We start from the raw sequence: 225553 nt of genomic DNA, 5'->3' as shown, positions 1-225553 counted from the left end.
CGTCGGCTGAACCTGCGCATTGATCAGGATGACCGCATCGCATTGCTCGGCAAGAACGGTCAGGGCAAATCGACCCTGTCGAAACTACTGTCCGACCGCCTGCCCTTGATGGCTGGCAAAATGACCCGCAGCTCCAAGCTGCGCATCGGTTATTTCGCGCAACATCAGGTGGATGAGCTGCATGTGGACGAAACCCCTCTGGACCATCTGCGCCGCCTGCGCCCCGACGAAGCGCCTGGCAAATGGCGCTCGCGGCTGGCCGGGTTCGGATTGAACGCGGATCAGGCCGAAACGCTGGTCGGGCGTCTATCGGGTGGGCAAAAGGCGCGTTTGTCGCTGCTGATCGCCACGATCGACGCGCCGCATATGTTGATCCTTGACGAACCGACCAACCACCTGGACATCGAAAGCCGCGAAGCGTTGGTCGAAGCACTGACCGCCTATTCCGGCGCGGTTATTCTGGTGAGCCACGACATGCACCTGCTGTCGCTGGTCGCCGACCGGCTTTGGTTGGTTTCGGATGGCACTGTGAAGCCGTTCGACGGCGATCTTGAGGCCTATCGCGCCCTTCTTTTGGCCCGCGAAAAACCGGTCAAAGAGAAGCCACAGACCACCAAGCCCAAACGCCCATCGCGCGAGACGGTATTGGCCCTACGTGCCGATCTGCGCAAATGCGAAGATCGGGTCGAGAAACTAACGGATATGCACGACAAGCTATCGGCCAAACTTGCGGATCCTGCGCTTTATGAAGATGACCGGATCAACGATCTGGAAACCTGGAACCGCAAATTCGCCGAGGTGGTCGAAGCCATGCAAAAGGCTGAAGCCCTATGGGTCGCCGCCGCAGAACGGTTGGAACAGGCAGAGAGCGCAGCATGATCGACATGGCCTTTTTCATAACGGCTTTCACCACGATGTTTGTGGTGATCGACCCTTTCGGAACCACGCCAATTTTCGTTGCCTTGACGCAGGACATGGATGCGGCCACACGCCGTAAGATTGCCATTCGCAGCTGCCTGACCGCGGTTTTCATCCTGATCGCCTTTGCCGCTTTTGGTGAAGCGGTTCTTGGATTCGTCGGCATCTCGATGGAAGCCTTCCGCGTTGCAGGTGGCGCGCTTTTGTTTCTGACTGCGCTGGACATGCTGTTCGACCGCCGTACCAAACGCCGCGAGGACCGCGCCGAGGAAGAAGATCATTCTGACCCTTCGGTGTTCCCTTTGGCCATCCCCCTGATCGCGGGCCCCGGATCGATCGCAACAATCATTCTTTTGGCCGGACAAAACCCGGGCGTCCCTGGGATCGCAGCGGCCTGCGCTGTTATGCTGGCCGTCATGTTGGTTGTATTTGTGTTCTTTCTGGCCGGAGGCATGATCGCCCGTATTCTTGGTAAGACCGGGCTGAACGTGCTGACACGGCTGCTGGGTATGCTGCTGGCTGCACTGTCGGTTCAGTTCATTCTTGATGGCCTCAAAGCCTTTGGTTTCGCCTCGTGAAACACCATATTGGTATGAGAAAACTGATTTCGGGTGATTGAATGGACGGCTACGATATTGGGCGCTTGACCTATCTGGTTCTGCTGGGTGCGGCCCTGTTGATGTGGTTTATCACTCAGAACCGTCAGTCTTTGGGCAAAACCATGCAGCAGGTCGCGGCTTGGGTGTTTATCTTTATCGGTGTCATTGCCGTTGTCGGATTGTGGGATGACATCCGTTCAACCGTCAGCCCGACCCCGCAACTGACCGTAACTGATCAGCGGATTGAAGTGCCCCGCTCTTATGATGGACACTACTATTTACCAATGCTGGTGAATGGCACAGCGGTGACCTTTCTGGTCGATACCGGGGCCAGCAATATCGTCATCAGCCCGAAAGATGCCGAACGAATTGGAATCGATACGGATCAATTGAACTATCTCGGCCGCGCCTCGACGGCCAATGGCATTGTGCGTACGGCGCCGGTTCGGCTGGACAGCCTGTCTTTGGGTCCCATCACCGATCGCGGTATCCTGGCCTCGGTCAATGAAGGCGATCTGGGTCAATCCTTGCTAGGGATGGCGTATCTGCACCGCTTTTCGAACATCCAGTTCGCAGATGGGCGTCTAATCCTGTCGCGTTGACCGCATTCCCCAATTGAGAACAAAATGAGAACATGCTAATTTGATCAGCATGTCCACCAATCTTCTTGGCCGCAAGCCCGCGCGCACCCCACCCGGGGTGGCCCTGCACCCACAGATCAGTCTGCAACTGGCCCGTGTACACGAAGCCTGCGGCCCTGCCCGGCGTAGCTTTGCTCTGTGGGTGGCGGGGCAGACTCAAGGGCCAGTGATGTGGATTGCCCCGGCTTGGGAGGTGGCGCAGCTGCATCCCGAGGGCATGCTGCCTTTTGCCGATCCGTCCCGGTTTCTGCTGATCCGCCCTGACAAACCCGAAGACCTGTTGTGGTGCATGGAAGAAGCCTTGCGCAGCGGTGCCGCCCCGTTGGTCATTGGCGATTTGCCCGGCCCGCCGGGTCTGACCCCGGTCCGGCGGATGCATCTGGCTGCCGAACAGGGCGGCATATCGGGACAGGCTCCGCTGGGGCTATTGCTGACGCCTGACGATGGTGGCGCACAGGGGATTGAGACGCGCTGGCATATGGCGCCCACCTATCGGGACGAGGCCTGCAGTTGGTGTCTGACCCGCCGCCGCGCCCGCGCCCTGCCCCCGGCCAGTTGGCACGTGACGCGGGCCGCTCCTCATTCCGGACTGCAGCTAAAGCAGATCAAATCCGAAGACGCCCCGATGATCACATAACTTGTGACTGGCCAAAACCGGACTTGCCCCCTAGCGTGCCGGCATGACACACCCGATCCATGACAGCCGATATTCCTGGCTTCGCCTGCTGATCACCCTGGCCATCGCAACCGTGGTCAATGTGGGCATGTGGGCTGTGATCGTCGTCATGCCCGCCATCGAGGCCGAGTTTGGCGCAGACCGAGCCGCGGCGTCGATGCCCTATACGCTCGCCATGATCGGCTTTGCCTTCGGCAACATGTGGCTAGGCAAGCTGGTGGACCGACTGGGCGTGACAATGGCGTTGATCGGCGCCGCTGTGCTGAGCGCGGTAAGCTATCTGCTGGCAACCCTTGCGCCGAATATCGCGCTGCTGTCGGTTGCGCATCTTCTGCTGGGGCTCGGTACGTCAATCGGATTTGGACCACTGATCGCCGATATCTCGCATTGGTTCATGCGCAGGCGAGGGATTGCCGTGGCACTGGTGGCCAGTGGCAACTACCTGTCTGGCGCGATATGGCCCACGCTGCTGTCGGGCATTCTGCAGCGCGACGGGTGGCAGCAGGTTTATCTGAGTCTCGCCGTCATCACCCTGGTCGCCGTCATTCCTCTGTCCCTGCTTTTGCGCAGACAGGTCCCCGTCGAGGCGCACGGCACGGCAGCAGCGGCAGCACAGGTCAAAGCACAAAGCGTCGGCTTTTCACCCCGCGCCCTGCAGTACATCCTTGGGTTGGCTGGTATCGGCTGCTGCGTGGCCATGTCGATGCCCCAGGTCCATATTGTCTCCTATTGTGTGGGCTTGGGCTATGGCCCGGCCGTTGGGGCCGAGATGCTGTCTCTGATGCTGTTGGGCGGCGTGGTTAGCCGCATCATCTCGGGGCTTGTCGCGGACCGGTTGGGAGGGCTTTCAACACTGCTGATTGGCTCGGTCCTGCAATGTATCGCTCTGTTCCTGTTTCTCCCTTATGATGGGATGGTTTCGCTTTATGTCGTCAGCATGCTATTCGGGCTGGCCCAGGGTGGTATCGTCCCCAGCTACGCGCTGATTGTACGTGAATATATGCCCCCGCAAGAGGCCGGTGCGCGCGTGGGTTTTGTCATGATGATGACTATCCTCGGCATGGCTCTGGGTGGTTGGATGTCGGGCTGGATCTATGACGTGACTGGCAGTTATCAGCTTGCTTTCATCAATGGCATCCTTTGGAACGGGCTGAACATCGCAATCGTGCTGATGCTCATGAAACGCTCGCGCCCGCGCGGTCGCACGGCGATGGCATGAGGAACCTTACCCGACGCAGCCTGATTGCAAGCCTTTGCGCGTTACCAATGGCACGGGCAGCGATGGCCGCCCTCACCCCATATGCGCTGGCAGCATCGCGCAGTTCCGTTGGCTTCACCTATGATTTGTCCGGCGCGCTTCAGACGGGCACGATGCCAGTACAGTCGGCCCAAATTCTGATTGATACCAATCGCTTGCAAAACAGCCGGGTCGATGTCGTGCTGGACGTGGCCCGGGCGCGGACGAACCTACCATTTGCCCGAGGTCCGATGTTGGGAAAAAGTGTGTTGAACGCTGCCCAATACCCCACCATCCGTTTCATCACGACTAAGATTCAGCTGGGACCCACTGGCCGTATCTCGGAAGGTGCAACCGTGACCGGCGATCTCACAGTGCGCGGTATCACGCGTCCGGTGACTTTGAGCGCCAACCTGTATCGGAGACCGGGAAGCGCGGTGGATGATTTGGACACCCTGTCCATCCGGCTAGAGGGGGCGATCAATCGAAATGAGTTTGGCGCGTCTGGATATCCTGGTCTTGTACAACCCACGATCGGCCTGGACATCCACGCCGAAATCATCCGGCAGGATTAACCACAAAAAGGCAAAAAACGACGTCAGGGCGTCGATTAGGCGCGCGCATTTCGTAGCGACAAGGTCAAGTTGCACCTATCATGCGTACGATCATTTCATTTGCCGCCCTCTTTCTTTCGGTCATTCTGCTGCAGCTCTCAACGGGCGGTGTCGGTCCGCTGGATGCAATCTCGGGGCTGACGCTTGATTTTTCGACCGAACAGATCGGTCTGCTGGGGTCATCGCACTTTATCGGGTTCTTTGTTGGTTGCTGGTGGGCTCCGCGGCTTATGGGCAGTGTCGGGCACTCGCGCGCATTTGCGGTCTGCACCGCTTTGGGCGCGATGGGGTTGCTGGGGCATACTCTGACTGAAAACCCTTATGTCTGGGCCGCTCTGCGTATCGCATCGGGAACCTGTGTGGCCGGGTGTTACACCGTGATCGAGGCTTGGCTTAACGCCAAGGTCACCAACGAAACCCGTGGGCGCGCGATGGGTACGTATCGTATCGCCGATATGGGGGCCTCGCTTTGTGCACAGCTTATCATTGCTGTTCTGCCACCCGCCTCTTACGTTTCATACAACCTGCTTGCGATCCTATGCTGTGCATCGATCTTGCCGCTGGCCCTAACTCGCGCCAGCCAACCCAAGACACCGGACACCCCGCGCCTGCGCCCCAAGCTGGCCTGGCACAGCTCACCACTGGCTGTGGCGGGCGTTATCGTGGCTGCGCTCAGTTCGGCATCATTGCGCATGGTCGGCCCGGTATACGGTCAGGAGGTCGGACTGGGCGTAGATCAGATTGCATTCTTTCTGGCCTCTTTCGTTCTGGGCGGCGCACTGGCCCAGTACCCCTTGGGTTGGCTCGCAGACAAGTATGATCGACGCTGGGTGCTGATCTGGCTATCCGTGGCAGCGGTGCTAAGCTGCGGTGTCACGATGTTGGCTAGCGGAACTGGAACGGTCGGCGTTATGCTGGCCGCCGGGTTCTTTGGCCTGACCACGTTTCCGATTTTCTCGGTTTCCTCGGCGCATGCGAATGATTTTGCCACGACCGAACAACGCGTTGAATTGGCAGCGGCCTTGATGTTCTGGTACGCGCTGGGGGCGATTGCATCGCCCTACATCTCATCCACGTTGATCCAGCAATTCGGCCCTGGAGCCCTGTTTGCTTTTGTTGCATTGGGTCATGTGTTTCTTATTGTTTTTGGCCTCGCCCGTATGCGCTCGCGCCCGACGCCCGAGAAACGGACGAATTATGTCTATGCTCCGCGCACATCCTTTACCATCGGCAGGCTGCTCAAGGGTTCTCGCGAAAAGCAATGAAAAAGGGCCGGGAAATCCCGGCCCTTCTGTTTTACTGCTGGACCGCTGGCCCATGGCCCTCGACCACGTCGACCACCTCATCTGGGTCCACGGTGCTCTCAAGCGCACCGTTCACCACGCCCCCGACGCCGTTCTCCATGGACAAGCCAAGCTCTTCGCCCAGTTTCTTGAGCGCTGGCATCTGCACGGCCATTCCCATGATCGAATCCAACGCCTGATTGACAACCGGCTTTTCACCGCTTGAAACACCACCACCATTGGCAGCTCCGATCCCACCAACCTGATGGATTTTGATCGAGTCGATTTTTTCGGCCGGTTTGACCATTTCCGAGATGATCGAGGGCATGGTTTCAATGCGGGTCAAGTCGACCTTCATCCGGATCTGCTCAGGTGACAGGGCATTGTCGGCCTCTACGATCGCACGCTTACCTTCCGCCTCGGCCAGCATGTCGTTCTTCTTGGCCTCGGCGCGAATGTTCAACGCGTCTGCTTCGGCCTGCGCTTCCTCGCGGCGGGCTTCGGCGCGATCTGCGGCGGCCTCTTTCTCGGCCTGCGCTGACAAACGGATCGCGGTGGCCTGACGTTCGGCCTCACGGGTGGCTTCAATCAGAACAATCTGCTTCTGGCGCTCGGCCTCGGCCACTTCGCGCGCCGTAGCCACGGCTTCGGTTGCTTTGGTCGCCTCGGCTCGAGCCAGATCGGCGGATGCGCGCGCGCGGCTTTCCTCTTCGGATTTCTGCGCGATGATGATCTGGCGTTCCTGTTCCGCGACTTCGATCTCACGCTCTTTGGCGATCTCGGCATCGCGGATTTTGCGCTCGCGCTCAATCTCGGCGGAACGAATGGCCTCTTCACGGGCAATCCGGGCGCGTTCGGTTTCGCGTACCGAGTCTTCAGTTCGCGCTGCGATCTCCGCCTCTTGCGCCACACGAAGAGTTTCCACCTTCTGCGCCTGCTCGATGCGCGCCTGCTGTTCGTCCTGTTCGATCAGCAACTTCTGACGCTCCGCTTCCATCGCCGCACGACGCACCTCAACCTCGGCCTCGGCGTCGATCTGCGCGCGTTCTTTTTTGGATATGGCGATCACCTCGGCCAGCTTACGCATACCCACGGCGTTAAAGGCGTTATTCTCGTCCAGAGCCTCGAACGGGGTCTGGTCCAGCGCGGTCAGCGAGACGGACTCCAGCGAAAGACCGTTCTTAAGCAGGTCCTCGGACACCGCATTCTGCACCTCTTGCACAAAGTCGGCGCGGTTTTCATGCAGACCGTCCATGGTCATCTGAGCGGCCACAGCGCGCAGACCGTCGATCAGCTTGCCTTCGATCATCTCACGTAGTTGCTCGACGTCAAAGGTGCGATCACCCAGCGTTTGCGCGGCGCGTGCGATGCCCTCTTCAGTCGCCATCACCGAGACGTAGAATTCGACACCCACGTCGACACGCATCCGGTCTTTGGTGATGAGCGCGGCCTCACCGCTGCGCTGCACCTCAAGGCGCAGAGTCTTCATGTTGACCGGGCTGACTTCGTGCAGCAACGGTACGATGATGACGCCGCCATCCATGATGACCTTTTTGCCACCCGCGCCGGTTTTCACCAGGCTGATCTCGCGCGTGGCGCGTCGATAAAGGCGGCCAAGTACAAGGCCTATGAACAAGAGTACGGCTAAAATAGTCACAACTGTAACGGCCAGGAATGATAGTTCCATGCAATATCCTCCGGATTGGGGTTAAGATTTTTTGGTTAAACTGACATGCGAACCAGAACGAACCGGTCGCGCCGTCGATCACGCAGAACAAGGACTTCTGTTCCCTGCTCCAGCGCATCTTTGTCCTGCAACGGCTCTGCGCGCAGGTAGTGCGTGTTGCCAAAGCGATCCATGACGCGGACTTCGGCTGGACGGCCTCGCGATGCGATACCCTGAGTGATCACGCCACGGCGGCGGGCCAGCATCCGTTCCGACATCGCTTCGGTTTCGGTTTTGGGCAGGAGGCGAGCGAAGACACCACCAAAGCCACGTGCGAACCATAGGCCGAACACTCCGGCCGGAATCGCGGCCAACCATGCAGGTAAGTCAAAGCCCAGCAGATCACGCAGCGCCAGTTGCAGGCCTATGCCACTCAGGCCGAAACCAGCCAGCAGCACAACGAGCCAGATCATGAATGGCGTCTTGCCAATGCCCAACCAGCCAAACGGGCCGACGGGCGTAGCCGCAGGCACATCGGTTTCAATTTCGGCCAGTTCCAAGTCACCCAGATCGATGTCGGCGTCGATATCCAGATCAAAGTCGGCGATGTCCAGATCGGGCGCGCCGACCATGTCCAGATCAACCTCGCCCTCGCCTGCCAGAAGACTTCCCCCGAAAACCAATGCGATCAGTTCAAGGCCCAGAAGACCGAACAGAAGCGCAAGCGCCAAGGTAAAGGGCACAAATGCGCCCTCTAGTAAAAAGTCAAACATCAGAAGATTGCCCTCGTTATTGTATACTTTTGTATACATTTTAAATGGGAAGTCATTGCTACAATTTCAAGAGGTTGTGATTCTGTGTTTCAACCTGAGGTTATTTAAATTCAAATATCTGGTACAATCTGCAACCATGACATTAAGCTCAATTTCTTTCGCCCGAGCGAAACGTATCACCTGTTCACACCTGCTGGAGTAATTCTCTAATCGGTGGGCTTTGGCGGTGGTGCCGGGATCATTTCATCCAGGATTGATCCCGCCTCATATCCCAGCAGGTCAACCCGCATCCGTTCCGGGTCTCCGAACACCCATGCACCAACATGCCTCTGCATTCGAACGTATCCGGCGTATCCAGCCAACGCGTCGTTCCCATGAGCGTTCTCAGCGAACAGAACCTGCCCGGCAGCAACCTTTTCCGGCATCACGCGCTGTAGGTACAGTAGCACGACATTGACGTCTTTGACGCTGGAGCCGCCGTGATGCACGACATACATCTTGGTCCACTCCTCTTCGCTTATGGATGCGCGTGCGTCGGACACGGCGGAATGAAGTGCGTTCAACTCCGCACGTGAAGATTTCTCCATATTCTCTGCCCAGATGGGCCGCATGTCGTTGATCACCTGCGAAACCGCTTCACGTGTGATCTGATCCTTGTCGAGTGCACCTTGAGCAAATGCCCGGGCTGTTTCGAGCATTTTGCGCTGGCTCGCCAAGTCGCCCTCGGTCATGCCCAGTTCGCCCAATGTCGCAAGAAATACATCTATCTCATTGATGATAATTGCAAACTCCGCCTTCCAGCGCTCATCATCGGTATTATCATCAGGCCATGGAGTCACCGCCCCGATCAATCCCAACACAACATGCGACGTGGACTTCAGATGTTGATAGGTTGGCGCATCCCTTGGATAGCTCGCCTCTCCGTCTTCGGTCATGACTGTGACATCACGTGCGATAATCATGACGGGCCGGGTTTCAGCCGTCAGCGCATCCTGGCCACGGTGAAAGATCGAGAGCATAGCGTGGTCAAAAGCATGCACCGGATCATCTGTGGCGCTCTGGTCGGCGATGGCGCTGGCGGTAAATACAATAGCTGCAACGGCGGCACAGCAGCCCATCCATAAACTCTGCATAATGAAATTCCCCCTAAGCTGGGTTCTCCTGATCATCATACACCATTGGTACGCACGGGGCGAAATCGCTGACGAACGCGACACAAACTCGCGGGAATGCACGAAGTCGCGTAGTAATACCCGTTAAATTCAAGCGGGTATGAATGCGGGCTTTTGCTTACTGGCCACATAAGGTAGACGGGCGCGCAGACAGATACGTGGAAGCGCATTATGGCCCGAATTCTCATCACCTCGGCGATCCCTTACATCAACGGGATCAAACATCTCGGCAACCTGATCGGCTCGCAATTGCCTGCCGATCTGTACGCTCGCTATCAGCGCGGCCGGGGCAATGAGGTCATGTTCCTGTGTGCAACCGACGAGCACGGCACCCCGGCCGAGCTGGCCGCCGCCAAAGCGGGCAAACCTGTGGCTGAATATTGCGCTGACATGTACGCAGTACAGGCCGATATCGCCAAGCGCTTTGGCCTGAGCTTTGATCACTTTGGCCGCTCGTCCAGCGATCAGAACCGTAAACTGACCCAGCATTTCGCTGGCAAACTGGATGAAGCCGGGCTGATCCGGGAAGTCAGCGAAAAGCAGGTTTATTCCAACGCCGATGGCCGTTTTCTGCCCGACCGCTATATCGAAGGCACTTGCCCCAATTGCGGTTACGAGCGCGCGCGCGGCGACCAGTGCGAAAATTGTACCAAGCAGCTAGACCCGACCGACCTGATCGAGCCCCGCAGCGCGATCAGCGGCTCGACCGATCTTGAGGTGCGTGAGACCAAGCACCTGTATTTGCGTCAATCCGCAATGAAAGATCAGTTGGACGCGTGGATCGACAGCAAGACAGACTGGCCGATCCTGACAACCTCGATCGCCAAGAAATGGTTGCATGATGGCGACGGCCTGCAGGATCGCGGCATTACCCGCGATCTGGATTGGGGTGTACCAGTCAAGAAAGGTGATCAAGATTGGCCCGGCATGGAAGGCAAAGTCTTCTATGTCTGGTTCGATGCCCCCATTGAATACATCGCCTGCGCCAAGGAATGGGCCGACGCCAATGGTAAGTCTGATGCCGATTGGGAACGTTGGTGGCGCACCGACAAAGGCGCAGAAGATGTGCGTTACGTTCAGTTCATGGGCAAGGACAATGTGCCCTTCCACACCCTGTCTTTCCCGGCCACCATTCTGGGATCGGGCGAGCCCTGGAAGATGGTCGACCACCTGAAATCATTCAACTACCTGAACTATGACGGTGGCCAATTCTCGACCTCACAGGGCCGTGGCGTGTTCATGGATCAGGCGCTGGACATTCTGCCCGCCGACTACTGGCGCTGGTGGCTGTTGAGCCATGCGCCAGAAAGCAGCGACAGCGAGTTCACATGGGAGAACTTCCAGCAGTCGGTGAACAAAGATCTTGCGGATGTTCTGGGTAACTTTGTCAGCCGGATCACTAAGTTCTGCCGCTCGAAATTCGGTGAAGCAGTGCCCGAAGGTGGTGCGTATGGCGAACGTGAACAGACCCTGATTGCTGAGCTTAATAGCCGAGTACGTGCCTACGAAGGCCACATGGAAGCGATGGAAGTGCGCAAATCCGCGCAAGAGCTGCGAGCGATCTGGGTCGCGGGCAACGAGTATCTGCAGGCTGCCGCACCATGGTCTACCTTTAAGGAAGATCCTGTGCAGGCTGCGGCGCAGGTGCGGCTGGGGCTGAACCTGATCCGCCTCTATGCAGTTCTGAGCGCGCCGTTCATTCCCGATGCGTCTGCAAAAATGCTTAGTGCGATGAACACACTCAATACCAGCTGGCCCGAAGATATCGATGCCGCGCTGTGCGCCCTGCCCGCTGGCCATGAATTTTCGGTTCCCGACGTGCTGTTTGCCAAAATCACGGACGAACAGCGCGAAGACTGGCAGAATCGGTTTGCGGGAACGCGTGAATAACAACAAAATTCGATTTATGAATGCCGCAGCGGAGCCCTGAAGCCTCTCCGCTGCTGGTTTTTGGCAGAGAAAATTCGCCCGCCCCTATTGTCATCGGGCAGGTAAACGCCTGCGGATGCAGGCTAAGTCTGCAGACTGGAAAGAAATTTCGGGTCGATTCTTGCCAACGCATTACCTCAACACGCTTGAGAAACTGCGTCAAACCCGCCATCCTGCCTATAAAATCAATCGACTCATCCGGGGGTTTCTGTTGCCCGGTTGTGCAATCTTTACTTTGAACGAGGCGCCAACATGTCCCTTGCATTTAAGAAGCCAGCACTCCGCCCACGCGGCTATTTCAGGGCACTAGGCGTTTCTGCCGCTTTGTTTGCATGTTCCAGCCTGCCTCAGATAGCGGTCGCGCAGGATCAGGGTGATGCCCCTGCGCCCAAGGTGTCGATCGCCGCAGCTTATACCGAAGAGATCACCGATCAGGCCACCTTCATTGGACGGGCCGAGGCAATCGACAAGGTCGATATTATCGCGCGCGTCAGTGGTTTCCTGGACAGCCAGAACGTCGACGATGGCTCTCCGGTGAATGAGGATGACCTGCTATTCACGATCGAACCTGATCTTTACGAAGCCACGCTTGAGGCGCGTAAAGCCGATCTGGATCGGGCGCAGGCAAACCTTGAACTGGCCAAAGTCGATCTCGCCCGCAAGGAAGAGCTGTATAAGCGCGACGCTACACCGGAATCAGAACGTGACATTGCCCGAGCCAATGAACTGGTCGCCGAGGCCGAGGTCAAAGCCGCCAATGCAGCGATCCAACAGGCCGAGCTTGATCTGAGCTACACACAGATCCACGCCCCGTTTTCGGGCCGCATCGGCCGCGTGGAAACCAGTGTCGGTGATGTTGTGGGCCCCAACAATCCGCCGCTTGTCACCCTGGTCAGCGAAGCCCCCATCTATGTGAATTTTTCGTTGAATGAGAAGCAGTTCACGTCGGTTCTTGAACAATTTGGCGAAGACCCGGCCACGCTAGCTGAAAGCAGCCAAAGCCCGAATGTTCATGTGACTCTGCCGAACGGTACTGAGCTGGATGAAACCGGCGAAATCATTTTTGTCGACAACCGCATAGATCCGCTGACCGGCGCCATTACGATCACGGCTCAATTCGACAATGCCAAGCGTCTGCTCGTTGATGGTGCCTTCGTGAACGTTCAGATCGAAGCGCTTGAGCCGACGCTGCAGGTATTGATCCCTCAAGCAGCGCTGCAGCGTGATCAGCGCGGCGAATTCGTTCTGGTCGTCAATGACAAGCAGATGGTTGAACAACGCTATATCACAACCGGAGATACCGTGGATTCGGCGATTATCGTCACAGATGGCCTGCGCGAAGGCGAAAGCGTCATCGTCGAAGGCCTGCAACGCGTGCGCCCCGGCGTCGCCGTTGATGCAGTCGTTGCGTCCGAGCAGCCGGAGAATAACTGATGTTCTCAGCCCTGTTTATCAGCCGGCCCAAGCTGGCGCTTGTCATTTCGCTGGTCCTGACCATTTTGGGCGGGATCGGTTATCTGGTTCTGCCGGTTGCGCAGTTTCCCGATATCACGCCGCCGGTGGTCAGCGTAACGGCCACCTATACAGGTGCAAATGCCGAAACCGTGGAAAACACCGTGGCCGCCCCGATCGAGGCGCAGGTCAACGGTGTGGACGACATGATCTACATGACGTCGACCTCATCGGATAACGGTTCGTATTCGTTGAACGTTACGTTCGAGGTGGGCACCGACCCCGATATCGCCTCGGTCAACGTACAGAACCGTGTGGCACAGGCGATGGCATCGCTGCCGTCCGAAGTGACTTCATCCGGTGTTGTCACGCAAAAAGCGTCAACCAACATGTTGTTGCTGGTCACGCTGACCTCGCCCAATGGCACATATGACAGTGTGTTCCTGTCGAACTATGCCTCAATCAACTTGAAAGACGCTCTGGCGCGGGTTCAGGGCGTGGGTAAAGCGGATGTTCTGACCAATCTGGAATACGCCATGCGGATCTGGATGGATCCGGACAAGATGGCCGCGCTGTCAATCACTCCGGGTGATGTGATCAATGCCATCCGCGAACAGAATATCGAAGTCTCTGCGGGCTCAATCGGGTCGCCTCCTGTGCCTGAAGGACAAACCTTTCAGTACACGATCAAGACCAAAGGCCGCCTGACCTCGGCCGATGAATTCGGAGATATTGTAATCCGTACAGGCGAAGCCGGTGCGATTGTGCGCGTCAAAGACATTGCGCGGGTTGAATTGGGGGCGCAGTTCTATTCCGCCTCGGGCTATTTCGAAAGCGTTCCTGCGACCGTTATCGGCATCTATCAGGCCCCCGGCGCAAACGCCCTTGCGGTGTCCGAACGTGTTGAGGCCGAACTTGAGCGCCTGTCACGATCCTTTCCCACTGATGTCGAATACGATGTTCCATTCAATACGACGGATTTCGTGGAACAGTCGCTCAATGACGTGGTCTCGACCCTCATCCTGACATTCATATTGGTGATCACAGTTGTGTTCATCTTCCTTGGCAGTTGGCGGGCGACGATCATTCCAGCGGTGGCCATTCCGGTTTCATTGATCGGGACATTTGCCTTCCTGCTGGCTTTTGGCATGTCGCTGAATACGATCTCTCTGTTCGCGCTTGTGCTGGCCATCGGGATCGTTGTGGATGACGCGATCGTTGTGGTGGAAAACGTCGAGCGTATCATCGCCGACGAAGGCCTTTCCCCTGCCGAGGCAACCCGCAAGGCCATGGGCCAGATCACCGGCCCTGTCATCGCAACCACGCTGGTGCTTCTGGCCGTGTTCGTGCCGGTGACGTTCATGCCCGGCATATCCGGGCGATTGTATTCGCAGTTTGCCGTCACGATCTCGACCGCTGTTGTGATCTCGTCGATCAACGCGTTGACCTTGTCTCCGGCATTGTGCGGGTTGGTCTTGCAGCCACGCTCAGGGCCACCCAAAGGGCTGCTGGCTGTGTTCGAGAAATTTATCGGCGGCATGCGCAGCGGCTATGTCGCCATTGTGCGAAAGCTGTTGATCCTGCCCGTCATTTCGCTTGGGATCATTGCGGCGTTCGCAGCAGGCACTGGGACCATTATGGGCAACACGTCCAAAGGGTTCATTCCGCTGGAAGATAATGGATATCTGTTCGTCGATATCCAGCTTCCCGACGCGGCGACGCTTGAACGGACCGAGGCGGTTTCTGCGCGGATCGATGAACAGATTCAACAGATCTCCGGCGTATCCAGTACCGTTCTGGTCAATGGGTTCTCGCTGTTGAACGGGACCACTACCAATGGCGCAGCCATCTTTGTCAACCTGACCAACTGGGAAGAGCGGCAGGAACCCGAGCTCAGTGCGGATGCGATCCTGAACCAGGTTCTGGCGATTGCATATGGTGAGTCTGCCGCATCGATTGTTGCGTTCAACCCGCCACCCATTCAGGGCCTTGGTATGTCTGCAGGGGTTGAAATGGAAGTGCAGCAGACCGGTGGCGGCTCGCCGCAGGATCTGGCCTCGGCCGTTGGGTCGTATGTCTATGCCGCAAACCAGCGTCCTGAGATCGCGCAGGCCTACACCACCTTCCGCGCGAACGTGCCGCAATTGTTTGTCGATCTGGATCGGGAAAAGGCCAAAACTCTGCAAGTCTCGGTGGCCGAGATTTTCCAGACCATGCAAGCGCAGCTTGGCTCGTATTACGTAAATGATTTCAACCTGTTTGGTCGTGTCTACCGCGTAATGATCCAGGCCGAAGGCTCGTATCGGAATAAGGTCGATGATATCTCAGAGCTTTATGTACGTTCCACCAAAGGTGAGATGGTACCGCTTGGCACGCTGATCGATATCGAGAACGTGCTGGGTCCGGTCCTGCTAAAGCGGCATAACCTGTTCCGCTCGGCCACTGTAACAGCGGTTCCGGCACCGGGGCTCTCCACCGGGGACGCCATCAATGTCATGACCGAGGAGTCGGCGACCGCCCTGCCCCCCGGCTATGCCTATGAATGGACCGGAACGGCGCAGCAGCAGCTGGCCTCGGGCGGCCTGGTCGTGGTGATCCTTGGGTTGGCGATCCTGTTTGGGTACCTGTTCCTTGTCGGCCAATATGAAAGTTGGACGATGCCCGTTTCGATCCTAATGTCGGTGACCGTGGCCTTGTTCGGTGCCGTCGCAGCGGTGGCAATCGTTGGCAGCGACATCAACCTCTACACGCAGATCGGGATGATTATGCTTGTCGGGCTTGCGTCAAAGAACGGGATTCTGATCGTCGAATTCGCGATGGAGCAAAGGGCCAAGGGGCTGTCAATCAAGGAGGCCGCGGCCGAAGCCGCATATCAGCGTTTCCGCGCTGTGATGATGACCGCGCTGTCCTTCCTTTTGGGCGTGGTTCCCCTGCTGGCCGCGAACGGGGCCGGAGCTGCCAGCCAGAAGGCCATCGGCGTTGCCGTGTTCGGCGGTATGCTGGCAGCCACTCTGTTCGGGGTCATTCTGGTTCCCGTCCTGTACGCTGTGATGCAGAGCCTGCGCGAATGGGTCAAAGGCAGCAAGAACGATCCGGAACCGTCAGAGGAAGCTGCGTAGGGCCGGCATTGAAATCGAAATACGCCCCGCACATCTGCGGGGCGTTTCTTTTTTTGCACGGATCAACCGATCCGCGCGCTAGTCAGTTAATCGTTTGACCATCCAGTCGTCTATCCGGCCGATCTGCTCGAGGCTGAGCCTTAGACCCAGCTTATTGCGCCGCCACACGACATCCTGAGCGGTGCGCGCGTATTCCTTGTCCATCAGCCAAACCAGTTCCGCCTCGGTCAACGTCGCGCCGAAATCGTCACCCAGATCGCTCTGATCTTTTGCTGGACCCAGAAGGTCCCAGGTCTCGGTGCCATAGGCCCGGATCAATCGACGGGCCCAAAAATCGGTCAGGAACGGGTACTCCGCTATCAGTTTCCCGATCAAATCCTGCACGCCGTCGACCGGAAAATCCCCGCCGGGCAATGGGACGCCTGCGGTCCATGGTCCGCCAAGATCTGGGAAATGTTCTCCAATCTTCTCCAGCGCGCTTTCCGCGAGGCGTCTGTAGGTGGTGATTTTACCACCAAAGACATTCAACACCGGAGCCCCGCTCTCGGCATCAACTTTCAGCGTGTAATCGCGGGTAGCCGCCGTGGCACTGCTGGCGCCGTCATCATATAGCGGACGGACGCCTGAATAGGTCCAGACAATATCTTCACGGGTAACGGGCTTCGCGAAGTATTTCGATGCGAAAGCGCACAGATACTCCTGCTCGGCCTCCGTACAAATCGGAGGCTCGGAGGGGTCAGAATGATCCTGATCCGTGGTTCCGATCAAGGTAAAATCCTGCTCGTACGGGATCGCAAAGATGATGCGCCCGTCTTCGCCCTGAAAGAAATAGCACTTGTCATGGTCAAACAGCTTGGGTGTCACGATATGGCTGCCACGCACCAGACGGACGCCTTCTCGGGAATTGACCCGGATCTTGGTCTGGATGATGTCACCTACCCAAGGTCCGCCCGCATTGATCAACATCTTCGCAAGGACGGTTTCGGTCTTGCCGCTATCCCGATCCCGGATCGTAACCTGCCACAGTTCATCGATCCGCTCAGCCGAAAGAACCTCGGTCCTGACCATGATCTTGGCCCCGCGTGCCTCGGCATCGCGGGCGTTCAAAACCACCAGCCGCGAATCCTCGACCCAGCAGTCCGAGTATTCATAGGCGGTTTCAAATTTGTCTTGCAGCGGAGCCCCCTCGGGTGCCGCGCGCAGGTTCAGCGAACGTGTACCCGGCAGGATTTTGCGACCGCCCAGATTGTCATACAAAAACAGGCCAAGCCGTATTAGCCAGGCAGGACGACGCCCGCGCATCCATGGCATCACCGTACTGAGCAACCGTGAGGTCGGCGTTTCAGAGTCAAAACGCATATCGGCGTGATAGGGCAGCACGAAACGCATGGGCCAACTGATATGGGGCATAGCGCGCAGTAAGGTCTCGCGTTCGACCAGCGCTTCACGCACCAAACGAAATTCAAAAAATTCCAGGTACCGTAGCCCGCCATGAAACAGTTTGGTCGAGGCTGACGACGTCGCCGAGGCCAGATCGTTCATTTCAGCCAAGGTGACCGATAGGCCCCGACCTGCCGCATCACGTGCGATACCGCACCCATTTATACCCCCGCCGATCACAAAAAGATCGGTAACTTGGCTGCTGTCCGATGACATATCCAATTGATTCCCCAACGTGGCAGTTTCAAGCGCATTAGCAGCATGATGGTTCGTATCGTCAACTTTATTTTTCGATAATGTTCGTTTTAGCTGAAACAACGAATATTAATAAATGCAACTAACGAATTCCCTTGCTTAACCGCAAAATTAGAACAAAAACGAAAACTCCGGAACTCAGGACCGCCCATGTCACTATCATTTCGCCAATCGGACATTCTTTTAGTCGCCGAGAAAGAGGGCCGCGTTACTGTCGAAGGGCTGGCCGAGCGTTTTCAGGTGACGGTTCAAACCATTCGCCGTGACCTGACTGAACTGTCAGAAGCTGGTAAGTTGGATCGGGTTCACGGGGGTGCCGTTCTGCGTTCTGGCGTTTCTAATATTGGATACGAAGACCGGCGCGCCCTGAACCATGAAGCCAAGACACGCATCGCTGAACGCTGCGCGGCCGACATCCCCGAGGGCAGCTCGATCTTTATGAACATAGGCACCTCGACCGAGGCCGTTGCCCGCCAATTGCTGAAACACAAAAACCTAATGGTCGTGACCAACAATATGAACGTCGCCAATATCCTGGCCGATAACCCCGATTGCCAGATCGTCGTTGCAGGCGGTGTGCTGCGCAGATCAGATAGTGGGTTGGTCGGGAATCTTGCGGTCTCGACCATCCGCCAGTTCAAATTCGATCACGCGATTATCGGCTGTTCCGCATTGGATGCGGATGGGGATCTAATGGATTTCGATCTCCAAGAAGTACTGGTCAGTCAAACTATCATTGAACAAGCCCGGCAGATCAGCCTAGTAGCGGATGCTTCAAAGTTTCAGCGCACCGCGCCCGCACGCATCGCCTCATTATCCGATGTTGATATGGTTTATACCGATCTACCGCTACCCGGCGACCTCCATCAGAAGTGCATAGATTGGAACACCAAAATTATTGAATGCTGATACATCCTTCCGATCAGCCAGAAAGTGATTGATTAGCTGGACAACAGCGCCCGAGGATGGAACAGTTTCCAACAACAGGAGGCGCGAGCATGGGACTTTTGGGGCAGCCGCTGGGCTACTATGACTATCTGACATTTGTGGCACTTATCTTGCTGCTGGCAGCGGTGATGGCGTTGTTTCTATTCATAATGGGCCTGCCCGGACGTATCGCGATCAAACGCAATCACCCCCATGCCGAAGCGGTCAAGATCATGGGATGGATGGGATTTCTAGCGATTGTCCCTTGGGTGCATGCCTTTATCTGGGCGTTTCACGACGGCGTCACCGTCGACATGCGCCGCGGCCCTGATGAAGAACGCAAGGCCATAAGGGATGAAATCAAGCGTCTGGGAGGCACCGTCAAACCGGAATACCAGGACCCACTTGATACCGACGAAACAAAGCAAGCCTAAGGCCAAAGGAATTCAGCACTCATGTTCGTCGCCCTAGGCATCACGCTTTTCTACATTATTTTTGTCTGGTTCATCTTCTTCAAGGTGCAATGGCTGAAATTCAACATCATGTGGGGGATCGTCTCATTCTGGGTCGGCGCTCATCTGCTGCTGATCTTTTTGGTCGCGCTGCGCTTCTTTCAACCCTTTTCCGTCGACAGCCACGTCGTGCGCTCCACCATCCAGATCGTCCCGCGCCTGACACAGCCCACAATCCTGTCCGAGGTTTTGGTCGAGCCCAACACCTGGGTCACTAAGGGCGATCCGCTGTATAAGTTCGACGACACGGTGTTTTCGCTGGCCGTGGACAAGGCGAATGCACAGCTGGTGGCGGCGCAGCAAAACGCGAAGATCCTTGAACAGGATGTCATCGCCGCTGGTGAAGCGGTCGAACGCGCAAACGCGCAGTTGGCCTATGCGCTGACCGAGCAAGCGCGATACGAGAATCTCGTTCCCGCCGGAGGTGCCCGTCAGGATGAACTAGACCGCTGGAACGAACAGGTCGCGGAAGATCAGGCGAAGATTAAGGAAGCTCAGGCCAATCTTGAGAAGGCCAACCTTGCGTTGGATTCGCAGATCGACGGCGTGAATACCGGCATTATTGAGGCTGAGGCGCAGCTGGCCGAGGCCGAGTATTTTCTCGACAACACAACGATCTATGCCCCCGAAAATGGCATGATCGTTTCGCAACAGGCCCGCCCGGGGATGGTTGTGGGGGAAATTCGTCTGGGTGCCATTGCCAGCTTTGTCACCGAAGAAGACCCCTATATTCTAGCCACTTTCCGCCAGCAGAACCTGAAATTTGTCGAGGTCGGCCAACCAGTCGAAGTTGCTCTGGACCTCTATCCCGGAGAAATTCTGACCGGCAAGGTTGAGGCGGTCTGGTGGGCTACACGTCAGGGCCAATACTTGCCCTCAGGCCGCCTGCCCGGCTTTGAGCTGCCAAAACTGCCCGGTCGGATCGCTGTTCAGATCTCGGTCGATGTGCCTGAGGGGCATACTTTTCCTGCAGGTGGCCACGCTGCGGTGGCGATTTACACCGGCATGGGAAAAAGCTTTGAATTTCTGAGGCGCATCAACATTCGCCTCTATTCCTTCGCCAACTTCATCCGGCCACTGGATATCTGAGGATGCGTACGATGACACTCCGCCGGTTGTTAGGCACTGCCCTTTGCGCCGTTACCCTCACCGCCTGTACGCCAGTGGGGCCTGATTTTGTGCGCCCCAACTCTCCGGTCGTGAAGCAATGGATGGAGGTCAACAACCCCAGCGCGGGCCAGAGCGGCCTGACCTCACGCAGCGCTCCGGTTGTGCGCTGGTGGGAAACGTTTAATGATCCGACGCTGAACAAGCTGATCGCCGAAGCCTATGCGCAGAACCTGACCTTACAGGTCGCAGGTGCCCGCGTACTTCAGGCCCGCGCGCAGCTTGGTATCGCATTCGGAGAGCTCTACCCGCAATCGCAGGCCGTGGGCGGTTCGCTCCAACGCCGACAGATCAGCGACAATCTTGGGCCGATTTCGGACATCCGGCGGATTATTCCCTTGGACACCGAATTCTCGACTTCGCAAGTTGGGTTTGATGCGCAATGGGAACTGGACGTATGGGGCCAGCAACGTCGCGGCGTACAGGCCGCGCGATCGAACCTGGCACTGCAGGTTGCTAATTATGACGACGCACTGGTCACGCTGACCGGGGACGTAGCGGCGCTTTATATCAACATCCGTTCGTTGCAAGAGGCTCTGCGCATCGCGCGGGAAAACATCACGATTCAGCAGGCATCGGCAGACCTCACTCAGCTGCGCTTCAACAACGGCGTTACAACCGAGTTGGATGTGCAGGAATCGACTGCCCTGCTCAACAACACCAAGGCACTCGTGCCCGAGTTGGAAAGCGATATCCAACAAGCCAAGAACGCACTGGCGGTTCTGTTGGGCAAAACCCCTTCCCAGATGACTGGCTTGATCGGCAATTCAGGCCGAATTCCAACAGGGCGCAGCAACGTGGCCGTTGGTGTGCCCGCCGAATTGCTGCGGCGACGGCCTGACGTCCGCGCCGCCGAGTTGGCGGCAGCCACCCAATCGGCGCAGGTCGGGATCGCGTTAGCTGATCTCTATCCGCAGTTCATTCTGTCGGGCGCGATCGGTTTGCAGGCCTCGGGTGGGCGCGATCTGTTCAGCACCAACAGCGCCACAGGATTGGCTAGCGCAGGCGTTGTCTGGAACGTCCTGAATTATGGCCGCATCAAGAACAATGTCCGCGCGCAGGATGCCGCCTATCAAGCGTTGATCGCCAACTATCAGAATACTGTTCTAACCGCGTATTCCGAGGTCGAAAGCGCGATGGTTGCTTACGCACAGGCGCGCAAACAGGTCACCTTTTATCAGCGCAGCGTCGAAGCTTCGCGCAAGGCGGCTGAAATCGCGGTCGATCAGTACCGAGACGGCATCGCCAGCTATTCGCGTATCCTGAACACGCAGACCGCGCTATTACGATCGCAGGCGAACCTGATCGAGGCCCGGCAGGAGGTCTCTTCGAATCTGGTCGCGATCTACAAAGGTCTGGGTGGTGGTTGGCAGATTCGGCAGAATCAGGAATTCCTACCCGAGACGGTGCTGGCCGAGATGGCCTATCGCACCGATTGGGGTGATCTGTTGGAGAAAACGCCAACACGCGCCAGCTTGAACTGAGGCCTATTTCGTCAACCCGCGCAGGCCACCCGAGATCAGGATGTTAACTTCGTAGAGGATACGTGGCGCGGCCAACCCGCCGGGGCTGGCCAGATAGTTGGGGCTCCATTCCGGATCGAATTTCTGCTTGAAGGCGCGCAGGCCTTCGAAGTGGTAGAATTGTTCGCCATGTTCATAAACGAACCCACCGATCCGATTCCAAAGCGAGGCCAGCTGCCGGTTTTCGATCCCTGAAAATGGCGCTGCGCCCAGTGAGAACCAGTGGAATCCCTGCTCGGACCCCCAGACCATCATCTCAGCAAACAGCGCATCCATGACAAAGCTGGGGCTGTCCGGTTCATAACGCATCAAATCCAGAGACAGTTCGGATTTGTTTCCGCCTTGAAACAGGTTCGCAAAGGCCATGATCTTGCCCGTCTCATCCCGCAGAACCGCATGGTCGAAATAAGAAAGGTAGGCATCATCAAAGCCGCCCAAGGCAAAACCCTTTTCCTCACCTGCCTTTTGCGCCAACCAATCGTCCGAGATCTGACGAAGTTCGGGCAACACCGGTGCAAGCTGTTCCTTGGGAATAATTTCGAACTTGTACCCCTCACGCTCGGCCCTGTTCTTCGCCTGCCGGAACCGTTTGCGCGATTTTCCGTCCAGCGAGAAATTCTGCAGCGGTACGCGGGCCACTTCTCCGATCTTCAGGATCGATAGGCCGAGGTCCAGGAATGTCGGCAGATATTTGGTCGATACACTGTAAAACGCACAAAGCTTGCCTTCGCGATCGGCCATTTCTCGCAATTGCCAGATCAGTTGCTGCCCCGCTTGCTCATCACCCACAGGCTCTCCTTTGGTGATCAGCGCATTGCCAGTATCGGCATAGGCAAGGAATGCGGTTTCGTCAGGCGAGATCAGGAATTGCTTATCACCCGTCAGTGAAATCTGAGATTCGGTGTCTTCGCACTCCATCACCAGCCGTTCAACAACTTCGGGGATTTCAGTCCTAACCGGCGCGGGGATTTCACGGCCGAACAGCGAGTTCACCGCCACGATGCCAACGATCACGGCCACCACGAGGCTGGACCGCAGGAATCGCGAGGCGTCTCCACTCCAGGCAAAGTCCCACCACAGCGCGTTTTGATATTCGACATGAGAATAAGCGAACAATCCGATCCAGAAAATCACCGCCAGCAACGCGACGACGCTGACCAGCCAAGGGATATTTAGCCGAAAGATAGATGCACCGCTTACCCGGTAAAACGCACCCCGAAACATCGCCAAAAGGCCAATCGTGAACAGCAATGAAAGGGCTTCATGCGTATCAAGCCCTTTGGCGAGCGAGGCGAAGAAACCTGCCACCATCAAAAGCATGGCAACAACCCATGCCCGATAGAGCTTGCGGAATAGGCCACGTGAGACAAGTAGCAGTAGGACACCCACGGCGCTGCCTGCAAGATGAGATGCCTCGACAAATGACAAAGGCAAAACCTCTCGCAGTACGCCAAGGTTCTGCGTACTGGAAGGCAAAGCCCCTGAAACCAACAGGATAACTCCTGCCACAGCCGCGACGCCGGCAGCCACCATCGGGACAATGGGGCGAATTGCGCGATAGACCCAAGTAACCGCGCCCCCGATGCGATGGCGCTGTGTCAGCACCGACGCGACCGCGATCGACAGGCTGGCGATGGCAAACGGAAGGAACGTATAGACCAGTCGGTAGAGCAGAAGCGCAGCGATCACATCAGACCGGCCCGACGCCCCTAGACCAGCGATCAGAGTGGCTTCGAACACACCGATTCCACCCGGTGCATGGCTAAGGATACCCACCGCTATTGCGCCTATATAGACCGCGAAGAAATACGGGTAGCCAACCCCCAGATCGTCCGGCATGAGCACATACAGCGCCATTGAAGCGCCGAACAGATCGCCTACCGCCGCGATTGTCAGCAGACTTGCCAGCTTGCCGCCCGGCAGGTTGAACCCAAACCCGCCATAGGCCAATCGCCGCCCTCCGCTTGAAAGCCAGACAAACAAGACCGCAAGCCCCGCCAACATGCTCAGACCGATCACAGTTTCCGTCGTTTCACTGATCGGCAGGACCTTGGAAATGCCATCCGGGTGTATTGTAAGCAACAGGCCCAAAAGCAGGATCAGTCCCATCCAGAACGCCACCCAAGAGGTCGCGATCACCCCGGCCACGCGGCCAAGATCAAGCCCCAGCGACGCATAGATACGGTATCGGATCGCGGTGCCGGTGATATAGGAGAATCCCAGGCAGTTCGATACCGCATAGCCGCTTGCTCCGGCCATCCCTGCGACGGGCAAAGGCACTTTTCCATCGGCGACGCTCTGCACGGCAAGCACATCGTAGAACGAAAGCGACAGAAAACTGAAAGCCGTCCAGCACATCGCAAAAAACATGAATTTCCATGGTTTCGCTGCGATATCGCTTTGGATATCTGACCATTTCACATGCGCAGAGAGGTCATGCAGAACCGCAAGCGCGATTCCTGTAATCAGCAACGGAACCGCAATCTTGACCAGCGGCTTTTCCAACAGCCCTGTCACATACTCGGCCAGACGTACGGCGCGTGTCTCTTCCGTTGTCGGCTGTGTCGTCATTCCGTTCGCCCCTGCCCCGCGATCCTCAGATCAGTGTCAATTCAAAGCTTTGCACGAATTTTCCATCCGGCAAAGGGCCTAGGCCAACGCGTCACGAGCGTCCCTTGCGTGTCGAGAGCAACAGATTGGTCTCAGATCGTGTAACGCCCTCCATCCGACGGATCTGGAACAGGACTTCATCAAGCTCATCCAGTGTATCGGTTCCGATCTCTGCGATCAGATCCCAACTTCCATTGGTTGAGTGCACCGCCCGAACCTGACGCATCGCAGCGATCCGCGATCTGATCCGCTCGGTCCCGCGGCCTGCGATCTCAAGCATCATCAATCCACGAACAGGGCTTTCCGATACGCCCTGCCGTGTCACAACGGTAAAGCCGACGATTTCGCCAGACTGCTGAAGCCGCTTTAGTCGGCTGCGCACGGTTGTTCGGGTCACTCCGAGCAGTTCAGCCAGCTCCGACAACGATGCCCGAGCGTCCCTGTGCAGTGCGTTCAATAAGCGATTGTCCAGTTCGTCCATGCGTGATTACCAAATCGGAATTAGCTAATTCACTTTGACCAATTTGATCTCTTTTCTCAACTCATATCGTATCGATAGATAGACTTATGAGCAAAATGAACATCATTCTCGCCGGAGCGCCGATGGATGCCGGCAAACACCGCCAAGGCTGTCGGATGGGTCCAGATGCCTATCGGGTCGCGGGTCTCGCCCAAGCGCTGTCAGATCTCGGGCATTCTGTGTCGGACATCGGTGACACGCGACCAGATGCCGTCGACATGTCGGAAGACACCCATCTGTTCTCTTTACCGGAATGCGTTGGCTGGACACAGGCGCTAAGCCGCACGGCTCAGGAAGCCGCGCTTGAAGGCCTTCCCATTTTCATGGGCGGTGATCACGCCCTGTCGATGGGCACAGTGGCAGGAATGGCGGCACATGCGGACCGTATCGGGCGCCCTCTGTTCGTGCTCTGGTTAGATGCACATAGTGATTTCCATACGCCCAGCAGTACGGCCAGCGGCAATTTGCATGGAACGCCGGTCGCTTATTTCACTGGCCAGTCAGGCTTTGACGCCTTTCCACCGCTGATATCGCCGATCCCAACGGATCGCGTCGGTATGATTGGTTTGCGCTCGGTCGATCCCGCCGAACGCGCGGCATTGGAAAAAGATCACGCGATGCTCGCCGATATGCGCAGCATCGACGAGCACGGGATCAAGACACCCCTACTGGCCTTCCTTGACAAAGTGCGCGAAGCAAACGGCATCCTGCATGTCTCGCTGGATGTAGATTTCCTTGACCCGTCGATCGCACCAGCCGTCGGCACCACTGTCCCCGGCGGTGCCACCGAACGTGAGGCCCATCTGGTCATGGAATTGCTGCATGAAAGCGGTCTCGTTTGTTCGCTGGATCTAGTTGAACTGAACCCATTCCTGGATGAGCGCGGCCGAACCGCAAAACTGATGGTCGATCTTGCAGCCTCGCTTATGGGTCGTCGCATCTTCGATCGCCCAACCCGGAGCTTCTGATGATTTCTCTTCAATCTCCTTCAGCTGTCGTGATGGTGCGCCCCCATGCATTTGCGTCAAATCCAGAGACCCGCGACGACAATGCGTTTCAAACATTGGCAAATCGATCTGCTGCAGCGACGTCTGCTGCCGCGCGGGATGAGCATGACAAAGCAGTAGAACAGCTTCGCGCTGCTGGTGTGACCGTTCATGTGTTTGACGACGAAGGCGAACGTGACACACCCGACAGCGTGTTCCCAAACAACTGGTTTTCGACCCATCCAGGCGGTCATGTCGCTGTTTATCCGATGTTCGTTCCATCGCGCAGACGCGAAAGACGCTCAGATGTAATTGAGTTACTGAAGCGGGAATATCGAGTGCAAGACGTCATCGACTATTCCGGCCTCGAACAGGACGACCTCGCGCTTGAGGGCACGGGCGCAATGGTTCTGGATCACGTGGGCCGTATTGCCTACACTGTTCGATCCAACCGCGCCGATCCGGTGTTGTTGGAGCGTTTCTGTACGCATTTCAACTATGAGCCGATTGCCTTTGATGCAAAGGACGCTGAAGGCCGTGATGTCTATCACACCAATGTTCTGATGGGGATCGGGACGCACTACGCGCTGATTTGTTTGGACATGATTTCCGACCCGGAACGCCGCGCAACAGTTCGGGCACGGCTGGAAGAATCTGGGCGGACTGTCATCGATCTGTCCCATGAGCAGATTGCAGATTTTGCAGGAAACGCGATTGAGCTTAGTGGCAATGATGGTCTTGTCCTGGCGTTGTCCAGCCGAGCGCTTCAGGCTCTTACACCTGCTCAAGTCGCGAACATCGAAGCCAGTGCAACTCCGCTGCCGCTCTCGGTTCCCACAATTGAAACAGCCGGTGGATCCGTACGTTGTATGATCGCTGGTATCCATCTTTCCCGCCGATAGGAGTCTTTGATGCAACCTTCTGATAAGGCCCTCGTGCCGTTTGTATCCGTCGACAACATGATGCGTCTGGTCCACCACATCGGGGTCGAACAGATGATCACGCAGATTGCCGCGCAGATCGAATCCGATTTTAAACGCTGGGAGAGCTTTGACAAAACGCCCCGCATCCCGGCCCACTCACCACATGGGGTGATCGAATTGATGCCAACCTCGGATGGTGAGGCATACGGGTTCAAATACGTCAACGGGCATCCCAAAAATACGTCTGAGGGCCTGCAGACCGTTACCGCGTTTGGCCTGCTGGCTGATGTCTATACCGGTTACCCGACATTGTTGACCGAAATGACGATGTTGACTGCTTTGCGGACAGCGGCAACCTCTGGGCTGGTCGGCAGATACCTCGCGCCCGAATCCGCAACGACGATGGCGATGATTGGAAACGGCGCGCAATCCGAGTTCCAGTGCCTGGCCTTCAAAGCCATGTGCGGGATCGATACGGTCCGACTCTACGACACAGACCCGAACGCGACGGCGAAATGTGCAGCCAATCTGCAGGGCAAAGGGCTGACCGTCGTGCCATGTAAAACACCTGAGGACGCGATCGAAGGCGCTCAGATCATAACGACCTGCACTGCCGATAAGAAATACGCGACCATCCTGACCGACAACATGGTTGGCCCCGGCGTCCACATCAACGCGATCGGAGGGGATTGCCCCGGCAAGACCGAACTGCACCGCGACATTCTTTTGCGGTCGGAGATCTTTGTAGAGTACCCCGAACAAACGCGGATCGAAGGTGAGATTCAGGCTCTGGAGGATGATCACCCTGTCACCGAGATGTGGGAAGTTTTGACCGGCCAAGCCACAGGGCGCACCGATGATCGACAGATCACGTTGTTCGACAGTGTCGGCTTCGCGATCGAGGACTTCTCGGCACTACGTTACATCAAAAGCGCGATTGAAGGCACTGATTTCTATGAGGCATTGGATATGCTGGCAGACCCTGACGACCCAAGGGACCTGTTTGGGATGTTGATGCGGGCAGGATAAAGAACCCGCACTTCTAAAACTGTGCCCCGGCCTTTGGCCGGGGCTTTTTCTTATCCCGCAAGCGATGGCAGGTATAGAACAATCCCTGGAAAGGCCACCAGCAGTGCGATGGTAAGTGCATCGGCAATGAAGAACGGCGTTACCCCTTTGAAGACATCCTGAACACTAAGATCAGGCCTCACGCCTGCGACAACAAAACAGTTTAGACCAATAGGAGGTGTGATCAGGCAGAACTCGGCCATTTTGACCACCAAGATACCAAACCAGATCGCACACATCGGCCCGGACATACCAAAGGCGCTGTCTGCTGCGCTGACGGCCTCGCCTCCGTTCAGGGCCATAACGGCGGGATACACAACCGGAAGTGTCAAAAGCAACATACCGATCGCATCCATGAACATGCCCAGCACTGCGTAGGCCAGCAGGATGCAAATGAGGATCAACATAGGCGACATTTCGAGCGAAGTGATCCAGTCGGAAAACGCCCCCGGCAGATCTGCGAAACCAAGAAAGCGCACGTAGATCAAAACACCCCAAATAATCGCGAAAATCATGGCGGTCAGTTTGGCGGTTTCAAGCAAGGCCGATTTGAACTCGGGCCAACGCATGCCGTGGATCAGGGCAAAGCAGAACACGATGAAGGCCCCGATGGCCCCGCCCTCGGTCGGGGTGCCCCAAGCCTTGTCGCCGAAGGGGTTATAGACAAAGCAGATGATGATGAGGATCACCGCCACAATGGGCAGTGCGCCCGGAAGTGCAGCAAATCGTTGTTTCCAGGTAAACCCGGTGACCGGCGGTCCGACGGACTTGAAGATCACGGCGATACCGACGATCAGTAAGCCATAGATCACCGCCGAAAACGCGCCGGGGATGAAGCCTGCGAGCAGCAGTTTTCCCACATCCTGTTCGACAATAATGGCGTAAATCACAAGGATCGCGGATGGGGGGATTAGCGAGGCCAAGGTCCCGCCAGCGGCAACCACACCGGCGGCGAAACGTTTATTATACCCGACGGCCAGCATTTCAGGGATGGCGATGCGCGCAAAGACGGCTGATGTGGCGACCGATGCACCTGATACGGCGGCGAAACCGGCGGTCGCAAAAATCGTTGAAACGGCCAACCCGCCAGGCACCCATGCCACCCAGCGTTTTGCTGCCTCAAACAAGGCGCGGGTCAGGCCAGCGTAGTAGGCTAGATAGCCGATCAGGATGAATGTTGGGATCAGGCTCAGCGTATGAGACGCCACCTTGGAATGTGGCACCTGGCCAGCCGTTTTGACGGCCACCGTCAGTGCCTTACCAAACCGCTCGGGATCATACCCAAACTTTGCCCAGAATATCCAAACAAGGCCAACCAACCCTGCCAGACCTGCAGCAAATGCCACCCGCATGCCAGTGACGACAAGAACCAACAGTCCGGCAGTGACCCAAAGGCCGATATCAATCGTGTCCATGGGTCAGTTACGTCCTTCGAATTGTTCGGCCTCGGCTGCAGCCTGTGCGGCGGCATCCTGTATCAGCGGTACGGCCACCGGTGCCTCGAGCCCCAGCATGAAGGCGCGTCCATAGCCCCAGACCTGCAAGATTAGCCGGGCGCACAGCACCGAAAAAGCAACGGGTGCCAGCAGCTTGGCTGGCCAAATAGGAATCCCGATATCAATCGAGCTGTCGCGGCTCCACATCGGAGCGCCGAAGTCAAAGGACCGGTCAAAGTGGGACCAACTACCCCAAACCAGCGCCAGCATCAGCAGCAGTATCAACAGAACCGAGATCAGCTCGAACAACCACAGCGCCCGCCCTTTCAGACGCGAGATAACGATATCCATTCGGATATGCCCGCCATCACGTTGCACAAACGAGATACCCAGAAACGCGATCAGGGGCATCGCCTGTTCAATCCAGTCAACATATCCGGGCAAAGGCGCGTTTAACGCGTTTCGGCCGCTGACTGACACAACAGCCAGCACCATCAGCCCGAAAACCGCGAAACCGCTCATCAGCGCCATAAAACGCTCTAGACGTAACAAACGGTGATCCAACCGGCTTAGAAGACTGCCATCCTCAAGCACCGTGGCATGTCCTGCCATCTCAGCATTCCTTTGATTGAAGGAGATGCCGGGTGCCTAATGACACCCGGCTGTGGCGATCAGTTACCGCCGCGCTGCTGTTGCAGTGTCGATTGCACAAGATCATAAAGATCCTGCGCAGGCAGACCCTGGGCGGTCATGTCTTCGATCCACTTCGCGCGAATAGGATCAGCGGCTTTGGCGCGAAACTCCTCAAGCACGGCATCGTCAATCTCGACCTTTTCAACGCCTTTCTCTGCCAGCACGCCATCCCACTTTTCAAGCAGTCCACCGTAGTTGGCCAGATAGTGATCGATAGCCTCATCAATCGAGCTGTCCAGCGCTTCGCGATGTTCGGCAGGCAGCGCTTCATAAGCGTCGATATTCACCACCACCGGACAGTTTACCGTTCCAGGATTCAGATTGGCCGTCCACCAGTCAGCTTCGTTGATCGTCCCGAATGACAAATGCGCATGCTGAGCGAAGGCCACGGTATCGACCACGCCAGATTCCATCGCATTATAGGCTTCGGTCGCGGGCACGGACGTAGGTACGCCACCAACCGCTTCAAATGCTTGCCCCAAACCGCCAGTGGCGCGTACGCGCATACCGTCGAACTCGGCAAGCTCATCACGAGGGTCACCGGTACCGACAAGGTTATATTGAGGCATCGGTGAAGTCATGATGATGCGCGCGTTCCACTGCGCCATCTCGTCCTTGACTGCTGGATGATCATAGACTGCGTGGCTGACGGCCACCTCTTCATCCAATGTGTTTACGCCAAGGAAGGGCAGTTCCAAAACGGTGATCGCGCGGTTCTTATCACGGTGATAGCCCGCACAGAACTGCGCCATCTCGAACGCGCCAATCTCGATACCATCCAGGTTTTCCTTGGGCTTCGACAATCCGCCATAGCTAACATTGATGGTGAAATCGCCGCCGGTTTTTTCGTTCACCAGTTCAGCCAGTTTCTCAACATGCTCGGTAAATGCGCGGCGCTTACCCCAGACCGAGGCATTCCATTCGGTCGCGGCTGCTTCAGTGACAAACGCCACACTCAGGGCGGCAAAAGCCGCACCGCTCAACATCTTTTTCATAGTGGTATCTCCCTTAGTTGCGCCCCCTGTCGGGATGCTTGATTGTGAAGCTAGCGCCAAGTCTAGAAGCTGCCAACCCCTGCGAGGAGAAGTGGTGTTATCGCCACCAGACTTCGAGATCAAAGTGAAGCTATCGGCCAAAGCCCCAGACACATGCCAATGAGCACTTATGTCATTACAGCTATCTTTCTGATTTAAGGTGTATATTACGCACAATTTCAGAATTATTTACAATGTTAGTGCCGAAAATGAAATTTCTTTACAAAGAAATCCAAGGATTATGGCAATTTATTTATTTCTTTTCTGATCCCCGTATTATTCAACTTGGGGAGGAACCGGATCGACATTGCCTGATCGGCTGGCAAAATCGATCCCATGTAATCCAGTCCAGAGGGAGGAGCCTCAAAGATGACTACCGCTGCCCAGGCAGATGCCAAGACATATCCGCCATCCGCAGAAACTGTCGCCCGTGCGCATGTCGACGCCGACAAATACGCAGATATGTACGCTGCGTCGATCAACAACCCCGAAGCATTCTGGGATGAGCAAGGCAAGCGCGTTGACTGGATCAAGCCTTATACTCAGGTCAAAGACGTCAGCTATGATTTTGGTTCGGTTGGTATCAACTGGTATGCGGACGGCACGCTAAACGTCTCGGCCAACTGCCTTGACCGTCATTTGAATACGCGCGGCGATCAGACAGCGATCATCTGGGAACCAGATGATCCAAACGACGAAGCTCAGCACATTACCTACGCCGAATTGCACCGTCGCACCTGTCGCATGGCCAATATTCTCGAGTCGATGGGCGTGCGCAAAGGTGACCGCGTTGTGATCTACCTGCCGATGATCCCTGAAGCAGCCTATGCGATGCTGGCTTGTGCACGGATCGGAGCAATCCATTCGATTGTATTTGCTGGGTTTTCACCCGATGCGTTGGCAGCCCGAGTCAACGGTTGTGATGCCAAGGTCGTCATCACTGCCGATGAGGCACCACGTGGTGGCCGAAAGACTCCGCTGAAGTCCAACGCAGACGCGGCCCTGCTGCACTGCAAAGACAGCGTGAAATGTCTGGTGGTCAAACGCACCGGTGGGCAGACCACTTGGATTGATGGCCGCGACTATGATTACAACGAAATGGCGCTTGAAGCGGATGACTATTGCGCACCCGCCGAGATGAATGCCGAAGATCCGCTTTTCATTCTCTATACTTCCGGTTCGACCGGTCAGCCCAAAGGTGTCGTCCATACGACCGGCGGTTATCTGGTCTATGCCGCGATGACGCATGAGATCACATTCGACTACCATGAAGGCGACGTTTACTGGTGCACCGCCGATGTCGGCTGGGTCACCGGCCACAGCTATATCGTCTATGGCCCGCTGGCCAACGGAGCGACCACACTGATGTTCGAAGGCGTGCCGACCTATCCGGATGCATCACGCTTCTGGCAGGTGTGCGAAAAGCACAAGGTGAACCAGTTCTACACCGCTCCGACGGCAATTCGCGCTCTGATGGGTCAGGGTACCGAGTTCGTCGAGAAATGCGACCTGAGCGATCTCCGGACGCTGGGCACAGTCGGCGAGCCGATCAACCCGGAAGCCTGGAACTGGTACAATGAAGTTGTTGGCAAAGGCAAATGCCCGATTGTTGACACCTGGTGGCAGACCGAAACCGGCGGTCACCTGATGACCCCCCTGCCCGGTGCGCATGCGATGAAGCCCGGCTCGGCGATGAAACCGTTCTTCGGCATCCAGCCGGTGGTTTTGGACCCGCAATCCGGTGTTGAGATCGAGGGAAATGGCGTTGAGGGTGTTCTGTGCATCAAAGACAGCTGGCCCGGTCAGATGCGCACCGTCTGGGGCGATCATGAGCGGTTCGAGAAGACCTATTTCTCGGACTACAAAGGCTACTACTTCACCGGCGATGGCTGCCGTCGCGATGAGGATGGCGATTACTGGATCACTGGCCGCGTCGATGATGTAATCAACGTCTCCGGCCACCGGATGGGCACGGCCGAGGTGGAAAGCGCGCTGGTCGCCCATGCCGCCGTCGCCGAGGCCGCTGTGGTTGGTTACCCCCATGAAATCAAAGGGCAAGGCATCTATTGCTATGTCACTTTGATGAATGACCGCGAGCCGTCGGATGAGTTGCTGAAAGAGCTGCGCACCTGGGTCCGGACCGAGATCGGCCCGATTGCCTCGCCTGATGTGATCCAGTGGGCCCCCGGCCTGCCCAAGACTCGCTCGGGCAAGATCATGCGCCGAATTCTGCGCAAGATTGCCGAGAACGACTTTGGTTCGCTTGGCGATACGTCGACCCTGGCCGATCCGTCAGTGGTCGAAGACCTGATCGAAAACCGGGCAAACAAGTGAGGATGTGATGGACGCTGCCACGACCATATCCCCCGCTGTTCTGATCCTTCTCGGCCCTCCGGGCGCCGGGAAGGGTACGCAGGCTCGTATGCTTGAAGAGAAGTTCGGGCTTGTACAACTCAGCACCGGTGATCTGCTGCGCGACGCGGTCGCCGCAGGTACCGAGGCTGGTAATGCTGCCAAAGCGGTTATGGAGGCAGGAGATCTTGTCAGCGACGGCATCGTCATCGCGATCCTGCGCGACCGCATGGCAGAACCGGACTGCGACAAGGGCGTCATACTGGATGGTTTCCCCCGGACCACAGTCCAGGCCGAGGCTCTTGATGGTCTGCTCGCGTCTTCAGATCAGAAGATCAACGCGGCCATCAGCCTTGAAGTTGAAGACGCCGAGATGGTGACGCGGATTTCGGGTCGTTACACCTGCGCCGGATGCGGTGAGGGCTATCACGACTCGTACAAGCAGCCCGTCGAAGACGGCAAATGCGACAAGTGCGGACACACAGAATTCAAGCGCCGCGCCGATGACAATGCCGAGACGGTTGCCTCACGGCTTGCTGCCTACCACGCGCAAACCGCACCATTGATTGACTACTATCAAGCCCAAGGTGTGCTGAAAGGCATCGATGCCATGGGCCAGATCGACGACATCGCGCAAGACCTTCAAGGGATTGTCGGCGAGGTCATGAAATAAGGGGAGGAGATAAGCCCTAGGGCTTTGATCCTAAATCAGAATACTTCAATGGACCCGCCTTGGCGGACCAGAGAAGTTATGCCTGACGTCACGGGGCGTTTGGCACAACCGAGAAGCGGCCCACCGCACTGGAGGAGTTGGGCAATGGGCCGCCAATGAGGGAAGCGAAGGAGGAACCCGCGATGGCGGATCATTCAACAAACTCCGCGCAGACTGCCGAAGCCGACAAGGGCTATTGGCAGGCCAACCTGCGCCTCATCTACATCAGCCTCGCGATTTGGGCGCTGGTATCGTTTGGATTCGGCATCCTGCTGCGTCCGCTGCTGTCCGGCATCGCCGTTGGCGGTACAGATCTGGGCTTTTGGTTCGCTCAGCAAGGATCGATCCTGGTCTTTCTGGTGCTGATCTTCAACTACGCCTGGCGCATGAACAAGCTCGACGCTGAGCACGGCGTGGACGAGGAGTAATCGGCATGGATCAGTTTACCATCAACCTGCTGTTTGTGGGCGCGTCTTTTGCGCTTTACATCGGCATCGCGATCTGGGCCCGTGCGGGTTCCACATCAGAATTCTATGCCGCCGGTCGCGGCGTTCACCCGGTCACCAACGGTATGGCGACAGCGGCGGACTGGATGTCTGCGGCCTCGTTCATCTCGATGGCGGGCCTGATTGCCTTTACCGGCTACGACAACTCGACCTTCCTGATGGGTTGGACCGGTGGCTACGTGCTGCTGGCCCTGCTGCTTGCGCCCTACCTGCGTAAGTTCGGCAAGTTCACCGTGTCGGAATTCATCGGCGATCGTTTCTACAGCCAGACCGCACGTATCGTTGCGGTGATCTGTCTGATCGTTGCGTCGGTGACCTACGTGATCGGTCAGATGACCGGTGTTGGCGTGGCCTTTGGCCGCTTCCTCGAAGTGTCCAACACCACTGGTCTGCTGATCGGTGCGGGCGTTGTGTTTGCCTACGCAGTGTTTGGTGGGATGAAGGGCGTGACCTACACTCAGGTCGCTCAGTACTGCGTGCTGATCACCGCTTATACCATCCCGGCCATCTTTATCTCGCTGCAGCTGACCGGCACACCTGTTCCGGCGCTGGGTCTGTTTGGTGACACCGCCAGCGGTGAACCCCTGCTGACCAAGCTGGACGCCATCGTGACCGAGTTGGGCTTCAACGACTACACGGCCCACCACTCGAATACGCTTAACATGGTGCTGTTCACCCTGTCGCTGATGATCGGTACTGCGGGTCTGCCGCACGTCATCATGCGCTTCTTCACCGTTCCCAAAGTGTCTGACGCACGTTGGTCGGCGGGCTGGGCGCTGGTCTTCATCGCTCTGCTGTACCTGACGGCTCCTGCTGTTGGTGCAATGGCGCGCCTGAACATCACCGACATGATGTGGCCCAATGGTGGCATCGAAGGTGGTGCTGTTTCGGTCGAGGAAATCGACAATGATCCGCGTTACGACTGGATGGCCACTTGGCAGAAAACCGGTCTGCTGGATTGGGAAGACAAGAACGGCGACGGCAAGATTCAGTACTACAACGACAAATCCGAGGCGATGACTGCAATCGCCGAAGAAAAAGGCTGGGTCGGTAACGAGCTGACCAAGTTCAACCGCGACATCCTGGTTCTGGCCAATCCTGAGATTGCCAACTTGCCAGGTTGGGTGATTGGTCTGGTCGCTGCTGGCGGTCTTGCGGCTGCTCTGTCAACCGCTGCGGGCCTTTTGCTGGCGATCTCGTCGGCTGTGTCCCATGACCTTGTCAAAGGTGCAATCAACCCGTCGATCTCTGAAAAGGGTGAACTTCTGGCGGCACGGATTGCCATGGCTGTAGCCATCGTGGTTGCAACCTACCTGGGTCTCAACCCTCCGGGCTTTGCGGCACAAACCGTGGCCTTGGCCTTTGGTCTGGCAGCAGCCTCGATCTTCCCGGCGCTGATGATGGGGATCTTCTCGACCCGCATCAACAACACCGGCGCGGTTGCAGGTATGCTGGCTGGTCTGACCGTAACCCTGGTCTACATCTTCCTGCATAAGGGCTGGCTGTTCATTCCGGGCACCAACTCGTTCACCGATGCTGATCCGCTTCTGGGTCCGATCAAGTCGACTTCGTTCGGCGCCATCGGTGCGATGATCAACTTCGGCGTCGCCTACGTCGTTGCCGGTATGACCAAAGAGACTCCGCAGGAGATCAAAGATATGGTCGAAAGCATTCGCATTCCCCGTGGTGCGGGCGCAGCTCAGGATCACTGAGTGGGATGCGGTCGGCGGCTCTTGTCTTCGATCGCATCTTTCGACTTACTGTTCCCGCCCGGCACACCACCGGGCGGGATTTTTTATTCGGAACTCCGGAGAGCGTAAATGCCCCTGTCCCATGACGAAATCACCCGGTTTCTGAAGTCTGTACACCCCTATGACTCGTTGCCCCATGATGCTTTGGACGATCTGGCCAAGCAGATCGAAGTGCGCGAAGTCGATGCCGATGGCAGCATTTACCAGTTGGGCAACGCTCTGCCCGGCGTCTTTGTGATCTATGAAGGACAGGTAGAAATTACCGATGAGAACGGCGCTGTCGTTTCGCATCTGGGATTGCGCAATTCTTTTGGTGAGCGCGGATTGCTGAAGGACGGCAAAGCCGCCACACATGCGCGCGCGCACACGCCGTCAGTGTTGATCGTGTTGCCGCCAGACCTTGTGAAAAACCTGATCGAAGGTCACGATGTGGTGTCCAAGTTCTTTAACCGTTCACGCGGTGGGCGGAGCGGACCGCAAAGCCTGGCTACCAGTGCAATTGATGTGCTGATGGCTCGTGACCCTGCCACCTGCCCGCCCGATACTCCGGTTCAAAACGCCGCGCAGATCATGCGCGACCGCCATATCTCATCGCTTTGCGTGACCGAAGGGGACAGATTGTTGGGTATCGCAACCCTCCGCGATATTTCCGGCAAATACGTCGCCGAGGCGATGCCCGCTGACACCGCGGTTTCGGCGATCATGACCGCCGATCCAATCATTCTTGCCCCGACAGATATCGGCTCGGACGTATTACACGTGATGATGGAACGTGGCATCGGTCATATTCCAATTTCCGAGGCCGGTAAGCTGGTCGGAATCGTAACCCAAACCGACCTCACCCGCTATCAGGCGGTCAATTCTGCCGAGTTGGTAGGACGAATTGCCCGCGCCGACAGCCCGCAAGAGATGGCTCAAGTCACCGCTGAGATACCACAACTGCTGGTCCAACTCGTCGCGGGTGGCAATCGGCACGAGATCGTTACACGGCTGATCACCGACATCGCAGACACTGCGACGCGGCGGTTGCTGGCACTGGCTGAGGCTGAACTGGGTGCGCCGCCAGTGCCCTACTTGTGGCTTGCTTGCGGCTCGCAAGGACGGCAGGAACAGACCGGAGTTTCTGATCAGGACAATTGCCTGATGCTTGATGACAGTGTGGCGGACGGTGATATGGCCTACTTCGCTGCGCTGGCCAAATTCGTCTCAGACGGGCTGGATACCTGCGGTTATTTCTATTGCCCCGGTGACATGATGGCGACCAACCCTCGCTGGTGCCAGCCCGTGCGTGTCTGGCGCGAGTATTTCAATGGCTGGATTGCCAAACCCAACCCCGAGGCGCAAATGCTGGCCTCGGTGATGTTTGACCTGCGGCCCATCGGAGGGTCCTTCGATCTGTTCACAGACCTGCAGGCCGATACGCTGGCGGCAGCCAATGCGAATTCGATCTTTGTAGCGCATATGATCTCGAACTCGCTCAAGCACACCCCTCCTCTGGGCCTGCTGCGTGGATTCGCCACCATACGTTCGGGTGAGCATCGCAATACGCTCGACCTCAAGCATAATGGCGTGGTGCCTGTCGTGGATCTGGCACGCATCTACAGCCTGCAGGGACAATTAACCGAAGCGAACACCCGCGCCCGTCTTAGCGCCGCCGAGGCTGCGGGTGTGCTCAGCGCGTCTGGCGCACGCGATTTACTGGACGCATATGACCTGATCGCTGAGACCCGATTGGAACATCAAGTGCGTCTGGTCAAATCCGGGGATGCACCGGACAATTACCTGCCACCCACTGAATTGTCGGACTTTGAGCGAAGTCATCTCCGCGATGCCTTTGTCGTGGTAAAAACCATGCAATCAGCGGTTGGCCATGGCAAAGGAATGCTAGGTTAAGAAACTGGAAATGAACGGAGAAATCACATGTTTCTGGAACTGATCGGCACGATTTTTGCAGGCTTTGCCTTTGCGGGTGTCGTGATGGTGGTGAACAAGCTGACCGGGGGCCGCTTGCCCAAATGGGCCGCGCCGGTTGCAGCAGGTGCGGGGATGATCGGTATGACGATAACCAGCGAGTATTCTTGGTATGACCGTACGCGCGACCAACTGCCCGACAGCCTCACCATCGTGCAGGAGGTGGAAAGCCGCGCCTTTTATCGCCCTTGGACGTATGCCGTGCCCTTTGTCGACCGCTTTGCTGCGATCGACGCCACATCGGTACGCACCAATGCCAATTTGCCGGACGAGCGTCTGGTCGATCTTTACTTTTTTGGTCGCTGGGCACCGGTCTCGAAGATGCCGGTCGCTGTAAACTGCGCCGAAAACAGCCGCGCCAACCTGGCAGACGGGGCCGAATTCGCCGATGACGGACGTTTGCTGAACGCCAGCTGGATCAAGATCGACGCTGAAGATCCGGTGATCGAGGCAACCTGCGGGGTCTGACTATGTTGAACCATCTGAGCCTGCGCCTGAGGGTGTTCCTGTTCTTCCTATTACTTGCGGCAGGAGGGCTGATCATCAGCACCCTGGCTTTGTGGGTCGGTTATCAGAGGGCAAGTGATCCCGCTCTTATGGATGCGTTCATCTTCGCAGAGATACTGATCGCGTTTGGAATGTTGGCGCTAGTTGCCGGAGTCTGGCTTCTTTTTGATGATAACGTTGCAAAACCAATCGAGCGGCTCTCGGCCCAACTCCGGGCGCGCGCACACGCCGGGGTCAGCACGGATTTGGACCTTCAGGCGGCGCGTTATTTGGGCGATCTGGCCCCAGCCGCCGCTGGACTGGCCGAACAACTGGCTGCCAACGCCATGACCACGGCTGAGGCCGTGGCCGCGGAAACGGCCCATCTGGCATCGGAAAAACAGCGTCTCACCGCGCTGCTGACCGAGATCCCGGTTGCAATGCTTTTGGCCGGACCGAAGCATCAGATCGTTCTATATGACGCGCAGGCGGCTGAGGTGTTGGCACAGATCGCACATCCTCGGCTAAACGCCTCGCTTTTTGACTACCTCGAAGCGACCGGTCTGACGGATTCCTACGCGAAGCTAATCAAAACCGGGAAAGACGTCCATTGCACACTAACCAGTGTCGATGGGCGGCAATCGTATTCTGCCCGTATGAAACCATTGGGCGATGCCCCCGGTTACATGCTGGTCTTCGATGACAGTGCCGCGCAAATCGAACCCGACGCGGCCCGCCCGCTGGTTTACGATTTCGAACTTCTCGACACACCCGGTGACGACGCGTTTGAAGATAGACCCCTGTTGGACCTCTGCTTCGTAGTCTTTGACACCGAAACCACGGGCCTGCTCCCGCATAAGGATGAGATCGTACAGATCGGTGCGGTGCGCGTCGTAAAGGGTAAGATCGTCGAAGGCGAACGGCTTGATACCCTGGTCGACCCCGGCATCCCGATCCCCCCAGCTTCAACCAAAGTGCATAAGGTCAGCGACCGGATGGTTCAGGGTGCGCCTGATATTGCCGAGGCCGGTCGCAGCTTTCACCAATTTGCCCGGGATGCCGTCATTGTTGCCCATAACGCACCATTCGACATGGCTTTCCTGCGCCGCCATGCCGAGCGTATGGGGGTGGAATGGAGCCACCCCATTCTGGATACGGTCCTGCTGTCGGCGGTGCTGTTCGGGGCAAGCGAAACGCATACGCTGGACGCTGTCTGCGAACGGCTTGGCATAACAATTCCCGAAGCCCTGCGTCACACGGCCTTGGGTGATGCCGTCGCGACCGCCGAAGTGCTGGTTCGGATGCTACCGATGCTTACGGCCCGTAATTTGGTGACCTTTGGCGACGTCATCACCGAGACTCGCAAACACGGACGGTTGCTTGAAGACCTGAACTGACCAGAAATTACTACCACCACCGCAGCTTTCCGTAGACAATTCTGGCGTCGCGTGGCACCTGAGACAGGCCCATGTACGAGCGCGCGATGACTGAAAAGACCTTCATTCCCAGCCCCGAGCAAAGCCTTGCCTTTCGCGAGGCCCTGAGCTGTTTCGGCACCGGCGTCACCGTTGTGACCACAAATACCTCCGAGGGCCCTGCAGCAATCACGGTGAACTCATTTGCGTCTGTATCGCTGGACCCGCCGCTGGTCCTGTGGTGTCTTGATCGGGATTCGAACCGGTACGACGCGTTCCACAACTGCGAATATTACGCGATCCACGTTATGGCGCAGGACCAGCACGACCAAGCATTGCAATTCGCGCGAAACGGGTTCGATTTTTCCCATGCGGATTGGCAGGAGGATGACGCCGGGCGCCCCCGACTTGCGGAATGCCTCGCCCGCTTCGATTGCCGTCTTTCGGACCGTCATGAGGCAGGTGACCACCTGATCCTTGTTGGTCATGTTGAACAGGTCATGCATCGCCCAGGTCAGGGGCTGATCTTCAAGCGCGGACAATTCGGCGGCTTCGCCGATCTGATCTAATCGTCCAGCGAGCCGTGGACGGCCAACGCTTCAAGTTGCGTCTCTTGCGGGGTGATCACTCGGAATGCCTCGTGCACCCCTGCCCCCGTCAGCTCGCGGGCGACGGTCAGCAATGTGTTCGGGGCATGATCTTCGCACAGCTCGGACATATGTGAGACTTCGGCCTGCGCCACTTCTAACGCGGCTTCAACCGAAGGCGCGCCGTAGAATTGCACGAAATGCTCGGCCAGATATTGCGTGATTTGGTCAATCTCGGCCTGCTCGACTTGTGTGACGGCAACAAATGTAACGCGCCCGAAGGTTTCAAGCCCCAGCCATCCATTGGCAAAGGCCTGACGCGCCTTGCCTTCCAGATCAGCCTCACTCCAGTTCGAAAACTCGAATCCGCCCGAGATGCTCCATTCACCAGTTCTTGCGGGTGAATGAAACACGTTCATATCGCTTTCATCAAAATGGATAGCACGGGCGAGTTTCATCTGGCGGTCTCCAATAATTCTGTCAGCGGGCGTATATGAGTGTCCGCGCCGTCGCGGATCAGCATACCGAAGCGCTCATCGGTGCCCAGAAAAACACCCCCTTCTCCAATAGGTTCTCCGACACCGCGCAGCAGCCCCATCCACTCAGCGTGAAGCGGCGCGTTACCGTCCTCGTTCCAGCGGTTCAACCAGGTCAACATGTGACGCGACCAGCTCTCGACCAACTGCGTCGCAGAAACCTCGGCGCATCCTTCATCATAGAGCGAGGTAACATCCGGTGTTTCCCCTGGTGCATCGCTGGTTTGAAGCAAGGCCAGTTCCCAACCAACGATCAGCCAATCGGGAACCTCATCCACCTCGGCAGACGACGCTGCAACTTTTATTGTCCCACATTTTGCACCGTTTACACAGATCAGCCCATCCCAACCCAAGTGCACCGCGACCTCGGGTGGGGCCAGCGCGCCCAGCGCATTCTGGAACCCGACAGCACAAAGCGGCAGCATCGCCATAGCATCCCGCAACGGAACCTCGGGCGCGAATACTATCGCAACGCGCAGACGATCCGCCTGAATATTGTGGACCACAGTTCCCGCGTCACAGCCCAGCGCTGCCATCGCCTGGGCCCGCTCGAACGGGTCTTCGCCGGCCTTGGCAGGTTGCCCTTTGAGCAATGGGGGAAAGACCGGCTGGGTCACGCGTTGCCCTTGGCAATCATGTCGCGGGCGATCTTGCGGAAGGCTTCGGCTTGCGGGCTGTCAGGTTTGCTGACCACGATGGGGGCACCCCCGTCGGCGGCAACTCGGATATCCAGATGCAGCGGAATTTCCCCTAGCAATGGCACGCCCAGCGCCTCGGCTTCTGAGGCAACACCGCCATGGCCAAAGACATGTTCTTCGTGTCCGCAATTCGAGCAAATATGCGTCGACATGTTTTCGATCATCCCAACAATGGGCGTCTTGAGTTGGTTGAACATATCGATCCCCTTGCGGGCGTCGATCAAAGCAACATCCTGTGGGGTTGAGACGACAATGGCTCCATCCACTTGAAACTTTTGGCTCAGCGTCAGTTGCACATCGCCGGTTCCGGGGGGCAGATCAACGATCAACACATCCAATGCGCCCCATTGCACCTGACTCATCATCTGCTGCAAGGCGCCCATCAGCATGGGGCCGCGCCAGACAACCGCCTGCCCTTCGTTGGTCATTAACCCCATCGACATCATGGTGACACCGTGATTGCGCAGCGGCAGGATCGTCTTACCATCTGGGCTGGCCGGTCGCCCCGACACACCCAGCATCCGGGGTTGTGAAGGGCCATATACGTCTGCGTCCAACAGGCCTACGCGACGGCCTTCAGCAGCCAGCGCGCAGGCAAGGTTGACCGACACGGTGGACTTGCCCACGCCACCCTTGCCCGACGCAATCGCGATGATCCGGTCCACACCGGGAACGGCCTGTGGTCCGGTTTGCGAGGGCTTTGGCTTGGGCTTCAAATCAGGCGGCGCCTTGTCCGAATGCGCGGTCAACATTGCCGAGACCTTGGAAACACCATCAACCATCTGCGCCGCCTGTTCGGCTGTGGCGCGTACGGGCTCCATCTTCTCGGCCTGTTTGGGATCGATCTCCAGCACAAACCGAACGGTATCGCCTTCAACATTCAATGCACGCACGATACCCGCGCTCACAATATCCTGACCAGAAACCGGATCGGTAATCTTCTTTAAGTTCGCTAGAACTGCATCACGGATGCTCATGCCGTCTTCCCCTTGATCCGCCCCGCGCTGGGCGCCTTGCGTATCGACAGAATATAGTCGCCGCTCATTGCATGTGTCTCCGTCTCATTTTGTACATTTGACGCATCGGGTCAGCCGCCGTTAGGCTTAACCATGCGCTTTGTCCTGTTGTGCCTGAGCCTGACGCTCACCGCCACCCCCTCTTGGTCGCAAGAGGCATTGGGCCTTGCCGCCCCGGATGAGGTGACAAACTCAGGTCTTTTGCAACATATTCTTCCGCGCTTTTCTCTCAAGACCGGAATACGTGTTGTTGCGGATGAAAGCGGCGTCATGTCACTGGCCCCGAGTTCGCCCGGCGATCCGGTCTTTGCCCGTGACGGGGTGGTCTATCATCTACGAATCGACGACAGCGCCAAGCAGGTAAGGTTTCGTGAATGGCTACTTTCCGACATTGGCAGACGGACGGTTGAAAACTTCATCCCCGACGAGGGCACGCCCTTTAGCGCAAGTTTCGAAACTGCCACTGTTACCGAAGAGGTCGTGGTCGACGGAAACGCGCTGCTTGGCGAAGATCTGTCGATGACCCATTGTGGCCGGTGCCATGTGATTGGCCCACAGAATCGGATGAACGGGCTGGGTTCGACCCCGTCTTTCGCAGTGCTGCGCGCAATGCCCGACTGGTCGGAACGGTTTCAGGCGTTCTTTGCCCTGAACCCACACCCAGCTTTCACACAGATCGAGGGCGTCACCGAACCTTTCCCGCCCGAGCGCCCCTCGCCGATCCATCCGGTCGAGATGAGCCTGGATGACCTCGAAGCAATTCTGGCTTTCGTGACCGCCATGCGCGCCGCCGATCTGGGCGCGCCACTGCAACTTCAGTGATCCTTGCGCTTTGAAAGGTAATCATCCGTTGTGACGACCCGTGGTCTGGGGGCGGATTGAAACGGATTGTCAGCGCTATGGAACTGGGCGTTTACCCGGCAATTGTCGCACATCTGGATCATCCGCGCCTGATCCGAGGTCGCGAACATCGGATGTGTGCCCGACAACTTTTCCATGATCCGCTCAACCGTTGATTTAACGCCAAACGCTGCGCCGCATTCGACGCATTCAAAGGGTTCCTCTTCATTCAGCACCTGTTGTGACAGCGCTTGGTCGCTCAGATCAAGCTGGGGCACTAGTGTGATCGCCTGTTCTGGGCAGATCGTTCGGCAAATCCCGCATTGCAGGCAGGCGTCCTGCTGGAAATTCAACTGCGGCTTGTCCGGGTTATCGATCAGCGCCCCCGATGGGCAAAGGGACACGCAACTCAGGCACAATGTACAGGTGTCGGTATTCACTGCAATCGCGCCATAAGGCGCGCCCTCGGGCAAGGCCAGCGGCACCTCGACCTCCGGGTTCAAAGCTTGCGCCGCCAGACGCGCTATTTGACGACGATTACCCAGTGGAAGCACCGGATCAGCCAATGGCTGCGGAACATTCTGCGCATAAAGCAGATCTGCCAGCGCATCCGGGTCGGTTTCATCGATCAGACTCAGTGCGTCTTGCACTGCGATAGCCCGAGCCAGCTCTAATTCACGATCAAGCGCGTCCCGTTCGGTCTTGGGGCTAATGAGGATATCGGCGCGCGCAAAGCCATGCGCCAGCGCTGCGAGCATCTCGGCATGTCCAAAGCCCGAAACCACGTTCAGCTCCAGCGGAATGACATCCGCTGGCAGTCCTCGTCCAAACCGGGCCGCCATCCGGATCATCTGCGCCCCATGGGCGTCGTGCACCAGTAATCGCGGTGCAACGCCGCCCGCGCGCCGGAAGGTCCGGGCCAGTATGTGCATCCGCGACAATACCGCCGAGACCGGAGGATCTTCATATGTGATAGCAGTCGACGGGCACAACGCCGAACACTCACCGCACCCGGCGCAAATCATCGGATCAATGGCTACATGATCGCCAGCCGGTGTGATCGCACCGGTCGGGCAGACGTCCAGACAGTTTGAACACCCCGTTTGTTCCGCTCGCGAATGGGCGCAAAGCGTCTCATCCAATCGGACATAGAGCGGTTTTTCAAAAGTCCCGACCAGTTGCACCGCTTCAAAAGCAAGACGCGCGACGGCCACCGCATCGCGGGGATCAGCGCGCAAGTACCCCTCGCGCTTTTCGGGGGCATTAACCAAAGGTGTTGCTCCGGTCAGATCAACAACAATGTCGCAACGCGACGTTGCACCGTCACGGGGTGTGCTCCAACCAAATTCTCCGCGTCCGCCGGGCTCTAGTTGCTGCACCTGATCCAGATGCCAAACAAATCCGCCCAGCGCGCCGGTCAGTTTGCGAACCCGTGCGCGTGCCACGTCATAGTCGCGGCTTAGAGGTTCAGCATCGTCAACCACAAGCACAGTCACGGCCAACACGCTGGACAGTTGTTCAGCCAGCGGATAGGCGACCTCTCCTGGCCCGATAATACAGCAGGTGCCTTCACTGATGACATCCACGCTGGGTGTCACTGGCTGCGGCAACTGCGCCTCGGCGGCCAAAGCGGCCATCTTGGGGGTCGCATCGGCACCCTGCTCGGACCACCCCGCCCGATCGCGCAGATCGACAAATCCGGGGGCTTCAACACCCAGTTCCTCGGCAAGCTCGCTAAAAACTGCGCTTTCCTGAGTACAGGCAATCACCACCTGTGCATCGCCCGTCAGCAACTCGGCAGCAGTCTGAAGCTGGTGCGTACAAAGGGCGGTATGCACCTTCGAACACTCCGTACCACAGGCTGCAGAAATACCATCTGCGTTCAGGGTCTGCGTCCCCTCGCAATCACACAATATGAGCTTGCTGGCCATGTCCCCTCCCGGCGCTGCGTTCTGTCCTCACAGCAGCTTAGGCCCAAACCCCGCCGTGGCAATGCGCAGCATCCGAGATTATTCGGACATGTGCACTATTTTTCATCACATCCGACCATCAAGACCCGAGACTGCGAATAAACTCTGAGTGATTGGGCCATATCAGACCAAACTGGACTTGGCAGGCCGCCAATTTATGTACCATAGTACATCAATGGAAGGCAGGGGAGAGCCTTCCGGGGAGGAGCCAGTGGCCAAGGCCGCAAGCCGGACTGAAATGACAATTGGCGTCGTCGTGCGCAGAACACCCGGGGTGACACGCTGGGCGCGTTGGAACTGGCGCGCGGTCGCTGTTTTGCCAGGTGCAGGGCCTGCCGACTGGCAAGAGTTGCGACGTGAAGGTGAGGCCATCGAATACCATGCAGCCACCCTGCCCCTCACCCTCTGGGCCGATGAAACCGAAGCCTACATGGTCAACCTGTCGGACGGTCAACCTTCGCTGTACCTGGTTTTGCGGGATGAGCTGAAAGGCGAAACACCCCTAAATGCCGTATTGATCACCGCCTCACCGTTCGAGGGGCAGGATTATGCGGATACCGGCGAAGAGATCGTTGAGAAGATTCCGATGACCGAAGGGTTGATTGCATGGCTCCGCGATTTCACCCTGCAGCATCATCAGGACGAGGTGTTCATAAAACGTAAACGGGACAAGAAACGCACCGATCTGGTGGAAGACGGCAAGGGCGATGCACGAATCCGGCAGGATTCAGATGTCTACCGGGCTCCGCGTCGGGTGCTGCAATGACCCAGGCCCGCGATTTCTGGTCCCGCCGCAAGGCCGCCGTTCAGGCCGAGACCGAAGCAGAAGCTTTGGCCGCAGAGGAACAGATCATCACAACGCGGCAAGCTGAGCTGGAGGAAAAAAGCGACGCCGAAATTCTGGCCGAGTTTGATCTGCCCGATCCCGATACGCTGGAAGCCGGCGATGATGTCTCGGGCTTCATGGCCAAAGCTGTACCTGACCGTTTGCGCCGCCGCGCCTTGCGGCGCCTATGGCGGTTGAATCCTGTTCTGGCCAATGTCGACGGGCTGGTCGATTACGGCGAGGATTATACCGATGCGGCCTGCGTGATTGAGAACATCCAGACCGCGTATCAGGTTGGCAAGGGTATGTTGGCGCATGTCGAAGCGCTCGCCGCCGAGGCAGAAATGTCCGAAGCAGAAACAGAAGCTGACATGCCCGAGGCGATCGAGTCAGGTGAAGAACCGATCAACGCCGTCGAACCAGAACCGGAAGCCCCACAGATGGTTGAAATGGAAGAGCCAGAGGAAATCGAACTCACCCCTGCTCCACGCCGTATGAAATTCGAATTCGAAGGATAACTCTATGACCGCAGACAACGCGCAAACATTGGATATCTCAACTGAGGATCGTCTGCGTGCGGATTTCTATAATTTTCTTGGCCTGCTATTGGCCGGTCCACCCGATCAGTTGCTTTTGGATCAGATGGCCGGGCTAAGCGGTGATGACTCGGATCTAGGTCAGGCCATTCAGGCAATGGCACGGGTGGCCAAGGTGACCAAGCCTGCCGCCGCAGAGCGCGAATTCAACGCACTGTTCATCGGATTGGGCCGAGGCGAACTGCTGCCTTATGCCTCTTTCTACCTGACGGGCTTTCTGAACGAAAAACCCCTAGCGCAGCTGCGCAATGACATGGCCGCGCGGGGCATCACCCGGGCGCAGAATGTTTATGAACCCGAAGACAACATCGCCTCGCTAATGGAAATGATGGCGGGCATGATCGTCGGTCGGTTCGGCGCGCCCGCCACGCTGGAAGATCAAAAGGCGTTCTGGAGCAAACATATCGGGCCCTGGGCCGCGCATTTCTATTCGGATTTGGAAGGTGCCGAGAACTCGGTTCTCTACGCCTCGGTCGGCACGGCTGGTCGGGTGTTCATGGAGATCGAACGTGAAGCCTTTCGAATGACGGCGGCCTAGCCCGCCACTCGCCGGTGCCTTTAGGCACCAAACCGCAATTGGGACAGGAGGAGCCCATGAGCAAGACCAAGGAAGAAGGCGCAACCCGCCGCGACTTCCTGAAACTGGCCGGAACCGCAGCGCCCGCTGCTGTAGCCGCCGCCAGCCTGTCTGGGAAAGCCGAAGCAGCCGAACTGCCGACGGACGAAACCCGGATGCAGGACACCGCGCATACGCGCGCATACCTCGACAGCGCCCGGTTCTGACCCGGACGTAGTCATACCCGACAGACGGTTGCGATTGGCCCTGACGTCGGTTTCGCGAAGTACCAAGCCAGCCATGGGTTACATGGCCAGCAAGGGAGGAAAGAAATGCTTAGGAAAAAGACCAACGGGGTTGCGAGACGCCCCCAGCGGACAAGTATCCTGTCCCAGGTCGGCGAGAAAACCGTCGATCGCCGCGCATTCTTGCGTGGCTCGGGCCTGACGATCGGCGGCCTTGCCGCGATCAGCGCCACGGGTGGAACCGTGACGCCCGCCAGTGCCCAGACAGCGGCAAACACCGCCGTTGAGAATATCAAATCCGTATGCACTCACTGCTCGGTCGGCTGCACGGTCGTTGCCGAGGTACAGAACGGAGTCTGGATCGGGCAGGAACCCGGCTGGGATAGCCCATTCAATCTGGGTGCACACTGCGCCAAGGGGGCCTCGGTGCGCGAGCACGCCCATGGCGAGCGCCGCCTGAAATATCCGATGAAAAAGGAAGGTGGCGAGTGGAAGCGCATCAGCTGGGAAGAGGCGATCAACGAGATCGGCGATGGCATGATAAGCATCCGCGAAGAATCCGGGCCGGACAGCGTGTACTGGCTGGGGTCTGCGAAGCACAATAACGAACAGGCCTATCTGTTCCGCAAGTTCGCCGCCTATTGGGGCACGAACAACGTGGACCATCAGGCCCGTATCTGCCACTCGACCACTGTCGCGGGTGTTGCGAATACATGGGGCTACGGCGCCATGACCAATTCGTACAACGACATGCACAACAGCCGGGCCATCTTCATCATCGGTGGTAACCCGGCCGAGGCGCACCCCGTCTCGCTGCTGCATATCCTGCGTGCGAAAGAGCAGAACAATGCGCCTTTAATCGTCTGTGACCCGCGCTTTACGCGCACCGCGGCCCATGCGGATGAATATGTCCGCTTCCGCCCCGGTACCGACGTCGCTCTGATCTGGGGTATCCTGTGGCATATCTTCGACAACGGCTGGGAGGACAAAGAGTTCATCCGCACCCGTGTCTGGGGGATGGACCAAATCCGGGAAGAGGTTGCCAAGTGGAACCCGGATGAGGTTGAGCGCGTCACCGGTACGCCCGGCTCGCAGCTGCGCCGCGTCGCACGGACCATGGTGAACAACCGCCCCGGTACCGTTGTATGGTGCATGGGTGGTACGCAGCACACCAACGGCAACAACAACACTCGCGCCTACTGCGTGCTTCAGCTTGCGCTTGGCAACATGGGCACCTCAGGTGGTGGCACCAACATCTTCCGCGGCCATGACAACGTGCAAGGCGCGACAGACCTTGGTGTTCTGTCCCATACCCTGCCCGGCTACTATGGCTTGTCAAAAGGCGCATGGGGTCACTGGGCCCGTGTCTGGGGTGAAGAGCCCGAGTGGCTTGCAGGCCAGTTCGCCACGATCAAGGATAAGGAAGGCAAGGATAAACCGCTGCAGAATGAGCGCGGCATCCCGGTTTCCCGCTGGATCGACGGTGTTCTCGAAGACCCAGCTAACATGGATCAGGACAACAACGTCCGCGCCATGGTTCTGTGGGGCCACGCGCCCAACTCGCAGACCCGGATGACGGAAATGAAGACGGCGATGGAGAAGCTGGACATGCTGGTCGTGATCGACCCGTATCCCACCGTCTCGGCCGTGCTGCATGACCGCACCGATGGCGTCTATCTGCTGCCCGCCTGTACGCAGTTCGAAACCCGTGGCTCGGTCACGGCCTCGAACCGATCGCTGCAGTGGCGGGACCGCGTGGTCGAACCTCTGTTCGAAAGCCTGCCGGACGAGGTCATCATGGCCAAGTTCGCCAACAAGTTCGGCTGGGCGGATCGGTTCTTCCGCAATATCGAGATGGAAGATCCCGAAACCCCGAATGTTGAAAGCATCACGCGTGAGTTCAACAGCGGCCTTTGGACAATTGGCTATACCGGTCAGTCGCCGGAACGTCTGAAAAGCCATATGGCCAACCAGCACACGTTCGACAGAACCACGCTGCAAGCCATTGGTGGCCCCAACGACGGCGAGTATTACGGTCTGCCCTGGCCCTGCTGGGGAACGGCTGAGATGGGTCATACGGGGACACCAAACCTGTATGATATGTCCAAACCGGTGGCCGAAGGTGGCCTGACCTTCCGCGCCCGTTTCGGAGTGGAACGTGACGGCGACAACCTGCTGGCCGAAGGGGTCTATAGCGTTGGTTCGGAAATTCAGGATGGTTATCCGGAATTCACGATGCAGATGCTGATGGACCTTGGCTGGGACGGTGATCTGACGGCTGAGGAACGTGCGGCCATCGACGCCGTTGCGGGACCGGAGACCAACTGGAAAACCGACCTTAGCGGCGGTATCCAACGGGTCGCGATTGCCCATGGCTGTGCGCCCTTCGGGAACGCAAAGGCACGCGCGGTCGTATGGACCTTCCCGGATCCGATCCCACTGCACCGCGAGCCGCTCTATACAAACCGGCGCGATCTGGTGGAGGACTATCCAACCTACGATGACCGTCAGGCCTATCGTCTACCTACCCTTTATGCGTCGATCCAAAAGAACGACTTTTCAAAGGATTACCCGATAATCCTCACGTCTGGTCGTCTGGTCGAGTATGAGGGTGGCGGCGATGAGACGCGGTCGAACCCGTGGCTGGCTGAGCTCCAGCAGGACATGTTCGTCGAGATCAATCCGCGCGATGCCAACAACCTTGGTATTCGGGACGGATCACAGGTCTGGGTCGAAGGTCCTGAGGGCGGCAAGGTCAAGGTGATGGCGATGCTGACCAACAGAGTCGGCGCCGGTGTCGCCTTCATGCCCTTCCACTTTGGCGGCCATTTCCAGGGCGAAGACCAGCGGCACAAGTATCCTGCCGGTGCAGACCCCTATGTGCTGGGTGAAAGTACCAACACCGCCCAGACCTATGGCTATGATTCAGTGACCCAGATGCAAGAGACCAAAGCGACTCTCTGCAAAATCTGGTCAGCGTAAGGAGGACGATAATGGCTAGAGCAAAGTTTCTCTGCGACGCTGAACGCTGCATCGAGTGTAATGCCTGCGTAACCGCGTGTAAGAACGAGCACGAGGTGCCGTGGGGCATCAACCGCCGCAGGGTGGTGACGATCAATGACGGCAATCCGGGTGAACGCTCGATCTCGGTGGCCTGTATGCATTGTTCGGATGCGCCCTGCATGGCGGTGTGCCCGGTCGACTGCTTCTATCAGAACGAAGAAGGGGTCGTCCTGCACTCCAAGGACCTGTGCATTGGCTGCGGCTATTGCTTCTATGCGTGTCCCTTCGGCGCGCCGCAATACCCGCAGGCGGGCAACTTCGGATCGCGAGGCAAGATGGACAAATGTACCTTCTGTGCTGGCGGCCCCGAGGAAACGCACTCGACCGCAGAGTTCGCCAAATACGGACGCAACCGGATCGCAGAGGGCAAATTGCCCATCTGCGCCGAGATGTGTTCTACCAAGGCCCTGCTCGCCGGCGATGGCGACGTGGTCTCGGCTATTTACCGCGAGCGTGTCGTCGCGCGCGGATTTGGTTCGGGCGCTTGGGGTTGGGGCACGGCCTACGATCAGAAAGACGGCTGACCCCGTCTACCAAAGCAAAACGGATGACCCGCAGATGTGGGTCATCCTGCATTGGATTTTTGTTGAGGTTCCGATGTTGCGCTTATTCATCGCTTTCCTGCTTTCGCTAACGCTGACCCAAGTTGCCGGCGCTCAAACCAGTGAGGGGGCCGCCCCTGCGGATTCGACCGACCGGTCTACAACCGGCGGCGCGACCACCCTTGAGGACATTCTGGCCCGCCAGCGTGGCGAGAAGGTCGACAACAGCTACAGGTCTGAAAACACCGGTCAGGGCAATGTTGAAGGCCTGCTGGGACAGTTCGGCACCCGCGGTGTTGCCTCTGACAGTGACGTCTACCGCGCGCTGCGTTACGGATCTGCGGACGTCACCGTTTCATCCCAGGGACCTGCGGACAGCGTGCTGATTCAAGACGGCGGCATGTGGTGGTTGAACTTCCGAACTGGCCCGTTGCGTGAATATGGAACCTACATTCTGGGCGGAATGCTTGCGATCATTGTGCTTTTCTTTCTGATCCGAGGAAAAATCCGCATCGACGGAGAAAAAACCGGCCGCACGGTCCTTCGTTTCAATAGTTTCGAACGTTTCGGTCACTGGCTCTTTGCCGGGTCGTTCCTTGTGCTCGGCATCACAGGCCTGCTGACCCTTTATGGCCGCGATTTCTTGATCCCGGTCTTTGGCAAAGAAGGGTTCGCCACTATCGCGCAAGGGTGCAAGTGGCTTCACAACAACCTCGCATGGGCCTTCATGTTGGGTCTGATAATCATCACCATAAACTGGATTGCCCATAACATCCCCAACAAGACCGACCTGAAATGGTTGGCCGCCGGAGGGGGCTTGTTCACCAAAGACAGCCATCCACCAGCCAAGAAATTCAATGCGGGTCAAAAGATAATCTTCTGGGCTTGCATTCTACTGGGTGTCTCTATCAGCCTGTCAGGCCTGTCGCTGCTATTCCCGTTCGAGCTGCCGATGTTCGCCAAAACCTTCTCAATCGCCAACTCGACAGGTATTCCGCAGGCGTTGGGTCTGAACCTGCCAGTGCAGATGTCACCGCAGGAAGAGATGCAATATGCCCAAGTCTGGCATGTCATGGTCGCCTACGTGTTCATCGCCATCATCATCGCCCATATCTACCTTGGCTCGGTTGGCATGGAGGGTGCGTTTGACGCCATGGGCACCGGTGAAGTCGAAGAACAATGGGCACGCGAGCACCACTCGCTGTGGCTGGAAGAGGTGCAAGAAAAAGAGGCCGGCAAGGCAGCGGCCTCACCTGCAGAATAGATGCGCTGGCTCGCTCTTGCGCTTGTTTTGACCCCCCTGCCCGCCTGGTCCGAGTTTTTCACGCTCAAAGGCCATGGCGGGCCGATCATGGGGATCGCTTCGGCGCCGGATGGGCGTATCGCAACGGCCAGTTTCGACAATTCGGTCGGTCTCTGGACCGGACAGACACCGGAATGGCTGGAGGGGCACGAAGCGGCAGTGAACTCGGTCGTTTTCAATGGCACTGCAATCTATTCTGCCGGGGATGACTTCACCCTCCGCCGCTGGCCCGGCGGCGATGTAGTCGGGCAGCACAAAGGCAAGATTATCGGCATTGCAGCGTCGAAAACTCATATCGCGACGGCCAGCTGGGATGGCACCATCGGCCTGTGGCCGGTGGACGGGTCCGAGCCGACCCTGCTTGGGCCAATCGGCAGCGGGGTGAATGCAGTTGTTTTTACGCCGGACGGAAAGCAGCTTTATTCGGCAGGTGTCGACGGAGCGTTGCGTATCTGGGATGTCGCCAGCGGTCAGGAAACAAATCGCCTGATCGAGCATGGTTTTGGCATCAATGAATTGGTCCTGAACGCACAAGACAACTGGATCGCCTACGGTACCGTCGATGGAGTGACACGCATCCTGAGCCTCACCACCGAAGAAGAACATGACTTTACGTTGGATCGGCGCCCGATCCTCGCCATGGCACTGAGCCCCGATCGCAAGCTGTTGGCTGTCGGTGATGGTGAGGGCTTTATAATGGTCATCGACACGGCTGAATGGCGCATTGCACAAGATTTCCGCGCCACCCTGCGCGGTCCGGTTTGGGCGCTCGCTTTTTCTGCCGATGGTCAAAACCTTCACGCAGGTGGCATTGATGAGGCAATGTACAGCTGGCCCGTTTCAGCATTGGGCGATCGCGAACAGATGGCCGCTGCCGAACCCAGCTTTCTGAAAGACCCAAGCGAGATGGGCAACGGAGAACGGCAATTTGCGCGCAAATGTTCGATCTGTCACAGCCTGACGCCGGATGGGGGTCGACGTGCAGGCCCTACCTTGCACGACATCTTTGGGCGGAAAGCGGGCACATTGCCCGGTTATTTGTACTCGGATACGCTGCAAGACTCTGATATTATTTGGAATGAAGAGACAATAAATGCTCTTTTCGACGAAGGCCCGGACCACTACATTCCGGGGTCAAAGATGCCGATGCAGCGGATCACGCAAGCACAGGACCGGATAGACCTGGTCGCGTTCCTGCGCAGCGCCACCGCACCGCAGGATTGAGCCGGAGGAGAACATGAAAGCCTTTCTGACCGCCGTCGCCGCGATGGTCGTGATCACTGTCGTCGCTCCTTACACGCTGGATCAATTCGATTTCAGCGCCGCCGACAAGACGTCCGGTTCGGCTGTACGCCTCGACTGAATGCCGCAATACCTGACCACCCGCGAATTGGCGGATCTGCTGCGCATTGGTGAGCGGAAGGCCTATGATCTGGCATCCTCGGGCGAAATCCCGTGTGTACGCGCCATGGGCAAGCTGTTGTTCCCAAAAGCCGAGATCATAGCGTGGCTCAACGCCTCACGCTCTGGCCCCGATGTCGTCGAACCACCCCTGCCGCCGATCGTGGCAGGTAGCCACGATCCCCTGCTGGACTGGGCTTTGCGGGAAAGCGGCTCTGGGCTTGCGACTTACTATGATGGGTCTTTCGACGGGCTGAATCGTCTTGCGGAGCGCAGCGCACAGGCGGCGGCCTTGCATATCCACGAACCAGAAGGCTTCAACACTCAGACCCTGCGCGACACGATGGGCGAAGCACCTGTGATCCTCTATCAGATTGCCAACCGGCAGCGCGGCCTGTTGCTGGCACCTGGCACCTCGGACATCTCGGGGTTTCAGGATCTGAAAGGCAGACGGATCATTCTGCGGCAAGACAGCGCCGCCAGCCAGCGTCTGTTCGATGCACTGCTCGGCGCCCACGGTCTGGGTCGTGATGATCTGAACACCCTGCCTGTTTGCGCCCGCACCGAAGAAGAGCTGGCCACCGCCCTGCGTGACGGCAAGGCAGAGGTTGGTTTTGGCCTCGGTGCACTGGCGCGCCCGTACGGGCTGAGTTTCCTGCCCACCCATTCCGAGCGTCTGGACCTTGCAATCTGGCGCCGCGCCTTCTTCGAGGTCCCCATGCTGACGCTGACCCAGTTTTTGAAATCCGAGCGTTTTATCGAACGCGCTGATGAACTAGGCGGCTATGATCTCGCAAATCTGGGTCGGATCCACCACAACGGCGCCAGTGGCTGATCCGTCGTCCATTACTTGTTGCGCTAACCCAAGGCGAACTTACTGTGCGTTCGGAAAAAACAACTGCTCACCTTCCAGCGTGTAAGACGCAATCGCCGCCTGTCCATCAGGGCCGATAAGCCAGTCGATAAACCTTTGCCCGGCAGCGGCGCGAACGCCGGAGTGCTTTTCAGGGTTCACGAGGATTACACCATATTGGTTAAACAGGCGCGGATCGCCCTCGACCAAGACCTCCAGATTGCCCCGGTTTCCGAAAGACAACCAAGTCGCCCGGTCGGTCAGAGCATACGCGTCCATGCCGCTGGCCACGTTCAGCGTTGCCCCCATCCCCGATCCGGTCTCGCGATACCAAGTCCCCGAGGCCTCCGTCGGGTCAACGCCTGTCGCCTCCCAATAGCGCATCTCGGCTTTGTGAGTGCCGCTATCATCACCGCGCGAGGCAAACGGCAGTTTCGCTTCGGCCAAAGCGGTCAAAGCGGTTACAATGTCGTTGCCACCGGCAATTTCGGCTGGATCAGATTTCGGGCCAACCAATACAAAATCATTGTACATGACATCGAACCGTTCGACGCCCCAACCGTCTGCTACAAACTGCTCTTCAGCGGGCTTGGAATGAACCAGAAGAACATCGCCATCCCCGTTGATTGCGTTCCTGATTGCCTGACCGGTCCCGACGGCTACAACGCGTACATCGATACCTGTTTCAGCCTCAAACCCTGGCAGGATATAGTCCAGCAGACCCGAGTTCTGCGTCGAGGTCGTGGATTGCACGACGATAAAGGGTTCTTCCGCCAAACCTGCGCCTGTGGTCAGTCCAAGCGCAACAATTGAAGCCCGAACAAAATTAGGGATCATTCGAAGTCTCCATCTCTGTTAATCAGGTTACCAGACCGCCAGCCAGATACCGGCGCGACTCGTTGCTTTTTGGGGTTTCCAGCACCTGCTGTGCCCCCCCATGTTCAACCACATGCCCTGCCTGCATCATCACGATGTCAGATGCCAGGCGCCGCGCCTGCCCGATGTCATGCGTCACCATCACGATGCGCACACCCCGGGCCGAGGCACGCAGGACCATCCGCTCGATCATCTGCATGGCGCTTGGATCCAATGCGCTGGTGGGTTCGTCCAGGAACAAGGTCTTGGGGTCTAAGGCCAACGCGCGCAGGATCGCCAACCTTTGCGCCTCGCCACCAGACAGCGAACGCGCGGACTGACGTGCCTTGCCATCCAGTCCACCTTCGGCCAGCAAAGCTTCGATACGTTGCTTGCGCAGGGCACGGGGCATCGATTTCCGCTTTAGCACAAAGTCCAGATTGGCCGCGACCGAGCGGCGCAGCAACACGGGGCTTTGAAACACCATCGCCTGCCGCGCTTTGTGGGCTGCATTCAACACAACACCGTCCTGACAGACACGCCCGCTGTCGGGTTGAATCAGACCATGCAGACAACGCAGCAACAGACTTTTGCCAGCGCCGTTTGGACCCAAGATCATGGTCGGACCCGGGCCATCCAGGCACAAATGCGGGACATCGAGCAGCACCTTGCCTTCGCGTGCAATGTGCAACCCTTGGACCTCTAACATACCCGGCGCCTCGGTCACGACATCACGCATGGCGCAGCCCTTCCCGCTCGGCCCGCAGGGTCAACGCGCTGACCATCGCGTTTACCGCCACGGCCAAACCGATCAGGATCACACCCAAGGCCAGCGCCAGCGCCAAATTCCCCTTCGAAGTCTCAAGCGCAATCGTGGTCGTCATCACACGCGTCACGTGATTGATATTGCCGCCGACGATGATTACTGCGCCTACCTCGGCGATTGCCCGGCCAAACCCGGCCAGTAATGCGGTGACAAGAGCCAGACGCGCGTCCCACAACAGCACCGGGATCGAAGCCAACCGCGATACGCCGAGCGAGCGGAGCTGTTCAGAATACTCTTCGGCCAGCATCTCGACCACCTGCCGGGTAAGTGCGGCCATGATCGGCGTCACCAGCACCACCTGCGCTATGATCATTGCGGTGGGGGTGTAGAGAAGTTCCAGCACCCCCAAAGGACCGGATCGGGACAACATCAGGTAGACCAGCAAACCGACGACGACTGGCGGGAACCCCATCAGAGCGTTCACAAGGATAATCAGCGCCCGCCGTCCCGGAAACCGCGCGACGGCCAAAGCTGCCCCAATAGGCATCCCGATGACCGCCGAAATCAGAACAGCAAAGATCGAAACACGCAGCGATAACAACACAATTGCCCACAGCTCTGCATCCCCTTCGAGGATCAGCGAGAGCGCTTGGGTGAATTCTGATGCAAATCCCTGCATATCCTACCATTCATGCCGTATGCTGTGACAAAATGCTATAAATTACAGGGAAATACTAAAGGTTCTGTCCAGCAAGTACAGGCACAAATTCGACATTCAAAACTAAGAACGCGGCCCCGTCAGGGCCGCGTTTGATTGGCACGTCTTTTGCTGTAGCTGGCTCAGTTCAGCGCAGCGTCGGTGATCTGATGTGTCCATGCCCCTTCAGGCTTTTTGGTGATAACTGGATCAGATCCGCCCGCCAGCAGGGTATCAACCGTGCGGTCGAAATCGGCTGGATCCAGCGCCCCGTTCGACCCTGCGGTCAGCTTGGCAATCTCGCCCATCATGCGCTTTTGATGCTCTTCTGTCTGGGCACCGGTTGCATCGTTTTCGAGAACGATCTCGGCGGCTTCATCCGGGTTCTCTTCGGCGTATTTCCAACCCTTCATCGAGGCACGGACAAACCGTTCCATCTTGTCGGTGAAGGCCGCATCGCTCAAATTTTCTTCAAGCACATATAGGCCATCCTCAAGCGTCGCGACGCCCTGATCTTCGTATTTGAAGGTTACCAGTTCTTCGGGCGTGACACCGGCATCAATAACCTGCCAATACTCATTGTAGGTCATGGTGCTGATGCAATCGGCCTGACGCTGCAGCAGCGGGTCGACGTTAAAGCCTTGTTTCAGCACTTCGACACCGCTGTCGCTTTTGCCATCGGTACCGATTCCCAGCTGACTCATCCAGCTCATGAACGGGAATTCGTTGCCGAAGAACCAGACTCCCAGCGTGCGATTTTTGAGATCTTCGGGCGAGGCAATCCCCGCATCTTTCCAGCAGGTCAGCATCATGCCCGAGCTCTTGAAAGGCTGCGCGATGTTCACCAGAGGCAGACCCTTTTCGCGCGCAGCAAGTGCAGCCGGCATCCATTCCACCGTAACGTCTGCTCCACCACCTGCGATCACCTGTGTGGGCGCAATATCAGGACCACCGGGCAGAATGGTGACGTCCAGCCCCTCTTCTTCGTAGAACCCTTTGTCTTTTGCCACATAATAGCCCGCAAACTGCGCTTGCGTGACCCACTTCAATTGCAGTGTCACCTCATCCGCAGCAAGTGTCGCACTGGCTGCCAGGCTAAAGGCCGCAACCGCCCCACTGAGTAGCTTCTTCATCTTCATATCTCCTAGTTGCTTATGTTTGCCCCGTTTATGGGGTCTGTTGAGTTATTCCTTTATCCTCGCTGCGACGGATGCCAGAAGGTTACCGCCTTTTCGATCATCGCCACTACGCCATAGAAGGCCGTCCCCGCCAGCGCGGCCACCACAATCTCGGCCCACACCATATCCAGCGACAATTGCCCGACGCTGGTCGATATCCGAAAGCCCATGCCCAATGTGGGGGAGCCAAAGAACTCAGCCACGATAGCGCCGATCAGCGCCAGAGTGGTAGAAATCTTTAGCCCGTTGAAAATAAACGGCATAGCGGCGGGGAGGCGAAGTTTCAGGAAGCTCTGCCAATAGGTGGCGGCATAGGTCTCCATCAGATCGCGCTGCATCGATGTGGCTTCGCGCAGCCCTGCCACCGTGTTCACCAGCATCGGGAAGAACACCATCACTACGACGACCGCCGCCTTGGAATGCCAGTCGAACCCGAACCACATCACTAGAATGGGTGCGGTGCCCACGATCGGCAGCGCTGCAACGAAGTTGCCGACGGGAAGAAGCCCGAGGCGCAGGAAATCCCATCTATCCACAGCAATTGCCATGAGAAAGGCCGAACCGCAGCCGATGATGTAGCCGCTGAGTGCTCCCTTGATGATCGTTTGAACAAAGTCAGCCCAAAGTGTCGGCAAACTGTCCCAGAAACGGTCCCAGATGACCGATGGTGCGGGCAGGATGACCAAGGGCACTTCTAGTCCACGCACCACCAGTTCCCAGATGCCAATCACGGTCAGACCGAAGATCAGGGGCGCAAGAAACCGCACCATCCGTGTGTCAGAATAGGGTCCGCTGGCCAGACGGCTGTTCAACCACCAGCCCAATAACCAGACAGCGATTGCACCAAGAATAGGTATCATTGTGCCATCCCCATTCGTTTCAGGACGGTCCGCTCGATCAGCCCCAGCAACCCGACGAGACAGGCGGCGAGAATGGCCGCAGCAAACAGCGCCGACCAGATCTGTACCGTCTGGCCATAGTAGCTACCGGCCAGCAGCCGTGCACCCAACCCGGCAACAGCCCCGGTCGGCAGTTCTCCAACAATGGCCCCGACCAGCGAAGCAGCGACGCCAATTTTCAGCGATGTAAACAGATAAGGCATCGAGGCCGGCAGCCGCAGTTTCCAAAACCCTTGCGAACGGCTGGCATTGTAGGTTCGCAGCAAATCCAACTGCATAGCATCCGGGCTGCGCAGCCCTTTTACCATGCCTACGACGACGGGGAAGAAACTCAGATACGCCGAAATGATCGCCTTAGGAATGATCCCTTGAACCCCAACAGAATATAGAACAACAATGATCATCGGAGCCAACGCAATGATAGGAATGGTCTGGCTGACGATCGCCCAGGGCATCACCGACAGATCCATCACCCGACTGTGCACGATCCCGACCGCCAGCAGGATGCCCAACCCGGTTCCGATAGCAAAACCCAGCATCGTAGCGCTCAGCGTGACCCAGCCATGATAAATCAGAGAGCGTTTCGAGGTGATTTTTTTCTCAATCGTGGTTTCCCACAGCTCAATCCCAACTTGATGCGGTGCAGGCAGCCGCGGGCGGTCCTGCTCCCATGTGGCTGGGATTGCAAACGCGTTGTTCAAGGCCAGACCGATCTCCCCCATGTCCCGGCGATCCTTGGCTGAAGGTGGTTGGACTTCAGCACCCGCGCGCTCCTGTTCAGTCAGAACCCCTTTGATATTCATAGGAATACAGGCCGCGTACCAGACAACGACAATGGCGGCGATCACGGTGAGGACTGCAATGATCTGCTTCATGCGTGCCACTCCATCCGAATGACAGGCACCGTGTCAGGTGGCACCGGAGACTCTCTTCCCGTCTCAACAAAGCCCTCGCGCCGATAAAACCGTTGCGCGTCGACATTTGGCACATGTGTGGTCAGCCAAAGATGGTCGCGCCCCTCCTTCGCCTTATCCAGCAATTGCTTGCCGATGCCCTGCCCAGTGCGCAAACAATACAGCGCACCAACCTTATGTTCGACCGGATCGACAGACATATAGCAATCAATCGGATCACCTGCGATCCAGATGTCCCTGTTCGGAAACGCCTCAAGGATCAGATCCGCCAGCTTTTCTTCTGGCAATTCCTCGGGTATCCAATCGGTCTGCGCGGCCCAGGTCGCGATGATGCGCGCGCAATCCCCCACATCTTCGCAGGATGCCCGTCTGATGCCTTTATCCGCCATCAAACATCATCCCCATGACCCGCTCGCAATCCTTCTCGCACGCGGTGGGCGACTTCGATAAACTCGGGCGTGTCACGGATATCCAGAGGCCGCTCTTTCGGCAGAGGGCTATCGATCACATCCGTGATCCGGCCAGGCCGAGGGCTCATTACCACGATCTTGGTGCTGAGATACACCGCTTCGGGGATCGAATGTGTTACGAAACCGATGGTCTTCTCGGTGCGCGCCCATAATGCCAGAAGCTGTTCGTTCAGATGGTCGCGCACAATCTCATCCAGCGCACCGAACGGTTCGTCCATCAGCAGAATATCCGCATCAAATGCCAAGGCCCGCGCAATACTGGCCCGCTGTTGCATCCCGCCCGAGAGCTGCCAGGGGAACTTACCGCCAAATCCATCAAGATCAACAAGTTCCAGAACCTTTCTAACGCGTTCCTCCTGCTCGGCGGAGGAATAGCCCATGATCTCAAGCGGCAGCTTGATGTTCTTTGCAATGGTCCGCCACGGGTAGAGCCCGGCCGCCTGAAACACATACCCATAAGCGCGCTTTCGCCGTGCTTCGTCAGGCGTCATGCCATTCACGGTCAGGGTCCCGCCGGTCGGTGTTTCCAGCGCTGCGATACAGCGCAGGAACGTCGTCTTGCCGCAGCCCGAGGGGCCGATAAAACTAACGAACTCCCCCTTGCCAATCGACAAGTTCACATCTTTCAGCGCATGAATAGGCCCATCATTCGTCTGAAATGTAAGATCCAGCTGCCTTGCCTCAATAACGGGCTGAGTAGTATTTTCTGTATTCATTCCATTGCCTTGAAGAAGCTCAGACCCGAGTCGCCAGAAAGGCGACCCAAGGGGTTTATACTCCCGTTGCCGGTATACCTGTCCGCTCAACAGGCCGGGGCGCTGTCAACTCTTTCCAGGTGCTCAGCGCCTTGTTCACATGGGTATTGGCCTCACGTGCCACGAACTTACCGTGCCCTTCCTGAGTCTGAATCTCGCCATCATGTACAGCCACCGCACCGCGGGTCAGCGTGAACCGAGGCAGCCCTCGCACCTCTTTGCCCTCGAAGACGTTGTAGTCGATCGACGACTGCTGCGTATCAGCCGAGATCACCTTGGCCTTATCCGGATCCCAAACCACCAGATCAGCATCCGCTCCCACGAGAACCGCACCTTTTTTTGGATAACAATTCAATATCTTGGCGATGTTAGTTGAAGTAACAGCCACGAACTCATTCGGCGTCAATCGCCCGGTATTCACCCCATGCGTCCAAAGCATCGGCATCCGATCCTCCAGCCCTCCGGTCCCGTTCGGGATTTTGGTGAAATCACCCACGCCATATCGTTTCTGCTCGGTCGTAAAGGCGCAATGGTCCGTGGCCACGACGCTCAGAGTTCCCGATTGCAAACCGTTCCACAAGCTGTCCTGATGCTGCTTATTCCGGAACGGAGGGCTCATGACTCGCCGTGCCGCATGCTCCCAATCGTGGTGGAAATACTCGCTTTCATCCAATGTTAGGTGTTGGATCAAAGGCTCGCCCCAAACCCGTTTGCCCTGCATCTTGGCGCGTCGAATAGCCTCGTGCGCCTCCTCACAGGAAGTATGCACAACATAGAGCGGTACGCCCGCCATATCCGCGATCATGATCGCGCGGTTGGTTGCCTCGCCTTCCACCTGTGGCGGGCGGGAATAGGCATGCGCCTCTGGCCCGGTATTACCTTCTGCCAATAGCTTCGCACTCAGTTCAGCAACCACATCGCCATTCTCGGCATGGACCATCGCGGTGCCACCCAACTCGGCCAGACGCTTGAACGAAGCAAATAGCTCATCGTCGTTCACCATCAGCGCGCCTTTATAGGCCATGAAATGCTTGAATGTGTTGATGCCGCGCGTCTCGATGACGGTTTTGATGTCATCAAACACCTGCTCGCCCCACCAGGTCACCGCCATATGGAACGAATAATCACAGTTCGCGCGCGTAGACTTGTTGTCCCAACGCTTCAGGGCGTCCAACAGGCTTTCGCCCGGATTAGGCAACGCGAAATCCACAACCATCGTGGTCCCGCCTGCCAGCGCTGCGCGCGTGCCGCTTTCGAAATCATCGCTGGAATAGGTTCCCATAAACGGCATTTCCAGATGCGTGTGCGGGTCAATCCCTCCGGGCATGACATAACAGCCCGATGCATCAAGTTCCTTATCACCTCGCAGGTCCGGCCCAATCTCAGTAATCACACCACCGTCGACCTTTACATCCGCCTTATAGGTCAGATCAGCGGTCACAACGGTTCCGTTCTTGATTACAGTGCTCATGTTAAACTCCCTGATGCGGTCTACGCCGCTTGCTTCATCTGGCTAAAAATACCCCGGGGGAGCCGCCCATCGGGCGACGGGGGCAGAGCCCCCTATTCCACAATCTCTGCTGTCTCAACGACCGCATGCAACAGAACATCCGCCCCGGCTGCAGCCCAATCCTTGCTGATCTCCTCAGCTTCATTATGGCTCAACCCATCAACGCATGGGCACATCACCATCGCCGTTGGCGCTACCCGGTTGATCCAGCAGGCATCATGCCCGGCGCCCGAGATGATATCCGTATGCGAATACCCCAACCGCTCAGCCGCATCGCGCACCGCCGCCACGCAACCTTCATCAAACTTCACCGGATCAAAACCGCCCACTTTCTCGAATTCGATCTGCAGCCCCATCTCTTCGACGATATCTTCAGCTGCGACTCGCAGACGGTTCTCCATATCAGTGATAACGTCCAACTCGGGCGAGCGAAAATCGACCGTGAACACTGCCTTTCCGGGGATCACATTGCGTGAGTTCGGATAGACATCGATATGCCCCGCCGCACCCACGGCATGAGGTGCATGCGACCATGCAATCTCGTCCACTTTCTCAAGAATACGCGCCATCGCCAGCCCGGCATTCTTGCGCATCGGCATCGGTGTAGACCCAGTATGCGCATCCTTGCCGGTCACGGTAACCTGGGTCCAGCTCAAACCCTGACCATGGGTTACAACGCCAATATCCTTACCTTCAGCTTCCAGAATCGGGCCTTGTTCAATGTGCAACTCAAAGAAAGCGTGCATCTTGCGCGCACCAACCTCTTCATCGCCGCGCCAACCGATGCGGTTCAGTTCATCTCCGAACTTCTTTCCTTCGGCATCCTCACGTGCATAAGCCCAGTCCTGAGTGTGCATTCCGGCAAACACCCCCGAAGACAACATCGCCGGGGCAAATCGCGTTCCTTCTTCGTTGGTCCAATTGGTGGCCACAATAGGGTGCTTGGTCTTGATGCCCAGGTCATTCAGCGTGCGAATGATCTCCAGCCCACCAAGCACGCCAAGAACGCCATCATACTTGCCACCTGTGGGCTGCGTATCCAAATGCGACCCTACATAAACCGGCAGAGCCTCGGGGTCCGCTCCCTCTCGTCGGGCAAACATATTGCCCATCTGGTCCAGCCCCATCGAGCAACCGGCATCCTCGCACCATTTCTGAAACAGCGCGCGCCCTTCGGCGTCCTCGTCCGTTAGCGTCTGACGGTTGTTGCCACCCGCGACGCCTGGGCCGATCTTGGCCATCTCCATCAGGCTGTCCCATAACCTGTCGCCATTGATCCTGAGATTCTGCGCCGGAGCTGCCATCATGTTCTTCCCTGTTGCTTGCGATTTGGCTCGCTTTTGGTGTCTTGATTTGACCATCTGGTCAAACTCACGCTATCACGGGTTCGACATCAGTCAAGAAATTGCAGTGGCCTGCCGGAATTTTCGACATAATTGACGCCCAACTGGCCGAAAAAAGGACAACAGGTGAACATGCCCAAAGACCGCGCCCCAACCCGGATTCAGCAAAAGAACCGAGCAGCGATTCTCGAGGCGGCCCTGAATGTGTTCTCAGCCCACGGTTTTCGCGGCGCAACCGTCGACCAAATTGCAGCTGAGGCGGGGCTAAGCAAGCCCAATCTGCTCTATTATTTTCCATCGAAAGAAGCGATCCATACAGCCCTGTTGTCGGGTCTGCTTGAAGTCTGGCTCGCTCCCCTGCACGCGTTGAATGAGGATGGCGACCCGCTGGAAGAAATACTGTCTTATATCCAACGCAAGCTTGAGATGAGCCGCGACCTGCCGCGCGAGAGCCGCCTCTTTGCCAATGAGCTTGTTCAGGGCGCGCCGCGCATTCATGAAGCTTTGTCCAGCGATCTCAAAAAACTGGTCGATGAAAAAACCACGATTCTGACAAGCTGGATGGCTCAGGGGAAAATTGCACGAGTCCATCCCTATCATCTGATTTTTTCGATCTGGGCGCTGACACAGCATTATGCGGATTTCGATGTTCAAGTCCGGGCAATTCTTGGGGAAGAAGACCCTTTCGAAGGCGCGGTTCCGTTCGTGGAAACGCTCTATCGAAAACTGCTTACACCTTAAGAGACGTTTAACCCTATTGAGAAAAGCTCGGAGCATGATGACGTATCGCTCAGATCCCGAGCCTTGGATCACCCAGCTTTTCTCGTCCCGATCTGCTCGAACGGGAGCTGTTGTGCGACGCTCAGTTGCTTGGGTCGAACGGGAGGTTGGTCACGCGGCTTTTCAGGCAGAAGTGAAACGGCGCGGATACCATTTGATCCGCACCGCCAATCAATATGTCATCATCTGCCACAACGGACCCATCGACATTCTGTTCTGAGTAAATTCGTCGAATTTTCTCCGCCAAGATTTTTCGACGAAAAATCTCTGACTACTCCGCCGCTTTCGCCATGGGGTTGTTGGGGTGTGTCGTCCAATTGGCATATTCAGGATCAACGACCTTGCCTGTGCGCGGATCAACCGCTCCGGCGGCCATCGGATCCATGGAAATACACCCCTCTACAGGGCACACATCCACGCAAAGATTGCAGGCCACACATTCCTCGTCGATAACCTCGAACACCCGATCCGCCGACATCGAAATCGCCTGATGGCTGGTGTCTTCACAGGCTGCAAAACAGCGACCGCATTTGATGCACTGATCCTGATCGATCTTCGCTTTGGCGATGTAGTTGAGGTTCAGATATTGCCAATCCGTCACATTGGGCACTGCGCGTCCGATCACTTCGTCGATATTGGCATAGCCTTTCTCATCCATCCATTCCGACAGGCCGGCCGTCAATTCATCGATGATTTTGAACCCATAGGTCATCGCTGCAGTGCAGACCTGAACATTGCCGCAACCCAGCGAGATAAACTCTGCTGCATCGCGCCAAGTGGTGACGCCACCGATGCCTGAGATCGGCAGCCCATGCGTGGCTTCGGCCCGCGCAATCTCGGACACCATCGACAACGCGATTGGTTTCACCGCCGGTCCGCAGTAGCCACCATGGCTGCCTTTACCGTCAATCGAGGGTTCGGGGCTGAAGGTGTCCAGATTGACGCTGGTGATCGAGTTGATCGTATTAATCAGCGATACCGCATCCGCGCCCCCATTCTTCGCCGCCGCCGCAGGTTTGCGGATATCCGTAATGTTCGGCGTTAGCTTCACGATAACTGGGCGGTCGTAATACTGTTTGCACCAACGGGTCACCATTTCGATGTATTCCGGCACCTGCCCGACGGCAGACCCCATACCCCGCTCGCTCATCCCGTGCGGACAGCCAAAATTCAGCTCGATCCCGTCCGCACCGGTTTCAGCCACACGCGGCAGAATGGCCTTCCAAGCAGCCTCCTCACAGGGCACCATGATCGAGGCGATCAGGGCGCGATCTGGATAATCCGCCTTTACGCGGGCCATTTCCTCAAGGTTCACCTCAAGCGGCCGATCTGTGATCAGTTCGATGTTGTTGAGTCCCAACAACCGGCGGTCCGCGCCATAAATCGCGCCATAGCGTGGGCCGTTCACATTCACGACCGGAGGCCCCTCGGCCCCCAAGGTCTTCCACACTACGCCGCCCCATCCGGCCTCGAAGGCGCGGCGAACATTGTACTCCTTATCCGTCGGTGGCGCGGAGGCCAGCCAATACGGGTTCGGGCTTGATATTCCAAGAAAGTTTGATGTTAAATCAGCCATTTATCCGGCCTCCCTGATGCAGCTCTGCATCTTTGTCTTTGAGTTTCACGCGCTCAGTGCAGCGTGGATATCCATCGCGGCATCGCGACCTTCGGCTACGGCGGTCACGGTCAGGTCTTCGCCTCCTGCCGCACAGTCTCCGCCAGCCCACACACCGGTCATTGAAGTGCGTCCCGCCCCCGTCACGGCAATCTTATTGCCATCCAGCGTTAGGCCTTCCGGCGCACCGTCAAGCGTCTGACCGATGGCCTTAAGAACCTGATCAGCCGGCACACGGACAGTTTCACCCGTTCCGGTCAGTCGACCATCATGGCTCGCAGTATACTCCAATTCGATCTCTGCTGCGGCACCATTTCCGTGAATGGCCACCGGCTGAACATTGCAGAGAATCCGAACACCATGCGACGCCGCCAAATCCTGTTCGTACCGGCTGGCACCCATCGCGTCGCGACCTCGGCGATAGGCGATGGTGACGTGCTCAGCGCCTAGCAGTTTCGATTTCACTGCCGCATCTACGGCAGTCATACCACCGCCAATCACAACGACATTGCGACCCACAGGTAGATCAACCAGATCGCTGGCCTGTCGCACATCCGAGATAAAGTCGACCGCCGGGCGCACCCCGTCTTTATCGACACCATCAGCCCGCAGTGCGTTCACCCCCGCAAGTCCTATTGACAGGAAAACAGCGTCATAGTTCTCCTGCAACCCTTCCAGAGAAACCGTCTCTCCCAGAATCGAACCGGTCTCGATCGCGATCCCGCCAATTTTAAGCAGCCAATCGACCTCGGCCTGTGCAAAATCATTGGTAGATTTATACGCCGCAATCCCGTATTCGTTCAGACCGCCTGGCTTGGGCTTGCCTTCGTGGATCACCACATCGTGCCCCAGCATCGCCAGACGATGCGCACAGGCCAGACCGGCGGGCCCTGCCCCAACCACGGCAATTGTCTTGCCGGTTGATGCGGCGCGCTCGAACGGATGCGCACCCGAGGCCATCACATCATCGGTTGCATAACGCTGCAGGCGTCCGATCTCGACCGGCTTGCCTTCTGCCGTCTCACGCACGCAAGCCTCTTCACACAAAGTTTCGGTCGGACAAACCCGGGCACACATGCCGCCCAGAATGTTCTGCTCCAGAATGGTCTGCCCTGCCGCCTGCGGTTGCCCGGCCTGAATCTGGCGAATGAACAACGGAATATCGATATCCGTAGGACAGGCCGTCACACATGGCGCGTCATAGCAGAAATAGCATCGATCGGCGGCCACAGCGGCCTCGTGCGGGGCCAGCGGCGGATGCAGATCGGTGAAATTCGAGGTCAGCTCATCGCTGGAAAGCCGCCCGGAGACGATCCCGGGTGCCATCTGGCCCTGTGCCATCACTCTACTCCCTGTAGATATGTTTGTTATGGACCCCAGCTTGCCACAATCTGATTTTTTATCAATTGGTAAAATTTGCCAAATGGTCAAAAAATGAAAAATCCGGGCGGAATGGCCCGGATTCAGTCAGAAATTGCCTATTTTGTTGGCAGCGGCGGCTCAGACCATCCCGCCCAGGTGGCCGGATTTGATCCAAACACGGGCTCCGCCCTCTCCTGCTACAGCAGCAAAGCGTGATCCAGGCGGCAAGCGCAACCAGTCCCAAGTGCCAAATTCTTCGCCCGCCTCGGCAAAGCCACCTTCGATAACAAAGACCTCAAACCCCTTATCGGCGTCCAATTCAATATGTTCGCCCGCGCCCCAGGTTTGCACCTGGACATCCTCATGCACATCCTTGAACAAATCGATATCTCCGCCCCGTTGATCGAGCGCCGAACCTCGGTGCAGTCATTGGGGTCGAACTGATGCAATTTGACCAGAATAGTCGCGCCTTCGCTGGCCGAGGATGTATGGGAGGACGTCGGGGGATTGCGTACATAGCTGCCGACAGGGGAATCTCCGGTTTCATCCTGGAACACTCCGTCCAGCACCAGATATTCCTCACCACCGTCATGAGTATGCGATGAAAACGCGCTGCCGGGGGCAAAGCGCACGATGGTTGTGGCACGCGCCACTTCCTCGCCAATGCGGTCCAGCATCTTGCGTTCGACGCCAGCAACCGGTGACGCGACCCATTCGGTCTGATCAAAGTGAACGGCGACCCGCTGTGTGAAATCTGCATTGACCCGCATATGCAATCCCCCTGCGTTGCTGTCACATTAGATGGGAGCACGAGCCGGATTTGCAAACCGGTCATGTTTGGGGTTTTGACGCCCTTCACAGCTTGTTGTACTTCCGGTTGAGGCAGCGGCCGAATACCGGCCCGATCAGAAAGCGCAATACGATGCAGGCAAGCCCGGCGACATTTAACATCCTCATCATCGGGCAAAACAACCGGCTGCAATACGAGGCATTGCTTTTCGCCGCCTCGCTGCGCCACAGCTCATCAGGGTTCAAAGGTCGGCTGTTCGTGGGGGTGCCACAGCCCGGCCCTCTTTGGCCTCAGAACCCCAGCATTCAGGATGCCGAAGTTCTTGAAGCCCTGCAGCATCTGGGTGCCGAGATTCTGCCTTTTGAGTCTCATGCTTTTGGCTCGAGCTATCCCAATGGCAACAAGATCGAAGCTTTGCTGGCGATGCCAGAGGGTGAGCCCTTTGTCTTCTTCGACTCCGACACTCTGATCACCGGCGAAATTTCCGACGTCCCGTTCGATTTCGAACAGCCCGGCGCCTCACTTCGGGTCGAGGGAACATGGCCCAAACCCACGCTCTACGGCCCAGGATATGAGGGTATCTGGCGCGCACTGTATGACCGGTTCGGGCTGGATTTCGAAAGCTCTCTCGATCCCAGCCAGCCCGAGGGTTATTGGCGGCGCTACCTGTATTTTAACGCCGGTTATTTCTTCTACAAATGCCCCCGCCAATTTGGTGAGCGGTTTATGGGCTATGCCCGCACCATTCGCGACGAGGAAATCCCCGAACTGACCGGGCAAGTTCTGAACCCGTGGCTAGATCAGATCGCCTTGCCGCTGGTCATCCATTCCTTCGGTGGCGGACGGGATGCCCTGCCCGAGGGCCTGCTGGATGGTCGGATCAGCTGCCACTATCGCCTGTTCCCGATGCTCTACGCCCGCGAAAGCGATCATGTGGTCGAGATATTGGAAACCGTCGTGGCCCCGAACAAGATCAAAAAAGTGCTCAAAGGCTATGATCCACTGAAGAAGCTCGTGATACAGCGCAAGGGTGCGAAGATCCGGGCATTGTTCGACCGAAACAACCTGCCCGCACGCGAACAGGTCATTCGCAAAACGATCAAGTCCAAGGGGCTTTGGCTGCGGTGACGCGGACATTGTGCCGGGCGAGCCAATGTCCTAGAGATTCAGCAACACACATTCCAACAGGAGATTTCCTCGATGTCTGACGGACCCACCTACGGTTTTGACACGCTGCAAATTCACGCCGGGGCCCGCCCCGACCCTGCCACAGGCGCGCGCCAGACACCGATCTACCAGACCACGGCATATGTATTTCGCGACGCGGAACACGCCGCCGCGTTGTTCAACCTGCAGGAAGTGGGTTTTATCTATTCGCGACTGACCAACCCGACTGTTGCGGTGCTGCAGGAACGTGTGGCGACGCTTGAAGGCGGTGTCGGTGCGGTCTGCTGTTCCTCGGGACACGCAGCGCAGATCATGGCGCTGTTCCCGCTGATGGGGCCGGGCTGCAATGTTGTCGCCTCGACCCGCCTCTACGGTGGGACGGTGACGCAGTTTAGCCAGACGATCAAACGTTTCGGCTGGTCGGCCAAATTCGTTGATACCGATGATCTGGACGCTGTGAAGGCCGCTATCGACGAAAACACCCGTGCAGTATTCTGCGAATCCATCGCCAATCCCGGCGGCTATGTCACTGATATCCGTGCTCTGGCGGATTTAGCCGATGCAGCAGGCATTCCGCTGATCGTCGACAACACCTCTGCCACGCCCTACCTGTGCCGCCCGATTGAACAGGGCGCGACGCTGGTCGTGCACTCGACCACCAAGTACCTGACCGGAAACGGCACCGTGACCGGCGGCTGCATCGTGGATTCGGGCAAGTTCGACTGGTCGGCAAATGACAAGTTTCCTTCGCTCAGCGAACCCGAACCCGCCTATCACGGCCTGAAATTCCACGAGACCTTCGGCCCGCTCGCCTTTACATTCCACGGCATCGCGATCGGTCTACGCGATCTGGGCATGACGATGAACCCTCAGGCGGCGCATTACACACTGATGGGGATAGAAACGCTATCGCTACGGATGGAGCGCCATGTCGAAAACGCGCAGAAAATAGCGGCGTGGCTCGAGGCAGACGACCGTGTGGATTACGTGACATATGCTGGCCTGCCATCCTCGCCTTATAGCGACAGGGTAAAAAAGCACTACCCGCGCGGCGCGGGCGCCCTGTTCACCTTTGCGGTCAAGGGCGGCTATGACGCCTGCGTAAAGCTGGTGAACGCGCTTGAGATCTTCAGCCACGTGGCCAACCTTGGCGACGCACGGTCGCTGATCATCCACTCGGCCTCGACCACACACCGTCAGTTGACGCCCGAGCAGCAGGAAGCTGCAGGCGCAGGCCCTGGAGTGGTGCGCGTGTCCATCGGGATCGAGGATGCAGACGATCTGATCGCTGATCTCGATCAGGCTCTGTCCAAAGCCAGCGCCTGATCCGATGACCGGGCACAACACAAATGAACTGGGTCAACCCATCGGCTTGTCGGTCGCGGGCGAGTTTCCTCGCCCCACCCCGCCTTACACACCGATGCAGGGCCGGTTCTGTTCCGTTGTGCCACTGGATGTAAACAGGCACGCGCCTGGCTTGTACCGGGCGTTTGCCAATGACATGGACGGCCACAATTGGACTTATCTGCCCTACGGCCCGTTCGACTCTGAGGCGGATTTCACCGCATGGGCGCAGTCAAACTGCATGGATGCGGACCCGATGTTCCATACGGTGCTCGACGCGGATGAGGTGCCCGTGGGGATGGCCTCGTATTTGCGGGTCGAACCAGCAGCGGGTGCGATCGAAGTGGGCCACATCCATTTCTCGCCTCTGCTGCAGCGTAAACCGCAATCGACCGAAGTGATGTATCTGATGATGCGCCGGGTATTCGATGAGCTTGGCTATCGCCGCTACGAATGGAAATGCGATGCGCTGAACGCTCCATCAAAGCGTGCAGCCGAACGTTTGGGTTTCACGTTCGAGGGCGTCTTCCGGCAGGCGACCCATTACAAAGGGCGCAACCGGGATACGGCGTGGTTTTCGATAATCGATAGCGAATGGCCGCGCATTCGGGCGGCCTTCGAGAACTGGCTTGCGCCGGGGAATTTCGATGCATCGGGCCAGCAGCGCCAACCGCTGCAAGCCCGGGTTGGATCGTAGATTACTCCGCGATTTCGAACTCCATCGCGATATTGACCGAAACGGAAATCTCTCCGCCTGCGACCGGCACGCCACCGGCGTCCGACATAGCCATCTCGCGCATCTGAGCCATCGGGCGAACACCTCCGCCGTGGTCGTTGATCGATAGGACGGGACCCAGCGTAACCCCGGACGCCTGCGCTAGTTGCTGCGCCTTCTCGGTCGCATCTGCCACAGCCTTGGCCCGTGCTTCAGCCTCAAGCGGTTTGGGCTCTTGCACGCCAAAGCTCAGACCGCCGAAATCATTCGCACCATCCTTGATGACCGCATCCATGATCTGGCCCAGATTATCCAGATCCCGTACGCGAACCGAAACGCGGTTGGACGCGGTGAACCCAGTGATCTTGGGTGGCTCATTGCTGGAATTGCTGCGCCCCGACCAGACCGGTGAAAGCGAAAGATCGCGCGTCTGAACATCGCGCGCCTCCAATCCCATTTCGTCCAGTCGTTTGAGGATCTGCGTCACCGCATCCGAGGTCGCCTGCATCGCTACCGATGCCTGCGCATCCTGATTGGTCACGCCCAGTGTTATCGTTGCCATATCGGGTGCAACCAGAGCCGTACCGGTCCCGCTGACCGAGATGCGACGTTCTTCCGCATGGGCGGGCAGAGTCGCGGTGGCAGCGGCCATGGCGGCCAAAAAAGCAAGTGTCTTCAAGATGATCCCTCCTTGATGCTTGCTCTCAAGATGGGTGGTCGGGCCCGTACACGGCAAGGGGGAAACGTGCCTTTTTCTTTCCCTCGGCGAGTTCCTGCTCTAATCTCGGCGGGCAGACATCTAAGCGTTTGCATAAAAGCCGACAATTATGGTTCATCGCGATTATGAAACCCGCCTTTGCGCTGTCATTTTCTGAAAACGGCATTTCCTTGCATCATCAGTCGGATGGAGACTGGTACTGCATTGGAACCGTTCCGTTAGATGCGTCGGATTTCGCGGACCAGATGCAGGCCCTTCGGGATCAAGGATTCGCGCTGGAAAATGACCTGAGTTGCAAGCTTGTGATTCCATCCGATCAGGTGCGCCGCTTGGTTGTCGACACCGATGGTTTGGACACCGATGCAGCGGCGAAAAAGGTCAAGGATACGTTGGCCGCAGCCACGCCCTATGAGCTATCAGAGCTGGCTTATGTCGCGGGCGACGTGGGGACTGAGACCCCGGTTGCCGCTGTGGCCCAGCAAACGCTGGACGAAGCCAGCGCATTTGCCACCGATCATGGCTTTATCCCCGAGGCATTCTGGGTCAGCGCAACCGGCAACGATGCTCTGGACGCGCCATTTCTGGAACTGCCGATCATTGTGGATGAGGACGCTGTGATTGCGGCCCCCAAACCCGTTGATACGCCGGACATACCGGTTCACGCCATCGCTGAAGATGCAGCCCCCCCTGCATTTGAGCCTGCTACCAAAGCACTGCCCTCGTCTGCCAAGACAGGAACGGATCTGAAACGCTTTGCAATTCCTGCGATCGCAGCGTCGGTTGTGGTTGGAATGTTGCTGGGTGTCTGGTCTTACAACAGCTCTGACCCCGAAATTGTCGAAGTGGCCGAGCCGTTAGAGCCCGAGCTGCAGCCAGAGCCAGAAATTGTGACGGCAGAACCGCAGACACAGCCCGAACCTCAGGAAACCGAGATCGCAAGCCTCCCACAAGAACCTGAAGTGGCAGAGGAAGAACCGGTGCTCACCCCCACGGACGAGGCCATTCTCGAAGCACTGAAGATTGAACCGGAGCCGGTCGAAGACATCGCTGATCTGCCAGAGAGCAGAACCGAGTTTCGTGAGTTTACCGGCACCGCCCCTGTTGAACCTTCAGATCTGGAGCCAGCGCCTGTGGCTGGCGTGGATAATCAATATCTCACATCGGTCGATCGCTCGGACCTGTCGACCGATTCCGTCGCACTACCCGAACTTGCCAGCCTGGACACAGATGCGTCTTTTGAGTCGATCTCTTTGCCAGGCCAAGCGGGGCAGCGGTTCAACCTGGATGAACGCGGACTTGTGACGCCAAGCGCCGAAGGCACACTGAACCCGGCCGGCGTTATGGTTTATCTGGGTCGTCCCGCATCTGTGCCCCCCGACCCCCCAACCAGGTTCGAAACAGAACCCGTTGTCGTAGAAGAGGTCGATGAGAGACTCGCGGCGTTTCGCCCACGGCCACGCCCGGAAAATCTGGTGGATCAATTCGAACGCCAGCAACTTGGCGGTCGATCCCGGCAAGAACTGGCCTCGGTCCGGCCCAAGCTGCGGCCCAAGTCTCTGCAAACCCCTCCGCAGGTCGATGAAACCCCGACTGCGCTGGCTGTTGTACGGGTACCCCGTCCAAAAATCAGGCCTGCCAGCATCACGGCGCGCGCGACACGGCAACCTAGTTCTGGGAGTGCAGCGCTAGCCTCGACCGCAAATGTGGCCAGTAATGCCGATGAAGTTGGTTCGTTCCAGCCCAGAACGGTCAATCCCAAAATTCCGTCTTCCGCGTCAGTTGCGAGACAAGCAACCATCGACAACGCGATTAACCTGCGCAAGTTGAACCTAATCGGCGTGTACGGCACCCCGGCAAACCGCCGTGCTTTGGTCCGCCTGCCCAGCGGACGCTACAAAAAGCTGAAGGTGGGCGATCGCATCGACGGAGGTAATGTCATCGCCATCGGCGACAGCGAGTTGCGCTATCAGAAGCGCGGCAAGAACATCACGCTCAAGATGCCGCGCGGGTAAAGAAAATGCGCCATGTCGGTCAGACACGGCGCTCGGTTGATTTCATTGATTCATGTTTAGGCTGCCGAGATTTCACCCGACTCGATCTGCTCGCGTTCGATCGATTCAAACAGGGCTTTGAAATTGCCCTCACCAAACCCGTCATCCCCTTTACGCTGAATGAACTCAAAGAAGATCGGGCCAATGACTGTTTTCGAAAAGATCTGCAGCAGAATCTTGGTCTCACCGCCATCAACTACACCTTCGCCGTCGATCAGAATGCCGTGCTTCATCATCCGATGCTTGGGCTCATCATGGCCGGACACACGGTCGTAAGACATGTCATAATAGGCCTCGTTCGGACCGGGCATGAACTTCAGACCCTTCTCGGCAATGGCATCGGTCGAGGCGTAGATATCGTCGCTGCCCACCGCGATATGCTGGATGCCTTCGCCATTGTACTTCTTCAGGTAGGAGACGATCTGTCCGGTCTCTCCACGATCTTCATTGATCGGAATGCGGATGCGACCACAAGGTGAAGTCAACGCGCGACTGTAAAGCCCGGTGAACTTACCTTGAATGTCGAAAAAGCGGATTTCACGGAAGTTGAACAGGTCGCCATAGAATTTGAACCACTTGTCCATGTTGCCCTTGAACACGTTGTGGGTCAGGTGATCGAGATAGTAGAACCCATCGCCGCGCGGTTTTGACTGCTCCAGCCATTCAAATTCCTCGTTGTAGGGCGAGGTGTCATAATACTGATCGATGAAGTAGATCAGCGAACCACCAATGCCCTTAATCGCCGGAACGTTCATGGTCTTGTCTGCGCCATCATAAGGCTCAGCCCCTTTGGCGATCGCGTGCTCATAAGCCTTCTGAGCATCAACAACGCGCCAGCCCATGGCAGGGGCGCAGGGGCCGTGCTCGGCCACGAATTTGGCTGCAAAACTATCAGGATCCGCGTTCAGGATGTAGGTTACATCACCCTGTTGCCAAAGCTCGACCTTGGGGGTGTTGCGGTGATAGCCGACATAGTCGAAGCCCATTCGCGCAAACAGGTCTCGCAGCTCTTGCGGCTCGGGATGTGCGAATTCAACAAACTCAAACCCGTCGGTACCGGCTGGGTTTTCTTCGCTGATGACAGATTTCGGGGCGTTATGCGGGAAAGGACCCATGGCGCGTCTCCTCGGAAAACAGGAATTTCTTTGCTGATTCAAAAATACGCCTTAATGAGTGCTGTTTCTGCGCATTGTTTTCGTATAAACTAAGTTTAGATGCGTACTTTCCGCATATTGATTGCAAATCTTGAGGAAACGCCGCACGTGCTGGATCGGATTGATATCGGAATACTCGCAGCTTTGCAGCGCGACGCGCATCTGACGTCGCAGCAATTGGGTGATGTGCTGAATCTATCCGCCAGTCAGGCGGGCCGTCGCCGACAGCGCCTTGAGGCCGAGGGTTACATCACTGGGTACACCGCACGACTGGACCCGCTGAGGCTGGGGCTACAGGTTCAGGGGTTCATTCAGGTGCATCTGGGCACTCATGGCCCCGAACAATCCGCAGGCTTCGCCCGCATGGTCAACACCCGCCCCGAGATCACCAGCGCCTGGACGATGACAGGTGAGGCAGATTACCTGCTTCACGTCTATTGTGACGACTTATCCGCACTCAATACCTTGCTTCACGAAGTGATCCTGCCGCATCCTGCAGTTGCACGGGTGCAAAGCCAGATCGTGATGGACCAATTGAAACGCGACGCGCCGCTCCCGACCTGAGCGGATTTAAGAGGACAATAATGAACGAGTTCCTTTATCAGGCATCGATCTATCTGGCAGCTGCGGTGATCGCGGTGCCGCTTTCCGCCCGTCTGGGTCTGGGATCGGTGCTGGGTTATCTGGCCGCAGGCATCGCGATTGGTCCCATTTTGGGCCTTGTCGGGGCCGAGACGGAAAGCCTGCAGCATGTGGCCGAATTCGGCGTCGTGATGATGCTGTTCCTGATCGGGCTCGAGCTTGAGCCCCGTGCCTTGTGGGATATGCGGGACAAATTGTTAGGCTTGGGCGGGCTGCAGGTCGGCCTGTCGACCGCAGCAATCGCAGCTGTGGCGTTCTATGCGGGTCATCAATGGTCGGTAGCGCTGGCGGTTGGATTGACCTTGTCGCTTTCTTCCACGGCAATCGTGCTGCAGACCCTGTCCGAAAAGGGCCTGATGCAAACCAACGGAGGTCGAGCGACCTTCTCGGTCCTGCTGACGCAGGACATTGCCGTAATCCCGATCCTAGCTTTCCTGCCGCTGCTTGCCCTGCCCGCAAGTATCCACATCGAAGATGACGGCTCCATCAGCCGTGGCGTAGGCATAGCCAAAGACGCGGATTATCACGCCAAACTCTCGCTGGTCGAAGGTCTGCCCGGCTGGGCCGTTACGCTTGTCACCATTGGCGCCGTCGCGTTTGTCGTATTGGCCGGCATCTACCTGACCCGCCCACTGTTCCGTTTCATCCACGCCACCCACCTGCGCGAAATGTATACGGCACTGGCGCTAATGATCGTGGTCGGCATCTCGTTCCTGATGACCCTTGTGGGCCTGTCGCCCGCTCTTGGCGCGTTTCTGGCCGGAGTGGTTCTGGCCAGTTCGGAGTTCCGACACGAAATGGAAAGCGACCTTGAGCCGTTCAAGGGGCTGTTGCTGGGCCTGTTCTTCATCACCGTGGGCGCTGGGATCGATATCGGGTATTTCTTCGCCGACCCGTTTGACCTGATCGGTTTGGCCTTACTGGTCATACTGGCCAAGGGGATCATCCTGTTCATCGTCGGGCGCGCCTTCAAGCTGCGCGGGCGCGATCACTGGCTGTTCACGCTGGGTTTGGCCCAGGCCGGTGAATTCGGCTTTGTCTTGTTGGCGTTTTCTACGCAGCAGAACGTGATTCCGCCGGGCTTGTCGCAAAAACTGTTGATGATCATCGCGCTGACCATGTTGATCACACCGCTTCTGTTTATCGTCTACGACGTACTTTCGCGCTTTCTCGGCGAGAGCAATCCGCAGGTTGAACCCGATCAGATCGACGAAAAAGGCCCTGTCATCATCGCCGGGATCGGTCGCTTTGGGCAGATCGTCAACCGGCTGGTACAGGCAAGCGGGTTTAAAACAGTTGTTCTGGACCACGATATCGAAACGATCCAGCTGATGCGACGGTTCGGTGTCAAAGGCTTCCTTGGCGACCCCACTCGCCCCGAATTGCTGCGCGCTGCTGGAATCGAAAAGGCAGCGGTCCTTGTCGCGGCCATGGATGACTACAAACAGGTCACCCGTCTCGTCGGATATGCCCGCCGCCAGCGGCCCGATCTGCACATCATCGCCCGCGCCCGCGACCGCAACCATGTCTATGAACTGTATCAGGCAGGGGCCAACGATATTGTCCGCGAGATGTTCGACGGATCGCTACGCGCGGGCCGCTATGTATTGGAGAACATTGGCCTCAGTGAATACGAGGCCGCACAAGCTGAACAAACCTTTTATCACCACGACCGGGGATCGGTGCGCGAGCTTGCAGAACTGTGGATCCCCGGCATGCCCACAGCCGAAAACAAGAAATACATCGAGCGTGCGCGGCAACTGGAAAAAGATCTGGAAACCGCGCTGCTGGAACTGGCCGAGGAACACGCCAAGAAGTCGGCTTAACCGTCCGACACACCCGCTTCAGCGAATGTCGCCATGCCGGAATGGCAAGCAACCGCGCTTTTCAGAATGTTGATCGCCAACGCCCCGCCCGAGCCCTCGCCCAAGCGCAGGCCGAGGGTCAGCAATGGCTCCTTGCCGAGCTTGCCCAGCATCGCGGCATGCGCGCCCTCGGCGCTTTGGTGGCCCGCGATGGTGTGATCAAGCGTTGTTTCCGAAATCTGCGCCAGACAGGCTGCAGCTGCGGTGCAGATGAATCCATCCAGAATTACCGGTATCCGCAATACGCGCGCGGCGGCTATCGCACCCGCCATAGCCGCAATCTCGCGTCCGCCGAGGCACCTTAGAATATGAAGTCCATCGCCCTGACCATGCAGAGCGACGCCTTCCGCAACAACCCTGGTTTTGTTCGCCAGACCTGCATCATCCACACCGGTCCCGCGGCCAGTCCAGTCGGCAGCATCCCCGCCAAATAGCGCGCAAGCGATGGCGGCAGCCGGCGTGGTATTTCCGATCCCCATCTCTCCAACAACCAGCAGATCGGCCTGCGGATCAACCGCCTGCCATCCTGTGCGCAGTGCGCTTAGAAATTCCTCTTCGCTCATCGCGGGGGCTTGGGTAAAATCTGCGGTCGGACGGTCCAGCTCCAGCGCGTGCACGTCCATCTTCGCGCCCGCAGCCTTTGCCAACTGGTTGATCGCCGCGCCGCCATGTTCGAAATTCATGACCATCTGCACCGTCACTTCGGGCGGGAACGCCGAGACACCTTGAGCAGTTACGCCATGGTTGCCCGCAAACACGATGACCTGCGGCGCATCGATCTGAGGCCGCGCATCCCCGCGCCAACCTGCATACCAGATCGCCAGATCCTCAAGCCGCCCCAACGCGCCGGGCGGTTTGGTTAGTTGACCGTTGCGCTCTTCCGCGCCCTGCTTGGCAGCGGTGTCCGGACCGGGTGCGCCGGTCAGCGCATTGCGGAAACTGTTCAAGTCATTGAGTTCGGGCAGCATGGAAAGCCTCGTTGCATCAGAGTGGTTGTGTGTGTTTAACCAATGCTGGCAAAGCAACAAGACCCGGAAAGGCCTGGGAGTGACCAAAAACGACACCGCCCCGTTTTCCCTGTGGGATATCTCGCTGGCTCTGGTCCTTTTGACGCGCCTGCCCCTGCCACGCCTGCCCGATCAAGCGTTCACCCGCCAGTCGCGTGCGGCTTGGGCCTATCCCCTTGCCGGGCTTGTTGTGGGGGCGCTGGCTTGCGGCGTCGCCTGGATTGCAATCTGGGCGCAGCTGCCAACCCTTGCCACCGCCGCCCTGCTGGTCGCCACGTTGATCATCGCAACCGGAGCGATGCACGAAGACGGGCTAGCCGATACGGCCGACGGGCTTTGGGGCGGCTTCACAACCGAACGTCGACTGGAGATCATGAAGGACAGCCATATCGGCACTTACGGCGTACTGGCCCTGTTGCTGGGCCAACTGCTTCGAATTGCTGCTGTCATGGCACTGATCGGTGCGGGTCTGTTGACGGGCATATTGGCCGCCTGCCTGTTCTCACGCGCCATGATGCCCGTGCTGATGCGCGCGCTACCCAACGCTCGCAAATCGGGGCTGAGCCATTCGGTTGGTGCGCCCCCCTTGTCTGCGGTGCTGGCCAGTATCGTGTTGGCTATCGTCCTGTCGCTATTGCTGCTGGGTGGATCAGCCATCACGCCGATGCTCTGCGCCCTGCTTGCAGCGGCTTTTGTCGCTCGCATCGCCAAGACCAAGATCGGTGGCCAAACCGGTGATATTCTGGGGGCCACGCAGCAGGTCTCGGAAATCATCTTCCTCCTGGCGCTAACAGCCTCAATCTAAGACGCCCCACCGGTTTCAATGCGCAGCGTCGCGCCACAGTGTTTGCAATGCACAGCATCCGGATCGTGCCGGAACAGGCCGCAGCTTGGGCATTTGTAGCGTACTTTCTGCGGCATGAAGATCGCCTGCGCCAGACGGACAAACAACGCCACGCCCACAACCATGATGAAAACGGAAAACAGCTTTCCCGCTGGTGTGCCCAGCGTGATATCTCCGAACCCCGTTGTCGTCAGGGTCGCCATAGTGAAATAAAGCGCGTCGATATAGGGGGTCTGCGCATCTTCGGGGACGAAAAAGACCAGTACTGCAGTCGAGGTTGCAAAAACAAAGACCATCAGATTGATCGCCGCAATCACCGCGTCCTCGTGGGTTCGGAAGAAAGGACTATCTCGGCGCAAATCCCGCAGCAGATGATAGGAATGGATCAGCCGCAACGCGCGCAATATCCGAAGGAACGCGAGATTGCCGGTCAGGAACGGGTCAAGCAGCAGCGACACGATAACAACGATGTCTGCCATCGTGTAAATCTGGCGCAGCAGTTTCCAGCGGTCTTTGGAAATCCACATCCGCGCGCAGAAATCCATTAGGATGATCAGCCCGACACCCAGACTTGCCGCCGTCAGCCCAGGCCCGTGCGGGATGTTCGCCGTGGAGACAAAAAAGATGATCGAGGCGATATCGAACAGGATCAGCCCATAGCGAAACCAGACCGAGATCGGCTCGTGGCTGATGTAGAGAAACTTGACAGTTTGCTTCATCATGTCCCCGTATCTTCCTGCAGTTACAGAAAAATACCCGACACACACCACAAGACCAAGCGCCTAGTCACGAAAAAGGGCCGCCCCGGATATCGGGACGACCCTTAAATTGGCTTGAACGCGATCAGGCTGCGCGTGAGGTCAGAACCTCATCGACCTGTTTGGCAGCCGAAATCTCATCGGCGCCAGAAACTGCGGCCACTTCGCGTGTCAGACGTTCCAGCGCGGCTTCGTACAGCTGACGTTCGGAATAACTCTGCTCGCGCTGGTCGTCGGTGCGGTGCAGGTCGCGGACCACTTCGGCGATCGAGATCAGGTCACCCGAGTTGATCTTTTGCTCGTATTCCTGCGCCCGGCGCGACCACATGGCGCGTTTGACCTTGGCCTTGCCTTTAAGCGTCTTCATTGCCTGGCTGATAACATCCGGCGAGCTAAGCGACCGCAGACCGGATTCGGTGACCTTGTTGGTTGGTACCCGCAGGGTCATCTTGTCTTTTTCAAAAGAAATCACGAACAGCTCAAGCGAGAAGCCTGCAACTTCCTGCTCTTCGATTGATACGATCTGACCTACGCCATGAGCCGGGTAGACGACATAATCGTTCGGGCGGAACTCAAGCTTTTTCGATTTCGACATTCATATTCATCCTTCATTTCTGATCGGGATATGAGACGACAAAAGCACACAGCCGAGGCCCTGCATGGCCCCGTCAGGCGGCTTATTTGTCATAAATTCAGAACTCCAAAGCGAGCATACTTACGGAGCACATCCCAATCACAGTCATCATTCGGTCCTAAGTATATCACAAATTTGCGACACTCAAAAGACCGCGCCAAGGTAAATGGGAAATTCCCTTTCTACCTCAATTAATTAATGCACAGATTGATGCCAAATGAACGGTAACCGGCTGCCGAATCGGTCAACCGCCCTCGCCGGGGGCTTCCGAGAAATATTTCTCCATCTTGCCTTCTTCGCCGTCGCGTTCCTCGGCCTCGGGTAAGGGGTCTTTTTTGGTCACGATCACCGGCCACATTTCCGAGTATTTCCGGTTGAACTCGACCCACTGCTCCATCCCCGGCTCGGTATCGGGGCGGATGGCGTCGGCGGGGCATTCGGGTTCGCAGACACCGCAGTCAATGCATTCGTCGGGGTGAATGACCAATGTGTTTTCACCTTCGTAGAAACAATCCACCGGACAAACCTCGACACAGTCGGTGTATTTGCAGCCAATGCAGTTTTCGGTGACAACGTAGGTCATGTTGGATTTCCCGTTTGCGCTTTGGCGACTAGCTAATCCAGTCTGACCGCCGCTTCAAGGTCAGATCACCCCTTTGGGATGCGAGAAAGATCAAGCGCGCGTCTTTCTTTCTTGGTTGGACGACCTTTTCCCTCAAACGCAGGATTCTTGGGCGATACGTCCTGCTTTTCGGTCATATCGAAGTACAAAGCTTGCGCCTCGGGGGCCGGGCCGCGACGCACGCCAAGCGCTTCGATACGTACAACCCGAACAATACGCCCCTGCGGAAAGGTCAGGACATCTCCGGGTGCCACGGCTTGCGCCGGTTTCAGCACCCGATTTCCGTTCAGACGCACATGGCCGCCGCTGACCTGTTTGGCGGCCAGGCTACGGGTCTTGAAGAACCGCGCCTGCCACAACCATTTGTCGATCCGCAGCTTGGCCTCGGCCATCGCGGATCAGTTGCCGTCCTTCAGACCCATCAACGCTGCCGCAAACGGGTTATCGGGATCGATTGCCTTTTCCTTTTTGGGTGGCCGTGACGAGAAGGTCTTGGCGCCCTGAGGCTTGCCCCCCTTCTTGCCATGCGGCTTGCCCTGAGGTTTACCACGCGGCTTGCCCTTGCCCTGCCCCTGCTCGCGACGCGGACCACGGTTTTGCTGACGTTGGCGCCCCCAAGTGAAGGTGTAGAACACCTCAATTTCGGGCTCATCCAATTTGGACTCTGCTGATTTCTCAGTGGCCGTAACCTCTGCTGCCGCCTCGGTGCTTTCGGAGGCTTCGGCTGACGCCTCGGCGGTTATACCGACGTCATCCGCTTCGGCATTTGCGGTCGGTGTCTCATCGACGACAGGTTGTTCCTCGGCTTCCGCCACAGGCTGCTCCGTGGGGACCGGCTTGGCCTTCTCACGTTCGCCGCGTTCGGCCTTGTAACCCAGTCCCTGCATCAGGTCTGCAAACTGTTCCAAGGTCATGCCGGTAATCGACAACATGTCGGGTTTGGCTTCGAACCCACCGCGGCTATCCTCGGACCGCAGCATGTCGGCCAGCCGTTCCAGCATATCGATCCGGATTGAGCGTTCGCCCGCATCGCGGTAGCCGCACATGGTGTCATAGCCCTGCGGCGCATCCTTGGCGACCGGAACGGTAACCAGACCCGGAGGTGGTGCTTCGGGGAACTCCTGCAAGCCGCCGGACAATGCCCATAGTACCAGACGCAGGCGCGTTGGCGCGGGTTTCAGCAGCAGCGGCATGAAGATGGTGAATTGACCGAACCGGATGCCATGTTTGCGCAGCGCACCACGGGCGTCCTGATCCAGATCCTTGACCTCTTGCGCAACCTGCACACGGGGCAGCACGCCCAACGACTCGACCATACGGAAGGCAAAGCCCTTCGCCAGGCCCGTCAATTCTTCATCCCGCGACAGGTTCAGCAGCGGCTCGAACAGGGCTGCCACTTTGCGGTCGATGAAATGCTGCAGGCGGCGCTGAACCTTCTGTTCCACGTCCGGCCCGGCGGCCTCATCGACAAAAACCTCGACCACAGGCTTGAGAGGCTCGGCACCGGCAACAAGTTTGCCCACGGCATACTCGCCCCACATCAGGCCACCCTGATCGGTGAAATCAATTTCGGTATCGGGCGCATTGTAGAAGCGATCGGCACGCAGATGGAATTGCGGCGCGAGTGCTTGCAGAGAGGCTGACTTCAAGGCTTTCGCTTCAGTCCCCTGCGCGCTTTTGTCCGGGGTAAACCGGAACCCTTCCAGACGACCGACGAATTCACCTTCGACGGTCACTTCACCCTTGTCATTTACTTCGGCCAAAAGGGCCTCCTTCTGTTTGAGCCGGCGCAGCAACACTGACGTGCGCCGGTCCACAAATCGCTGAGTCAAACGGTCGTGAAGAGCGTCCGACAGCCTGTCTTCTACAGTGCGCGTTTCCTCGCGCCAATGGGATTCGTCACGCACCCAACCGTTTCGTTGCGCAACATATGTCCAAGTGCGAATATATGCCAACCTTTTGGACAATGCATCAATGTCGCCATGGGTTTGGTCGATACGGCGGATTTGCCGCGCCATGAAATCATCGGGGATACTTCCGCGCTCATGCAGATGGCCATAGATCACCTCAAGCAGGCTGGCATGTTCGGCATGGCTGATGCCGCGAAAATCGGGGATTCTGCACACATCCCATAGCAATCGGATCGACGGTCCATCGCTGGCACGGGCAACAACTTCGGTGACTTGGGACAGAGATTTCAGGACGTTCAGATCGTCAGCTGGCCGCGCTTTGATCAGATGCTCATTGTCTGGGCTGACCTCAAGCGAGTCGATTAGTGCGTCGATTGAGCCGAACCGCAAAGCGGCATTCCGCCAATTCAACTTTTTCATAGGCGTGAACCGGCTGTCCATAATGGCTTGGGCTACGCCCTCATCCAGCGGCGGAGCCTCGCCCGTCACACCAAACGTGCCATCCGACATTCCGCGCCCGGCCCGTCCTGCGATCTGGGCCAACTCGTTGGGGGCCAGAGGCCGCATTCGGCGGCCATCAAACTTGGTCAGAGATGAGAACGCCACATGGTTCACATCCAGGTTCAACCCCATACCGATGGCATCCGTAGCCACCAGATAATCAACCTCACCGTTTTGATAGAGGTCAACCTGCGCATTCCGCGTGCGAGGGCTGAGCGCCCCCATGACGACCGCAGCCCCGCCCTTTTGGCGACGAAGCAGCTCGGCGATGGCATAGACGTTATCGACCGAGAATCCGACGATCGCACTGCGCGCAGGCATTCGGCTGATCTTTTTCGAACCGGAATAGACCAGCTGAGACATCCGTTCACGCCGGATGAACTGCGCTTCGGGCACAAGGGCCGCGATGGGGCCGCGCATGGTGTCAGAGCCGAGAAACAGCGTTTCATTGGTGCCGCGCGACCGCAACAGGCGATCAGTAAAGACATGGCCGCGTTCGGGATCCACGCAAAGCTGAATTTCGTCAATCGCTACAAAATCAGTGCCCATGCCTTCTGGCATCGCCTCAACTGTACAGACCCAGTATTGGGTGCGCGGCGGTACGATCCGTTCCTCGCCTGTCACCAGCGCCACAACAGACGGACCGCGAATAGCGACAATCTTGTCATAGACCTCGCGCGCGAGCAGCCGCAGCGGCAGACCGATGACACCGGTCCGGTACCCCAGCATACGTTCAATCGCGTAGTGAGTTTTACCTGTGTTCGTCGGGCCAAGTACGGCCACGATTCGGGATGACCCGCTCACCTTTGCCCCCTGCGCCCTGAGACTTACAGCGCCTTGCCTTCAACCTGAGGCTTCAGCCGATTCACGGCATTGGTTACTTCTTCATGATGGGGATGTATAGACAGGGCACGTGAATAGGCCTCAAGCGCTTGTTCTGGCTTGCCCACGATCTCAAAAATGAGGCCAAGGCCGTAAATAGCGTCGTAGTTGTTCGGATTCAGGGTCAATGCCTGTTCAAGATCCGCCGCAGCCATGCCAAACATGTCAATGCCGAAGAAAACCGAAGCGCGCACATGCCAACCCTCGGCAAATTCGGGTGCGTGATCGGTAAGCGCCGTCAAATGATCAAGCGCGGCCTCGACATCCCCGTCATCCAGCGCTTCGCGTCCGCGTTCCAACAGCAAATCCGCTGAAGCCGAACCTGATTGTGACCACAGCGCCTGCAATTGCCGATCCAATCCGATGGCCTGTTCGGGCGTCGATTGTGCCAGTTGCTGCAACAGTGATGCCTCGTCCCGCGAATCCGCCTGCTGCGCGATGCAACTGGTGGAAAACGTGACTATGACGGCAAGTGCCGCGACGGTACGTTTGAGATTGGTGATTGCAATACCCATAACAATGGTCAGTGTAGCGTAGCGACCGGGGATGTCCATTCACGGCGCATGAACAATATGAGGAAGACCATGAGCGATATTCTGGAAAAAGCCGCGGCGGCATTGAATGAGAAACTGTCGGGCGGCGATTTCGATGCGTCAGCCAAATTTGCCATTGCCGATCTGGGTTCTATCATTCTGGATGCAAGCGGTGCGCGGGTAAGCGACGAAGATGCTGATGTGACCCTCAGCGCCGATGCGGACACCTTTGAACAGATTCTCAGCGGCGACCTGAACCCAACCGGTGCGTTCATGTCCGGCAAGCTGAGCGTTGACGGAGACATGGGTATTGCCATGAAACTCGCCTCGGTGCTGGCCTGATGGAGTTTTCGCCGGCCCCCTTATACGAAGACGTGGCCGGCGGCCCTGCCGATGGTGCGGCGCATTGGCTGATAACCGAAGATGGCAAACGTATCCGCGTGGCACATTGGCTGCCCGGAGGCGATACGCACGGCACGGTGATGCTTTTCCCCGGTCGCACAGAATACATCGAAAAATATGGTGATACCGCCAAGGAATTTGTGAACCGGGGCTTTGCAAGTCTCGCGGTCGATTGGCGCGGGCAAGGGCTTGCAGATCGCCTGCTGGATGATCCGCGGATCGGTCATGTCGAACAATTCACCGATTACCAGCACGACGTTCGCTCAATACTGAAACTGGCCGAAAAACTGGAGTTGCCCAAGCCTTGGTACGTCATAGGCCATTCCATGGGCGGGGCTATCGGGCTTCGCGCCGTTCTGGAGGGGGCTGATTTTGCGGCCTGCGCCTTTACGGGCCCGATGTGGGGGATTTTCTTTACACCAATCATGAAGCCTCTCAGCCAGCTAACTGCCTATTGGGGGCCACGCTTGGGCTTGGGCGAGAAAACACCGCCCACCACCACGCTAGAGAGCTATGTGGCCTCACAGCCCTTCGAAGGAAACGTGCTGACACGCGATCCGGCGATGTACCGAATGATGCAGGATCAGTTGGCCGCACACCCTGAACTTGCTTTGGGTGCACCGTCCACCATCTGGCTGCGCGAGGCGCTGGATGAATGCACCTGGCTGATGGAACAGACCGCGCCCGAGATCCCTGCCCTGACCTTCTTGGGCAGCCACGAACAGATCGTAGACCGCAAGGCCATTCGGACACGTATGGCCAACTGGCCTAGCGGTACTCTGGTCGAGATTCCCAACGGCGAACACGAAGTTCTGATGGAGGCACCCGAGGTGCGCGGGCCAGTCTTTGATCAACTTGCTGCACATTTCGCGGCAGCCGCGGCGAAACCAAAACCCGAGCCCTGTCATTAAGGCCCAAGCCGACAGCTTGCTTGTGATCCGGACGTGCCGCGCCTAAATGTTTGCCAACGCAGTTTATTCGAGGTGTTCCATGCGCGACCTTCCCTTTCCCGTCCGTGATGCAAATGCAGGCGGCGGTGCCGATGATCTGGGCAATTTGCCGGAATGGGATCTGACGGACCTCTATGCCTCGGAAGATGCACCCGAACTGGCCCGCGATCTGGACTGGTTGGAGGGCGAATGTGCGTCCTTTGCCACTGATTATGAGGGTAAGCTGGCCGAATTGGACGCAGCTGGCCTACTGACCTGCGTGCTGCGCAACGAAAAGATCAACGCCATCGCCGGGCGGATCATGTCCTTTGCCGGATTGCGCTATTACCAACTGACCACCGACGCGGATCGCGCCAAGTTCCTTTCTGACATGCAGGAGAAGATCACCGTCTTCACCACGCCTCTGGTGTTCTTCACGCTGGAACTGAATCGCATCGACGATGACGCGCTGGCTGCTCATTTTGCCGCCAATGCCGATCTGGCGCGATACGAGCCCGTGTTCCGTCGCATTCGCGCGATGAAACCCTATCAACTGTCTGATGAGTTGGAAAAATTCCTGCACGACCTCGGCGTTGTCGGCGACGCGTGGGAACGCCTATTCGACGAAACAATCGCGGGCCTGACCTTCACCGTCGATGGTGAAGAGCTGAACATCGAAGGTACGCTGAACCTGCTGACCGAGCAGGATCGCGCCAAGCGTGAAGCCGCAGCGCGCGAACTCGCCAACGTTTTCCAAAGCAACATCAAAACCTTCGCGCGCGTTCATAACACGCAGGCCAAAGAAAAAGAGATCGTTGATCGCTGGCGCAAAATGCCATCTGCCCAGACCGGTCGTCACCTGTCGAACGATGTCGAGCCCGAAGTGGTCGAAGCCCTGCGCGAGGCCGTTGTGGCCGCCTACCCCAAGCTGAGCCATCGTTACTACGAACTGAAACGCAAATGGCTTGGTCTGGACGTGATGCAAGTGTGGGACCGTAATGCTCCGTTGCCGATGGAGGACACCCGCATCGTCGATTGGTCAGAGGCCGAGAAGACGGTGATGGACGCCTATAACGCGTTTGATCCTCGGATGGGTGAGATCGCAGCTCCCTTCTTCTCGAAGGGTTGGATCGATGCGGCCGTGAAGCCCGGCAAAGCCCCCGGCGCATTTGCGCATCCCACCGTGACCGAAGTTCATCCCTACGTGATGCTCAACTATCTGGGCAAACCGCGCGATGTGATGACCTTGGCGCATGAATTGGGCCACGGGGTGCATCAGGTATTGGCCGCCGATCAGGGTGAGATGCTTTCATCGACCCCGCTGACCTTAGCCGAAACTGCTTCGGTCTTTGGTGAAATGCTCACTTTCCGCAAAATGCTGGATCAGGCCGAGACAGCGGAGCAGCGCAAGGTGCTTCTGGCCGGTAAGGTCGAGGACATGATCAACACAGTCGTCCGCCAGATCGCCTTCTACGACTTCGAATGCAAACTGCACGCCGCCCGTCGTGAGGGCGAGCTGACACCAGACGACATCAACGCCCTTTGGATGAGCGTTCAGGCTGAAAGCCTTGGCCCCGCATTCGAATTCATGGACGGGTACGAGACCTTCTGGGCCTATATCCCGCACTTCGTCCACTCGCCGTTCTACGTCTATGCCTATGCCTTCGGTGATGGCCTCGTGAACGCGCTGTATTCGGTCTACGAAAGCGGTGCGGACGGGTTCGAGGAAAAGTATTTCGAGATGCTGCGCGCCGGTGGCTCCAAGCACCATAAAGAGCTTCTGGCCCCGTTCGGACTGGACGCCAGTGATCCCGAGTTCTGGGACAAAGGCCTGTCGATGATCTCGGGATTTATTGACGAACTGGAAGCGATGGAAAGCTAAAGTTGAAAGGCAGCCTGTATGGCTGCCTCATTTCTCTTTGGCTGATTTCATCGTCGTCACGAAAATGGCCGTGACAATCAATACCGCGCCAACAATCGAAAGCGGTGTGATCGTTGCGCCCAGAAACAGTGCCGAGTTGACAAAGGTAAACACAACCGAGGCGGCGAATAGCAACGTCGCCGTCAATGTCGACACGCGGGCGGCGGCCTCGTACCAAAGATAATAGGCAAGCGCGGTCGGCAAAACGCCCAGAAGGATCAAGAAGATCACGTCGTTTGCGGTCGGCATCTGAATAGAAAAAGCCGCCAGTGGCACCAGCAAAACGCCCGAACACAAAAAGATGCCAAACAGGAAGTTCAACCTTTCGGCAGTGGTTTCAGATGACTGCATCGCGCGGCTGCTGGAAATCAGGAACACCGCCCAGCTGAGTCCCGCCCCGATTTCCATCAGATCGCCCAGCAGGGGTTCTCCCCCGCCTTGAAAATCCCGATAGACGGTCAGAAACACACCGAGGATCGCCAGCAGGGTCGCCAATACATCAGTCCGGCCAACGGTGGTATCCGCGAAGAAATACAGAAATATCAACACGAAGAACGGCGCGGTATTCTCAAGCACCATCGCATTAGCAGCACCTGTATGTTCCAAACCTATGTGGAACAGGATATAGTTCACCACCGTCGACAACACCGCCAGCCGGAAGTTCCAATCCCTGTACTGGATTGAAACCCGTGCGCCCATTACCCGCAGCATGCAGTAAATCGCAAACGCAGCGATGAACAGGCGTGATACGGCAATCTGCAACCCGCCGAGATCGCTGGTCAGGTACCGCACGATGACACTGTGCGTACCCCATAGAAACGCGGCTAGGAACCCAAGAACCAACCCGTTTTGCAGTACTGATCTCTGCGGCTGATCCTTCACCGGGTGCTCCTCGCGTTATTTCAACTGACTGTCTTTCGAACCTCGCCGATTGATCCCGCCGCGGGTCTTGAAGCTGCTGTCACGCTCTTGCTGACAGTCCGGGCACAGCTTTACGCCGGGCAGAGCAAGGCGGCGTTTTTCGGGGATCGGTTCTTCGCATTCAGCACAATGGGTCAGGCTTTCGCCCACAGGTCGCTTTTGCGCCTGCATCCGCGCCAGTTCATCTGAAATCGACGCTTCGATCTGTTCACTCACCGCGCCATCGCGCGCCCAGCCGCCCGCCATTTAGCCCTCCTGATCCGGTCGGGACAGGATACGCGAGACACCACAGGCGTGGCAAGCTAGAGCGAAACGGCGGCGTCAAAGACCTGATCGATAACCTCTTGTGTGCCCCTCACGAATTCCAACGAACAGGGATATTCAACCCCTTCGCGAACCGATTGGCAGAACGCTTCGACCTGCAATTGATAGTGGTTGTCCGCAGGAAACCGGGGCACCAGAACCTCAAGGCCCGGTCGGTGCAGTTCAACCCGCGCCTCGCCGAACACACGGGCATTGAACGGAGCGGTTAGACGGATCATGCCACCTTCTCCGTGAAACACCATTTCCTGATGTGGATGCATGCGTGTCGAGACATAGGCGGAATAGGTAAATTCGGGAAACTGCGCGCGTATCTCGGTGAAGACATCCACGTCATTTTCCCACCGGATCGCACCGCTGACCGAGACCGGCTCTTGCCCAGTCGCAAACCGAGCGCTGCCGATAACATACACCCCGATGTCACGCAGCCCGCCCCCACCGGTTTCCGCACGGTTGCGGATGTTGCCCGTGTCCGCCCGGTTGTCATAGCTGAACGCCCCGGTGACATGGACCAGCCGGCCGATCGCTCCGTCCGCGATCAGTTTATGGGTCAGATGCCACTGAGGGTGATGCACGATCATATATGCTTCGGCAGCCAGCAAACCCGTCTGGTCCCTCTTTGCGATCAGCGCGTCAAACTCATCGGCCCGCATGGTCATCGGCTTTTCGCACAGCACATGCTTGCCCGCATCCAGCGCCTTCAGGCTCCATTCGACGTGAAGATGGTTGGGCAGCGGGATGTACACCGCCTCAATCTCAGGATCGGCTAGCAATGCCTCATAGCTGTTGTAGACATTCAAATCAGGGCAATATCTGGCAAAGGGCTCGGCCTTGGCCGGATCCGAGGTCGCCAACCCCGCCAGCCGCGCGCCCTCTGCCGCATGGATGGCGGGCGCCATGTGTTGTCGTGCGAATCTGGCTGCACCCAGAACACCCCAATTGACCGGTTTATGCATGCGCGCCCCCTAAAAATTGATGTAACCCGCCCAGGGCGAGCTCAATGTAATTCAGTTCCTGATCTGTCTATCAACCACCTGCCAATAAGTCAGTCCTTTCTCTATCTATTTGAAAATCATACGCCTCGGTAAATTTTTTGATGAGATTAAAAAACCCCGATAACCTTATACTTTATATCGATAATCTAAAATCGATCGGCGTCAAACCTGCCCTCGCAAATCAGTTTTGTTGATCCAGTCTGATACTGCCGCCGTAGCTCAAACATCGACTGAATCATGCTCGGATGGCGCTCTGGCAACATCCGGAGCAACGGCAAACAGGGTGGGAGGCTTACTGAAATGCCAGCAACACATACGATTACAGGAACAGTGCTAAAAAGCGGTGATCCCGGAACGTTTGACAGCGACAATCAGGATTTCGACATTCTCCGCGAAGCGGTGATTGCAGCCGGGCTGGCGGAAACGCTGGACAATCCTGAGTCAGAACTGACCGTCTTTGCCCCAAATGACGCTGCCTTTATTACTCTGGCACAAACGCTTGGGTATAAAGGGGATGACGAGGCTGGAGCATTGGGCCACATCATCAAGGCGCTCACCCTGCTTGGCGGCGGAGACCCTATCCCTTTGCTAACCAACATTTTGAAGTATCACGTGGTCGATGGTGAGTTCGACAGCACAACAGTGGTCGGTCTAGGCGACGGGGCTGAAATCCAAACTCTGCTTGGGTCGTCAGTCGAACTGAACCTTGAAAGCGATCCCCCCAGTCTGGGCGATGCCGATCCGGGCATCGACGATCCCGGCTTGATCGCGTTCGACGTGGATGCGTCAAACGGTATCATTCACGTACTTGACGGCGTACTTCTACCTGTCTCGGTGTCGGGCATTCTGGGCAAAAAGAACACGGACTTTATCCTGGGTGACAGCAGCGATGAATTCATCTTTACCGGACGCGGCAAAGACTTTGTTCACGGTGATGGTGGCAATGACGTGATCAACACCGGCTCGGGCAATGATGTGGCGCTTGGCGGTGCCGGGAACGACATAATCTTCGGGGGGCGCGGAAAGGATATTCTGCGTGGCGATGAAGGCCATGACAAAATCTTCGGAGGTCGTGGGAAAGACATCATCGACGGCGGCGAAGGCAATGACAAACTCTTTGGTGGGCGCGGTAAGGATACGTTTGTATTCGATGAAGGCGACGGTCACGACTGGATTGTCGATTTCCGCGTCGGCAAGGACAAGATCGACCTGTCCGAATACGATGGCATCACCAGCTTTGAGGACATCGAAGACGATATCGACGGAAAGTTCTTCGGGACCAAGATCGAGTTGGACGACGGAGACAGCATCTATCTATCAGGCATCTGGGCAAGCCACCTGTCCGAGTCCGATTTCATTTTCGCATAACTAAAAAAATCAGCCCGCTCATATGGCGGGCTGATATCAGTCTGGGGTTAGTTTGAACCCAGCATACCTTTTTCGCGCGCAAGCTCTCGCATCTTCTTTTGCAGCTTCTCAAACGCGCGCACTTCAATCTGACGAATACGTTCACGGCTGACATTGTACTGCGTGCTCAGCTCTTCCAGCGTAACAGCCTGGTCCATCAGACGGCGCTGAGTCAGGATGTCTTTCTCGCGATCGTTCAGAACATCCAGCGCAGCAGCGAGCAATTCGCGCCGGGCTTCCAATTCATCGCGCGCCTCGTAGTCACCAGCCTGATCGGCATCTTCATCTTCCAGCCAATCCTGCCACTGCATGGTGCCTTCGCCTTCGGACCCCACGGTCGCGTTCAGCGAAGCATCGCCACCGGACATCCGACGGTTCATGCTGATCACTTCTTCCTCGGTCACTCCGAGGTCTTCTGCAATCTTGGCCACGTTTTCAGGACGCAGATCACCTTCTTCCAGCGCGCCAATGCGTGCCTTTGCTTTACGCAGGTTGAAGAACAGCTTTTTCTGCGCCGATGTTGTACCCAGTTTCACCATCGACCACGACCGAAGGACGTATTCCTGGATCGAAGCGCGGATCCACCACATGGCATAGGTCGCCAGCCGGAAGCCTTTTTCGGGGTCAAATTTCTTGACCGCCTGCATCAGGCCCACATTGGCTTCGGAAATCACCTCGGCCTGCGGTAAGCCATAGCCGCGATATCCCATGGCGATCTTGGCCGCCAAGCGCAGATGAGACGTGACCATTTTATGCGCGGCCTCGGTATCCTGTTCCTCGACCCAGCGCTTGGCCAGCATATATTCTTCCTCCGGCTCCAGCAGAGGAAACTTGCGAATCTCCTGCATATAGCGGTTCAGCCCACCCTCGGGTGTCGGCGCTGGAAGATTTGAGTAATTTGCCATTTATTTCTGCCCCTTGGACAAATGTTTAAGCCCTTAACATGGGATATGGGTACCAGACCCGATACATTCAAGAGGATCTGTTAACAGTCTGAGATTAACCCTATGTAAAGGAAAGCTGAAAAGGCCTTTTTCACAAGCCTTTGCAGTTTATTTCAGTGGTTTTCTGAGATTTTCCAGCAGGTCCGCCATATCCTGCGGCAGCGGGGCTTCAAAACGTAATGCCTGGCCCGAGACCGGGTGTTCGAAGCCTAACACTGCTGCGTGCAGAGCTTGGCGGGGGAAAGCCTGCACCGCCTCGGCGGTCTCGGGCGTGAATGCCCGCGCGGCCAGTTTGCGCTTTCCGCCGTAAACCGAGTCTCCGACAAGCCCGTGGCCGGCATGGGCCATATGGACACGGATTTGATGCGTTCGGCCCGTCTCAAGCCAGCATTCGATCAGAGAGAGGCTGCCCGGCGTTCCAAAAACCTCGACAATCCGTGCGCGCGTTACCGCATGGCGCCCACCGTGAAACAACACAGCCTGCTTTTGTCGATCGGTCTTGTGCCGTGCCAGCTGTGTCGTCAGACGCATGATGTTGCCCGGCTCAAAGCTGACACCCTTGATCCCGCGCAGACGTGGATCATTGGCATCAGGCACGCCATAGCAAATCGCGCGATAATAACGCTCGACACTATGCGCCTCGAACTGAGCGGCCAGCCCGTGATGCGCCGCATCTGACTTGGCCACCACCAGCAATCCGCTGGTCTCCTTATCGATCCGGTGCACGATGCCCGGACGCTTGACGCCGCCCACGCCTGAAAGATCATCACCACAGTGATGCAGCAACGCATTGACCAGCGTCCCGTTCGGCGAGCCCGGTGCCGGATGCACCACCATTCCCGCAGGTTTATTGATCACGATCAGATCGTCATCCTCATAGACGACCTCCAGCGGGATATCTTCGGGACCGATGTGGCTGTCCTCAGCCTCGGCCACGGTGATCCCGATCTGCGCACCTTCGGCAATCTTGGCTTTGGGGTCTTCGACTACCGCACCATCGACAGTCACGGCCCCTTCATTGATCAGTCGGGCCAGCCGGGTGCGCGACAGGTTCACTTCCGCTGGCACATCCCGCGCAAGCGCCTTATCAAGGCGGGGCGGCGGAGCGGCCGCGATATGAAACTCTATCAGGCGGGTGCCCATGACTGTCCCTTCCGAACCTCAGGAACCGCAGGAAACACCGCAGCTTCGACTGCTGCGGCGCATGGTCATGCTGTTGACCGCGGTAATGATTGGCGGGGTTCTAGTGACATTCGCCTTGATTGTCATCCGCCTATCGGACCGAACTCCGACTCTGCCGGATCAGATAGACCTGCCGGATGGTGCAAAGGCCCAGGCCGTGACCATCGGCAACAACTGGTATGCGATCGTGACCGACGACAATCGCATTCTGATCTTCGACAAGACGACCGGAAACCTGCGGCAAGAGGTTACGCTGAACTAGTTTCACGCCTGACCCGAAAGTCTATTCAGTTGATTGGTGAACCGCTTGTGGGGCGGATAAAGGTCGCGCGCTTTCTCAAGATAGGGACGCGCCTTGTTCTTGTTGCCGCGACGCATGTGAATCTGGCCCGCCATGCCCTGAATGACGACGGTGACTTCATCCAGATCGGCAGCTTTCAGAATGAACTTTTCACCCTGACCGGTCTTGCCCGTCCGCTCTAGCAAGCGCCCCATGGCAAACAGAAGAAACGGGCTTTCCGGGTCACAAGCTAGCGCCTCTGACATCGTTCGATGCGCAGCTAAGGTATCGCCTTCTGCTTCGTAAAGTTCGGCCAGCCGCTTTTGGTACAAGGCACTTTCCGGCACACCAGCTACGATCTGGCGGGTTTTATCAATGGCGTGGGCCCCGGACAATTCCCCCAGATGCCTCTGTAGTATCACCCTCGCGCCCAACAATCGCGGGTCGTCTGCTGGTACGTCGTGAACCTCATCGAGTGAGGTTGAAAGCGCTTCCAATCTTTGTTGGTGATCAAAGATACGACTTGCGCGTTGATCCAGCGCCAGCTCGGCCCAGTCCAAGAGTATGAAATCGAAGTTGCAAGGACGCCTGACGACAACCTTACGCTGAACCAGATACAGGTTATTGAACGGTGCAAACCGGCGTTGCCGAACGACCTTCTGCAACGACCAATCCACAGGCGGCATTAGCCTAAGCGCAAGTTGGGCGCGGTAGAGCATTCTGGACCCCAGCACCACAACATCCGGCCGTAAGGGTTTGGACCAGAACGCTTTAGCAAAGTGCAGCGTCGCCGCACCGCGCTTGCCCTGCATGCCAAGAACAGCGCCGCGCAACGCGCACAAAACAGAATAGTCTTCGGGCCAGAGATGCGGGTTCTGCAATCCCTCTTTGGCATGTGCCTCGCTTTCCTGCCACTTCGACAGGTAAAAACAGTTCAGGGATTGCAGAAGTGGCATAAAGGCGTTGTCGGCCCCGGCGTCCAGAATAGGTTTCGCACTATCATACGCCTCTTCGCAGCGATCCTGCGCTGACAGATGTTGCACCGCCTTTGAATAGATATGCGCCGCCTCTGAGGGATTCAGAAAGGCCGATGGCCCCTTCGCAACCCGTTCGATGAACCGCGCATTGGCCGCCTGCATCTCATCCTTGGACAATACATCGCGGAACACTTTACGCTGCTGCCCCGAAATCCGGGCTGCAGCCATTGAAAAGCCAGATATGTGTGGCGCGATCACCTGATCCGCCCGTGACATCGCAAAAAGCTCCAGAAAGTCCCGCTGCGCCCGGGTCAGAGCCAACAGATCAGCGATATCCGACATCTGCATGAGCTCCGGAAACCGTTGCTTGAAACGGCCTATCACCTCTGGCTGATCCGAAAACATGATCACCGTCTGGCCCTTGGATTTCTCTAGATGGGCCTCGTAAAACTCGTCAGGTTCGATCTTGGCGGGCCAGATCGAATGCTTCCATGGTAATCCGTTCAGGATTTCTCCGCGCCGAATGTGGTAAGCCGAAACCCCCTGCCCCGAGAGCTTCTGATCCGCGCGATCCATGATCTGACGAACCTCATCCACAAATCCAACGCTATGTATGAAATCGCGATAGCGGGGACGGATGGTTTCGATATCTTCCCACGGGAAGGCAAATATCTCGCTCGCTTCTTCGACCAGAACCGAACGGCCAGACGCCAAATGGTCGATCAGCCGCTCGGGTGATGGATCGTTTTGGAAGGCCCAAATTGGCAGAGCGGTCGCGCTTATCGTGTCGAACTCTGCCTGATCAAGGAAATGCGCATCCATCCAGTCTTTGGTGAATAACTCCTCGGGATGATCCAACTCCGGCGCATCGGCGCCTTGCGGGAACCAGTTCACCCGGTAGTCTGTCCCAAAGTCTTCGGCCAGACGGATACAGGTCAGGATCATCAGCAGGCGCGCGCCCAAACAATCCGTACGCTGACCAATGAAAACGCCACGCGTTTGGATCATTGCGCGATCCGGGTGGTCAATGCCCTGCCAACTATTCCAATTATCTGATACATACAGACATTCCCAAACCACGTTCGCCTAAGGTCTTACACAACCGCTACAGTTGAGGCGAGATGTGAAAAACGCGCTGTTTCGCAATTTGTTGCAACACGAGGTTAAGCAACCGCCGGACGGGCCTGCGACAAATCCGGAGAAATGCGAATGGCCTGCGAGATCAAGTTCAGGCACGCGATTGAGCGCTGGGAAATGATATCCGCCGGAATGCGTGTGGCCGCTGCCAAGGCGTCCGTCAGTGAAACGCCGACATCCGTTGTCAACACGCGCAGCGCGGTGGTCAGGTTCAGATCGGCCCCGGCCAGGGTTCCATCCGGTAAGGTCAGCCTGCTGTTTTCACGTTGGATGACACGCCCTTCCAGCTTGAATTCCTGCAGATCCGTTCCAGCAACGGCCATCGCGTCGCTCACCAGAAACAGATGCCCCGGCCCCTGTTTAGCTGCAAAGGCGGCGCGCATCGTCTGCGGGTGAACATGGATTGCATCCGCTATCAACCCGGCAGACATCGCACCGCTGGACAAGACTGCGCCAACCAGCCCCGGTTCGCGGTTGCCCAACTGACTCATCGCGTTAAACAAATGGGTGGCGCAGTGCGCGCCCGCCTGTGCGTAAGCCACGCAGGTCTGAAACTCGGCATCACTGTGCCCCAACGACACTATGACCCCCGCCTTGCTGAGCGTTTCGACCTGAGCAATCGTGACACTTTCAGGCGCAAGCGTAACCATCAATGCAGGCAACGCCCCTGCCGCTTCTATCAGCTGTGCAAGATCAGCGTCCTGCATCCGGCGGATCAGCCCGCCGTCATGCGCGCCCTTGCGTCGCACCGAGAGATGCGGCCCCTCAAGATGCAAGCCGACAATCCCCTGAACTCCGCGCTGAATGGCCTGAGAAGCAGCAGAAATGGCAGCCGTTGTCTTTTCGGGCGTGTCCGTGATCAGCGTCGGAAGGATCGACGTCGCGCCAAGCTTGCGATGAGCCGCCGCAATACGCTGTAATGTCTCGACCGATGGATCGTCGTTGAACATGACGCCTCCGCCGCCATTCACCTGCAAATCTACATAGCCGGGGCTTAAAATATCGCCCGACAGATCCTGAACCATCTCATCCGAAGGCAACTCGGCTTCGGGCAAAATACTGTCGAGCAGCCCGCCGACGAAACGGGCGGCGTGGCCGTCCTTCAGGGTTTTACCATCAAAGATAGGCCCGCCCGCGAAGGTGATCGTCGCATCGGTCATACCGTCTCCGTCACTTTCCGCAGGTGACGCGGTGCATCGGGATTGATGCCCCGGCGCGTGGCCACAGTTTCGACCATACCGTAGAACGAAGCGATTGAGGCTACCGGATCTGTCATCCAGTGCGTGGTGCGGACATGTGGTAGCCTCACGGCATCAGACACCTGATTGGTCGTTGCGAAGACTTTTGCGCCCTTGGCTGCGAGCGCATCGGCGACTTCGGCGATGTTGGCCTCAGCCGCGTCTCCGGACGAGAACGCAATCACCGGAAAGCCCTGATCCACGATCGAAACCGGGCCATGCAGAACTTCGGCCGAGGAATAGCTTTCCGCATGAATTTGGCAGGTTTCCTTGAATTTCAACGCCGCCTCATTCGAGATCGCCCAGGACATCCCCCGCCCCAGAGTGAACAGGGATTGTCCATCGACTGCCTCGACCACCGCGCTCCAATCGCAGGTGATCGCCCGCGATAAATCTTCCGGCAATTTGTGAATTGCAGCCAGCAAAGTGTCATCACCCTTTACCTCGGCCAACAGCCAAAGCCCGGCGACCAGAGAGGTGACGAAAGTCTTGGTGGCAGCCACGCTAAGCTCGGGGCCTGCAAGGATGGACAGAGCCGAGGTGGCGTTCTGGGCCAGTGCAGACGTGGTATCGTTCGTGATCGCCACCGAATACGCGCCGCCTTCTGTCAGGGACTTCGTCAGCTGTACGATGTCGGGGCTTTGACCCGATTGGGATACCGAAATACACAGCGCACCGGGGCATCGCATATCGACCCCGTAGATCGATTTCACGCTCGGCCCAACCGAGGCCATGGGCAGGCCCAGCAGCAGTTCCGAAGCGTATTTCAGAAAGCTGCAGGCATGGTCCGACGAACCTCGCGCAACCGAAATCAGGAAGCCGGGATCGTGCGCGCAGATCGCGCTTGCGGTCTTTGTAATCGCCGTGGCACCATCAGTGAGAAGCCGATCAACGGCAAAAGGTATCTCATTGATTTCCTGCCGCATTTGAGTTGTATCGCTGGACATGAGCCCCGCCTTTCAGGTTGACAGACGCAGCTCTGCTACGAAATCGTAGGCATCGCCGTGATAGATGGATCGGGTCAGTTCAGCAACGCGCCCGCTTTCTAGATACGAGGTCCGCTGAATGCGCAGTCCCGCCGTACCTTCAGCAACGTCCAGCAATCCAGCCTCGGTTGCTTCGAGATTGATGGCCGAGATTTTCTGGATCGCGCGCACCGGACGATTGCCTGAGTGTTCGAGAAAGGCATAGAGAGATCCGGTAACCTCAGTCGGGTTGGGCAATATATCCAGCGGCAACGCCGCGCGTTCCAGCGCCATCGGTCGCCCGCCAGCCGCGCGCAGACGATGAATGCGGGCGACCTGATCACTCGCCGATAGGCCCAGCGCCAGCATCTCATCAGGTGACGGCAGGAATATTCCGCGCTCCAACCAGGTTGAAGTCGTTTCAAAACCGCGCCTCTCCATGTCTTCGGTGAACGAGGTCAGGTGCGACAGCGACTGCTCAACCCGTGCAACCGCTTGACGCACGAATGACCCCGAGCCTTGCCGCTGTTCAATCGCACCTTTGCGCACAAGTTCCTGAATCGCCTTGCGGACCGTCACCCGCGACAGGTCCGTCAGCTCGGCAATCTCGCGCTCGGGCGGGAGTGAACTGTTCGGAGCCAGAATACCCTCTTCAATCCCCTGCTCCAGCCGCTGCCGCAGCTGTACGTATCGGGGACCGGCGGTCTGACCCAGCCAACCCTCGGGCCGCAAGAAGTCAGCAACGCTCATGTCGGGTCTCCTTTTGAAAGGCGTGGGCCAACGCGATGGCACCGGTCAACGGATCGCCCAGCGGGTCGGCCAATTCCTGTTGCATTGGCGCAGGCAGAAATTCCGCATATTGCGGGCCGATGCCGCCGGTCAGGCAGATCGAAAGGCCGGGCATCCAGCCCATCGCCAACATCTGATCCGCCAGATACTGTGCACTATCCTCCATGATCGACAGCGCAAGCGCATCTCCTTGCTTTGCGTGTTGCGTGACAACAGGCGCCAGCGCTCCGAACTCGGTAGGCGACATCTTGGAGGCGGTCCTGACAATCCCAGCAGCGCCATCAAAACGCGACAACAGGCTGTCCGCCAAATCAGACGCAGGCTTCAGAGCGTCCACACAGTCAAGCGTAAAGGCCAAAGCCCGCCGCCCAACCCATTGCGCCGAGGCCTGATCCCCGAGAACAGGTCCCCAGCCCCCGGCAAATGACCTGCGATCCCCATTCTGGACCGCCAGAAAAGAGCCCGTTCCGCAATGCGCTACGAATCCGTCTTTCGAACCCAACGCACCACGCAATGCGGCTGGCCTGTCATCTTCAATCAGAACATGGTCAAATGGCAGCTTTTCTGCCAGCCGATCAGCCAGCTCGCACCCCGTGATACCGGCCAGCCCCAAGTAGGCTGGCGCACGAGAAATTTGAGTTGCCTCTTGTCCGGCAAGTCGGGCCAAAGCAGCAATTCCGTGCATCAACTCAGCGCAGGCTGCGTCAAAATCGGTTGATACATTTGCCGCACCAACCTCGACACACTGAACCGCAGAGCCGTCTGAAACAGCAAGACGGCAGCGTGTTCCACCGCCATCAGCGGCCAGCACAATGGTATCAGAAGGGCGACTCATGGAGATACCTTTATAATACCTATTTCTAATTTTGAAGACCAAATTCCACAATAATGCAGTAATAGTTGTCTAAATCTTGAAAATAGTGGGTATAAAAATAAAATGGTAGACTAATGGTATCTAAAAGGTATGATATTCAAAATCTCGGGGGAGAATCACGTGACCAAGCCAGTTACCGAACAGCTACATCAAGACGCGATCGGACTTGACGCCCGACCGCTGACTGAGGTAGCCGAGCTGCTGGCCCGCTCGCAAGCCGACGCTGCCGCTGCCCCGCTTTCCTCGCTGCCCACCCTCTGCGCAGGCGCAAAAGCTATGGCGCAATCCATCCGATCGGGCGGGGTTTTGCGCTATTTGGCGGCAGGCTCTTCCGGCTTGATGGCCGCCTCGGATGCGCTGGAACTGGGGGGAACTTTTTCGATACCAGCCCGCCAGATTCGCATCCACATGGCAGGTGGATTGCCCTCAGGGGTAGAGATGCCGGGAGATGTCGAAGATGCCACCAACGGCCTTGCTCGTGAACTGGCCGATCTTTCTGCCAAAGACACCTTGATCACCGTCTCGGCCAGCGGAACCACACCGTACACAACCGCAGCAGCGCGGATCGCGCGGGACAGAGGCGCCACAGTTATCGGCATTGCCAATAACGGGGGCACCGAACTGTTGCAGCTTTCTGACCATCCAATCCTGCTTTCGACACCACCTGAACTGATCTCGGGCTCTACCCGCATGGGCGCTGGTACAGCGCAGAAAATCGCACTGAACATGCTTTCGACGCTGATGGCGATGGAGCTGGGGCATATTCAGGACGGCATGATGATCAATTTGCGCGCTGACAATGACAAGCTACGCGCCCGAGCCAACGGGATCGTCTGTCAGTTGACCGGCGTTTCCTCGGCGCAGGCTACAAAGGCGTTGACTGCGGCAGAGGGCAACCTCAAATGCGCGGCCCTTTTGGCTGTAGGCGCAGGGTCCCTGGACGCGGCGCAAGCAATGCTAAACAACACCGACGATCACCTCCGCCCTGCGCTGGAGCGGATGAAACAAAACCAAGAAACCATCAACCTGGGAGATATCAAATGACACGCAAAGTTCTTAGCCTTGCCTTGATGAGCACGGCGCTGGTCACAAGCGCCTATGCGCAAGAGGCCACTTTGACCATCGAAAGTTGGCGAAACGACGATCTGGCGTTGTGGCAGGAAAAGATCATTCCAGCGTTCGAGGCCGAGAATCCCGGCATCAAAGTGATCTTCTCGCCCTCAGCACCGGCAGAATACAACGCTGTCTTGAACTCGAAGCTCGAGGCCGGTTCGGCTGGCGATCTGATTACCTGCCGTCCGTTTGATGCCTCGCTTGCGCTATACGAGTCGGGGCACCTGACCGATCTGTCTGATCTTGAGGCCATGGGAAATTTCTCGGACGTGGCCAAATCTGCGTGGCAAACCGATGACGGTTCGGCCAGTTTCTGCGTCCCGATGGCGTCAGTGATTCACGGCTTCATCTACAACAAGGATGCGTTCAACGAGCTGGGCATCGAAGTTCCAACTACCGAAGCTGAGTTCTTTGCCGCCCTCGATAAGATCAAGGAAGACGGTACCTATATCCCGATGGCGATGGGCACCAATGACCAGTGGGAAGCCGCAACGATGGGCTATAACAATATCGGCCCAAACTACTGGAAGGGTGAAGAAGGTCGTCAGGCGCTGATCAAAGGCGAGCAGAAGCTGACCGACCCCCAGTGGGTCGCCCCGTATGCGACACTGGCCAAGTGGGCCGACTATCTCGGCGACGGGTATGAAGCGCAAACCTATCCCGACAGCCAAAACCTGTTCACGCTGGGTCGTGCAGCGGTCTATCCAGCAGGCAGCTGGGAAATCTCGGGCTTCAACACGCAGGCCGATTTCGAAATGGGCGCCTTTAAGCCACCGGTCCAGAACGCGGGCGATACCTGCTATATTTCGGACCACACCGATATCGGCATAGGCATGAACGCGGCGAGCGAAAACCAAGAAGCTGCGCGCACCTTCCTGGCTTGGGTCGCAAGCCCGGAATTCGCCAGCATCTTCGGTAACGCACTACCTGGTTTCTTCCCGCTGTCCAGCACTCCGGTCGAGCTGGAAGATCCACTGGCCAAGGAAATCGTCGGTTGGCGGGATGAGTGCGAAAGCACAATCCGCTCGACCTACCAAATCCTGTCGCGCGGCACGCCGAACCTCGAAAACGAGACTTGGGGTGCATCCGTTGCAGCCATCAAGGGTGCCGAGACACCCGAGGCACTGGGTCAGCAACTGCAAGACGGTCTGGCCAGCTGGTACGCACCACATCAGTAACACCTAGGCCACTCACACCGGACGCGGCTACCGCGTCGCGTCCGGACCTTTTTCCCCGGAGATTCCCATGCAGACCCGCCGCATACGCTGGCACATTGCCGTTTTCCTCGCCCCTGCGGTGATGGTCTACACGGCAGTGATGATCTTCCCCTTGTTCAACACACTGCGCCTCGCGCTGTTCTCCGAGGTTGATCAGACACGTATCTACGTGGGCTTGCAGAATTTCCGCACCCTGTTCTTCGATCCGATCTGGTCCGAGCAGTTCTGGAACGCTTTGGGCAACAACTTCTGGTTCTTCCTGATCCACATGCTGGTTCAGAACCCCATCGGCATCGCTTTGGCCGCGCTTCTGTCGCATCCACGCTTGCGGTTTGCCGCGCTCTATCGGTCCGCGATCTTCATTCCGACCATTCTGAGCTTTGTGATCGTCGGTTTCGCGTGGAAGCTGATATTGTCCCCGCTTTGGGGCATCGCACCTTCAATGCTGGACGCCATTGGTCTGAAGTCGCTGTTTGCACCATGGCTGGGCAAGGAAGAATACGCGCTGACAACACTGGCACTTGTCTCGGTCTGGCAATTCGTCGGCATCCCGATGATGTTGATCTACGCCGCCCTGCTGTCGATCCCCGAAGAGATCATTGAAGCCGGAGAAATAGACGGCATCACCGGTGCTTCGGCGTTCTGGAAGATCAAGCTGCCGCTGATCATTCCCTCGATTGGCATCATCTCGATCCTGACATTCGTCGGCAATTTCAACGCGTTCGATCTGATCTATGTATCGCAAGGTGCACTGGCGGGCCCGGATTTCTCAACCGACATCCTCGGCACCTTCATGTACCGCACCTTCTTTGGCTTCCAGCTGCAACTTGGCGACCCGCATATGGGCTCCGCCATCGCTGGCGCCATGTTCGCCATCATTCTCGTGGGTGTCTGCATCTACCTCTTCGGCATCCAGACCCGGATGCGCCGGTACCAACTGTGAGGATAGCCGGATGAACAAAGCACGCCATAACCCGCTGAACACGGCCGCCATGCATGGGGCGCTGATCCTCTACACGTTGATCGCCCTCTTCCCGGTCTTCGTGATCATCATCAACAGCTTCAAAACCCGACGCTCGATTTTCCGCGAGCCACTCGCCCTGCCCGATGCCGAAAGCTTCTCGCTGATCGGTTACCAGACGGTGATGAAACAAGGGGATTTCTTCCTTTATTTCCAAAACTCGCTGATCGTGACCGTGGTGTCGCTGGCCTTCGTTCTGCTGTTCGGCGCCATGGCCGCCTTTGCCCTGAGCGAATACAAATTCAAGGGCAACACTCTGATGGGTCTCTATCTGGCGCTTGGGATTATGATCCCGATCCGCATCGGCACCGTGGCGATACTTGAGATGATGGTGGCAACCGGTTTGGTGAACACCCTTTGGGCCCTGATCCTTGTCTATACCGCGCAAGGTCTGCCGCTGGCGGTGTTCATCCTGTCTGAATTCATGCGGCAAGTCTCGGACGATCTGAAGAACGCAGGCCGCGTCGATGGGCTGTCCGAATACACCATATTCTTCCGATTGGTCCTACCGCTGGTCCGCCCCGCCATGGCGACCGTGGCCGTGTTCAACATGATCCCCATCTGGAACGACCTCTGGTTCCCGCTGATCCTTGCCCCGGCCGAGGAAACCAAAACACTGACGCTGGGCAGCCAGGTCTTTATCGGCCAGTTCGTCACCGACTGGAACGCGGTTCTGTCGGCGCTCAGCATGGCGATCCTGCCGGTGCTGGTGCTCTATGTCATCTTCTCGCGCCAACTGATCCGCGGCATCACTTCAGGAGCTGTGAAATGACCAAAGTTCTGATCGCCGGCCTCGGCAATATGGGGCTGAGCCACGCTTTGGCCCACCACAACCACCTAGACGCGCAGATTGTTGGGTTGGTGAACCGATCCGGTCGCGTGGATCATCCAGATCTGTCGATCTATCCGGCCTATTCGGATTTTCACACCGCTCTGGCAGAGACCAAGCCCGATCTGGTGGTCGTGGCGACCTACTCCGACAGCCACGCCGATTTCGCCTGCGCGGCGATGGAGGCCGGGGCGCATGTATTTGTCGAAAAACCGCTAGCGACCACTGTGGCAGATGCCAAGCGTGCTGTCGAAAAGGCCATTGAGACCAACCGCAAACTGGTGATCGGCTACATCCTGCGACACCATCCTTCGTGGATGCGCCTGATTTCCGAGGCGCGCGACCTGGGCGGGCCCTACGTGTTCCGGCTGAATCTCAACCAACAAAGCAGCGGGGCCGAGTGGGAAACACACAAAGCTCTGATGCAGACCACCTCGCCCATCGTCGATTGCGGTGTGCATTATGTCGACGTGATGTGTCAGATCACTGACTCCGACCCCGTGCGAGTCCACGGCATGGGCCTGCGCCTAAGCGATGAGATCGCCGAAGACATGTACAACTACGGCCAGTTTCAGGTGGTCTTCGAGGATGGCTCGGTCGGCTGGTATGAGGCCGGTTGGGGCCCGATGATGTCCGAAACCGCGTTCTTCGTGAAAGACATCGTGTCGCCCAACGGCTCGGTCTCGATCACCGATGGCAACAAGGGCGCATCCGCCGATATCGACGGACACACCAAGGTTGGCGGCCTTCTGGTCCATCGCCCCGATGGCGACCAGACAATCGACATGCCCGATGAGCCCGGCCATCAGCAGCTCTGCGATGCCGAACAAGCCTATATGCTGCGCGCCATCGCCGAGGACATCGACCTGACCCGCCATATGAACGACGCCGTGCAATCGCTGGCCATCTGTCTAGCTGCCGATGAAAGCATCCGCACTGGCCAACCCATTTCGCTGAAAGAGGCACGCACATGACCGCCCTGACGCTGACAAACGTGAACAAGTCCTTCGGCACTGTCGAGGTACTGAAAGATATTAACATCGAAGTCGAAGACGGAGAATTCGTCGTCTTCGTCGGCCCCTCCGGCTGCGGCAAGTCCACCCTGCTACGCGTGATCGCGGGGCTGGAGGACGTGACCTCGGGCGAAGTGCGCATTGGCGGAGAGGTGATGAACCTAACGCCCCCCTCGAAACGCGGCATCGCGATGGTGTTCCAAAGCTATGCACTCTATCCCCACCTGAATGTGCGCAAGAACATGTCGCTGGCACTGAAACAGGAAGGCCAGAGCAAGCAGGTCATCGAAGAACGCGTCGCCAAGGCCAGCAAGATGCTGAACCTTGAGCCCTATATCGACCGTTACCCCTCAGAACTGTCAGGCGGCCAGCGCCAACGCGTCGCGATCGGTCGCGCCATTGTACGCGAACCCAAACTGTTCTTGTTCGACGAGCCCTTGTCCAATTTGGACGCTGCCCTGCGTATGAATACGCGACTGGAAATCGCCAACCTGCATCAGCAGCTCGATGCATCGATGATCTACGTCACCCACGACCAGACCGAGGCGATGACGCTCGCTGACAAGATCGTCGTCCTGCGCGACGGGCGCGTTGAACAGGTTGGCAGCCCGATGGAGCTATATAATAACCCCGCCAACCAGTTCGTCGCGGGTTTCCTTGGCGCTCCGTCGATGAATTTCTTCCCCGCCAGCGTAATCGGCGACAGCGCGGACACAACATTGGGCATCCGCCCAGAGGACTTGTACTTATCCGACGAAGGCCCCCTGACCGCAAACGTGACCCATGTTGAGCATCTGGGTGGAGACACAAACGTGATCGCGATGATGCAAGACCACCAGATAACCGCGCGCCTGTTCGGCCAGCATCAGGTCAACGCTGGTGAATCCGTCCATTTCGGCTACGCCCAGGATCGAACCTACCGCTTCAACCAACAGGGCGCCCGTCTCACCTGACAATTTCGGGTAACGATTTCAGGATGTTGGTGCGGTCGAGAAGACTCGAACTTCCACGGGTGTTACCCCACAGCGACCTCAACGCTGCGCGTCTACCAATTCCGCCACGACCGCACTGCCAATGACTTGGTAGAGGGGCGTATAGACGCTGAGCCGCGCGATGTGAAGAGGCAAAAACACAGCCGATTGAAATCACGTGCTTTAGCCATATCTAACCGCGATACAATGCAATCTGGAGCAGCCCATGCCCTCGCCCGATCCCCGCCCTACCGTGCAGATTGATGTCGTCTCGGATGTGGTCTGTCCGTGGTGTATTGTCGGCTTTCGTCAACTCGATGCCGCACTGAAGCAAGAGAATGTGCTGGCCCGATTGCGCTGGCATCCGTTCGAACTGAACCCCAACATGGGGCCAGAGGGACAGAATCTGAGGGAGCATATTGCCGAGAAATATGGCTCGACGCCCGAACAAAGCCAGCAGGCGCGCGAGCGGTTGACTGCGTTGGGCACTGAACTTGGGTTCACCTTCAATTTCACTGATGACAGCAGAATCGTGAACACCTTTGCCGCGCATCAACTGCTTGACTGGGCGGAAACACAGGGGCGTCAGCATCCGCTGAAACTGACCCTGTTCGAAACCTATTTCACCAAGCAACAGGATGTCTCTGACGTCGAAGTGTTGATGGGCGCGGTCGAGACGGCCGGGCTCAACCCGGAGGCGGCGCGAACCGCACTTGAATCAGGTGCGCATGCCCAACCGGTGCGTGAAAAACAAGATTTCTGGACCAGCCGAGGCATCTCGGGCGTGCCTTCGATGGTGTTTGGAGGGAAATATCTGCTGACCGGCGCACAGGGCACGGACACTTATGCGCAGGTCCTGCAACGCTGCCTGGCCGAGGCCGCCTGACCCCTTCCCCCTACCCCGCAGACGGTCTAAGGAACGAGCATGGAATGGAAGACTACCGACGGGCTGATCGACTACGACGAGGCCACTGCCTTCATGGAGGCGCGCGTTGCCGCGATTGCAGCGGGTGAGGCGGACGAATGCATTTGGCTGTTGGAACACCCTCCGCTTTATACCGCTGGGACTTCTGCCAAGCGAGAAGATCTGACCGATCCGGATCGCTTTCCGGTCTATGAAAGCAAGCGCGGTGGACAGTACACCTATCACGGCCCCGGTCAGCGCGTTGTTTACGTCATGCTTGATGTGGGCAAACGCGGTCATGATGTGCGCCGCTTTGTGCAGCAGCTTGAGGCATGGGTGATTGCGGCTCTGGCCGAGTTCAATGTCATCGGTGAGATCCGCGACGGCCGCGTGGGCGTCTGGGTGCAACGGCAAGACAAGCCGCTGACGATCACCGGCCAGCCAGCCGAGGACAAGATCGCGGCCATCGGCATTCGCCTGCGGAAATGGATCAGCTTTCACGGCATCTCAATCAATGTCGAGCCGGACCTGTCACATTTCACCGGAATCGTGCCCTGCGGAATTCAGGAACACGGGGTGACCTCACTGGTCGATCTTGGGTTGCCGGTGACCATGGATGACGTCGATGTTGCGCTAAAAAAGACCTTTGATGAGGTCTTCGCCACCGAGGGCGCCTAGTTTATAGGTGATTCCACGTATTCGGATAGATCTGGCCAGAATACGCAAAAGACAATGCTAGTATTTGGGGCACTCTGTTTCGAAAATCATTCAGAAAATTCCTTTGAATGGCCTCAATTCGCCTCAAATTCAGGGATTCTTCACATCCTCTCCTTACAAACGCCATCTGACCACATAGTATGTAATGACCGTTCATGAGTGAGTGGTGTGTTAACCGGTGATCTCAGGGCTGCCCTGCGAAATCCGTGAAAGTGTTTGGTTACGAGTCTGCCGTTCCGACCCCATATCGGAACGGCAATTCTCGTTTTAGGCCCCTAAATCTGTTGATGCCCAAATCGGGTTGATCCGACGCAAGCGTGCCCGCTGGCTTCGATTTCAAGCGTAACATGACCAAGCCCAAACTTGTTCTGCAGAACCTGCTTGACCATCACCCGGATATCCTCGGCACTATCTTGTGCGTCGGGTTTGATGACCAGATGCGCCGACAGCGCGGGCTCACGCTCCTGCATGCTCCACAGATGGATGTGGTGAACTCCTGCCACGCCCGATACGCCTTCAATGGCTGTGGCGACCTCTTCCGGATCCAATTCTGTTGGCGCGCCCAACATCAGAACGCGTATGGTTTCACCGATCTCGGATTTGACGTGCCAAAGGATGTAAAGTGAGATCATGATGGTGACCGCTGGGTCGACCCAAGTCCAGTTGAAGACAATTACAGCGGTACCTGCGACAATCACGGCGACGGACCCCAATGCATCGGCCACATTGTGCAGGAATGCCGCACGAATATTCATGCTGTCCTTGGACATGGAATAGGTCAGCATAGCGGTGACAAGGTCGACGACCAATGCGATCCCAGCGATCCAGACAACGATCCAGCCATTAACCGGCTCGGGCTCGACAAACCGCATTACGCCTTCGTACAGCAGATAGACCGACAGAACGATCAGTGTTGTGTAGTTAACCAGCGCCGCTACAACCTCGGCCCGGCCATACCCGAAACTCATACGCGCGTTTGCGGGTCGACGAGCGATCTTGCGAGCAAAGAATGCGATGACCAGCGCAATCGCATCTGACAGGTTGTGCAAGGCGTCCGCAATCAAGGCGAGCGAACCTGAAATAACCCCGCCCACAATCTGTGCCAGCGTCAAGAACATATTGACCGCGATGGCCCAGGCAACGCGCGCATCTCCGGCCTGCGGATCAACATGCGCGTGGCTGTGCCCTTTGTGGGAATGCTGATGAGCCATTTTAGTGTGTCCTATTTACTGAATCACCATGCTACATAATTCCTCTAGTGACTAGAGGTTCAAGGGGGTGTTTTCGAAAATGAATGCAATCGGGGCTCCCTCATTTCGCACTGGATTCAAAGCACCTACGATCCGGTTCTGGACTTCTACCGCCGTTCGAACCTATTGCGGGTAATCGGCGCCGCTATGACGAAACCGCGCTGCGGCGGTTGCAATGCGTACGCCATGGCCAAGATCTGGCCACCCGCTGGCCTAATTAGAGGCTTTGCTCACACTCGAAAGTGCAAATGGAAAAACTTGAACCGGGCTAATGAAATCGCCGGACAGCAGCCTGATGTTTTACGAGCCCGGATCGCACGCATGAAATGAATGGAACAAGACTGATCCGTATTCCTCAGGTCTGCGACGGGCAGCGCTGTTACGCAAGTGTCGTGCTCCATGCGTTTGGTGATCACGACGCCTGCGACAGCTCGCTTCGAAGGTGGATCAGGTCAGTGCCGCGCGGATCTTGTCGGCGTGTTGAGCAATCAGGTCAAAATCGCCCATTTTACCGGGTGGGCGTATCGAGACGCCCTCGTGGCGCGGCAATACATGCACATGAAGGTGAAATACCTCTTGCCCGCCTGCGGCCTCATTGAATTGCTGAACGGTGACGCCATCAGCGTCAAACGCTTCTTTCACAGCGTGAGCCATCTTCTGTACCGTCGCCATCACCGCTGCCAGTTGCTCGGGCGTTGCATCCAGCATGTTGCGACAGGGGGTTTTGGGGATCACCAACAAATGCCCGTCCGCCCGGGGCATGATATCCATCAGCGCGACGGTGTCGTCGTCTTCATACACACGGTTTGACGGGATTTCTCCGCGCAGGATCTTGGCAAAGACATTTTCGGGATCATAAGCGGTCATTACAGGCCTCCGGTGTTGGACTTACCCGTTGTTCTGAGCCGCCGCTTGATGCGGGTCAAGCGGGTTTCCCCGTCACCACTTGTAATCGCGGACTGAATCCCCAAATCCCTCGCATCCGAGGTCAGATTATCGCGCAGCACAGTCTGCCCGCGACAATTAATCTTGATCCAGATCAAACTCGACCATTGAAGGTCGCCCCTTCGCAATCTAAAACCAGCAGGAATCCCGCGCGTTGGAGAGGTCCGACTGCGCGGTACAGTTGCAACAGGAGGCACCTAATGGCAGACGCAGCCATTCATGGTCACGAGCATGAAGATCAGCGCGGCTTTTTCACCCGCTGGTTCATGTCGACCAACCACAAGGACATCGGGATTCTCTACCTAGTCTTTTCGGCCCTTGCCGGTCTGATCTCGGTTCTGATGACTGTCTATATGCGGCTCGAACTGATGCACCCCGGTGTTCAGTATATGTGCCTCGAAGGTTTCATGGCCGATCCATGTACCCCCAACGGTCACCTCTGGAACGTGATGATCACCTATCACGGTGTTCTGATGATGTTCTTCGTGGTCATCCCCGCCCTGTTCGGCGGATTTGGCAACTATTTCATGCCGTTGCAGATCGGCGCGCCGGACATGGCGTTCCCGCGGATGAACAACCTGTCCTTCTGGCTTTATGTCGCTGGCACCTCGCTGGGCGTCGCCTCGCTGCTCAGCCCCGGTGGTAATGACCAGCTTGGTTCAGGTGTTGGCTGGGTTCTGTATCCACCGCTGTCGACGACCGAAGGCGGCATGTCCATGGACCTTGCGATCTTCGCCGTGCACGTATCGGGCGCCTCCTCGATCCTCGGCGCGATCAACATGATCACCACCTTCCTGAATATGCGTGCCCCGGGCATGACTCTGTTCAAGGTGCCTCTGTTCAGCTGGTCGATCTTCGTCACTTCGTGGCTGATTCTGCTGTCGCTGCCGGTTCTGGCAGGCGCGATCACCATGCTGCTGATGGACCGCAACTTCGGCTTCACCTTCTTTGATCCGGCCGGTGGCGGCGATCCGATCCTGTATCAGCACATCCTTTGGTTCTTTGGCCACCCGGAAGTGTACATTGTGATCCTGCCCGGCTTTGGCATCATCAGCCACGTGATCGCGACCTTCGCGCGCAAACCAATCTTCGGCTACCTGCCGATGGTCTGGGCGATCATCGCGATCGGTGTGCTGGGCTTCGTCGTATGGGCGCACCACATGTACACCGTTGGCATGTCGCTGCGCCAGCAGGCCTACTTCATGCTGGCCACGATGGTCATCGCGGTTCCAACCGGCGTTAAGGTCTTCTCGTGGATCGCGACCATGTGGGGCGGCTCGATCGAGTTCAAAACCCCGATGCTGTTCGCCTTCGGCTTCCTGTTCCTGTTCACCGTTGGTGGTGTGACCGGCGTTGTGCTGTCGCAGGCCGGCGTGGACCGTGCCTATCACGACACCTACTACGTCGTTGCGCACTTCCACTACGTGATGAGCTTGGGTGCCGTCTTCGCGATCTTCGCTGGCGTGTACTTCTACTTCTCGAAGATGACGGGCCGTCAGTATTCCGAGTTCTGGGGCAAGGTTCACTTCTGGCTGTTCTTCATCGGCGCCAACCTGACCTTCTTCCCGCAGCACTTCCTGGGCCGTCAGGGCATGCCACGCCGCTATATCGACTACCCTGAAGCGTTTGCTCAGTGGAACTTCGTTTCGTCGATTGGTGCGTTCATCTCGTTCGCCTCGTTCCTGCTGTTCTTCGGCATCGTGATCTACGCCCTGCTGCGTGGTGCGAAAGAGACACGCCCGAACCCGTGGAACGAATACGCGGATACGTTGGAATGGACCCTGCCCACGCCGCCGCCTGAACACACGTTCGAGCAGCTGCCCAAGCAGGAAGACTGGGACAAGGGCCACGCGCACTGATCCCGCCATCCAAACCAAACTCAGCAAAGCCCCGCCCCGTGCGGGGCTTTGTGTTTTTTATGCCCCCAGTCCGCAACTTGCTGCACCCAACACGTAGACGCACCAAAGATCAGGCCGCTAGTATTTGCGAAAACAGCATAATCTAAGACGGGTGCGCGCCACATGATTCTCCATCACGGCATCACACTTCGGCAACTGGTCAAAGGCTCTGCCGGGTTCATTTGCATCGTCATGGCCTGGATACTCCTGCTTGAACTAGTGGATGAAGTTACTCCGCTTGAGTTGATCTCGAACTCCAGCCCACCGGTCACGATGCTGGGTTTGGCAGTGGCATTTTTTCTGGGTTTCAAGAACACCTCGGCCTATGGCCGCTGGGTCGAGGCCCGCAAGATTTGGGGGGACATCGTCAACGCCAGTCGCGATTGGGGCAATACGATCAGCAATCTGGTTCAGGCTGACGGCACGCCGCTTGCGCCCGAGATACGGCGTGAATTGCTGGAACGTCATATCGCTTGGCTAAACATGCTGGCCTTTCAACTGCGCCAGCCCGCAACGCATGGACGCGCCCGCCGCCCGTGGATGTTCGGACACAAACCGGTCGTGGACAAAATCGCGCTGCATCAGGAACCCGAATGCTGGCGCGATACCCAACTGACGGCTGATTTGCCTCTGCTCGAAGGGAAATCCAACCGTGCCGCGTACCTGTTGTTTCTTCAGGGTGAGCGGCTTTCATCACTGGCGCAATCCGGCAAGATCGACCCCTATTGGCATGTGGCGCTGATGAACCGGCTAGCACGGTTTGCAGACGCGCAAGGCCAAAGCGAACGTATCAAGAATACCCCCTTCCCACGGCAGGTCGCCGAGGTCGGACGCATCTTCAGCTATATTTTTATCTTCATGTTACCGCTGGCGTTGAATGACCAACGCTCGATCACCGCTGGCATGGGCTACTCGGTAACAAAATCCGTTCTGCTTGACTGGGCAGTCTTTGCTCCGATCGGAGCGTTGGTTTGCTGGATTTTCTTCGTGACTGAACGGGTCAGCGCCTCGATGGAGGACCCGTTCGAAGGCGACGTAACCGATGTTCCGATCTCGTCCATCTGCCGCATGATCGAAATCGACCTGCGCCAGATGACTTCCTGCGGCACTGCCCCTCAGCCGACAGAACCCATCGATAAAGCGTTACTTTGACCATTTAAATTGGGCAAAGATCGAAAAAACCTCCGTTTTGCGGTATTCTGGTTGGCAAAGCCCCTTTTGACAGGAGCCTTGCTATGCCCGAGATCGACTTTTGGTATTCAATCGGCAGCACTTACAGTTTTCTGACCATCACGCGCCTGGATGGCTGGTGCGAAGAAAACGATGCGACGGTAACCTGGCGCCCCTTCAACGTGCGCACGGTGATGTCGGAACAGCAAAATATACCCTTCGCGGGCAAACCGGTGAAGTCGGCCTATATGTGGCGCGATATTGAGCGGCGCGCCGCGAAATATCACATCCACGCCAAACTTCCCGCCCCCTATCCAATTTCTGACCTGGCGCTGGCAAATCAGGTGGCTTTGCTGGGCATGCAGGACGGCTGGGGCGCCGGGTTCACGCAAAATCTTTATCGGATCTGGTTCGAGGACGGGATTGAGGCCGGTAGCGAAAGCGCCATTTCCGAAGCCCTGCTTCGGTGCCAACAAGATCCACGCCTGATGCTTGCCCGTGCCCGCAGCCCGGACGCTGTTGCAGCCTTGGAGGCCGAGACAAACAAGGCCATCAAACTGGGGGTTTTCGGCGCACCCAGCTTTGTTGTCCGCGACGAAGTGTTCTGGGGCGATGACCGGCTGGACGATGCCCTGTCGTGGGTCCGCGTCGGCCACGTTGTCTGACTGATTTTTGCTTCGACCTTGCGCCGGTCTGAGCTAGGTTCTCGCCATGCCTTATCAATGGACAGAAAACTCGGACGCTGAACAGGAACTGCGGCTTTGGCCGCACAACTCCTTGCCACCACGTGGCGCAATGACCGTCATCTTGTCGGTGTTCCTGTTCGGACTGATCCCGCTGCTGGCGATGTTGGGTTCGATCGTCCTGTGGGGTCTGCTGCCGTTCCTGCTGCTGACGGTTCTGGGTCTCTGGTTGGCAATCCAGACAAACTATCGCGCGCGCAGCGTGTTCGAGGTTCTGACCTTAGGCCAGACGCAAGCCCACCTTGTGCACCACCACCCAGACAAGGGCGATCAGGAATGGACCTGCAACCGCTATTGGGCCCGTCCTGAAATGCACACCAGCGGTGGTCCGGTACCCCATTACGTAACGCTGATCGGCGATGGGCGCGAAGTTGAGATCGGCGCGTTCCTGTCCGAGGACGAGCGGATCGCGCTGTTTGATGATCTGAGTCAGAAACTGCGCAAATCGACGTGACTAAGCGCCGTTCGAGTTAGCGCAAAGATGATCTTTGACCATCGGTCCTACTTTGCCGAAATCCATCTGACCGGTATAGCGCGACTTCAACTCGCCCATCACCTTGCCCATATCGCGGATTGAGCCCGCCCCAGTAGACGTGATGGCGGTCTGAATGGCCTTGCTAACCTCGTCGTCGTCCAGCTGTTTGGGCAGGAATTCCTCAATCACCTCAACCTCGCGCAGTTCCCGCTCGGCCAAATCAAGGCGTCCGCCCTCTTCGTAGGCGCGTGCGCTTTCCTTGCGCTGCTTGGTCATTTTACCCAGAATTTCAAGCACTTCGGCATCGCCGCAGCCTTTGGTCTCTTCATTGTCAGAGGCGCGCGAAGCAATATCACGATCCTTGATCGCCGCATTGATCAGGCGCAGTGTCGAAAGACGCTCGGCGGCTTTGTCTTTCATAGCTTGCTTCAGGGCAGAGTTCACCCGTGATCGCATATCCATATGGTCTGTCCATCCCCATGGCAAAGGAACCCTGACCATATCGAAACAAAAAGGTTGGTACAACAGTGGACATTAATTGTAACTCATTGATTTTTAACAATAGCCCAAAATTTGAACAGACTTGACCCTAGCGTATAACCCACTTAGTTATGCGCCCGTTTACCTTGCAGGAGAGTCGCGCCATGGCCCAGAACGCCCCGTCCAAGCCCACCGCATGTCTGGCGTTGGCCGATGGAACCCTGTTTTACGGTGTGGGCTTCGGCGCAACCGGTCAAACCGAGGCCGAGTTGTGTTTCAACACCGCCATGACGGGCTATCAAGAGATCATGACCGATCCTTCTTATGCGGGCCAGATCGTGACCTTCACTTTCCCGCATATCGGCAATGTCGGAGTGAATCCCGAAGATGACGAAACCGGCGACCCGGTGGCAGCCGGGATGGTGGTCAAATGGGACCCGACCGAGCCGTCGAATTGGCGCGCGACAGAAGAGCTAAAAAGCTGGTTAGCCCGCCGTGGTCGCATCGCAATCGGCGGCGTCGATACCCGCCGCCTGACCCGCGCGATCCGCCAGCAAGGCGCACCGCACGTGGCGCTAGCTCATGATCCCGAGGGAAACTTCGATATCGAAGCCCTGATTGCTGCAGCGCGTAGTTTTGCGGGTCTCGAAGGGATGGATCTGGCCAAAGAAGTCACCTGCGCCCAAAGCTATCGCTGGGATGAGATGCGTTGGGCTTGGCCCGATGGCTACCAGCGTCAGGAAGCTCCGATGCACAAGGTGGTCGCGATCGACTATGGTGCCAAGCGCAACATCTTGCGCTGCCTCGCCTCGGCGGGTTGCGACGTAACCGTATTGCCCGCCACCGCAACGGCTGCGGAGGTGCTGGCACACAAGCCGGACGGAGTGTTCCTGTCAAACGGACCCGGCGATCCGGCGGCTACCGGCGAATATGCTGTTCCGATGATAAAGGAAGTGCTGGATACAACAAATCTGCCCGTCTTTGGCATTTGCCTAGGCCATCAGATGCTGGCACTGGCGCTTGGCGGGCAGACGATCAAGATGAACCACGGCCACCATGGTGCCAATCATCCGGTCAAGGATATGGAAACAGGCAAGGTCGAGATCACCTCGATGAACCACGGCTTCGCCGTGGACGCGGAAACACTGCCCGATGGCGTAGTCGAAACGCATCGCTCTCTGTTTGACGGCTCGAACTGCGGCATCCGCATGACGGGTCGCCCGGTTTATTCGGTGCAGCATCATCCAGAAGCGTCACCCGGCCCGCAGGACAGTTTCTACCTGTTCGAACGCTTTGCCGCGGCGATGGCGGGTCAAAAAGCACAAGCTTAAAGGCGAATTCAACAGCGTTAACCGTGTGTTAACTCTGACTAAGCAACCCTGCCGGATGTTACATGCGGCAGGGTTTCGTTATGGTCGAATTGAATCTCCAGCGTCAGACACTGGCGCAGCCTGTGCCCGGGCCGCATTCGCGCAAACCGCTCGGCACATGTCTCGTCGAACAAGGCATCATCACACCCGACCAGTTGGCGCGCGCCCTGCGGATGCAAGTATTCCAGAACGCGCCATTGGGGGAAATACTGGTCAGTGAAGGATGGGCCAGCCGTGCGCAGGTTCTCTCGGCGCTGTCTGACCAAACCGGCCTTCAGATCGCCGATCTTGCGCAGGTACCACCTGCCGCAGACCTCTGTTTGCTCGAACCGGTCGAGTTTTGGTTGGAGCACAATGTACTGCCCTGGATGCGTGTGGGGCCAATCCTGCTGATCGCTACAGCCAGGCCAGATACATTCGACGCAGTGGCAGACGCATTGAAGGGCCACGGTTACAAGATCATCCCGGTTCTGGCAGGACCCGAGCAGATCGATGCCGCCATCGCCCGTCAATATGCTCAACCGCTGGCACAAGCTGCAGAAACTCGCGTTGAGGCGCGGCAAAGCTGCAGGAATTGGTCGGCCCAGACGCGCCGTGGGCCGATCATTGGATTTATCCTGTTCGCGGCACTCTGTGTTTGTTTCCCGATAGTTGGCCTCGGCCTTCTTTTGGGCTTTGCACTGCTGACCCTAGGACTGTTCTTGTCTCTCAGGCTCTCGGGGCTCATTGCTTATCTATGGCGAGAAAAATCTGAGCCAACAACAAAGACCTCTGAGTCACTTCGCCTACCCCGCGTCTCGATCCTTGTGCCGCTATATAAGGAACGCGAGATTGCCGATGACCTGATCGCCCGGCTGCGCCGCCTGACCTATCCCAAAGCGTTGCTGGATGTCATTTTGGTGCTGGAAGAGCGGGATGACGTAACCAATGAGGCGCTCAGGCAAATAGAACTGCCAACCTGGATGCGCGCCATTGTTGTGCCGGATCGGGGTGACCTGACCACCAAGCCCCGTGCGATGAACTATGCGCTGGATTTCTGCCGTGGAGAGATTTTGGGCGTTTGGGATGCCGAAGACGCGCCGCAATCCGATCAGATTGAAACCGTTGTCCGCCATTTCGCGAACGCCCCAAAGGAGGTGGTGTGCCTTCAAGGTATTCTAGACTACTACAATCCGCGCACCAATTGGCGGTCGCGCTGTTTTAGCATCGAATACAGCGGCTGGTTTCGCGTCGTCCTGAAAGGCATCGCGCGAATTGGTCTGGTCGTTCCGCTGGGCGGCACAACCTTCTTTTTTCGCCGCGACAAGCTGGTCGAACTGGGCGGTTGGGATGCCCATAATGTCACCGAAGATGCCGATCTGGGTGTCCGCCTAAGCCGTGCCGGATATCGGACCGAGATCGTCAGCACCACGACCTATGAAGAGGCGAACTTTCGCGCCTGGCCATGGGTCAAGCAGCGTTCGCGTTGGCTGAAGGGGTTCATGGTAACCTATCTGGTGCATATGCGCGCACCACGCCAATTGCTGCGCGATCTGGGGTTGCTGCGCTTTTTGGGCTTACAGGCCTTTTTTCTGGGAACACTGGGCCAATTCCTTCTGGCCCCGCTTTTGTGGGCGTTCTGGCCCATCTTTTTCGGGCTGCCCCACCTGTATCAACCAATCCTGACACCCGGTTTATTGACTGCCTGCGTGGTTCTGTTTCTCGTCGCCGAAGCCGCCAACCTATTGGTGGGTATCTGCGGTGTCATCGCAGGCAAACGCAGGTTCCTGCTACCCTGGGTGCCGACCATGGTGCTTTACTATCCGCTGGGCGTGTTGGCGGCCTACAAAGGCCTGTGGGAACTGGCGGTCAATCCGTTCTTCTGGGACAAGACCCAGCACGGCCATGCGGTCGAGGAACGTGAGGCCGCTATTTCTCGCGCCGGATCGCATCCTGTTTCAGCCGCGTCATGAAAGCGACCGAAATGTGATCCTGCAACGCCTTGGCCGCCGCGTCCTCGTCTCGCGCCGCAATCGCGTCCACGATGCCTTTGTGCTCGCTCTGCGCAATCTCGCCACGCCCTTCTGCGGCCAGCGATGTGGTCGCCATCAAGGCCATGGTCCGATGCACCAGATCAAGCTGCTGCACCAGATAGCGGTTATGCGAAGCCAGGTGAATCTGTTCGTGAAATCTCCGGTTGGCCCGCGACAGCGCAACAGGATCTCCGATCAACTCATTGTCGGCCACCACCATTTCCTGAAGGACCCGAATTTCCTCTTCGGTTGCGTGTTTTGCGGCCAGACGTGCGGCCAGCCCTTCCAATTCACGCCGGACAACATAAAGCTCGGCCATCTGGTTGTGGTCCAATGAGGCCACGATCAACGACCGCCCGTCCCGTTCCAGCAACGACTGCGTTTCCAGCCGCTGCAGCGCCTCGCGGATCGGAGTGCGCGAAACGCCAAACCGCTCGGCCAGTTCGCTTTCCACCAGCCGATCACCAGGCTTGTAGACACCGACGTCTATCGCTTCGAGAATAAGGCTATAGGCGTCCGTATTGGACTGTTTGGATTGGGGCATCGGCTGAATTGTCTCCTCGTTCGGACCTGTCTAGCCGCCACACGCCCCCCCGATCAAGTGCGGCATTGAAAACCGCAGCCCATCGCCCTAAACCCAAAGCATGGTCAAACCTGCCTTTTCCCATGTCACCCAATGGGTGTTCGATCTAGACAACACGCTTTACCCGCCGCATATGCGCCTGTTCGATCAGATCGAAGTGCTGATGACGGATTACGTCGTGCAAGCTATCGGCGTCGACCGCCCCGAGGCCGACCGGTTGCGTTCACATTACTGGCGCGAATACGGCACGACACTCGCGGGCCTGATGGCAGAGCACGATCTGGACCCCGATCCCTATCTGTACGCCGTGCATCAGGTGGACATGAGCCATATGGAACCCGATGTTGCGCTGGCGGAACATATCCGCGCTTTGCCCGGGCGACGCATTGTCTATACCAATGGATCTGCACCTTATGCCGAGCGCGTTCTGGCGGCACGCGGTCTGAATGGGCTGTTCGACGCGATCTATGGCGTAGAACACGCAGGCTATCGCCCCAAGCCGCAAAAAGCCGCGTTCGAGGCGATCTTTGCGCAGGATGGAATCGATACCGCGAAAGCCGCCATGTTCGAAGATGATCCACGCAATCTGGCCGCCCCGCACGAGATGGGGATGCGTACCGTGCACGTCGCGCCTGACCCGCACGAGGCTGACCATATTCACCATCACACCGATGATCTGACCGGGTTTCTGGGTCGCCTGCGATAGGCTGTCACACTGCGACGATCTGTTCGTTTCGCAGTTGCAGAATTGACCCCATATGCAGCTCAGCGACGAACAGAATCGGAGACCCCAATGACCGCGCTTGAGATGCCTCAGCGCCTGCCTCTTTGGCAGCGCCTTTTGTTTGCAATTCCCGTGTTTGGCTGGATGGCCCGGGACGCGGCCAATGCCGACGCTGAAGACCTTTATTATACAGCCGCGGCGCTGGTCAGCATGTGGGGCTGTTCCATCCTTCTGTTCGGCCTGCCGGGTCTTTACATTCCCGCCCTGATGCTGGTGCCGACGATGTTCCTTGTCCTGATTTTGATCTCTCGGGGATAAAGCACGAGACAGGATGTCACTTGGCGCCCACCGCGCAACAGCACTAGTGTCTGCGGCAACGGAGACATACTCATGACTGACAGCTGTGACATCCTGATTTCCGGCGGCGGAATCGCCGGATTGACCGCCGCCGCCGCCTTTGGCGCTGCCGGGTTCGACGTAGTCTGCGTCGATCCCACCCCTCCGATCACCGAGCGGGACGTGGACGGATCGGATCTGCGTACCACCGCTTTTTTGCAGCCTGCCCATGGTCTGTTGGAACAATGCGGGCTTTGGGCCAAGCTGGATGCCCACGCCGCGCCCCTGCAGATCATGCGCATCGTGGATGCGGGTGGTGATGTGCCCGAACCGCGCGTCGTGCGTGATTTCAACGCCGCCGATATCTCGGACCAGCCATTCGGATGGAACCTGCCCAACTGGTTGCTGCGCCGCGAGATGGTAGCGCGACTAGCCGAACTGCCGAATGTCGATTTCCGCCCCGGCACCGGTACGGTCAGCCTGTTCACCCGCACCAATGAGGCACGGGTCGGCCTGAGCGACGGCACCCGCATCCGCTGCAAACTGGTAATCGCCGCCGACGGGCGCAGTTCACCAATGCGCGAAGCTGCCGGGATCAATGTTCATACCACGCGCTACGGCCAAAAGGCCCTCGCCTTCGCCGTCACACATCCTATCCCGCACGACAATGTCTCGACCGAGATTCACCGCTCGGGCGGGCCGTTCACTTTGGTGCCCCTGCCCGACTGGCAAGGCCAGCCGTCCTCGGCCATTGTCTGGATGGAACGTGGGCCACGTGCCGTTGAACTGCTAAACCTTGAATCCGACGCGTTCGAAGCCGCGATGACCGAACGCTCTTGCGGGCTGTTCGGACCGCTGAAATTGGCCTCACGCCGGACGATCTGGCCGATCATCAGCCAGTCGGCGGAACGGTTGTCGTGCGAACGCATCGCGCTGATGGCCGAGGCCGCGCATGTTGTGCCACCTATTGGTGCGCAGGGGCTGAACATGTCGTTGGGCGATCTGCGCTGCTTGCTGGAATTGACGCAAGCCCGGCCCGAGGGCTTAGGCGATGCGCAGATGTTGGATTCCTATCACAAGGCCCGCCATACCGAGATTGAACTGCGCGTCAAGGGCATCGACCTGCTGAACCGCGCCTCGATGATCGAAGCGCGTCCGCTGCGCGACGCACGAGCGATGGGGCTGAATGCGCTCTATTCCCTACCACCCGTGCGCAAGACGCTCATGCAAATGGGCCTCGGCGTCCGCTGAACCGCAGGGCGGGCTTCTGCCCGCCACGCTATTACAGCACCTGATCCAGAACCCTTTTCAGGCGCGCAATCGTGTCGTCAACATCATACAGCTTGTCCAAGCCAAACAGGCCAAGACGGAAGGTGCTGAACCCTTCGGGTTCGTCACATTGCAGCGGCACGCCCGCTGCGATCTGCATGCCCAGGGCCGCGAACTTCTTGCCGTTCTGCACTTCGGGGTCTGCTGTATAGCTGACCACCACACCCGGCGCGCCGAAACCTTCGGCAGCAACCGACATGACGCCCTTGTCCCTAAGATAGGCCCGGACACCATCACCCAGCGCCCATTGCGCCGCGCGCAGCTGTTCGAAGCCGTACGCGCGCGTCTCGGCCATTGTGTCGCGGAAGGAAAGCAGAGAATCCGTTGGCATGGTGGCGTGATAGGCATGACCGCCATTCTCGTAGACCTGCATGATCTGGCGCCACTTCTTCAAATCTATCGCGAAGCTATCGGATGAGGTCTCGGCCAGTCGTGCCTCGGCGCGTTCGGATAGCATGACAAGACCGGCGCATGGCGTTGCGCTCCACCCCTTCTGCGGAGCCGAGATCAGCACATCCACTCCGGTGGCCTTCATATCGACCCAGGCACAGCCCGAGGCGATGCAGTCCAGCACCATCAACGCCCCCACCTCATGCGCAGCAGCGACCATCGCTGTCACATAATCATCAGGCAGAATCACTCCGGCCGAGGTCTCAACATGCGGCGCGAAGACAATACCCGGTCGTTTCTCATGGATTGTCGCCACAACTTCATCAATCGGGGCCGGAGCAAAAGGTGACGGGCTGGAATTGCCGGTTTCGCGCGCTTTGAGAACGGTGGTCGACGATGTCAGATCACCTGACTCGATGATCTGACTCCACCGATATGAAAACCACCCATTGCGTACGACAAGCACATCAGCATCCCGCGCAAACTGTCGCGCGACGGCTTCCATCCCATAGGTGCCTCCGCCGGGAATGACCGCAACGCCTTCAGCATTGTAAACTTCACGCAGCATTGCCGAAATATCGCGCATGACTTGCTGAAAACTTGCAGACATATGGTTCAGAGAACGGTCGGTAAAAACCACCGAGAACTCCTCCAGCCCGCCCGGGTCAACAGTATTCAGTAGTACCGGCATGACGCATCCTTTCTATTGGGTCCTTTTTGTTCTGCCTTGTCTTGCGCGCTCGGTAAAGCGTCAAACGCGGCCTGAAGTTGACCCAAAGTAACCCACAGCCAAAAATTTCATTTTGAGTTTTTACATGCCACAATTAGCAGAAATGACGCCAACCAGAGTCAGGTCCCCTTTACACCCTAGCGTGTTTCTGAACAGATACACACACTTTGAACAAGAACGGATAATTTTACTCGTGACTGCGCAAAAGCGGATTAGTTTTCAAGTCGTTCGAGACGAGGTAAAGCGGCGGATTGAATCCCGCATATGGCCTCAGGGCTCGCTTTTACCCACCGAAACCCAATTAGCGGAAGAGTTCAATTGTGCCCGCGCCACGGTGAACCGGGCGCTGAGGGAGCTCGCCGAACAGGGCTTTGTCGAGCGCAAGCGCAAAAGCGGAACGCGGGTCAAGAAAGAACCACGCAAACAAGCCAAGCTTGAAATTTCACTTGCGAGACAAGCGGTTGAGAACCAAAACTCAGCCTATCGCTATGCTCTGGTGGAACGGAACGTGGTCTACAGCCCCGGCTGGTTGACCTCGCAACTGAATGTCGAACCGGACGCGCGCGTTCTGCACGTGATCTGCATGCACTATGCAGACAACCGCCCCTTCCAGCTTGAAGAACGCTGGATCAATATCGAAGCCGTACCCGAGGTCGAGCAAGCCGACCTCAACAAAAGTGGCCCACACGAATGGTTGTTGAATGCTGCCCCGTTCACCGAAGCTGAAATCGCCTTTTGCGCGATCTCGGCGGACAATCGTCTAGCTGATTTCATGGGCACAACCACTGGCACTTCGATGATTCAGCTGGAACGGACCACGTGGAAGGACGGGCAACCGATGACTTTCGCCCGCATGACCCATCATCCGGGGTTCCGCATCCGCACTAAATACTAACCGATCGGCCCGGGCAGGCGTTCCTCGCTCAGCAGTACATTGGCTTCGACCTCTCCGGCCCCTGGTAAGGTCATCACCCTCCGGCGCAGAACCCGTTCGAAGTCTGCCAGATCCCGCGCCACGACGCGCAAGCGATAATCATAAAGACCCAGCACATGCTCAACCGTCTGCACCTCGGGAATGGCGCTGACGGCACGTTCAAAATCTTCAAGGCTGACCTGCCCTTTTCGCGCAAGTTTCACGCCGAGAAAGACGGTCACTCCAAAACCCAGGGCCTCGGCATTCAGACGCAGCCGCCGCCCCTTGATCACGCCTGCTTCTTCCAGTCGACGAATACGCCGCCAGGTCGCAGGCTGCGATAAGCCAAAGCGGCGCCCCAGAGCCCCCGCGCTTTGGGTCGCGTCCTGCACCAGCGCGCGCAGAATTCTGCGGTCGATCTCATCCAGTTCGATCATACCGGCAACACCTCATCCCGTTTGACTCGGGCGATATGCATAAGGGCTTCGATATCGGCGATATGCGGTAGGGTCAGAATGCGATCGCGATAGACCTGTTGATAATGCGCCATATCTCGCGCCAACACCGATAGGCGCACATCCACCCGACCAAGGAAGGTCTGGATCTCGATCACCTCGGCCACGTTCCGCGCCGCCGCCGTGAATTCGTCGAACGCCCGTGCCTGCGTCTTGTCCAGCGTTATTCGCAAAGAGACCTCGACCGCATAGCCCAAGGCGGCCCAGTCGATAACGGCTTCCTGCCCCTCGATCACTCCTGCCGCCTGCATTTTTTCGATCCGGCGCCAGCAGACGCCCGAATTGATGCGGCATCGCTCAGCCAATTCTGCCGTTGTCAGGCTTGGCTCGGCCTGGAAGTGGCGCAGTATACGTCGATCAACATCATCAAGCATGATTTTTTCACATTTCCTTCAATAGAAGAATTATTCTTCATCTATTTGTCAAATACTCAATCCAAACCCTATCGCCAATAGCAATCACGCAAGATAGAAGCACATCAATCGAAACTGAAAGGACCGGCGAAATGCGCGTCTATTACGATCGCGATTGCGACATCAACCTGATCAAAGACAAAAAAGTGGCGATTCTGGGCTACGGCTCGCAAGGCCACGCCCACGCGCTGAACCTGCGCGACTCGGGCGCCAAGAACCTGGTCATCGCCCTGCGCGAGGGCTCCCCCTCGGCCAAGAAAGCCGAAGCGGAAGGCCTGCAGGTGATGGGCATCGCCGAAGCCGCAGCCTGGTGCGACGTTATTATGTTCACCATGCCTGACGAACTGCAGGCTGAGACGTACAAGAAATACGTCCACGACAACATCAAGCCAGGTGCGGCCATCGCGTTCGCCCATGGACTGAACGTCCATTTTGGCCTGATCGAGCCGAAAGAAGGCGTTGACGTGATCATGATGGCCCCCAAAGGCCCCGGTCACACCGTGCGCGGCGAATACACCAAAGGCGGCGGCGTTCCTTGCCTCGTCGCGGTCGACAACGACGCGACCGGCAAAGCGCTGGAAATCGGCCTGTCCTACTGCTCGGCCATCGGTGGTGGCCGTTCGGGCATCATCGAAACCAACTTCCGCGAGGAATGCGAAACCGACCTGTTCGGTGAGCAGGCCGTACTGTGCGGCGGTCTGGTTGAACTGATCCGCTGCGGCTTTGAAACGCTGGTCGAAGCGGGCTACGCGCCCGAGATGGCATATTTCGAGTGTCTGCACGAAGTGAAGCTGATCGTCGACCTGATCTATGAAGGTGGCATCGCCAACATGGATTACTCGATCTCGAACACGGCTGAATATGGCCAGTACGTCACCGGCCCGCGTATTTTGAAATACGACGAGACCAAAGCGCGTATGAAAGAGGTTCTGAACGACATCCAGCAGGGTAAATTCGTCCGTGACTTCATGCTGGAGAACGCTGTAGGCCAACCGACCATCAAAGCGTCGCGCCGTGCGAACGATGAGCACATGATCGAGGAAACCGGTGCAAAACTGCGCGCCATGATGCCCTGGATCTCGGCTGGTAAAATGGTCGACAAAGAAAAGAACTAAGTCTGACAAATGTCAGCGAAAGGGCGGCCCCGGTGGCCGCCCTTTTCATTTGGTGACAGCATTTGCGTAGCATTCGCCCAGAACATAATCCCAGCCACTGTCGTAACCGGTGCGTTTGTCCGACGCCTCAGATGCCCAGACTTCCCAGCCCGAATGGGTCAGAGTGACCGTGGTATGCCCGGCTCCGTGGGCTGCGAACCGGACCTCAACCCGCGTGGGGCGGTCAGTGTTGGTGCCGGGGTGCCAGCTGAAGGCCAGGCGAGCCCCCTGTTCGAAGATCAACACCTTGCCCCAATCAGCGCGGGTGCCATCGAACATGGTTTCATAAACCGCACCGCCGACATGAGGTTCGATCACAACTGCCAGCGCAGGCTTGCCTTGCGCCGCTGAGACAGCGTGCCCATCCAATGGCCACCATTTGGCAATGCGATTTACAAAAACATCAAAGGCGTGCTCGGGCGCTGCGTTTACAACGATGGTCTTGATGATTGGTTCGATCATGCATCTCGTCCTTCGTTTACCTCGGCGGCGAAACTCTCCAACACGTCCGACCAGTATTGCTCGAGCCAGGCGCGCAGGTCGGCCAGCCCCTCGGGTCGGGCGGCATAGATGCGGCGCGTTCCCTCGGCCCGGCAAACGACAAGCCCGGCTTCGGACAAGACCTTCAAATGTTGCGAGACCGCCGGGCGGCTTACGGGCAAATCCGCAGCCAGATCACCAACCGCCCTGGGGCGCTTGGCCACCGCCTCAAAAACCTGACGACGGGTCGAATCCCCTAAAGCCGAAAGTACTTCTTCGTAAGCCATAACTTACGGTAAGTTGCAACTTACCTAATGTCAATATCAGCGCGTGACACCGTCAGATTCGCGGGATAAGTGGATGGAATGGTTCAACAACCGACAAAACAGGACTGGAGCGGTGTTTTCACGCTGGGCCTCATCTGGGGCGGGACGTTCATGGTGGTTGCCATGGCGCTGGAAGGCTATGGACCGGTCACCGTGGCGACGTCGCGCACCACATTGGGTGCCGCTATGCTGCTGGTGCTGATGCGCCTTACCGGACGGCGTATTCCGAGTTTGACACCAGCCCTTTTGAGTTCGATTTTCTTCATCGGCATTCTGTCGACGGCGGTTCCCTTCATGCTGTTAAGCTGGGGGCAACAATTTGTCCCTTCGGCCTTTGCGGGTCTGTCCATGGCGGCGATTCCGCTGATGGTTCTGCCGCTGGCACATTTCTTTTCGGATGAGCCTATGAACCTACGGCGTCTGGTCGGCGTTTGCCTTGGCTTCTCTGGCGCGCTTGTGTTGATCGGGCCCGGTCTGGCGCAATTGGGTCAGGGTACGCAGCCACTGGCGCAAATGGCCTGCGTCACGGCAGCCTTGTGCTACGCCAGTTCGTCGATCCTGACCCGCCGCTGCCCTCCGATTGAACCGATGGCTCTGGCAGCCCTGACGCTGCTGGTTGGCGCAGTACTATTGATACCTATCATGCTGCTAACCGAGGGGCTTCCCTCGTGGCAGGGAACGCGCCCCAGTCTGGCCCTGATCGTTCTGGGCCTTGTCCCCACGGCCTTCGCCACCCTGCTGCGAGTATCCATCACCCGCAGCGCCGGGTCCGTCTTTCTGACGCTGGTGAACTATCAGGTGCCCGTTTGGTCGATGGTGTTCGGGGCCTGGATTCTATCCGAAGCCCTGCCGCTGCGGTTCTATATCGCGCTTGCCATGATCCTAACCGGGCTGGCAATCAGCCAGTGGTTCACTCTGCAGAAAATGCTACTGGGGCGTTAACCTGTCGCCGCCTCAACCTCGGATACGATCCCATCGACCACTTGGGTCAGCAGTGCGGCATCCTCGCATTCCGCCATCACCCGGATCAGAGGTTCCGTGCCCGATTTGCGGATCAGCAAACGCCCCTGCCCATTCAGACGCGCCTCAGCCTCGGAAATCGCGCTTTTGACGCTGGCCGCTTCCAGCGGGGCCTGCCCCGCGCTAAAGCGCACATTCTTCAGCAATTGCGGCACCGTCTCAAACTGGCGCGATAGGTCCGAGGCTTTCTTGCCGGATTGCACCATCTCTGCCAGAAAATGCAGCCCCGCCATCAGACCGTCGCCGGTTGTGGCATAATCGCTCATCACGATGTGACCTGACTGTTCGCCACCAAGATTGAAACCACCCTCGCGCATCCGTTCAACCACATAGCGGTCGCCAACGGCAGTCCTCTCCAGACGCAGCCCCTGCCCGGCCAGGTGCCGCTCCAACCCGAGGTTCGACATCACAGTGGCCACCAAGGCGCCGCCTTTCAGCTGATTCGCGCGGGACCACGCGGTCGCCAACAGAGCCATCAACTGATCCCCATCGGCGACAGCGCCAGTTTCGTCGATCACAACGACGCGGTCGGCATCCCCATCCAGACATATACCTACATCGGCGCCATGTGAAACCACGGTTTCGGCCGCAACACGAGGCTGGGTTGAGCCACATCCGAGGTTGATGTTCTTGCCGTTCGGCGCGATGCCGACCGGGATCACATCTGCTCCCAACTCCCAAAGAACTTCCGGCGCAGTACGGTGCGCGGCACCGTTGGCGCAGTCGATCACGACCTTCAGCCCATCCAAGCGCAGATTGCGCGGCAGCGATGATTTCACACGCTCGCCATAACGGAACCGTGCATCGTCAACCCGACGCGCACGACCAATATTCTGCGCCTGTGCGGGGCTTACACCTTCTTCGATCAACCGCTCGATCTCAATCTCGGCCTGATCGGACAGCTTGAACCCGTCCGGCCCAAAGAATTTAATTCCATTGTCGATCGCCGGATTGTGACTGGCCGAGATCATCACGCCCAGATCCGCGCGCATCGAGCGCGTCATCAACCCTACCGCAGGAGTCGGCACCGGCCCCAGCAGAAGCACGTTCATACCGGTCGAGGTCAAACCTGCCGTCAGCGCATTTTCCAGCATATAGCCCGACAGCCGCGTATCCTTGCCAATGACAACGCGATGTACGCCTGAGGCATCGCGGCGGAAATACCGCCCCACAGCCGCGCCAATCCGCAAAGCCATTTCCGCCGTCATAGGGTGCGTGTTGGCGGTGCCCCGCACCCCGTCGGTTCCAAACAGCTTGCGCATAAGTCGGTCTCCTGAAAATTCCTTTTGCCCGGATTACCGGACGGCGGCCCATAGACGCAAGGCCTGAGCCGTCTCGGCCACGTCATGTACCCGTACAATCTGCACGCCCTGTGATATTCCCGCCAGAGCAACCGCGATTGACCCCGGCGCGCGGGCATCCTTGCGCGGCTCTTTGCCGATCTGACCAATAAATCCCTTGCGCGAAACGCCCAGAAGGATTGGACAGCCCAGCCCGTGAAACAGGCTGAGATTGCGCAGAAGGGTCAGGTTGTGGTCCAGATTCTTGCCAAACCCGATGCCCGGATCGATGACAATCAAATCGCGGCTGAGCCCCAGTCCTTCAAGATGGGCGATTTGCCCCTCAAGGAAATCGTAAACATCCAGCAGAACATTGTCATAGTGCGGGTCATCCTGCATCGTGGTCGGATCACCCTTCATATGCATCACACAAACCGGAGCCTCAATCTGCGCGCAAAATGGTGCAAGTTTGGGATCGAAGGTAAATCCCGACACATCGTTGATCAGTCCCGCACCTGCCAGATGAGCCGCCTTGGCAACACCGGCCTTGCGAGTATCGATCGAGATCAACACATCCGTCTCGCCCCGAATTGCCTCAATCAAAGGGCGTGTGCGGGCAATCTCTTCGTCCTCAGGCACAAAATCAGCGCCCGGGCGCGTGGATTCGCCGCCAATGTCCAGAATACTTGCACCATACGCTACCATGTCGGCGGCAGCGGTCCGAGCGGCCTCGACCGAGTTATACAGCCCCCCATCCGAGAAGCTATCCGGCGTGGCATTCAGAATGCCCATGATCTGCGTTCGTGCCATATCAAGCCCGGCAATCGCTGGACGCGCGCAGGTCAGACGATCCAGCTGTTCCTTTGGGATTTCAACGGCATCGACGATCTGGGTGCTTTGCCCGCGCTCAATCCGCTCGGCCTGTGAGAACCACAGCACCTGCCCTGCCAGTGGCACCGCCCCGTCGACGCGCGTGCTCCCATGCTGGACCAATGGGCGGTAATAGACGGTCACAGTTGCGCCTGCTCCACCGGAACTGCGCGCAATGGCGTTTTGGGGGCTTCGGGCAGGTCTCCGCCAATAACCAGCATCTCGCTGGCTTCAAAGGTTGCTGCGAACCAAGCAGCCAGCGCCACCGCGTCAGACGGCGCGGCTGAGGGGCCATCGACCGCATCCAGAACAATTTTGGAGGGTGCCCAAACACAAATCTGGCCGTTTTTCATCGCCCAATCCAACTCGGTCCGCGTTGAAACGACCACGCAACGGTGATCGCGCGCAGCCAGAACCCAGGCGTTCTGTTCAATTGCCAACAAATCTATCCGGCGTTGGGTCATTGCGTGACCCGTCTGCGGCACATCCAGATCAGACGCCCCAACACACAGGATCAGCGGGCGCTGGCGATTCTCAAGTTGGTCGATCCAGCCGGTGAGATTACCTGATGAAATCGCTGCATTCGACAGAAAGACCAACCGTGGATGTGGCCGCTCTTCTTCGGTCACATCATGATGTACCGCATCCTTGCCGCGCACGATCTCGACGCCAAGCGCGCCGGGCCCACGATCCAGTTTTTCAATGCGAACAAAGGCTCTTACAGCCTGAGGTTCAAGCAGAATGCGCTCCGCCACGCGATCTGCCAGTGTCTCGAGCAAATTTAGTCGCTCAGCAGCCAGCTCGAACGCAATCGCTTCGGTTACACGGTCGTAAGACAGAATACGATCCACGTCATCATCGATGGGGTCTGTCAGCGGACGCACCTCGACCACGATGTTAAAGCAGATCCGTTGCGTGGTACCGCGTTCGGCCTGAAACGCACCGATCTCGACCTCAACGATGTGATCGCGCAGCGAAATGCGGTCCAGCGCACCGCGCGCGGCGGTAGCCTCGGACCGTTCGGACGGGTGCGCAAAGGCAAGACGGATTTCAGAGCTCATGCGGCGGACCTTTTCGGGCTCGGTGGACTGATGATCAGCCCACTTTAGGCGTTTCGCGGGCGTATAGCATCGCAGCAAACGCCTTTCCAGCTACGGAATGCGGCGTTACGTGACCCGGAACCAGCTCATCATACCCGATGCCGCATGGCCTAGCATGTGACAATGCAACAGCCAGTTGCCCGGATTGTCAGCTACCAACGCTACCTGCCGCACCTGCCCTCGCTCGACTAGAACAGTGTCGCGCCACGGCCCTAGTGTACCTTCCTGCAGGATAATGCGAAAATGGTGTCCATGCAGATGCATCGCATGTGGAAACGCCGTGTCATTTGCGAATTCAATCCGATGAACTGATCCCAATCGCGCATCCAGAAACGGATCATCTGGCCGCTCTGCATATCCGTTCAAAGCCCAGAATCGTCCAAGCTGAGCCAACTCGCGCCCCGACAGCTCGGAATCGCCCAATTTGGCGCTCTCCAGCCAGCGCATTGCACCCCCCTGCATCGTCATACGATGCAGAGGTGTATTCTGCAGTTCAATTTCGGGCATTCGGTTTGCTGGCAACGGTCTAACTTTTGCATCAGCAATACGCGATGCTACTCCGAACACATCAAATTTGACGAGTCCGTAAGCGCCATCCCGTTCTACACTCACAATACTTGCCGTCTGGCCGGATTCCGCTGAGACATCAACGATCAAGTCAACCCGCTGCGCAGGCGCCAAAGGAAAACTGCTCTCAACTCGCAATGGAACCTCAAGCGGCATACCGTCAAGCGCAACAATCCAGCCAGCAAGCCCGTCGAGCGCTACGTCGAATACCCGGGCATTCGCGGCATTGATCACCCGCAATCGCAATCGTTCAGACGCCTGCACCGGATAAGAAGGGTCAAACTCTCCGTTCACCGTTACAATGTTGCCCAGCCGACCCGCATGGCTCAAATCATGAGCATTGTCGAAATCGCTGGATATCTTTGCGCTCTCGGTGTCAAGGCGCCAATCGTCCAGCATTAAGGTCAGGTCCTGATCAACATCGGGTCCGCTGGCTTCTTCGACGATCAAAGGGCCATAAAGCCCACGCGCGACCTGCTCCATCGATTGGTTGTGCGCATGATACCAATAGGTTCCCGCATCCGGCACCACGAAATCATATTCAAAGTTGGAATCTGGCTGCACAACTTCCTGCGTCAGGCCGGGCACTCCATCCATCGCATTGTCGATCCGGATGCCATGCCAGTGAACGGTCGTTGGTTGCGGCAGCATGTTTACAAGCTTGCGGCGTACCCGAGCCCCCTGCGGAACACGGATTTCCGCGCCCGGAACACCGCCGCCATAACTCCAGACCGGAGTTTCCGGGTATCCCTGGGGCGCGATCTGCTGGAGGGAAGTCTGTGCCACCAGTTCGGTGGCAGATGCCATCGCCACGCGTGGTATCATCGACAAGGCCAGGGTCGATTGCAGAAACTGTCGGCGTGATATGGTCATTGCGAGCCTCCTGGCTCGCAACATAGTTGGTAAAACGCCTGTTGCCAGCACCCTTCCAGCGCTGGTGCGTCAATCAGTTGCTGGCCGTGCGATAATTGTGCTTGTAGAAGATATGCACGCCAATACGCGCCGTTTCTTTATAGACGCGGGACCAGGACGGGCGCACTGCCTTGGTGTGGTAGTGCGTGGCACCTGCGGTCATCTCTTCAGCTACACCATCGATTGCGGCACGGGCGACTTTCGAAACGCGATCATAAGCGCGTTTTTCGTTGATAATCTCTTTCTGCCCGTCACAGGTGTAGGTGAACTGGCACTGATATTTCTTGCCCGTTCCTTGCTTTATCACACCGCACAGTGAATCCGGAAAGCGACCGCTTTCAACACGGTTCAGGATAACTTCGGCCACAGCAAATTGGCCACGCACGCTTTCACCGCGGGCCTCGAAATACAGCGCTTCGGCAAGACAACGGAAATTTTCATCTCCGGTCGCCTTTGGCTGCTGGTCCAGCCAGGCTTTGGTGTAGGAGATTTCGACTTTTTCCGGCGCCTTACGCGGCTTAAACAGTTTCAGGTAATCGCGGAAGCTTTGTGCTGGCAACTCGTTACGTGTGACCAACTCAACAGATTTTGTATCGCCTTGCCTATCGGCAAAGGACAAACTCGGTAGCAAGGCTGCGGCCCCCACGGCAACAGCCACTATGTAGCGTCTCATCAGATAACCTCGCACAGGCACAAACGCGCCATACCCTCCCCCGGCGGGCGCGACGAGGCTAATACCCCAGACGAAGCGAGACGTCCAGTTCTGAAAAAAATGCAAGAGAAAAACCGCTCACGCCGCCAATTATTATCGACAGCGGAACGTTTCTTACGCCACTATTTCTAGGTAGGAGACAGTTAGTCAACCCCCAAGTTTGGACGAAATCGCCAGTTGAGCGGCAGACAGCCGAGCGACAGGAACCCGGAAAGGGGAACAGGACACATAGTCGAATCCAAGTGACCGGCAGATAGCGATTGATTCGGGGTTACCACCATGTTCGCCACAGACAGAAAGCGTAACGTCTGGTTGGGCTTGGCGCCCGCGCTCGGCCCCCAGCTTCAGCAATTCACCTACCCCATCTGCATCCAGAACGTGAAATGGATCTTCGCCAAACACGCCTTGGCGGACATATGCCGACATGAACCGCCCCGCGTCATCGCGCGACAATCCGTAGGTCATCTGGGTCAGGTCGTTTGTTCCAAAGCTTAGGAAAGCGGAATGCGGCGCAATCTCATTCGCGCGCAGACAGGCCCGAGGCGTTTCCACCATCACTCCCAATCGATAGTCGAACTCCTGCCCCTGCTCCGAGGCAACCTCGGCCGCTACAGTATCAATGCGTGTTTTGACCAGTTCAACCTCGCGCTTGGCCGAGACCAGCGGGATCATGACCTCGGGCACGACAGGGGCACCTTCTTTGCTGGCCTCAACCGTCGCCTCGAAGATCGCGCGTGCCTGCATGTCGTAGATTTCCGGCACGGTGACACCCAGACGAACCCCGCGCAATCCCAGCATCGGGTTGTACTCGCTCATCGCCTCGACCCGACGTTCGACATCCGAGATTGGCAAATCCAGCGCCTCAGCCAGCTCGCGCTGACCAGTGCGCGTAGTGGGCAGAAACTCGTGCAAGGGCGGATCGAACAGGCGGATGCAGACCGGCTGCCCCTCCATAATCCGGAACAACTGCACAAAATCCTGCCGTTGCATCGGCAGCAACCGTTCCAACACAGCAGCGCGTCCAGATGGGGTCTGCGCAAAGATCATTTCGCGCATTACGGTCAAACGACCGGGATCGAAGAACATGTGTTCCGTTCGGCACAACCCGATCCCTTCAGCTTTGAAGTTTCGTGCAGTTTGCGCGTCAGCGGGTGTATCGGCGTTGGCGCGGATGGCGATGTCCCGCTCGGCATCGGCCCAGCTCATCAGTGTCTGAAAGCAATCATCCAGCGCCGCTTCAAGCATCTCGGGTTGTCCGGCCAATACCTGACCCGAAGTCCCATCGATGGTCAGAATATCGCCTGTCTTGAACACACGCCCATCCGGTGCACTTAGCAGCTTTTTCTTGGTCTGAAACCGCATTTCGGACGCGCCGACGATACACGGCAGACCCAGACCTCGGCCAATCACCGCCGCATGGCTGGTGATCCCGCCCTTTTCGGTCAAAACAGCTACTGCGGCATGCATTCCGCGCACATCTTCGGGCGAGGTTTCACGGCGCACAAGAATACAGGGCTCCCCCCGCGCGGCGCTGGCCTGCGCTTCGGCAGCCGTAAAGACAATTCGACCGGTCGCTGCACCGGGGCTGGCCGCGATGGCTGTGGTCAGCACATCACGCTCGGCCTCAGGATGGACCTGCCGGTGCAGAAGTTCATTCAGCGAATGCGGGTCGATCCGCATCACGGCCTCTTGCGGCGGAATGATCCCGTCTTCGGCCAAGCGCACCGCGATCCGCATCCCGGCCCGCGACCCGCGCGGAACCCGCACGCCGTCCAGAATATGCACCTTGCCGTTCTGCACCACGAATTCGACCTGCATTTCTTCGCGCAGCTTCTCGCGCATTAACGCAGCGTGGGCCTTGAGATCGGCAAAAGCCTCGGGCGCCACATCCTCCAGCGATTGGCCACGCTCGTCCTTTTCCAGATATAACGCAGCGACACCTTCGCCCAGAGCATCGCGCCCCTGACTCTGGCTTAGATAGCGACCTGTGATCTGGGGCATACCCGTCGCCGGGTCAATCAGTTGCAAAACGCCCGAGCCGCATTCGCCCTGCCCGACGCCCGGGATCATCTCTTGAATCACCAGACCCAAACCGGCATCCGCAGGTGCACCCTTGGCCTGCCTCAGCAGGCGAGCCGAAGTGCCGTCCCAGGCACGTGCCATCGAGCGCAAAACACCGATCAGCTGCTCTCCACGATCCTGCGGGAAGGCCTCGTCGGTCTCGTCTTCATACGCCCGCAAGGACAAGCTCAGCCCTTCGCGCCCATCCGCCTCAATGGTATCGAACACATCCGGGTCTAGGCGGGCAATATGGAGCGCGTAGCTCTGCACAAACCGCAGATAAAGCGCCGCCGCTGCATCCGCCCCCATTTCCGCAGACCGATCCAGATAGCGGGCATCATTCATGCCGATATTCAGAACCGCACCCGGTCCGCCCCAGTCGGGATCTTCCGAACTGGGCCGCACACATAGCAAAGACTCGGCGTCGAACTGTTCCAGAATGGCCGCGATATCGGGAATGTCACCCTTGGCAATTCGCTGCACCGCGTCAAAAGAAAGGGCCACGGTCCGCGGCACCGGCATGTCCAGCCGGACCAGTCTTTGCAGGCACTTTGCCCGGCCACCATGGGTATTGGCGGCAACGGGCGCTTTTGGAGTGATAAGCGTGGTATGCGGATTATTCTGCACTGCGGCACCTTTTGGTTTCACCGCAGCATAAGCCCCTGCGCCCTTGGCGCAAGGGCGTTATCCCTCGATACGGGTCAGATCAGCAACGCTAGAGCAGACCTTACGGATCTGGCTCAGCAGGTTCAGACGGTTGCGGCGCAGAATGTCATTATCGGTATTGACCTGCACGTCCTCAAAGAACGCATCCACCGGCCCGCGCAGTTCGGCCATTGCCGCCATCGCTGTCGGGAAATCCTCGGCATTCAGCGCGGGATCGATCTTGGCCTCTGCCGCGTCAAGCGCTGCAAACAGTGCCTTTTCGCTGTCAGTTTCAGCAAACTTCACATCCGCGCCGTAAGAGTATTCGACTCCATCCTTCTCTTCCGCCTGAGACAGGATGTTGTTCGCACGCTTGAACCCCTGCACGAGGTTCTCTCCATCCTCGGTCGCAATCACCGCATTCAGAGCGCGGGCGCGTTTGACCAGCAGGTTGAGGTCGTCATTCCCCTCCATCGCGATACAAGCGTCGATGACATCATGGCGGATGCCTTCGTCTCGGAGGAAGACTTTGAGGCGGTCGTGGAAGAAAGAAAGAAGATCGTCAGACGCGTCAGGAACCTTTTTCTCAAGCTCAAGAAATGCTGCTGCGGCCGATCCTTCAAGCTTTTCTTTGACAGTCTGGAATGAAGCACCAAAGACACCATGTTTTGCGATTTCTTCCAGGAGATCGCGGATATTCGCTTCGGGCAAAGCCTCATTGATAGCGCGTTCTGATCGAACCAGTTGACTATCGAAAAAACGGTCCAACCGAAGACGCAGATCATTATTCACGATTAGTCGAATTACCCCTAACGCCGCACGACGCAAAGCAAACGGATCTTTCGAACCCGTGGGTTTCTCATCGATCGCCCAGAACCCGGTCAGCGTGTCCAGCTTGTCGGCTAGCGCCACTGTCACAGACAACGGTGCGGTCGGAACATCATCCGACGGCCCCAACGGCGAGTAATGTTCCTGCGCAACGGCGGCCACTGCGGCATCCTCGCCTGCCGCTTCGATGTAATACCGCCCCATAAGCCCTTGAAGTTCAGGGAATTCATAGACCATTTCGGAGTTCAGATCAGCCTTGGCCAAACGCGCGGCTTTCTCGGCCTGATCCGCATCCGCCCCGACCACAGGGGCCAGTTCTCGGGCCAGCGCGGCAATGCGGTCGATGCGTTCCGCCTGAGTGCCCAGCTTGTTGTGGAAAGTCACATTCTCCAACGCACGGGTCCATTGGGCGATGTCCGACTTGGCAACGCGCAGGTCGTTCTCCCAGAAGAATTTCGCATCGGCCAGACGGGCAGACAAAACCTTCTGGTTCCCCGCCAAAATGGTCGCGCCGTTATCGGCGGTCTCGCGATTGGCGACGGTAATGAAGCGCTCGATCCGCCCCGTCTTGGGGTTCTTCACAGAAAAGAACTTCTGATGCTCTTTCATCGAGGTCTGCAGTACCTCGGGCGGCAGCTCAAGAAACTCCTCGTCGATCTGCCCCATCAGCACAACGGGCCATTCAACCAGACCGGCAACCTCGGCCAGCAGCCCCTTGTCGTCGACGACTTCCAGACCTGCGGCGAAGGCCATGTTCTGGGCATCGTTCCAGATATGTTCGGCACGTTCTTCGGGCGACAGCACCACGAAGGCGCGTTTCAGCTTGGCGGCATAATCCTCGAACGAGGTCACCGTAAACCGGTTCGGGGCCATAAAACGATGGCCCTCAGTCGTATCACCGGACGTGATCCCTTCGATCGCAAGCGGCACGACCTGCGCACCTGCTTCATCGGTCAGGATGCACAGGATCGAGTGCAAGGGCCGTACCCACCGCATCGATCCAGCCCCCCAGCGCATGGATTTGGGCCAGGGGAAGTTTCGAATGGTAGCTTCTAAGACCTCGGCGATGATTTCAGCTGCTGGACGACCCGCCTTTTCAATGGTGGCGAAATACACTGCGCCTTTGGGCGTGTCGCGCTCTTCCAAATGGTCTCGGGTCAGTCCCGCGCCGCGTAGAAAGCCATCGATGGCTTTGTCAGGCGCGCCGACCTTTGGGCCTTTGCGTTCTTCGCGGATTGTCGGGCTTTCCGCCAGCAGGCCTTCAACCGCCAGCGTCAGGCGACGCGGCGTCGTCAGTGCAGCGGCAGAGGCATAGGTCAGACCGCCTTCGACCAGACCATCGGTGATCCGCTTTTTCAGGTCTTCACCGGCGCGGGTCTGCATGCGCGCGGGGATTTCCTCGGAAAACAGTTCGATCAGCAGGTCGGGCATTTTCGGTCCTTAGAAATTGACAATCGTCTGAATGACGATGGCATTGGCGATGTCCACAAAGAATGCGGATACAAGGGGCAGTACGATAAAGGCAATAGGCGACGGGCCATATCGCTTGGTTACAGCGGTCATATTTGCGATAGCTGTGGGGGTAGCACCCAGAGCGAACCCCCCGAACCCGGCGGCCAGAACGGCGGCGCGGTAATTCGATCCCATCAACGGAAACAGAACCCAGATCACGAACACCACGGCAAAGAGGGTCTGGGCGGTCATGATTACTGCTATCGCAAGGCCCAGTTCGGCAATGGTCCACAGTTGCAGGCTCATCAGCGACATCGCCAGAAATGCACCAAGCGCGAATTCCGAGATCAGCGCCAGCGAGGGCGTGCGTGAGACCGGCTTGGCATTCGGCGCGAACATGGCGCGGAGATTGGCAATCACGATCCCCATGATAAGGCAGGGCACAAACAACGGCAGTTTCAGCCCTGCGGCGCTGATTGCTTCGCTCAGGATCGCGCCTGAAATGATCGCGAGGTTGAGGTACAGCAGCACCCGCATGATTGTCAGATGATCAATCTCGGATTTCTGGTCGACCTCATTGGGCAAACCCACCGTATGCTCTTCCCCGGGTCGTTCGGGGCTGAGCTTGCGTCCTTCGATCAGCAGCCGCGCAATCGGCCCCCCGACCAAAGCGGCCAGCACGAGACCCAATGTGGCCACGGCCACCCCCAACTCGGTTGCGCCACTCAAACCGGTGGCGCCCGCAACTTCGGGGGCCCAGGCGATCGCAGTTCCGTGCCCCCCGATCAGCGCAGCAGACCCGAACAGCACCCCGGCTTGCGCCGGATAACCGAACATCGCGGCCCCCACTGCGCCGATCACGTTTTGCGCAACGATGGTCAGAAGCGTCAAAATCAGAAGCAAAAGCAAAGGCTTGCCGCCCGCGATCAAATCGGACAGACGGGCATTTAGACCAATCCCGGCAAAGAACAGAACCAATAGAAAGTCTCGTGCGGTCAAGCCAAAGGATAGCTCAATGCCGAAACCAAGATACAGCGCCAATACCACGAGCGAGGCCAGAAGGCCCCCGGTTACCGGCTCGGGGATGTTGAAGCTGCGCAATTGTGCGACACGGGCGTTGATCTCTGCCCCCAGCAGATAGACCGCAAAGCCCAGCGTTGCTGTCAGGAACTCCGGTATCTCAACGACCATCTGCATCAGCCCTCGGGCCTGGGTGGGCACTCCTCGCCCACAACCGTGCCGTCATAGGCTTTTTCACCGCAATTGTTCAGCGCATGCCAGACGTAGCCTTTGCCATCCTGTGTAATGGTAACGATCCGGTCGACACCATAATGGATGTTCTTGGTGCCCAAGAAAGCCTGTGCTTGACCCGATTTCAATACGTCGGCCAGCGCAACTGCGTCGTAGCAATCAAACCACCCTGGCGCGGTCAATGGCTCGGGGTTCTCGACAGGGATAAAATCCACCATTTGATCCGGCCTCAACTCGGTTTCGAAACAGGCCCGATACCGGATCGGAGAGCTGTCGGCGTCAATGGCCTTAAACCCAGTATAGGCGATGGCTTCGGGCGCTTCCGCCCCTTGCGCCAGCAGGACCACATCCTGGCCCGGGCGCGGTTCTACCTCATAATAGAACCCATAAACCTGCAGGTAATACATGCCAGCACCGGCCAGAACGCCAGAAATCAGAAGGATTAGCGCAACCAATTTTCCAGTCATCGTTTACGCCACCTCTTTCAAGTTCATAGAAAATAAGACAGGTTCCCAAGCAGTACGGTCAGAAACGAGGCTACTCGCATGGAAACCACTCTTGCCGTCGGATTCTTTGGCGCGCTTTTTGCAATCATGAATCCGATTACCAACTTGCCTGTGTTCCTGAGTGTTACGCAAGACCTGCCCATTTCGGATCAACGCAAAGTGGCTGTGAAGACTGCGCTTTATTGCACGATCCTCGGTGGCGCCTTCGCTGCGATCGGCAGTCAAGCGCTTGGGCTCTTTGGCATCAGCGTCGATGACCTGCGCGTCGCCGGTGGCCTCGTTGTACTGATGATCGGCCTGAACATGCTGAACGGGAACGAGAGCAGCTCGCATCACGGAACCGACGGAGAAAAGAAATCCTATCCCGCGCCCGAGACCGTTGCGTTCTATCCCTTGGCTTTTCCCATTCTGGTCGGCCCCGGAACAATCACAACACTGATCCTTTATGCGCACCACATCAAAACCCCGGTCGAAGCCGTTGTCTATGCAGGTGTATTTCTGTTCGTGGTGGCCTTGCTTTTGATCACGTTCTGGAACGCATCGGCGTTGGCTAAGCGGCTGTCGGACAATGCTCGCGTGATAATGAGCCGCTTCATGGGCATGATCCTTGCGGCTATCGCAATCAGCATGATCGCAGACGGCCTGAAGGCGTTGTTGCCCGGACTGGCCTAGGCGCTGCATCAAGCTTCGAACCCGGCAGCCTCGGTCTGCACGAACGCATCGGCGCATTGCTTGGCCAATGCGCGAACGCGGCCGATATAGGCCTGTCTTTCGGTAACCGAAATCACCCCGCGGGCGTCCAGCAAGTTGAAGATGTGGCTGGCCTTGATGCACTGATCATATGCGGGATGCGCCATGATGATGCGCTTGCCCGTCTTCGGGTCGTCATGTTCCTGCGCCAGAATGGTCGCGCATTCGGTTTCAGCCTCTTCGAAATGACGCAGCAGGACCTCGGTATTGGCAATATCGAAGTTCCAGCGGGCGTATTCCTCTTCGGTCTGCTTGAAGATGTCGCCATAGGTCAGCGGGCTGGGCGACTGAGGATCGTTGAAGGGCATGTCCATCACATGGTCGATGCCCAGCACATACATGGCCAGACGTTCCAAACCATAGGTCAGCTCACCCGAAACCGGCGCACAGTCATGGCCGCCGACCTGTTGGAAATAGGTGAACTGGCTGACTTCCATGCCGTCACACCAGACCTCCCATCCCAGACCCCACGCACCCAGAGTGGGGCTTTCCCAGTCATCCTCGACAAAACGGATGTCGTGCAGGTCCATATCGATGCCGATGGCCTCAAGGCTGCCCAGATACAGTTCCTGCAAATCAGGCGGACTGGGTTTGATCAGCACCTGGTATTGATAGTAATGCTGCAACCGGTTCGGGTTTTCGCCATAACGTCCGTCTGTCGGGCGACGCGAGGGCTGAACGTAGGCCGCGGCCCAGGCCTTGGACCCCAACGCGCGCAGGGTGGTTGCCGGATGGAACGTACCCGCGCCGACCTCCATGTCATAGGGCTGTAGGATCGCACAACCTTTCGACGCCCAATAGGTCTGAAGCCTTAGGATAATCTCTTGAAATGAACGTGGTGCGCTTTTGGGTTCGGTCATGACAATTCCCTTGGACGCCCAAGCGCCCGGTTCCGGTGGGTTCGGCCCTTCCTATGCAAGGCATCCAAGGGCGTCAACGGGCCAAACGGCCACTCTGTCGCTGAGCGGCCACACACAGAATTCCCCGTATTCCGGGCATGGCAATCGGACCGCGATTCCGCGTAATCTGCGCCAAAGTGAAAACACTGCAGAACACGGGCAGACAATGACACGCGTATTTACGGTTATTACATTCTTTATCCTCTTCGGCCTGCGCGCCGCTTTTGCCCAGCAAGATGCGGGCGTCTTTGTTCAGATCGAGGCACAGCCGTCGCTGCGCGAGGCGCAAGAACGGGCGCAGGTCTATGCGAACGCACTGCCCGATGTGAACGGGTTTCGGCTGAATTCCGGCTGGTATGCCATTGTTATCGGGCCCTATTTACGCGACGACGCCGAACAGGTGCTGCGCGTTTACCGGGCCGAGCGTCAGATCCCATCGGACAGTTTCATCGCATTCTCCAGCGCGCTGGGGCAACAGTTCTGGCCCATCGGTGCCAACATCCTGAACCGCGGCGTCGTCACCGCCCCGATCCAGCCCGAGCCGCAGCCAGAGCAGCCCTTGGCCGGTCTTACCCTGCAGGACGCAGATGAAACCCGTTCGCAGGCTCTGCAAGGCGAACGCCTTTTGACCGCGCAAGAGCGCAGAGACCTGCAAACCGCGTTGCAGGCAGCCGGGTTCTACAATTCAACAATTGACGGAGCCTTTGGTCAGGGCACCCGCCGCTCGATGGGCGATTGGCAACGTTCCAACGGGTTCGACGCGACTGGCGTTCTGACCACGCTGCAGCGCAAAACCCTGATGGATGACTACAACGCTCCACTGATCAGCGTCGGGATGGCACGCTATTCCGACCCGCAAGCCGGGATCGAACTGGATATGCCAATGGGCGTCTTGGGCTTCGAACGTTACGAGGCACCCTTTGCCCATTTCAACCCCACTTCTGATCTGGACGCCAAGGCGCTGCTGATCTCGCAGGAAGGCTCTGCCGCAACCCTGCGGGCGCTCTATCAAGTGATGCAGTCGCTTGAAATCGTTCCTCTGGACGGTGAGCGCAGCCTGCGTGGCAACAGCTTCACGATTGAAGGGCGCGGAAATGGCATGACCTCGTTCACGCAAGCAGCTCTGAAAGACGGCAAGATCAAAGGTTTCACGCTGGTCTGGCCAGCCGGGGATGAGGCTCGCCGCGCTCGAGTTTTGGCCGCGATGCGTGCAAGCTTTGCCACGACCGATGCCGTACTGGATGCCGGTGCCGGAGCGGATGCTGACCAGCGCATCGATTTGATGTCTGGACTGCAAATCCGCAAACCGCGGCTATCGCGATCGGGCTTCTTCGCCGACGCTGATGGTACGGTTCTGACGGTCACCGAGGCCGCTGAAAGCTGCACCCGCATCACGCTGGACGGTGACCAAGAGGTTCAGCTGGCTTGGCAGGATGCCGACCTTGGTGTCGCTGTGCTGCGTCCTAGCCAGACCCTTTCCCCGATCAGTGTTGCCGAGTTCCGCGCGGGCGTTCCGCGTATTCAGTCTCAGGTCGCTGTTTCGGGCTTTTCTTACGAAGGCGCGTTGGGTGCCCCTACTCTGACCTTTGGCGAAATCGCTGATATCCGCGGCCTGAATGGAGAAGATGGCGTCAAACGCCTTGCACTGTCCGCCCAGCCCGGCGACGCGGGAGGACCTGTTTTTGACGATAGCGGCAGCGTTGTTGGCATGTTGCTACCTGCGCCTTCCGAAGGGCGTACCCTGCCCGACTCGGTCAGCCTTGCGGCGAATGTGGCACGTCTGACCGAGGTTCTGACCAAGGCGGGCATCTCAGGTCAGCCCGCGCAAGGCTCAGCCCAGATTTCACCCAACGAACTGAGCCGCAGAGCCAACGGAATGACCGTTCTGGTGCACTGCTGGGACTGAACAATCAGGTTCAGGGAAAAGGCGCTGTACGAAGGTGCACGCCTTTTTTCATAGGTTTACAGGATATCCGGTGTGACCCGTATTAATGTGGGAACCTCGGCCTGAAAGGCGGCGCGCACTGCGGCCTGCATCTCATCCAGCGTCTTCGGTGCAGCTGACAGCGCCCCGAACGCCTCGGCCAGTTTGCAGAAATCCGGGTTTCGCGCGATCACCGCATTAGGCGCGATCTGTCCGCGCACCATGCTCTCTTCAATCTCTTTGAGTTTACCATTGTCCCACAGAATGATGGGTAGCGGCAGGCCGAGTTCGACAGCAACCCCAAGCTCTTGCATTGTGTAGTGAAAACCATAGTCACCCGCGATGACCGCTGTGGGTTTGCCCCGCCGTGCTACTGCACCACCGATCCCGGCTGGCAGGGCGTACCCCAGCGTGCCAAATCCAGTCGGGTGGTGCCAATGATAAGGAAAGCCCATGTCCCAGACTTCTTTCGCGACATACGCGAATTGGGTCATGTCCGAATAAATCATCGTATCCAAGGGCATGGCCGCCCTGAGTGCATCGACCACGGGGACAATGCCCGGGCGCTCGGCATCTACCTCGGCCCGCCAGCGCGCGCGCGCCTCGCGCACCTCGTCCGCAGACCAACCAGCGGCTGGTTTTACCTGATCGGACACTGCCCACAGCGCATGCGCAAAACTCTCACCATCTGCCTGCAGTTTGACAGCCGCACGATGGTGGTCTGACAGCACTTGCGGGTCCAGATCAACACGCACCATAGTTGCGTTGTGGCCCAGATCATGGCGCCACAGATCAACCTCGCCCAGTTCAGCACCGACAACAACGACAAGATCAGCCGAGGCAATTACTTTGGCGCTGCCCGGTCGTGGCAGCATCGATCCGAAATCCAGCGGATAATCGGACCCGGCCAGCCCGCGACCGGCATACGTCGTGAAGCACGCCGCCCCCAACTGGGTCAGGATCTGTCGCCAAAGGTTAGACCGGCACCCGCCGCCTAATATGAACAAAGGCCGCTGCGCGATATTCAGCAGCGACAGAACCGGTGCCACATCCGGTGGAACAGTCTGGTTGCGCAAGGCAGTTTGGTTTGGAAAAGGTGCAGGCGCTGCCTCGGCCTCCAATTGCGCGATGGGTACCTGAATGTGTTTCGGTCGCGGGCGCGACAGCTCAAACTCTTCGAAGGCGCGCTCGATCAGACCATAGGCAGCCTGGGCATTGTTCGCCTGACAGGACCAGTCTGTAACTGTCTCGGCCGCAGCGCGCTGATCCTTCATCTGATGCAATTGGCCACGCAGTGCTTGTGTCTCTTCGAGGCAAGAAGACAACACCAGCATCGGCACCGAATCCGAATAAGCCTGCCCCATCGGCGTCATGATGTTGCACAGGCCCGGTCCGGTGATCACATAGGCCACCCCCGGCTTGCCAGACGCGCGGGCATATCCATCGGCCATGAAACCGGCCCCCTGCTCGTGCCGGGCCAGAACATGCGTGATCCCGGCCTCTTCGATACCGCGATACATCTCCTGATTATGCACGCCCGGTATGCCAAAGATCACGTCAACGCCACGATCCTTAAGCATGTGCGAGATCTGCGCCCCAAGGGGTCGTTTCATTAGCCTCTCCAGAATTGAACGGTAAAGATTGCGTAGACAGCCAGCAGTTCAAGGCGTCCGACCAGCATCCCGATCGTCAGCAGCCACTTGGCACCGTCATTCAGCCCCGCAAAGTTGCCTGCTGGCCCGATCTGTTCCCCCAGTCCCGGCCCCACATTAGCCAGTGCCGTCGCGGCCCCCGATACCGAGGTGATAAAGTCCAACCCAGTCAGGGCCAGCGCCCACGACAGAACCCCCATCGATAGTGCAAAGAACATGAAGAAACTCATGACCGAGGTCAGCACGTCGCGACTGATCGGTCGTCCATCATAGCGCGGCACGAACACACCATGCGGCGAACGAATTCGGCTGAGCTGGGTTTTAATCGACGCAAACAGCAATTGATAGCGGAACACCTTGATCGAACACGCGGTGGACCCCGCGCAACCGCCAATCAATCCGATCAGGAAGAACAACATGACCGGAAAACTGCCCCAGCCCATATAGTCGACACTCGCGTACCCTGTGCCCGAAATGATCGATGTGATGTTGAACAGCGACTCGCGGAACGCCTGCTCCCAATGGTGCGGAAAGACCGAAGTCAGGAAGATCGACATAATCACAACCAGAACCACGATGGTTGCCAGAAACGCCCGAATCTGGCTGTCTTTCCACAACGAGCTTGTGTGACCATTGGCCAATTGCACATACCGCACAAATGGCAGCGCCGCGAGGATCATGAAGATGGCAGCGGCATATTCCAGAGGTCCCGAAAACCGGGCGAAAGAGCTGTCATAGTTTGAAAACCCGCCCGTCGCGATTGTGGTCATGGCATGTACGACGGCGTCAAAAAAGCTCATGCCGAAACCGGCATAGACCAATGCGCAGACCACCGTCAGAAATACGTAGATCAAGGAAATCTGCCCGGCGATCTCTTGCGCGCGGGGCAGAATTTTCCCCATGGTTTCAAACCCTTCCGAGCGGAAGATCTGCATCCCACCAACGCGCAGCTCGGGTAGGAACACCATCGCCACGACGATGATTCCGATGCCCCCCAACCATTGCAAAACGCCCCGCCAGAGCAACAAGCCCTGTGGCAATTCGTCGAGCCCCGAGATCACGGTTGAACCTGTGGTGGTCAGCCCCGACATCGCCTCGAAATAGGCATCGACGAAACGCAGTTCAGTTTCGCCGAACAGAAACGGAATTGCGCCAAAAACCGGCAACGCCACCCAGACACCCGAGGTCAGCAAAAAGGTCTGACGGATGGTCAGACCTTCGCCCACTCCGTTGGAACAACTCATCGCAAGAACACTGCCGGTCAGCAGTGTTATGACCGCGCTTTCAAAGAAAACATGCCACTCGCCCCGCCCCTCGATCATGTCGACAAGCATGGGCAGCAGCATGGTCGCCCCTAGAATGGCGACCAGCAGGCCAATCACATATCCGACCGGGCGAAGATCCATCATGACGGGCAGCGTTGGCGCGCCAGCCCGACGGTGTCAAGCAGATGATCCGTGTTAACTGTCGGATTTTATCTCAACGCCCGGCATCGCGGGTGGCTTCGACGGGGCGCGTGCACGACGCGGTGCCGGTTTGGCCTGCTCAGCCGACGCAGCTGCGGGTTTCTTCGTCGCAGGTTTTGCAGCGGCAGGTTTCGGAGCCGCTTTGGCCTGAGGCGCAGCTTTTGCCGGGGCGGGCTTGGCCGGGGCGGGCTTAGCTACCGCAGGTGCCTTGGGCGCCGCTTTTGCCGTGTTTGCTGATGCTTTCGGCGCTGCGGCTGCCGGTTGCGCCTTGGCTTGTGCTGAAGATTTGAACTCCGCAACCGGCTTGGCCGCCGTTGATACTGGCTTGGCCGCTTTCGAGGTGGGTTTCGCAGATACGTTGGCCTTCGCCGGTGCTGCTTTCACAGCCGTTTTGGCGGCCGGGGCCGCCTTGGGTGCAGCGGCCGCAACCTTAGGAGCCGCCGTTTTCGGCGCTGGTGCCGCCACAGGCTTAGCCGCCGCCTTCGGCTTTGGTGCTGCTTTGGGTTTCGGCGCCTCTTTAGGCTTTACTGCAACCTTGGCTTTTGCAGCCGGTCTGGCTGGCTTTCGCGTTGCTGGTGTCGCCACTTCGCGGGCAACCGGTGCGGGTGCCTCGGCTGTCTTCAGTCCGTGCAGAGGTGTCGTCGGCAGATCAAACGCCGCGCGGGTCATGATCTGCATGATCTCAATCTGACTGGCCATTGCGTAACCGGCCATCCGGATGGCCGCTGCCTGAAACTCAAGCGGTTGAGTAATCGGATTCATTGCATGTCTCTCCTGATAAAACCGAGGCAGCGGGTAGATGAGTAAAGGACCCCGCCCGCCCCAATCGTCCGGGCGGATTTGCAGGTTGGCGGTCCAAGGCGTTGCACGTCCCGGTTTCCTTTCGGGCTGCGCGACCCGGTTTTTACGGATGCGCAGCAGCTGCACTCGGGGACAATGTAGCGCAATTCAAGGTGCAGATGCAGCAATTCCTGCTGCATTGCGGCAAAAAAGCGCCCATGCAGGATTTTTGACTGTTTTTCCAGCAGCTTCCGCAGGGTCAATCAGCCCACATGAAACAGCGTCGTGAACAAACGCGGGTCCAGGCTCGCGGATTCGAAGGTTGGACCTTCGGTCAGAATCGAGACCGCATCATGGCTGTGCAGGCTTTCCTGATGGCTGGCGATCACACGGAAATCGCCGACATGATGATCGGCCTGCAGCTCGGCGCAGAACAGACGCGCGGCATCTTCCACGAATATGGGATTGGCCGCGTTCAGTTCGGCAAAGGCCTGTTCATCTTCGCGCTTGACCATCACCTGAGTTTCGGTCGGCACAGCGCGGCGGCACAGCGCGATCAGATCTTCGAACCACAGACAATCGGCGTTGCAATCGATAACCACCGAAATCCGCGCCACCGAGCGCTGGGAATGCGGCGTCGCCAGCTGCCCGCGGGTTGCGCGCGCGTGTTCGCTCAGTTCCAATGAACAGGGGCATGTGGACGAATAGACATAGTCCAGATGCATAATCTTCAGACGTTCTCCGCCTTGATCGACCAGTTCCAGCGCGATGTCGTAATATTGGTATCCGGACAAGCCCGAACGCAGGCTCTCAATCCGATCGGGATAGGAAAACCGCATCTGTATGCGCGCATCCAAACTATCCAGATCAGTCAGATAGTCGTTCAGCGCTGCCTCCATCACCTCAAAACTAAAGGTGCGCTCGGCGTGCTTGTAGAAGGACCGCATGATCCGAGACATGTTGATGCCCTTCTTCTCGGCCTCAAGGCTGACAGACCCGGTGACCGAGGTCTCAAGTGTCAGCTCGGCACCGCTTTTGCGATGGAACCGGATCGGCAGGCGGAAATTCGAGATGCCGACATGCTGGATTTGCTGCTTCGAACCCCGGATCAGGCTGGATGGACCGTTTTGCAGATCCGGCAATGTGGCCTTGTAGGCTGCATCCGCCTCAAACTCGTGGGGATATTCGCGCGACAGGGCTGGATAGTTTGACGGCAACAGCCCCGGGACAAGCTGCGCAATGGCCGGGTCCAGTTGACTGATCTCGGCCGCCGAGGCTGATTTCGCCCATTCGCGCAGCACCTTGAGCGCCGCTGCGGCCTGATCGTGATCGGGTGTCTCGTTGATGTCGCGCGGATGAATGTTCATTGGCACGGATCCCTTGCTAGGCCGACGGTTATATACCACCGAGGTTTAATTACCAGTCCTGAACGATACGCGCGGAATAGCAGTCCGGATCGAAATTCGAGGCAAGAAATCGTCATTTTACAACCAAATGCGCCGGATCAGGCGGATCACATCCGCCTGATGGTGCATTCCCGGCGCAACACTAGCCCTGAGATACGTCTAGCGCGCGCTGGATATCCGCCAGCAAATCACCGGCATCCTCAAGCCCAACCGAAAGGCGGATCAGGCCCGGCGTGATACCCAACTCATCGCGTTGTTCGTCACTCAGACGCTGGTGCGTTGTGGTGGCCGGGTGCGTTGCGATCGACTTGGCATCGCCTAAATTATTCGAGATCACAGGGATCGTCAGCGCATTCAGGAACGCAAACGCTGCCGCTTTGCCGCCCTTGATGTCCAGCGATAGAACCGTACCGCCCTTGCCGCCCAGCTGCTCTTGCACCAACGCGTTTTGCGCATGGGTTCTCAGCCCGGGATACAGAGTCCGCTCCAGTGCAGAATGCCCTTCTAAAGCTTCTGCGATCGTTTGCGCGCTATCGGCTTGCGCGTTTACGCGCAGGGCCATGGTTTCAAGACCTTTGACCATGATCCAAGCGCTGAACGGGCTAAGCGCACCGCCGGTGTGCTTCATGTAAGGCTCGACCGTGCCACGGATGAATTCCTTGGTGCCGATGATCACGCCGCCCAGCGCCCGGCCCTGCCCGTCGATATGCTTGGTCGCCGAATAGACCACCACGTCGGCTCCCTGTTCGATCGCGCGCGAGAACACGGGTGTCGAGAACACGTTGTCCACGATTACAACCGCACCCACCGCATGGGCCAGCTTCGACACGGACGTGATGTCGATCACTTCAAGCGTCGGGTTCGACATGGATTCAAAAAACACTGCCTTGGTGTCAGGCCGGATCGCGGCCTCCCACGCGTCCAGATCGGTGCCGTCTACAAAGGTCACCTCAACGCCATAACGCGTCAGGATGTTTTCGAGGATATACAGACAGGACCCAAAAAGCGCCTTGGCTGAAACCACATGGTCGCCCGCCTGCAGCATCGAAGTCAGCGCACCGTTCACAGCGGCCATACCTGAAGCGGTGGCAAACGCATCCTCGCCGCCTTCCAAAGCTGCGATACGCTGCTCGAACATCGACACGGTGGGGTTGCCGTAGCGGGCATAGATGAACTCATCCGGGCCGCTTTCGATAAACCGGGCCTCGGCCTGCTCGGCGTTATCGTAGACAAACCCCTGCGTCAGAAAGATCGACTCAGAAACCTCATTGTACTGACTGCGACGGATGCCGCCATGGACGGCTTGGGTGCGTTTGTTCCAGCTCTCGCTCATCTCATTCCTTTCAGCCCCGCATTGGAGGCAAACAAAAAACCCCAGACGCGGCCAAGCGAAAGGGGTCTTTCATCCTGACCTTTTAGCGGTGTTGTTTAACGTGGCCCGCAATCCGGTAACAAATCGCCACATGAATGAAGATGCGTTTACGCCCCGCCCCGGAACACGTCAAGCCCGACTGATCACCGGTCACGCTTTCGTAACACAGCCACGCGCGCTCTTGCCGTTTGTGCAGAAAGCTTCATGATCGCCCAAATTCAAGGAGGCCCCATGATTGATCTCTATTTCTGGCCCACGCCCAACGGCTGGAAAGTGTCCATCGCGCTGGAAGAGATGGAGCTGCCCTACAAAACCCACTTAATCAACATCGGCAAGGGCGACCAGTTCGATCCCGAGTTTCTAAAGATCTCGCCCAATAACCGCATGCCCGCCATCGTCGACCCGGACGGCCCTGACGGCGCGCCTATTTCGGTGTTCGAAAGCGGCGCGATCCTGATGTACCTCGCCCGCAAGACCGGGCGATTCTACGGCAATACCGAACGTGACAGGATCGCAGTCGAGGAATGGCTGATGTGGCAAATGGGCGGCGTAGGCCCGATGGCCGGCCAAGCGCATCACTTCCTTAAATACGCTCCACATCTAGACCCGCCACAAGACCATTCCTATCCGAAAGACCGCTATCGCAGTGAGGTCGGGCGTCTCTACGGCGTGCTCGACCGCAGGCTGGCCGAAAACGAATACGTCGCCGGCGATTTCTACTCCATCGCCGACATGTCGATCTGGGGCTGGGCCAGCCTATGGGAAGGCCAGCAACAGGTGCTTGAGGACAAACCGCATTTCACCCGCTGGCTGGACATGATGAGCGCCCGACCCAGCGTGCAGGCAGGCCGAGCCTTACATGCAGAACTGCGCGGGGATCATCGGGACCGGCAGTCGCAGGGGGTATTGTTCAGGCGGTAATCGTTACCGAAAACCATCATCGGCATTTGACACACAACCTTCCAGGGTCGGGCCATATCCCGGTTGCTATTGTGTCGCTCGGTGATACGCTTCCGAAAAACACGCGGGCAGCCATGAGAATTGTTTTCGTCTTATTAATGATTTGGGCCAATACTGCATTTGGGCAAACTTATCCCGACTATCAAAGCACGACCGTCAACGACTTTGCCAATTTGCTCAGCCCGTTGGACGAGGAGGCACTTGCTGAGCAACTAGATGGGCTCAAACGCGAGACAGGGGTCGAAATGACCATCCTGACACTGCGCACTCAAGGCGACTATGCCGACGGTCTGACGCTCGAACAGTTTGCCACCGGGCTTTTTGACCACTGGGGGATCGGCGACGCTTCTCGAAACGATGGTGTGCTTGTGATGGTCTTACGGGATGACCGGGCTATGCGAATCGAGCTTGGCGCCGCCTATGGGCGCGACTGGGATCACGCCGCGGAACGCATTGTTGACACGCAATTCCTCCCGGCCTTCAAAGCAAACAATTATGCAATCGGGATCAAGGCCGGCACTACGGCTATCATAGATCAGATCATAAAGCCTTTTCGCACTGGCGAGGCCGCGCCCGCCAAGAAAACAAATGATGATCTAGGTCTCTGGATATTTGGCCTCTTTGCCATGATGATTATGATGCTCAAAGGCCGCAATTTCATAAGTGATGGTCTGGTACGACTTCGAACCTGCCCAAAATGTGGGAACCGCAGTCTGCGCCAGAGGCGACGCATCACGCTCTCCGCAAGTACAACGAGGGCCGGTTCGGGTATTCGCCGGATCGAATGCCTAAAATGCGATTACGCTGAAGAAACCAGCTACTATATCCCTCAGGTTTCCCAAAGCTCTGGCGGGGGCGGTTTCGGCGGCGGTCGATCTGGTGGCGGGGGCGCGTCCGGGCGCTGGTAGCACTCATCAGGCAAATTCGTTTTCTCAGTGTTTCCCTGCAATCGCGTCGCCAGGCACGCAAACTTAGCCTTACCAAAGCCGCAAAAATCCAAACACGGCATCCAGAGTCGCAATTGCCACTGGAATCACCTAATTCCCTTCACTAAGAAAGCTCTCGAACATCGCAAAAGGAAGACGCAAGCAATGGCAAAGATCACCTATGTCGAGCACAGCGGTACCGAACATACAGTCGACGTCGCCAACGGGCTGACGGTCATGGAAGGGGCCCGCGACAACAACATCCCCGGCATCGAGGCCGATTGCGGCGGCGCCTGCGCCTGCTCAACCTGCCACGTCTATATTCATCCTGACTGGGTCGAGAGAATCCCCGCCAAGGACGACATGGAAGAAGACATGCTGGACTTCGCCTATGAACCCGACCCGACCCGCTCGCGCCTGACCTGTCAGATCAAGGTCACCGACGCGCTGGATGGTCTGGTTGTGCAGATGCCCGAAAAGCAGATCTGATGCACCCTGATGCGCCGCGCCAGCCCAACCGCCTTTGGCACCGTCGGGCGCGCGGCGCTGTTCTGATGGTTTGCATTTGGCTAACGGGGAATATGCCCGCAGCCAGCGGCGAAACCAAAGTATCTGCTCGCTTCACGGAACCAACAACACGCTACGCCCATGGGGTGCTTGGCGACGCCATCGAATACGGTGCTTTGGAAATCGGCGTCGGTACAAGTCTTTCCTCGGCGGCGCGGCGAAAAGTCGATAGCTCCAAACGCTCGACCGTTACAATACGTCTGCCTGAAGACCGCGTATTCGAAGATCTTGCCCCACGCCTGGCCGATATCGATCAGGACGGGTTGCCCGAAGTCATCGTTGTAGAGACCCAGCAGCATACGGGTGCTCAACTGGCGATCTATGACGTCAATGGTCAAAAAATCGCCGCCACCCCCCATATCGGCACGCGCAACCGCTGGCTCGCCCCCATCGGTGCCGCCGATCTGGATGGTGATGGACATGTCGAGATCGCCTATGTCGACCGCCCACACCTTGCGAAAACTCTGCGCATCTGGCGTTACAAAGACGGTGAACTCATTGAAATCGCGACAATCCCTGGCCTTACCAATCACAGGATCGGTGAAGATTTTATTTCAGGCGGCCTGCGCCAATGCGAAACACACCCTGAGCTGATCCTCGCCAGCGCCGACTGGTCGCGGATCATAGGCGTCTCGTACAGCAAAGGCTGGCGACAAAAAGACCTCGGACCACTCAACAGTCTCAAAGATCTGGCCAACGCACTAAAGTGCTGATCCGATCTTCATCTGGCCATAAATACCTCGGGGAGCGCGAGGGGCTGGCCCCTCGCCCCGAAATCATCAAGCCGGGCGCAGCCCGACTACTGAGTTAAAGCGCGCGCCAGCCGATGTCGCGACGGAAGAACCCTTCAGGCCAATCAACACCTTCAACCATGTCATACGCCCGGTCGCGTGCGTCTTGCAGCGTTTCCCCACGCGCAGTCACATTCAGAACGCGGCCACCCGCGGCCTGAACCTTGCCTTCAGCCGCTTTTGTCCCCGCGTGGAATACCATGTTGCTACTATCCTCGGCCAGATCGCCCAGGCCGTTGATCACAGTGCCTTTTTCATAAGAACCAGGATACCCCTTTGCCGCCATCACGACCGTGATGGCGTGATCGTCGGCCCAGTTCACCCGCGTCTCAGACAAGCGACCCTCGGCCGCCGCGTGCATCAGGTCCATGGCCTGAGCGCCAAGGCGCATCATCAGTACCTGACATTCGGGATCTCCGAACCGCACGTTGTACTCCACTAATCTGGGCTGACCATCCCTGATCATCAAACCGGCGTAGAGCACACCCTGAAACGGAGTCCCGCGCCGCTTCATCTCGGCCACCGTCGGGCGCACGATCTGATCCATCGCAAGGGCCTCGATCTCGGCGCTCAGCACCGGGGCCGGAGAATAGGCGCCCATACCCCCTGTGTTCAGCCCGGTATCGCCCTCGCCGACGCGCTTGTGATCCTGCGCTGTGCCGATCGACAGGATATCCTCTCCGTCACAGAGCACGAACAGAGACGCCTCCTCGCCCTCCATGAACTCCTCGATCACCACTTCGGCCCCCGCGCCACCAAAGGCTCCGCCGAACATGTCGTCAATCGCGTCCAGGGCGGTTTGCTCGTCCATCGCAACGATCACGCCCTTCCCGGCAGCCAGCCCATCGGCCTTGACCACAATCGGGGCCTCCTGCGCACGGATGTATTCCTTGGCGGGCTCAGCCTCGGCGAACCGGGCATAAGCCGCCGTCGGCGCGCCGGATGCGTCACAGATTTCCTTGGTGAAACTTTTTGAGGCCTCCAACCGCGCCGCTTCTGCCGAGGGCCCGAAAACCAGCACACCCGCTTCGCGCAGCCGGTCAGCGACCCCTGCGGCCAAAGGCGCTTCGGGGCCAACGATCACGAAATCAATCGCGTTTTCCTCGGCAAAGTTGACCACAGCACCGCCATTCTCAATGTCCACCGCCGCGCACTCTGCGATCTGGGCGATCCCGGCATTCCCCGGCGCCACAATCAGGCGATCACATTTGGGGTTTTGCATCACCGCCCAAGCCAGACTGTGCTCGCGTCCACCGCTGCCGAGAATGAGGATATTCATGAAACGCTCCGATCTGCTTGGCCTTGCCTGCGCGGCGTTCTAAGCTGCGCAGAGATTTGACACAAGGCGCTGAAATGTCCGACCTGCTAGATGACCCGATTCCGGGTCAGAACACCCCCGAATACACTGTCTCGGACATCTCAGGCGAGGTGAAGCGCACGCTCGAGGGCACCTTTGGCCGAATCCGTGTGCGTGGAGAAGTGGGCCGCGTGTTCAAGGCCCGTTCGGGTCATCTGTATTACGACATAAAGGACGACCGGAACGTGCTGGCCTGCACAACTTGGAAAGGGCAGATTTCTGGTCTTTCAGTTGTTCCCGAAGAAGGCCTCGAGGTTGTCGTCACCGGGCGCCTGACAGCTTTTGGAGCCCAGTCGAAATACAACCTGAATGTCGATGAAGTCGCCGTCGCCGGGCAAGGCGCGCTGATGGCATTGCTGGAAAAGCGCAAAAAGCAGCTCGAATCCGAAGGCTTGTTTGCGGCTGAACGCAAGAAACCCCTGCCCTACTTGCCGCAGATCATCGGCGTTGTCACTTCGCCCTCCGGTGCGGTGATCCGAGACATCTTGCATCGGCTGCGTGATCGGTTCCCGCGCAAAGTACTGATCTGGCCCGTCGCGGTTCAGGGGGCAAACTGTGCCCCCGAAGTGACCCGCGCCATCGAAGGCTTCAATCAACTCACACCGGGCGGGGCCCTCCCGCGACCCGACCTGATTATCGTCGCGCGCGGCGGTGGGTCCATAGAAGACCTCTGGGGCTTCAACGAAGAAAGCGTCGCGCGCGCGACTGCAGCCTCAGAAATCCCGCTGATCTCGGCCGTCGGGCACGAGACGGACACCACCCTGATCGACTATGTCTCGGACCGCCGCGCGCCTACGCCAACCGCCGCTGCCGAACTTGCCGTACCGGTCCGCATGGAACTGCTGGCTTGGACCAACGAACAAGGGGCCCGCCTGTCGCGCGCCTCCACGGATGCCGTGCAACGCCGCAGCCAGCGTCTGCGCGACCTGTCCCGAGCCCTGCCCCGCCCCGATACACTGCTGGAAAGCCCGCGCCAAAGGCTCGACCAAATCTCGGAACGCCTGCCCAACGCGCTGATCCGGGGTGTTCAGAACCGCCGCGTCAAACTGCTGGACAGTGCGGCGCGTCTGCGCCCCTCGACCCTGCGCAGCTTTGTCGAAACCCGCCGCGATCGCTGGCGCAACCTGTCCTCACGCCTGTCACTGCGCCCGATCCAGCGCGAGCTGGAAACACGGCGCGACGCTCTGAATCGCCTATCCGAACGCCTGAACACCGGGCAATCCACGCGATTGGACCGCCTGCGCCAGCAGATGGACGCCACCGACCGCCTACGTGAAACGCTGAGCTACAAGGCGACGCTCGGGCGTGGCTACGCCGTCGTGCGCGCCGAAGGAGAGGTCATCACAACCAAAGCTCAAGCCTCCGGTCACGCTGTTCTTGAGATCGAATTCGCTGACGGTCGCCTCAGGACCGGGGCTGCGGGCAAGGCGCCACCCAAGAAATCCAAACAGGCACCTCCTGATCAGGGATCGTTGTTCTGACCGATGTTGACGATCTGGGGCCGTAAAACATCCTCGAACGTTCAGGCCCTAATGTGGTGCGTGGGTGAGCTTGGCCTAGAATACCAGCGTCACGATCTTGGCCATCGCTTCGGCGGGCTGGACACTGCAGCGTTTCGGGCACTGAACCCAAACAAAACCATCCCCGTCCTGCAAGATGGCGACAACCCACCGCTTTGGGAAACCGGCGCCATCCTGCGATATCTGGCCACCCAATATGGCGAACAGGCATTCTGGCCTTCAGATCCTACCCGGCGCGCCACGATCGACAAATGGGCCGAATGGGCGAAACTCAACGTGGCGATGGCGTTTACCGTTCCGGTGTTCTGGCAAATTGTGCGAACACCCGTTGAACAGCAGGACCAAACAGCGATCCATCGGGCCGTCAGCGATTTGGAAATCAAACTGGCAATCGCAGACAAGGAGCTGGACCAAAACACGTTCCTTGCGGGTGAGCATTTTACACTGGCGGATATACAGTTCGGCCACGTCCTTTACCGCTACTACGATATCGACATCGTCCGCGCACCGTTACCGCATTTGCGTCGATACTATGAACGGCTAACCGAAAGGCCCGCGTTTCAACTTCACGTCATGCTGGACTATGAAGACCTGCGACCATTTCAGACCCCTACATCCGGTCCGTAGCACAACATCTCTTCGCCAATATCCTCGGCCTCGTACAACTCGGTCGCTGTCGGATCGCCCTCGAATTGTGCGATCAAACCGCCCCCGGATTGCCAGAAAACCCAGCATTGCGGCGCCAGTTGATCCTCATAGATGAAACAGATCTGATCTTCCTGCTCGTACCAAACTCCGTTCATGCAATTGCCATCCAGAAATGACCAGATGACTCGGCGGTCTGGCAGATACCGTTCGACTCCGTAGGCCTGCCCATCGAACCCGTAATACAAAGTCTTCCCACGCGTATACGCATCGAATTCAGGCCCTGTCAGAGGCGACTGTGCCGCAACGGGCTGAGCGAAAAGGGTCAGCAGAATCATGCAAGTTCGGATCATGGTCACACTGTGTCAGAAGCAACCCACAAGTGCCATTCAACCTTTCCACATCGTGGCGATCGGCAAGATAACTCCACGTCACGCCTTGATGCACCGCCGAGATCATGGCGATGATTGACTCAAAAACATCGGGGACGCACCATGACGACACTTCTTTTCTGGATTGCGGCGGCCTGCGCGCTGGCCTACCTGCCACTTACCGCGCGCCCGGCCGGCACCCTGCGTAGCATGCTGAAAACAGCATCGGTCGTGCTGCTGGCAGGCGTCGCCATACTGGCAAGCGCGCCATGGCTCCTGATCCTCGCCCTCACCTTCTGCGCGATAGGTGATGCCCTTCTGTCACGCGAAACCGACAGCACATTCATGGCAGGCATCGGTGCATTTGCTGCGGGGCATTTGGCCTATATCGCCTTATTTTTGACGAGCCCCAGCAGCAGCCCTGAACAGATCTTCGACCACCCCGCGATCTTCTGGTCCCTGATCATCCTGGGCATCGTTATGGCCACGCTGCTCACCCCCCGCGCCGGAGACCTCAAAATCCCCGTCCTCGCTTATATTCCAATCATCCTGGGCATGGGCATCACCGTTCTTGCCCTTCCCGAAACTGGAGCCTTACGCTGGGCCCTTCCCGCCGCGATGGCCTTCATCGCCTCGGACCTGGCGCTTGCGACTGAAAAGTTCCTGCTACCTGCCAATCACCCGACCCTGAAGCTTACGCCCTATCTGGTCTGGCCGCTTTACTGGGCTGCCCAAGCCGGGTTTCTGATCGCCTTCACCTGACCCTTTGCAACTGCCTTCAATCCACATTAGGTGAAGGGAACACCTGCGGAGATCAAAAATGGCGTTTTTCTCAAAGCTCAAGGACAAGCTGTTCAAATCCTCATCGCGCCTCGAAGAGGGGCTGGATGCAATTGTCGAGGATGGCGGCGAGGAAACCCCAAATCCTGATCCGGTGATCCCCGAACCAGAGCCCGAACCGCAACCGGTTCCCGAAGTACCTGAACCCACGCCCGCGCCCCAACCGGTCGAGCCTCCCGCTCCGATCCCGGCTGATCCCACACCGGCGCCTCCACCCCCAGAGGTTCCAGAATCCAAGGGCTTGATGGGTCGCCTGTTCGGCCGAAATGAATCCAAGACCGTTGTCCGCCGCACGCTGGACGACGACATGCTGGAGCAACTCGAAGAGCTTCTGATCGCCTCGGATATGGGCGTCGACACCGCCTTGCGCGTTACGTCCAACATGGCCGAGGGCCGCTTTGGCCGCAAACTCTCGACCCAGGAAATCAAACAGCTGCTGGCGCAGGAGGTTGCCCGCGTGATGGAACCCGTGGCCAAACCAATGCCGATCTACCCGAAACGCCCGCAAGTGGTGCTGGTTGTTGGCGTCAACGGTTCGGGCAAAACTACGACAATCGGCAAGCTTGCCAGCCAGTTCAAAGCCGCCGGCAAGAAAGTCGTCATCGCCGCCGGAGACACATTCCGCGCCGCCGCCGTCGAACAGTTGCAGGTCTGGGGTGACCGCGCAGGCGTGCCCGTACTGACGGCACCCGAAGGGTCCGACCCTGCCTCGCTCGCCTTCGATGCACTGACCAAGGCCCAGAACGAAGGTGCTGACCTTCTGATGATCGACACCGCAGGCCGCCTGCAAAACCGCGCCGACCTGATGGAAGAGCTGGCCAAAATCGTCCGCGTCATCCGCAAGGTTGACGACACCGCACCGCACAACACTCTGCTGGTGCTGGACGCCACCACCGGGCAAAACGCCCTCAGTCAGGTCGAAACCTTCCGCAAACTGGCTGATGTCTCGGGCCTCGTGATGACCAAACTGGACGGCACAGCCAAAGGCGGCGTGCTGGTCGCCCTCGCCGACAAGTTCGGCCTTCCGATCCACGCCATTGGTGTCGGTGAGCAAATCGACGACCTCGCCCCGTTTGATCCCGAAGAATTCGCCGCCGCCCTGACGGGCTTACAATCCTGATCCGCCCCTTCATCTGGCCGAAAATACCTTCGGGGGGCGTGGGGGGCAGACAGCCCCCCACTCTCTCCGCCCAAGCGAAAGCCCCGATTTGAGCGACTGGCTGATCTCCCTCGAAGGCACCGAAGCAGGCCACCAACTCGCCCTCGCGCTCGCGCTGATGGCGGCCTTCCTGCATGCGGTTTTCGGTGCACTGCAAAAAGGCCGCCACGACCCGTGGATGTCGCGCGGGGCGATCGATGCCTGCTACTGCCTTATGGCGATGCCATTCGCCTTCTTTATCGTGCCATGGCCCGAACCTTACATGTGGCCGATCTTTGGCGTCGTTTGGCTGATCCATATCGGCTATAAGGTGCTGCAGGCGATGGCCTACACCAAAGGCTCCTATACCGTTGTCTATCCGGTCGTGCGCGGTACTGGCCCGCTCTTCACCGTGATCGGAGCCTATCTTTTGTTCGGTGAAACCTTCTCGGCCATCCAATGGCTTGGAGTCGCGACGCTTCTTGCGGGTATCTTCGGCCTTGCCGCCTATAACCTGCGCTACCTTGAGACCAATCGAGATACGCTGCAAATCGCGCTGGTGCTGGCGGTCGTCACGGGCCTCTTCGTGGCGCTCTATACGACCTATGATGCCTACGGTATCCGCGCTACGGCCGATCCGTTCACCTTCCTAGCGTGGTTCTTCATGATCGACGGGGCCGCGATGCCGATCTATGCTGCGCTCAGATACCGCGCAATGATCCACCGCCCTGCGCTTGGACCTCTGATGCTTCGCGGGTTCGCGGGCGGCATCATCGCGCCGATGTCCTTCGGTGCCATCATGCTCGCCACGCGACTGGACAAGGTCGGAGAGGCGGCGGTCCTGCGCGAAACCTCCACCGTTTTCGCAGCACTCATCGGCTGGCTGGTGCTGAAAGAAACTGTCGGCCCCAGACGCATTGCGTTGATGGCATTGATTGCACTCGGCGCAGTAATAGTTGAAATGGGCGGGTAAGCAGCAGGTTGGAATCATGGCAGAGAAAAAAGACATCAACCCATTCCTCAAACAGGTACTGGAACTTGGCCCCCCACTGGCCTTCTTCTTCATCTACCTGCGCCTGCGTGATGACAATTTCGTGATCGGCGGCACCGAGTATTCTGGGTTCATCGTCGCCACCATCCTGTTCGTGCCGCTGATGCTGGCTGCCATGGGCATCCTCTGGTACCTGACTGGCAAACTCAGCCGGATGCAGATTTTCACCGCATTCATGGTGATTTTCTTCGGCGGCCTCACCGCGTGGTTCAATGACGAGCGGTTTTTCAAGATGAAAACAACGCTGGTCTATGGCTTCTTTTCCGCCATCCTCGGGATCGGGCTTTTGCAGGGGAAATCCTACCTGGCATATGTTCTGGACGAGATGCTACCCATGCAGCACGAGGGCTGGATGATCCTCACCCGGCGTCTGTGTGCCTGTTTCGCGGTACTGGCCGCAGCCAATGAATTGGTCTGGCGCACGATGTCAACGGACCTATGGGTCAAGATCGAAACCTTCGGCTTTCCCATTGCCTTGATGGCGTTTCTGATGATGCAGTTCAACCTGCTGCAAAGCTATATGGATGATCCCGACAAGCAATAACTGTTCTTGCCCAAGCGTAACAAGCTAACAAAATTTCTTGGCTTAAGCTTGAAGCTGTGAAAAGTTGGGTCACCACCCGCACCACTCAACCCCGGAGATCAGCGCCCGAATGATGGCATTTCCCAACAGTGGATTCCTGTCCGAAGCCTCTGAAGAGCTGCGCACCATGCTGGCAGCCCAGGCCACCGAAGTCACATTGGATCGGGGCGATGTCCTGTTCGAGCAGGACGATGAAGGCGATGCGCTCTATGCCATTCTTTCCGGTGCGCTCGAAGTGTCATTTCTTGCGTCGAGCGGGCGCAAGCTGTCTCTCAGCATGATGCGCCCAGGTGAGGTGTTCGGGGAAATCGCGTTGTTCGACAGCGGTCCCCGCACCGCAACCGTAACAGCAGCTGAGCCCTCCAAAGTCCTGCGCGTTCGCCAGAAAGACATGATGGCGCAGATCCGGGAACACCCTGACCTTGCGGTGGATCTGATCCGCTTGGCCGGTCTTCGCATGCGCTATATGGGCGCTCAATTGAACGAGCAGGTATTCCTGCCGATGCCGATCCGACTGGCGCGCAAGCTTTTGCACCTGGCAGGACAACAGGACAGCCCAACGGCACGTATCACGCTTTCGCAGAGCGAATTGGCCGAATTTGTCGGTGCGACGCGTGAGGCAGTGTCAAAGACCATTTCGACATGGAAACGCGACAATGTCGTCGAAGCTTCGCGCGGCGGGCTGCAGATCCACGACTTTGACGCGCTGCGGCAACTGGCCGAATCCGATTTAATCTAAATTTTCGGCACAGATGTGATCCGCTTCACATACGCAGCTTTAAGATTGCCCTAAGGTCAATCCCGTTACCGTAGGAGGTCGGTTTTATCATCCCCGATATCTGTCCACCGACCTCTCCCTGTACAGAGCCATATGCCTTCCCCGGCATATGGCTTTTTTCTTTACAAAGTATGAAAAAGGCCGGGAAAATATCCCGACCTTCTAATTTCAGATCTGTTCGCTGAGTTTATTATTCTAGGCTCAGCGCTACGAACCGGGGTTCCCCGCCCCGCCGCACCAGCAGCAACAGAGATTTGCGTCCTGCTTCACGCGCCTCATCCATCCGCGTCTCCAGATCAGTGATCGAAGTCACCTTCTGCTGCCCCGCCTCAGTGATAAGATCACCGGCGCGCAGACCCTTTTCAAAGGCTTCCGAGGATTCATCAACATTGGTCACCAACAATCCTTCGGCGTCGGCATCCAGACCCAATTCCTCGCGCTGGCTATCCCCCAGCGGAGCGATGGTCAGGCCAAGAATATCCTTGTCTTCCTCCGTCGGCGTTTCGGCTTCCGGCTCTTCGCCGTTCTCGGCACGTTCGGCGTCTTCGCGGCGGCCCAGCGTCACCAGCACGGTTTGGGTGCCTCCATCACGGTGCACGACCACACGCACGGATTTGCCAACGGTGGTCTCTCCCACCTGCCGCACAAGGCCGCGTGTATCCTCGACCTCGACGCCATCAAAGCTGATGATCACGTCTCCGGCCAGCAGGCCCGCTTCTTTTGCCGGGCCGTCCGGTACATCGCTGATCAACGCACCTCCGGGTTTGTCCAGCCCCATCGCCTCGGCCATATCCTCGGTCACGTCCTGAATGCGCACGCCCAGCCAACCGCGGCGGGTCTCCCCGAACTCACGCAGTTGATCAACGACCTTGATCACCACGTTAGAAGCCATCGAGAAACCAATCCCGATCGAGCCGCCATTGGGCGACAGGATCGCAGTATTTACGCCGATCACCTCGCCATTCATGTTGAACAGCGGCCCACCCGAGTTGCCCCGGTTGATCGCAGCATCGGTCTGGATGTAGTCATCATATGACCCGCTCAGTGCCCGATTCCGGGCCGAGATAATCCCTGCTGACACCGAAAAGCCTTGCCCCAGCGGGTTCCCCATCGCGATCACCCAATCGCCCACGCGGGCAATGTCGCTGTCACCGAACTGCACGTATTTCAGCGGCCCTTCCGCCTCGACTTTCAGCAGCGCGATGTCGGTCTTTTCGTCCCGGCCGATTACCTTGGCAACCAAATCTTTCGCGGGCTGGCCATCACCGGGAAAAAACTCGACCAATATCTCATCGGCTTCGGCAATCACGTGATTGTTGGTGACGATATAGCCGTCTTCCGAGATCACGAAGCCCGAGCCCAGCGCATTGCTGCGACGTGGACGATTTTCATTGTCCCCGCCATTGCGATCCTGAAACTCTCGGAAAAAGTCTTCGAATGGTGAGCCCTCAGGCACGATCCCTTGCGGGCCAGTCTGGCCTTCGATCAGTGTCGACGTGGTGATATTGACCACCGCAGGGCTAATCTGTTCAGCCAGCGGCGCCAGGCTATCACCCCGTGCCTGCGCGGACACAGATTGAGCCAAAACCAGCAGCACCCCCACTAAGGTCAGCCACATCAGCCGCATCTTCATAACAAAATCGTCCCGTCGGACGGACACACTGCGCGCCTTAGCCTGCACTTGGGGTCTCCTTGTTGACTAATTCTCTGTTGGCATCACCTGGATGCCCTTCTTTGCAACCAATGTAGTCAGTTTGTCCCGGCCCGCAACTCGGGATCGCGGGGAAATCACCGGTGCGTGAAACCATCGCATCAAAAACCGACCTGATATGCGCCCCACAGCAGCACCAGCCCACTGACCACACAAAGCAGCCCGACCAGCCGCCGCGCCTGTTCCGGCAACGCGCGCAGCGCCTCAAGCATGCGTTCTATAAGCGAAGGGGCCAGCGCATAGGCCAGCCCCTCGACAATCAGTACCAGCCCGAAGGCCAGAAGGATCATGCCCATCACTCAGCGGCCGCAGCTGCCGGTGCCCGACGCCCGGTCGGAGAAGCAAGGTAGTTGAAGAACTCCGAGTCCGGGCTCAGGATCAACGAGCTGTTGCTGCCTTGCAGGGCATTCTCATAGGCGGTCAGCGAACGGTAGAATTCAAAGAACTCCGGATCGGCACCATAGGCTTCGGCGAAGATCGCGTTGCGTTCGGCATCGGCCTCACCGCGAATGATCTCGGCCTCACGGTTGGCGTCGGAAACCAGTTCAACCACGGTCCGGTCGGCCTGCGCGCGCACACGCTGCGCGGCTTCGTTACCGCGGGCGCGTTCGTCGGTCGCTTCACGTTCACGTTCTGCCTTCATCCGGTCAAACGTCGCCTCAAGGTTGGCCTGCGGCAGATCGGTCGCCTTCAGACGCACATCGATTACGTTCACGCCCAGCGCACGTGCCTGTGCAATCGCGCTGTTGCGGATACGCAGCATCAGTGCGGCACGATCCGAACTCAGGATGTCACGGGACGAAACCGAACCCAGTACTTCGCGGGTTTCGGCGCGCAGAATGCGGTCCAGACGATCCTCGGCAACCGGGATACCGCCGACACCAACGGCCTGACGGAACTGTTCCAGATCAGAAATCCGGTAGCGTGCGAAGGCATCGACCACCAGACGACGATCGTCCAGAGGCGTCACTTCCAGCGGCTGAACGTCAATCGACAGGATACGGTCGTCATACCGCACCACTTCCTGAATCAGCGGGATTTTGAATGCCAGCCCCGGATCTTCCTTAACCGCAACAACGCGACCAAATTGCAGAACCAGAGCGCGTTCACGCTCGTCCACGATGAAGATCGAGGACAGAACACCGACAATCGCAAGAAAGATGATCGGCAGAATAAACGTTGTCTTACGCATCAGTTGCTCTCCCCTGCAGGGTTACGGCGCAACTCGTTGAGCGGCAGATAAGGCACAACGCCCTGCCCCGATCCTGTCGAGTTTTCATCCAGAATGATCTTGTCCACATCACCCAGCACCTGCTCCATGCGTTCCAGATACAGACGTTTGCGGGTCACATCAGGCGCTTTGGAATATTCCTCCAAAACCGCGCTAAAGCGGCTGGCTTCACCCTGTGCACCGTTGATCTGCTGGGCACGATAAGCTTCGGCCTCTTCCAGTACCTGCGCGGCTTCACCACGCGCTTCGGCCAGAACGCGGTTGGCATAAGCGTCAGCAACGTTCTGCAACCGGTCACGCTCCTGCGCGGCGGCCTGAACGTCGCGGAACGCGGCAATCACGTCCTGTGGCGGGTCGGCCTTGTCAAAGTTCACACGAACGATGTTCACACCCGAATCGTAGCTGTCCATAGTCTCCTGAATCAGCTCCTGCAGGCGATCAGCAATGATGCCACGATCCCGGTTCAGGATCGGGGCCAGCTCGCTTTGGGCAATAATCTCACGCATCGCCGATTCAGACACGGCGCGGATCGTCTGGCGCGGATCACGCAGGTTGAACAGGAATTTCGCCGGGTCGTTGATGTTCCAGACAACCTGATAGTCGATATCGACCACATTCTCGTCACCGGTCAGCATCAGACCATCGTCGCTGCCACGGGCACCGCCCATGTCTTCGTTCTGTTCGCGGGTCACCGGAATGACCTCGGCGGTCACAAACGGCCACGGGGCAAAGTTCAGGCCCGGGTTTCCGACCGCCGAGAATTCGCCCAGAAACAGCTCAACCGACTGTTCTTCCGGTTTGACGGTATAGAAGCTTGCCAAACCCCAAAGACCAGCCGCAACCAGCAGACCGATCGCAACAGTCCCTTTGGTAAACGCGGGGCCACCACCGCCGCCCGAACCATTCGTACCACGGCCACCGCCGCCACGACCGCCCATTAGGACGCGCAGCTGCTCCTGGCCTTTCTTCATCAGCTCATCGATCTCGGGGATCTGCGGGCCGTCACCTTCGGGGGGCTTGCGCCCATCCCCGTTATTACCCCGATTTCCTCCGCCTCCGGATGAGCCTCCGCCCCCCCAGGGGCCGCCGCTGTTGCCCGCCATATGTATCTTTTCCCTTGTGTTGGACCGTGTGATCACGGGTTCCCTTGTAACGTGTGTGCGCGCGCTTGCAAATCAAGCCGTGCGCACAGGTTGCCGCATTGTCACCAGTTCTTCGGCCATCACCGGATGAACTGCAACCGTACGGTCGAAATCTTCTTTGGTGGCACCCATCTTTACGGCAATTCCGGCAAGTTGGATCATCTCACCCGCGCCCGGCGCAACGATGTGACAGCCGAGTATTTTCCGAGTCTCTTGCGACACGATCAGCTTCATCAGCACGCGCTGTGTGCCTCCTGCAAACGCCTTCTGCATGGGCTTGAATGAGGTCGCATAAACCTCAATCGGTTCCTGTTCCGCAGCCGCTTCCTCGCTGAGGCCCACAGTACCCATTTCCGGCTGGGTAAAGATGGCGGTCGGGATCAGTTCGTGATCAACGGGCGTTGGGTTGCCTTTAAAGACGGTCTCGACAAAGGCCATGCCTTCGCGGATCGCCACAGGGGTCAGGTTCACCCGATCGGTTACATCACCAATGGCAAATATCGAGGGCACGCCTGTCTGGCTGTACTCATCCACGATGATCTCACCCTTGCGACCGCGCGCGACGCCCAAAGCCTCAAGCCCCAGATCATCCGCATTCGGCGCGCGACCCGTGGCATACATCACAACGTCGAACAGCTGCTCGGAGCCATTTGTGGCCTTCACCCAGATTTTGTCGCCTTGCTTTTTCATCTCAAGCACGTTGGTACCCAGATGCAGATCGATCCCGTTCTGGCACATCTCTTCACTGATCAGCCCGCGCGCCTCATCATCAAAGCCCCGCAGAATCTGCGCCCCGCGATAGAACTGAGTCGTTTTGACCCCCATCCCATTCATGATCCCGGCAAATTCACAGGCGATATAGCCACCGCCAACGATCAGCATGGATTCGGGCAGTTCCTCCAGGTGGAAAATCTCATTCGAGGTGATCGCAAGATCGGATCCGGGGAACTCGGGTACAACCGGACGACCGCCCGTTGCGACAAGAATATGCTTGGCCGTCTTCCGGGTACCATCAGCCAGTTCAACCGTATGTGGATCAACGACATGGGCACGCTGGTCGAAACTTTCGACACCATTGTTCTTCAGGATATTGCGGTAGATACCTTCCAACCGATCGAGCTCTGCGTGCAGCTTAACTTTGAAAGTGTTCCAGTTGAACGCACCCGGCTGCATGTCCCAGCCATAAGCCTGCGCGTCCCCAACCGTATCCGCGAACTCGCTAGCGAAAACCATCAGCTTCTTGGGTACACAGCCACGGATCACGCAGGTTCCGCCGTAACGATCCTCTTCCGCCAGAGCCACCTTGGCGCCGTTTTCACCCGCCGCCACCCGTGCCGCGCGAACTCCGCCCGAGCCGCCTCCGATGACGAACAGATCATAGTCAAAGCTCATGTACGAGTTCCTTTTATTCCGCGTGGCCAAAATTCACTGGATATCTGGGCGCAAATCCTGAACTGCCAACCCCTGGCGCGGGAAATAGTGATTTTTCTTCTGCAGTTTATCGCGCTACTTGCCTGATCTTTAGTCCGCCAGATCGGAAAACAGGTTGTCCCCACCGTCACCCAGCATATCGGTCAGGACTGTACCCTCATTGATATCACGCAATTCGACCCGGCCATCGCCATAACCAATGACAACCTTGTCGCAAATATCAATGAACAGCCCATTTTCGACCACACCCGGGATCTGATTCATCACCAGTGCCAGTTGGCGGGCATTGCCGATCCGCTTGAGATGCAGGTCCAGAATGTGATTGCCCTCATCCGTAACCTTGGGTGCCTCACCGTTCATGCGCAAAGTGACCGAGGTGCCCAGCACATCCATTGTGTCCAGCGCCTCTTCAATCAGGGTGCGGGTGGTCTGCCAGCCGAACGGGATCACCTCAATCGGCAGAGGGAATGCGCCCAGCGTCTCAACCTCTTTGCCTGCATCCGCGATCACCACCATCTGATCGCTGGCTGTGGCCACAATCTTTTCCTGCAACAGCGCAGCACCACCGCCCTTGATCAGGTTGAACTCGCCATCAAACTCATCCGCGCCGTCGATTGTCAGGTCCAACCAGCCGGCCTGATCCAGCGAGACGACCTCGATCCCTTCTTCCCGCGCCAATTGCGCCGTCGCGGTCGACGTCGGAACGCCCTTGATTTTCAACCCTCCATCGCGCACCCGTTCACCCAGGCGGCGCACAAACCATGCGGCGGTCGAGCCTGTCCCCAATCCCACACGCATCCCGTCCTGAACAAGATCGGCGGCGCGACAGGCAGCAACGTATTTCGCTTTGTCGATGGGCGACAAGTCTCTGGTCATGGCAGCTTCCCCCAAGAATACTGCCAGACTTATACGGAATGCCCCGCGCAACTGCGAGAGGCAAAACACTTCATACCTGTGCTAACATGTCGCTGAAATACGCGTTTCCGATAGGAAACGTCGCAATCAGCCTCTATTGTGATCGCCAGACCCCCTAGATAGTCGCCATGGAATCGCCATACCGCCTGCACTACGCCCCCGACAACGCCTCGCTGGTGATCCGACTGGCGCTGGAAGAGATGGGCCTACCCTATGAGACCATACTGGTCGATCGCGCCCGTGATGCACAGAATAGTGCGGCGTATCGGGCGTTGAATCCGAACGGGCTGATCCCGGTGCTGGAGACGCCCCAGGGTCCGATCTTCGAGACCGCCGCAATCCTGCTGTGGCTGGCTGATACGCATGGGCAATTAGCCCCGACACAGGTCAGCCCTGATCGGGCGGCATTCCTGAAGTGGCTGTTCTTCGCCTCGAATACCCTGCATGCCGATCTGCGAATCCTGTTCTATGCCGAAAAATACATCGCGGCAGATCAAGCCGATACACTACGCTCCGGCATCCACCCGCGGCTGCGGCAGCACCTGAATCTGCTGGATGCTCAAGCCCAAAAAGCGCCCGACTGGTTCAGTGCTGATCACCCTTCAGTCCTGACGATATATGTCGCCTGCATGATGCGCTGGATGGCGCTTTATCCCGCTAAGGCGGACCGCAGCTGGTATCAACTCGCCGACACGCCTTATCTGCAAAAAATCCTGATGCAGCTAGAATCAAACCCGTCGACCCGCGCAGCTATTGCCGCCGAGGGGCTGGGGGTCACTCCCTTCACCTCGCCGACCTACGCCAACCCTCCAGAAGGCTCAGCTACCTGATATGTTTCTCTCTGTCTTCGATATGTTCAAGGTGGGCATCGGCCCATCTTCTTCCCACACCATGGGTCCGATGGTGGCCGCCGCACGATTCCTTGACCTGATGCGCGCCTCACCGTTCGAGTTTTCGGGCCTGCGCGGCTCGTTGCACGGCTCGCTGGCCTTTACCGGCGTCGGCCACGCCACCGACCGCGCTACCATTCTGGGCCTCGCCGGGTTTGTGCCTGACACCTATGACAACGACAAGGCCGAAGCCACACTGGCAGCTATCGCAGAATCCCATACGGTGACACCCGAAGGCCTGCCGACGCTGAGCTTTGATCCCAAAGCCGATCTGATCTTCGACTACGACAACAATCTGCCCGGTCATGCCAATGGTATGATCCTGATGGCCACTGACGCACAAGGCGATGTCATCCTGCGTCAGGTCTACTACTCCATCGGTGGAGGATTTGTTCTTACGGAAGAGGAATTGGCCGAAGGCAAGGCAACTGACGAAGGTGCGCCTGTGCCCTTCCCGTTCAAATCCGCCGCCGAAATGCTGCAAATGGCCAAAGACAACGGTAAAAGCATCGCTCAGATGAAGCGCGAAAATGAGATCGCGCGCGGTTGCGCGGATAGCTTTGCCAAAGGCACCGCGCGTCTTTGGCAGGTCATGAATGACTGCATCGAGCGTGGGCTAAAAACGGATGGCATCCTGCCCGGTGGTCTCAGCGTGCGCCGCCGCGCCAAAGGCATTCACGATGCCCTGCTGGCGGAACGCGGCATGAACCTGAATGCCCCGCATACGATCAACGACTGGATGAGCGTCTACGCCATGGCCGTGAACGAGGAAAACGCAGCCGGTGGGCAAGTTGTCACCGCCCCCACAAATGGCGCGGCAGGCGTGCTGCCATCAGTTCTGCGCTATTACCTCGATCACGTGCCCGGCGCGTCCGAAAGCCATATCGAGGATTTCCTGCTGACCGCCGCCGCCATCGGTGGTCTGGTCAAGTTCAACGCTTCGATCTCGGGCGCTGAAGCGGGCTGTCAGGCCGAGGTTGGCAGCGCGTCAGCCATGGCTGCGGCAGGCATGTGCGCCGTGATGGGCGGTACGCCTGAGCAGGTTGAGAACGCCGCCGAGATCGCGTTGGAACATCACCTTGGCATGACCTGCGATCCGGTTGCGGGTCTTGTGCAGGTGCCTTGTATCGAGCGCAACGGCCTGGGTGCGATCAAGGCCGTCTCAGCCGCATCGCTGGCGCTTCGCGGCGACGGCAAGCACTTTATGCCATTGGACGCAGCCATTGAAACGATGCGTCAGACCGGCGAGGATATGCACGAGAAATACAAGGAAACATCTTTGGGCGGGTTGGCCGTCAACGTGCCGAACTGCTGATCTGACAGCAAGAACAAGTGGGGTGACATGCACGGACATTGCCTGTGCGGCAAGATTGGATACGAGGTTGACCCTCCGGTTCTGTCCTGTGTCACCTGCCATTGCGACAGCTGCCGTCGCCAATGCGCCGCTCCGATGACCACCTATTTCGGCGTGCGCGACGGCAATTGGCGCTGGACCGGTGAGCAGCCGAAACGCTTCAATTCCTCACCCGGAGTCGAGCGCAGTTTCTGCCCCCATTGCGGCACGCCGATATCCTTCCGGTCCACGGTGATGTCGGATGTGATGCACCTCTATGTGGCGACGCTGGAAAAACCCGAAGCACTCAGCCCAACCTTGCATGTCGCGCACGAGGAAAAGCTTAGCTGGCTGCAGCTTGGTGACGGCCTGCCCACCTGCATCGGCCCGGATTACACCAAAGTCCAACCCCTGCCCGACACCTGAGATCAGAGCTTCCCCCTGTGCCGCTAAAGCGCTAGCGTCGCGCACATGACTCAGGATCGTCCCGTTCTCGGCATCATATTGATGCTCGGTTTTTGCGTGCTCGCACCGCTGGGTGACGGGATGGCAAAGCTGTTGGGTGAAACCACAGCTTTGGGACTGCTGGTACTGGTGCGGTTTGCTGTTCAGGCGATGATCTTGATCCCACTGATCGCGATGACCGGCAAGCCATGGAAGATGACGCCGCGCGTTTTGCGCCTGACGATGATCCGCACCCTTCTGCACATCATTGGGATCGCAGCGATGTTCACAGCGCTGCAATATATGCCGCTGGCCGATACCGTGGCCATCGCCTTTGTAATGCCCTTCATCATGCTGCTTTTGGGCAAATACGTACTGGGCGAACAGGTCGGCCCCCGACGTCTGGTCGCCTGTGTCGTGGGATTCATCGGCACCTTGCTGGTCATCCAACCCAGCTTTGCACAAGTGGGCGCGCCCGCCTTGCTGCCCCTGATCGTTGCGGTGGTCTTCGCCCTGTTCATGTTGGTTACGCGGCAGATCGCCAAGGAAACAGACCCGGTTGCACTGCAGGCGGTATCGGGGGCCATGGCTACCGTCTTTTTGCTTCCGATTGTCCTGCTGGGTTCCCAGATCGGCCTGCCAGCAATGTCCCTGACCATGCCCACGGCCGAGACGCTCTGGCTGCTGCTGGGGATCGGTGTGCTGGGCACCGTGGCGCATCTGCTGATGACATGGTCTCTGCGCTATGCGCCGTCTGCGACTCTGGCCCCGATGCAATATCTAGAGATTCCGGTCGCCACCCTGATCGGCTGGCTGATCTTCCACGATCTGCCAAACGGGCTGGCCGCGCTAGGCATCGGCATCACCATCGCGGCCGGGCTCTACGTTATCCTGCACGAGCGGGCCAACGCTCGGTCCGGCCCGACTGAAACGCCTGCATGACCTGATCCAACGCCGCGCGCGGCAGGATCGTCAGCAACCCGGGTCCATTGACCTCAAGCGTTAGCGCTCCTAGCGCTCGGTTAGAGGTTCCGACCTGCCCGTCCGGTTCTAGCACCAGATCATCAATCGGCCATTCCAGCCCCTCGCTGCGCCCGGTCACCCGCCGCAGCGGAAACAATGAAACCGTGTCTCCTGCTGTGAGCTCCAGACTGATCCTGGGTGGCGCATGAAAGACAATTTCTCGTGCGCCCAACAGGACACAAGGCCGATCCTGCAACCGAACCAGAGTATTGAACGCCACCAACTGATGATCCACCCGCGCGCCCAGAAATCCTGCTGCCAGCACCACAGGCGCGTCCATATTGCGCAGCGCCTTGTCAAAATCGGTGCTGTTCTGCTCGGATATCTGGAACAACCGATCCTTGGGAATCCGGGCCAGATATTCTGCCGTAATCGAGTCCAAATCGCCGATCACTGCGTCCGGCATCCGTCCCGAATCAATCAACGCAGCCGCACCGCCATCCGCCGCAACGGCAGAATTGACGCGATTTAGCACCAGATTCACATCCTCTGAATAGATTTCGCCCCCACCAAACAGCCCGATTGGCCCGCCAGAGCGAACAATTGCCCCATTTTCCACAAGATTGACCATAATTTCCAGTTTTGGACATAATGAAACCACAAAATGATAGCTTCATGGCTAGAGTTTCGAGTCGGTTGCCCCTGCTGTGTCTGGTAATCGACCTGGTAGTTTGTAAAGGACATGCGTCTGATGGTACAGAACAACAAGGTACTCACCGTTTCATACGGCACCTTCTCGTGCACCCTCGAAGGCTTTGACGATTCATTTGAAACAATGAAGGCGATCGCCGAGTATTTCCGGGACCTTGCAGCGGATGACCGATACTTCGGATCGGAACCTCCTCAGCCTGACGCCGAGATGCTGACCCGGATCGCACAGCGGGACGCCGCACAGAAGGTTGAAGCCAGCCAGAACGAGACCGGCCTGTTGCTGCGCGCAACGGAAACCGCCCCGGTTGCAGCACCGACCCCCGCTGCAATTGCGCCAGCCACAGCACCTGAACCTGTTCAGCCTGTCGCGGATGTTGTTCCCCCTGCTCAGTCTGCTCCGCAATCCGAAGATGCTCCCGCCGCTGACAGCATCGCAGCCAAGCTGCAGCGAATCCGGGCTGTTGTTTCGCATTCCGATGCTGCCCCTGCCGGATACTCTGAAGACGAAGACGTCAGCTATCTGCAGCCCGTGAAGCCAAAGGTCGATGCAATTTCTGCCGCTTTTGAGTCCGGCGCGCTGAGCCCGACCGATCTGGAAGACACGGCCGCGGACGACGCTCCGGCAACGGCCCCGAAGGTCGAACAGCCTGCTGAACCTGAGCAAATGGCAACCATCGCTGAGCTGCCCGTTCAGGACGAAGAACCTATCGCACCTGCCACCAACGAGCAGGACGAAGTCGAACCAGCCCCGATCATCTCACCGGCGATCACTACCGAACTTGAAGACGAGGACGAAGCGCCCGAACAGCCGGCAGCCGATGTCACGGACAAGGACGTATTGTTCTCGGACCTCGACGACGAATCTGAAACTGAAGACGAAGGCCCCTCAAACATCCTGAATGACCAGGACAACACCGACGAAGATGAAACAACACCGGATCTTACCGGCCTCGCCCATGGCGTCATCTCGGCCGAGGATGAGGCGCTGCTGCTTGACGAAATGGCGCTGGTAGAATCCGAGCTGGCGGCAAACACGACGGCTGAGCTGCCCGATATGACGGGTCTGGATCAGGACGTCTCGCGCCTGATGGACGAAGCGGGCGCCCATATGGATGATCCTGCCACCAGCGGCCAGCGCGAAACATATTCTCACCTGCGCACTGCCGTTGCTGCAACCGAAGCAGACCGCGAAGATGGCGCAGACAAATCTCAGACACCCGAGGATGATTATCGCGGTGATCTGGCCTCGGTCGTCAATCCACGCCGACCCGAGATCGAGGTCACCAGTGAACGCCCCACCCCGGATGCTGCCGCACCATTGAAGCTGGTGGCTGAACAGCGGGTGGATACCGAAACGGCTGACACCGGCCCGGTGACACCGCGCCGTGTCACCTCTGCGGACGAGGAATCTGCAGATGAAGAAGGTGGTTTTGCCGCCTTTGCGCAAGAACAGGGTGCCCAATCACTACTCGACCTGCTGGAAGCTGCCGCGGCTTATTTGTCCTTCATCGAAGGTCAGGAACAGTTCTCGCGTCCACAGCTGATGAACAAAGTTCGCTCGCTCAAGCAGGACTCGTTCAACCGCGAAGAAAGCTTGCGCTCATTCGGTCAGTTGCTGCGGGACGGCAAGATCGAAAAGGCCGGAGGTGGCCGTTTCGCCGCCTCAACCCAAATCGGGTTCCGCCCGAACGACGACGAGCGTGCCGCTGGCTGACTCCAAGATTCCCCGATACCCCCTCGAGACAAAATTGGGCCAGAGGAAACTCTGGCCCTTTTTCGTTCCGTGGCTGGCAGCCAAAAAGCCAATCAAGTTCAGAAGTTGAACGCCAGCGCCACGTAAGGGCCGGTCAGGATCAGATCAATCACATCGCGCCCGTCTTCAAACTCAACATCCAGATGGCGATACCCGCCCGCAACGTTGATATTCTCACGCCACTTCCAACTAGCCTGCACCAGCGCTTCCCACTGGAATTCCGAGCCATAACCGAAGCCGCCGATATTGCCCATCGCTGTGAGGCTCCAGCGGTCATTCAGCGCGTAGTTATAGCGTGCGCCGATCAACGGGTCGGTCCAGCTTTGATCTGTGCTGAAGGTGCGATCCAGCACGGTGGTCGAAACATCCAGGTCCCAATGGCGCAGCCCGGCCAACGCTTCCAACCGTGACCGATCATCCTGATAGACCGCATAGCTGGCCGCCAGTGAGACCATCGTGCCCTCAAGATTCCAACTGGCTGCATCGTCAAACCGACCGACCGAGACATCGTCACCCAAATTGAGATAATTGAATTCACCACCAATGGTCCAACGCCCATTTCGGGCCTGGCCAGCGATCAGGAACGCGCCCTTCAGAATGTCGAAGATCGAGGTATCCCCGTTCACCGGCGGGTTTGGTCCCACGTCCAGTGAGGTTCTGAATTCCGGCCCCCAGAAATAAGGCGCAATGGTATAGCGCCAATCATCGGCCTGAGCGCTGCTCGCGATACATGTTGTGGTAACCGCCGCTAATACCCGGTTTTTCATGCCCTATCTGCCTCTGGTTGCCGCGAAAGAAAGTCGCAAACATCGTGCCACGCAGAAGACACCAAGACAATCGGGCGGCTTAGCTTTGATCTTGATCCGGGTCCTCTTTGCCCACCCCGCGGAAGACAAATTTGAACGGCAACGCCCAGACAATGCCAAGCGCGACATATACCAGAAGTTCCAGCCAGACCGGCGGGCGATCCAACCAGTTCACGATTGTCACAACCGCAACGATATAGATGGGGAGCCCGATCAGCAGCAGCACCAATGACCACCGCCGACGTGCCTTATAGCTGAGGCCGGGTTTGTCGTTGCTGCTCATCAATCTGCAAACGGGTCGGTCACCAGAATGGTGTCCTCCCGCTCCGGGCTGGTGGACAAAAGGGCGACCGGACATTCGATCAATTCCTCGACGCGGCGCACGTATTTGATCGCGTTCGCAGGCAAGTCTGCCCAACTGCGCGCGCCTTCGGTGGATTCGCTCCAGCCCGGCATCTCTTCGTAAATCGGCGTGCAACGTGCTTGCTGGTCCGCGGCGGTCGGCAGATAGTCCAGACGATCGCCATCCAGCTCATACCCGACACAAATTTTCAGCGTCTCGAACCCGTCCAACACATCCAGCTTGGTCAGGGAGATGCCGTTCACGCCGCTGGTCGCGCAGGTTTGACGTACCAGACAGGCATCGAACCAACCACAACGGCGTTTGCGCCCCGTCGTGGTGCCGAACTCATGCCCCCGTTCGCCCAGGCGTTGGCCATCTTCGTCGTCTAATTCGGTTGGGAAAGGCCCCTCACCCACGCGGGTCGTGTACGCCTTGACGATGCCCAAAACGAAGTCGATCGAACCCGGCCCAATCCCAACGCCTGTCGAGGCCTGGCCCGCAATCACATTCGACGATGTCACAAATGGATAGGTCCCGAAATCGATATCCAGCAGCGCACCCTGTGCGCCTTCGAACAGGATTCGCTTGCCTGCCTTGCGCTTCTCGTTCAGCACCTTCCACACCGGTGCTGCGAAAGGCAAAATCTGCGGCGCGATCTCTTTCAACTGCGCAATCAACGCGTCACGATCAATAGGTTCCAACCCCAGCCCATTGCGCAGCGCATTGTGATGGACCAAGGCCCGATCGACCCGCAGCGCCAACGTCGCATCATCAGCCAGATCAGCCACCCGGATTACACGCCGCCCGACCTTGTCCTCATAACACGGACCGATCCCGCGACCGGTCGTCCCGATCTTGGCTACCGAATTCTGGCTTTCGCGCGCACGATCCAGCTCGCCATGGAACGGTAGGATCAGCGGGGTGTTCTCGGCAATCATCAGCGTCTCGGGCGTGATATCGACACCCTGCGCGCGGATCGTACCGATCTCTTTGATCAGGTGCCAAGGGTCCAAAACGACCCCATTGCCGATCACGCTCAGCTTTCCACCGCGTACGACGCCCGAAGGTAGCGCATGCAGTTTGTAAACCTCACCCTCAATGACCAGCGTGTGCCCGGCATTATGTCCACCCTGAAAACGCGCGATCACATCCGCTCGCTCACTGAGCCAGTCGACGATCTTGCCTTTTCCTTCGTCGCCCCACTGGGCGCCGACAACAACCACGTTGGCCATATCCGGTCCTTTTGCGCTGAATATTCAAACCCGGCTCATATAGCCGGGCACAGACGGCAGGGAAACCGATATTTCGCCGCAGATACAAATCGTGCTGCGCGCGATGCCTCCGGCGGAGGTGTTTTTGGCCAGATGAAGAGCGGATCCCCTGCTTCATCTGGCCAAAAGTACCTCGGGGGAGTCGCCCGGACGGGCGGCGGGGGCAGCGCCCCCTCTGCTTTTAGCGCAATTGTACGGGATGACCGTGGGGTGTTGTCAGGTAAGCCTCTTCCCATGCATTGCGAAGATCCTGGACATCATCAGTGGGCGCTTCCCCCTGCTCAGCCAGCAGCGCCTCCAAGGTCTCTAACCAAGCGTGAAAGTAATCGTCCCCACCATCCAGATCTTTTTTGAGGCCGTTCCGTTTCAAAGTATTGGAAAACCGTTCCGCCCAGTCCGGCCAATCAAACCGGCCCGCTTCGTTCAAGGCCACTGTGACCGCAAAAACCTGCGCGTGCCAGGGCTCGGCAAAAATCGGCTCGGGGGCTGAGTGAGTGATACAATCGCTCATGCGGGCTCCAAATAAGACTGCCAGAGGTCCAGCACGACTTCATCCGCCGGGTGCTCAGGGTTTGCCCAAAGTTCTGAGGCGGGAAACACGACCGCATATAGCGGCTCGGGGGCTTCACCCAACCCATGGGCGTTGGAATCCGGCAGGACATGAGTGCCATGCAGCCTGAGGATGCGACCCGTTGCACCCGCGGCATAGATCGGCAACCGGGTGTGGCCGCCATCAACCAGTCGATTGGCGCTCTGGCCCAAGGTTCGGACGGCCTGTCCAGCCTGAAACCGAACTTCGACGTTCGACGGGCGATCTGCGGGTCCACCTTTGGCCAAAGCGCCTGCGACGGCGTCAGCCTTCAGGGTACGCTCAGTCAGAGGATGAACACCATCCCCGTCAACACCGCGCAAATCATCAAGCGTCAGGACACCCTTTTCGACCAGAAGATCAGCCAGACCGGACATCCATTTCTCATAGTAAGAAAACCGCGCGTAGTCCGTAGGAGACAACCTTTCCCGCGCGTGGCGTGAGACATCGATATTCCATTGCCCCAGAAACCCCGCAGCGAGCGTTACCGCCAGCGCCCGACCGTGCCAGTCTTCGGCAAACACCGGCGCGTCTTCGGGTTCCGGGTTCACCGGACCATCACCAAAGCGCCCTCCCATATCATGTACGCGCGTCATGACGGCACCTTGGGTAGCCCAGTGCCGATCATGCTGTCGCGGGTGACCAGCGCGGCCAGTTCATCCGCGTTCAATCCTTCTGTGCTCTCTGGGCGCATCGGCAGGACGAGGTAACGAATTTCGGCCGTCGAATCCCAGACGCGAACCGAAGTGCCTTCGGGCAAGGTAACGCCAAACTCAGACAGGACCTTGCGCGGCTCTCGCACGGCGCGGGCGCGGTAAGCGTCAGATTTGTACCAGCCCGGTGGAATTCCTAGCAGCGGCCACGGGTAACAGCTGCACAAGGTGCAGACGACCATGTTGTGCTGTTCAGGCGTGTTCTCGACGACCACCATATGCTCACCCTGACGACCGTAATAGCCCAGATCCGCCACGACTGATGTGGCGTCTGCCAGCAGCGCGGCTCTGAAATCGGGATCACTCCAAGCCTTGGCAACAACATGCGCGCCGTTCTGTGGACCTATCTTGTTCTGATAAGTATCGATGATTTCATCCAGCGCTGCAGGATCAATCAGACCCTTGCGGGTCAGAATCGTCTCAAGCGCTTTGACGCGCAGCGCGGGTTCGGGAGGCAACAGGGCGTGCGGGTGGTCGTGATCATCATGTGGCATGAGGCGCAGCCTGCGCGACAGAACAGCGCTCTGTCCAGTCTCTTTGGTGTGATATGAAACATCACCGCACGTGATGCCAACTCGTGACTTGCCCCCGCTGGCAAACTTGCATAAGTACCACGCGATACACGCCACGCTGTACAGGACCACCATGGAAAACGTCGTTCTCATCATCCACCTTCTTCTGGCCTTGGGCCTGATTGTCGTTGTGCTGATGCAACGTTCCGAAGGCGGCGGCCTTGGGATGGGTGGCGGTGGCGGCGGGGCCATGACGGGCCGCGCGGCAGCAACGGCGTTGGGCAAGCTGACATGGATCCTGGCCGCGTGCTTTATCGTCACCTCGATCACGCTGACGATTCTGGCGGCCCAGAAATCTTCTGGCAGCTCGGTGATTGACCGTTTGGGCGTGCCTGCCCCGGCCCCGGCTGAGGAAAGCGCTCCGGCAGTCCCATCGGCAGATGAATTGTTGCCGCCGGCGCAAGGCGACAATGCTCCGCTGATCCCGCAGGCGGCCGACTAAGCCACAAAACCTAGAAAGCCATAAGGGAACTGCAACAGCATCTTGCGGTTCTCTTGCGCTATGTGCGCGAATCCTTTATACGTGAAGTCCCGTGATGCAGCGGTTTTTTCGAACCGCCGGGCAGCTAATAATGACGTCTCACGGGAGCAGCCGAAAAACATGGCGCGTTTTATTTTCATCACTGGTGGTGTGGTTTCGTCCTTGGGCAAAGGACTGGCTTCGGCGGCGTTGGGATCGCTGTTGCAGGCCCGCGGATATTCGGTGCGTCTGCGCAAGCTGGACCCCTATCTAAACGTCGATCCGGGCACCATGTCGCCCTTCGAACACGGCGAAGTATTCGTCACCGATGACGGCGCTGAAACCGATCTGGACCTTGGCCACTACGAACGCTTCACCGGTGTGGCGGCACGCAAGACCGACTCGGTCAGCTCGGGGCGGATTTATTCCAACGTGCTGGAGAAAGAACGCCGTGGAGATTACCTCGGCAAGACCATTCAGGTGATCCCGCACGTCACCAATGAGATCAAGGATTTCATCGCGATTGGCGAGGATGAAGTTGATTTCATGCTCTGTGAAATCGGCGGCACCGTAGGTGATATTGAGGGCCTGCCCTTCTTTGAAGCGATCCGCCAGTTCAGTCAGGACAAGCCGCGCGGTCAGTGTATCTTCATGCACCTGACGTTGCTGCCCTATATCAAAGCCTCGGGCGAGTTGAAAACCAAGCCGACCCAGCATTCGGTGAAAGAGTTGCGCTCGATCGGTCTAGCCCCCGACATTCTGGTCTGCCGGTCCGAGGGACCGATTCCAACCAAAGAACGCGAAAAGCTGGCCCTTTTCTGCAATGTCCGCCCTGACAGCGTGATTGCCGCACAAGACCTCAGCACCATCTACGACGCCCCGCTGGCCTATCACCGTGAAGGTCTGGATCAGGCGGTTCTGGACGCATTCCAGATCAGCCCGGCCCCCAAGCCCGATCTGGCCAAATGGGAAGACGTCAGCGACCGCATCCACAACGCCGAAGGCGAAGTGAAAGTAGCCATCGTCGGCAAATACACCCAGCTTGAAGATGCCTACAAGTCAATTGCCGAGGCCCTGACCCATGGCGGCATGGCCAACCGCGTCCGCGTCAAGATCGAGTGGGTCGATGCCGAGGTGTTTGACAACGAAGACGCCGCACCTCATCTGGAAGGCTTCCACGCCATCCTGGTCCCCGGCGGCTTTGGCGAGCGTGGGACAGAAGGCAAGATCAAGGCCGCTCAATATGCGCGTGAACACAAAGTGCCCTATCTGGGCATCTGTCTGGGCATGCAGATGGCCGTGATCGAAGCCGCACGCAACGCGGCGGGAATCACCGAAGCCGGGTCCGAGGAATTCGACCACGAGGCTGGCAAAAAGCGTTTTGAACCCGTTGTTTACCACCTGAAAGAATGGGTGCAGGGCAACCACAAGGTCGAACGCAAAGTCGGAGACGACAAGGGCGGCACCATGCGTTTGGGCGCCTATAATGCGGTTCTGGCCGAAGGCTCGAAGGTCGCGGAAGTCTATGGCGGCACCCAGATTGAGGAACGCCACCGTCACCGCTACGAGGTCGACATCAAGTACCGCGACAAACTGGAAAAGGCAGGCCTGAATTTCTCGGGCATGTCCCCGGATGGTCGCCTGCCGGAAATCGTCGAATGGTCGGATCACCCATGGTTTATTGGTGTTCAGTATCACCCGGAACTGAAATCCAAACCCTTCGACCCGCACCCCCTGTTCCGCGAATTCGTGCGCGCCGCGAAAGACACCTCGCGTCTGGTCTGATCACGGGCCGATAACAGATTTGTACCAGTCGGCGCGAAATATCTTTACGCGCCGGCGGTTTGCACGGTTAACTGCCGCCATAGCAGCGACAGGAGACCGGCCATGACCGATCAGATTACCCAAGCAGAAACATTTGCCGCCCTGCACAAGAAGGGTGATCCGGTCATCCTCTATAACATTTGGGACCCCGGCAGCGCCGTCGCTGTACGCGATGCAGGGGCCAAAGCGCTGGCGACTGGCAGTGCTCCGGTCGCGATGGCGCAGGGGTTTTCGGACGGCCAGAACATCCCGTTTGAGTTGGCGTTAGACAACGCTCGCCGCATTGTCGAGGCGGTTGATATACCGGTCACCATGGACCTCGAAGGCGCTTATGCCGAGGATACTTTTGGCATATCGGCCAATGTCAAACGCGCGCTGGAAACCGGAGTAATCGGCTTTAACTTCGAAGATCAGGTCGTTGGAACTAAAGATCTTTATGACATCGAAACACAGGCAGCGCGTGTCGCTGCGATGCGCGAAAGCTGTGACGTGGCCGGTGTTCCCGCCTTCATCAACGCCCGCACTGACATCTTCCTCAAAGCCGCTCCGGACACGCATGATCAAGCGATGCTGGATGACGCCATGGCCCGCGCGGCAGCCTACGCCGATGCCGGAGCCAGCGGGTTCTTCGCACCGGGCCTGAAAGACGAATCCATGATTGGCCAGCTTTGCGCGGCCACCGACTTGCCGGTCAACATCATTGCCCTGCCCGGCACGCCTGACACGCCGACGCTGGCGAAACTCGGCGTGGCCCGGATCAGCTATGGCCCGGTTCCCTATCGGCAAATGACCGCTTGGTTACAGGATTCAGCACGCGCCGCGTTGCAATCCGGTGGATGATCCACTTTTAGGGGATTGCATTTCAACCTGTTCCTCCGCACCTTGCATCCGATACCAGCGGAGGACACCTTGTGGCCAAAGGATACTGGGTTGCCCATGTCGATGTAGACGACATTGAAACCTACAAATCTTACATTGCTGCCAATGCGGCCCCATTCGCCGATTACGGGGCCAAGTTTCTTGTACGCGGCGGCGAGAGGAGCGAGCCCGAAGGCAAGGCTCGCGCCCGCACCGTTGTCATCGAATTTCCCAGCTATGAACAGGCGCTGGCCTGCTATGAAAGCGATGCCTATCAAGCCGCCAAGGCCTTGCGCGATCCGGTTTCGACCGGCGATCTTGTGATTATTCAGGGCTATGAGAGCTAGCACCGCTTGGCGCGCCTCGAATTACGGAATATCCTGCCGATATGTTGAAAAAATTCTTCCAGGCCTTTCGGCCGCCGCAACATGACAAACTGCCCGATCCTGATGCCGAACTGGCCCTGGGGGCATTGCTGGTACGTGTCGCGCAGGCCGACCGCGACTATAAGCTGGAAGAGATCAGCCTGATCGACCGCATTCTTGCGCGACTTTACCAGCACAATGCGATCGAGGCCGCCAAGGTCCGCGCCACCTGCGAAAAATTGCACGCAGCTGCTCCGGAAACAGATACATTCGGCAAACTGATCCGCGAAACCACCGATCTTCAGGAACGCTTGGCCGCGCTTGACGCCCTGTGGGAGGTCGTGCTGGCCGATGGCAACTCGGACGAGGGCGAGGTCAAGATCGTCGAAGAAGCCCGCATTGCCATGGGCCTCAGCTTCAACGACAGCAAAGCGGCACGCGAGCGGATACAAAGCCGCTTGGAAGCGACCTAGGCTATCTCTATATAAACGCTTATGTTCAGTGATTTCCTGTCCCGGCTCACGCAGCCGCAGCCCGACCCGCTTGTCGAAGATGATGCCCGTCTGGCCCTCACCGCCCTGTTGGTGCGTATCGCTCGGTCCGACAACGACTATGCCGATACCGAAATGGCCCGAATCGACCGCATCTCGGCCGAACGCTACGGCCTGTCGCCATTTGAGGCCGCAGCCCTGCGCGCCCGCGCCGAAGACCTTGAAGCCGAGGCGCCCGACACCGTCCGCTTTACTCGCGCCATCAAAGAGGCCATCGCCTATGACGACCGCTTGGCCGTTGTGCAGGCCATGTGGTCGGTCGCACTGGCGGATGGGCACCGCAGCGGTGAAGAGGATTCTCTGCTACGCCTTGTCGTCAGCCTGCTCGGCGTGAGCGATGTGGATTCTGCGCTTGCAAGACAAAAGGCGGCGAAGGTCTGATCAACCGGCAAGCCTTTGGGCGTTGTCAGCGCTATGAATCGCTGCCTTCAAGCTCATTCAGAAACTTGTAGTCTGTCGGCGGATCGTCACAGATGCCAGGCCCACACTCCAAAAGCGCTGAACCAGCATTCGCGACGGCCAATACCAAAATCAGGAAAAACGCTGTTTTGGCCAATGTACTTCCTCCGAAGCGTTCGGTTGCCCGAACGTCCGAGGCAAGATCATACTGCTTCTCGAATACCAGCATGATTGCGGTGCCAAGGATGATCAAACCAAAGGCAACTCCCGCCCAGGTATAGAAGTGTAGGCCCAGAACCGGGGAGCCGTAGTGCCCTGTTCCGGGCACGATATGCAGCAGGATCTGGCGGATCGAAACGCTGATCCCAAATATCGCTGCCACCAGCACGATGCCATAGTTTCTGGCGCGCGTACCCCATAACAGGTTCAGAGCAAGCCCGAACCCAACGGCCACGAATCCCACGCGTTGGAGCAAACATAACGGACAGGGCAGTTCGTAAAGGACAAGCTGAAAGTAGAAGGCAAGCACCAGAACCAGGCAAACCGCCAGTGCACCAATCGCATTCATGTTACGAGCAAATTCAGGTGACATTGGACGACCTCACAGTTGAATCGTTAAGGGGGTCGTGGCGTGAAACTTCAGCCAGTAGGCACTCGCCAAAAGCGTCAGCACGAACAATGCGTATGAAATTCTGACCAGCTTAAAGTATGCCAGCACCATCGTGCCGGCGAACAATGCAAATAATAGCGCGATCACAAGAAGCCCCTTACGTGAATTGAATTCGTATATTTCAATCTTTAACTCAAAACGAATTATTCCCAAATTCAAACAGTTTTGGTGATTGGATCAAGCCAGTTCAATAAATTTGGTTTCGCTGAGGATCACCTCGGTTGATCCGGAATCCTGTGACCTGAATCTCTGGGCCGCAATCAAGAGATTGATCTGGCTGACCTGTCGATAATGGTGCATCGAGTCACAGAATGCGCCCAACAAACTGACAGTTTAGACAGCGCGACCGCCCGATTTGGCAATTTCGCTGCGTGAACTTGTCAATTGCGCATTGCATTAGCCCGATTTTTCAGCCCTATTACCGCACCAACACCAATCATATCTGGACTGCCCGTGACAGACGCCGCTCCCGTCATTGAGATCAAGAACCTGCACAAAAGCTTTGGCCAACTCGAGGTGCTCAAGGGCGTGGACATCACCGCGCATCGCGGCGACGTCGTGTCGCTGATTGGATCATCCGGTTCGGGGAAGTCTACCCTGCTGCGCTGCTGCAATCTGTTGGAAGACAGCCAAGAGGGCGAGATTCTGTTCAAAGGCGAGCCCGTCCGTTGGACTGGCAGCCACAATCATCGCCGTCCCGCCGATCCCAAGCAGGTGCTGCGCATCCGCACAAATCTGTCGATGGTGTTCCAGCAGTTCAATCTGTGGGCCCATATGACCATCCTGCAGAATGTGATGGAGGCTCCGGTCACTGTCATGGGCCGCGACAAGGCCGAGGTCGAAGACAGCGCGCGCAAATATCTGGAAAAGGTCGGCATCGGCGACAAATGCGACGTCTATCCGGCGCAACTATCGGGCGGACAGCAACAACGCGCCGCAATCGCACGTGGGCTGTGCATGGAACCTCAGGCGCTGCTGTTTGACGAACCGACCTCAGCGCTCGATCCCGAACTGGAACAGGAAGTGATCAAAGTGATCAAGGATCTGGCCGCAGAAGGCCGCACCATGATCATCGTGACCCATGACATGAAGATGGCTGCGGATATCTCCAGCCACGTTGTGTTCCTGCATCAGGGCCTGATCGAAGAAGAGGGTTCAGCCGAAGACATTTTCACTGCCCCTGAATCCGAACGGCTTCAGGGCTTTCTCTCCGCCACTCAGGCGGCTTAACCAACGGACAGAACCAATAAAGGGGAGTAACTCATGAAAAACCTGATTCTGACCACCGCAGCGCTGGCGTTGACCGCCGGTATCGCAATGGCCGAAACTGTGCGCATGGGCACCGAGGGCGCCTACCCTCCGTACAACTTCATCAATGATGCTGGTGAGATCGACGGCTTCGAGCGTGAAGTCGGTGACGAGCTGTGCAAGCGCGCTGGTCTGGAATGTGAATGGGTCAAGAACGACTGGGATTCGATCATTCCGAACCTGGTTTCAGGCAACTACGATACCATCATCGCCGGCATGTCGATCACTGACGAACGCGATGAGGTCATCGACTTCACCCAGAACTACTACCCGCCGACCGCCTCAGCTTACGTAGCTGCTTCAGATGGCGCTGACACGAAAGGTGGCATCGTCGCTGCACAGACCGCAACCATTCAGGCCGGTCACGTTGCTGAATCCGGCGCGACTCTGGTCGAATTCGCCACCCCCGAAGAAACCATCGCCGCGGTGCGCAACGGCGAAGCGGATGCTGTGCTGGCTGACTATGACTTCCTGGTCCCGATTGTTGAGGAATCCGGTGGCGAGCTGGTCTTTGTCGGCGATCTTGTCCCGCTGGGCGGTGGCATCGGCATGGGCCTGCGCGAGAGCGACGCAGAACTGCGCGGCAAGTTCGATGACGCGATTTCGTCCATGAAGGCAGACGGCACGCTCAACGAGATGCTGGTCAAATGGTTTGGCGAAGGTATCGCTACATACAACACAGACGGCTCGGTCGTAACCAACTAAGCCCTCCGTCCAATTGTCCGGCGCGTGCGCGCGCCGGACCTGCCGGACCTGAGACCGGCCAGACGTTCGAAAGACGCCTTATGTTCTCCTACTGCGCTGATCCTGACACGCTGGGCACGTTCCGCTGGTTCTCGTGCTATCTGACCAATGGCGTCCACTGGTCGTTCTACCTTTCTTTCTTCAAGGTGCTGGGTCTGCTGGCCGTCACCGCCCCGGTCGCCCTGAGCTTCGGTTTTGCCGGCGCTATGGCAGCGCGATCGCATTTCCCGCCGCTTAGCTGGCTGGGTAAGGCCTATATCGCCATCGTGCGTGGCGTGCCTGATATCGCTTTCTTTCTGTTCTTCGTGATCGCTCTGGATCAGGGCTTTGAATGGCTGCGCCATAAAGTGCTCTGCCCCGAATGGACCGATCCGGTGCGGCAGGGCAACGACTTCATCGTCTGTCAGGCCGCCAAGCTGCCGCTGGGCACTGCACCCGAATGGGTGCATGAAACCTACGGCTTCTTCCTTGCCGTCGTCACATTCTCTATCGTGTTCGGCGCGTTTGCCGCCAACGTCCTGTTCGGCGGCATGCGCGCTGTACCACATGCCCAGCTTGAGACGGCCGCAGCCTACGGCATGACACGCCGCCAGACCTTTTGGCGTATCCTAGTGCCGCAAATGTGGGTCTACGCCCTACCCGGCCTATCGAACCTGTGGATGGTGCTGATCAAGGCCACGCCACTGCTGTTTCTGCTGGGCATCGAAGATATCGTCTATTGGGCGCGCGAGTTGGGCGGCACAAAAACATCCCGCTTTACCGATTACCCTCATGGCGACTGGCGCATGTGGTACTTCCTCGCCCTGCTGATCTTCTACCTCGGAATGACCCGCGTCTCGGAAATCGGGCTTGAAAAACTGATGCGCCGCCTGTCCCATGGTCAGGCCACATCGGGCGGAGAGCTTCTGCGCAAGGAGACCACCGCATGAGCTGCATCCAGACCATTCAAGATTACGGCCTCCGTTCGCTGGGCTTTGGGGAACGCCTGCTGCCCAAAGCCGATTTCACCCTCTGCGAGCACTTCACGCTGATCGGCTCGGGCATGATCTGGAATATCTATTTCGGGATCATGGCGATGGTCACGGGGTTCTTCCTCGCCACCGCGTTGGCCGTCGGCAAAGCCTCGTCGAATAAATGGCTGCGTAAACCGTCCGAGTGGTTCATCTTTTTGTTCCGCGGCTCGCCGCTGTTCATCCAGTTCTTCTTTGCCTATTTCTTCTTCCTTTCGCTGAAGAAGCCCTATCCGATGTTCGACGCCTTCACCTCGGCCTGGCTGGGGGCGCTGATCGTGCTGTTCCTGAATACTTCCGCCTATTCGGGTGAGATCTTCTATGGCGCCCTTCGTTCAATCCCCAAGGGCGATATCGAAGCCGCCGACGCCTATGGCATGTCCGGTTGGTCGCGCTTCCGACGTATCGTTTGGCCCACAATGCTGCGGCTGGCGTGGCCCGCCTATACGAACGAAGCGATCTTTGTCTTCCAGTCCACCACACTGGTCTTCTTCTCGGCCTTCCCGGCCTGGCAACAACGGGGCGACGCGCTCTACTACGCCAGCTACTTCGCGGACAAGACGTTCAACCCGTTCATCCCCTACCCGATTCTGGCGTTCTATTTCATCCTGCTGACGCTGGTCATCGTTTGGGGCTTCGGAAGGGTCAACAAACGCCTGAACCGCCACCTACCTGCCGAGCGGAAAGCCAAGATGCGCTTCCGACTAAATTTGGCGCGCTAAGCCCACTCCACCGGGTTCAGCCGGAACAGTTTCGAAAGCTGCTCATAGACCTCGGGCACCTCGTGCTTCAGCGCTTTCGGGCGCTCAAAGAACACTTCGACCGAGACGGCAAAGAACTCTTCATGCCCGGTTGCGCCATAGGGGTCGATAACCGTGTGCCGCCCGCTTTCAATCGCGTGAACATGCGCGTCATAGGCGGTCAGGAATACCTTTTCCCATTCGGCAAAGCTCTGCCCTTCACTCAGGATCGGTACGCCATTTGTACCCCCGGACAGATCATCGATCTGATGCGCAAATTCATGCAGCACTACGTTCTGCCCGTCGCGATCATCCAGAGCGCCCTGCTGGCTGTGTGCCCATGATAAAATGACCGGTCCGCGATCCCAGCTTTCCCCGGTCCGCACGATCTCTTTCTCGGACACGACATAGCCCGAGCGCCGCTGCTGCTTTGACTTGAACGCATTGGGATAGATCAGAATGGTCGTCAGATTGTCATACCAAATGTCGCTATTGATCACGAGCAAACAGGCCTGCGCCGCAATCGACAGCTCCATCTCCTCAGTCACTTCCAACCCGTCGCAGCCGTAGAAGCTCACTTGATCCAGAAACAGGTTCACCTTGCCATCCAAGTGGCTGCGCAGCCCGGCGGGCAGCCGCCGGATGATGGGAACTTGCTGATCAATGATGTCCCGTTGATCCGAGGTCAGACGCGTCGCCAACAGCGCCGCGCGGGCCTGTCTCTTGGACCAGACGTAATAGCCGACCCCGCCTGCGATCAGTAACACTATGGTAAGAAAGATGAACATATCTGAGACTATAGGTATCGCTACGCCCGGCACAATCGGGCACTTGAATGTTGTACAACTCGGAAGACAGCGGTCTCGACCACTGTACAAGTCGGTTGATTTTCAACATCGCGCCCCACCGCAAGCGACGCCTATTCGTAATTTGATCAAATTTCGTGACAAGACGCTAATCCTGATTTAAACCTCTCGTGACTAGACCACGGAGCCCCCAATGGACCTGAGCGCCCTGCATACATTCCGCGTCGCCGCCTGTGACCTCAACGGTCAGATGCGTGGCAAACGCGTGCCGCCCTCATACGGTGCCAAGTTGGACAAAGGCGCCGTACGCATGCCGTTCTCTGCGCTCAATGTCGATCTCTGGGGCGCTGATATCGAAGGCAGCCCGCTTGTCTTCGAAAGCGGTGATGCAGATGGTGTGTTGCGCCCCACCGGGCGTGGTCCGATTCCCATGCCCTGGCTGGATACACCCACCGCGCTGGTGCCCATGTGCCTCTACCACGATGACGGCACGCCTTTTGCAGGCGATCCGAGACACGCGCTTTCTGCGGTTCTGGATCGATTTTCCGAACGGGGCTGGTCGGTCATCGCCGCTACCGAACTCGAGTTCACTCTGCTTGACGCCTCAGGCGACCAACCGCAGCCTCCGATCAACCCAGTCACGCGCCGCAGGCTGCAGGACGAAGCCGTTCTGTCGATGGCCGAAATGGACGCGTTTGATGCGTTCTTCACCGATCTCTACGATGGTTGCGCCGCTATGGGTATTCCCGCTCAGACTGCAATATCTGAAAGCGGGATCGGTCAGTTCGAGATCAATCTGAACCATCAGGACGCCATGCGCTGCGCCGATGATACGTGGCTTTTCAAGACCTTGGCGCGTGGCGTGGCCCGCAAGCATGGCTTCACAGCAACCTTCATGTCCAAGCCCTATGCCGAGGATGCGGGCAACGGGATGCATGTGCATTTCTCGGTCGTCGATGTCGATGGACGCAATGTCTTCGATGACGGAGGGGCCGAGGGAACCGATGAACTGCGCTCGGCGGTTGCTGGATGTCTGACTGCGATGCCCGGCTCTACGCTGATCTTCGCGCCGCATGGCAATTCTTACACGCGCCTCGTGCCTGGTGCCCACGCACCCACCGGAGCAAGCTGGGCCTATGAAAACCGCACAGCGGCCCTGCGCATTCCGGGTGGTGCCCCTGCCGCCCGACGGATCGAACATCGCGTTGCTGGCGGTGACATCAACCCCTATCTCATGCTGGCCGCAGTTCTGGGCGCGGCAATGGTTGGGATCGAGGATGGCCTGCGACCGCCCAGCCCGATTTCGGGCAATGCCTATGAGTTGACCGATCTGCCGCAGCTGGCAGCCGACTGGCCGTCGGCCATCTCTGCTTTCGAAACTGACCCGGTAGTTGCGCGCATTTTCCCGGACGATCTGATCCGCAACCTGGTGATGACCAAACGGCAGGAAATTGCACGATTCGCGTCCCACCCCCCTGACGAGCACTGGCTCAGCTATCTTGAGAGCGTTTGAACCTCTTGCCCAGCTCGCTTCGCTCCGTTAGAATAAATTTGATCAAATTTGGTGAACTATGAAAATCGGCATCCTTGTAACCGGCCACCCACCCGATGAATTGCATGAACAATTCGGGGAATATGATGGCATGTTTCGCGCATTACTGGGTGGGAAGGGCTTTGAATTCCAAACATACGCAGTGGTCGATGGTGAGTTTCCGGAAGACGCGCATCAGGCCGACGGGTGGATCATCACCGGATCTCGTCATGGCGCATACGAAGATCACGCTTGGATTCCCCCGCTTGAACAGCTGATCCGGGATATTCAGAAGGCAGGGAACCCCTTGATTGGTGTTTGCTTTGGCCATCAGATCATCGCACAAGCGCTTGGTGGAAAAGTGGAAAAGTTTGATGGCGGCTGGGCTGTAGGACGCACGGAATACAGCTTTGGCGATCAGACCGTCACCTTGAATGCTTGGCATCAGGATCAAGTGACCAAACTGCCCGCAGGTGCGGTGGTCACCGGTACGAATGACTTTTGCCAGAACGCCATGGTCACCTATGGCGATACGATCTGGACCGTGCAGGCCCATCCTGAATATGGAAATGACTTCATACAGGGCTTGATGGAGACCCGAGGCAAAGGCGTGGTTCCCGATGCGTTGATGCAGGCGGCAGCGAACCGGAAAGATGCCCCGGATGATAATGCCAAAATCGGACACCACATGGCAGAGTTCCTAAAGAAAGTGAGGGCCTGATGGCCGACTGGACAGATCAGCTGCCTGAGGCGGCGCGCACCTACTTTGAAGGCAAACGGCTGGATGAGGTTGAATGCATCATCTCTGACCTGCCCGGCATCGCCCGCGGCAAGGCGGTCCCTGCGTCAAAGTTTGCCAAGCAATCCTATTTTCACCTACCCGACAGCATTTTCTACCAGACCATCACAGGGGATTGGGGCGAAGCTGCAGGTGAGGACGGTTTCATTGAGCGGGACATGATCCTGAAACCCGACTTCTCAACTGCGTCGGCCGCTCCTTGGACGGGCGACTGGACCTTGCAGGTGATTCACGACGCGTTCGACCGAGATGGCGAGCCGATCCCTTTCAGCCCCCGCAATGTGCTCAAACGCGTTGTGAAGATGTATCACGAAAAAGGTTGGAAGCCGGTTGTCGCCCCCGAGATGGAATTTTTTCTTGTCGCGCCGAATGTAGATCCCGCGCAAGGGATCAAGCCGATGATGGGCCGCTCGGGCCGACCTGCGGCGGCGCGGCAGGCTTACTCGATGACAGCGGTCGATGAATTCGGGCCGGTGATCGACGACATCTACGACTTTGCCGAGTTTCAGGGGTTTGAGATCGACGGGATCACGCAAGAAGGCGGTGCCGGACAACTAGAGATCAATCTACGTCATGGCGATCCTGTAAAACTGGCCGATGAGGTATTCTACTTCAAACGTCTGATCCGCGAAGCCGCGTTGCGTCACAACTGCTTTGCGACATTCATGGCGAAACCGATCGAGGATGAGCCGGGCTCGGCCATGCACATCCATCACTCGATCATCGAAAAAGAAACGGGACAGAACATCTTCTCCGGTCCACAAGGTGGCGAGACGGATGCGTTTTATCACTTCATCGCCGGCTTGCAGAACCACCTGCCTGCAGGGCTGGCGGTGATGGCACCGTATGTGAATTCTTATCGCCGTTACGTCAAAGACCATGCGGCCCCGATTAATCTGGAATGGGCACGCGACAATCGCACAACTGGCATTCGCGTACCTCTGTCCGGCCCCGAGGCGCGCCGGGTCGAAAACCGCATCGCAGGCATGGACTGCAACCCTTATCTTGGTATCGCATTGTCGTTGGCCTGTGGCTATTTGGGCCTGACTCAGCAAGAACGCCCACGCCGCCAATTCTATGGCGACGCCTATGAAGGCGACGGCGATATCCCTCAGATCATGGGTGAAGCTCTGGACCTGTTTGATGAAGCGACAGCCCTGCACGAAGTTCTGGGTCCCGAGTTCGCCCGTGTCTACGGCATCGTCAAACGTGCTGAGTACGAAGAGTTCCTGCAGGTCATTTCCCCGTGGGAACGCGAGCATCTGCTGATGAACGTCTAGGGCAAAGACGCGATGAACCTGCTCTATTCTAATGACCGCAAGGCGGAGTATCCGCCAAGCTGGTATGCCGCGACGGCGCACGCATTTGACCGCCACCCAGCGCTTGAAGGCGACCATACCGCAGACGTCTGCATTGTCGGAGGCGGATACACGGGCCTTTCGGCAGCATTGCACCTGGCTGAGGCTGGGTTCGATGTTGTCCTGCTGGAAGCTCATCGCGCGGGCTTTGGGGCTTCGGGTCGCAACGGAGGCCAACTGGGCAGCGCGCAGCGTTTGGATCAAGAGGATCTTGAACGGCTTGTCGGCGATGAAGATGCGTTAAAGCTTTGGGATCTGGCCGAAGAAGCCAAGGATCTGGTCAAATCTCTGATCTCAAAACATCAGATCGATTGCGACCTGAAGCCCGGCATTGCGGTTCTGGGCTTTAACAACTCGGAGCGCGCAGAGCTACATGATCACGCGGCGCATCTGTCGGGTAAATACAAATACGACCAAATCGAAACTTTAGATGCCGATGCCGCGCGCGGGCTTTGCCCCTCACCAGCCTATGCGGGTGGGTATCTGGACAATGGTGCCGCGCACCTACACCCGTTGAACTACACCCTCGGCCTTGCGCGTGCCGCTGTCAGAGCCGGGTTAAGACTGCATGAAGACACCGAAGTTCTTGGCATCGATCAGGGCGCTCGTGTTACTGTACGCACTGAAAAGGGCAAGATCACTGCCGATCACGTAATTCTGGCCTGCAACGGATACCTCGGAGATCTGAACCGGCAAGTTGCATCGCGCGTGATGCCAATCAACAATTTCATCGCGGCAACCGAACCTTTGGGCGCTGAAGTGCAAAAAGTTCTGGCCAAAGATATCGCCGTTGCTGACACCAAGTTCGTGATAAACTATTTCCGGCTAAGCGCCGATGGCAGGCTGCTGTTTGGGGGTGGCGAAAGTTATGGTTATCGTTTCCCCGAGGACATCGCCGCAAAAGTCCGCAAGCCGATGACCGAGATTTTTCCGCATCTGCGTGACGTCAAAATCGACTACGCATGGGGTGGAACGCTGGGCATCACCATGCGGCGCATGCCCTATTTGACCCGGGTTGCGCCAAATATCCTGTCCGCCTCGGGTTATTCTGGCCACGGCGTCGGCACCGCGACCCATGCGGGGCAACTCATGGCGTTGGCGATCCAGGGGCAGGCTGAGGGGTTCGATACCATGGCCCGCGTTCCTGCAGTGCCCTTCCCGGGTGGTCCTGCTTTGCGGACGCCGTTGCTGATACTGGCCATGACTTGGTATGCGCTGCGTGACAGGCTGGGTATCTGAACACATTCTTTACGACGAATTGGTGAAATCTCGCTGACGATGCGAATTGGGACTTGGCTTGCCTGCACATCGAATTTATATTTCCCAAAGATAAAATTCGGGAAATCCAAATATGACGCTTGTACCCAACGTTCATGAAGCCGAACCCATCCCCACAGCCGCCCGAGACGCAATCGACGCCCTGATGAAGTCAGGCGATCTGTTTCGCTATACCGCACCTCAGGATGCGCCCGTTGCTCTCCTGGAGGCAGAGTTTGCCGAACTGCTCGGCACAAAATACGCGCTGGCGGTCTCTTCCTGTTCTGCCGCGCTGTTTTTGTCGCTCAAGGCGCTTGGGTTGCCCCGCGATGCGCGGGTTCTGATCCCCGGATTTACCTTTGCCGCCGTGCCGTCTTCAATCGTGCACGCGGATTGCATTCCGATTCTGTGCGAGGTCGGGGACAATTATCGCGTCGATATGGCCGATTTCACGGCCAAGCTGGACAGCGTGCAGGCAGTGATCATCAGCCATATGCGCGGCCATACCTCGGACATGGACGCGATTATGGAGCTGTGTGAAGCGCGCGATATCCCGGTGATCGAAGACGCCGCCCACTCTTTGGGCACAACCTGGCATGGGCGCAATATTGGCACCATCGGTAAGGTCGGCTGCTTCTCGTTCCAGTCCTATAAAATGATCAACGCAGGCGAAGGTGGCATTCTGGTCAGCGACGATGCGGATCTTGTAGCGCGCGCTGTCATCATGTCGGGCGCATACGAGCACAACTGGAAAAAGCACTCTGGCTCACCAGAGCTGGAACAGGCCTTTGCCAAATGGCAGAACCAGTTGCCACTGTATAACCTGCGCATGAGCAACCTCAGCGCTGCAGTCATTCGTCCGCAAATCCCCGAATTGGCACGCCGTGTCCGCGACGGGCTGGCAAACCATGACTATGTGGCTGATCGTCTGAACACATCGCCCTACATCGATGTCCCTGCCCCTCTGACACCCGAGCAGCGCGCACCGGATTCGATCCAATTCAATCTGGTTGACCTCAGCGACGATGAAATCCGCGCCTTTGCCGCCGCAGCCGAGGCACGCGGTGTCAAGGTGCAGGTCTTTGGCCTGAGTCAGGATAACGCTCGTGCCTTCTGGAACTGGCAGTTCCTACCCGAACAGTTCGACCTGCCACAGACCCGTGCGATGCTGATGAAGGCCTGCGATGTACGTCTGCCCGTGCGTTTGACGCGTGATGAACTGGACGTAATCTCGGACATCCTGCTGGCTTCTGTTGGCGAGGTTGTTGGCCCGGTGCCAGTCTACGGGACCTGATCGTCAGTACTATTGCAGATCAAGGTCATGAACTGAAAGTAACAATGCGTCGATCCCGTCAGGGGTTGGCGCGACGCGCGACAAAATCCCGGCAACGGCAAGCCCGGTTTCTGTTTGCATCAGAAACGGCGCACCGGAATCCCCCATCATGACGGGGCAGATCGCGCGCATCAGCCCTTGGCCGGCCTGTGCGGCATTACAGCTATCGGTGCGACTGAGCACGTGAGGCCGCAATCCGGGATAGCCCGCGAACGAGCCCATCTGCGGGACAGTCCGGGAAATATCGAAAAAACCAACCTGCTCTCCAATTGGCTCGGCCAACTCCAACACGGCCCAATCCAGATCGGCGCGATTGTTGAATACACCGTCGCGCCCCTGTTCCGAATCCAGCCGATAGGCCAATACATTGGACACGGCGGCAGCCTCGCCGCGCTGATACCCTGCGGCAAACCGGATACTGGCCGGAGGAATCCAGCGGTTGCGCGCGCTGTTGTACAAGCAATGTGCCGCGGTCAAAACCAGCCGCTCAGACACCAGCACGCCGGTACAATGGGACCGCTGGCTGCGGCTGGCTAAATTGACCCGGCCAATGGCGCGCCAGGGCGGGGTCGTTGCATCCAGAATTTCGCGCGCGCGAATCTCATCGCAGCCCGCAGCCGTATCCCGACCCATTGTGCAGATAGGTTCCCACACGGATGTAAACTGGCCTTGGGCCTGTGCAGTCTGGGCCCAGATCAACGCGCCCAGAACAGACAGCCAGCGCATCGGTCAGGCTAGCTCAGCTTCGATAGTTTTTGCTGCAGCTCGGCAAGTTGCTTTTTGATGTCGTCCAGATCCTCTTTGGGCTCGGGGGAGGCTTCTTGCTCGTCATCCGGCCCTGACCAGTTCCCCGACAGACCACCGGTCATGGCTTTTAGAAACGCCTTTTGCTGCGCCTGCATCGCCTCGAACCCCGGCATCTGGGACATCGGGTTCATAGCGTTCATGTTTTCCATCATCTTGGACTGGCTCTCGCGCAGCATGTCGAATGAGCTTTGCAGGAATTGCGGCATCATGCCCCCACCCGGCACCATGTAGCTGCGCACCAGATCGTTCAGCACATTAATCGGCAGAACATTTTCGCCACGGCTTTCGTGTTCGGCAATGATTTGAAGCAGATACTGACGAGTCAGGTCATCACCGGTTTTCAGGTCAATGATCTGAACCTCGCGCCCGTCGCGGATGAAACCGGCGATATCTTCAAGCGTCACGTAATCGCTGGTCTCGGTGTTATACAGCCGACGGCTGGCATAGCGCTTGATCAGCAGAGGTTTGTCTTGTTCCGACACCCTGTACCCTCCCCAAGGATGATGCGTTGCAGCAGAGGTTATGCGACTGCAGAACAAAAAGAAAGGGCAGGTCAAGCGACCTGCCCGCAGCGATTGCACCATTTGGGAGGAATGGGTGCTAAGTCGCAGTCTTATCTTACTTGGTGGTTGCTGCTTTCTTTGCTGCAGCGGTCACCTCGTTGGTGGCTTTTTTGACGGCTGCGGTTGCATCTTCTGCAGCGTCTTTGCCAGCCGCCATCAGCAGCTCAACTGTTTCGGTCTGAACTTTTTTCGCGATTTCAGCGAAAGCAGCCAGGTTTTCAGCGGCAACTTCAGCCGACGCGCTTGCGAAGTCGGTTGCAGCTTTTGCGTAATCCGCAGGCTCGGTTTTTGCTTTCGACATCTCGGTCAGTTTGGCCAGGGTTTCTTTGGTCCATTTGTTCGAGATTTCAGCCGATTTCTCAGCTGCGTCCAGAGCAACACCCGACAGCTTTTCGTTCAGAGAAGCGGTCGATTTGAATGCGTCTTCCAGAGCGGTTGTGTCAACCGGGAACGCGCCCATCATGTCTTTCAGGGTCGCGGTAAAGTCTTGGGTCTTTGCCATTGTCCTAAATCCTTCTAGCCGTTCCGGGCCCACCCCGGTTCTCATCAGCTTGAAGGTAATATGATTGCTGCATTGCAGCATTGCAAGTTTTTTCTTGCTGCAATGCAGAAAAATTTGAGTTTCAAAATGATATCAGCGGTTTGCCTTGACCAAAACATAGGTACCCGGAGCCGGGCAAAGGCGTGGATGATCCGAATCGCCGGTATCGCGCGCGGGAACCTGCTTGCCTGATCGCTTCTTTAACCACGCTTCCCACATCGGCCACCACGAACCTTCGTGGAAGTCAGCTTCTTTCAGCCATGTATCAGCATCACACTTCAGCTCAGGATTGGTATAGTGACCATATTTTTTCTTACTGGGCGGGTTCACAATGCCCGCGATGTGACCGGACTCGGACACCACAAAGGTCTTCGACTTCGCGCCCATCTGCTGCACCCCGCGATAGCAATCCTTCCACGCGGCAATATGATCCGTCTCGCAGGTGATCGCCATCAAAGGCACATCGACATCCTTGATATGCAGCTTATGGCCAAGCAGTTCGAACCCGTCGTTGACGAAATCGTTGCTCTGACACAAACCGCGCAGATACTGGATCGCCATCCGACCTGGCAGATTGGCCCCGTCGCCGTTCCAGTACAACAGGTCAAACGCTGGCGGTGTTTCACCCATCATGTAGCTGCGGATCGCCGGAGTATAGATGAGATCTCTGGATCGCAGGAAAGACATCGTTCGCCCGATGATCCATGCCTTTAGAATACCATCCTTCGAGACCTGTTCTTCGATGCCATCCACAAAGTCATTTTGCAGGAACGGCGTGAACTCCCCCTGCTCACCAAAGTCTGTCAGGGTGGTGAAGAAGGTGGCAGATTTGATCGACTTGTCACCGCGCTGCTTCATCAGCGAAAGCGTCAGGCTAAGCGTCGTACCGGCGATGCAGTAACCCACTGCGTTGACCTGCTTGACCTTGCAGATTTTCTTCGCCTCTTCGATGGCGGTCAGGAACCCTTCCTGAATATAGTCCTCCATCCCAATATCGGCGTGCGAGCTATCGGCATTCACCCAGCTGACCACAAACAGGGTATAGCCCTGCTCGGTCACCCATTTGATCAGGCTGTTCTGAGCCTTTAGGTCCAAGATATAGAACTTGTTGATCCATGGCGGGAACAGAACGATCGGCGTTTCGTGCACCGTCTCGGTCACCGGTTTATACTGGATCAGTTCCATCATTCGGTTGCGATAGACGACGTCGCCGGGTGTAGTTGCGATATTCCCGCCAATCTCAAAGGCACTTTCGTCAGCCAGCCTGACAACCATTTCGCCGTCATTGGCCTCAAGGTCCGACACGAGGTTCTCCAGCCCCTGTATCAGGGACTGCCCTTCGGTCTCGATCGCCTTTTCCAGCGCATCGGGGTTGGTGGCCAGAAAATTCGTTGGCGCCATCATATCTATGATCTGTTGCGAGAAGTACTGCAGACGCTGCTTATCCTTGGTTTCCAGATCGTCAACCGATGCAACGGCCTGCGCGATCGCTTCGGCATTGGTTTGGTACTGCTGGCGAATGAGGCGAAAGTAGGGGTTGGTTTCCCACATTGGATTGGCAAACCGTTTATCTTTGGCAGCGGCTGGGGGTACATCCCCGTCGCTTTGGGTCATCGCTTTCTGCGCTTCCGCAAAGTTGAGAACCGATTTTCCCCAATACTCAATTTGCTGCTCTAACAGCTTTGTGGGGTTTTGAAACGCTTCAGCCCAATACGCAGTTGCTGCTTTTGCAAAAAGCTCTTGATTCGGGCCATCCAGAGCGGGGGTGTGCGGCGTTTTTCCGGCCATGACCTCGACCAGGCGTTTGGACAGTTCTTCTACTTTGTCCATATTTTCTTTAAGTCGTTCAATATGTTCTTCGGTCAGTTTTGGCGTCTGGTCTTCGGTAGTTGTCATTTTAACAATTCCCCCCTAGTCTCGCTGCTGTGCAGAATAACGTCGTTGGCGTCGGGGGGCAAAGCGGCGAATGGTCCGAATTCTCAGGCTGATACTCAGGAGGCACATTCGATGCGCTACATGATGACCTATGACCTGATGGAAACCATGCGTAACACCAACCAATGGCTTGGTGCAACCGCAAGCGCGATGGCATCCTACCCCCTGTTCTCGATGACACCCAACCCGGCCTTCAACTGGATGGCTGCATGGGGCGAAGTAACCGAGCGCACATTCCAGCGTATGGTCGTCAAGCCTGATTGGGGCATCCGCACCTTTACCTGCGAAGACGGCAAGGACCATCTGGTCGATATCACAACCGTGCTTGAGCGTCCTTTCGGCGACCTGATCCATTTCCGCGTTAATGGACGCAAAGAACAGCCACGCAAGGTGCTGCTAGTTGCACCGATGTCGGGGCATTACGCGACCCTGCTCCGCTCGACCGTCAAAAGCCTGCTTGTCAATTGTGAGGTCTACATTACTGATTGGCATAACGCGCGCGACATTCCCGTGTCCGAAGGCAAGTTCGATGTCGAGGATTACACGCTCTACCTTGTCGATTTTATGAAAGAGCTCGGCCCCGATACGCATGTTATTGCGGTTTGTCAGCCCGCACCGCTGACTCTGGCCGCAACCGCCTATCTGGCCGAGGTCGAGCCGAAGGCGCAGCCAAGTACCCTGACCCTGATCGGCGGTCCCGTCGACCCCGACGCAACTCCGACCGAGGTTACGGATTTTGGTCGCCGTGTAACGATGGGTCAGTTGGAAGAAACGATGATCCAGCGGGTTGGCTTCAAATACAAGGGCGTAGGCCGGATGGTGTATCCCGGCTTGCTACAACTGGCTTCGTTCATGTCAATGAATGCCGAACGTCACAGCAAGGCGTTCTCGGATCAGATCCAGCGCGTTATTCGTGACGAGGCATCCGACCACGATGCCCATAACCGGTTCTATGACGAATATCTGGCGGTGATGGACATGACTGCCGAGTTCTATCTTTCGACCGTTGAACGTGTCTTCAAAAACCGTGAGATCGCGCGCAACGAGTTCGTTGTAGCCGGCCACAAGGTAGATATCGGCAAGATCACTGATGTGGCTGTGAAATCGGTCGAAGGCACGAATGACGATATCTCAGCCCCCGGGCAATGCATTGCGGCGCTGGATTTATGCACGGGTCTGCCCGACAGCAAAAAGGCCAGCCATGTTGAACCCGGCGCGGGTCACTATGGCATTTTTGCGGGCCGCAGCTGGCGCGACAACATCCGTCCGCTAGTGATTGATTTCATGAATGAAAACAGCCGCAATCCCCGTCAACGAGCCGCCAATAGCAACAAAGTTGCATGAGCCGCGCAGCGGCAGGAGACCTTCCTTTCCGTTGCAATTGCGGTGCCCTTTCGGGGCGCATTACTGAACACGGCGTCGTATCCGGCACTCATGTCGTGTGTTTTTGCCATGACTGCCGCGCGGCTCAGCTTTATTTTGAACAGCCCGACCCTGCGCCCGACCCAGTCGAGGTGTTTCAGATGTCACCGGAAGACATCAAGATCGATGCAGGGGTCGAGCACTTGGCAGCTATGCAACTTAGCCCCAAGGGCATGTTGCGGTGGTATGCCAGATGCTGCAACGCGCCGCTGGCCACGACGCCGACAACTCCAAAATTTCCGTTCGCGGGTTTTATCGTCAAACGTATTCCCCACCCCAGCAGTTTGGGTCCCATTACTACGCGTGGATTTGTGCCAAGGGCTGACGGCAAGCAGTCTCATGAGAAAATCCGCTATGCCGCTGTGGGTCTGCTTAAACGCGTACTAAAATCGCGTCTGTCCGGGAGCTGGAAGAAAACGCCATTCTTTGACTCTGAAACCGGTCGGCCGGTGGTGCAACCAACTGTTCTGACCAAGAACCAGCGCGCGGTTTTCTACGACTAGGTCAGCCGCAGTGGTTTCCGGAGCCAATCCTGCAGCATCGCAATCACGGATTCGGGTGCTTCCAGTGTCGGATAGTGCCCGGCCTCATCAATCACGCGCAACTCTGCATCCGGAATGAGATCAGCCATGAAGGTATTCTTGCGGACCGGATTCTCCGCATCATGGGCACCGCAGATGATCAGCGTGGGCATCCTGATCCGGCGCAGCGTGCCTTGTTGGTCCGGACGGCGTTGCATGGTTCTTATCTGACGCACAAACACATCCGAGCCCAATTCCTCGGCCATCTGCAACACTTCGTTCAAAATCGGGATGCGTTGCGGACCGGGAGACAACATGTCCGAGCCGATCAGCTTGCGCATCACTTCGTCCAACCTCCCCGCCTGCGCGCCAACGATCAGGTCTTCGCGACTCGCCGCGATATGAGGTGTGTCGGCCTGCGCATCCGTCGCCAGCAAGGCCAGTCGTGTCACCCTCTCAGGTGCGCGCCGCACGATCTCAAGCGCGACGCCACCACCCAGACCAAACCCGCACAAAGCAAACCGGTGCGGCAGTTGATCCAGCAAGCCCGACGCGATTTCTTCGAACCGTTCACCGCCGGTGATCGGTGCGACCATAACTGCACGTTCACGCGACAGCGCGGTGATCTGCGCCTGAAACAACCGTGCATCGCACATCAATCCGGGTAGCAAAACCAACGGCTCGATCACCTCGGTGCCCTCCGCTCGTTGTTATTGTTTTGTTACAGGATGAGAGGTTTGCCAACAGCGGGCAAGCAAAACTTCACGGATAGCTGATCGCCCGAAACGGTGGGAAATCCGCATAGCGTTCCTGCCTTTGGCACAGCGGTTCATCTGGCTCAGCCCCGGCCCGCAACAAGCAGCCGCGCGGGGCGATATAGCTGTCGATCCGCCGTACAGGCTTGGGCCGCCAAACCAGATTGAACGCGCTTAATTTGGGAAAAAACCAAATCTCGGAATAATCCAGATGGTCATGCATCCACCACGCCAGATCGCGCCAATCGCGCCCCTGCGCATAGCGGTCTGCAAACCACGGAATTACCACCGACGCCCCTGCTACACGTGCGTCACCTTCGCCCCAATCCCAAATGTGGCACTCCAACGGGTTGTCATTGCGGGCACAGTTCAACCTGTTCTCGTTCCCGAACCGGTTCAGAGATCGCGAGCGATAGCCCGAGCGCACCGCGATACGACCAAAGGTTTCTTCCAGCGGATCCAGCAGGGTCTCGCAAAACGCGCGCCCGGTCTCGATCGCAAGATCAGGGTTGTCGGGAATATTTTGCAATGCGTGAAAGTTCCCGATCTCGGAATATAGAAAATCACGCATGAAAAAATGCCGGGATAGTCGCACGCGACCCAACGTCTCAAGGCTCCACATACTGCCCGGTCTACGCATATTCAGCCCCCGCTTTGCCTCTGAATCCCCTGCTCTGACAGCCACTCCAATATGCCCGCGACCGCCGCGTCGGTCTGACCCGGTGACATCAGACGCCCCGCGACCACGTGTGAGGCCGGATCATCCCCGGGCCCCATTGTCACCAATGAAACCATCGCCTGACCACCCCAGGTCTTGGCCACCTCATGCATTTTATCCGGACGCACCACCTGATCATCATCAGAAAACCAGAACAGCGCCGGAACCCGCGCGCCCGAGAAGTCCAGCGCATTGACCGCATCTACAAGGGCAAACATCGGCACGACCGCCTCCCACGGATAAACAGTTGTCCAAAAGATGTTCTTCTCGGGATCAGTGCTTGAGACATCCCGGTCCTGTCCCATCAAAGGCGGCAGCCAATGCCGGGCCCACGGCAAGGATGGCACCCAGGAACCAGCCGAGTTTACGCCAAAGTTCGGCGACACCAAAACCAACGCAGCCACATCAGTGCTCAGTTCCGTATCCTTCGCAGCCGCGGCGGCCAATGTCGCCCCCGTTGATGTTGCGATCACAATGACTTGCTCACCAACAGCCCTGGCGGCAGCCAACGCCTCGGCTGTATCCTGCATCCAGCCCGACGCTGTACCTTCGGCCATTGCGTCCCCATCGCGGCCATGCCCTTGAAGCCTTGTGTAGACAAGGTTGGCACCCAACGCGTCCGCAACGCGATCAGGTACTGGCCTGATCTCCTCGGACGTGGCGGAAAACCCATGAATGTAGAGCACCGCATAAGCTGTCCGCTGTTCAACAAAACCATCCTGCCAGACCACGCGCTTTTCAACACCTGGCACGATGTCATCATAGGCGGATTCGATACTTTCAAAGTAAACCTGAACGCCCTCGCCAAATTTGCGCGGATCGAAACGCGGATGCAGGTCCACTTGCTCGCGCGGGCCAAAGGCGTAGATCAACACACCAACCAGCGTCAAACCCACCAGCACCCGCCCCAAAACCCAGCCCAGGCGACGCATCAGGTGCCTTCCAGGACTTCTCGCAGAGCCTGCTCAATCAGCCCGAGGCATCGCTCATCCGAGAACCTGTGATCCGCATCTTTGACCAGCAGCAGTTGCATGTCTGGACCAGTGGCATGATCCAGCAGGCGCACTGCCGTATCGGTCGAGACGGCCGTATCTGCTGTCCCCTGCAGGAGACGCACAGGGAAAGGCAGATCAAGCGAAGCGCGCAAAACCAACCGCTGCCGCCCATCCTCAATCATCCGCTTGGTGATGACGTAGGGCTCCATGTAGTCCGATGGCAGTTCCACATGTCCAACCGTCTCTAGTTCAGATTTCTGCTCGTTCGAAAACGACGCCCAATACCCATCCTCGGTAAAATCCGGGGCCGCCGCAATTGTCACCATACCTGCGATCCGCTCGGGCATGACACGCGCCAGCAACAGCGCTTGCCACCCGCCCATCGACGATCCCACAACAACCAGCGGACCATCAGCTAACCGAGAAACTGCAGCCAGCGTATCCTCGTGCCAGTCCCCGATACACCCGTCAGTAAAGGCGCCCGAGCTTTCACCGTGCCCCGAATAGTCAAACCGAAGGAACCCCTGCCCGCGCGCGCGCGCCCACGCTTCCAGATGCACCGCCTTGGTGCCCTCCATATCTGATTTCAAGCCACCCAGAAAAACGATGGTCGGCCCGCGCCCATTACTCTTGTGATACGCCAGACGTCGTCCCTGAGCGGTTTCCAGAAATTCTGCCTCTGCCATGCTACCCTCTTTGCTTGTCCTTCCATCATGCATGTCACGCACCTCTCTGCAATTGCCCGATCCTTCTTCATCTGGCTAAAAATACCTCGGGGAGTGCGAGGGGCTGGCCCCTCGCTCCTGCCCTTGACACCTGTGTCCCCACCTGCCACATGAGCCGAGCATACATAACCCGCAACCGGGCGTTCAGTGGGCGCCAAACCGACGAGGAGAGCCGATATGGCCCTGGACTCACAGTCAGTCTCCCTTACCTTTCCCGATGGCAATTCCCGATCCTATGAAGCAGGCGTTACGCCCGCACAGGTCGCCGCCGACATCTCGACCTCGCTGGCGAAAAAAGCCATTTCTGCCACGGTGAATGGACAGCATTGGGACCTGCAATGGCCCATCGAAGCCGACGCGCAAATCGCTATTCACACCATGAAGGACGAGGCGCAAGCCAATGAGCTGATCCGACACGATCTGGCGCATGTCATGGCCCGCGCCGTGCAAGAGATTTGGCCCGCAACCAAGGTCACCATTGGCCCCGTCATCGAAAACGGCTGGTACTATGACTTTGACCGTGAGGAACCGTTTACGCCCGAAGATCTCGGCCTCATCGAGAAAAAGATGAAAGAGATCATCAACAAGCGTGACCCGGTGACCACCGAGGTCTGGGATCGCGATCGCGCGATCGAGTTCTACAAGGCCAATAATGAGCCCTATAAAGTTGAGCTGATCGAATCCATCCCGGGTGATGAACCACTGCGCATGTATTGGCACGGACACTGGCAGGATCTCTGCCGTGGCCCGCACTTGCAGCACACCGGTCAACTGCCGGGCGACGCGTTCAAGCTGATGTCAATCGCCGGGGCTTATTGGCGCGGCGACAGCGACCGCGCAATGCTACAGCGCATCTACGGCGTGGCCTTCACCGGCAAGGAAAAGCTTAAGGCTCATCTGCACATGTTGGAAGAAGCCGCCAAGCGCGACCACCGCAAGCTGGGTCGCGAGATGGATTTGTTCCACATGCAGGAAGAGGCCCCAGGGCAGATTTTCTGGCACCCTAATGGCTGGACCATCTACACTCTTCTGCAAGATTACATGCGTCGGCAACAGCGCAAAGGTGGCTACGTTGAGGTCAACACCCCTCAGGTCGTCGACCGCAAGCTGTGGGTAGCCTCGGGTCATTGGGACAAATACCAAGAGAACATGTTCATCGTCGAAGTGGACGAGGAACATGCACGGGAAAAGGCGGTCAACGCCCTGAAACCGATGAACTGCCCCTGCCACGTGCAGATTTTCAATCAGGGTCTCAAATCCTACCGCGACCTTCCTCTGCGCATGGCCGAGTTCGGATCGTGTAACCGGTACGAACCTTCAGGCGCGCTGCACGGCATCATGCGCGTACGCGGCTTTACCCAGGATGATGGCCATATCTTCTGCACCGAAGACCAGATCGAATCCGAGACCGCTGAATTCATTCGGTTCCTGTCCGGTATCTACAGAGACCTCGGGTTTGAGAACTTCTCGGTCAAATTCTCGGACCGGCCGGAAAAACGCTCAGGATCGGACGAAGTTTGGGACAAGGCTGAAGCCGCCCTGCTCAGCGCAACCCGCGCGGCTGGGATCGAGCCGGAACTCAACCCGGGTGAAGGGGCATTCTACGGCCCGAAACTCGAGTTTGTTCTGACCGATGCGATCGGGCGGGATTGGCAATGCGGCACGCATCAGGTGGACTTTGTTCTGCCCGAGCGACTGGACGCCACGTATATCGGCGCTGATGGTGGCAAACACCGCCCAGTTATGTTGCACCGCGCGACCTTGGGCTCGTTTGAACGTTTCATCGGCATTCTGATCGAAGAACACGCGGGCAAGCTGCCGTTCTGGCTGGCCCCGCGCCAGGTCGTTGTGGCCTCGATCACCTCCGAGGCCGATGAGTATGTGGCCGAAGTGGTCAGCACCCTTCGCGCAGCAGGCATCCGCGCCGAGGCGGATATTCGCAACGAGAAGATCAACTATAAAGTCCGCGAACATTCGGTTGGCAAAGTGCCGATCATTCTGGCCGTCGGTCACCGTGAAGTCGAAGATCGCACGGTCAGTGTCCGTCGCCTTGGCGAAAAACAGACGCAGGTCCAATCGCTTGAGGCTGTAACAAATGAGTTGAGCGTGGCTGCAACGCCCCCCGATCTGCTGTAACATTCGGCAGCAAACCGCTAGAAATCCGGCCCGGTGTTTTGGGCCGGATTGAAACAAATATCATTTTTCAATTCAAAAACAATTTGTTAACGTTCAAGGGTGCATGACGACCTTTGACGGGGTTGTGAGACACGGGCTCGTGAATTCAACTGCTGCCCCTGAACCATTACCTTGTCGTTGTCACAAGCAGACATACGCAGTCATTAACAAGGATTACCAAGATGTCGAACACTGCAAAAACACTGGTTATCGCAAGCGCAGTTGCTGCAGCCGTTTCCGGCGCGGCCACAACCGCAACAGCCCAGGCCAAAGAAAAGTGCTATGGCGTTTCTCTGGCAGGTCAGAACGACTGTGCAGCCGGCCCCGGCACAACTTGCGCGGGCACTTCGACCGTCGACTATCAGGGCAACGCATGGACCCTGGTTGACGCAGGCACCTGCGCCGACATCGAGCTGCCTAAAACAGCAGACGGTGCAGATCGCAAAGGCTCGCTTGAGCCGCTGGAGCGTGACCTGCCTGCATAAGGCTTTTCCGAATGAACCAGAAAGGGCGGGCAGGATCGCCCGCCCTTTCCACGTGATCAGGGGATTTGCAAATGTTGGACAATGCGCTCAGTTCGAACCGGCTGCCTGCAGCACCGGGCGTTGGTTACAAACCACAGCATTTCTCGCAGATTCTTGAACAGGCCAAGCCTGTGGCGTGGCTAGAGATTCATGCCGAAAACTATATGGGCGATGGTGGCAGACCTCTGGCACAACTGCGTCACCTGTCCGAACAATTCCCGATTTCAGTGCATGGTGTCGGGCTGTCGATCGGCGGCGAAACGCCACTTGACCCAGATCACCTGGACCGCCTGAAGCATCTTGTCGGCTGGTTGAACCCGGCCAGCTTTTCGGAGCATTTGGCATGGTCAACCCATGACAGCCACTTCCTGAACGATCTACTTCCTCTGCCCTATACTGATGCCACTCTGGACCGTGTTTGCGACCATATTGATCAGGTGCAAGAGGTGGTCGGGCGGCAAATGCTGTTAGAGAACCCCTCAAGCTATTTGGCTTTCGAGGAAAGCACATGGTCCGAACCTGATTTCTTGCGAGAAATCACCCGGCGCACCGGATGTGTGTTGCTGCTGGACGTGAACAACGTCTTTGTTTCAGCCACCAATCTGGATTTCTCACCGCAGGGCTATATTGATGCCTACCCGTTGGACCAAGTAGGTGAGATTCACCTGGGCGGTCATGACGAAGACGAAGACGATCATGGGCATCCTTTGCTGATCGACAGCCACGGGCGCGAGGTCGTTGATCCGGTCTGGTCCCTGCTGGACTACGTTCTGGACAAATCCGGCCCCAAACCCCTGTTGATTGAATGGGACACCGATGTGCCAGACTGGCCGGTGTTACGGGCCGAAGCCGAGCGCGCGCAAAAAGCGCTGGATCGCGTGCCCGCATGAGCGTGTCGCAAACGACATTCCACATGGCACTGCTAGATGCCAACAAGCCCATTCCCGATGGGTTGCTGGACGCCGAGGCGCAGCCCGCCGGTCGTCGCTTCAGCGTCTATCGCAACAACGTCGCCGTCTCGCTGACCGAGGCGATGCATCAGGCCTTCCCGGTGATCACAAAACTGCTGGGACCCCAGAATATGGACGGGCTGGCTGGAATATTCTTGCGCCAGCACCCGCCGTCCTCACCCCTGATGATGTTTTATGGCGAGGAATTCCCAAAATTTCTGGAAGGAATGGAGCAGTTGTCGCATCTGGGCTACCTGCCAGATGTTGCCCGTCTGGAACTGGCGCTGCGTAGGGCTTACCACGCCGCTGATCGACAATCCATAGATGCCGAAGCGCTCAGCTTGCCACCGGAAGATTTGATGCAAGCCAAACTGACCCTCGCGCCGTCGGTGCAGGTGTTGCGTTCAAGCTGGCCCATACATGCGATCTGGAAATTTAACACCGAAGAAGGCGCGCCGAAACCCGAAGCGGGCGCTCAGGATACTTTGATCATGCGTCCCGAATACGACCCTGCCCCACACCCATTGCCACCCGGTGGTGCGGCATGGATCGCGCAGATTCAAGATGGCAAATCCATCGGTGAGGCATTTGAATCCACGATGGCCGAAACACCCGAATTTGATCTTGGAACCACTCTGGCACTGCTTTTGCAGGGCAGTGCAATAACTTCTGTGACTATCGAAAGGCTGGACACATGACTGCCCTGATCTCAACTTACAATAATGCGATGGAAAAAGCGGATCACGCGTCCGGTTGGCTGACACCAACCCTGGCTCGGGTGGTCTTTATCGCCGTGTTGTTCGTCTACTACTGGAACTCGGCCACGCTGAAAATCGACGGCTCAATCTTTTCGCCATCGGCCGGAGCCTTCGGTCAGATCTTTCCCAAAGCTGCAGAGGCGGTGCTGTATGATGTGACTCAGATGACCTTTTTCCAGCGGGTCGTCATCTTCTTTGGCACAGTGGCCGAATTTGTCCTGCCTGTGCTTTTGCTGGTCGGCCTGCTGACGCGCCTTGCCGCGCTTGGCATGATCGGATTTGTCTGGGTTCAAACACTGACCGATGTCACCGGACATGGCGTCAAACTGGGCGGCTTGTTCGACAACGCAATTACGTTGATGGATCAGCGCGTGATGTGGACATTCCTGCTGCTGGTGATTGTGATCAACGGCGCGGGTCCGCTGTCTCTGGATCGGTTACTACGCCTGAAGTGACCTAGAAATGTGCCTTGGGCTCGTCCGGTTTTCCTGCGGCGAGCCCAAGCAACCCTGCTACGCCTGCAAAGGCAATCGGGAACATGGTGAAAACGCCGAAGCCAAAGGCGTAGTACATCCCAGCCGCAGAAATCAGCAGCAATAAACCCGCAATCAGCGCTCGAGAATGGGCCATCGCCCCGCCAACGATTGCCAACAAAGGCGCCACGATCGAAGCCGTCTGGATCAACTCGGGGTTCTCTACCTGCTCGGCAATGCCTTCGATCTCACCAAACTGGTCGATCAGTTCCACAAAGCCGTAGCCAAAAAAACCGACGATCATCCCGATCAGCCCGGCAATGACGCCTAAAATCATGGCAGCGTTTCGCATTCACAGGTCTCCGCTTGTTGCCCGTGTCACATAAGCAGTTCTTCAGGCAACACCAAGGGCCTGACGGGTTTCAGGCGTCCAGCCCAGATACATCTGACCATTGGATACTATCAGTGGGCGTTTCATCAGGGTCGGATGATCAGCCAACAGCGCGAGCACCGGTCGATTGCGTGTGTCATCATCCAATCCCCGCCAGGTTGTTGATCGCGTATTGAGCAAGGCTTTGCCGAAAGTCTCGTACGCCTCGGACAGCACATTTTCGGGAACCCCTTGTGCGCGGACATCAACGAAAACCGCATCTGGAAGCAGTTTCAATGCCTTACGGCACGTATCGCAAGTTTTTAACCCATATAGCTGCATTATCTAACTAATCCTGTAATCGCTGCAAATTTAGACAAACCCATCAGGCTGCCCCAGTTATTCTTGATTTTTTACTTCACCGTGTAATGTTGAAAAAGGCGAAACACGCGACCCGGGCTGTATCGTGAGGGCGAACAGTGACGTGTGGCGGTTTTGCCAGCCAAGGCCCCCACCAATTTGTGGGACAACTTGTAAGTAGAAGGAGACACGGGAAATGCCAACCGGCACCGTGAAATGGTTTAATACAACCAAAGGCTATGGTTTTATTGCGCCCGACGAAGGGGGCAAAGATGTGTTTGTTCATATCTCGGCCGTAGAACGATCCGGTCTGACCGGACTCGCTGACAATCAGAAAGTCTCGTACGAGTTGCAGGACGGACGTGACGGCCGCCAAATGGCTGCTGATTTGAAGCCGCTGTAAGGCACAGCCCGCCCCGGCGGGAAAGATAAAAGAAGGTTGACGGCCAATTTCAGGCCGTTAACCGCAAACCCTAGTGAACGCGCCCACCTTGGGACGTGCTCGGTTTTCTGTTGAATCAACCCTCTCGGATAACAGCCTCAAACTCACGCCATTCCCGTGCGGTCATGCCTGAGTTTTCCTGAGTGACATCTTCACCGCTGAGCATCCGACGCAAGCAGGTCACCATCTGCGCCGAGAGGTTGACTGCGCCAAGGCGGTAGTCCTCAAACGCGCGGTAGGCAAACGGTACCCAGTCGGCGACAATCTTGCACATGGTATCTGCGTAAACGCGGATTTCGTACTGCGCGTGCGGGTCGGCACGCAGACGCAAGAAGTGGAACAAGTTGTGCAAGTCCACCTTCCAATACCATTGCGTATAAATGTTGGCTGGAAGGTTCATCCGCGCCAGTTCACGCGCAAGCCCTTGCTGGCCGTCCTGACCGATCATCGCCTCGTAGTTGTCATAGCAGCGCGCACTGTCCGCTTTCAGTATCTCCAACACGCGCGCGGCCTCTTCGCCTTGCAATGTGTCTCCACGGCCCTGATTGTTAACCTCGGATTGCGCGGCGACATGTTCGGGTGCCGGGATATAGAACTCTCGATCCAGGATCGAATACCGCGCCGAATATTCGTTCACATTCGCCGTGCGGTGGCGGATCCACTGGCGGGCTACGAATACGGGCAGTTTGACGTGCAACTTGATCTCGCACATTTCAAACGGGGTCGAATGCCAGTGGCGCATCAGATAGCGGATCAGACCTTCATCATTTTGCACCGACTTGGTGCCTTTGCCGTAGGAAACACGCGCGGCCTGACAGATCGCAGCATCGTCGCCCATATAGTCGATAACGCGGACAAATCCGTGATCCAGAACCTGATGCGCCGTGTACAGATGATCTTCCATACCTTCGGCAACGACGCGGCGGGTCGGGCTCGACTGTGCGCGCTGAGCTTCGATCTCGGCCAGTTGGTCGGCAGACAGAGGCATGAAATTATCCTTTCCAGCAATGAGTCGCCGACCACTATATATCGGCAAGCTTGCCATCGGAACCGCGATATGTGCGGCGCATTGCGCTAAATCGGAATTGTGTCCGGCCAGCCCCTCGACATGGGATGAAGGCGCGCTAAGGTGCTTGGCATCACAACCAATGCAAGGAAAGTCGCGATGGGGCTGACATATCTCCACACCATGGTCCGCGTGAAGGATCTTGAGAAATCCATAGCGTTTTATGAACTATTGGGCCTGAAGGAAACGCGTCGTTATGAAAGCGAGGCTGCGCGGTTCACACTGGTATTCCTCGCCCCACCGGGACAAGAGGACGCGCCCATTGAACTTACATACAACTGGGATGGCGACGACGCACTGCCAAGCGACAGCCGCCATTTCGGGCACCTCGCCTATGGCGTCGACAACATTTACGAGACCTGCCAGCATCTTCAGGACAATGGCGTCGTGATCAACCGCCCGCCACGCGACGGGCGTATGGCGTTCGTTCGCTCGCCCGACAATGTCTCGATCGAGTTGCTGCAAAATGGTGAAGCGTTAGCCCCGGCAGAGCCTTGGTCTAGCATGGAAAGCACCGGCCACTGGTGATCCGCTGGCTGGGAGCGCTGGGGCTGGCTGTCACGGGCAGCCCCCTTTGGGCCGAGACCTGCCGCCTGGCGCTGGCGCTGGCCATGGACATCTCGACCTCGGTGGACGCGACCGAGGATGCGCTGCAACGACAGGGGCTGGCCAACGCATTGATTGCGCCCGAGGTGCAGGAGGCTTTCTTCCTTTCACCTCAACCGGTTGCATTAGCCGTCTATGAATGGTCCGGCAGTTTCAACCAGACATTGCTTTTGGATTGGACGATAATCGATACTCGGGCCAATTTGATCTCCGCCGCGCATCGGATCGGGACATCGAAGCGATCGGAAGACGAGTTTCCAACTGCGATGGGTCACGCACTGGCTTTTGGGGCGACCTTGCTGGAGAGCGCCCCGAATTGTCTGTTCCAAACCATCGATATCTCGGGCGATGGCAAGAACAACGATGGCTACGGGCCACAGATCGCTTACAAACACTTTCCGTTCGAAAACACGACCGTGAATGGTCTGGTGATCAATGCAGCTGATTTCGAAGGAGAAATCGACTTGATCCCGTTCTTTCAGAAAAATGTTCTACACGGACCCGGAGCTTTTCTTGAGATCGCCGCTGGGTTCGAAGATTTTGAGCGTGCCATGCGTCGCAAACTGGAACGGGAATTGAAAGGATTGGAACTTAGTGCGTTGCAACCGGATAATGCGAAATGATCCGCCTGTGTGTGACACTTCTTTGCCTGCTGGCCAACCCGCTTTCAGCGCAATGTCGACAGGCCTTGGCGTTGGGAATGGATGTCTCTGGTTCGGTCGACAGTCGTGAGTACAGGTTGCAACTTAGTGGCCTTGCGGCGGCGTTGCGCCATCCCGAGGTGGTTCAACTGATCCTTTCAAACCCGTCCACCTTTGTACGGATCGCTATCTACGAATGGAGCGAACCTGGCCACCAACGCCTCTTGCTTGGTTGGACAGATGTTCGCTCGACTGCTGATCTGCGTCGAATTCAGCAACATTTAGAAAGCACAACACGCTCATCAGCGCCGCAGGGAACGGCGGTCGGGTCGGCCATGTTGTACGGTGCTGAGATGTTGGAGAGCCAAAGCGATTGCTGGCGGCGAACACTGGATCTGTCCGGTGATGGTAAGCACAATCTCGGACATCACCCGCGGGACATAAAAGCCACTCTGCAAAACACTGATATTACAATCAATGCCCTTGTAATCGGTATCGACGACCCCAATCCAGGAGACACCCGCCAGGTAGAAATTGGGGAGCTATCTGCTTATTACCACGCGTGGGTCATCCGAGGCCCCGATGCTTTCGTCGAAGTCGCCCTTGGCTTCGAAGCCTATGAAGATGCGATGACACGTAAACTGATCCGTGAGCTTGAAGGTCTGTCGCTCTCCCAAACTCAGCCATCAAAGCTATCAGTAGATATACCGAATCTGATCGGTCCAATATCGTTCGACCCGACGCAGTGAACCGGTGATCTCTTCAATCCCATCGGTCCCGATCACGCCGCGGTTTTGCAGCCCTTCTGCATGGCGGGCGAACAGGTCTGACACGATATCGCGAATCTCACGCCCACGCGGCGTCAGGCGTACCCGTACCGAGCGGCGGTCAATCTCGCATCGTTGATGGTGCATATAGCCCATCTCGACCAGTTTCTTAAGATTGTAGCTGACATTGCTGCCTTGATAGTAACCACGGCTCTTCAACTCTCCGGCGGTTACTTCATGGTCGCCTATGTTGAACAACAGCAGAGCCTGCACCGCGTTGATCTCAAGTACGCCGACACGCTCGAATTCATCCTTGATAACGTCCAGAAGCAAGCGATGCAGACGCTCGACCAGCGCCAACGCCTCAAGATAGCTCGTCATGAACCCCTTGGTCCCGGGCGCGGTGACCTGTAACTCCATACTCATTCAATCCTCCGATTCATCGCGCTGTTTCTGAAAACATGACGCGAATTCCCGAAAAATCGGTTAAGCCTGATGATTGCTTATTTTTGAAAGGTTTGCGCGATATCCGCGATCAATTCGGCCAGCGGTTCCGGCGGGCTGGCCTGACCAGTGACCCATTGATAAAGGTCCTGATCATTTTCATGCAGCAAGGCATCGTATGTGTCCAATCCCGCCTCGTCCATCGAAGGCAGATTGCGATCGGCATATGCCGTCAGGATCAAATCCATCTCTTTGATGCCCCGCCGCATCGAACGCATTTTCATGCGCTTGATCCGGGTCTCGCGCGGCTCGGTCATTGATTGCGTTCCAATTTCAGACGCAGCGCTTTTTCGACGCGAGCCAGACGCTCGGAGTTGGCTCGCATCTCACCTCGGATCGTGCGTAGCTCTGCAACAAGATCGCGCAATTCCGAGTCCGTATCGCCATGCAGGCTTGTTTCGTCCATGCCGTCGCCCTCGCCCGTCAGAAGCCACATGATCGAGACATTCAGTAGCCCCGCCATCATCGACAGCTTGTTCGCGCGGGGTTCCGACAAATCATCTTCCCACGAGGTGATCGTGGCTTTTTTGACACCAAGCCTGCGGGCCAATTGGGTCTGCGTCATGCCTGCGGCTTCGCGTGCGCCAGCAACGCGATCCCCGAAGGTTGCGGTGTCCGGTCCGAACCAGTCTGTTTCGTCGTTCATCGGGGTCTCCAAAGGGTAAAACTCAATTGGCTTGATCGTTATTTCGGCGCACCCTATGACAGTCGGGCTGAACATACAAACCGAGGCCGACCATGAGTTTCCTGTCTGCGACACTGTCACGCGTAAAACCCTCGCCCACCATCGCGATGACGTCCAAAGCAGCCGAGCTGAAGGCCGCCGGGCGCGATGTGATCGGGCTGAGCGCAGGCGAGCCCGATTTCGACACGCCGCAGAACATCAAGGACGCCGCCGTGGCCGCCATCGCTGCGGGCAAGACCAAATACACTGCTCCGGACGGCATCCCCGAGCTAAAACAGGCGGTTTGCGCCAAGATGAAGCGTGACCACGGATTGGACTATACGCCCGCTCAGGTCTCGGTCGGGACCGGGGGTAAGCAGACGCTTTACAACGCGCTGATGGCTACGCTGAACGAGGGCGATGAGGTCCTCATCCCCGCGCCCTATTGGGTCAGCTACCCGGACATGGTGTTACTGGCCGGTGGCACACCAGTGATCGTCGAAACTTCGCTGCAGACCAATTTCAAACTGACAGCGGATCAACTGGAAGCCGCAATCACACCTAAAACGAAATGGTTCATCTTCAACTCACCCTCGAATCCCACCGGAGCGGGCTATAGCCGGGCTGAACTGAAAGAACTGACAGATGTCCTGATGCGGCATCCGCATGTTTGGGTGATGACCGATGATATGTATGAGCACCTGGCCTATGACGGGTTCGAGTTCTGCACGCCCGCACAGGTGGAACCGAGACTTTATGATCGGACGCTGACCTGCAATGGCGTCTCCAAAGCCTATGCCATGACCGGTTGGCGTATTGGCTATGCGGCAGGCCCGGTCGAGTTGATCGCCGCGATGCGCAAGGTGCAATCTCAATCAACTTCGAATCCCAGTTCGGTCAGCCAATGGGCAGCAGTCGAGGCTCTGAATGGAACTCAAGCATTCCTTGCGCCGAATAATGAGATCTTCAAACGCCGTCGCGATCTGGTCGTCGACATGCTCAGCCAAATCGACGGTATCTCGTGCCCGACACCCGAAGGCGCGTTCTACGTCTATCCATCAATCGCAGGCTTGATCGGGAAAACCACACCCGCGGGCACCGTGATAGATTCGGACGAAACCTTCGCAATCGCCCTGCTGGAAGAGGCCGACGTGGCGGTGGTGTTTGGCGCAGCTTTTGGTCTGTCGCCCAATTTCCGCGTCAGCTATGCGACCTCTGATGAAGCCCTGACTGAAGCCTGCACACGCATCCAACGTTTTTGCGCCGCGCTCACCTGATTCCGGAGTTTGTTATGTCCACAGCCCTGCCTGAATACTATTTCCGCGTGCGCGAAAATGGGGCAGCGGTGTTCAGGATCGACACGGAAAACCGCCATCGCCGGATCGAGATGGAACAGATCGCGGTCATCAACATCCGCAATGGCGAGGTCAAACCGCAGGGCCAGCGTGTACTAAGCGACGCCGACAACGATGAAATCGCGCGCTGGATGGAAGAGCGCAAAGCCCTGCTATCCCGCCGCGATATGGATGATATACACCGTGCGGTTGACTACCTGAATCTGACCACGCAATGGGCCCAGTCTAAAGCAACGGATGCGCAATTAGAGGACGTGACCGACCCATTGCTAATGGCAATGCACGACTTGCGGTCGGTACTTGTTCGAAAGAAATCCGACCGGATGAGCAAAGAATGATCCCCTAGGCGGGAACTTCTCCTACATCGCGCACCGACCTTAGCCAGAAGCGCGCCATCAACAATACGGCAGCACAAGCGAGGCCAATCACGAGGCCAAGCCAGACTCCGATCCCCTCCATACCTTGAACAAAGCCGAAATAGTACGAAGCGGGGATACCGATCACCCAATAGCTGAGTGCGGCCATCACCATCGGTATTTTTGCATCCTGCAAACCTCGCAACAGGCCTAGTGCGATGACCTGCGCCCCATCGACCAGCTGGAACAAAGCAGCCATCGCCAGCAGGCCAGTGCCGATTAACAGGATCTGTGGCCGCTGCGGATCATCGGCCTCCATAAACAGCGAGATCAGGGGCTCAGCGCATGTCAGGAATAGAACAATCGTCAAGACCGACACGATCAACGACATCCCGGTCACCGTAATCGCGCCTTTCTCAAGATGCGCCCGATCCCGTCGACCCAACGCGTTGCCCGCCCGAATAGTTGCCACATTAGACAGGCCCAAATGAACCATGAACGTCGCCGAGGCGAGGTTTAACGCAATCCCGTGAGCTGCCAGCGGCACTGGACCCAACCAGCCCATCATGACAGCAGAGATCGCGAACAACGACACCTCCGCCAGTGTCGTCAGACCGATGGGAACGCCCAAACGCAGCACGCTCATGAACATCTCCCAATCCGGGCGCCAAAACCGCTGAAACAAGCTGTGTTCCGGCAACGCACGCACCGCATAGATCACGACCGCCACCAATGATACGATCTGCGTCACCACTGACGCGATAGCCGCACCAATCACCCCAAGTTCGGGCGCGCCCCAGTTTCCGAAGATCAGCGCATAGTTGGTCACGCCATTGACCACAGCTGCAACAATCGTGATCCACAGCACAATCTGCGTCCGCTCAAGTGCGGCCAAATAGGACTTCAGGACCATCACCAACAGCGCCGGGAACAAGCCCCACCCCGCGACCCGCAGGTATACTGACGCAGTTTCAGCAACTTGCGGCTCTTGCTTCAAAGCAATCAGGATCGGATGGGACCACCACAAAAGGGGCATCATCACCGTCGCATAGATCAGTGATAGCCACAGACCCATGCGAGTGGAGCGGCGAATGCTGGTCTCATTCTCCTCGGCGGCAGCGGTCGCCACCATTGGCATTACGGCCCACCCAAACCCGGCACCAAACAGGAACAGGACGAAGTAATAGCTGTTGGCCAGCGTCACGGCAGCCAACGCCTCGACCCCGTACCAGCCCAGCATGACTGTATCGGTCAAACCAATCGCATACTGTGCCAGATGCCCGCCAATCAATGGCAGGCCCAGCACCGCGATTGCGCGCAAATGGCCGGGATATGTCATCACCTTGTTCATTCCGCCAGCCTTAGGCTTGCGCGCTGCCCGAGACAAGAGCGGAACAAACTTATTTCATAATGAGACTAACGAGAACAAAGCGACGCAAGCCATCACCTTTGGTGCAACGGCTTTACAGTTTATCGATTTTCAGCCGATCTTCGCGTCAGGATGCAGCGCTGTCCCCAGAATATGGTCCGAGTTATGAATTACGTGATGCGCCTGCCCAACTATCAACGGATCAGGCTCACCAACGATCCTGAGGTCTTTGTCCGGGTAGTCCAGCGTCGACAGGAAATGCCGCATGCAGTTCAGACGCGCGCGTTTCTTGTCGTTGGATTTGACAATCGTCCAGGGCGCATCAGCGGTGTCGGTGTAGAAGAACATCGCCTCTTTCGCCTCGGTATAATCATCCCATTTGCTCAGGCTAGCCTTGTCAATCGGTGACAGTTTCCATTGCTTCAACGGATCAGTTTCACGACTCCCAAAGCGCCGCTGCTGTTCTTCCTGCGTGACCGAGAACCAGTACTTGTAAAGCTGAATGCCCGAGCGCACCAGCATCCGCTCCAACTCGGGCGTCTGCCGCATGAATTCCAGATACTCATTGGGTGAGCAGAAGCCCATCACCCGCTCGACGCCCGCACGGTTGTACCAGGACCGATCATAAAACACCATCTCGCCCACGGTGGGCAGCTGCTGCACATAACGCTGGTAATACCACTGCCCCTTCTCCTCATCCGTCGGCTTGTTCAATGCGACCACACGCGCCTGACGCGGGTTCAGATGCTCCATAAACCGCTTGATGGTCCCACCCTTGCCGGCGGCGTCGCGGCCCTCGAACAACAGCACAAACCGCTGCCCGGTCTCCTGCGCCCACAATTGAACCTTCAGCAACTCTGCCTGCAGCTCGGCCTTTTGCGCCTCGTAATCCTTGCGTGCCATTTTGCGGCCATAGGGGTACTTGCCGCTCTCGAAAGCTTGCCGGATTTTCTCGGATGTTGGTGCCGAGGCATCCGCCTTCAGGTCAGTTACAGCTTTGATCTGCGATGATTTTTGTTTGATCTGGGGTGCCGCATCCATACATGTTCTCCTCGGTTTCACTGTCGAGGAGATGCTTAGCCGATTGTCACATGGCGCGCTTTGATTGGTGTCAAATTGACATAGGTTTTATCGGGGCGTCAAAGAACAGGCCTATGCCCGTTCTTTACATGACCCCTAAATACATAGGGGAGCGGCCAGCCCCGCACTTACCGATGTCCCCAATCATCAGGATTGTCCGAGTTGTTCGGCGACAAGCCCAAAACGTCTCCGTCAGTCGAACACCCCAACCCCAAAACGGTTCTGTTCGCATAGGAGAAATACGAACACACCTGATTGATCTCAAGAATCTCGCCATCTTCCCACCCCGCCTCTCGCAGAGCGATCACATACGCCTCAGTCAGATCGCCGGGTGCCTCGGTCAGCTTGCGCGCATATCTCATCGCTTCGACCTGTGCCGCGTCCAGCGGGGCCGAGGCCGGATCACGCGCCTCAATCGCCGCACGGATCGCATTGCCGCGCACCTCATCATGCAGCAACCGCTGCAATCCGGAAAAGTGATGTTCTACGCAATATCCACACTTGTTCAGAGAGCTGACCCACACGCCCAACACCTCAAGAAACCACTTCGGTATCTTGTTGCCCGAGTGATGCAGTACGGCCTTATACATCGCCATATGGCCTTCCATCGAATGCGGCCGCAGACTGTGCGCCATCATGATATTGTCCACATTGTTGTCCGGCCCGGTGACCCGGTCATAAAGCCTCCTCAGCTTTCCCGTCGCCTCTTCGAATGGAATGGTTCTGATCCAGCTCAATTCTTCTGCTCCCTAATTTCTGCTTCCGGAACAAAGCCTAAACGGGATTTCGAAACATGACGAGACCTTGGAAAGCTCGCGGTTTAATATCAATCTGTTTTGCATCACTGATATATGCTGGGCAGCCACCCCTACTGTCTGCTACGTCCCTATTGAAACAACTTTCTGACCAAAGACTTTTCAACTGTGTGCCCTCTCATCTGTATTTTTGCCCTGTCTTGTTTTGGCTCTGCTATAGCTATGTTCAATCCAGCGTTCTCAGATTGGTTATTGCTGACAGGACCGTGCGCATTGGCAAGTTTGCTGCTGCTGTTCGGAAAAAGGCTACGCCGGCTCAAAACTTCAAAAAACTGGGCTGTCGTCGATGGATCAAATGTTTTGCACTGGAAAGGCGGTGTTCCTAATATCGCCACAGTGCGCGAGGTTGTCGACGAGTTGAAGACAAAGGGGCGGACACCGGGCGTCGTCTTTGATGCCAATGTAGGATACAAAATCTCAGATCGCTATATGAACGACAGTTCCCTTGCGGCTTTGCTTGGGTTGCCATGCAGCCACGTGATGGTTGCGCCGAAGGGTACTCCTGCCGACCCGCTAGTCCTTCAGGTAGCGCGGGATCTCGGCGCTGCTATCGTCACAAATGACCGGTTCCGTGATTGGGATGACGAATATTCGGATGTGCTTGAGAAAAGTTCTCTTGTTCGAGGTGGCTTTAAAGACAAAACTCTCTGGCTGTCATTGTAGTCTGTCATTGTAAACGCGCTGCAATACAGCGCTGAAATTCGCTCCGGTTCCGGTGACCCCGACAAACCGGATACAACACCTCGCGTCCCTCTTCCCCCGGACCACATCACCTGCCATAATGGGGGAAACTCAAAAACAAGAGCAGCACCCATGCCCGACGATCTGTTGACGCCAGAAGCGACCTCCACCTATGACGCCTCGTCCATCGAGGTGCTGGAAGGTCTGGAACCGGTCCGCAAACGCCCCGGCATGTATATTGGCGGCACCGATGAGCGTGCATTGCACCACATGGTGGCCGAAATCCTCGACAACTCGATGGACGAAGCGGTCGCGGGCCATGCCAACCGGATCGAGGTCGAGCTGCACGCAGATTACGCCCTGACCGTTCGTGACAACGGGCGCGGCATTCCGATCGACCCGCATCCCAAGTTCCCCGACAAGTCGGCACTTGAAGTGATCCTCTGTACCCTGCACGCAGGCGGTAAATTCTCGGGCAAGGCGTATCAGACTTCGGGCGGTCTGCACGGTGTGGGTGCATCGGTGGTGAATGCCCTGTCGGATTCGATGGTCGTGCAGGTGGCACGCGACAAACAGCTATTCGAACAACGCTTCTCGCGCGGTATCCCTCTAGGTCCGGTGGAAAAAGTAGGCGCAGCGCCCAACCGGCGCGGTACAACCGTCACGTTCCACGCCGACGCGGACATCTTCGGCCACCACAAATTCAAACCCGCGCGCCTATTCAAATCCATCCGCTCCAAGGCCTATCTGTTCTCGGGCGTCGAAATCCGCTGGAAATCTGCCATCGACGACGGCGAAACCCCGACCGAGGCCACCTTTCACTTCCCCGGCGGCCTGTCGGACTATCTGAAGGAGACGATGAACGGCTCGTCGACCTATGCCGAGCAGCCCTTTGCTGGCACCGTGGACTTTAACGAGAAGTTCGGCACCCCCGGCAAAGTCGAATGGGCGATCAACTGGACGCCTTCACGCGACGGGTTCATCCAGTCCTACTGTAACACTGTCCCCACCCCCGAAGGCGGCACACATGTCGCCGGTTTCTGGGCTGCGGTCCTCAAGGGGATCAAGGCCTATGGCGAGCTGATCAATAACAAGAAAGCAGGTCAGATCACCCGTGACGACCTGATCACCGGCGGCTGCGCGCTGGTGTCCTGCTTTATCTCGGAACCGGAATTCGTCGGCCAAACCAAAGACCGCCTCGCCACAGTCGAGGCGCAGCGGCTGGTCGAAAACTCGGTCCGCGACCATTTCGATAACTGGCTGGCGGCTGATACGAAATCCGCCGGGGCGATCCTCGACTTCCTCATCCTGAGGGCCGAAGAACGCCTGCGCCGACGGGCCGAGAAGGAAACACAACGCAAGTCCGCCACTAAGAAACTTCGTCTCCCCGGCAAGTTGGTGGACTGTAGTAGTTCAACACGGGACGGCACGGAATTATTCATCGTCGAGGGCGACTCGGCCGGTGGCTCCGCCAAAATGGGCCGTGACCGCAAAACACAGGCCCTGCTGCCCCTGCGCGGCAAGATTCTGAACGTGCTGGGCGCGGCCAGTTCCAAGCTGGGTACCAATGCCGAAATCAACGACCTGACCCAAGCGCTGGGTGTGGGGCTTGGCACCAAGTTCAATGTCGACGACCTGCGTTATGACAAGATTATCATCATGACCGACGCGGATGTGGACGGGGCGCATATCGCCTCGCTGCTGATGACGTTCTTCTTCACGCAGATGCGCCCGATGATCGACGCGGGCCACCTCTATCTGGCCTGCCCGCCCCTCTACCGCCTGACCCAAGGCGCCAAGCGCGTCTATTGTCTGGACGAGGCCGAGCGCGACGAATGGCTTGAAAAAGGTCTGGGCGGCAAAGGCAAGATCGACGTCTCACGCTTCAAAGGTCTGGGCGAAATGGACGCCAAGGACCTGAAAGAGACCACAATGGACCCGGCCTCGCGCAAGCTGATCCGCGTCACCATCGACGAGGACGAACCCGGCGAGACCGGCGACCTGGTCGAGCGCCTGATGGGCAAAAAACCCGAACTGCGGTTCCAATACATTCAGGAGAACGCCCGGTTTGTTGAGGAGTTGGATGTTTAGCTTTTGGCCAACTAAACCAATTTGACTACATCAAACGAAGATAAGGCGCCGGGGTCTCCGACGCCTATTATGGTCCAAACGTAGCTCTGGGAACAAATCTGTACTTTCACGGGATAGCCGGCTGCAACAATGGTTTGGATGCTATTTGTTAGATAATTTAGCTGAAATGTCTGCTCTCGACTCAAGAAGCTTTGAGCAGAAGCAACGACAAGAAAAGAGGTGATCTTGTGATACACCTCCGCAATTGCTTCCGAAATTCTAACCTGCTCCGTCTCCGGTAAAGCCTCCAATTCTCGCTCGGCCTGACCAGAGATCGATATCATGTTTAAGTCTTCGTGCTTCGGCTCTTTTTGGGCTTCCAGCATTCTCAGCAGCTCGCTCAATATTTTGTCACTTTTGCATCCCCCATCATCACAATAATGCGTTTTTTCGCATAGGGTCAACACTTTTTCTTTACTTTTTCATTGAAAAGTACTGAAAATAGGGTTGCGCGGATCCAAATCGATTGCTAATTGGCCCGCAAAACAGGGAGGAACAAACATAACCATGAAAAAGATGACAGAATGACACAATGAAATCTCAATGAACAAACTATATAAATAATCATGAGAAATGACAGTAATGTCTCTAAGGAGATCAAAAATGGCAACCGAATCCAATAACAGGAACGACAACTCGAAGTTTCGTTTCACTGTAGATGTATCCCGCAGGTTGGCAGATGAGATCGAGCGCATTGCCGAGGAAACGGGAAGAAGCAAGGCCGAGGTTTTTAGGCTTGCTATCGAACTTCTATCCACCGCCCGAGACGCTCGCCGCGAAGGTATGCATGTAGGTGCTTGGGAGGATTCTCCTGAGCATCGACGCGAGCGTGAATTCGTAAACTTCGGTTAAGTTGGTGCTGACCATTGAACAAGCCTGTCGTACAAGAAAAACAAGTTGAAACCGTCGACATTGGCAAGCAATCGAGCGAACTTCCATTGTACTCGGAAGGTTCGCTCGAAGCTCTAGACAAAGAGCACGCAATCCGAAACCATTGGTTCAAAGAAAAAGCGATCGTATTTTTGTCCGTGACAGTGATCTTGGCGATAATGGTTTTTAGCTTTTTTACGATCACATTCCCGCAAGACGATAGTTCTGCCGATTGGGGCCGCCAAACACTTTCAGCGTTGCTAGGCTTTGCAGCCGGTGCAATTTGGCAAACGAAAGCGAAGAAAAGTTCCTAAACCTCTCTCACTTCGGTGCGTCACTGCGACCGAAATCGAACCGCACTCACGGCCCCCTTGCCTAACCCGTTGATCCCGTTCACACTTACCCTCAAACCGTCACCAAAGAACGACATTTGAGGTTCCGAGCGTCCAAGACCCAATTTAACCACGATCAATTTTCCGAACGGGAGGACGACATGAAAACACTAACCCTCGGGCTGGCCCTGACCCTGCTGGCCTCGGCAGCCCCCGCGCAGCAGATGCTCAGCACTGCATCGCCCATACCGGACGGGGCCGAGACGCGGTTTTGCTACTATGACGGGATGGCCTATTCGCCAGACGCGTTCATCCTGCTGACCGGTGACAACACCGTAACCTCAACCATCAGCACGCGCGAGGAACGGCTGCTGCGGTGTCATCGCAATGACGATGGCTCTCTGGTCTGGAAACCGCAGAGCACGTTTCAAACCAACAACTGACGTAGGATGGGTTTCCAACCCATTAAAGCGGAGCGGGGACGATGGGGTGAAACCCCATCTTACCCAACATTCCGATCCAACCAGTCGGCAATCTGTTCGGCTGGGCCTTCCCAGCCCGGCTCCATGAACAGAAAATGCGCGTGGTTGTCGACAGGCAGGAAAGTCGCACGGTCTCCGTAAAGCTTCGCCAGAGCACGGCAGGTGTTGGGGTTCACGGCCCGGTCCTCGGTGCCTGAAACAATCAGCACCGGGCAGTCGACCTTGTCGATGTCCACCTTCATCGCTTGGTGATCGTCGAACATCCAGAAGAACATCTCGAACATCACCCGCCCGCTTTCGGGGCCAAGCTGGTCGAACACTTCGTGCTGCTGCGCCTCGGGCATCTTGTTGAGCGCAAAAGGGGCCATCAGTTCGAAATCGACGCGCATGGGCTGTTTCCAGAACGCCCCACCCTCCATCAACGCGCGCGGCACAGCGCGTTCGTCGTCGGTTTCCGGCAATGTGCCCCAAGCCGCGTTTGGGTTGATCAGGACAATTGCGCTGGCCAACCCCCGAGACGCCACCTTCTGCGCCACTACCCCCGCAATCGCATGGCCCAGTAGCACGGGTTCGCTATCCAACCCCTGCACGAAGTCCGAAATGTCATTGGCGTAATCTAGGACGCTTGTGTCGGTGAGGCCGGGATCGGGATCTGCCTTGGGGTCGCCACCATGATAGCGTAGCGCGGGCGCATGCACCGTCCAGCCACGTGCACGAAAGAAGCCCGCATAATCCTCCATACACCACGGTCCGGCAAAAGCACCGTGGATCAGAACAATCTCTTTCGTCATGAAAATCTCCCTCACCTCCGACCAGTATGAGAGGTGAGGGATCGGTTCGGCAAGCCTGTTAGTGTGCTGCGTTGAAGAGCGTTGTCAGGTTTTCTTCGGTCAATTCGATCGGATTCCCTCCGCATGAGGGGTCGATGATTGCGCCCTGGACCAGTTCGGGGATGGCGGCTTTGGTGACGCCGAGGTCGGAGAGTTTGCGGGGGATGGCGAGGCTGTC

Annotated in this window: 227 protein-coding genes, 1 tRNA gene, 1 pseudogene and 1 riboswitch (1 of these 230 cut by a window edge); of the genes and pseudogenes, 121 read left to right on the top strand and 108 right to left on the bottom strand. The window is 57.6% G+C overall.

The window, feature by feature from the left end:
- From ACR0KC_RS01145 to ACR0KC_RS01115, 7 genes are all read left to right on the top strand, one after another.
- Positions 1 to 879, top strand: partial view of an ABC-F family ATP-binding cassette domain-containing protein gene (locus ACR0KC_RS01145; RefSeq protein ID WP_480771383.1) — the end only. The gene continues 975 nt to the left of window position 1, outside the view; the window shows 879 of its 1854 coding nt (coding positions 976-1854); its start codon lies beyond the left edge, outside the window; its stop codon occupies positions 877 to 879.
- Positions 876 to 1496, top strand: coding sequence for a MarC family protein (locus tag ACR0KC_RS01140; RefSeq protein ID WP_170393323.1), 621 nt, complete (start codon positions 876 to 878; stop codon positions 1494 to 1496). Before ACR0KC_RS01145 ends, ACR0KC_RS01140 begins: the two co-directional genes overlap by 4 nt.
- A 41-nt stretch (positions 1497 to 1537) precedes the next feature.
- Complete coding sequence (locus ACR0KC_RS01135) at positions 1538 to 2119, top strand: retropepsin-like aspartic protease family protein (protein ID WP_480561666.1); 582 nt, start codon at positions 1538 to 1540, stop codon at positions 2117 to 2119.
- A gap of 49 nt (positions 2120 to 2168) precedes the next feature.
- Entirely contained in the window at positions 2169 to 2795 is a 627-nt protein-coding gene (locus tag ACR0KC_RS01130) for a hypothetical protein (RefSeq protein WP_170421228.1), read from the top strand.
- A gap of 43 nt (positions 2796 to 2838) precedes the next feature.
- Positions 2839 to 4053, top strand: a complete 1215-nt coding sequence (locus ACR0KC_RS01125; RefSeq protein WP_170510795.1) for an MFS transporter — start codon at positions 2839 to 2841, stop codon at positions 4051 to 4053.
- On the top strand, positions 4050 to 4646 hold the full coding sequence (locus ACR0KC_RS01120) for a YceI family protein (protein WP_480771382.1): 597 nt from the start codon (positions 4050 to 4052) through the stop codon (positions 4644 to 4646). The genes ACR0KC_RS01125 and ACR0KC_RS01120 overlap by 4 nt, the downstream gene beginning before the upstream one ends.
- Positions 4647 to 4726: 80 nt before the next feature.
- On the top strand, positions 4727 to 5950 hold the full coding sequence (locus ACR0KC_RS01115) for an MFS transporter (protein ID WP_170393328.1): 1224 nt from the start codon (positions 4727 to 4729) through the stop codon (positions 5948 to 5950).
- Positions 5951 to 5981: 31 nt separating this feature from the next.
- Here the strand turns inward: ACR0KC_RS01115 and ACR0KC_RS01110 are convergent, their stop codons facing one another.
- From ACR0KC_RS01110 to ACR0KC_RS01100, 3 genes are all read right to left on the bottom strand, one after another.
- Entirely contained in the window at positions 5982 to 7655 is a 1674-nt protein-coding gene (locus ACR0KC_RS01110; protein WP_170595861.1) for a flotillin domain-containing protein, read from the bottom strand.
- Between the two features lie 35 nt (positions 7656 to 7690).
- On the bottom strand, positions 7691 to 8407 hold the full coding sequence (locus ACR0KC_RS01105; RefSeq protein ID WP_480771381.1) for an OB-fold-containig protein: 717 nt from the start codon (positions 8405 to 8407) through the stop codon (positions 7691 to 7693).
- 206 nt (positions 8408 to 8613) lie between these two features.
- A complete protein-coding gene (locus tag ACR0KC_RS01100) occupies positions 8614 to 9540 on the bottom strand; it encodes a hypothetical protein (RefSeq protein WP_480771380.1) in 927 nt (308 codons plus the stop codon).
- A 210-nt stretch (positions 9541 to 9750) separates the two neighbouring features.
- On the opposite strand from ACR0KC_RS01100, the gene metG reads away from it, so the two are divergent.
- The 3 genes from metG to ACR0KC_RS01085 all read left to right on the top strand — a co-directional run bounded on the left by metG (position 9751) and on the right by ACR0KC_RS01085 (position 16079).
- Positions 9751 to 11469, top strand: a complete 1719-nt coding sequence (metG, locus tag ACR0KC_RS01095; protein WP_170405227.1) for a methionine--tRNA ligase — start codon at positions 9751 to 9753, stop codon at positions 11467 to 11469.
- Positions 11470 to 11760: 291 nt separating this feature from the next.
- Positions 11761 to 12942, top strand: a complete 1182-nt coding sequence (locus ACR0KC_RS01090) for an efflux RND transporter periplasmic adaptor subunit (RefSeq protein ID WP_170393332.1) — start codon at positions 11761 to 11763, stop codon at positions 12940 to 12942.
- On the top strand, positions 12942 to 16079 hold the full coding sequence (locus tag ACR0KC_RS01085; protein ID WP_480771379.1) for an efflux RND transporter permease subunit: 3138 nt from the start codon (positions 12942 to 12944) through the stop codon (positions 16077 to 16079). Before ACR0KC_RS01090 ends, ACR0KC_RS01085 begins: the two co-directional genes overlap by 1 nt.
- A gap of 78 nt (positions 16080 to 16157) precedes the next feature.
- Here the strand turns inward: ACR0KC_RS01085 and glpD are convergent, their stop codons facing one another.
- A complete protein-coding gene (gene glpD / locus ACR0KC_RS01080; protein ID WP_480771682.1) occupies positions 16158 to 17735 on the bottom strand; it encodes a glycerol-3-phosphate dehydrogenase in 1578 nt (525 codons plus the stop codon).
- A gap of 189 nt (positions 17736 to 17924) precedes the next feature.
- Here glpD and ACR0KC_RS01075 point away from each other — a divergent pair, with 189 nt between their 5' ends.
- The 4 genes from ACR0KC_RS01075 to ACR0KC_RS01060 all read left to right on the top strand — a co-directional run bounded on the left by ACR0KC_RS01075 (position 17925) and on the right by ACR0KC_RS01060 (position 21864).
- Positions 17925 to 18683, top strand: coding sequence for a DeoR/GlpR family DNA-binding transcription regulator (locus ACR0KC_RS01075; RefSeq protein ID WP_170563120.1), 759 nt, complete (start codon positions 17925 to 17927; stop codon positions 18681 to 18683).
- 89 nt (positions 18684 to 18772) lie between these two features.
- Positions 18773 to 19135 carry a DUF3302 domain-containing protein gene (locus ACR0KC_RS01070; RefSeq protein ID WP_170393336.1) on the top strand — a complete coding sequence of 121 codons (363 nt, stop codon included), beginning with the start codon at positions 18773 to 18775 and terminating at the stop codon, positions 19133 to 19135.
- A gap of 21 nt (positions 19136 to 19156) precedes the next feature.
- Positions 19157 to 20302 (top strand): HlyD family secretion protein, encoded by a 1146-nt coding sequence (locus ACR0KC_RS01065; protein WP_170393337.1) that lies wholly within the window; start codon positions 19157 to 19159, stop codon positions 20300 to 20302.
- A gap of 11 nt (positions 20303 to 20313) precedes the next feature.
- Complete coding sequence (locus ACR0KC_RS01060) at positions 20314 to 21864, top strand: efflux transporter outer membrane subunit (RefSeq protein ID WP_480704595.1); 1551 nt, start codon at positions 20314 to 20316, stop codon at positions 21862 to 21864.
- Positions 21865 to 21867: 3 nt separating this feature from the next.
- Here ACR0KC_RS01060 and mprF read toward each other — a convergent pair whose 3' ends face one another.
- Positions 21868 to 24474: a bifunctional lysylphosphatidylglycerol flippase/synthetase MprF gene (gene mprF / locus ACR0KC_RS01055; protein ID WP_480704594.1), complete on the bottom strand. Its 2607-nt coding sequence runs from the start codon at positions 24472 to 24474 to the stop codon at positions 21868 to 21870.
- Between the two features lie 91 nt (positions 24475 to 24565).
- The gene (locus ACR0KC_RS01050; RefSeq protein ID WP_170393340.1) at positions 24566 to 24994 is read right to left on the bottom strand and encodes an Lrp/AsnC family transcriptional regulator; all 429 of its coding nucleotides are present in this window, start codon (positions 24992 to 24994) and stop codon (positions 24566 to 24568) included.
- Between the two features lie 86 nt (positions 24995 to 25080).
- Here ACR0KC_RS01050 and rocF point away from each other — a divergent pair, with 86 nt between their 5' ends.
- The 3 genes from rocF to ACR0KC_RS01035 are packed head-to-tail and all read left to right on the top strand — an operon-like array spanning position 25081 to position 27971.
- Positions 25081 to 26001 carry an arginase gene (gene rocF / locus ACR0KC_RS01045; RefSeq protein ID WP_170801112.1) on the top strand — a complete coding sequence of 307 codons (921 nt, stop codon included), beginning with the start codon at positions 25081 to 25083 and terminating at the stop codon, positions 25999 to 26001.
- Positions 26001 to 26921, top strand: a complete 921-nt coding sequence (gene ctlX / locus ACR0KC_RS01040; RefSeq protein WP_480704591.1) for a citrulline utilization hydrolase CtlX — start codon at positions 26001 to 26003, stop codon at positions 26919 to 26921. Before rocF ends, ctlX begins: the two co-directional genes overlap by 1 nt.
- 6 nt (positions 26922 to 26927) lie before the next feature.
- Positions 26928 to 27971: an ornithine cyclodeaminase gene (locus tag ACR0KC_RS01035; RefSeq protein ID WP_480704589.1), complete on the top strand. Its 1044-nt coding sequence runs from the start codon at positions 26928 to 26930 to the stop codon at positions 27969 to 27971.
- 50 nt (positions 27972 to 28021) lie between these two features.
- Here the strand turns inward: ACR0KC_RS01035 and ACR0KC_RS01030 are convergent, their stop codons facing one another.
- Genes ACR0KC_RS01030 through ACR0KC_RS01020 form a run of 3 tightly spaced genes read right to left on the bottom strand, consistent with a single transcriptional unit; the run spans position 28022 to position 31134 of the window.
- Entirely contained in the window at positions 28022 to 29425 is a 1404-nt protein-coding gene (locus tag ACR0KC_RS01030) for a TRAP transporter large permease (protein ID WP_170393344.1), read from the bottom strand.
- A gap of 3 nt (positions 29426 to 29428) precedes the next feature.
- Positions 29429 to 30058: a TRAP transporter small permease subunit gene (locus ACR0KC_RS01025; RefSeq protein ID WP_480704587.1), complete on the bottom strand. Its 630-nt coding sequence runs from the start codon at positions 30056 to 30058 to the stop codon at positions 29429 to 29431.
- A 59-nt stretch (positions 30059 to 30117) separates the two neighbouring features.
- A complete protein-coding gene (locus tag ACR0KC_RS01020; protein ID WP_170405200.1) occupies positions 30118 to 31134 on the bottom strand; it encodes a C4-dicarboxylate TRAP transporter substrate-binding protein in 1017 nt (338 codons plus the stop codon).
- Positions 31135 to 31542: 408 nt separating this feature from the next.
- Between ACR0KC_RS01020 and acs the strand changes: the two genes are divergently transcribed.
- The 8 genes from acs to ACR0KC_RS00980 all read left to right on the top strand — a co-directional run bounded on the left by acs (position 31543) and on the right by ACR0KC_RS00980 (position 40935).
- Positions 31543 to 33507 carry an acetate--CoA ligase gene (acs, locus tag ACR0KC_RS01015; protein ID WP_170405196.1) on the top strand — a complete coding sequence of 655 codons (1965 nt, stop codon included), beginning with the start codon at positions 31543 to 31545 and terminating at the stop codon, positions 33505 to 33507.
- Positions 33508 to 33514: 7 nt separating this feature from the next.
- Positions 33515 to 34198: an adenylate kinase gene (locus ACR0KC_RS01010; RefSeq protein ID WP_480704584.1), complete on the top strand. Its 684-nt coding sequence runs from the start codon at positions 33515 to 33517 to the stop codon at positions 34196 to 34198.
- 182 nt (positions 34199 to 34380) lie between these two features.
- Positions 34381 to 34665, top strand: a complete 285-nt coding sequence (locus ACR0KC_RS01005) for a DUF4212 domain-containing protein (protein ID WP_010439512.1) — start codon at positions 34381 to 34383, stop codon at positions 34663 to 34665.
- A gap of 5 nt (positions 34666 to 34670) precedes the next feature.
- Positions 34671 to 36455, top strand: coding sequence for a sodium:solute symporter family protein (locus ACR0KC_RS01000; protein WP_170393349.1), 1785 nt, complete (start codon positions 34671 to 34673; stop codon positions 36453 to 36455).
- Between the two features lie 108 nt (positions 36456 to 36563).
- On the top strand, positions 36564 to 38387 hold the full coding sequence (locus tag ACR0KC_RS00995; protein ID WP_480704582.1) for a DUF294 nucleotidyltransferase-like domain-containing protein: 1824 nt from the start codon (positions 36564 to 36566) through the stop codon (positions 38385 to 38387).
- A gap of 27 nt (positions 38388 to 38414) precedes the next feature.
- Positions 38415 to 38933, top strand: a complete 519-nt coding sequence (locus ACR0KC_RS00990) for a hypothetical protein (protein WP_170393351.1) — start codon at positions 38415 to 38417, stop codon at positions 38931 to 38933.
- A 2-nt stretch (positions 38934 to 38935) separates the two neighbouring features.
- On the top strand, positions 38936 to 40348 hold the full coding sequence (locus ACR0KC_RS00985) for a 3'-5' exonuclease (protein ID WP_170393352.1): 1413 nt from the start codon (positions 38936 to 38938) through the stop codon (positions 40346 to 40348).
- An 86-nt stretch (positions 40349 to 40434) separates the two neighbouring features.
- A complete protein-coding gene (locus ACR0KC_RS00980) occupies positions 40435 to 40935 on the top strand; it encodes a flavin reductase family protein (protein WP_480771378.1) in 501 nt (166 codons plus the stop codon).
- Here the strand turns inward: ACR0KC_RS00980 and ACR0KC_RS00975 are convergent.
- From ACR0KC_RS00975 to ACR0KC_RS00965, 3 genes are read right to left on the bottom strand one after another with little or no spacing between them, the layout of a single operon-like run.
- Positions 40932 to 41411, bottom strand: coding sequence for a DUF6505 family protein (locus ACR0KC_RS00975; protein WP_170801118.1), 480 nt, complete (start codon positions 41409 to 41411; stop codon positions 40932 to 40934). The two genes, ACR0KC_RS00980 and ACR0KC_RS00975, sit on opposite strands and share 4 nt — an antisense overlap.
- Positions 41408 to 42106, bottom strand: a complete 699-nt coding sequence (locus tag ACR0KC_RS00970; RefSeq protein WP_480704578.1) for a biotin/lipoate--protein ligase family protein — start codon at positions 42104 to 42106, stop codon at positions 41408 to 41410. Before ACR0KC_RS00970 ends, ACR0KC_RS00975 begins: the two co-directional genes overlap by 4 nt.
- Complete coding sequence (locus ACR0KC_RS00965) at positions 42103 to 43164, bottom strand: Mrp/NBP35 family ATP-binding protein (RefSeq protein ID WP_480771377.1); 1062 nt, start codon at positions 43162 to 43164, stop codon at positions 42103 to 42105. The genes ACR0KC_RS00970 and ACR0KC_RS00965 overlap by 4 nt, the downstream gene beginning before the upstream one ends.
- A gap of 132 nt (positions 43165 to 43296) precedes the next feature.
- Here ACR0KC_RS00965 and ACR0KC_RS00960 point away from each other — a divergent pair, with 132 nt between their 5' ends.
- Entirely contained in the window at positions 43297 to 44025 is a 729-nt protein-coding gene (locus tag ACR0KC_RS00960; RefSeq protein ID WP_480704576.1) for a hypothetical protein, read from the top strand.
- Here the strand turns inward: ACR0KC_RS00960 and ACR0KC_RS00955 are convergent.
- Positions 44019 to 45974, bottom strand: a complete 1956-nt coding sequence (locus ACR0KC_RS00955; RefSeq protein ID WP_480791446.1) for a 4Fe-4S binding protein — start codon at positions 45972 to 45974, stop codon at positions 44019 to 44021. The two genes, ACR0KC_RS00960 and ACR0KC_RS00955, sit on opposite strands and share 7 nt — an antisense overlap.
- Positions 45975 to 46224: 250 nt before the next feature.
- Between ACR0KC_RS00955 and ACR0KC_RS00950 the strand changes: the two genes are divergently transcribed.
- The 10 genes from ACR0KC_RS00950 (at position 46225) to ACR0KC_RS00905 (ending at position 55380) form a co-directional block, all read left to right on the top strand.
- Positions 46225 to 46779, top strand: a complete 555-nt coding sequence (locus ACR0KC_RS00950; RefSeq protein WP_170510438.1) for a DUF3305 domain-containing protein — start codon at positions 46225 to 46227, stop codon at positions 46777 to 46779.
- Positions 46776 to 47357, top strand: coding sequence for a DUF3306 domain-containing protein (locus ACR0KC_RS00945; protein ID WP_170626027.1), 582 nt, complete (start codon positions 46776 to 46778; stop codon positions 47355 to 47357). The genes ACR0KC_RS00950 and ACR0KC_RS00945 overlap by 4 nt, the downstream gene beginning before the upstream one ends.
- Positions 47358 to 47361: 4 nt before the next feature.
- On the top strand, positions 47362 to 47973 hold the full coding sequence (locus ACR0KC_RS00940) for a molecular chaperone TorD family protein (RefSeq protein ID WP_170393360.1): 612 nt from the start codon (positions 47362 to 47364) through the stop codon (positions 47971 to 47973).
- Positions 47974 to 48029: 56 nt separating this feature from the next.
- Positions 48030 to 48218 (top strand): ubiquinol-cytochrome c reductase iron-sulfur subunit N-terminal domain-containing protein, encoded by a 189-nt coding sequence (locus ACR0KC_RS00935; RefSeq protein WP_170393361.1) that lies wholly within the window; start codon positions 48030 to 48032, stop codon positions 48216 to 48218.
- A 105-nt stretch (positions 48219 to 48323) separates the two neighbouring features.
- Positions 48324 to 51218: a formate dehydrogenase subunit alpha gene (locus ACR0KC_RS00930; RefSeq protein WP_480704574.1), complete on the top strand. Its 2895-nt coding sequence runs from the start codon at positions 48324 to 48326 to the stop codon at positions 51216 to 51218.
- An 11-nt stretch (positions 51219 to 51229) separates the two neighbouring features.
- Entirely contained in the window at positions 51230 to 51823 is a 594-nt protein-coding gene (gene fdh3B, locus ACR0KC_RS00925; protein WP_037307340.1) for a formate dehydrogenase FDH3 subunit beta, read from the top strand.
- 73 nt (positions 51824 to 51896) lie between these two features.
- Entirely contained in the window at positions 51897 to 53105 is a 1209-nt protein-coding gene (locus ACR0KC_RS00920; protein ID WP_170510449.1) for a formate dehydrogenase subunit gamma, read from the top strand.
- Positions 53106 to 54368, top strand: a complete 1263-nt coding sequence (locus ACR0KC_RS00915; RefSeq protein ID WP_170645899.1) for a c-type cytochrome — start codon at positions 53106 to 53108, stop codon at positions 54366 to 54368.
- A gap of 13 nt (positions 54369 to 54381) precedes the next feature.
- Positions 54382 to 54507, top strand: a complete 126-nt coding sequence (locus tag ACR0KC_RS00910) for a hypothetical protein (RefSeq protein WP_480771376.1) — start codon at positions 54382 to 54384, stop codon at positions 54505 to 54507.
- A complete protein-coding gene (locus ACR0KC_RS00905; protein WP_480771375.1) occupies positions 54508 to 55380 on the top strand; it encodes a substrate-binding domain-containing protein in 873 nt (290 codons plus the stop codon).
- Between the two features lie 39 nt (positions 55381 to 55419).
- Here the strand turns inward: ACR0KC_RS00905 and ACR0KC_RS00900 are convergent, their stop codons facing one another.
- The 10 genes from ACR0KC_RS00900 to ACR0KC_RS00855 form a co-directional block, all read right to left on the bottom strand.
- Positions 55420 to 56235, bottom strand: a complete 816-nt coding sequence (locus ACR0KC_RS00900; RefSeq protein WP_480771374.1) for an ABC transporter substrate-binding protein — start codon at positions 56233 to 56235, stop codon at positions 55420 to 55422.
- Between the two features lie 22 nt (positions 56236 to 56257).
- Positions 56258 to 56992: an ATP-binding cassette domain-containing protein gene (locus tag ACR0KC_RS00895; protein WP_170595904.1), complete on the bottom strand. Its 735-nt coding sequence runs from the start codon at positions 56990 to 56992 to the stop codon at positions 56258 to 56260.
- Positions 56985 to 57698 carry an ABC transporter permease gene (locus tag ACR0KC_RS00890; RefSeq protein ID WP_170421167.1) on the bottom strand — a complete coding sequence of 238 codons (714 nt, stop codon included), beginning with the start codon at positions 57696 to 57698 and terminating at the stop codon, positions 56985 to 56987. The genes ACR0KC_RS00895 and ACR0KC_RS00890 overlap by 8 nt, the downstream gene beginning before the upstream one ends.
- A 161-nt stretch (positions 57699 to 57859) precedes the next feature.
- On the bottom strand, positions 57860 to 58849 hold the full coding sequence (locus tag ACR0KC_RS00885; protein WP_170393369.1) for an ABC transporter substrate-binding protein: 990 nt from the start codon (positions 58847 to 58849) through the stop codon (positions 57860 to 57862).
- Positions 58850 to 58908: 59 nt separating this feature from the next.
- Complete coding sequence (locus ACR0KC_RS00880) at positions 58909 to 59754, bottom strand: ABC transporter permease (RefSeq protein WP_480771373.1); 846 nt, start codon at positions 59752 to 59754, stop codon at positions 58909 to 58911.
- Positions 59751 to 60668, bottom strand: a complete 918-nt coding sequence (locus ACR0KC_RS00875) for an ABC transporter permease (protein WP_170405143.1) — start codon at positions 60666 to 60668, stop codon at positions 59751 to 59753. Before ACR0KC_RS00875 ends, ACR0KC_RS00880 begins: the two co-directional genes overlap by 4 nt.
- Complete coding sequence (locus tag ACR0KC_RS00870; protein WP_480771372.1) at positions 60665 to 61096, bottom strand: GNAT family N-acetyltransferase; 432 nt, start codon at positions 61094 to 61096, stop codon at positions 60665 to 60667. The genes ACR0KC_RS00875 and ACR0KC_RS00870 overlap by 4 nt, the downstream gene beginning before the upstream one ends.
- Positions 61096 to 61893, bottom strand: a complete 798-nt coding sequence (locus ACR0KC_RS00865) for an ABC transporter ATP-binding protein (protein ID WP_170421163.1) — start codon at positions 61891 to 61893, stop codon at positions 61096 to 61098. Before ACR0KC_RS00865 ends, ACR0KC_RS00870 begins: the two co-directional genes overlap by 1 nt.
- A 55-nt stretch (positions 61894 to 61948) precedes the next feature.
- A complete protein-coding gene (gene hydA / locus ACR0KC_RS00860) occupies positions 61949 to 63403 on the bottom strand; it encodes a dihydropyrimidinase (RefSeq protein ID WP_480771371.1) in 1455 nt (484 codons plus the stop codon).
- A 92-nt stretch (positions 63404 to 63495) separates the two neighbouring features.
- Positions 63496 to 64746 carry a Zn-dependent hydrolase gene (locus tag ACR0KC_RS00855; protein WP_170662813.1) on the bottom strand — a complete coding sequence of 417 codons (1251 nt, stop codon included), beginning with the start codon at positions 64744 to 64746 and terminating at the stop codon, positions 63496 to 63498.
- A gap of 171 nt (positions 64747 to 64917) precedes the next feature.
- Between ACR0KC_RS00855 and ACR0KC_RS00850 the strand changes: the two genes are divergently transcribed.
- The gene (locus ACR0KC_RS00850; protein ID WP_170393378.1) at positions 64918 to 65526 is read left to right on the top strand and encodes a TetR family transcriptional regulator C-terminal domain-containing protein; all 609 of its coding nucleotides are present in this window, start codon (positions 64918 to 64920) and stop codon (positions 65524 to 65526) included.
- A 112-nt stretch (positions 65527 to 65638) separates the two neighbouring features.
- A complete protein-coding gene (locus ACR0KC_RS00845; RefSeq protein WP_480584776.1) occupies positions 65639 to 65785 on the top strand; it encodes a hypothetical protein in 147 nt (48 codons plus the stop codon).
- Between the two features lie 51 nt (positions 65786 to 65836).
- Here the strand turns inward: ACR0KC_RS00845 and preA are convergent, their stop codons facing one another.
- The 3 genes from preA to ACR0KC_RS00830 all read right to left on the bottom strand — a co-directional run bounded on the left by preA (position 65837) and on the right by ACR0KC_RS00830 (position 69312).
- Complete coding sequence (gene preA / locus ACR0KC_RS00840) at positions 65837 to 67141, bottom strand: NAD-dependent dihydropyrimidine dehydrogenase subunit PreA (RefSeq protein ID WP_170645896.1); 1305 nt, start codon at positions 67139 to 67141, stop codon at positions 65837 to 65839.
- A gap of 45 nt (positions 67142 to 67186) precedes the next feature.
- The gene (locus tag ACR0KC_RS00835; RefSeq protein ID WP_480704563.1) at positions 67187 to 68521 is read right to left on the bottom strand and encodes an NAD(P)-dependent oxidoreductase; all 1335 of its coding nucleotides are present in this window, start codon (positions 68519 to 68521) and stop codon (positions 67187 to 67189) included.
- A gap of 218 nt (positions 68522 to 68739) precedes the next feature.
- Positions 68740 to 69312, bottom strand: a complete 573-nt coding sequence (locus ACR0KC_RS00830; protein ID WP_480771370.1) for a cupin domain-containing protein — start codon at positions 69310 to 69312, stop codon at positions 68740 to 68742.
- Between the two features lie 152 nt (positions 69313 to 69464).
- On the opposite strand from ACR0KC_RS00830, the gene ACR0KC_RS00825 reads away from it, so the two are divergent.
- The 3 genes from ACR0KC_RS00825 to ACR0KC_RS00815 all read left to right on the top strand — a co-directional run bounded on the left by ACR0KC_RS00825 (position 69465) and on the right by ACR0KC_RS00815 (position 72540).
- Positions 69465 to 70460 (top strand): hypothetical protein, encoded by a 996-nt coding sequence (locus tag ACR0KC_RS00825; protein ID WP_170405116.1) that lies wholly within the window; start codon positions 69465 to 69467, stop codon positions 70458 to 70460.
- Positions 70461 to 70532: 72 nt separating this feature from the next.
- A complete protein-coding gene (locus ACR0KC_RS00820; protein ID WP_170405113.1) occupies positions 70533 to 71825 on the top strand; it encodes an O-acetylhomoserine aminocarboxypropyltransferase/cysteine synthase family protein in 1293 nt (430 codons plus the stop codon).
- 4 nt (positions 71826 to 71829) lie between these two features.
- Positions 71830 to 72540 carry a GNAT family N-acetyltransferase gene (locus ACR0KC_RS00815; protein ID WP_480704559.1) on the top strand — a complete coding sequence of 237 codons (711 nt, stop codon included), beginning with the start codon at positions 71830 to 71832 and terminating at the stop codon, positions 72538 to 72540.
- Between the two features lies 1 nt (position 72541).
- Here ACR0KC_RS00815 and ACR0KC_RS00810 read toward each other — a convergent pair whose 3' ends face one another.
- Positions 72542 to 73237 carry an SIMPL domain-containing protein gene (locus ACR0KC_RS00810; RefSeq protein ID WP_170421149.1) on the bottom strand — a complete coding sequence of 232 codons (696 nt, stop codon included), beginning with the start codon at positions 73235 to 73237 and terminating at the stop codon, positions 72542 to 72544.
- Positions 73238 to 73401: 164 nt separating this feature from the next.
- Between ACR0KC_RS00810 and ACR0KC_RS00805 the strand changes: the two genes are divergently transcribed.
- Complete coding sequence (locus ACR0KC_RS00805) at positions 73402 to 75288, top strand: hypothetical protein (protein WP_480704557.1); 1887 nt, start codon at positions 73402 to 73404, stop codon at positions 75286 to 75288.
- Positions 75289 to 75344: 56 nt separating this feature from the next.
- On the opposite strand, the gene hppD is transcribed toward ACR0KC_RS00805, so the two are convergent.
- Positions 75345 to 76442, bottom strand: a complete 1098-nt coding sequence (gene hppD, locus ACR0KC_RS00800) for a 4-hydroxyphenylpyruvate dioxygenase (protein ID WP_170393394.1) — start codon at positions 76440 to 76442, stop codon at positions 75345 to 75347.
- 99 nt (positions 76443 to 76541) lie between these two features.
- Here hppD and ACR0KC_RS00795 point away from each other — a divergent pair, with 99 nt between their 5' ends.
- Positions 76542 to 77045, top strand: a complete 504-nt coding sequence (locus ACR0KC_RS00795; RefSeq protein WP_370644441.1) for an Lrp/AsnC family transcriptional regulator — start codon at positions 76542 to 76544, stop codon at positions 77043 to 77045.
- A 20-nt stretch (positions 77046 to 77065) separates the two neighbouring features.
- Positions 77066 to 78949 (top strand): monovalent cation:proton antiporter-2 (CPA2) family protein, encoded by a 1884-nt coding sequence (locus ACR0KC_RS00790; RefSeq protein WP_170393396.1) that lies wholly within the window; start codon positions 77066 to 77068, stop codon positions 78947 to 78949.
- Here ACR0KC_RS00790 and cobT read toward each other — a convergent pair.
- The gene (gene cobT, locus ACR0KC_RS00785) at positions 78946 to 79956 is read right to left on the bottom strand and encodes a nicotinate-nucleotide--dimethylbenzimidazole phosphoribosyltransferase (protein WP_480704553.1); all 1011 of its coding nucleotides are present in this window, start codon (positions 79954 to 79956) and stop codon (positions 78946 to 78948) included. The genes ACR0KC_RS00790 and cobT overlap by 4 nt on opposite strands.
- 79 nt (positions 79957 to 80035) lie before the next feature.
- Between cobT and cobS the strand changes: the two genes are divergently transcribed.
- Positions 80036 to 80800: an adenosylcobinamide-GDP ribazoletransferase gene (gene cobS / locus ACR0KC_RS00780; protein ID WP_480771369.1), complete on the top strand. Its 765-nt coding sequence runs from the start codon at positions 80036 to 80038 to the stop codon at positions 80798 to 80800.
- Here the strand turns inward: cobS and ACR0KC_RS00775 are convergent.
- The 6 genes from ACR0KC_RS00775 to ACR0KC_RS00750 all read right to left on the bottom strand — a co-directional run bounded on the left by ACR0KC_RS00775 (position 80797) and on the right by ACR0KC_RS00750 (position 86700).
- Positions 80797 to 81558 carry an ion channel gene (locus ACR0KC_RS00775; protein ID WP_170596119.1) on the bottom strand — a complete coding sequence of 254 codons (762 nt, stop codon included), beginning with the start codon at positions 81556 to 81558 and terminating at the stop codon, positions 80797 to 80799. The genes cobS and ACR0KC_RS00775 overlap by 4 nt on opposite strands.
- Positions 81559 to 81682: 124 nt before the next feature.
- Positions 81683 to 82192 carry a CarD family transcriptional regulator gene (locus tag ACR0KC_RS00770; RefSeq protein ID WP_010439402.1) on the bottom strand — a complete coding sequence of 170 codons (510 nt, stop codon included), beginning with the start codon at positions 82190 to 82192 and terminating at the stop codon, positions 81683 to 81685.
- A gap of 283 nt (positions 82193 to 82475) precedes the next feature.
- Positions 82476 to 82814, bottom strand: coding sequence for a ferredoxin FdxA (gene fdxA, locus ACR0KC_RS00765; RefSeq protein ID WP_010439399.1), 339 nt, complete (start codon positions 82812 to 82814; stop codon positions 82476 to 82478).
- A 65-nt stretch (positions 82815 to 82879) separates the two neighbouring features.
- Entirely contained in the window at positions 82880 to 83245 is a 366-nt protein-coding gene (locus ACR0KC_RS00760; protein WP_170393403.1) for an RNA-binding S4 domain-containing protein, read from the bottom strand.
- 6 nt (positions 83246 to 83251) lie between these two features.
- A complete protein-coding gene (locus ACR0KC_RS00755) occupies positions 83252 to 86068 on the bottom strand; it encodes a helicase-related protein (RefSeq protein WP_480771368.1) in 2817 nt (938 codons plus the stop codon).
- A 23-nt stretch (positions 86069 to 86091) separates the two neighbouring features.
- On the bottom strand, positions 86092 to 86700 hold the full coding sequence (locus ACR0KC_RS00750) for a tetratricopeptide repeat protein (RefSeq protein WP_480704548.1): 609 nt from the start codon (positions 86698 to 86700) through the stop codon (positions 86092 to 86094).
- Positions 86701 to 86730: 30 nt separating this feature from the next.
- On the opposite strand from ACR0KC_RS00750, the gene ACR0KC_RS00745 reads away from it, so the two are divergent.
- From ACR0KC_RS00745 to ACR0KC_RS00735, 3 genes are all read left to right on the top strand, one after another.
- On the top strand, positions 86731 to 87021 hold the full coding sequence (locus ACR0KC_RS00745; RefSeq protein WP_170393409.1) for an SCP2 sterol-binding domain-containing protein: 291 nt from the start codon (positions 86731 to 86733) through the stop codon (positions 87019 to 87021).
- A complete protein-coding gene (locus ACR0KC_RS00740) occupies positions 87021 to 87992 on the top strand; it encodes an alpha/beta fold hydrolase (protein ID WP_480771367.1) in 972 nt (323 codons plus the stop codon). The genes ACR0KC_RS00745 and ACR0KC_RS00740 overlap by 1 nt, the downstream gene beginning before the upstream one ends.
- 79 nt (positions 87993 to 88071) lie before the next feature.
- On the top strand, positions 88072 to 89892 hold the full coding sequence (locus ACR0KC_RS00735; protein WP_480771366.1) for a M3 family oligoendopeptidase: 1821 nt from the start codon (positions 88072 to 88074) through the stop codon (positions 89890 to 89892).
- Between the two features lie 27 nt (positions 89893 to 89919).
- Here ACR0KC_RS00735 and ACR0KC_RS00730 read toward each other — a convergent pair whose 3' ends face one another.
- Genes ACR0KC_RS00730 through ACR0KC_RS00720 form a run of 3 tightly spaced genes read right to left on the bottom strand, consistent with a single transcriptional unit; the run spans position 89920 to position 92129 of the window.
- A complete protein-coding gene (locus ACR0KC_RS00730) occupies positions 89920 to 90813 on the bottom strand; it encodes a DMT family transporter (protein ID WP_170393415.1) in 894 nt (297 codons plus the stop codon).
- Positions 90814 to 90828: 15 nt separating this feature from the next.
- Positions 90829 to 91098 carry a DksA/TraR family C4-type zinc finger protein gene (locus ACR0KC_RS00725; protein ID WP_480771365.1) on the bottom strand — a complete coding sequence of 90 codons (270 nt, stop codon included), beginning with the start codon at positions 91096 to 91098 and terminating at the stop codon, positions 90829 to 90831.
- 56 nt (positions 91099 to 91154) lie between these two features.
- Positions 91155 to 92129 (bottom strand): Gfo/Idh/MocA family protein, encoded by a 975-nt coding sequence (locus tag ACR0KC_RS00720; protein WP_480771364.1) that lies wholly within the window; start codon positions 92127 to 92129, stop codon positions 91155 to 91157.
- 339 nt (positions 92130 to 92468) lie between these two features.
- On the opposite strand from ACR0KC_RS00720, the gene ACR0KC_RS00715 reads away from it, so the two are divergent.
- Positions 92469 to 93536, top strand: coding sequence for a fasciclin domain-containing protein (locus ACR0KC_RS00715; protein WP_480771363.1), 1068 nt, complete (start codon positions 92469 to 92471; stop codon positions 93534 to 93536).
- A 47-nt stretch (positions 93537 to 93583) separates the two neighbouring features.
- Here ACR0KC_RS00715 and rpoH read toward each other — a convergent pair whose 3' ends face one another.
- Positions 93584 to 94480 (bottom strand): RNA polymerase sigma factor RpoH, encoded by an 897-nt coding sequence (rpoH, locus tag ACR0KC_RS00710; RefSeq protein ID WP_170393423.1) that lies wholly within the window; start codon positions 94478 to 94480, stop codon positions 93584 to 93586.
- A gap of 147 nt (positions 94481 to 94627) precedes the next feature.
- The gene (locus ACR0KC_RS00705; protein ID WP_480771362.1) at positions 94628 to 95662 is read right to left on the bottom strand and encodes an RluA family pseudouridine synthase; all 1035 of its coding nucleotides are present in this window, start codon (positions 95660 to 95662) and stop codon (positions 94628 to 94630) included.
- Here ACR0KC_RS00705 and ACR0KC_RS00700 point away from each other — a divergent pair.
- The gene (locus ACR0KC_RS00700) at positions 95661 to 95963 is read left to right on the top strand and encodes a DUF6476 family protein (RefSeq protein ID WP_480704541.1); all 303 of its coding nucleotides are present in this window, start codon (positions 95661 to 95663) and stop codon (positions 95961 to 95963) included. The two genes, ACR0KC_RS00705 and ACR0KC_RS00700, sit on opposite strands and share 2 nt — an antisense overlap.
- A 2-nt stretch (positions 95964 to 95965) precedes the next feature.
- Here the strand turns inward: ACR0KC_RS00700 and ACR0KC_RS00695 are convergent, their stop codons facing one another.
- From ACR0KC_RS00695 to ACR0KC_RS00675, 5 genes are all read right to left on the bottom strand, one after another.
- On the bottom strand, positions 95966 to 97966 hold the full coding sequence (locus ACR0KC_RS00695) for a tetratricopeptide repeat protein (RefSeq protein WP_480704539.1): 2001 nt from the start codon (positions 97964 to 97966) through the stop codon (positions 95966 to 95968).
- 155 nt (positions 97967 to 98121) lie between these two features.
- Positions 98122 to 99255 (bottom strand): N-acetylglucosamine-6-phosphate deacetylase, encoded by a 1134-nt coding sequence (gene nagA / locus ACR0KC_RS00690; protein WP_223118203.1) that lies wholly within the window; start codon positions 99253 to 99255, stop codon positions 98122 to 98124.
- Positions 99252 to 100280: an SIS domain-containing protein gene (locus ACR0KC_RS00685; RefSeq protein ID WP_480704537.1), complete on the bottom strand. Its 1029-nt coding sequence runs from the start codon at positions 100278 to 100280 to the stop codon at positions 99252 to 99254. The genes nagA and ACR0KC_RS00685 overlap by 4 nt, the downstream gene beginning before the upstream one ends.
- 12 nt (positions 100281 to 100292) lie before the next feature.
- Positions 100293 to 101048: a GntR family transcriptional regulator gene (locus tag ACR0KC_RS00680; RefSeq protein ID WP_170393434.1), complete on the bottom strand. Its 756-nt coding sequence runs from the start codon at positions 101046 to 101048 to the stop codon at positions 100293 to 100295.
- Positions 101035 to 101922, bottom strand: a complete 888-nt coding sequence (locus ACR0KC_RS00675; protein WP_480704535.1) for a glucosamine kinase nucleotide-binding domain-containing protein — start codon at positions 101920 to 101922, stop codon at positions 101035 to 101037. The genes ACR0KC_RS00680 and ACR0KC_RS00675 overlap by 14 nt, the downstream gene beginning before the upstream one ends.
- Before the next feature lie 159 nt (positions 101923 to 102081).
- Between ACR0KC_RS00675 and ACR0KC_RS00670 the strand changes: the two genes are divergently transcribed.
- The 6 genes from ACR0KC_RS00670 (at position 102082) to ACR0KC_RS00645 (ending at position 108107) form a co-directional block, all read left to right on the top strand.
- Positions 102082 to 103005 (top strand): N-acetylmuramic acid 6-phosphate etherase, encoded by a 924-nt coding sequence (locus ACR0KC_RS00670; RefSeq protein ID WP_480771361.1) that lies wholly within the window; start codon positions 102082 to 102084, stop codon positions 103003 to 103005.
- Positions 103002 to 104252 carry an ABC transporter substrate-binding protein gene (locus ACR0KC_RS00665; protein ID WP_170393441.1) on the top strand — a complete coding sequence of 417 codons (1251 nt, stop codon included), beginning with the start codon at positions 103002 to 103004 and terminating at the stop codon, positions 104250 to 104252. Before ACR0KC_RS00670 ends, ACR0KC_RS00665 begins: the two co-directional genes overlap by 4 nt.
- Before the next feature lie 67 nt (positions 104253 to 104319).
- Positions 104320 to 105234: a carbohydrate ABC transporter permease gene (locus tag ACR0KC_RS00660; protein ID WP_480771360.1), complete on the top strand. Its 915-nt coding sequence runs from the start codon at positions 104320 to 104322 to the stop codon at positions 105232 to 105234.
- A 10-nt stretch (positions 105235 to 105244) separates the two neighbouring features.
- Positions 105245 to 106084, top strand: a complete 840-nt coding sequence (locus ACR0KC_RS00655; RefSeq protein WP_170393445.1) for a carbohydrate ABC transporter permease — start codon at positions 105245 to 105247, stop codon at positions 106082 to 106084.
- On the top strand, positions 106081 to 107115 hold the full coding sequence (locus tag ACR0KC_RS00650; protein WP_480762304.1) for a Gfo/Idh/MocA family protein: 1035 nt from the start codon (positions 106081 to 106083) through the stop codon (positions 107113 to 107115). Before ACR0KC_RS00655 ends, ACR0KC_RS00650 begins: the two co-directional genes overlap by 4 nt.
- Positions 107112 to 108107 (top strand): ABC transporter ATP-binding protein, encoded by a 996-nt coding sequence (locus ACR0KC_RS00645; RefSeq protein ID WP_170662208.1) that lies wholly within the window; start codon positions 107112 to 107114, stop codon positions 108105 to 108107. The genes ACR0KC_RS00650 and ACR0KC_RS00645 overlap by 4 nt, the downstream gene beginning before the upstream one ends.
- Positions 108108 to 108134: 27 nt before the next feature.
- Here the strand turns inward: ACR0KC_RS00645 and ACR0KC_RS00640 are convergent.
- Positions 108135 to 108221: transfer RNA gene (locus tag ACR0KC_RS00640), tRNA-Leu, on the bottom strand.
- A gap of 130 nt (positions 108222 to 108351) precedes the next feature.
- Between ACR0KC_RS00640 and ACR0KC_RS00635 the strand changes: the two genes are divergently transcribed.
- Positions 108352 to 109011, top strand: coding sequence for a DsbA family oxidoreductase (locus ACR0KC_RS00635; protein WP_480704527.1), 660 nt, complete (start codon positions 108352 to 108354; stop codon positions 109009 to 109011).
- 39 nt (positions 109012 to 109050) lie between these two features.
- Positions 109051 to 109707 (top strand): lipoyl(octanoyl) transferase LipB, encoded by a 657-nt coding sequence (gene lipB, locus ACR0KC_RS00630; RefSeq protein WP_480704525.1) that lies wholly within the window; start codon positions 109051 to 109053, stop codon positions 109705 to 109707.
- Between the two features lie 314 nt (positions 109708 to 110021).
- Here the strand turns inward: lipB and ACR0KC_RS00625 are convergent, their stop codons facing one another.
- Together ACR0KC_RS00625 and ACR0KC_RS00620 are read right to left on the bottom strand one after the other, a co-directional pair.
- Entirely contained in the window at positions 110022 to 110957 is a 936-nt protein-coding gene (locus ACR0KC_RS00625; protein WP_170393456.1) for a cation diffusion facilitator family transporter, read from the bottom strand.
- A gap of 486 nt (positions 110958 to 111443) precedes the next feature.
- Positions 111444 to 111863: an HIT family protein gene (locus ACR0KC_RS00620; protein ID WP_170393458.1), complete on the bottom strand. Its 420-nt coding sequence runs from the start codon at positions 111861 to 111863 to the stop codon at positions 111444 to 111446.
- A 278-nt stretch (positions 111864 to 112141) separates the two neighbouring features.
- On the opposite strand from ACR0KC_RS00620, the gene ctaD reads away from it, so the two are divergent.
- The 4 genes from ctaD to ACR0KC_RS00600 all read left to right on the top strand — a co-directional run bounded on the left by ctaD (position 112142) and on the right by ACR0KC_RS00600 (position 116206).
- Entirely contained in the window at positions 112142 to 113800 is a 1659-nt protein-coding gene (gene ctaD / locus ACR0KC_RS00615; RefSeq protein WP_170393460.1) for a cytochrome c oxidase subunit I, read from the top strand.
- 162 nt (positions 113801 to 113962) lie between these two features.
- Complete coding sequence (locus ACR0KC_RS00610; RefSeq protein WP_480771359.1) at positions 113963 to 114991, top strand: bestrophin family protein; 1029 nt, start codon at positions 113963 to 113965, stop codon at positions 114989 to 114991.
- An 83-nt stretch (positions 114992 to 115074) separates the two neighbouring features.
- Positions 115075 to 115674 carry a DsbA family protein gene (locus ACR0KC_RS00605; protein ID WP_480704519.1) on the top strand — a complete coding sequence of 200 codons (600 nt, stop codon included), beginning with the start codon at positions 115075 to 115077 and terminating at the stop codon, positions 115672 to 115674.
- Between the two features lie 46 nt (positions 115675 to 115720).
- Positions 115721 to 116206, top strand: coding sequence for a DUF2244 domain-containing protein (locus ACR0KC_RS00600; protein ID WP_170510555.1), 486 nt, complete (start codon positions 115721 to 115723; stop codon positions 116204 to 116206).
- On the opposite strand, the gene ACR0KC_RS00595 is transcribed toward ACR0KC_RS00600, so the two are convergent.
- Positions 116207 to 116689, bottom strand: a complete 483-nt coding sequence (locus tag ACR0KC_RS00595; protein ID WP_170393469.1) for a GatB/YqeY domain-containing protein — start codon at positions 116687 to 116689, stop codon at positions 116207 to 116209.
- Between the two features lie 182 nt (positions 116690 to 116871).
- On the opposite strand from ACR0KC_RS00595, the gene carA reads away from it, so the two are divergent.
- Together carA and ACR0KC_RS00585 are read left to right on the top strand one after the other, a co-directional pair.
- Entirely contained in the window at positions 116872 to 118038 is a 1167-nt protein-coding gene (carA, locus tag ACR0KC_RS00590) for a glutamine-hydrolyzing carbamoyl-phosphate synthase small subunit (protein ID WP_480771358.1), read from the top strand.
- A gap of 62 nt (positions 118039 to 118100) precedes the next feature.
- Positions 118101 to 120029, top strand: a complete 1929-nt coding sequence (locus ACR0KC_RS00585; protein ID WP_480791445.1) for a glycosyltransferase family 2 protein — start codon at positions 118101 to 118103, stop codon at positions 120027 to 120029.
- Here ACR0KC_RS00585 and ACR0KC_RS00580 read toward each other — a convergent pair.
- Complete coding sequence (locus ACR0KC_RS00580) at positions 119986 to 120633, bottom strand: GntR family transcriptional regulator (RefSeq protein ID WP_170662202.1); 648 nt, start codon at positions 120631 to 120633, stop codon at positions 119986 to 119988. The two genes, ACR0KC_RS00585 and ACR0KC_RS00580, sit on opposite strands and share 44 nt — an antisense overlap.
- A gap of 100 nt (positions 120634 to 120733) precedes the next feature.
- On the opposite strand from ACR0KC_RS00580, the gene ACR0KC_RS00575 reads away from it, so the two are divergent.
- From ACR0KC_RS00575 to ACR0KC_RS00565, 3 genes are all read left to right on the top strand, one after another.
- The gene (locus ACR0KC_RS00575) at positions 120734 to 121378 is read left to right on the top strand and encodes a pyrimidine 5'-nucleotidase (protein WP_170635565.1); all 645 of its coding nucleotides are present in this window, start codon (positions 120734 to 120736) and stop codon (positions 121376 to 121378) included.
- An 87-nt stretch (positions 121379 to 121465) separates the two neighbouring features.
- On the top strand, positions 121466 to 121714 hold the full coding sequence (locus tag ACR0KC_RS00570) for a hypothetical protein (RefSeq protein ID WP_480704514.1): 249 nt from the start codon (positions 121466 to 121468) through the stop codon (positions 121712 to 121714).
- 72 nt (positions 121715 to 121786) lie between these two features.
- Positions 121787 to 122983, top strand: a complete 1197-nt coding sequence (locus ACR0KC_RS00565) for a UbiH/UbiF family hydroxylase (RefSeq protein WP_480704512.1) — start codon at positions 121787 to 121789, stop codon at positions 122981 to 122983.
- Between the two features lie 31 nt (positions 122984 to 123014).
- Here the strand turns inward: ACR0KC_RS00565 and ACR0KC_RS00560 are convergent, their stop codons facing one another.
- The gene (locus ACR0KC_RS00560; protein WP_480771356.1) at positions 123015 to 124142 is read right to left on the bottom strand and encodes an aminotransferase class V-fold PLP-dependent enzyme; all 1128 of its coding nucleotides are present in this window, start codon (positions 124140 to 124142) and stop codon (positions 123015 to 123017) included.
- Between the two features lie 232 nt (positions 124143 to 124374).
- Here ACR0KC_RS00560 and ACR0KC_RS00555 point away from each other — a divergent pair, with 232 nt between their 5' ends.
- The gene (locus ACR0KC_RS00555) at positions 124375 to 125076 is read left to right on the top strand and encodes a GntR family transcriptional regulator (RefSeq protein WP_170393483.1); all 702 of its coding nucleotides are present in this window, start codon (positions 124375 to 124377) and stop codon (positions 125074 to 125076) included.
- Here ACR0KC_RS00555 and ACR0KC_RS00550 read toward each other — a convergent pair.
- Together ACR0KC_RS00550 and ACR0KC_RS00545 are read right to left on the bottom strand one after the other, a co-directional pair.
- Positions 125073 to 125531: an Lrp/AsnC family transcriptional regulator gene (locus ACR0KC_RS00550; RefSeq protein ID WP_170393485.1), complete on the bottom strand. Its 459-nt coding sequence runs from the start codon at positions 125529 to 125531 to the stop codon at positions 125073 to 125075. The genes ACR0KC_RS00555 and ACR0KC_RS00550 overlap by 4 nt on opposite strands.
- Positions 125528 to 125983: an Lrp/AsnC family transcriptional regulator gene (locus ACR0KC_RS00545; RefSeq protein ID WP_480771355.1), complete on the bottom strand. Its 456-nt coding sequence runs from the start codon at positions 125981 to 125983 to the stop codon at positions 125528 to 125530. The genes ACR0KC_RS00550 and ACR0KC_RS00545 overlap by 4 nt, the downstream gene beginning before the upstream one ends.
- Positions 125984 to 126114: 131 nt before the next feature.
- On the opposite strand from ACR0KC_RS00545, the gene ilvC reads away from it, so the two are divergent.
- Entirely contained in the window at positions 126115 to 127137 is a 1023-nt protein-coding gene (ilvC, locus tag ACR0KC_RS00540) for a ketol-acid reductoisomerase (RefSeq protein ID WP_170393489.1), read from the top strand.
- Between the two features lie 45 nt (positions 127138 to 127182).
- On the opposite strand, the gene ACR0KC_RS00535 is transcribed toward ilvC, so the two are convergent.
- Positions 127183 to 127638: an SRPBCC family protein gene (locus ACR0KC_RS00535; RefSeq protein WP_480569191.1), complete on the bottom strand. Its 456-nt coding sequence runs from the start codon at positions 127636 to 127638 to the stop codon at positions 127183 to 127185.
- Positions 127635 to 127943, bottom strand: a complete 309-nt coding sequence (locus ACR0KC_RS00530) for a metalloregulator ArsR/SmtB family transcription factor (protein ID WP_170510577.1) — start codon at positions 127941 to 127943, stop codon at positions 127635 to 127637. The genes ACR0KC_RS00535 and ACR0KC_RS00530 overlap by 4 nt, the downstream gene beginning before the upstream one ends.
- 78 nt (positions 127944 to 128021) lie before the next feature.
- Here ACR0KC_RS00530 and ACR0KC_RS00525 point away from each other — a divergent pair, with 78 nt between their 5' ends.
- Positions 128022 to 128924, top strand: coding sequence for a DMT family transporter (locus ACR0KC_RS00525; RefSeq protein WP_480771354.1), 903 nt, complete (start codon positions 128022 to 128024; stop codon positions 128922 to 128924).
- On the opposite strand, the gene glmM is transcribed toward ACR0KC_RS00525, so the two are convergent.
- From glmM to ACR0KC_RS00480, 9 genes are all read right to left on the bottom strand, one after another.
- Positions 128921 to 130264 (bottom strand): phosphoglucosamine mutase, encoded by a 1344-nt coding sequence (glmM, locus tag ACR0KC_RS00520; protein WP_480771353.1) that lies wholly within the window; start codon positions 130262 to 130264, stop codon positions 128921 to 128923. The genes ACR0KC_RS00525 and glmM overlap by 4 nt on opposite strands.
- Before the next feature lie 33 nt (positions 130265 to 130297).
- Positions 130298 to 131296: a dihydropteroate synthase gene (gene folP / locus ACR0KC_RS00515; protein ID WP_480771352.1), complete on the bottom strand. Its 999-nt coding sequence runs from the start codon at positions 131294 to 131296 to the stop codon at positions 130298 to 130300.
- Positions 131293 to 132213, bottom strand: coding sequence for a dihydroneopterin aldolase (locus ACR0KC_RS00510; RefSeq protein ID WP_170393501.1), 921 nt, complete (start codon positions 132211 to 132213; stop codon positions 131293 to 131295). The genes folP and ACR0KC_RS00510 overlap by 4 nt, the downstream gene beginning before the upstream one ends.
- A 105-nt stretch (positions 132214 to 132318) precedes the next feature.
- Entirely contained in the window at positions 132319 to 133692 is a 1374-nt protein-coding gene (locus ACR0KC_RS00505; RefSeq protein WP_480704498.1) for a multicopper oxidase family protein, read from the bottom strand.
- Between the two features lie 73 nt (positions 133693 to 133765).
- Complete coding sequence (locus ACR0KC_RS00500) at positions 133766 to 134404, bottom strand: cell wall hydrolase (RefSeq protein WP_170393504.1); 639 nt, start codon at positions 134402 to 134404, stop codon at positions 133766 to 133768.
- A gap of 186 nt (positions 134405 to 134590) precedes the next feature.
- Complete coding sequence (locus ACR0KC_RS00495) at positions 134591 to 137152, bottom strand: putative PEP-binding protein (protein ID WP_480569179.1); 2562 nt, start codon at positions 137150 to 137152, stop codon at positions 134591 to 134593.
- Positions 137153 to 137188: 36 nt separating this feature from the next.
- The gene (gene glyS, locus ACR0KC_RS00490) at positions 137189 to 139408 is read right to left on the bottom strand and encodes a glycine--tRNA ligase subunit beta (protein WP_480771351.1); all 2220 of its coding nucleotides are present in this window, start codon (positions 139406 to 139408) and stop codon (positions 137189 to 137191) included.
- Between the two features lie 9 nt (positions 139409 to 139417).
- Positions 139418 to 140626 (bottom strand): sodium/glutamate symporter, encoded by a 1209-nt coding sequence (gene gltS, locus ACR0KC_RS00485; protein WP_480705720.1) that lies wholly within the window; start codon positions 140624 to 140626, stop codon positions 139418 to 139420.
- On the bottom strand, positions 140626 to 141147 hold the full coding sequence (locus tag ACR0KC_RS00480) for a DUF6446 family protein (protein WP_170563334.1): 522 nt from the start codon (positions 141145 to 141147) through the stop codon (positions 140626 to 140628). The genes gltS and ACR0KC_RS00480 overlap by 1 nt, the downstream gene beginning before the upstream one ends.
- Positions 141148 to 141225: 78 nt before the next feature.
- On the opposite strand from ACR0KC_RS00480, the gene ACR0KC_RS00475 reads away from it, so the two are divergent.
- The gene (locus ACR0KC_RS00475) at positions 141226 to 141858 is read left to right on the top strand and encodes a MarC family protein (protein WP_170404988.1); all 633 of its coding nucleotides are present in this window, start codon (positions 141226 to 141228) and stop codon (positions 141856 to 141858) included.
- A gap of 8 nt (positions 141859 to 141866) precedes the next feature.
- Here the strand turns inward: ACR0KC_RS00475 and ACR0KC_RS00470 are convergent, their stop codons facing one another.
- Positions 141867 to 142796 carry a glycine--tRNA ligase subunit alpha gene (locus tag ACR0KC_RS00470; protein WP_170817619.1) on the bottom strand — a complete coding sequence of 310 codons (930 nt, stop codon included), beginning with the start codon at positions 142794 to 142796 and terminating at the stop codon, positions 141867 to 141869.
- Positions 142797 to 143001: 205 nt separating this feature from the next.
- Between ACR0KC_RS00470 and ACR0KC_RS00465 the strand changes: the two genes are divergently transcribed.
- Entirely contained in the window at positions 143002 to 144741 is a 1740-nt protein-coding gene (locus ACR0KC_RS00465) for a serine protease (protein ID WP_480771350.1), read from the top strand.
- 56 nt (positions 144742 to 144797) lie between these two features.
- On the opposite strand, the gene ACR0KC_RS00460 is transcribed toward ACR0KC_RS00465, so the two are convergent.
- From ACR0KC_RS00460 to metZ, 5 genes are all read right to left on the bottom strand, one after another.
- Positions 144798 to 146372, bottom strand: coding sequence for a thiamine pyrophosphate-binding protein (locus ACR0KC_RS00460; protein ID WP_480771349.1), 1575 nt, complete (start codon positions 146370 to 146372; stop codon positions 144798 to 144800).
- Positions 146372 to 147820, bottom strand: a complete 1449-nt coding sequence (locus ACR0KC_RS00455) for a TrkH family potassium uptake protein (RefSeq protein WP_170393516.1) — start codon at positions 147818 to 147820, stop codon at positions 146372 to 146374. Before ACR0KC_RS00455 ends, ACR0KC_RS00460 begins: the two co-directional genes overlap by 1 nt.
- A 51-nt stretch (positions 147821 to 147871) precedes the next feature.
- Complete coding sequence (locus tag ACR0KC_RS00450) at positions 147872 to 148639, bottom strand: hypothetical protein (RefSeq protein WP_480704486.1); 768 nt, start codon at positions 148637 to 148639, stop codon at positions 147872 to 147874.
- A gap of 281 nt (positions 148640 to 148920) precedes the next feature.
- Complete coding sequence (folE2, locus tag ACR0KC_RS00445) at positions 148921 to 150024, bottom strand: GTP cyclohydrolase FolE2 (RefSeq protein WP_170563343.1); 1104 nt, start codon at positions 150022 to 150024, stop codon at positions 148921 to 148923.
- 181 nt (positions 150025 to 150205) lie between these two features.
- A complete protein-coding gene (metZ, locus tag ACR0KC_RS00440) occupies positions 150206 to 151396 on the bottom strand; it encodes an O-succinylhomoserine sulfhydrylase (RefSeq protein ID WP_223118223.1) in 1191 nt (396 codons plus the stop codon).
- A 62-nt stretch (positions 151397 to 151458) separates the two neighbouring features.
- Positions 151459 to 151536, bottom strand: a riboswitch (SAM riboswitch).
- Between the two features lie 130 nt (positions 151537 to 151666).
- Here metZ and ACR0KC_RS00435 point away from each other — a divergent pair.
- From ACR0KC_RS00435 to ACR0KC_RS00420, 4 genes are all read left to right on the top strand, one after another.
- Complete coding sequence (locus ACR0KC_RS00435) at positions 151667 to 152356, top strand: glutathione S-transferase N-terminal domain-containing protein (protein WP_480704484.1); 690 nt, start codon at positions 151667 to 151669, stop codon at positions 152354 to 152356.
- A 113-nt stretch (positions 152357 to 152469) separates the two neighbouring features.
- Positions 152470 to 153303, top strand: coding sequence for a TPM domain-containing protein (locus ACR0KC_RS00430; protein ID WP_480771348.1), 834 nt, complete (start codon positions 152470 to 152472; stop codon positions 153301 to 153303).
- 183 nt (positions 153304 to 153486) lie between these two features.
- On the top strand, positions 153487 to 153810 hold the full coding sequence (locus ACR0KC_RS00425; protein ID WP_170404961.1) for a 2Fe-2S iron-sulfur cluster-binding protein: 324 nt from the start codon (positions 153487 to 153489) through the stop codon (positions 153808 to 153810).
- Complete coding sequence (locus ACR0KC_RS00420) at positions 153810 to 154601, top strand: FG-GAP repeat domain-containing protein (RefSeq protein WP_170731872.1); 792 nt, start codon at positions 153810 to 153812, stop codon at positions 154599 to 154601. Before ACR0KC_RS00425 ends, ACR0KC_RS00420 begins: the two co-directional genes overlap by 1 nt.
- Positions 154602 to 154695: 94 nt before the next feature.
- Here ACR0KC_RS00420 and purD read toward each other — a convergent pair whose 3' ends face one another.
- Positions 154696 to 155958, bottom strand: a complete 1263-nt coding sequence (purD, locus tag ACR0KC_RS00415; protein ID WP_480704480.1) for a phosphoribosylamine--glycine ligase — start codon at positions 155956 to 155958, stop codon at positions 154696 to 154698.
- A 74-nt stretch (positions 155959 to 156032) separates the two neighbouring features.
- Between purD and xseA the strand changes: the two genes are divergently transcribed.
- Positions 156033 to 157517 (top strand): exodeoxyribonuclease VII large subunit, encoded by a 1485-nt coding sequence (gene xseA, locus ACR0KC_RS00410; RefSeq protein WP_170393536.1) that lies wholly within the window; start codon positions 156033 to 156035, stop codon positions 157515 to 157517.
- 3 nt (positions 157518 to 157520) lie between these two features.
- Positions 157521 to 158183 carry a glutathione S-transferase family protein gene (locus tag ACR0KC_RS00405; protein ID WP_480704478.1) on the top strand — a complete coding sequence of 221 codons (663 nt, stop codon included), beginning with the start codon at positions 157521 to 157523 and terminating at the stop codon, positions 158181 to 158183.
- Here the strand turns inward: ACR0KC_RS00405 and ACR0KC_RS00400 are convergent.
- Entirely contained in the window at positions 158159 to 158539 is a 381-nt protein-coding gene (locus ACR0KC_RS00400) for a hypothetical protein (protein WP_255612129.1), read from the bottom strand. The two genes, ACR0KC_RS00405 and ACR0KC_RS00400, sit on opposite strands and share 25 nt — an antisense overlap.
- Before the next feature lie 156 nt (positions 158540 to 158695).
- On the opposite strand from ACR0KC_RS00400, the gene ACR0KC_RS00395 reads away from it, so the two are divergent.
- From ACR0KC_RS00395 to ACR0KC_RS00375, 5 genes are all read left to right on the top strand, one after another.
- Positions 158696 to 159334, top strand: a complete 639-nt coding sequence (locus ACR0KC_RS00395; protein ID WP_480704476.1) for a lysoplasmalogenase family protein — start codon at positions 158696 to 158698, stop codon at positions 159332 to 159334.
- A 58-nt stretch (positions 159335 to 159392) separates the two neighbouring features.
- The gene (gene ftsY / locus ACR0KC_RS00390) at positions 159393 to 160532 is read left to right on the top strand and encodes a signal recognition particle-docking protein FtsY (RefSeq protein WP_170404941.1); all 1140 of its coding nucleotides are present in this window, start codon (positions 159393 to 159395) and stop codon (positions 160530 to 160532) included.
- 88 nt (positions 160533 to 160620) lie between these two features.
- Positions 160621 to 161523, top strand: coding sequence for a DMT family transporter (locus tag ACR0KC_RS00385; RefSeq protein WP_170393546.1), 903 nt, complete (start codon positions 160621 to 160623; stop codon positions 161521 to 161523).
- Positions 161524 to 161539: 16 nt separating this feature from the next.
- A complete protein-coding gene (locus tag ACR0KC_RS00380; RefSeq protein WP_170393548.1) occupies positions 161540 to 162145 on the top strand; it encodes an inner membrane-spanning protein YciB in 606 nt (201 codons plus the stop codon).
- Between the two features lie 109 nt (positions 162146 to 162254).
- Entirely contained in the window at positions 162255 to 162923 is a 669-nt protein-coding gene (locus tag ACR0KC_RS00375; protein WP_170393550.1) for a Crp/Fnr family transcriptional regulator, read from the top strand.
- Between the two features lie 229 nt (positions 162924 to 163152).
- On the opposite strand, the gene ACR0KC_RS00370 is transcribed toward ACR0KC_RS00375, so the two are convergent.
- The 6 genes from ACR0KC_RS00370 to rpiA form a co-directional block, all read right to left on the bottom strand.
- Entirely contained in the window at positions 163153 to 164595 is a 1443-nt protein-coding gene (locus ACR0KC_RS00370; protein ID WP_480503421.1) for a Do family serine endopeptidase, read from the bottom strand.
- A gap of 179 nt (positions 164596 to 164774) precedes the next feature.
- On the bottom strand, positions 164775 to 164969 hold the full coding sequence (locus ACR0KC_RS00365) for a DUF2065 domain-containing protein (RefSeq protein ID WP_170393554.1): 195 nt from the start codon (positions 164967 to 164969) through the stop codon (positions 164775 to 164777).
- Positions 164969 to 165865 carry a protease modulator HflC gene (hflC, locus tag ACR0KC_RS00360; RefSeq protein WP_170393556.1) on the bottom strand — a complete coding sequence of 299 codons (897 nt, stop codon included), beginning with the start codon at positions 165863 to 165865 and terminating at the stop codon, positions 164969 to 164971. The genes ACR0KC_RS00365 and hflC overlap by 1 nt, the downstream gene beginning before the upstream one ends.
- Entirely contained in the window at positions 165865 to 167007 is a 1143-nt protein-coding gene (gene hflK, locus ACR0KC_RS00355; protein ID WP_170393723.1) for an FtsH protease activity modulator HflK, read from the bottom strand. The genes hflC and hflK overlap by 1 nt, the downstream gene beginning before the upstream one ends.
- A gap of 72 nt (positions 167008 to 167079) precedes the next feature.
- The gene (gene gor / locus ACR0KC_RS00350) at positions 167080 to 168438 is read right to left on the bottom strand and encodes a glutathione-disulfide reductase (RefSeq protein WP_170393558.1); all 1359 of its coding nucleotides are present in this window, start codon (positions 168436 to 168438) and stop codon (positions 167080 to 167082) included.
- Between the two features lie 129 nt (positions 168439 to 168567).
- A complete protein-coding gene (gene rpiA / locus ACR0KC_RS00345; protein WP_480771347.1) occupies positions 168568 to 169353 on the bottom strand; it encodes a ribose-5-phosphate isomerase RpiA in 786 nt (261 codons plus the stop codon).
- A 167-nt stretch (positions 169354 to 169520) separates the two neighbouring features.
- Between rpiA and ACR0KC_RS00340 the strand changes: the two genes are divergently transcribed.
- The 4 genes from ACR0KC_RS00340 to ACR0KC_RS00325 are packed head-to-tail and all read left to right on the top strand — an operon-like array spanning position 169521 to position 173001.
- Entirely contained in the window at positions 169521 to 170222 is a 702-nt protein-coding gene (locus tag ACR0KC_RS00340) for a glutathione S-transferase family protein (protein ID WP_170393562.1), read from the top strand.
- A gap of 1 nt (position 170223) precedes the next feature.
- Entirely contained in the window at positions 170224 to 171597 is a 1374-nt protein-coding gene (locus ACR0KC_RS00335) for an L-serine ammonia-lyase (protein ID WP_170393564.1), read from the top strand.
- 27 nt (positions 171598 to 171624) lie between these two features.
- The gene (locus ACR0KC_RS00330) at positions 171625 to 172041 is read left to right on the top strand and encodes a GFA family protein (protein WP_480704468.1); all 417 of its coding nucleotides are present in this window, start codon (positions 171625 to 171627) and stop codon (positions 172039 to 172041) included.
- Between the two features lie 45 nt (positions 172042 to 172086).
- A complete protein-coding gene (locus ACR0KC_RS00325; protein ID WP_170563387.1) occupies positions 172087 to 173001 on the top strand; it encodes a DMT family transporter in 915 nt (304 codons plus the stop codon).
- Here ACR0KC_RS00325 and ACR0KC_RS00320 read toward each other — a convergent pair.
- Positions 172946 to 173653: a thiamine diphosphokinase gene (locus ACR0KC_RS00320; protein WP_480704466.1), complete on the bottom strand. Its 708-nt coding sequence runs from the start codon at positions 173651 to 173653 to the stop codon at positions 172946 to 172948. The genes ACR0KC_RS00325 and ACR0KC_RS00320 overlap by 56 nt on opposite strands.
- 120 nt (positions 173654 to 173773) lie before the next feature.
- Between ACR0KC_RS00320 and ACR0KC_RS00315 the strand changes: the two genes are divergently transcribed.
- The gene (locus ACR0KC_RS00315) at positions 173774 to 175447 is read left to right on the top strand and encodes a hypothetical protein (protein WP_480704464.1); all 1674 of its coding nucleotides are present in this window, start codon (positions 173774 to 173776) and stop codon (positions 175445 to 175447) included.
- Positions 175448 to 175545: 98 nt separating this feature from the next.
- On the opposite strand, the gene ACR0KC_RS00310 is transcribed toward ACR0KC_RS00315, so the two are convergent.
- From ACR0KC_RS00310 to nthA, 6 genes are all read right to left on the bottom strand, one after another.
- Positions 175546 to 176253, bottom strand: coding sequence for a porin family protein (locus ACR0KC_RS00310; RefSeq protein WP_480771345.1), 708 nt, complete (start codon positions 176251 to 176253; stop codon positions 175546 to 175548).
- Between the two features lie 79 nt (positions 176254 to 176332).
- Positions 176333 to 176575, bottom strand: coding sequence for a DUF2842 domain-containing protein (locus ACR0KC_RS00305; protein WP_170511086.1), 243 nt, complete (start codon positions 176573 to 176575; stop codon positions 176333 to 176335).
- The gene (locus ACR0KC_RS00300; protein ID WP_170393577.1) at positions 176575 to 177867 is read right to left on the bottom strand and encodes an adenylosuccinate synthase; all 1293 of its coding nucleotides are present in this window, start codon (positions 177865 to 177867) and stop codon (positions 176575 to 176577) included. Before ACR0KC_RS00300 ends, ACR0KC_RS00305 begins: the two co-directional genes overlap by 1 nt.
- A 220-nt stretch (positions 177868 to 178087) precedes the next feature.
- On the bottom strand, positions 178088 to 178417 hold the full coding sequence (locus ACR0KC_RS00295; protein WP_170510675.1) for a nitrile hydratase accessory protein: 330 nt from the start codon (positions 178415 to 178417) through the stop codon (positions 178088 to 178090).
- A complete protein-coding gene (gene nthB, locus ACR0KC_RS00290; RefSeq protein ID WP_170596043.1) occupies positions 178414 to 179091 on the bottom strand; it encodes a nitrile hydratase subunit beta in 678 nt (225 codons plus the stop codon). Before nthB ends, ACR0KC_RS00295 begins: the two co-directional genes overlap by 4 nt.
- Positions 179088 to 179702 (bottom strand): nitrile hydratase subunit alpha, encoded by a 615-nt coding sequence (nthA, locus tag ACR0KC_RS00285; RefSeq protein ID WP_170404906.1) that lies wholly within the window; start codon positions 179700 to 179702, stop codon positions 179088 to 179090. The genes nthB and nthA overlap by 4 nt, the downstream gene beginning before the upstream one ends.
- A gap of 151 nt (positions 179703 to 179853) precedes the next feature.
- Between nthA and secG the strand changes: the two genes are divergently transcribed.
- From secG to ACR0KC_RS00255, 6 genes are all read left to right on the top strand, one after another.
- Positions 179854 to 180222: a preprotein translocase subunit SecG gene (gene secG / locus ACR0KC_RS00280; protein ID WP_010439184.1), complete on the top strand. Its 369-nt coding sequence runs from the start codon at positions 179854 to 179856 to the stop codon at positions 180220 to 180222.
- Between the two features lie 159 nt (positions 180223 to 180381).
- On the top strand, positions 180382 to 182025 hold the full coding sequence (locus ACR0KC_RS00275) for a CTP synthase (RefSeq protein ID WP_170421030.1): 1644 nt from the start codon (positions 180382 to 180384) through the stop codon (positions 182023 to 182025).
- Positions 182026 to 182127: 102 nt separating this feature from the next.
- Positions 182128 to 182904: an isocitrate lyase/PEP mutase family protein gene (locus ACR0KC_RS00270; RefSeq protein ID WP_170393586.1), complete on the top strand. Its 777-nt coding sequence runs from the start codon at positions 182128 to 182130 to the stop codon at positions 182902 to 182904.
- Positions 182905 to 182975: 71 nt separating this feature from the next.
- The gene (locus ACR0KC_RS00265) at positions 182976 to 183269 is read left to right on the top strand and encodes a DUF1330 domain-containing protein (protein ID WP_480771344.1); all 294 of its coding nucleotides are present in this window, start codon (positions 182976 to 182978) and stop codon (positions 183267 to 183269) included.
- Between the two features lie 41 nt (positions 183270 to 183310).
- Positions 183311 to 183760, top strand: coding sequence for a tellurite resistance TerB family protein (locus ACR0KC_RS00260; RefSeq protein WP_170393590.1), 450 nt, complete (start codon positions 183311 to 183313; stop codon positions 183758 to 183760).
- A gap of 21 nt (positions 183761 to 183781) precedes the next feature.
- Positions 183782 to 184219, top strand: a complete 438-nt coding sequence (locus ACR0KC_RS00255; protein ID WP_170393592.1) for a tellurite resistance TerB family protein — start codon at positions 183782 to 183784, stop codon at positions 184217 to 184219.
- A gap of 31 nt (positions 184220 to 184250) precedes the next feature.
- Here ACR0KC_RS00255 and ACR0KC_RS00250 read toward each other — a convergent pair whose 3' ends face one another.
- Positions 184251 to 184829 carry a disulfide bond formation protein B gene (locus tag ACR0KC_RS00250; protein ID WP_170511099.1) on the bottom strand — a complete coding sequence of 193 codons (579 nt, stop codon included), beginning with the start codon at positions 184827 to 184829 and terminating at the stop codon, positions 184251 to 184253.
- Between the two features lie 9 nt (positions 184830 to 184838).
- Entirely contained in the window at positions 184839 to 184994 is a 156-nt protein-coding gene (locus ACR0KC_RS00245; protein WP_223118239.1) for a DUF5993 family protein, read from the bottom strand.
- A gap of 366 nt (positions 184995 to 185360) precedes the next feature.
- Here ACR0KC_RS00245 and ACR0KC_RS00240 point away from each other — a divergent pair, with 366 nt between their 5' ends.
- From ACR0KC_RS00240 to ACR0KC_RS00225, 4 genes are all read left to right on the top strand, one after another.
- Complete coding sequence (locus ACR0KC_RS00240; RefSeq protein WP_170393596.1) at positions 185361 to 186137, top strand: ABC transporter ATP-binding protein; 777 nt, start codon at positions 185361 to 185363, stop codon at positions 186135 to 186137.
- 33 nt (positions 186138 to 186170) lie between these two features.
- Positions 186171 to 186920, top strand: coding sequence for a transporter substrate-binding domain-containing protein (locus tag ACR0KC_RS00235; RefSeq protein WP_170393598.1), 750 nt, complete (start codon positions 186171 to 186173; stop codon positions 186918 to 186920).
- A gap of 80 nt (positions 186921 to 187000) precedes the next feature.
- On the top strand, positions 187001 to 187888 hold the full coding sequence (locus tag ACR0KC_RS00230; RefSeq protein ID WP_170393600.1) for an ABC transporter permease: 888 nt from the start codon (positions 187001 to 187003) through the stop codon (positions 187886 to 187888).
- Positions 187885 to 188691, top strand: coding sequence for an ABC transporter permease subunit (locus ACR0KC_RS00225; protein ID WP_170421026.1), 807 nt, complete (start codon positions 187885 to 187887; stop codon positions 188689 to 188691). The genes ACR0KC_RS00230 and ACR0KC_RS00225 overlap by 4 nt, the downstream gene beginning before the upstream one ends.
- On the opposite strand, the gene ACR0KC_RS00220 is transcribed toward ACR0KC_RS00225, so the two are convergent.
- Positions 188688 to 189497 carry a M90 family metallopeptidase gene (locus tag ACR0KC_RS00220; RefSeq protein WP_170421024.1) on the bottom strand — a complete coding sequence of 270 codons (810 nt, stop codon included), beginning with the start codon at positions 189495 to 189497 and terminating at the stop codon, positions 188688 to 188690. The genes ACR0KC_RS00225 and ACR0KC_RS00220 overlap by 4 nt on opposite strands.
- Positions 189498 to 189708: 211 nt before the next feature.
- Here ACR0KC_RS00220 and ACR0KC_RS00215 point away from each other — a divergent pair, with 211 nt between their 5' ends.
- From ACR0KC_RS00215 to ACR0KC_RS00195, 5 genes are all read left to right on the top strand, one after another.
- Positions 189709 to 191028 carry a glutamine synthetase family protein gene (locus tag ACR0KC_RS00215; protein WP_480771343.1) on the top strand — a complete coding sequence of 440 codons (1320 nt, stop codon included), beginning with the start codon at positions 189709 to 189711 and terminating at the stop codon, positions 191026 to 191028.
- A 58-nt stretch (positions 191029 to 191086) separates the two neighbouring features.
- Positions 191087 to 191767, top strand: a complete 681-nt coding sequence (locus ACR0KC_RS00210; RefSeq protein ID WP_480771342.1) for a type 1 glutamine amidotransferase — start codon at positions 191087 to 191089, stop codon at positions 191765 to 191767.
- A complete protein-coding gene (locus ACR0KC_RS00205) occupies positions 191767 to 193125 on the top strand; it encodes a glutamine synthetase family protein (RefSeq protein ID WP_480771341.1) in 1359 nt (452 codons plus the stop codon). Before ACR0KC_RS00210 ends, ACR0KC_RS00205 begins: the two co-directional genes overlap by 1 nt.
- Before the next feature lie 12 nt (positions 193126 to 193137).
- Positions 193138 to 194442, top strand: coding sequence for an NAD(P)/FAD-dependent oxidoreductase (locus ACR0KC_RS00200; RefSeq protein WP_480771340.1), 1305 nt, complete (start codon positions 193138 to 193140; stop codon positions 194440 to 194442).
- Between the two features lie 112 nt (positions 194443 to 194554).
- A complete protein-coding gene (locus tag ACR0KC_RS00195) occupies positions 194555 to 195754 on the top strand; it encodes a DegT/DnrJ/EryC1/StrS family aminotransferase (RefSeq protein ID WP_480771339.1) in 1200 nt (399 codons plus the stop codon).
- 9 nt (positions 195755 to 195763) lie between these two features.
- On the opposite strand, the gene ACR0KC_RS00190 is transcribed toward ACR0KC_RS00195, so the two are convergent.
- The 4 genes from ACR0KC_RS00190 to ACR0KC_RS00175 form a co-directional block, all read right to left on the bottom strand.
- On the bottom strand, positions 195764 to 196519 hold the full coding sequence (locus tag ACR0KC_RS00190) for a trypsin-like serine peptidase (protein ID WP_480791444.1): 756 nt from the start codon (positions 196517 to 196519) through the stop codon (positions 195764 to 195766).
- Positions 196520 to 196527: 8 nt separating this feature from the next.
- Positions 196528 to 197082, bottom strand: coding sequence for a polyhydroxyalkanoate synthesis repressor PhaR (phaR, locus tag ACR0KC_RS00185; RefSeq protein ID WP_170583624.1), 555 nt, complete (start codon positions 197080 to 197082; stop codon positions 196528 to 196530).
- Between the two features lie 136 nt (positions 197083 to 197218).
- Entirely contained in the window at positions 197219 to 197665 is a 447-nt protein-coding gene (locus ACR0KC_RS00180) for a phasin family protein (protein WP_170393620.1), read from the bottom strand.
- A 132-nt stretch (positions 197666 to 197797) separates the two neighbouring features.
- Entirely contained in the window at positions 197798 to 199600 is a 1803-nt protein-coding gene (locus ACR0KC_RS00175) for a class I poly(R)-hydroxyalkanoic acid synthase (RefSeq protein WP_170393622.1), read from the bottom strand.
- Positions 199601 to 199711: 111 nt separating this feature from the next.
- Here ACR0KC_RS00175 and phaZ point away from each other — a divergent pair, with 111 nt between their 5' ends.
- Both phaZ and ACR0KC_RS00165 read left to right on the top strand, forming a co-directional pair.
- On the top strand, positions 199712 to 200983 hold the full coding sequence (gene phaZ / locus ACR0KC_RS00170) for a polyhydroxyalkanoate depolymerase (protein ID WP_480704445.1): 1272 nt from the start codon (positions 199712 to 199714) through the stop codon (positions 200981 to 200983).
- The gene (locus tag ACR0KC_RS00165) at positions 200980 to 201564 is read left to right on the top strand and encodes a DUF6151 family protein (protein WP_170635515.1); all 585 of its coding nucleotides are present in this window, start codon (positions 200980 to 200982) and stop codon (positions 201562 to 201564) included. The genes phaZ and ACR0KC_RS00165 overlap by 4 nt, the downstream gene beginning before the upstream one ends.
- Here ACR0KC_RS00165 and ACR0KC_RS00160 read toward each other — a convergent pair.
- The 4 genes from ACR0KC_RS00160 to ACR0KC_RS00145 form a co-directional block, all read right to left on the bottom strand.
- A complete protein-coding gene (locus tag ACR0KC_RS00160; RefSeq protein WP_170510715.1) occupies positions 201561 to 202271 on the bottom strand; it encodes an alpha/beta fold hydrolase in 711 nt (236 codons plus the stop codon). The genes ACR0KC_RS00165 and ACR0KC_RS00160 overlap by 4 nt on opposite strands.
- Positions 202272 to 202344: 73 nt before the next feature.
- Entirely contained in the window at positions 202345 to 202959 is a 615-nt protein-coding gene (locus ACR0KC_RS00155; protein ID WP_480771680.1) for a hypothetical protein, read from the bottom strand.
- A gap of 20 nt (positions 202960 to 202979) precedes the next feature.
- A complete protein-coding gene (locus tag ACR0KC_RS00150; protein WP_480771338.1) occupies positions 202980 to 203987 on the bottom strand; it encodes an alpha/beta hydrolase in 1008 nt (335 codons plus the stop codon).
- Positions 203987 to 204736 (bottom strand): alpha/beta fold hydrolase, encoded by a 750-nt coding sequence (locus ACR0KC_RS00145; RefSeq protein ID WP_480704441.1) that lies wholly within the window; start codon positions 204734 to 204736, stop codon positions 203987 to 203989. Before ACR0KC_RS00145 ends, ACR0KC_RS00150 begins: the two co-directional genes overlap by 1 nt.
- Before the next feature lie 216 nt (positions 204737 to 204952).
- On the opposite strand from ACR0KC_RS00145, the gene thrS reads away from it, so the two are divergent.
- The 5 genes from thrS (at position 204953) to ACR0KC_RS00120 (ending at position 209637) form a co-directional block, all read left to right on the top strand.
- Positions 204953 to 206911, top strand: coding sequence for a threonine--tRNA ligase (gene thrS / locus ACR0KC_RS00140; protein ID WP_480704440.1), 1959 nt, complete (start codon positions 204953 to 204955; stop codon positions 206909 to 206911).
- A 221-nt stretch (positions 206912 to 207132) separates the two neighbouring features.
- Positions 207133 to 207435 carry a BufA1 family periplasmic bufferin-type metallophore gene (locus ACR0KC_RS00135; RefSeq protein WP_010439128.1) on the top strand — a complete coding sequence of 101 codons (303 nt, stop codon included), beginning with the start codon at positions 207133 to 207135 and terminating at the stop codon, positions 207433 to 207435.
- A gap of 71 nt (positions 207436 to 207506) precedes the next feature.
- Positions 207507 to 208364 (top strand): MNIO family bufferin maturase, encoded by an 858-nt coding sequence (bufB, locus tag ACR0KC_RS00130; RefSeq protein WP_480771337.1) that lies wholly within the window; start codon positions 207507 to 207509, stop codon positions 208362 to 208364.
- A complete protein-coding gene (locus ACR0KC_RS00125) occupies positions 208361 to 209122 on the top strand; it encodes an HvfC/BufC family peptide modification chaperone (protein ID WP_480771336.1) in 762 nt (253 codons plus the stop codon). The genes bufB and ACR0KC_RS00125 overlap by 4 nt, the downstream gene beginning before the upstream one ends.
- Positions 209119 to 209637: a DoxX family membrane protein gene (locus ACR0KC_RS00120; protein WP_170626091.1), complete on the top strand. Its 519-nt coding sequence runs from the start codon at positions 209119 to 209121 to the stop codon at positions 209635 to 209637. Before ACR0KC_RS00125 ends, ACR0KC_RS00120 begins: the two co-directional genes overlap by 4 nt.
- A gap of 1 nt (position 209638) precedes the next feature.
- Here ACR0KC_RS00120 and ACR0KC_RS00115 read toward each other — a convergent pair whose 3' ends face one another.
- Complete coding sequence (locus ACR0KC_RS00115) at positions 209639 to 210007, bottom strand: hypothetical protein (RefSeq protein ID WP_170420996.1); 369 nt, start codon at positions 210005 to 210007, stop codon at positions 209639 to 209641.
- 42 nt (positions 210008 to 210049) lie between these two features.
- Positions 210050 to 210367 (bottom strand): arsenate reductase family protein, encoded by a 318-nt coding sequence (locus ACR0KC_RS00110; protein ID WP_170422413.1) that lies wholly within the window; start codon positions 210365 to 210367, stop codon positions 210050 to 210052.
- A gap of 214 nt (positions 210368 to 210581) precedes the next feature.
- Here ACR0KC_RS00110 and ACR0KC_RS00105 point away from each other — a divergent pair, with 214 nt between their 5' ends.
- Positions 210582 to 210788: a cold-shock protein gene (locus tag ACR0KC_RS00105; RefSeq protein ID WP_008758035.1), complete on the top strand. Its 207-nt coding sequence runs from the start codon at positions 210582 to 210584 to the stop codon at positions 210786 to 210788.
- A 115-nt stretch (positions 210789 to 210903) separates the two neighbouring features.
- Here ACR0KC_RS00105 and thyX read toward each other — a convergent pair whose 3' ends face one another.
- Positions 210904 to 211815 carry an FAD-dependent thymidylate synthase gene (thyX, locus tag ACR0KC_RS00100; protein ID WP_170393643.1) on the bottom strand — a complete coding sequence of 304 codons (912 nt, stop codon included), beginning with the start codon at positions 211813 to 211815 and terminating at the stop codon, positions 210904 to 210906.
- Between the two features lie 177 nt (positions 211816 to 211992).
- Here thyX and ACR0KC_RS00095 point away from each other — a divergent pair, with 177 nt between their 5' ends.
- The 3 genes from ACR0KC_RS00095 to ACR0KC_RS00085 are packed head-to-tail and all read left to right on the top strand — an operon-like array spanning position 211993 to position 213889.
- Positions 211993 to 212421, top strand: a complete 429-nt coding sequence (locus tag ACR0KC_RS00095) for a VOC family protein (RefSeq protein ID WP_170393645.1) — start codon at positions 211993 to 211995, stop codon at positions 212419 to 212421.
- Positions 212418 to 213122 carry a DUF1194 domain-containing protein gene (locus ACR0KC_RS00090; RefSeq protein ID WP_170510742.1) on the top strand — a complete coding sequence of 235 codons (705 nt, stop codon included), beginning with the start codon at positions 212418 to 212420 and terminating at the stop codon, positions 213120 to 213122. Before ACR0KC_RS00095 ends, ACR0KC_RS00090 begins: the two co-directional genes overlap by 4 nt.
- Entirely contained in the window at positions 213119 to 213889 is a 771-nt protein-coding gene (locus ACR0KC_RS00085) for a DUF1194 domain-containing protein (protein WP_480704430.1), read from the top strand. The genes ACR0KC_RS00090 and ACR0KC_RS00085 overlap by 4 nt, the downstream gene beginning before the upstream one ends.
- Here ACR0KC_RS00085 and ACR0KC_RS00080 read toward each other — a convergent pair.
- The 3 genes from ACR0KC_RS00080 to ACR0KC_RS00070 all read right to left on the bottom strand — a co-directional run bounded on the left by ACR0KC_RS00080 (position 213836) and on the right by ACR0KC_RS00070 (position 215057).
- On the bottom strand, positions 213836 to 214333 hold the full coding sequence (locus ACR0KC_RS00080) for a MarR family winged helix-turn-helix transcriptional regulator (RefSeq protein ID WP_170393651.1): 498 nt from the start codon (positions 214331 to 214333) through the stop codon (positions 213836 to 213838). The two genes, ACR0KC_RS00085 and ACR0KC_RS00080, sit on opposite strands and share 54 nt — an antisense overlap.
- 77 nt (positions 214334 to 214410) lie before the next feature.
- On the bottom strand, positions 214411 to 214668 hold the full coding sequence (locus ACR0KC_RS00075) for a succinate dehydrogenase assembly factor 2 (RefSeq protein WP_170563461.1): 258 nt from the start codon (positions 214666 to 214668) through the stop codon (positions 214411 to 214413).
- Positions 214665 to 215057 (bottom strand): helix-turn-helix domain-containing protein, encoded by a 393-nt coding sequence (locus tag ACR0KC_RS00070; RefSeq protein WP_170393655.1) that lies wholly within the window; start codon positions 215055 to 215057, stop codon positions 214665 to 214667. The genes ACR0KC_RS00075 and ACR0KC_RS00070 overlap by 4 nt, the downstream gene beginning before the upstream one ends.
- A gap of 92 nt (positions 215058 to 215149) precedes the next feature.
- On the opposite strand from ACR0KC_RS00070, the gene ACR0KC_RS00065 reads away from it, so the two are divergent.
- Together ACR0KC_RS00065 and ACR0KC_RS00060 are read left to right on the top strand one after the other, a co-directional pair.
- Positions 215150 to 216352: a pyridoxal phosphate-dependent aminotransferase gene (locus ACR0KC_RS00065; RefSeq protein ID WP_170420989.1), complete on the top strand. Its 1203-nt coding sequence runs from the start codon at positions 215150 to 215152 to the stop codon at positions 216350 to 216352.
- Between the two features lie 14 nt (positions 216353 to 216366).
- Positions 216367 to 216768: a hypothetical protein gene (locus tag ACR0KC_RS00060; protein ID WP_170404825.1), complete on the top strand. Its 402-nt coding sequence runs from the start codon at positions 216367 to 216369 to the stop codon at positions 216766 to 216768.
- Positions 216769 to 216772: 4 nt separating this feature from the next.
- Here the strand turns inward: ACR0KC_RS00060 and ACR0KC_RS00055 are convergent, their stop codons facing one another.
- From ACR0KC_RS00055 to ACR0KC_RS00045, 3 genes are all read right to left on the bottom strand, one after another.
- Positions 216773 to 218137, bottom strand: a complete 1365-nt coding sequence (locus tag ACR0KC_RS00055) for an MATE family efflux transporter (protein WP_170404822.1) — start codon at positions 218135 to 218137, stop codon at positions 216773 to 216775.
- Positions 218138 to 218266: 129 nt separating this feature from the next.
- Complete coding sequence (gene ppk2 / locus ACR0KC_RS00050) at positions 218267 to 219196, bottom strand: polyphosphate kinase 2 (RefSeq protein ID WP_170404818.1); 930 nt, start codon at positions 219194 to 219196, stop codon at positions 218267 to 218269.
- Between the two features lie 167 nt (positions 219197 to 219363).
- Positions 219364 to 219972, bottom strand: coding sequence for a carboxymuconolactone decarboxylase family protein (locus ACR0KC_RS00045; protein WP_480704427.1), 609 nt, complete (start codon positions 219970 to 219972; stop codon positions 219364 to 219366).
- Between the two features lie 240 nt (positions 219973 to 220212).
- Here ACR0KC_RS00045 and ACR0KC_RS00040 point away from each other — a divergent pair, with 240 nt between their 5' ends.
- Together ACR0KC_RS00040 and parE are read left to right on the top strand one after the other, a co-directional pair.
- Positions 220213 to 220713 (top strand): NYN domain-containing protein, encoded by a 501-nt coding sequence (locus tag ACR0KC_RS00040; RefSeq protein WP_170420985.1) that lies wholly within the window; start codon positions 220213 to 220215, stop codon positions 220711 to 220713.
- Positions 220714 to 220863: 150 nt separating this feature from the next.
- Positions 220864 to 222822 (top strand): DNA topoisomerase IV subunit B, encoded by a 1959-nt coding sequence (gene parE, locus ACR0KC_RS00035; RefSeq protein ID WP_170420984.1) that lies wholly within the window; start codon positions 220864 to 220866, stop codon positions 222820 to 222822.
- A gap of 11 nt (positions 222823 to 222833) precedes the next feature.
- Here the strand turns inward: parE and ACR0KC_RS00030 are convergent, their stop codons facing one another.
- On the bottom strand, positions 222834 to 223205 hold the full coding sequence (locus ACR0KC_RS00030; RefSeq protein ID WP_480771335.1) for a hypothetical protein: 372 nt from the start codon (positions 223203 to 223205) through the stop codon (positions 222834 to 222836).
- A 259-nt stretch (positions 223206 to 223464) separates the two neighbouring features.
- On the opposite strand from ACR0KC_RS00030, the gene ACR0KC_RS00025 reads away from it, so the two are divergent.
- From ACR0KC_RS00025 to ACR0KC_RS00015, 3 genes are all read left to right on the top strand, one after another.
- Positions 223465 to 223713, top strand: a complete 249-nt coding sequence (locus ACR0KC_RS00025) for a ribbon-helix-helix protein, CopG family (protein ID WP_480771334.1) — start codon at positions 223465 to 223467, stop codon at positions 223711 to 223713.
- A 14-nt stretch (positions 223714 to 223727) separates the two neighbouring features.
- On the top strand, positions 223728 to 224045 hold the full coding sequence (locus tag ACR0KC_RS00020; protein ID WP_480771333.1) for a hypothetical protein: 318 nt from the start codon (positions 223728 to 223730) through the stop codon (positions 224043 to 224045).
- Positions 224046 to 224224: 179 nt separating this feature from the next.
- Positions 224225 to 224506 (top strand): hypothetical protein, encoded by a 282-nt coding sequence (locus ACR0KC_RS00015; RefSeq protein ID WP_170420982.1) that lies wholly within the window; start codon positions 224225 to 224227, stop codon positions 224504 to 224506.
- A 59-nt stretch (positions 224507 to 224565) separates the two neighbouring features.
- On the opposite strand, the gene ACR0KC_RS00010 is transcribed toward ACR0KC_RS00015, so the two are convergent.
- The gene (locus ACR0KC_RS00010) at positions 224566 to 225336 is read right to left on the bottom strand and encodes an alpha/beta hydrolase (protein WP_480771332.1); all 771 of its coding nucleotides are present in this window, start codon (positions 225334 to 225336) and stop codon (positions 224566 to 224568) included.
- A 58-nt stretch (positions 225337 to 225394) separates the two neighbouring features.
- Positions 225395 to 225553, bottom strand: a pseudogene (locus ACR0KC_RS00005) (iron-containing alcohol dehydrogenase); the annotation flags it as partial.

This window comes from Ruegeria sp. CF3 (genome assembly GCF_056537365.1).
The sequence above is the reverse complement of the archived record's forward strand: the minus strand, read 5'-3'. Positions and strand labels throughout refer to the sequence as shown.

Coding starts and splice junctions, on each gene's coding strand:
- rpoH (WP_170393423.1), bottom strand. CDS start 94,480: ATGGCAAATTACTCAAATCTTCCAGCGCCGACACCCGAGGGTGGGCTG.
- ACR0KC_RS00600 (WP_170510555.1), top strand. CDS start 115,721: ATGCCTTATCAATGGACAGAAAACTCGGACGCTGAACAGGAACTGCGG.
- ACR0KC_RS00070 (WP_170393655.1), bottom strand. CDS start 215,057: ATGAACGACGAAACAGACTGGTTCGGACCGGACACCGCAACCTTCGGG.
- ACR0KC_RS00325 (WP_170563387.1), top strand. CDS start 172,087: ATGACTCAGGATCGTCCCGTTCTCGGCATCATATTGATGCTCGGTTTT.
- ACR0KC_RS00425 (WP_170404961.1), top strand. CDS start 153,487: ATGGCAAAGATCACCTATGTCGAGCACAGCGGTACCGAACATACAGTC.
- ACR0KC_RS01120 (WP_480771382.1), top strand. CDS start 4,050: ATGAGGAACCTTACCCGACGCAGCCTGATTGCAAGCCTTTGCGCGTTA.
- ACR0KC_RS00655 (WP_170393445.1), top strand. CDS start 105,245: ATGAACAAAGCACGCCATAACCCGCTGAACACGGCCGCCATGCATGGG.
- ACR0KC_RS00535 (WP_480569191.1), bottom strand. CDS start 127,638: ATGATCGAACCAATCATCAAGACCATCGTTGTAAACGCAGCGCCCGAG.
- ACR0KC_RS00180 (WP_170393620.1), bottom strand. CDS start 197,665: ATGGCAAAGACCCAAGACTTTACCGCGACCCTGAAAGACATGATGGGC.
- ACR0KC_RS00955 (WP_480791446.1), bottom strand. CDS start 45,974: ATGGCCAGCAAGCTCATATTGTGTGATTGCGAGGGGACGCAGACCCTG.
- ACR0KC_RS00870 (WP_480771372.1), bottom strand. CDS start 61,096: ATGGCGGATAAAGGCATCAGACGGGCATCCTGCGAAGATGTGGGGGAT.
- nthB (WP_170596043.1), bottom strand. CDS start 179,091: ATGACGCGCGTACATGATATGGGAGGGCGCTTTGGTGATGGTCCGGTG.
- ACR0KC_RS01025 (WP_480704587.1), bottom strand. CDS start 30,058: ATGGCAGGACATGCCACGGTGCTTGAGGATGGCAGTCTTCTAAGCCGG.
- ACR0KC_RS00620 (WP_170393458.1), bottom strand. CDS start 111,863: ATGACCGCTTATGATCCCGAAAATGTCTTTGCCAAGATCCTGCGCGGA.
- ACR0KC_RS01005 (WP_010439512.1), top strand. CDS start 34,381: ATGGCGGATCATTCAACAAACTCCGCGCAGACTGCCGAAGCCGACAAG.
- ctaD (WP_170393460.1), top strand. CDS start 112,142: ATGGCAGACGCAGCCATTCATGGTCACGAGCATGAAGATCAGCGCGGC.
- ACR0KC_RS00560 (WP_480771356.1), bottom strand. CDS start 124,142: ATGCCGGTACTACTGAATACTGTTGACCCGGGCGGGCTGGAGGAGTTC.
- ACR0KC_RS00165 (WP_170635515.1), top strand. CDS start 200,980: ATGAGCCGCGCAGCGGCAGGAGACCTTCCTTTCCGTTGCAATTGCGGT.
- ACR0KC_RS00105 (WP_008758035.1), top strand. CDS start 210,582: ATGCCAACCGGCACCGTGAAATGGTTTAATACAACCAAAGGCTATGGT.
- ACR0KC_RS00880 (WP_480771373.1), bottom strand. CDS start 59,754: ATGATACCTATTCTTGGTGCAATCGCTGTCTGGTTATTGGGCTGGTGG.
- ACR0KC_RS01010 (WP_480704584.1), top strand. CDS start 33,515: ATGGACGCTGCCACGACCATATCCCCCGCTGTTCTGATCCTTCTCGGC.
- ACR0KC_RS00080 (WP_170393651.1), bottom strand. CDS start 214,333: ATGAGTATGGAGTTACAGGTCACCGCGCCCGGGACCAAGGGGTTCATG.
- glpD (WP_480771682.1), bottom strand. CDS start 17,735: ATGTCATCGGACAGCAGCCAAGTTACCGATCTTTTTGTGATCGGCGGG.
- ACR0KC_RS00665 (WP_170393441.1), top strand. CDS start 103,002: ATGACACGCAAAGTTCTTAGCCTTGCCTTGATGAGCACGGCGCTGGTC.
- ACR0KC_RS00230 (WP_170393600.1), top strand. CDS start 187,001: ATGTTCTCCTACTGCGCTGATCCTGACACGCTGGGCACGTTCCGCTGG.
- ACR0KC_RS00680 (WP_170393434.1), bottom strand. CDS start 101,048: ATGAGCGTTGCTGACTTCTTGCGGCCCGAGGGTTGGCTGGGTCAGACC.
- ACR0KC_RS00370 (WP_480503421.1), bottom strand. CDS start 164,595: ATGAAGATGCGGCTGATGTGGCTGACCTTAGTGGGGGTGCTGCTGGTT.
- ACR0KC_RS00340 (WP_170393562.1), top strand. CDS start 169,521: ATGGAATCGCCATACCGCCTGCACTACGCCCCCGACAACGCCTCGCTG.
- ACR0KC_RS01140 (WP_170393323.1), top strand. CDS start 876: ATGATCGACATGGCCTTTTTCATAACGGCTTTCACCACGATGTTTGTG.
- ACR0KC_RS00295 (WP_170510675.1), bottom strand. CDS start 178,417: ATGAGCGATTGTATCACTCACTCAGCCCCCGAGCCGATTTTTGCCGAG.
- lipB (WP_480704525.1), top strand. CDS start 109,051: ATGGAATGGAAGACTACCGACGGGCTGATCGACTACGACGAGGCCACT.
- ACR0KC_RS00570 (WP_480704514.1), top strand. CDS start 121,466: ATGACCGCGCTTGAGATGCCTCAGCGCCTGCCTCTTTGGCAGCGCCTT.
- purD (WP_480704480.1), bottom strand. CDS start 155,958: ATGAATATCCTCATTCTCGGCAGCGGTGGACGCGAGCACAGTCTGGCT.
- ACR0KC_RS00380 (WP_170393548.1), top strand. CDS start 161,540: ATGGCAGAGAAAAAAGACATCAACCCATTCCTCAAACAGGTACTGGAA.
- thrS (WP_480704440.1), top strand. CDS start 204,953: ATGGCCCTGGACTCACAGTCAGTCTCCCTTACCTTTCCCGATGGCAAT.
- ACR0KC_RS01125 (WP_170510795.1), top strand. CDS start 2,839: ATGACACACCCGATCCATGACAGCCGATATTCCTGGCTTCGCCTGCTG.
- ACR0KC_RS00455 (WP_170393516.1), bottom strand. CDS start 147,820: ATGATGGATCTTCGCCCGGTCGGATATGTGATTGGCCTGCTGGTCGCC.
- ACR0KC_RS00985 (WP_170393352.1), top strand. CDS start 38,936: ATGTTGAACCATCTGAGCCTGCGCCTGAGGGTGTTCCTGTTCTTCCTA.
- ACR0KC_RS00965 (WP_480771377.1), bottom strand. CDS start 43,164: ATGAGCATCCGTGATGCAGTTCTAGCGAACTTAAAGAAGATTACCGAT.
- ACR0KC_RS00940 (WP_170393360.1), top strand. CDS start 47,362: ATGACCGCAGACAACGCGCAAACATTGGATATCTCAACTGAGGATCGT.
- ACR0KC_RS00695 (WP_480704539.1), bottom strand. CDS start 97,966: ATGATCCAAACGCGTGGCGTTTTCATTGGTCAGCGTACGGATTGTTTG.
- ACR0KC_RS00735 (WP_480771366.1), top strand. CDS start 88,072: ATGCGCGACCTTCCCTTTCCCGTCCGTGATGCAAATGCAGGCGGCGGT.
- ACR0KC_RS00790 (WP_170393396.1), top strand. CDS start 77,066: ATGAACGAGTTCCTTTATCAGGCATCGATCTATCTGGCAGCTGCGGTG.
- ACR0KC_RS00500 (WP_170393504.1), bottom strand. CDS start 134,404: ATGAGACGCTACATAGTGGCTGTTGCCGTGGGGGCCGCAGCCTTGCTA.
- metZ (WP_223118223.1), bottom strand. CDS start 151,396: ATGAGCGAGAGCTGGAACAAACGCACCCAAGCCGTCCATGGCGGCATC.
- ACR0KC_RS01020 (WP_170405200.1), bottom strand. CDS start 31,134: ATGAAAAAGATGTTGAGCGGTGCGGCTTTTGCCGCCCTGAGTGTGGCG.
- ACR0KC_RS00910 (WP_480771376.1), top strand. CDS start 54,382: ATGAAAGCCTTTCTGACCGCCGTCGCCGCGATGGTCGTGATCACTGTC.
- fdh3B (WP_037307340.1), top strand. CDS start 51,230: ATGGCTAGAGCAAAGTTTCTCTGCGACGCTGAACGCTGCATCGAGTGT.
- ACR0KC_RS00595 (WP_170393469.1), bottom strand. CDS start 116,689: ATGGATATGCGATCACGGGTGAACTCTGCCCTGAAGCAAGCTATGAAA.
- ACR0KC_RS01060 (WP_480704595.1), top strand. CDS start 20,314: ATGACACTCCGCCGGTTGTTAGGCACTGCCCTTTGCGCCGTTACCCTC.
- ACR0KC_RS00025 (WP_480771334.1), top strand. CDS start 223,465: ATGGCAACCGAATCCAATAACAGGAACGACAACTCGAAGTTTCGTTTC.
- ACR0KC_RS00675 (WP_480704535.1), bottom strand. CDS start 101,922: ATGAGTCGCCCTTCTGATACCATTGTGCTGGCCGCTGATGGCGGTGGA.
- gltS (WP_480705720.1), bottom strand. CDS start 140,626: ATGCAGATGGTCGTTGAGATACCGGAGTTCCTGACAGCAACGCTGGGC.
- ACR0KC_RS00745 (WP_170393409.1), top strand. CDS start 86,731: ATGAGCGATATTCTGGAAAAAGCCGCGGCGGCATTGAATGAGAAACTG.
- ACR0KC_RS01110 (WP_170595861.1), bottom strand. CDS start 7,655: ATGGAACTATCATTCCTGGCCGTTACAGTTGTGACTATTTTAGCCGTA.
- ACR0KC_RS00330 (WP_480704468.1), top strand. CDS start 171,625: ATGCACGGACATTGCCTGTGCGGCAAGATTGGATACGAGGTTGACCCT.
- ACR0KC_RS00395 (WP_480704476.1), top strand. CDS start 158,696: ATGACGACACTTCTTTTCTGGATTGCGGCGGCCTGCGCGCTGGCCTAC.
- ACR0KC_RS00580 (WP_170662202.1), bottom strand. CDS start 120,633: ATGCCCCAATCCAAACAGTCCAATACGGACGCCTATAGCCTTATTCTC.
- ACR0KC_RS00300 (WP_170393577.1), bottom strand. CDS start 177,867: ATGGCCAACGTGGTTGTTGTCGGCGCCCAGTGGGGCGACGAAGGAAAA.
- ACR0KC_RS00720 (WP_480771364.1), bottom strand. CDS start 92,129: ATGCATAAACCGGTCAATTGGGGTGTTCTGGGTGCAGCCAGATTCGCA.
- glmM (WP_480771353.1), bottom strand. CDS start 130,264: ATGCGCAAGCTGTTTGGAACCGACGGGGTGCGGGGCACCGCCAACACG.
- ACR0KC_RS00990 (WP_170393351.1), top strand. CDS start 38,415: ATGTTTCTGGAACTGATCGGCACGATTTTTGCAGGCTTTGCCTTTGCG.
- ACR0KC_RS00830 (WP_480771370.1), bottom strand. CDS start 69,312: ATGCGGGTCAATGCAGATTTCACACAGCGGGTCGCCGTTCACTTTGAT.
- ACR0KC_RS01030 (WP_170393344.1), bottom strand. CDS start 29,425: ATGGACACGATTGATATCGGCCTTTGGGTCACTGCCGGACTGTTGGTT.
- ACR0KC_RS00550 (WP_170393485.1), bottom strand. CDS start 125,531: ATGATCGAACTGGATGAGATCGACCGCAGAATTCTGCGCGCGCTGGTG.
- ACR0KC_RS00890 (WP_170421167.1), bottom strand. CDS start 57,698: ATGCAGGGATTTGCATCAGAATTCACCCAAGCGCTCTCGCTGATCCTC.
- ACR0KC_RS00885 (WP_170393369.1), bottom strand. CDS start 58,849: ATGAAGAAGCTACTCAGTGGGGCGGTTGCGGCCTTTAGCCTGGCAGCC.
- ACR0KC_RS00740 (WP_480771367.1), top strand. CDS start 87,021: ATGGAGTTTTCGCCGGCCCCCTTATACGAAGACGTGGCCGGCGGCCCT.
- ACR0KC_RS00155 (WP_480771680.1), bottom strand. CDS start 202,959: ATGTGGAGCCTTGAGACGTTGGGTCGCGTGCGACTATCCCGGCATTTT.
- ACR0KC_RS00190 (WP_480791444.1), bottom strand. CDS start 196,519: ATGCGCTGGCTGTCTGTTCTGGGCGCGTTGATCTGGGCCCAGACTGCA.
- ACR0KC_RS00435 (WP_480704484.1), top strand. CDS start 151,667: ATGATTGATCTCTATTTCTGGCCCACGCCCAACGGCTGGAAAGTGTCC.
- thyX (WP_170393643.1), bottom strand. CDS start 211,815: ATGCCTCTGTCTGCCGACCAACTGGCCGAGATCGAAGCTCAGCGCGCA.
- gor (WP_170393558.1), bottom strand. CDS start 168,438: ATGAGCTTTGACTATGATCTGTTCGTCATCGGAGGCGGCTCGGGCGGA.
- ACR0KC_RS00960 (WP_480704576.1), top strand. CDS start 43,297: ATGCGCTTTGTCCTGTTGTGCCTGAGCCTGACGCTCACCGCCACCCCC.
- ACR0KC_RS00975 (WP_170801118.1), bottom strand. CDS start 41,411: ATGAAACTCGCCCGTGCTATCCATTTTGATGAAAGCGATATGAACGTG.
- ACR0KC_RS00255 (WP_170393592.1), top strand. CDS start 183,782: ATGTTCAGTGATTTCCTGTCCCGGCTCACGCAGCCGCAGCCCGACCCG.
- ACR0KC_RS01050 (WP_170393340.1), bottom strand. CDS start 24,994: ATGGACGAACTGGACAATCGCTTATTGAACGCACTGCACAGGGACGCT.
- cobT (WP_480704553.1), bottom strand. CDS start 79,956: ATGCTGCCCGAACTCAATGACTTGAACAGTTTCCGCAATGCGCTGACC.
- ACR0KC_RS00920 (WP_170510449.1), top strand. CDS start 51,897: ATGTTGCGCTTATTCATCGCTTTCCTGCTTTCGCTAACGCTGACCCAA.
- ACR0KC_RS00930 (WP_480704574.1), top strand. CDS start 48,324: ATGCTTAGGAAAAAGACCAACGGGGTTGCGAGACGCCCCCAGCGGACA.
- ACR0KC_RS00510 (WP_170393501.1), bottom strand. CDS start 132,213: ATGAGCTCTGAAATCCGTCTTGCCTTTGCGCACCCGTCCGAACGGTCC.
- ACR0KC_RS00405 (WP_480704478.1), top strand. CDS start 157,521: ATGTTGACGATCTGGGGCCGTAAAACATCCTCGAACGTTCAGGCCCTA.
- ACR0KC_RS00235 (WP_170393598.1), top strand. CDS start 186,171: ATGAAAAACCTGATTCTGACCACCGCAGCGCTGGCGTTGACCGCCGGT.
- parE (WP_170420984.1), top strand. CDS start 220,864: ATGCCCGACGATCTGTTGACGCCAGAAGCGACCTCCACCTATGACGCC.
- ACR0KC_RS00725 (WP_480771365.1), bottom strand. CDS start 91,098: ATGGCGGGCGGCTGGGCGCGCGATGGCGCGGTGAGTGAACAGATCGAA.
- ACR0KC_RS00460 (WP_480771349.1), bottom strand. CDS start 146,372: ATGAAACGACCCCTTGGGGCGCAGATCTCGCACATGCTTAAGGATCGT.
- phaZ (WP_480704445.1), top strand. CDS start 199,712: ATGCGCTACATGATGACCTATGACCTGATGGAAACCATGCGTAACACC.
- ACR0KC_RS00055 (WP_170404822.1), bottom strand. CDS start 218,137: ATGAACAAGGTGATGACATATCCCGGCCATTTGCGCGCAATCGCGGTG.
- ACR0KC_RS01075 (WP_170563120.1), top strand. CDS start 17,925: ATGTCACTATCATTTCGCCAATCGGACATTCTTTTAGTCGCCGAGAAA.
- ACR0KC_RS00915 (WP_170645899.1), top strand. CDS start 53,106: ATGCGCTGGCTCGCTCTTGCGCTTGTTTTGACCCCCCTGCCCGCCTGG.
- ACR0KC_RS00835 (WP_480704563.1), bottom strand. CDS start 68,521: ATGGCACAGGGCCAGATGGCACCCGGGATCGTCTCCGGGCGGCTTTCC.
- ACR0KC_RS00110 (WP_170422413.1), bottom strand. CDS start 210,367: ATGCAGCTATATGGGTTAAAAACTTGCGATACGTGCCGTAAGGCATTG.
- ACR0KC_RS00015 (WP_170420982.1), top strand. CDS start 224,225: ATGAAAACACTAACCCTCGGGCTGGCCCTGACCCTGCTGGCCTCGGCA.
- ACR0KC_RS01000 (WP_170393349.1), top strand. CDS start 34,671: ATGGATCAGTTTACCATCAACCTGCTGTTTGTGGGCGCGTCTTTTGCG.
- ACR0KC_RS01135 (WP_480561666.1), top strand. CDS start 1,538: ATGGACGGCTACGATATTGGGCGCTTGACCTATCTGGTTCTGCTGGGT.
- ACR0KC_RS00270 (WP_170393586.1), top strand. CDS start 182,128: ATGACCGATCAGATTACCCAAGCAGAAACATTTGCCGCCCTGCACAAG.
- hydA (WP_480771371.1), bottom strand. CDS start 63,403: ATGAGCACTGTAATCAAGAACGGAACCGTTGTGACCGCTGATCTGACC.
- ACR0KC_RS00335 (WP_170393564.1), top strand. CDS start 170,224: ATGTTTCTCTCTGTCTTCGATATGTTCAAGGTGGGCATCGGCCCATCT.
- ACR0KC_RS00205 (WP_480771341.1), top strand. CDS start 191,767: ATGGCCGACTGGACAGATCAGCTGCCTGAGGCGGCGCGCACCTACTTT.
- ACR0KC_RS00210 (WP_480771342.1), top strand. CDS start 191,087: ATGAAAATCGGCATCCTTGTAACCGGCCACCCACCCGATGAATTGCAT.
- ACR0KC_RS00120 (WP_170626091.1), top strand. CDS start 209,119: ATGACTGCCCTGATCTCAACTTACAATAATGCGATGGAAAAAGCGGAT.
- ACR0KC_RS00815 (WP_480704559.1), top strand. CDS start 71,830: ATGACCGGGCACAACACAAATGAACTGGGTCAACCCATCGGCTTGTCG.
- ACR0KC_RS00905 (WP_480771375.1), top strand. CDS start 54,508: ATGCCGCAATACCTGACCACCCGCGAATTGGCGGATCTGCTGCGCATT.
- ACR0KC_RS00805 (WP_480704557.1), top strand. CDS start 73,402: ATGAAACCCGCCTTTGCGCTGTCATTTTCTGAAAACGGCATTTCCTTG.
- preA (WP_170645896.1), bottom strand. CDS start 67,141: ATGGCTGATTTAACATCAAACTTTCTTGGAATATCAAGCCCGAACCCG.
- ACR0KC_RS01115 (WP_170393328.1), top strand. CDS start 4,727: ATGCGTACGATCATTTCATTTGCCGCCCTCTTTCTTTCGGTCATTCTG.
- xseA (WP_170393536.1), top strand. CDS start 156,033: ATGTCCGACCTGCTAGATGACCCGATTCCGGGTCAGAACACCCCCGAA.
- ACR0KC_RS00575 (WP_170635565.1), top strand. CDS start 120,734: ATGGTCAAACCTGCCTTTTCCCATGTCACCCAATGGGTGTTCGATCTA.
- ACR0KC_RS00705 (WP_480771362.1), bottom strand. CDS start 95,662: ATGGGCACCCGCCTGATAGAGTTTCATATCGCGGCCGCTCCGCCGCCC.
- ACR0KC_RS00685 (WP_480704537.1), bottom strand. CDS start 100,280: ATGTCCAGCGATACAACTCAAATGCGGCAGGAAATCAATGAGATACCT.
- ACR0KC_RS00895 (WP_170595904.1), bottom strand. CDS start 56,992: ATGCGTGATGTCGTGACCGAGGCGCCGGGTATGTTAGAGGTCCAAGGG.
- ACR0KC_RS00135 (WP_010439128.1), top strand. CDS start 207,133: ATGTCGAACACTGCAAAAACACTGGTTATCGCAAGCGCAGTTGCTGCA.
- ACR0KC_RS01085 (WP_480771379.1), top strand. CDS start 12,942: ATGTTCTCAGCCCTGTTTATCAGCCGGCCCAAGCTGGCGCTTGTCATT.
- ACR0KC_RS00545 (WP_480771355.1), bottom strand. CDS start 125,983: ATGCTTGATGATGTTGATCGACGTATACTGCGCCACTTCCAGGCCGAG.
- ACR0KC_RS00795 (WP_370644441.1), top strand. CDS start 76,542: ATGCGTACTTTCCGCATATTGATTGCAAATCTTGAGGAAACGCCGCAC.
- ftsY (WP_170404941.1), top strand. CDS start 159,393: ATGGCGTTTTTCTCAAAGCTCAAGGACAAGCTGTTCAAATCCTCATCG.
- ACR0KC_RS01090 (WP_170393332.1), top strand. CDS start 11,761: ATGTCCCTTGCATTTAAGAAGCCAGCACTCCGCCCACGCGGCTATTTC.
- ACR0KC_RS00250 (WP_170511099.1), bottom strand. CDS start 184,829: ATGTCACCTGAATTTGCTCGTAACATGAATGCGATTGGTGCACTGGCG.
- ACR0KC_RS00150 (WP_480771338.1), bottom strand. CDS start 203,987: ATGCGTCGCCTGGGCTGGGTTTTGGGGCGGGTGCTGGTGGGTTTGACG.
- ACR0KC_RS00125 (WP_480771336.1), top strand. CDS start 208,361: ATGAGCGTGTCGCAAACGACATTCCACATGGCACTGCTAGATGCCAAC.
- ACR0KC_RS00715 (WP_480771363.1), top strand. CDS start 92,469: ATGCCAGCAACACATACGATTACAGGAACAGTGCTAAAAAGCGGTGAT.
- ACR0KC_RS00060 (WP_170404825.1), top strand. CDS start 216,367: ATGTCCACAGCCCTGCCTGAATACTATTTCCGCGTGCGCGAAAATGGG.
- ACR0KC_RS00450 (WP_480704486.1), bottom strand. CDS start 148,639: ATGAATCCGATTACTCAACCGCTTGAGTTTCAGGCAGCGGCCATCCGG.
- ACR0KC_RS00365 (WP_170393554.1), bottom strand. CDS start 164,969: ATGGGCATGATCCTTCTGGCCTTCGGGCTGGTACTGATTGTCGAGGGG.
- metG (WP_170405227.1), top strand. CDS start 9,751: ATGGCCCGAATTCTCATCACCTCGGCGATCCCTTACATCAACGGGATC.
- ACR0KC_RS00085 (WP_480704430.1), top strand. CDS start 213,119: ATGATCCGCCTGTGTGTGACACTTCTTTGCCTGCTGGCCAACCCGCTT.
- ACR0KC_RS00175 (WP_170393622.1), bottom strand. CDS start 199,600: ATGACAACTACCGAAGACCAGACGCCAAAACTGACCGAAGAACATATT.
- ACR0KC_RS00420 (WP_170731872.1), top strand. CDS start 153,810: ATGCACCCTGATGCGCCGCGCCAGCCCAACCGCCTTTGGCACCGTCGG.
- ACR0KC_RS00195 (WP_480771339.1), top strand. CDS start 194,555: ATGACGCTTGTACCCAACGTTCATGAAGCCGAACCCATCCCCACAGCC.
- ACR0KC_RS00855 (WP_170662813.1), bottom strand. CDS start 64,746: ATGGCAGCTCCGGCGCAGAATCTCAGGATCAATGGCGACAGGTTATGG.
- ACR0KC_RS00865 (WP_170421163.1), bottom strand. CDS start 61,893: ATGAATACAGAAAATACTACTCAGCCCGTTATTGAGGCAAGGCAGCTG.
- ACR0KC_RS00525 (WP_480771354.1), top strand. CDS start 128,022: ATGGTTCAACAACCGACAAAACAGGACTGGAGCGGTGTTTTCACGCTG.
- ACR0KC_RS00215 (WP_480771343.1), top strand. CDS start 189,709: ATGGACCTGAGCGCCCTGCATACATTCCGCGTCGCCGCCTGTGACCTC.
- ACR0KC_RS00465 (WP_480771350.1), top strand. CDS start 143,002: ATGACACGCGTATTTACGGTTATTACATTCTTTATCCTCTTCGGCCTG.
- ACR0KC_RS00430 (WP_480771348.1), top strand. CDS start 152,470: ATGAGAATTGTTTTCGTCTTATTAATGATTTGGGCCAATACTGCATTT.
- ACR0KC_RS00770 (WP_010439402.1), bottom strand. CDS start 82,192: ATGTCGAAATCGAAAAAGCTTGAGTTCCGCCCGAACGATTATGTCGTC.
- ACR0KC_RS00220 (WP_170421024.1), bottom strand. CDS start 189,497: ATGTTCATCTTTCTTACCATAGTGTTACTGATCGCAGGCGGGGTCGGC.
- ACR0KC_RS00625 (WP_170393456.1), bottom strand. CDS start 110,957: ATGGCTCATCAGCATTCCCACAAAGGGCACAGCCACGCGCATGTTGAT.
- ACR0KC_RS00310 (WP_480771345.1), bottom strand. CDS start 176,253: ATGAAAAACCGGGTATTAGCGGCGGTTACCACAACATGTATCGCGAGC.
- ACR0KC_RS00400 (WP_255612129.1), bottom strand. CDS start 158,539: ATGATTCTGCTGACCCTTTTCGCTCAGCCCGTTGCGGCACAGTCGCCT.
- mprF (WP_480704594.1), bottom strand. CDS start 24,474: ATGACGACACAGCCGACAACGGAAGAGACACGCGCCGTACGTCTGGCC.
- ACR0KC_RS00605 (WP_480704519.1), top strand. CDS start 115,075: ATGCCCGAGATCGACTTTTGGTATTCAATCGGCAGCACTTACAGTTTT.
- ACR0KC_RS00505 (WP_480704498.1), bottom strand. CDS start 133,692: ATGACCATATCACGCCGACAGTTTCTGCAATCGACCCTGGCCTTGTCG.
- ACR0KC_RS00565 (WP_480704512.1), top strand. CDS start 121,787: ATGACTGACAGCTGTGACATCCTGATTTCCGGCGGCGGAATCGCCGGA.
- ACR0KC_RS00585 (WP_480791445.1), top strand. CDS start 118,101: ATGCGGCAGGGTTTCGTTATGGTCGAATTGAATCTCCAGCGTCAGACA.
- ACR0KC_RS00305 (WP_170511086.1), bottom strand. CDS start 176,575: ATGAGCAGCAACGACAAACCCGGCCTCAGCTATAAGGCACGTCGGCGG.
- ACR0KC_RS00065 (WP_170420989.1), top strand. CDS start 215,150: ATGAGTTTCCTGTCTGCGACACTGTCACGCGTAAAACCCTCGCCCACC.
- carA (WP_480771358.1), top strand. CDS start 116,872: ATGGCCCAGAACGCCCCGTCCAAGCCCACCGCATGTCTGGCGTTGGCC.
- fdxA (WP_010439399.1), bottom strand. CDS start 82,814: ATGACCTACGTTGTCACCGAAAACTGCATTGGCTGCAAATACACCGAC.
- ACR0KC_RS00530 (WP_170510577.1), bottom strand. CDS start 127,943: ATGGCTTACGAAGAAGTACTTTCGGCTTTAGGGGATTCGACCCGTCGT.
- acs (WP_170405196.1), top strand. CDS start 31,543: ATGACTACCGCTGCCCAGGCAGATGCCAAGACATATCCGCCATCCGCA.
- ACR0KC_RS00075 (WP_170563461.1), bottom strand. CDS start 214,668: ATGACCGAGCCGCGCGAGACCCGGATCAAGCGCATGAAAATGCGTTCG.
- glyS (WP_480771351.1), bottom strand. CDS start 139,408: ATGCCCGACCTGCTGATCGAACTGTTTTCCGAGGAAATCCCCGCGCGC.
- ACR0KC_RS01100 (WP_480771380.1), bottom strand. CDS start 9,540: ATGCAGAGTTTATGGATGGGCTGCTGTGCCGCCGTTGCAGCTATTGTA.
- ACR0KC_RS00610 (WP_480771359.1), top strand. CDS start 113,963: ATGATTCTCCATCACGGCATCACACTTCGGCAACTGGTCAAAGGCTCT.
- rocF (WP_170801112.1), top strand. CDS start 25,081: ATGAGCAAAATGAACATCATTCTCGCCGGAGCGCCGATGGATGCCGGC.
- hflC (WP_170393556.1), bottom strand. CDS start 165,865: ATGCGTAAGACAACGTTTATTCTGCCGATCATCTTTCTTGCGATTGTC.
- ACR0KC_RS00980 (WP_480771378.1), top strand. CDS start 40,435: ATGACTGAAAAGACCTTCATTCCCAGCCCCGAGCAAAGCCTTGCCTTT.
- ACR0KC_RS00875 (WP_170405143.1), bottom strand. CDS start 60,668: ATGAAGCAGATCATTGCAGTCCTCACCGTGATCGCCGCCATTGTCGTT.
- ACR0KC_RS00315 (WP_480704464.1), top strand. CDS start 173,774: ATGGTACAGAACAACAAGGTACTCACCGTTTCATACGGCACCTTCTCG.
- secG (WP_010439184.1), top strand. CDS start 179,854: ATGGAAAACGTCGTTCTCATCATCCACCTTCTTCTGGCCTTGGGCCTG.
- bufB (WP_480771337.1), top strand. CDS start 207,507: ATGTTGGACAATGCGCTCAGTTCGAACCGGCTGCCTGCAGCACCGGGC.
- ACR0KC_RS00775 (WP_170596119.1), bottom strand. CDS start 81,558: ATGAAGCAAACTGTCAAGTTTCTCTACATCAGCCACGAGCCGATCTCG.
- ppk2 (WP_170404818.1), bottom strand. CDS start 219,196: ATGGATGCGGCACCCCAGATCAAACAAAAATCATCGCAGATCAAAGCT.
- folE2 (WP_170563343.1), bottom strand. CDS start 150,024: ATGAACATTCATCCGCGCGACATCAACGAGACACCCGATCACGATCAG.
- ACR0KC_RS00635 (WP_480704527.1), top strand. CDS start 108,352: ATGCCCTCGCCCGATCCCCGCCCTACCGTGCAGATTGATGTCGTCTCG.
- ACR0KC_RS01130 (WP_170421228.1), top strand. CDS start 2,169: ATGTCCACCAATCTTCTTGGCCGCAAGCCCGCGCGCACCCCACCCGGG.
- ACR0KC_RS00900 (WP_480771374.1), bottom strand. CDS start 56,235: ATGATCCCTAATTTTGTTCGGGCTTCAATTGTTGCGCTTGGACTGACC.
- hflK (WP_170393723.1), bottom strand. CDS start 167,007: ATGGCGGGCAACAGCGGCGGCCCCTGGGGGGGCGGAGGCTCATCCGGA.
- ACR0KC_RS00995 (WP_480704582.1), top strand. CDS start 36,564: ATGCCCCTGTCCCATGACGAAATCACCCGGTTTCTGAAGTCTGTACAC.
- ACR0KC_RS00760 (WP_170393403.1), bottom strand. CDS start 83,245: ATGGCCGAGGCCAAGCTGCGGATCGACAAATGGTTGTGGCAGGCGCGG.
- ACR0KC_RS00260 (WP_170393590.1), top strand. CDS start 183,311: ATGTTGAAAAAATTCTTCCAGGCCTTTCGGCCGCCGCAACATGACAAA.
- ACR0KC_RS00945 (WP_170626027.1), top strand. CDS start 46,776: ATGACCCAGGCCCGCGATTTCTGGTCCCGCCGCAAGGCCGCCGTTCAG.
- hppD (WP_170393394.1), bottom strand. CDS start 76,442: ATGGGTCCTTTCCCGCATAACGCCCCGAAATCTGTCATCAGCGAAGAA.
- ACR0KC_RS00650 (WP_480762304.1), top strand. CDS start 106,081: ATGACCAAAGTTCTGATCGCCGGCCTCGGCAATATGGGGCTGAGCCAC.
- ACR0KC_RS01070 (WP_170393336.1), top strand. CDS start 18,773: ATGGGACTTTTGGGGCAGCCGCTGGGCTACTATGACTATCTGACATTT.
- ACR0KC_RS00750 (WP_480704548.1), bottom strand. CDS start 86,700: ATGGACATCCCCGGTCGCTACGCTACACTGACCATTGTTATGGGTATT.
- nagA (WP_223118203.1), bottom strand. CDS start 99,255: ATGACCGATGCGACGATCACCTTCGCGGGCGGGCCTATCTTTGATGGT.
- ACR0KC_RS00850 (WP_170393378.1), top strand. CDS start 64,918: ATGCCCAAAGACCGCGCCCCAACCCGGATTCAGCAAAAGAACCGAGCA.
- ACR0KC_RS00095 (WP_170393645.1), top strand. CDS start 211,993: ATGGGGCTGACATATCTCCACACCATGGTCCGCGTGAAGGATCTTGAG.
- ACR0KC_RS00200 (WP_480771340.1), top strand. CDS start 193,138: ATGAACCTGCTCTATTCTAATGACCGCAAGGCGGAGTATCCGCCAAGC.
- ACR0KC_RS00040 (WP_170420985.1), top strand. CDS start 220,213: ATGTTCAATCCAGCGTTCTCAGATTGGTTATTGCTGACAGGACCGTGC.
- ACR0KC_RS00480 (WP_170563334.1), bottom strand. CDS start 141,147: ATGACTGGAAAATTGGTTGCGCTAATCCTTCTGATTTCTGGCGTTCTG.
- ctlX (WP_480704591.1), top strand. CDS start 26,001: ATGATTTCTCTTCAATCTCCTTCAGCTGTCGTGATGGTGCGCCCCCAT.
- ACR0KC_RS00935 (WP_170393361.1), top strand. CDS start 48,030: ATGAGCAAGACCAAGGAAGAAGGCGCAACCCGCCGCGACTTCCTGAAA.
- nthA (WP_170404906.1), bottom strand. CDS start 179,702: ATGCCACATGATGATCACGACCACCCGCACGCCCTGTTGCCTCCCGAA.
- ACR0KC_RS00470 (WP_170817619.1), bottom strand. CDS start 142,796: ATGACCGAACCCAAAAGCGCACCACGTTCATTTCAAGAGATTATCCTA.
- ACR0KC_RS00660 (WP_480771360.1), top strand. CDS start 104,320: ATGCAGACCCGCCGCATACGCTGGCACATTGCCGTTTTCCTCGCCCCT.
- ACR0KC_RS00145 (WP_480704441.1), bottom strand. CDS start 204,736: ATGGCAGAGGCAGAATTTCTGGAAACCGCTCAGGGACGACGTCTGGCG.
- ACR0KC_RS00375 (WP_170393550.1), top strand. CDS start 162,255: ATGATGGCATTTCCCAACAGTGGATTCCTGTCCGAAGCCTCTGAAGAG.
- ACR0KC_RS00645 (WP_170662208.1), top strand. CDS start 107,112: ATGACCGCCCTGACGCTGACAAACGTGAACAAGTCCTTCGGCACTGTC.
- ACR0KC_RS00225 (WP_170421026.1), top strand. CDS start 187,885: ATGAGCTGCATCCAGACCATTCAAGATTACGGCCTCCGTTCGCTGGGC.
- ACR0KC_RS00115 (WP_170420996.1), bottom strand. CDS start 210,007: ATGCGAAACGCTGCCATGATTTTAGGCGTCATTGCCGGGCTGATCGGG.
- ACR0KC_RS01105 (WP_480771381.1), bottom strand. CDS start 8,407: ATGTTTGACTTTTTACTAGAGGGCGCATTTGTGCCCTTTACCTTGGCG.
- ACR0KC_RS00825 (WP_170405116.1), top strand. CDS start 69,465: ATGCAGGCAAGCCCGGCGACATTTAACATCCTCATCATCGGGCAAAAC.
- ilvC (WP_170393489.1), top strand. CDS start 126,115: ATGCGCGTCTATTACGATCGCGATTGCGACATCAACCTGATCAAAGAC.
- ACR0KC_RS01065 (WP_170393337.1), top strand. CDS start 19,157: ATGTTCGTCGCCCTAGGCATCACGCTTTTCTACATTATTTTTGTCTGG.
- ACR0KC_RS00820 (WP_170405113.1), top strand. CDS start 70,533: ATGTCTGACGGACCCACCTACGGTTTTGACACGCTGCAAATTCACGCC.
- rpiA (WP_480771347.1), bottom strand. CDS start 169,353: ATGACCAGAGACTTGTCGCCCATCGACAAAGCGAAATACGTTGCTGCC.
- ACR0KC_RS00320 (WP_480704466.1), bottom strand. CDS start 173,653: ATGGTCAATCTTGTGGAAAATGGGGCAATTGTTCGCTCTGGCGGGCCA.
- ACR0KC_RS00700 (WP_480704541.1), top strand. CDS start 95,661: ATGACTGTCCCTTCCGAACCTCAGGAACCGCAGGAAACACCGCAGCTT.
- ACR0KC_RS00010 (WP_480771332.1), bottom strand. CDS start 225,336: ATGACGAAAGAGATTGTTCTGATCCACGGTGCTTTTGCCGGACCGTGG.
- ACR0KC_RS00275 (WP_170421030.1), top strand. CDS start 180,382: ATGGCGCGTTTTATTTTCATCACTGGTGGTGTGGTTTCGTCCTTGGGC.
- ACR0KC_RS00475 (WP_170404988.1), top strand. CDS start 141,226: ATGGAAACCACTCTTGCCGTCGGATTCTTTGGCGCGCTTTTTGCAATC.